Consider the following 226,440-nt stretch of genomic DNA (forward strand, 5'->3'; position numbering starts at 1 on the left):
AGTTCTTGTCGAACACCTGTCGCGTTGGCCGTCGCTGCGTAGTAGGAAGCGGGATAATTGTTGTGCGGCATCTTGGATTCTCTGTTCTGAATTTTTTACGCATCCTAGCGCTTGACCCTGTAGCTCGCCAGCGTCGCAACATTGCAAGCAGGAATTTTCAAAATTTCCAGATATCAGTGAGTTAGAAGAAAAAACTGCTTGACTCTTTTTTTCTTGGCTTTAGAATGCGCCCCCATCGAAGGCACATAGCTCAGTTGGTTAGAGCACCACCTTGACATGGTGGGGGTCGTTGGTTCGAATCCAATTGTGCCTACCAATTTCGAATAAAAGGGTCGCTTGCGCGACCCTTTTTTTTGGCTTGCTTGTCAGAGGTCGGGGTTTCTGAAAGCATCGCCAGTCTTGTTTTCCTCCAGTGACTTCGGTTCGGTCGGGTGAGCCTCAGGCTCCTGCCATTGTGCGGCAGGTGTGCTCGTCGAATCGCTTTACTGGCTCATCCCAACCCGTGTGGCCTTTGGTGCGGGTCACCACTAGGAGAGGAGGCGCCATGCCCACCATTACTCTTCCCGATGGCAGTCAGCGTTCGTTCGATCATCCGGTTACTGTGGCCGAAGTGGCTCAGTCCATTGGTGCTGGTCTCGCCAAGGCGACCGTTGCCGGTAAGGTCGACGGTAAGCTGGTCGATGCTTGTGATCTGATTGAAAAAGATGCAGCGCTGCAGATCATCACGCCGAAGGATGAGGAAGGGCTGGAGATCATTCGCCACTCCTGTGCGCACCTTATCGGGCATGCTGTGAAGCAGCTCTACCCGACCGCCCGCATGGTCATTGGGCCGGTCATTGATGAGGGTTTCTACTACGATATCGCCTACGAACGTCCTTTCACTCCTGATGACGTTGCTGCCATCGAGCAGCGTATGAAAGAGCTGATCGATCGCGACTACGACGTCATCAAGAAGGTGACGCCGCGAGCGGAGGTGATAGATATATTTGTCTCGCGCGGCGAGGATTACAAGCTTCGTCTGGTCGAAGATATGCCCGACGAACAGGCGATGGGCTTGTATTACCACGAAGAGTACGTCGACATGTGCCGTGGTCCGCACGTGCCGAATACACGCTTTCTGAAGTCTTTCAAGCTCACCAAGCTGTCTGGTGCCTACTGGCGTGGGGATGCGAAGAATGAGCAGCTCCAGCGCATCTACGGTACGGCTTGGGCCGACAAGAAGCAGCTGGCTGCTTATATCCAGCGTATCGAGGAAGCTGAAAAGCGCGACCACCGCAAGATCGGCAAGCGTCTGGATCTGTTTCATACCCAGGAAGAGGCGCCTGGGATGGTGTTCTGGCATCCCAATGGTTGGACGCTGTATCAGGTGCTGGAGCAGTACATGCGGCAGGTTCAACGCGAAAACGGTTACCTGGAGATCAGGACGCCGCAGGTGGTTGATCGCGTGCTCTGGGAGAAATCCGGGCATTGGGCGAACTACGCCGAAAACATGTTCACGACTGAGTCGGAAAGTCGTGATTACGCGATCAAGCCGATGAACTGCCCCTGCCATGTGCAGGTTTACAATCAGGGCTTGAAGAGCTATCGCGAGCTCCCGCTGCGGCTAGCCGAATTTGGCGCTTGCCACCGTAATGAGCCGTCTGGTGCGCTGCACGGCATCATGCGGGTGCGAGGCTTTACTCAGGACGATGCGCACATCTTCTGCACCGAAGAGCAGATGCAGGCTGAGTCGGCGGCGTTCATCAAGCTGACGCAAGCGGTGTATGCCGATTTCGGTTTTTCGGATATCGAACTGAAGCTGTCGACCCGTCCCGAGAAGCGTGTCGGCTCCGATGAGCTCTGGGATAAGGCTGAAGCGGCGCTGGCGGCGGCGCTGGAAAGTGCTGGGCTGCCGTACGACCTGCAGCCGGGCGAGGGGGCTTTCTATGGCCCCAAGATCGAGTTCTCCTTGCGCGATTGCCTGGGCCGTGTATGGCAGTGCGGTACCCTGCAGCTGGACTTCAATCTTCCGGTGCGGCTGGGCGCAGAGTATGTCAGCGAGAATAATGATCGGCAGCACCCGGTCATGCTGCATCGAGCCATCCTCGGTTCGTTCGAGCGTTTCATTGGCATTCTGATCGAGCATTACGAGGGCGCTTTCCCGGCCTGGCTCGCGCCGACGCAGGCGGTGATCATGAATATCACCGACAAGCAGGCCGCTTTTGCCGCTGAAGTGGAAAAAACGCTCGTCCAAAGCGGATTTCGTGCCAAGTGCGACTTGAGAAACGAAAAGATCGGCTTTAAAATCCGCGAGCATACTTTGCTCAAGACTCCTTATCTCTTGGTTATCGGGGATCGGGAGGTTGAGACACGATCCGTTGCTGTGCGCACCCGTGAAGGCGTCGATCTGGGCTCTATGCCCCTCGAGCAGTTCGCGCAGATGTTGACACAGGCGGTTTCCCGGCGTGGTCGCCAAGAATTGGAGTAATGACTATTAAGCGTGAAATGAGACAGGATAAACGAGCTGCACCCAAGGCCCCGATCAACGAGAATATCTCGGCTCGTGAGGTCCGTTTGATTGGTGCTGACGGCGAGCAGATTGGCATCGTCTCGATTGATGAAGCGCTGCAAGTAGCTGAAGAAGCCAAGCTGGATCTGGTTGAAATTTCCGCCGATGCAAATCCTCCGGTATGTCGGATCATGGATTACGGCAAGCATCTGTTTGAGAAGAAAAAACAGGTTGCTGCGGCGAAGAAAAACCAGAAGCAGATTCAGGTTAAAGAAGTAAAGTTTCGTCCAGGGACGGAAGAAGGGGACTACCAGGTCAAGCTACGCAACCTGGTGCGTTTCCTGAGTGACGGGGACAGGGCCAAGGTATCTTTGCGATTCCGTGGCCGTGAGATGGCCCATCAGGAGCTGGGGATGGAGCTGTTGAAGCGGGTCGAAAACGATCTCGCTGAATATGGCTCGGTCGAACAGCATCCGAAGATGGAAGGACGCCAGCTGATCATGGTCATCGCTCCCAAGAAGAAAAAGTAACCCCCAGGGCACTGGCAGGCCTTGCGGTTATTTGTAATCACCCACAATGTGGAGTACCGAACATGCCAAAGATGAAGACTAAAAGTGGTGCTGCGAAGCGCTTCAAGAAGACTGCTAACGGCTTCAAGCACAAGCACGCTTTCAAGAGCCACATCCTGACCAAAATGTCCACCAAGCGTAAGCGTCAGCTGCGCGGTTGCTCGCAAGTGCACCCGTCCGACGTTGCAAAGGTGGCGCGCATGCTGCGCGTTCGTTGATTCGGTCAAGACTCAGAGGAATAACTCATGGCTCGTGTTAAGCGTGGCGTCGTAGCCCGTCGTCGTCACAAGAAAATTCTGAAACTCGCCAAAGGCTACTACGGAGCGCGTTCGCGCGTATTCCGCGTTGCCAAGCAGGCGGTAATCAAGGCTGGCCAGTACGCCTACCGTGACCGCCGTCAGCGCAAGCGTCAGTTCCGCGCTCTGTGGATTGCCCGTATCAACGCTGGTGCTCGTGTCAACGGTCTGTCTTACAGCCGTCTGATCGCCGGTCTGAAAAAGGCGGCCATCGAAATTGATCGCAAGGTTCTGGCCGATCTGGCAGTGAACGAAAAAGCGGCGTTTGCTGCGATTGTCGAGAAAGCCAAAGCTTCTCTGGCTTAAGCCCCGGCAATCGCGAATCTTCGGGTTCGTTGCAACGTCATCGATAGGGGAAGAGCCTTGTGCTCTTCCCCTATTTCGTATCTGAGAAGGGGCTTTTGCAAAAGGGCGCTTGGCAGTCGGTCGCTACGGGACGATACCAGCGCGGTTCTGCAAGAACCTCTGGAGGTTATGTACATGGAAAATTTGGATGCACTGGTCTCGCAAGCGCTTGAGGCTGTGCAACGAAGTGGAGACATTGCGGCTCTCGAGCAGGTGCGCGTCCAATATCTGGGTAAGAAGGGCGAGCTCACCCAGTTGATGCAAACCTTGGGGAAGCTTTCTGCTGAGGAGCGGCCGCAGGCTGGTGCGCTGATCAATGCCGCCAAGAGCAGTGTTCAGGATGTCCTGAATGCTCGCAAGGCTGACCTAGAGAAGGCTGCTTTGGATGCCAAATTGTCAGCCGAGCGAATCGATGTGACACTGCCTGGGCGCGGACAGGCAAGCGGGGGATTGCATCCAATCTCTCGGGCTTTGGAGCGAATGGAACAAATTTTTAGTCGCATTGGCTATAGCGTTGCCGAGGGGCCTGAAGTTGAGGACGACTATCACAACTTCGAGGCGCTCAACATTCCTAGCCACCATCCCGCACGGGCAATGCACGATACCTTCTATTTCAATGCCAACACGGTTCTTCGTACGCATACGTCCTCGGTACAGGTTCGGACAATGGAGTCGCAGCAGCCGCCGATACGCATTATCTGTCCAGGTCGCGTATATCGGTGCGACTCTGATCAGACGCATTCTCCGATGTTCCATCAGGTCGAAGGCTTGTTGATCGACGAGGGCGTCAGTTTTGCGGACCTTAAAGGCACTATTCAGGCTTTTCTGCGAGAGTTCTTTGAGGCTGATCTTGAGGTGCGTTTCCGTCCTTCATTCTTCCCTTTCACCGAGCCGTCGGCCGAGGTTGATATTCGGCGGGTCATAACCAAGAACGGCGAAACCAAGTCGGATTGGTTGGAGGTTCTGGGTTGTGGGATGGTGCATCCGAACGTGTTGCGAATGTCTGGAATCGACCCGGATAGGTATCAGGGCTTCGCTTTCGGAATGGGTGTCGAGCGGCTTGCAATGTTGCGCTACGGGGTCACGGATCTGCGTATTTTTTTCGACAACGATCTGCGGTTTCTTGAGCAGTTCCGCTAAGAAATGACGCTGTAGTTTCCAGGAGAACAGCATGAAATTCAGTGAACAATGGCTGCGGAGCTGGGTAAACCCGCAGGTTTCCCGCGAGGAGCTGGTTGCTCGTCTGTCCATGGTGGGGCTTGAGGTTGATGCTGTGACGCCCGTTGCTGGCAGCTTCAGCGGTGTGTTTGTCGGTGAGGTCCTCGAAACTGTGCAGCATCCTGATGCCGACAAGCTTCGGGTCTGTCAGGTCAGCAATGGAAGTGAAACCTTTCAGGTTGTGTGCGGAGCGCCGAATGTGCGGCCTGGCCTGAAAATCCCCTTTGCGATGATCGGCGCTCAGTTGCCGGGCGACTTCAAGATCAAGAAGGCCAAGCTCCGCGGTGTCGAATCCAACGGCATGCTTTGCTCGGAAACCGAGTTGCAGGTGGGTAGTGACGATAGCGGCCTGATGGAGCTGAGCGGCGACGCGCCGGTCGGTGCCGATGTTCGTGAGTATCTCGGTCTCGACGATGCAAGTATCGAAATCGGTTTGACCCCAAACCGTGGTGACTGCCTCTCCATCGCTGGCTTGGCTCGTGAAGTTGGTGCGATTTATGGCTCACTGGTCAGTCCGGTGCAATTCACCGTGGCGCCTTTGCATAATGACGACACACGTCCAGTCGAGGTCCTGGCTCCCAAGGCATGCCCGCGTTATCTCGGGCGTGTTGTCCGTAATGTTGATCTGTCGCGCCCGACGCCGCTTTGGATGGTTGAGCGTCTGCGCCGCTCCGATATCCGTAGCATTGATGCGGTCGTCGATGTAACCAACTACGTAATGCTCGAATTGGGTCAGCCCCTGCATGCCTTCGACCTTGCCGAGATCAAGGGCGGTATCCGGGTTCGGATGGCTGAGGAGGGCGAAAAGCTCGTCTTGCTTGACGGTCAGGAGATCGCCCTGCGTGCGGATACGCTCGTTATTGCAGACCATCAGCGCGCTCTTGCCATCGCGGGTGTCATGGGTGGAGAGCACAGCGGCGTAAGCACCGCTACCCAGAATATCTTCCTCGAAAGTGCCTTTTTCGACACCATTGCGTTGGCCGGCAAAGCTCGTTCCTACGGTTTGCATACCGATGCGTCCCATCGCTACGAGCGGGGCGTCGACTCGCAGCTCGCCCGTCAGGCAATGGAGCGTGCAACGAGTCTGTTACTGGATATCGTTGGCGGCGAGGCGGGGCCGATCATTGAGGTGGTCAGCGAAGACGACTTGCCGAAAGTCGCTCCAGTAACTTTGCGCGCTGAGCGCATCAACCAGATGCTGGGGCTGGAAATGAATGGCGCCGAAGTGGTGCGCCTGCTGGCATCCTTGGGCTTGGTGGTTACCGAAGAGGCTAAAGGTCGCTGGCAAGTCTGTGTTCCGAGTCACCGCTTCGATATCAGTCTTGAGGTCGATCTGATCGAAGAGCTGGGTCGGCTGTATGGTTATGACCGCTTGCCCGTGCGTTATCCGCAGGCCCGGCTTGCACCTGAGGCAAAGCCCGAGGCTCGTGCCGAGCTTCCTTTGCTTCGGCGTTTACTGGTCGCCCGCGGATATCAGGAGGCGATCACTTACAGCTTCATCGATCCCAAGTTGTTCGAGCTGTTCAGTCCTGACATGAAGCCGTTGCAGCTTGCCAACCCGATCTCCGCTGATATGGCGGCCATGCGCGCGTCGCTTTGGCCAGGGCTGGTCAAGGCGCTGCAGTACAACCTCAACCGGCAGCAACCACGCGTGCGTCTGTTCGAGGCAGGGTTGCGCTTTGTTGGTCAGTTACAAGAGCTTGAGCAGGAAAGCATGCTGGCTGGCGTGTTAACCGGGAGTCGTCAGCCAGAGGGTTGGACGAACTCGCGCGAGGCGGTGGACTTTTACGACATCAAGGCAGATGTCGAGGCGCTGCTTGCTTTTGCCGGAAATGCTGGCGTCTATCGTTTCGTTGCGGGAGAACATCCGGCACTGCACCCGGGGCAGACCGCGCGTATCGAGCGCGACGGCCGATTGGTCGGATTCGTTGGGAGTCTCCATCCTGAGCTGGCAAGCACCCTGGGTATCGATCAGCCGGTCTACATGTTCGAGTTGAAGCTTAGCGAGATTGCCGAGGGGCGGATGCCTTCCTTCACGGAGTTGTCGCGATTCCCGGAAGTCCGGCGTGATCTTGCTGTGCTGCTCAGGCGGGAGATCGCGGCCGAAGACATCCTGAGTTGCATTCGTGATGCTGCGGGCGAGAATCTGACAGACCTCAAGCTATTTGATGTCTATCAGGGGAAAGGTATTGATCCCCTTAGCAAAAGTATGGCAGTCGGCTTGACCTGGCAGCACCCATCGCGCACTCTAAACGACGATGAGGTGAACGGTGCGATGCAGAAAATTCTCACCTCCCTGGAAGAAAGGTTCAACGCGACGTTAAGGAAATAGCGTATGGGGGCTCTGACGAAAGCTGAAATGGCGGAACGTCTATATGAAGAGCTGGGCTTGAATAAGCGCGAGGCCAAGGAGTTGGTGGAGCTGTTTTTCGAGGAGATCCGTCAGGCGCTCGAGCATAACGAGCAGGTCAAGTTGTCCGGGTTCGGCAACTTCGACCTGCGCGACAAGCGTCAGCGGCCGGGTCGCAATCCGAAGACAGGTGAGGAGATACCTATCACGGCGCGTCGCGTGGTGACGTTCCGTCCAGGGCAGAAACTCAAAGCGAGAGTCGAGGCCTATGCTGGAACCAAGTCATAACGACGAGCTTCCGTCGATCCCCGGCAAGCGCTATTTCACCATTGGTGAGGTGAGCGAGCTTTGTGCGGTCAAGCCTCACGTGCTGCGTTACTGGGAGCAGGAGTTCCCTCAGCTCAATCCGGTTAAGCGGCGCGGCAACCGGCGCTACTACCAGCGGCAGGATGTCCTGATGATTCGTCAGATTCGTGCGCTGCTGTACGATCAAGGCTTCACCATCGGTGGCGCCAGGCAGCGCATGTCCGGCGACGAAGCGCGCGACGACACCACTCAGTACAAGCAGCTCATTCGGCAGATGATCTCGGAGTTGGAAGAGGTTCTTCAGGTGCTGAGAAAGTAGTCGATCTGGATGGGTTCAGGAATCCGGCTGTGACGATTCTGAGGAGGTGGGGGCGAAACAGAGCCATCATGCTGTTCAGTCCGGAGCGGCCATAAAAAAATCCAATCACCGCGAGGTGATTGGATTTTTTGTGTATTGGTCGGGACGGAGTGATTCGAACACTCGACCCCTTGCACCCCATGCAAGTGCGCTACCAGGCTGCGCTACGCCCCGACTGTCACCATCAGCACTGCTGAAAGCGGATAGGACTATACATTAAGCATCTGAAAATGTGAAAGTTTTTTCAGTCGTATCGGCATCAACCCATCTGGCTTGAAAGCACCCTTGATTCTTCGCTTTCTCGCGCCTCTCCAGTCAGTTGTTTATTCGGTCAGCGAGACATGCCATACCATTCAGCACGGCCAGGTCTTCCTCGCTAGGCTCGATCTGGTTCTGTCGTGACGTCCTCTGGATTGGCGAGAGAGAGGCACCCGATATGCTCGAGTGTTCTTTCCAATATCTGCGAAAACGCTCTCGTGTACGGATCACTGAAAATCGCGGCTACGCACATCGAGCCCGGTGAGCAGGGGCGTGAGGTCGCTCAGGCGGCCGGCGATGAGATGTCGTACGCCGCTGGCCGACTCCAGATGGCCATCCACACGAAGCAGTTGCGACTGGATCAACGGCCGCCTTTGGCGCTCGGCCAAGTCGCGCCAGACCACCACGTTGACCATGCCGAACTCGTCTTCCAGGGTGACGAAGATGACACCGCTGGCGGTCTGCGGGCGCTGGCGGCCGATAACCAGGCCGGCGACGCTGACTAGGCGCCCATGTTCGATCGTGGCCAGTTCCCGTGAGCTCTGGCAGCGCCTGGCCTTGAGCTCATTTCGCAGCAGGGTCAGCGGATGCGGCCCCAGCGTAGTGCCGAGGGTCGCGTAGTCGTTGAAAAGGTCTTCACTCACCGAAGGCAGGGGCAGGTAGATGGGCGTTTCCTCCATAGCGGGCAGGCCGTCAAACAGGGGTAACTGTGGTTCGATCCCTGCGACGGCCCAGCGCGCACGATGCCGATGACCGGCCAGACCGCGCAGGACCCCGGCATCGGCGAGCTGCTCGCGTGCGCGCGGTTCGAGCTCGGCGCGACGGCACAGGTCATGGATGTCCATGAACGGCTGACGTTGGCGTGCGGCTTCGATGCGCAGGGCATCGGCTTCCCGAAAGCCGCGCACCATACGTAGCCCCAGGCGGATGGCCGGTTGCTCCTGGCGGCATGGCTCGAGGCTGCAATCCCAGCCGCTGTGGCGAGCGTCCACCGGGCGGATTTCCAGCCCGTGGCGACGGGCGTCCTGGAGAATCTGGTCCGGATTGTAGAAGCCCATCGGCCAGCTGTTGATCAGGGCGCAGGCAAACGCAGCCGGTTCGTGGCGCTTCAGCCAGCAGCTGGCATAGGTGAGCAGCGCAAAACTCGCAGCGTGCGATTCGGGAAAACCATAGCTGCCGAACCCTTTGATCTGTTCGAAGATCCGTGCGATGAAGTCGGGCTGGTAGCCTTTGGCAAGCATTCGCTCGGTCAGCCGCACGCGGTGGGGCTCAAGGCTGCCGTGGCGTTTCCAGGCGGCCATGGCACGGCGCAGCTTGTCGGCCTCGTCTGGAGTGTATTCGGCCGCCACGATCGCCAATTCCATCACCTGTTCCTGAAAAAGAGGCACGCCAAGGGTGCGCTCGAACACCGGTATCAGTTCTTCGGACGGGTAATCCACCTTTTCTTCGTGGTTACGTCGACGCAGATAGGGATGCACCATGTCGCCCTGGATCGGTCCGGGGCGGACGATGGCGACCTGGATGACCAAGTCGTAGAAGGTCTTCGGGCGCAGGCGCGGCAGCATGGCCATCTGCGCCCGCGACTCGATCTGGAAGACGCCGATGGTGTCGGCCTGGCTGATCATGTCGTAGGTGGGTTTGTCCTCCGCGGGCAGCGTGGCGATGGTCCAGCGCGTACCGCGATAATGCTCGATCAGGTCGAAACAACGTCGTATCGCGCTGAGCATGCCCAGGGCCAGCACGTCGACCTTGAGCAGACCGACTGCGTCGAGATCGTCCTTGTCCCATTGAATCACCGTGCGGTCGGCCATGCTGGCATTCTCGATCGGCACCAGGGTATCGAGTGGCTGCTCGGAGATCACGAAGCCGCCAGGGTGCTGGGAAAGGTGGCGAGGAAATCCGATAAGCGCATCGGTCAGCACCAGAACCCGGCGCAGAACCGGATTGTCCGGGTCGAAGCCGGCCTCGCACAGCCGAGAATCGTCGGGTATGTGTTCACTCCAGCGCCCGCAGCAGCCGGCCAGGGCGTTGATCTGGTCCGGCGGCAGGCCCAGCGCCTTGGCGACATCCCGCAGGGCGCCGGTTGCGCGGTAGCTGCTGGCGACGGCGGTGAGGGCGGCACGATTGCGCCCGTAGCGCTGAAAGACGTACTGGATGACTTCCTCGCGCCGGTCGTGCTCGAAGTCCACGTCGATATCGGGTGGCTCGTTGCGTTCGCGGGAGAGGAAACGCTCGAACAACAGTTTGCTGCGCACCGGGTCGAGCTCGGTGATACCCAGGACGAAGCAGACGCTCGAGTTGGCCGCCGAGCCCCGACCCTGGCAGAGAATGCCCTGTTCTCGGGCGAAGCGGACGATGTCGTGCACGGTCAGGAAATAGCTTTCGTAATGCAGATCGGCGATCAGCTCCAGTTCATGTTCGAGCTGCACGCGGGCCTTTGCCGTAATGCCGTCCGGCCAGCGCCAGCGTGCGCCATCCTCGACCAGCTTGCGCAACCATGAGGTGGTGTCATGCCCGGGCGGGACCAGCTCGTGGGGGTAGTGATATTTCAGCTGGTCGAGCTGGAAATGGCAGCGCTGGCTGATGCGAAGGGTTTCAGCGAGCAGTTCGGCTGGATAGAGCTGGGCCAGCTCCTCGCGCGACCGCAGGTGGCGTTCGCCATTGGGAAAGAGGTGGCATCCAGCCTCGGCCACTGGCAGGTGGTGGCGGATAGCGGTCATGCAGTCCTGCAAGGCCCGGCGACCGCGGGCATGCATGTGCACGTCGCCACAGGCCACGGCGGATATGCCCAGGCGTGAAGCTTGGGTCAGGGATTGCCGCAGCTGCAGCGCGTCGTCCGGCCCCCGATGCAGTTCGATGCCGAGCCACAGCCGCTCGCGAAAACGCTCGAGCAGCCAGCGGCCTTCGGCATCGGCGCTGTCGTGACCGGGCAGCCAGATCGCCAGCAGCCCCTCCAGCGGCCAGTCGCGCAGGTCTTCGCGCAGCGCTTGGTAACGACCTTTTTCGGCTCTTCGGCGGGCGCGGGTGATCAGCTGGCACAAGGCCTGGTAGCCGGTCAGGTTTTCCACCAGCAAGACCAGTTTGGGTCCACCCTCGATCTGCAGCTCGCTGCCAATGATCAGCGGCAGGCCGGTGTCCTTCGAGGCCTGCCAGGCGCGCACGATACCGGCCAGGCTGCATTCGTCGGTGATCGCCAGAGCGTCATAGCCCTGGCGTTTGGCGCGTTCGAAGAGTTCGCTCGCGCTGGATGCACCCCGCTGGAAGCTGAAGTTGGACAGGCAATGCAGCTCGGCATATTCGGCGTTCATGCGAACCAGCCGTGCAGCAGCAGGGGGCCTCCGGCGAGGGCGCGAAACGCCCAACCCTGCTGGCCGGTAGCGGTTTGCACCCGGTAGTAGTCGCGTCGCGCGTCGGCACCATCCCACCAGCCGGACTCGATGCGCTCGGGGCCGGTCAGGGTGAGCAGGCCCTCTTCGCGCAAGGGTTGCGGGGTACTCAGCAGCCAGCCGGGGCGCAACCCCACGTGAGGCAATGGTTCGGTGCGGGCGAGGCTGCTTTCCCGCCAGGCACATTCGGGACGGTGGTCCGCTCGTGCGCTCAGCGAGACCACGGCATCGTCGCCCAGTCGGGCGCGGAGGCGTTCGCGCAGCTGCTCCCAAGGCACATTCTGCTGCGGGCGCTCGTCGAACAAGGCCTGATGGGCCGGCGTGAAGGCTGGCAGATCACGAGCCAGCAGACGCACGGCCAAGACGGGGGCCGGCAGTTGCAGGTGCTCGAGGCGGCCGCGGGTCAGTTCGAACAGCATAGCGGGCTCGCGTTCGGTACTGAGCAGGCCGACCGGCACCTCGCTGTCGGGCAGGGTGCGATGTTCCAGGTACAGGCTGAAACGCTGGACGCCGCTGTCCCGCCCGGCGAGAAAGGCGGCCAGGTCGGCGGTCAGTCTGCGCAATGGAAACAGCAGGGCCTGGTGAGATTCGACTTCGAAATTCAGTTCGATGCGGATGTCGAAGACATCCGGCGGGCGGTAGAACTCCAGAGGCAGTGGCCGATGCCCGAGCAGGGTGTCGAGCTGGGCCAGCACTTCGGCCGGAAAGCGTCTGGCGAGGCTATCCCGCGGCAGGGCGAGCAGTTGATGAAGATGGCGCACGCCCATGCGTACCAGCGATGTGCTGACTTCGCGGGGCAGGCCGAGGCGCTCGACCGGCAGTACCCCGAGCGCCTGATGCAGCGTGGCTGTATCGGTAACGGCCAGCCCGTCATGGGCATTGGCGAGGATGCGCGCGGCCGCCGGGTTGGGTGCCAGGGTGATGCGGTGGCGGAAGCCCAAGGCTGTGAGTTCCTCGCGCAGACGCGTCTCGAATCGTGGCCAGGGGCCGAACAGACCGAGGCTGGAATGCACCTCCAACAGCAGGCAGCGCGGGTAGTGCAGGCTGACCTGGGCGCTGTAGCCGTAACCCCAGGCCGCCAGAAACCGCTGCCAGCGTTCGATCATCAGCGGGTCGTAATCGGCGGTGGCGAAGTCGTGGGTCAATGCCTGGGCTGCGATCAGCGATTGCCCTGGCTTGAGGCCGAGCTTGCGGGCGGCTGCGTTGACGGCCTGCAGCACGCGGCGCTGTGGCGGGCCGGCGAGCAGGGCCAGTGGCGCGGCGGCATCGTCGCGGTGGCGCAAAACGCCGTCCATGGCCAGTTGCGGCAGCAGAATGCAGGCCCAGAGCATCGTCACGTCTGTTGCCAGGCGCTGGCCGGGAGCGCCTGTCCCGGAGCCAGGCCGCCGCGGCACTTGATGACACGCAGCTGCGCCGGCTGGGCCTCGATGGTCAGGCGTAGTGCCGCCGGTGATGGGTTATTTGCTTCATGCAGTGACCGATAGACGAAGCCCAGGGTTTGGCCGGATTCAGCGGCAATCTGCAAGCGTCTTAAGGCACGATCATCAGCTTGTTGCGGCCAGCACAGCACAGCGGCACAACTGCCGGAACGTAGGCATTGTTCTGCAGCCCACAGCGCATCGCGGCCCTTTGCCTGGATGATGGTCAGCCACCGCAGGTCTACACCCGCGGCCAGCCAGGCCTGGGGGTAAGGTCGATGAGGGGGCGTTATCAGCACCACCCGCTCGCCGGCGGTGGTCAGTCGTGCAAGGGTTGGCCACAGCAGATTCAGCTCGCCAATGCCCGTGGCCGCGACGAGGAGCTCGCTGATGGCCGACTCCGGCCAGCCGCCGCCGGGCAGGAACTCATCCAGTGTGACATTTCCGGTCGGCTGGACGGCCGTGCGAGACGTTATGGCCTGGCCACGCCAGACGCGACGTGTATCCAGCAGGCTATCGAGGGCGACCACTGCGGTCATGAAGAGACATCCAAAATAACTGTATATAGATACAGTATTTGGCCTGCCGTGAGTTGGTCAAGTGCGACGCGATGAGTGAGCGCGACACTTCATCTGCTCAAGCGCATGCTCTCTCCGTGGAAGGCGAGGCCAGCCTGAAAGCTGCTCGGCCATTAGGCGTCGCCAAGCCCTGATCACTGCTTGTGCTCGGAAAACCCGTCAATTAGCATTCGCGCCCGGGATAAGAGGCCGCAGTGCTCATGGTTGCTGCTTCCCGGCCATATCGAGATTGGAAAGCCCGGTTCGCCCGCGATCCGGGCTTTTTCTTTGCTGTTCGGGGCGCATGATGGTCCTGTGTCGACGAAGCTGAACGAGGGAAATGCCATGCGCGAGCGTTTGTTGGCTGCGGAAAAGGTTAAGTCGATCGAATGGCTGGACGGGCGCCTGAACCTGCTCGATCAGCGCAAGCTTCCCGTCGAAGAGATTTGGTGCAGCCATGATTCTGCGGCGTCGGTCGCTGCGGCGATTCGGGATATGGTCGTGCGCGGCGCGCCGGCAATCGGAATCAGCGCAGCCTATGGTCTGGTCCTTGCCGTGCGTGCCCGTATCGCCGACGGCGGTGATTGGAGGCAGGCCCTGGAGGAAGACTTCAAGGTGCTGGCCGATTCCCGTCCCACCGCAGTCAATCTGTTCTGGGCGCTGAACCAGATGCGCGAACGACTGGATCGCCTCAAGCTGGGTGAAGACCCGTATGCAGCGCTGGAAGCCCAGGCCATCTCCATCCATGACAGCGATCGCGAGGCAAATCTGGCGATGGCGCAGTTTGGCGTCGACCTCATCCGCCGTCATCAGGGCAATCCGCAGAACCTGCTCACCCATTGCAATACCGGCGCCCTGGCGACCGGCGGTTTCGGTACGGCGCTCGGGGTCATCCGGGCGGCGCATCTCGAGGGTCTGGTGGAGCGGGTATACGTCGATGAGACCCGGCCTTGGTTGCAGGGCTCCCGGCTGACGGCCTGGGAACTGCTCGGTGATGGCGTTCCGGCCATGGTGAATGCGGACTCGGCGGCTGCTCATCTGATGAAATCCAGAGGCATCTCCTGGGTGATCGTCGGTGCGGATCGCATCACCGCCAATGGCGATGTGGCGAACAAGATCGGTACCTACCAGCTTGCGGTCCTGGCGATGCACCACGGCGTGCGTTTCATGGTGGTGGCGGCAAGTTCGACCATCGACATGGCGCTGGAGAGCGGCGAGGAGATCCAGATCGAGGAGCGCGCCGGCAGCGAGCTGCTTGAGGTCGACGGTCGGCGCTTCGCGGCTGATGTCGAGGCATTCAATCCGGTGTTCGACGTGACGCCGGCCGATCTCATCGATGCCATTGTCACCGAGAAAGGCGTGGTCGAGCGGCCGAGTGCCGCGAAGATGGCCGAACTGATGAGCCGCAAGCGGCTGCACTGAGCACGATCGGTCGCGCTCGGGTGTGCTGTGCAAGCCGGTTTTGCTCCGTGCAAGGCTCAGTTTATAGCAGTCGTCTGTGTTACCATCCCGCGCTTATTACAGGACCCTGCTGACTATAAGGAACCAGGCTTCCATGGGCGAACTGGCCAAAGAAATCCTCCCGGTCAATATCGAAGACGAGCTCAAGCAGTCCTACCTTGATTACGCGATGAGCGTGATCATTGGCCGTGCGCTGCCGGACGCGCGCGATGGCCTGAAACCGGTACACCGCCGCGTACTGTTCGCCATGAGCGAACTCGGCAACGACTGGAACAAGCCGTACAAGAAATCCGCCCGTGTGGTCGGTGACGTGATCGGTAAATACCACCCGCACGGCGATTCGGCGGTATACGACACCATCGTGCGTATGGCGCAGCCGTTTTCGCTGCGCTACATGCTGGTCGATGGCCAGGGTAACTTCGGTTCGGTTGACGGCGATAGCGCTGCAGCGATGCGTTACACCGAAGTGCGCATGGCCAAGCTGGCCCATGAGCTGCTGGCCGACCTGGAAAAGGAAACCGTCGACTGGGTGCCCAACTACGATGGCACCGAGCAGATCCCGGCGGTCATGCCGACCAAGGTTCCCAATCTGCTGGTGAACGGCTCCAGCGGTATTGCGGTAGGCATGGCGACCAACATCCCGCCGCATAACCTGGGCGAAGTGATCGATGGTTGCCTAGCGCTGATCGACAACGCCGATATCACTATCGACGAACTCATGCAGTTCATCCCGGGCCCCGATTTCCCCACTGCCGGTATCATCAATGGCCGTGCTGGCATCATCGAGGCCTACCGCACCGGCCGTGGCCGCATTTATATCCGTGCTCGCGCCGATATCGAAGATATCGACAAGGTCGGCGGCCGCCAGCAGATCGTCATCACCGAGCTGCCTTACCAGCTGAATAAGGCACGGCTGATCGAGAAGATCGCCGAGCTGGTGAAAGAGAAGAAGATCGAAGGCATCACCGAGCTGCGTGACGAGTCCGACAAGGACGGCATGCGCGTGGTCATCGAGCTGCGCCGCGGCGAAGTGCCGGAGGTGATCCTCAACAATCTATACGCCCAGACCCAGCTGCAGAGCGTCTTCGGTATCAACGTGGTTGCGCTCATCGATGGCCAGCCACGCACGCTGAACCTGAAAGAGCTGCTGGAAGCCTTCGTTCGCCACCGTCGCGAAGTCGTTACCCGCCGTACGGTCTACGAACTGCGCAAGGCGCGCGAGCGTGGGCACATTCTTGAAGGGCAGGCGGTCGCGCTGTCCAACATCGATCCGGTCATTGCGGTGATCAAGGCTTCGCCAACTCCAGCCGAGGCCAAGGATGCGCTGATTTCCACTGCCTGGGAATCGAGCGCCGTTGAAGCCATGGTCGAGCGCGCAGGGGCTGATGCCTGCCGCCCGGAAGGCCTCGATCCGCAGTTTGGCCTGCGTGACGGCAAGTACTTTCTGTCGCCGGAGCAGGCGCAGGCGATTCTTGATCTGCGTCTGCACCGCCTGACCGGCCTCGAGCACGAGAAGCTGCTCAGCGAATACCAGGAAATCCTCACCCAGATCGGCGAGCTGATCCGCATCCTGACCAATCCGGTTCGCCTGATGGAAGTCATCCGCGAAGAACTGGAAGGCGTGAAGCGCGATTTCGGCGATGCACGGCGCACCGAGATTCTCGAGTCGCGTCTGGACCTGACGCTGGCGGACCTGATCACCGAAGAAGAGCGCGTCGTCACCATCTCTCATGGTGGTTATGCCAAGTCGCAACCGCTGGCCGCCTACCAGGCGCAGCGCCGTGGTGGTCGCGGCAAGGCTGCGACTGGTGTGAAGGAAGAGGATTACGTCGAGCATCTGCTGGTTGCCAACAGTCACACCACGCTGCTGCTGTTCTCCAGCAAGGGCAAAGTGTACTGGCTGAAGACCTACGAGATTCCCGAAGCATCTCGCACTTCGCGTGGCCGCCCGCTGGTCAACCTGCTACCGCTCGATGAGGGCGAGCGCATCACCGCCATGCTTCAGGTCGATCTGGAAGCGCTGCGCAAGCAGGCCGCCGAAGGTGAGGACGACCTGGACGAAGCAGAAGGCCTGGTCATCGAGCACGATGATGCGGACGACGTCGAAAGCGATGACGCCGACAGCGACGAGAAAGACGAGCCGACCGGCTCCTACATTTTCATGGCTACCGCCAATGGCACGGTCAAGAAGACACCTCTGGTGCAGTTCAGCCGTCCGCGTACGTCCGGCCTGATCGCGCTCAAGCTGGAAGAAGGCGACACCCTCATCGCTGCGGCCGTCACCGATGGTGCCCAGGAAGTGATGATGTTCTCCGACGGCGGCAAGGTCATCCGTTTCAAGGAAAGCAAGGTTCGCATCATGGGCCGCAATGCCCGCGGTGTACGCGGTATGCGTCTGCCCGAAGGGCAGCGCATCATCTCCATGCTGATTCCGGAATTGGGTGCACAGATCCTTACCGCATCTTTGCGTGGCTACGGCAAGCGCACCGCGATGGAAGAGTTTCCACGCCGCGGTCGCGGTGGTCAGGGCGTCATCGCCATGGTCACCAACGAGCGTAACGGCCCGTTGATCGGTGCCGTGCAGGTGCTTGAGGGCGAGGAGATCATGCTGATCTCCGATCAGGGCACGCTGGTCCGGACCCGCGTCGACGAGGTGTCATCGCTGGGGCGCAATACTCAGGGCGTCACCCTCATCAAGCTGAGCAAGGGCGAGCATCTGGTTGGTCTGGAGCGCGTGCAGGAGCCATCCGAGGAAGACGTGCTGGAAGACATCGAAGCGTTGCTCGATGACGACGCCCTCGAGAAGGAAATGCCTGTACTCAGCACTGAGCCGAGCGAGGATGAACTGCTCGGCGGGGCTGGCGACGTATCTCCGGATGTGGTGCCGACAGACGACGAAGACTGATCGGCGAAAGCAATCCGCAATCAGGTGGTAGCGCGGCGGACGGTAGAGGTACCGGTCGCCGCGCCGCGGGATTCAATATCGAGCAAGAGCGAGAGAACTGCAGTGAGCAAACGCGCCTTTAACTTCTGTGCCGGTCCGGCTGCGCTTCCCGAAGCCGTCCTTCAGCGCGCCCAGGCGGAGCTTCTCGACTGGCATGGCAAGGGCTTGTCGGTCATGGAGATGAGTCACCGTAGCGACGAATATACCGCTATCGCCGAAAAGGCCGAACAGGATCTGCGCGACCTGCTGGCAATTCCGTCGAACTACAAGGTGCTGTTTCTCCAGGGGGGCGCCAGCCAGCAGTTTGCCGAGATTCCGCTGAACCTGCTGCCGGAAGATGGCGTTGCCGACTACATCGATACGGGCATCTGGTCGCGCAAGGCGATCGAAGAGGCGCGTCGTTTCGGTAACGTCAACGTGGCGGCCAGCGCCAAATCTCTCGATTACTTCGCCATTCCGGGGCAGAACGATTGGCAGTTGAGCGAGCGCGCGGCGTACCTGCACTACGCGAGCAACGAGACCATCGGCGGCCTGCAGTTCGATTGGATCCCGAATCTCGGCGATACGCCGCTGGTCGTCGACATGTCGTCGGACATTCTGTCGCGGACCATCGACGTCTCGAAGTTCGGCCTGATCTACGCCGGAGCGCAGAAGAACATCGGGCCATCCGGGCTGGTGGTCGTCATCGTTCGTGAAGACCTGCTCGGCCATGCGCGTTCCGCTTGCCCGACCATGCTCGACTACAAGGTCGCGGCGGATAACGGCTCGATGTACAACACGCCGGCAACCTTTTCCTGGTATCTCTCGGGGCTGGTCTTCGAGTGGCTGAAGGAGCAGGGCGGCGTCGAGGCGATGGAGCAGCGCAACCGCGCCAAGAAGGACATGCTCTACGGTGCCATCGATGCCAGCGATTTCTACACCAACCCGATCGCCATCAATGCGCGTTCGTGGATGAACGTTCCGTTCCGTCTGGCCGATGAGCGTCTGGACAAGGCGTTCCTGGCCGGCGCCGACGCGCGTGGCCTGTTGAACCTCAAAGGGCATCGCTCCGTGGGTGGCATGCGCGCTTCTATCTACAACGCCGTAGGCCTGAATGCGGTCGAAGCGCTGGTGGCCTACATGGCCGAGTTCGAGAAGGAGCACGGCTGATGAGCGACGCCGATCAGTTGAAGGCCCTGCGGGTTCGAATCGACAGCCTCGACGAGCGCATTCTCGATCTGATCAGCGAGCGCGCCCGCTGTGCCCAGGAAGTCGCCCGGGTCAAGACCGCGGCGCTGGCCGAGGGCGAGTCCGCGGTGTTCTACCGTCCGGAGCGCGAAGCCTGGGTGCTCAAGCACATCATGGAGCTCAACCGCGGGCCGCTCGATAACGAGGAAATGGCGCGTCTGTTCCGCGAGATCATGTCGTCCTGCCTGGCCCTGGAACAGCCGCTCCGGGTTGCCTATCTCGGCCCAGAGGGTACCTTCTCCCAGGCTGCGGCGCTCAAGCATTTCGGCCATGCGGTCATCAGTACGCCAATGGCAGCCATTGATGAGGTGTTTCGCGAGGTTGTGGCGGGGGCTGTGAATTTCGGCGTAGTGCCGGTGGAGAACTCCACCGAAGGTGCAGTCAATCACACGCTGGACAGCTTCCTCGAGCACGACATCGTGATCTGCGGCGAAGTGGAGCTGCGTATCCACCACCATTTGTTGGTGGGCGAGACGACCAAGACTGATCGGATCACGCGCATCTACTCCCACGCGCAATCGCTGGCGCAGTGCCGCAAGTGGCTTGATGCCCACTACCCGAATGTCGAGCGCGTAGCGGTTTCCAGCAATGCGGATGCGGCCAAGCGGGTCAAGAGCGAGTGGAATTCGGCGGCCATCGCCGGCGACATGGCTGCCCAGCTCTACGGTCTGACCAAGCTGGCCGAGAAGATTGAGGACCGCCCGGACAACTCCACGCGATTCCTGATTATCGGTAGCCAGGAAGTGCCGCCGACCGGCGATGACAAGACCTCTATCATCGTCTCGATGCGTAACAAGCCAGGCGCCTTGCACGAGCTGCTGGTGCCGTTCCATGCCAACGGCATCGACCTTACTCGAATCGAAACGCGGCCGTCGCGCAGCGGCAAGTGGACCTACGTGTTCTTCATCGATTTCCTGGGTCACCACCAGGATCCGCTGATCAAGGATGCGCTGGAGAAGCTCGGGCAGGAAGCTGTGGCCCTTAAGGTGTTGGGTTCCTACCCCAAAGCGGTTCTTTAATTGCGGCTTCAGGTCGCGGCAGTGGGGCAGGCGACCGGCTTGTACCTGCCGCCTGAAGCCTGCAGCCTGCAGCCTGAGGTTTTGTTATGAGTTGTGATTTCCTTGCCCTGGCGCAGCCAGGGGTGCAGAAGCTGTCGCCGTACGTACCGGGCAAGCCGGTTGAAGAACTGGCGCGCGAGCTGAGTTTGGACCCCGCAGGAATCGTCAAGCTGGCCAGCAACGAGAACCCGCTGGGGCCAAGCCCGAAAGTGCTTGATGCGATCAGGGCTGAGCTTTCGGAGTTGACCCGCTACCCGGACGGCAACGGCTTCGCGCTCAAGCAGCGACTTGCCGAGCGCTATTCGGTCGGAATCAATCAAGTCACCCTGGGCAATGGTTCCAACGACATTCTTGAGCTGGTTGCGCGCGCCTATCTGGCTCCGGGACTCAACGCCGTGTTCAGCGAGCATGCCTTCGCTGTCTATCCGATCGCGACGCAGGCGGTCGGGGCCGAGGGACGTGCCGTGCCGGCCAGGAACTGGGGGCACGACCTCGACGCAATGGCGGCGGCCATCGACGAGAATACCCGCGTGGTTTTCGTCGCCAACCCCAACAATCCCACCGGAACCTGGTTCGATGCTGCTGCGCTGGGTGGATTTCTAGCGCGCGTACCGGAGCGTGTCCTGGTGGTGCTGGACGAGGCCTACATCGAATATGCCGAAGGGCAGGAGTTGCCGGATGGTCTGGCGTTTCTGGCCGACTATCCGAACCTGCTGGTTTCGCGCACCTTCTCCAAGGCTTATGGGCTTGCTGCGCTGCGGGTCGGCTACGCGATCAGTTCGCCGGTGATCGCCGATGTGCTGAATCGCGTCAGGCAGCCATTCAACGTGAACAGTCTGGCGCTGACGGCGGCTTGCGCAGCGCTGGATGACGTCGATTACCTGCTTGCCAGCCGCAAGGCGAATGATGCCGGGATGCTTCAGCTGGAAACGGGTTTCCGTCAGCTGGGACTGGAGTGGATCCCTTCGCGGGGCAATTTCATCGCGGTGGACTTCGCCCGTGATGCTGCGCCGATCAATCAGGCGCTGTTGCGCGAAGGGGTGATTGTGCGCCCTATGGCCGGATACGGTATGCCAACGTTCCTGCGTATCTCAATTGGCACCGAGCAGGAAAATGCACGCTTTCTCGATGTGCTGCGCCAGGTGCTCGCTCAGTGAATCACGCTCGTCACGCGCAACAGCGTTCGCCGATTGTGAATCGCCTGGTTGTGATCGGCCTTGGCCTGATTGGCGGCTCGTTCGCCAAGGGCTTGCGTGAGGCTGGCCTTTGTCGCGAGGTGGTCGGCTTCGATCTGGATGCACGCTCGCGTGAGCTTGCGGTCGAACTGGGCGTGGTGGATCGCTGCGCCGCGACGCTTGCAGAGGCTTGTCATGGGGCTGACGTAATTCAGCTTGCGACGCCTATCCTTGCGCTGGAGCGGCTGCTTGGTGAACTGGCGAAGCTCGAACTGGGCGACGCAGTGATCACTGACGTCGGCAGCGCCAAGGGCAATGTCGTGCGCTGTGCGCGTAAAGTGTTCGGCAACATGCCATCAAGGTTCGTGCCTGGCCACCCCATCGCCGGCTCTGAACTCAGTGGCGTGACGGCGGCGAACAGCACGCTGTTTCGACGGCACAAGGTGATCCTGACGCCGCTGGAAAATACCGATCCGCAAGCGCTCACGCTGGTGAGCAAGCTCTGGTCGGCGCTGGGTGCGGATGTCGAGCATATGGAGGTGTCGCATCACGATGAGGTGCTGGCTGCCACTAGTCATTTACCGCACCTGCTGGCCTTCGGTCTGGTTGATTCGCTCGCCAAGCGCCATGAGAATCTCGAGATATTCCGCTACGCGGCAGGTGGTTTTCGCGATTTCACCCGTATCGCCGGTAGCGATCCGGTGATGTGGCACGACATCTTTCTCGCCAACCGCGAGGCAGTGCTGCATACCCTGGACGATTTTCGTGCCGACCTCGACGCGCTGCGCGCCGCGGTCGATGAAGGAGACGGGCACAAGCTGTTGGGCGTTTTCACTCGCGCCAAGGCTGCCCGGGAACATTTCAGCAAAATACTGGCTCGCCGAGCCTATGTGGACGTTATGCATTCCAATGACCTCGTTTTCCTCGCCAACCCTGGCGGCAGCCTGACCGGCCATCTGCGTGTGCCAGGCGACAAATCCATTTCTCACCGCTCGATCATGCTCGGCTCTCTTGCCGAGGGCGTGACGGAAGTCGAAGGCTTCCTGGAGGGTGAAGATGCTCTGGCGACCATTCAGGCGTTCCGGGACATGGGCGTCGTCATCGAGGGTCCGCATCAGGGGCGCGTGACGGTCCATGGTGTCGGTCTGCACGGCCTCAAGGCCCCGCCCGGGCCGATCTACCTGGGCAACTCAGGAACCTCCATGCGGCTGCTGTCCGGTTTGCTCGCGGCGCAGCCGTTCGATACGACGTTGACGGGTGATGCGTCCCTCTCCAAACGGCCGATGAATCGCGTCGCCAAGCCGCTGCGCGAGATGGGGGCTGTGATCGAGACGGCACCGGAAGGGCGTCCGCCGCTGACCATTCGCGGCGGCCAGCGTCTGTCCGGCATGCATTACGAAATGCCGATGGCCAGCGCGCAGGTCAAGTCCTGCCTATTACTGGCCGGCCTGTATGCAGCTGATCAGACCTCGGTAACCGAACCGGCTCCGACGCGTGATCACACCGAGCGGATGCTTCGCGGTTTCGGCTATCCGGTGACCGTCAAGGGCAGTACTGCGGTTGTCGAGCCAGGGCACAAGCTGCGTGGTACTCATATTGAAGTGCCTGCCGATATTTCTTCAGCGGCATTCTTCATGGTGGCGGCGAGCATTGCGCAGGGTTCGGAGATCGTGCTCGAGCATGTCGGCGTGAATCCGACCCGTACCGGCGTGATCGATATTCTGAAGTTGATGGGCGGCGACATCTCTCTTGAGAACCCGCGCGAGGTGGGCGGCGAGCCGGTGGCAGACATCCGTGTTCGTGGCGCTCAGCTCAAGGGTATCGACATTCCAGAGGACCTGGTTCCGCTGGCGATCGACGAGTTCCCGGTGCTCTTCGTGGCTGCGGCCTGCGCGGAAGGTCGTACCACGTTGCGCGGTGCCGAAGAGCTGCGGGTCAAGGAGTCTGACCGCATCCAGGTCATGGCGGACGGGCTGCAGACCCTGGGGGTCAAGGCTGAACCGACCCCGGACGGGATTGTCATCGAAGGTGGTGCGATCGGTTCCGGTGAAGTCTGGGCGCATGGCGATCACCGCATCGCGATGTCCTTCAGTGTGGCTGCGCTGCGAGCCAATGGCCCGATTCGAATCCATGACTGCGCCAACGTGGCGACGTCGTTCCCCAACTTCCTCTCCTTGGCGCAGCGCGCCGGCATGCAGGTACATTCGGAGGGTGATTCATGATCAGGCCCGTTCCGGTCATCACCATCGATGGGCCGAGTGGCTCGGGGAAGGGCACAGTTGCAGCCTTGCTTGCGGGCAGGCTTGGCTGGAATTTCCTCGACTCCGGTGCCTTGTATCGCCTGCTGGCATTCGCAGCGCGCAATCACGGCGTCGATCTGACCAACGAAGAAGCGCTGAAGGTGCTCGCCGAGCACCTCGATGTCCAGTTTGGTGCCGCACGCGATGGGCACGGCATGATCATCATTCTGGAGGGGGAGGAGGTCACCGAGTCGATCCGTAACGAGCAGGTTGGCGCCGGCGCATCCCAGGTCGCAGCGTTACCGGTGGTTCGCACCGCCTTGCTGCAGCGACAGAAGGCCTTCCGCGAGGCGCCGGGACTGGTCGCGGACGGGCGTGATATGGGTACTGTGGTGTTTCCCGACGCGCCGTTGAAGATATTCCTCACCGCGAGTGCGGAAGAGCGTGCTCGCAGACGTTACTTGCAGTTGAAGGCACGAGGCGATGATGTTAATCTCGCGAGTCTTCTTGAGGAGATTCGGGAGCGCGATGAGCGCGATACCCAACGTGCGGTGGCCCCGCTGAAGCCGGCAGATGATGCCGTTCAACTGGATTCCACTACACTCTCCATTGATGAGGTGTTGCAAAAGATTCTGAGCGAAGTCGCCGACCGCGATTTGGCTGGATGATCGGAACGCCGAAAGGCGGCCAAACGGACCTTGAGTAGGCACAGCCAGCAGGCTGTGCATCTCGGGGCCGTTAACAAGGAGGCATGTGGGAGACCAGATCCAGTCCCACAGGCCTTTTTTTATATGAATGAACCCACATTGTCTGGAATGTGGAGATTGGGCGGATTCTCGCCTGAAAACAGCAGGAATCAACATGAGCGAAAGCTTCGCAGAACTATTTGAAGAAAGCCTTAAATCCCTCGACATGCAGCCGGGTGCCATCATCACCGGCATCGTGGTCGACATCGACGGTGACTGGGTCACCGTGCATGCCGGCCTCAAGTCCGAGGGCGTCATCCCGGTCGAGCAGTTCTACAACGAGCAGGGCGAGCTGACCATCAAGGTGGGTGACGAGGTCCACGTTGCTCTGGACGCGGTTGAAGATGGCTTTGGCGAAACCAAGCTGTCCCGTGAAAAAGCCAAGCGCGCGGAATCCTGGATTGTTCTGGAAGCGGCTTTCGCTGCAGAAGAAGTGGTCAAGGGCGTCATCAACGGCAAAGTCAAAGGTGGCTTCACCGTCGACGTCAACGGCATTCGTGCGTTCCTGCCGGGTTCGCTGGTCGATGTCCGCCCTGTGCGCGACACCACCCACCTGGAAGGCAAAGAGCTCGAGTTCAAGGTCATCAAGCTGGACCAGAAGCGCAACAACGTTGTCGTTTCCCGCCGCAGCGTACTGGAAGCCGAGAACAGCGCCGAGCGCGAAGCTCTGCTCGAGTCCCTGCAGGAAGGTCAGCAGGTCAAAGGTATCGTCAAGAACCTCACCGACTACGGTGCGTTCGTTGACCTGGGCGGCGTCGATGGTCTGCTGCACATCACCGACATGGCCTGGAAGCGTATCAAGCATCCGTCGGAGATCGTCAACGTTGGCGACGAGATCGATGTCAAGGTTCTGAAGTTCGACCGCGAGCGCAACCGCGTATCGCTGGGCCTGAAGCAACTGGGCGAAGACCCATGGGTTGCCATCAAGGCGCGTTACCCGGAAGGCACCCGTGTTCAGGCTCGCGTCACCAACCTCACCGACTACGGCTGCTTTGCCGAGCTGGAAGAAGGCGTCGAAGGTCTGGTGCACGTTTCCGAAATGGATTGGACCAACAAGAACATCCACCCGTCGAAGGTCGTACAGGTCGGCGACGAAGTGGAAGTCATGGTTCTGGACATCGACGAAGAGCGTCGTCGCATCTCCCTGGGTATCAAGCAGTGCAAGTCCAACCCATGGGAAGACTTCTCTGGCCAGTTCAACAAGGGCGACCGCATCTCCGGCACCATCAAGTCGATCACCGATTTCGGTATCTTCATTGGTCTGGACGGCGGCATCGACGGCCTGGTTCACCTGTCCGACATCTCCTGGAACGAGCCGGGTGAAGAAGCCGTTCGCCGCTTCAAGAAGGGCGACGAGCTGGATACCGTCATCCTGTCGGTCGATCCGGAGCGTGAGCGCATCTCCCTGGGCATCAAGCAGCTGGAAGACGATCCGTTCTCCAACTACGCCGCCGTCAATGACAAGGGCAGCATCGTTCGCGGTACCGTGAAAGAAGTTGACGCCAAAGGCGCCATCATCGATCTCGGCAACGATATCGAAGCCACTCTGAAAGCTTCCGAAATCAGCCGCGACCGCGTTGAAGATGCGCGCAACGTGCTGAAGGAAGGCGACGAAGTTGAAGCCAAGATCATCAGCATCGACCGCAAGTCCCGCGTGATCAGCCTGTCCATCAAGTCCAAAGACGTCGAAGACGAAAAGGATGCGATGAAAGAGCTGCGCACCAAGCAGGACGTAGAAAGCACTGGCCCGACCACCATTGGTGATCTGATCCGTGCTCAGATGGAAAACCAGAACTAAGTTCGGGTTCTTCATGGAAAAAGGGCGACTTCGGTCGCCCTTTTTTGTGCCCGCGATTCCGGCGTGGTGAAGCGGCCCGCCTCTTGAGGGCTGCTAGCCTCTGGCTTTCTCCATAGCGAGCGCTTGGTTGACCGCGAGCCAGCCGTCTACCGCTTGTTCACCCACATCATCGAAGGCCCTTTGAAGCAGCCGGACCTGTTCTCTGCGCAAGGCCTGCTCCAGCTTCGCCCCCTCTGCGGTAAAGCGCAGCATGCGCTTTCGCTTGTCATCCTCTGCAGTCAGGCTCTCCACCAGGTGCATTTCGATCAACTGGCGTAGCGGTGTATTCAGTGCCTGCTTGGACACACCGAGATAGCTCAGCAACTCCTTGACGCTCAGGTCCGGGTAGCTAGCGATAAAGAAAAGAATGCGGTGGTGCACACGGGACAGGCCGCGGCGGGCGAGCATTTCGTCAGGCTTGGCTGTGAAGGCCTGATAGCCGAGAAAGAAACTCTCCATGATCTGGCGCTGCACTGCGCTTTTTTTTAGGTCAGGCATATTGACGTATTTATCGTGAGAGGCGTAATTTCGGTCAAGAAGTTTGACTTATTTTGCAGCGCCTCGCATCTGGTATGGAAATGGCCTTCTCCGAACGTATTACTCGCCTTAAAAGCTCTCTCATTCGTGAAATCCTCGCTGCAGCCCAGCGCCCGGAAGTGATGTCCTTCGCTGGCGGGTTGCCGGCTGAGGCGATGCTGCCGATCGTTGATTGGGCAGAACTGCCCGCAAGCATGGGGCAGTATGGGATGAGCGAAGGCGAGCCCGCTCTCCGTGAACTTATTGCCGCCCAGGCGCGGGCGCTTGGCGTGCCTTGCGAAGCCAGTCAGGTGTTGATCGTCAGTGGCTCGCAGCAGACGCTTGATCTCGCGTCGAAGCTGTTTATCGACTCAGGAACAGAGGTGCTGGTCGAGGCGCCAACCTATCTCGCTGCTCTGCAGTCCTTTCAATTGTTCGGAGCTGAATGTCTGGCAGTTCCCCAGCAGGCCGATGGTCCGGATTTGGCTGCCCTGCGCGCAACGCTGGAGCAGCACGCGCCTGCTTTTGCCTATCTGATTCCTACGTTCCAAAATCCATCCGCCGTTCGCTACAGCGAAGCCAAGCGTGAAGCTGTCGCAGCATTGCTGGATGAGTTTGGCGTGACGCTGCTCGAGGACGAGCCATATCGTGAGCTGGTATTCGATCAGGGCAGTGCCAAGCCGATCGTCTCGCGTCTGAAACGTGCTAGCTGGATCTACACCGGTACGGTTTCCAAGACGCTGCTGCCTGGCTTGCGGGTGGGGTATCTGATCGCCTCGCCGGATCTGTTCCCTTATTTGCTACGACTGAAGCAGTCGGCTGATCTACATACCAACCGCATTGGGCAGTGGCAGGCGCTGCAGTGGCTGGGTAGCGAGCGGTATCAGGCGCATCTGGCGGAGCTTCGCGATTTCTATCGCGTTCGTCGTGATGCCATGCAGGCTGCGCTCAGCGAGCACTTCGGTGATCTCGCGACCTGGCAGCTGCCGCAGGGAGGGCTGTTCTTCTGGCTGACGCTGAAGCAGCCGCTGGATACGCGAACCCTGCTTGATCGAGCGCTCGCCAATGATGTGGTGTTCATGCCTGGGGAGCCCTTTTTCGTGGACCCGGACGCTAATCCCGGTTATCTGCGGCTGAACTTCAGCCATGTGGCTGCTGAGAGAATGGAAGAAGGGGTGCGTCGTCTGGCGCAGGTCATCCGCGAAGGTAAAGCGCTGGAAGCCGCCTGAGATATCGCTGACCTGCGTTGTGGGTCGATGGGAGGGAGCATGTTGAAAGTCTATGGTGATTACCGGTCGGGTAATTGCTACAAGGTCAAGCTGATGCTGCACCTGCTGGACCAATCGTACGAATGGATTCCGATCAATATCCTTCGTGGTGAGTCCCGCTCCGAGGAGTTTCTCAAGAAGAATCCGAATGGCAAGATTCCGGTTCTTGAGTTGGAGGATGGCGCCTGCCTGTGGGAGTCCAACGCCATCCTCAACTATCTGGCCGACGGCAGCGAGTTTCTGCCAGCGGACCCGCGGCTGCGTACCCAGGTGCTGCAGTGGCAGTTCTTCGAGCAGTACAGCCATGAGCCGTTCCTGGCTGTCGCCCGCTATATCAAGGTGTATCTCGGCATGCCCGAGGATCGCCGTGAGGAGTACGAGGCCAAGCAGCTCGATGGCTACCATGCGTTGAACGTTATGGAGCAGCAGTTGCTACGCACGCCCTACCTGGTGGGTGAGCATTACTCGATTGCCGACGTTGCGCTGTATGCTTACACGCATGTGGCTGAAGAGGGAGGGTTCAGCCTCGAAGGCTATCCCGCAATTCGCCGATGGCTGCAGCGTGTCGCCAGTCATCCGCGGCATGTAGGCATGTACGATTGAACGAAACAGGGCCGCAAGGCCCTGTTTTACTGTGGGCTCGGTGCTATTTCACCAAGCCGAGAAACTCGCTACGGGTCGCGGCGTTATCGCGGAACTGACCCAGCATCACCGATGTAACCATTGACGAGTTCTGCTTCTCCACGCCGCGCATCATCATGCACATGTGCTGGGCTTCGATGACCACTGCAACGCCAGATGCGCCGGTAACCTGCTGCATCGCCTCGGCGATTTCACGGGTCAGGTTTTCCTGAATCTGCAGGCGGCGCGCATACATATCCACAATGCGAGCGACCTTCGACAGGCCGAGTACCTTGCCATTGGGAAGATACGCAACGTGTGCCTTGCCGATGAAAGGCAGCATGTGATGCTCGCACAGCGAGTACAGCTCGATATTCTTGACCAGCACCATCTCGCTGTTATCTGACGTGAACAGCGCGCCGTTGGTGACTTCCTCGAGGGTTTGCTGATAGCCCTTGCACAGGTACTGCATGGCTTTGGCGGCGCGCTTGGGCGTGTCGAGCAGACCTTCGCGGCTAACGTCCTCGCCGAGTTGGCCGAGGATCGCGGTGTAGTGTTGTTCCAGGGACATTGAGCTACCTGTCAGGCTTCATGGGGTCGCGAACGCGAAGGGTAGGGGGCCGCCGCTCGGCTGGCAAGTATGGCGAGCGAGACGCTGGCCTCGGCTCATTCGTCCCGGCCTTCAAGCATGGTGCGTTTGAGCATCACGTAAATGGCGCCGGTGCCGCCATGACGTGGCAGGCAGGAGGTGAAGCCGAGCACTTGCGGATGCTGCCGCAACCAGGTGTTGACGTGGCTCTTGATCAGTGGCCGCTTGCCGTCGAGTCTTGCCGCCTTGCCATGGGTCACGCGGACGCAGCGCACTTCGAGCCGCGTCGCTTCGGCGATGAAGTCCCATAACAGCTCCCGGGCTTTCTCGACGCTCATGCCATGCAGGTCGAGACTTCCCTCAAATGGGATCTGGCCGGCTTTGAGCTTGCGGACCTGACTGTCCTGAACCCCGTCGCGGGCCCAATAAAGCTCGTCCTCGGCACCTACGTCGATGACGAACTGATCCGATAATCCGTCGACGCGCGTGGTTTCGTTGCTGACGGTGGCGTTGCTGCGGCGAGTCGCGATCTGTTCGCGATTGCTGCGCACTTTGCCGGTTTCGGCGCGGTCGTGCTTGATCGGCTTGACACCGCGCACAGCCGATTGGAAGAGAGAGAAGTCGTCGTCTTGCATGGGGCCTCCAAACAGGATGGCAGTTTACCCCAGCCACAGCGCCTGGCGGACGAGCTTCCATCCAGGCGTACTTTTGCTTGCATCATGCAGAGAGTATCTGGAGAGGCTGCCAGCTCGTTCGGCGTTCGGGTAGTGGGTCTTCAGCGCGCCAGCGCCGCAGCGTCTTGCACGCAAACGGCAAAGTTGTCGGCAAGAATGGTCATCTCGATGCGGTGCACCTGTTCGGCATCGATGCTGCCTTCGCCCATCGGCAGATTGCGTGTGGCACAGGCGCTGTCCACCAGTGTGCAGCGATAGCCGTAATCCTTGGCGGCGCGAACCGTTGTGCTGATGCTGGAGTGGGTCATGAAGCCGCAAACGATCAAATCCAGGCGACCCAGTTTCTGCAGTAGTTCGTGGAGGTCGGTGCCGGAGAAAGCGTTCGGCAGGCGTTTGGCAACCACTGCCTCACCGGGCAGTGGTGCAGCCTCCGGCATGATCTGTCCACGGAAGCCCTGCGGATCGAAAAGACCACCGCTGATACCCAGGTGATGCACGTGCACGATCGGCGCGCCAGCTTCGCGCGCAGCTGCCAGTAGACGGGTGATTTCCGGAAGTGCCCGATCCAGGGCAGGCAGGGCAAGAACACCACTGCGGTACTCTTCCTGCACATCGATGACCAGCAAGGTGGCATTCGTCAGCGTCGCCGGGTTGTAGCTGCGGCCACTGAGCTGAAGCATGGTCTGTGGCTTGGTCATTTTCGGCTCCTTGTGCTGTGAGGGGGCTGATTGTGGCGCCAGAATGCGCCGATGTGAACCGTCCGGCTCATGTTTCGCTGGTCGTTGTGCTGACTACTCGGTCGAACTGCATGGGCGCACGATATGTCGGAGATATCGAGTCCCGACCGCGAGCCGAAGGGTAATGCCGGTCGCACGCCTGGTGTTGAAACGAATTGAGTATTTACAGCCCAAGTGGATGGCTCGAGAGCCTTGCTCGCGTGACCTTAGCTGACATGGCTCGGGTTTTCGTATGCCTGCTACACTCGCGCCCTTTTTACAGGAGATGCCCTTGTGACCGCTTCGCTCTCCCGCTTGCGTACGCTGCGTGACCATATCCGCTGGGCCGTCAGCCGGTTTCAGGCGGAGCAGTTGTTCTTCGGCCATGGCACCGACAATGCCTGGGATGACGCGCGCCAGTTGGTGCTGGGTGCGCTGCACCTGCCATGGGAAATGGCTGACAGCTATCTGGATTGCCGCCTCGAGCTCGACGAGTGCGAGCATTTGCAGGAACTGCTGCGTCGCCGTATTGAAGAACGTGTGCCGACCGCTTATCTCCTCGGGCAAGCCTGGTTCTGCGGCTTGCCCTTCATCGTCGACGAGCGCGTGCTGATCCCACGTTCGCCGATTGGTGAGCTGATCGAGCACCGCTTCGAACCCTGGCTGCCTGGCACGCCCAAGCGGATTCTCGATCTGTGCGCGGGGTCGGGCTGCATCGGCATCGCATGCGCTTACGAGTTTCTCAAGGCCGAGGTGGTGCTCGCTGACCTGTCGTTCGATGCGATCGAGGTCGCCAACCAAAACATCGAGCATCACGGACTCGAAGAGCGGGTTTATACCGTGCAGAGCGATGGCTTCGACGGGCTGCCAAATCAACGTTTCGATCTGATCGTTTCCAATCCTCCATATGTCGATGCCGAAGATTTCGACGACATGCCGGCTGAGTTTCATCACGAGCCGGCTCTTGGCCTGGCATGCGGTGAAGACGGGCTGGATCTGGTGCGACGTATGCTCGCCGAGGCCGCGGATCACCTCACTGACGATGGCATCCTGATCGTCGAAGTGGGAAATAGTCAGGTTCATGTCCAGGCCATTTATCCCGAAGTGGATTTCACCTGGCTGGAGTTCTCGCGCGGGGGGCATGGTGTCTTCCTGCTTGCGGCGCAGCAGTGCCGTAAGCATCAGGCCCTGTTCCGTGCACGCGTCGCGGGAAGCTGACTCAGCTCCGTGCCCTTTAACGACCGAGCTGTCGCGCTCAGGTGTTTGCGCTGTTCCTGTGGGCACGGGCAACCTTGGGATTTTCCCGTCGACTGCTGAGCATTTGCGCCGCTGAGTGGTCTGTAGCATGTGGCGTCTGATCGGAAGGCGAGGAGCGCGATATCCTCGCTATCGTTGACCGATCATCGTCGTGCTCGCGCTGCACGTCATTGAACCCTGCATTCAAGCGGACGGACCATGCCAGGCATTACGGTAGAACCCATCACATTCGCGTTGTTCGGTGCCCTGGGCGACCTTGCGTTGCGCAAGCTGTTTCCCGCGCTGTATCAGTTGGATCGCGCCGGCCTGCTACATGCCGATACCCAGATGCTGGCGCTATCGCGGGAGAGCGGCGAGCCGGCCACGCACAAGGCGCGAATCGAGCAAGCATTGCGTACGCGGGTTCCCAAGGCCGAGTTCGATGAGCAGGCCCTCAGTCGCTTCAGCGCCCGGCTTCAATATCTGGCGATGGATTTTCGTCGATCCGAGGATTACATGGCGCTGCGTGACTGCGTGCCGGCCGAGCAGCCTCTGATCGCCTATTTCGCGACACCCGCGGCGGTCTACGGTGATATCTGCAGGTTCCTGGCTACGGCAGGGCTCGCCGAGCAGGCGCGCGTCGTTCTGGAAAAGCCCATCGGTCATGACTTGGCTTCTTCGCGTGTCATCAACGATGCGGTCGCCGAGCACTTTCCCGAGAGCCGCATCTATCGCATCGACCACTATCTCGGCAAGGAAACGGTACAGAACCTCATCGCGCTACGCTTCGCCAACAGCCTGTTCGAGACGCAGTGGGACCAGCACCATATCTCCTATGTAGAAATCACCGTGGCCGAAACGGTCGGCATCGAAGGACGCTGGGGTTATTTCGACCAGGCTGGACAACTGCGCGACATGGTTCAGAACCATTTGCTGCAACTGCTCTGCCTGATCGCCATGGACCCGCCGAGCAACCTGACTGCGGACAGTATCCGCGATGAAAAGGTAAAGGTCCTCAAGGCGCTGGCACCGATCACTGCCGAATCCCTTCATCAGCGGGTGGTGCGGGGCCAATACGCAGCCGGCAATGTTGCTGGTGTCTCGGTGCCTGGCTACCTGGATGAGGAGAACTCGAACGCCGAAAGCAGTACGGAAACCTTCGTCGCGTTGCGTGCCGATATCTGCAACTGGCGCTGGTCGGGCGTGCCGTTCTATCTGCGAACCGGCAAACGCATGGCGCAGAAGCTTTCGCAGATCGTGATTCATTTCAAGGAGCCACCCTTCTACATCTTCGCGCCCGAGCAGCGAGCGCTGATCAGCAATCGCCTGATCATTCGACTGCAGCCTGACGAGGGCATCTCCCTGCAGGTGATGACCAAGGAGCAGGGGTTGGACAAGGGCATGCATCTGCGCAGCGGTCCCTTGCAGCTGAACTTCTCCGAAACCTACAAGAGCACGCGCATTCCAGACGCCTACGAGCGCCTCCTGCTCGAGGTCATGCAGGGCAACCAGAACCTGTTCGTGCGCAGGGATGAAATCGAGTACGCATGGCAATGGTGCGATCAGTTGATCGAGGGCTGGAATCGTCTCGGCGCAGAGCTCAAGCTTTACCCCGCTGGCTCCTGGGGGCCAGTCGCTTCGATTGCACTGATCACACGCGATGGGAGGGCGTGGTATGGCGATCTCTGAACTGGATCTTCCTACCGGTGTGGTGGCGCATAGTTCGGCCAATCCGCAGCGGCAAGCTGAACTGATGGCTGACAATGTGGCCAAGGCGCTGGCCTACGCGGTTCAAACCCATGGCACCGCCAGTCTCGTCGTATCCGGTGGGCGCAGTCCGATTGCATTCTTCGAAGCCCTGTCGATACGAGAATTGAACTGGTCGAAGGTGCAGATCAGCCTGGCTGACGAACGCTGGGTACCTGCGACCGATCCGGCTAGCAACGAAGGCTTGGTGCGGCGCCATTTGCTGCAGAACGCGGCACGTGAGGCGTGGCTGATCGAGCTGTACCACCCGGCCGAATCCCTCGAGCAGGCCGCATCACTTGCTGACCACGCCCTGGCGCAGCTGCAGCGGCCTATCGACGTGCTGATACTGGGAATGGGAGATGACGGTCATACGGCCTCGTTGTTCCCCGGCAACCCAAAGCTGGCGCATGCGTTGCGCGATGACTGCCTGGAGCGGTGCCTGCCGATGCAGGCGCCGGTCGATCCGCAGGCACGTCTGACAATGACCTATCCGCTGCTCGCTGGTGCTCGAATGCAGTGCCTGGCTATCCAGGGTGCTGACAAGCTCGAAACCCTGCGCGCGGCGCTGAATGTCGATCCGCTGCAGATGCCGATTCGCGCATTCCTGCATTCCCCGCTCGAAATCTATTGGTGCCCGTGAGGCCCGAGGACTTCCGCATGACCATGGACCAGAAGAACGCTCTGATTGAACGAATCTGTGTAGAGTCGAGGATTCTGCCGGTCATCACCATCGGTAGCGAAGAGCAGATCCTGCCTCTTGCTGATGCATTGGCTGCTGGCGGCCTTCGTACGTTGGAGATCACCCTGCGATCCAGTCATGGCCTGACAGCCGTTCGACGGCTACGTGAAGAGCGTCCTGATCTTTGTATCGGCGCTGGTACCGTTCTGGACCGACGCATGATGGATGAAGTGGAGGCGGCAGGGGCGCAGTTCATCGTCACACCCGGTTCCACGCGGGAAATCCTGGAAGCGGGGGTGAGCTGCTCGGTGCCACTGCTGCCAGGCACCAGTAGCGCATCGGATGTTATGGAGGGCTACGCGCTGGGTTATCGCCGCTTCAAGCTCTTCCCGGCAGAGATCTGTGGCGGCATCGCTGCGCTGAAGGCGCTCGGTGGCCCCTTTGCCGACGTGCGTTTCTGCCCGACCGGCGGCGTAAACGCAGCAAATGCCGCGCAATATCTGGCCCTGGCGAACGTGATGTGCGTCGGTGGTACCTGGATGATCGACGATGCGAGCCTCAGTTCGGGCGACTGGGCCGGCATTCAGCAACGTACTGTTCAGGCGCTGGCCGCACTGGGGTGATCTCGCCAGCGCAGGTCAGGATCACTGCTACGCTGTGGTTGGTGCGTAGCCGCATCGATGCGCGTATGATTCGCGCCCTTTCAATCGGATTGCCACACCGGGAGGTGCCCAGATGACCGAGCACGAAGAAACAAGCACTCACGTTACTCACGGCGAAAAGCTGCAGAAAGTCCTGGCCCGCCTGGGCATGGCTTCGCGTCGCGATGTCGAAAAATGGATTTCCGAAGGCCGTGTCAAGGTCAATGGCGCGGTTGCGAGCCTGGGCCAGCGCGTCGACTCTCATGATGCGATTGCAGTCGACGGTCGCCTGCTCAAGCGGGAAGAAGTCAGCGAAGTAGTCCGCCGCGTACTGATCTACAACAAGCCGGACGGCGAGATCTGCACACGCAACGATCCGGAAGGGCGCCCAACGGTATTTGATCGTCTGCCGCGCCCGAAGGAGGGGAGGTGGATCAATATCGGTCGCCTCGACATCAACACCACGGGCCTTCTGCTGTTCACTACCGACGGCGAACTGGCCAACCGCCTCATGCATCCATCCTATGAAATGGACCGCGAGTACGCGGTGCGGGTGCGTGGGGAAGTCGACGACGAGATGATCGAAAGGCTGAAGACCGGCGTGATGCTTGAAGACGGTCCGGCACGCTTCACCGATATTCAGGAAGCACCAGGTGGCGAAGGCTTCAACCATTGGTATCACTGCGTGGTGATGGAAGGCCGTAACCGCGAGGTTCGCCGTCTCTGGGAATCGCAGGGACTGGTCGTGAGTCGATTGAAGCGTGTGCGTTTCGGTCCGGTCTTCATGACCTCCGATCTGCCGATGGGACGCTGGCGTGAAATGTCGCAAACCGAGGTGGACATTCTCAGCCAGGAAGTCGGGCTAAAGCCAGTTGCACTGCCGAGCATGAAAGCCAAGGCCAAGGAAAAGATCGACCGCATGCAGCGTAAGGTGGCGAAGCCGCTGAGCCGCGGTGAGCGGCGACCTCGGGTGTTGCGTTCGTCAAGCGAGGCCGATGTGCCTGTGTCGGACAAGCCGCGGGCACCGAGGGGTAGCGAAGGCGGGCGCAAGCCGCGTGTCAGCGACGGGCGTAGTGAGAAGCCTCGCGGAACGCCGGTCGCTGAGCGTCCGGGCGAGACGCGTAAAGGTGGTAAGCGTGGTGACGGGGCAGGGCGTCCGTCGGGGCCAGGTAAAAGGCCGGCCGGAGATGGTCAGCGTCCAGGCTTCGGGCGTAGCAAACGCACCTGATCGTTGTATCCAGCGCTGCGCAGTGGGCGAAGCCGCTGCGCAGCTTTTTGTTTTGGAAGCCTTGGTTATTGCGCGTCCAGCGCCTGACCATTCACCCCGATGCTGTCCGGGCCCATCAGGTACAGATAGACAGGCATGATTTCCTCTGGGAGTGGGTTCACCAGCGGGTTCTCGCCGGGATAAGCCTTCGCGCGCATGTCGGTACGAGTGGCCCCCGGATTGACGCTGTTGGCGCGGACCGCAGCGGTGTCATCCAGTTCATCCGCCAGCACCTGCATTAGCCCTTCGGTGGCAAACTTCGATACAGCGTAGGCGCCCCAATATGCACGCCCCTTGCGGCCGACACTGCTCGACGTGAAGATCACCGAAGCGTCCTTGGCTAGCTTCAGCAGCGGCAGCAGTGTGCTCGTCAACATGAACATTGCGTTCACATTCACCTGCATCACGCGCATGAAATTGTCGCCAGACAACTGCTCGAGCGGCGTCCGCGGACCAACGATCGCCGCGTTATGCAAAAGGCCGTCGAGAAGACCGAACTCGCGCTCGATCATGGCGGCCAGTTCGTCGTACTGGTGCGGCAGCGCGGTTTCCAGATTGAACGGAATAACGGCAGGACGAGGATGGCCCGCGGCTTCGATGTCATCGTAAACCCGGTTCAGGTTGTCTTCATTCTTGCCAAGCAGCAGTACGGTTGCTCCGTGTGCCGCATAGGCTTTCGCGGCAGCTTCGCCGATGCCGCGGCCGGCTCCCGTAACCAGAATGGTGCGACCAGCGAGCAAGTCGGGGCGGGCGGAATACTCGAACATCGGATGCCTCTTGAATCGATGGTAGGTGGCGCCCGGACGAATGTTCGCCGGACGATAAGGCTAGGAAGGTTTGCGCTGTCGCCGTTTCAGCAACTGCACAGTGCTCTATCCAGGACTTGCCGGAGCTCCAGCGGGTGGTCTACCACCACATCAGCGCCCCAGTTTCCCGGGTTGTCTTCGGGGTGAATGTAGCCGTACCGCACTGCGGCTGTACGACTGCCTGCCGCGCGGCCTGATTCGATGTCTCGCAGGTCGTCGCCGACGAACAGAACCGCGGATGGGTCAAGGTCGAGCTGGCTGCACGCCAGAAGCATGGGTTCGGGATCAGGCTTGCTCTTGGTGACATGATCAGGGCAGATCAGCACAGCGGAGCGGGAAGCCAGGCCCAGCTGATGCATGATCGGTTCGGCGAAGCGCAGCGGCTTGTTGGTCACTACGCCCCAGATCAGGTTCGCGCGTTCGATCTCGTCGAGCAGTTCGGCCATGCCGTCGTAAAGATGACTGTGCACCGCGCAGTTCTCCTGATACCGCGCAAGGAACTCGAGACGCAGTTCTTCGAACTCAGCCGATAGAGGGTCGACTTCGAAAGCGCTGAGTACCATGGCCCTCGCTCCGCCTGACACGACATCACGAACCTGTTGTTCGGAAACCGGTGCCAGCCCTCGGGCGGCTCGCATGGCTTGCACGACGGCAATGAAGTCGGGAGCGGTATCGAGCAGAGTACCGTCCATGTCGAACAGAACAGCGCGCAGGCGCATCATGCCTCCTTGATGGTCTGGACCATGTAGTTGACATCGACGTCCGCAGCCAGCTTGTAGTGCTTGGTGAGCGGATTGTAGGTAAGGCCGATGATGTCTTTGACGGCCAGGCCCGCGTCGCGGCTCCAGGCACCCAACTCCGAGGGGCGGATGAACTTCTTGAAGTCGTGGGTACCGCGCGGCAATAGTTGCAATACGTACTCGGCGCCAATGATGGCGAATGCATAGGCTTTCGGGTTGCGGTTGATCGTCGAGAAGAAGACTTGCCCGCCTGGCTTGACCAGTGCACAGCAGGCCTGGATGACCGACGCCGGGTCCGGCACGTGCTCGAGCATTTCGAGACAGGTGACCACATCGAACTGCTCGGGAGCTTCCTCGGCCATGGCTTCGGCAGTGATCTGCCGATAATCGATTTCGAGTCCGGATTCCAGCAGGTGTAAGCGCGCTACCGAAAGCGGCGCCTCGCCCATGTCTATACCGGTGACCTGAGCGCCTCGCTGAGCCATGGCTTCGCTGAGAATGCCGCCTCCGCAACCGATATCGATTACCTTCTTGCCCGCCAGAGCAATATGCTCGTCTATCCAGTTCACTCGCAGTGGATTGATCTCGTGAAGCGGCTTGAACTCGCTTTCGCGATCCCACCAACGATGTGCAAGGGCTTCGAATTTGGCGATTTCAGCGTGGTCGACGTTGCTCATGATCCGGTCCGTTTGAAAGCTTGAGGGAGAAGCTTGAGCTGCAAGGGCTCATGTTGCCAGCTTCAGCTAAGGTCGGGGCATCGTAGCCGCCGTGGTTCGTATGTCATTTGGTCGCGCAGAAGCTGTGTATGGTTGGTTTCACACCTTCAACGTTGATCGGTGCTCGAAATTCTCTCGCCCCATTGGCGAGCGTTCGCAATCACTTGCTGCTCATCCATTCGCGTAAGGCGGCCGCTTTCCAGCAGCTGCTTACCGCCTATCCATACATGTCGCACCGCGTCTCTACTGGTGGAGTAGATCAATTGGGATACCGGGTCGTATACCGGTTGTTGCGCCAGACCGGAAAGATCCAGCGCGACCAGATCGGCGAACTTGCCTATCTCTAGAGAACCGGTGTGCTCATCGATGCCCAGCGCTCGGGCGCCATTCAGTGTGGCCATGCGTAGAGCGCGATGGGCGTCCAGTGCCGTGGCCGAGCCGGCGACGGCCTTCGCCAGCAGCGCTGCCGTACGAGTTTCGCCTAGCAGGTCCAGGTCGTTATTGCTTGCCGCCCCATCCGTGCCGACTGCCACGTTGATTCCTGCTTCCCAAAGGCGCTCGACCGGACAGAAGCCACTGGCGAGCTTGAGGTTGGATTCTGGGCAGTGAATAACGCTGCAGTTATGCTCGGTGAGCAGCGCGAGATCGTCATCATCGACCTGGGTCATGTGCACTGCCTGAAAACGCGGCCCTAGCAGCTGCAATCTCGCTAGTCGCGCCAGCGGCCGCTCACCGTGTTTCCGCAGCGCCTCCTGGACTTCATGAGCGGTTTCATGGACGTGCATATGGATGCCTGCATCCATCTCCGCTACCAGAACGCGAATGCTTTCAAGTTTGTCGTCCGCAACCGAATAAGGAGCATGAGGCCCGAAGGCGACCGTGATTCGGGGGTGATGCTTGAGATCGTCGAACAGCGCTACACCTTTGCGTAGCGCTTCATCCGCATCGCGAGCGTCGGGAACCGGGAAGTCAAGAACCGGGATGGTGATCTGCGCTCGCACACCGTGCTTGTGTACCAGCTCGCTGACGACGCTGGGATAGAAGTACATGTCAGAAAAGCAGGTGATCCCACCTTTTAGTTGCTCGGCGATTGCCAACTCGGTGCCACAGCGAACGAAATCCTCATCGACCCAACGCGACTCGGCTGGCCAGATGTGATCCTTAAGCCAGCGCTGAAGGGGCAGGTCATCAGCAAGTCCACGAAAAAGAGTCATCGCGGCATGGCCATGCGCATTGATCAGACCTGGAGCGAGAAGCATACCCTCGAGCTCTCGCGTTTCTATCGCCTGATACTTGAGTGCTACGGCTCGCGGAGCGATGAGCGCAATGCGTCCATCTCGAACGCCGAGACCGTGCCCCTTCAACACCACGCCAGCCGGCTCCACCGGAACGAGCCAGGTCGGAAATAAAAGAAGATCAAGCGGTGCATCACTTTGCCGGGACATGTGAAGCCATGACTGAGGAGAAGAGGGCTAGTGTAATGGCTGGTGGCGTAGGATTGAAGAAACGAGAGAGCCGCGATTTTTGCCGTGCATCCTTATATATAGTTGTGGCTGGTATCGCTCGTACGGACGGTACTTTTTGACTCGCTTGCCCGTCATCTGAATAAAACTGAAATAAACGGTTGACGTTGATTTTCAGGCTCCTATAATGCGCACCACTTCCGGCGCAGTCCTTAAGCAAAACCTCTTGTAAATCAAAAGATTAGCGAAATAAAAGGGTTGCACGGATGGCGGATTCGAGTAGAATGCGCCGGGCTGGCAGGGTGGTGGTTGAATCCTGTTGGCAGCTTCGGTCGGGTTGATCGGGGGCGGTTGAAAGAGGTGGTTGACAGCGGTTTTGAACGCTGTATGATTCGCCTCCCGCTGACGAGAGACGCAAGTTGATCTGAAGCGCAAGCGGTTGAGAAGAAAGAAAAACTTCTTCAAAAACAGCTTGACAGGTAACAAGGCTGCTGTAAAATGCGCGGCCTCGGTTGAGGCGAAAGGCTTGATCGAAACGCTCTTTAACAACTGAATCAAGCAATTCGTGTGGGTGCTTGTGAATGTAAGACTGGTGGTCAGATAGATTATCAGCATCACAAAGCAACACTCGTTTATTCGAGAGTTACTCTTTACTTGTAAAGAGATTTGCGATTGCTGAGCCAAGTTTAGGGTTTTCTCAAAACCCAAGCAGTATTGACGGCAACATCAGGAACTGGGTGCTGGCACCAATCGTGTGCCTGAACCCGGAGCGGGAAGCGGTACTGCAGCAAACACCAAAGGCAGCGTGACACGCTCGCGCGACAACTACCTTGAAAATCGCCGCATGTATGCAAGTGATTCAATTTTTGTGCGCTTATCTTGATACTTACCCGCCGCGAAGTACCCATAAAAGCCACCGTCTTTGTCTACGATGACCGGAGGATTTGACGCATACTTATTCCATGGGCTCTTGTCACTGTATTTAGAACCGTAGTCACCGTACTTATTCCAAATACTTTTGTCGTTATATTTGGAGCCGTAATCCCCGTACTTATTACAAACCGAACCGTCGTCGTACTTCCCGCAATTTAGGCAGCCGATAAATTCATCGTGGTTCTTGCCGCCAAACAGAAGCAAAGCCTCGGCAGCGTTTACGCTCGAACTACAAAGAATGATGATTATTGCGATGTATCTCATATTGATGCCTAACGTTTGGTTAAGGGGCCGCGGAACGCGGTCCCGAGTGAGCGAAGCGAACGACTTGAACCAGTAGTTATAAGCAAACACTCGGTCGGATTTTTAATTTTGCCTTTCTAATATGCCGTAGACGTCGGCGCCTGCTTTTTCTAGGGACTCCTCCGCACTGAAACCTTTTTCTTGATATTGCCGTTGGCGAGTTTCTATTTTATTTAAAATTGAATTGTTTGCCTGTTCTTCTGTGAAGCCTTTTTTGCTCATTAGAAGTTTGACAAGTGCGGTATGTTTTTTGATGAGCGCGTTTAGTTCAAGCATTTTGTCTGGTGCTAAGCCAGTGCTGCGTCTATTTATTTCGTTGGTTAGTTCTTGGATTTTATTTGTATAGAACTCATATTTAGTATTGTCGCCAGCTTTTATGCTGAGGTGGGCGCGTTGTTCAAATTGGTTTTTGTATTTAATAAGTTCTGCGTCGAGCATTTTTGTGACGTCGCGCGACTCAAGACTTTGCCCGCCTTTTATTAGTAAAAACAAGATGACTGAAGCGATAATTATCCCTATGAGTATTTCCATACTGCTCATCTCCAATTTGGTTATAACGTTTGGTTAAGGGGCGGGCTTTAGCCCGTCCCGAGTGAGCGAAGCGAACGACTTGAACCACTAGTTAGGTGCCATTGTGCTGATTGATGCGCTCTTGTGAACGCTGAACAGCGCTTGCAGAAAAGTAACTAGGATGCCGAAGTATCACTGCTTCAAATGCATAATCTTCAAGTCCCATTTCGACAAGAGCAGTGTAGCCAACTGTTTCCTCTTTTCGATTAACTGCCCGCTCAACTGCCTCAAGTATTCCATGACGCTCGATCATGGGCCATGTACGAGAAGCACGGGTTTTCTTTCCGTTCTTTGCGCTTAGCACTTGCTCGTAGGCAAATACTGCTTCTAAACACTCGCGCTCGACGTCTGTTGTTGCGCCGTGCTCAATAGCTCTAAGTTCGACTGCGCGCTTTCTAGCGGCTAGTGCAAGATCGGGACGGCCACGCTCTGTCGCGTTTCTTTCAAAGACTACGCAGTCTTTTGGATTTTTTAGTTTCGCGATGAGGTCGGTCATGTGGTACCTAACGTTCAGGTTAAGGGGCCGCGGAACGCGGTCCCGAGTGAGCGAAGCGAACGGCTTGAACCGCGTGTTAGGCAGGGACGCGAAACCCGAGCGGTATTCCAAAACTCAAAAAATTGCCTGAGATTTGCTACATACATAAGGTGGGTCGTTTGGGTTTGGTGGTTGCCCAGGAAAAGAGATACGCATTATTCCTGTGATTCTATTTATGTTGATGGCAAAGGTATCCTGAGTGTTTGGGTATTTTTCGTTGAAATATATTATATCCTCGTTAATTAAAGCTTTTGTTGAAATTCCAGTGCTTTTTGATGTTACTTGGGAGGTTGAGGTGTCTATTATATAGCTATATGAGCTGCCGTCTCGTTGGTTGATGCAGGATAAATTTAAGACCTCCGCGCTAGCTTGGCCTAAAAATAAAGTTGAGATTGCCAATATTATTCGATATCTCATAAGTATCCTGAGTGGATTCCTGCCTGGTTATAGTTGAATTTTGTAGTGCTTCTAGGCGGGTTAGGGTAGCTCTTATGTCAAGGGTCGGATTTTAATCATTCTTAGTGAGCGGAGCGGGCGAACCGGTTGCTAGTTTGCACTAGCACTACCCTGATGGAAGAGTCTAGCTGCCTCTGATGACACAGAGGGCCATGTATGACCGCATTCACACTTGCAGCGATAAGATCCATTATTGTTCCGGCCCTCCACACTTACCCGTCGAAATATTTCTGAGCCTACTTTGCCACGAGCGATATAATGACCATTATTGTCTCGGCACTTACTGCAATAGATAGACTTGGTTGTCACGTGACCTCCGGTGAGCTGATATTTATTCGTATGGCCTAACGTTTGGTTAAGGGGCGGGCTTTAGCCCGTCCCAGTGAGCGAAGCGAGCGATTTGAACCATTTGTTAGTGCTGTTTGAACTCGCCCGTTCTTATTCTTCTTTCTATTTCTCGAATTATCGCCCCGGTCGCGTAATCTTTGTTGCCGCCAGTTATGGATGCAATAGTACTATGGCCGCAGTTCTCGCAAATGAAGTCGGTTTTTCTTACAGTTGAATGAAAGCTGCGGCAGGACCTGTCGTCATAGACAAGAGTTGCATCGCAGCGAGGGCAATAACACCATGCGTTTGAGACCTGATTGCCACTCCAGCTCCAGCGCCATTTAGCACCATAAATGAAGTCTTCGATGTACTTCTTAAATTCGGGCTCTTCTTGCTCGCCTTTTACAGTAATATAAATATTTACCACACCAATAGTCGCGAAAATAAAAACTAATAGCCATAACCAGCCAGGTAGAGAATATGATGCAAGCATTGCTTCCCAGCCCCAAACTAAGCCGGACCATAACCAAGCTATAACGCTGACGACATATCCCCGCAGTACAGGGATTGTCAGAAGAACTATCCCCGCAATCACCGAGGCAACTGCTCCGTTTCTGATCGACTTGAATGAATTTTCGCTCATGGTTCCTCTTGAGCACTAACGTGGAGGTAATGGGCGCCGCGTAGCGGCGTCCCAGCAGCCCTTTAGGGATGGTCTGAAGTAGTCGAGTTTTTCTGACTGACTTCAGGCACTGCTGATTTTAAAGCGGGATAATGATCAAAAAACGATCACATCGCCTGCTCAATTCGATGCTTGAGCCGCTGCGAGCACCTCGCAGCGGCTATTCCTCGCATTACAAGCGCACCTCTCCTGCAGAGGTCAGTAAATGTCGGCGAGCCATCCACAGATTCGATAGCGCAAACAGCGTAACCATCTGCGACGTATTCTTCGCCAGGCTTCGGAAGCGCACCTTGGTGTAGCCAAACTGGCGCTTGATCACCCGGAACGGGTGCTCGACCTTGGCGCGCACCTGGGCTTTGGCCTTCTCGATCTTGCGCTTGGCTTTGTACAGCGCGCTGCGCTTATCCAGCTTCTTGTAAGTGCTGCGGCGGGCCGCGATCTGCCAGATGACTTCGCGGCCTTCATGTTCGGGACGCTTCTCGACGCCGGTGTAACCGGCGTCTGCGCCGACCATGTTCTCCTCGCCGTGCAGCAGCTTATCGACCTGGGTGACATCCGCGACATTGGCTGCCGTGACCACCACGCTGTGCACCAAACCCGATTCATCGTCGACACCTATGTGTGCCTTGGCCCCGAAGTAATACTGGTTGCCCTTCTTGGTCTGATGCATCTCTGGGTCGCGTTTGCCGTCCTTGTTCTTGGTCGAGCTCGGTGCATTGATCAACGTGGCATCGACAATGGTGCCTTGGCGCAGCGACAGGCCACGGTCACCCAGGTAGCCATTGATCACCGCCAGGATGCCAGCAGCCAGCTCGTGTTTCTCCAGCAGGCGGCGGAAGTTGAGGATGGTGGTCTCGTCAGGGATGCGCTCCAGGCTCAACCCTGCAAACTGGCGCAGGATAGTGGTCTCGTACAGCGCCTCTTCCATCGCCGGATCGCTGTAGCCAAACCAGTTCTGCATCAAATGAACCCGCAGCATCGCCATCAGCGGATAGGCCGGACGTCCGCCTTCACCCTTGGGGTAGTGGGGCTCGATCAAGGCAACCAAACCCTTCCATGGCACTACCCGATCCATTTCGATCAAGAACAACTCTTTGCGGGTCTGCTTGCGCTTGCCGGCGTACTCGGCGTCGGAGAAAGTCATCTGCTTCATCGGGCTACTCGGCGGGTAGGATCGGGGTATTTTGCCAAAATCAGAAAGTCTTTTTCAGAGTTTCCTTAGGGCTGCGAATTGACCGACTTGTTATGTGAATTTATTTTTTACCGAATAGACACCGCTACGTAAATTCTAAAACTTCTACGCAAAATCAAAGTTCATTTTGTCAACGCCCAAATGAAGTAGTAAATCTTTCCAATTTTTCATACATACATTTACTACTTTACCTTTGAATCCCGGGTTAGCCGACAAAAACCTGTTTGATTGCTTCCACATAATCAAACCTGTGTGTTTATCTATCACACCCTGACCAATTGCGTCACAAATATTCCCAACCAGCGAATTAAAGAAGAAATCAGCAACTGATGACCCTTCATCCTCAGGATCTCGCTCCAAATACACTGATGTTACTGTTGCAACAATCTCCTTTGTTTGAATGGGATTCAGGAATTCTACCCGCTGTGCAAAAAATTGAGCAAATTCATATAAATCCTTTTTGAATTGGTCGTCTAGCTTTCGTTGACTGCTCTTGAAAAACCCGAACATAACTACTCCAACGCATATAATAAAGAAGCTAATTTATTGAGTATCTTGGATTACTTCTAACTCATCACATCGAGAGAAACAAATCGATATTTGCAAAACCGATCATTTGAAAAATATGGCTTTACGATTTCCTTAACTTGTTTCTCATCAATTTTATCATCAACATCAATATTCAGCGAGTCTCCACTTCTGCTAACGGATAAAACGCCAACCTCTGATGCAATATCATCTAGAAGTCCATTTGCGTACATCGCATAGTCATCTTCATCCACCAGATATGGGCATTCCGAACCCAAGTCGGAATGATTAATTGGTCTAATTCTCAGTATAAACTGCATGTAACCTCCTTTTTCATAGAAATCATGTTGCCAATTCAACCGCAGGTAGTCTTTTCACATAACGCCCGGCTCATGCGCCGGTTTGGAGCCGCGAAGCGGCGGAAAATCGGTCGCTGTGCAGCCGATTGTTATGCCTTCTGCCGATCAGAAGCACCAGCAGTTTCATAGTAAAACTCACGCAATTCTGGAATCGGGTTCCCACCTTCCGCTTGCTTGTAATGCTTGGTCAGCCACGTGATTAAATTGTGGCGAAATGTGATTTTTGAGTCTGCATATTCGAACCGCTTAGCGTGGAAGTTGCGACCTTTCTCGTATTCGTTGAACTCTTCTCTGGAGACAGGGCTTCCGTCAATTTCAAATCTCGCGCCATCAGTTCCATAGGTCACTTTGACCTTTCGGTTGTATCTATTATTCAGAAACCACCGATCATTCTCACACATCATTATTAGCGTGCTCAGATGGTCGGTTAAGATCCATTTACCGATGGCAAAATGAAGCACCAAATCCCTGAGAACTAATAGCGCTGGCATTACCACATAGGTGAATGCCCCCGCGAGCATCAGCTTCAAGATGGCGCTCCAAGAGATGTCAAAAGTCTCCATGCTTCTCCTTGTGGGCATAACGCCCAAAGCAGCGGCGCGCGTTAGCGCGTCCAGCCACGAAGTGGCGATGCTGCCTTTGCTTGTTATGTGTTACTGAGCCGGTTCTTTTTTGCGCCAATTTGCGTACTCCATTAGCTCACCGAATGGACAGTTGTTGCCACGCCATTCCCAGCGCACGACCGTACCAGAACTGTCAACTTCCAGAACCCTTTGGCAACTGCCTTGAATGGCGTAACCACCCGATGTAGTAGAAGTTGCATATACAGAGTTGCCATATACCGACCCAGTTGTATTTGTTGTTTGTGGTATATAGGCAGATTTATTGTGGTGCCAGATATAAAGTTTTCGGCCTTGGAACTCTCTTTCTTCATGTGGGTAGCCCCATTGAGCTACAATCTCATTTATATTTGAGCCTTCCCAAGAAGACATAATTCCATTCATTGTCTTGGTGGTTGAGCAACCAGCCAAAACCAATAGCATGGTTGCTACAGCGATAATTTTTAATAGAGTCACTGTGATCTCCTTTTACACATAACGTTTGGCTAAGGGGCGGGCTTTAGCCCGTCCCAGTGAGCACAGCGAACGATTTGAGCCAGTTGTTAGGCTTCAATTACTCTGATTCTGTTGATTTATCTGTCCTTTACAATGGCTGCGCCATCAAAGTCTGAGATATCAAGGAGCCCATAGAAGCCTGCACATAACTTGATAGAGTCTCGCATTGATACCAGCATATCGTACATACCACCACCTCGTGCTTCATCTGCTGCCACGATGTCACGTACACTAACTTCTGATCCAGCGCTCTGAGCTAGACGAATATCTAAGTAGTTTCCGCCGTAACCATCCAGTCCGGCGACATGATAGCCGACAGCTCGTGCTTGTTTCTCCGTGCACGCGCGTAATTTATTTACATCAGTAGCTTCAGCATTTGCAGAAAGCGTGAATGTGAATATCGAAAAGGCCCCAAATGCAACGATTGTCATGTTCATGTGTTTCTCGTGATTCTGGCTGTGTCAGGAGATCTAATAGATATAACTTTGGAGCGTGCAACGTCGCTGGAAGCATAGCCAAATAACTTTTATGGTTTACACAGGAGATGTGGTCTATTCATTTAGACACACAGCAATAGCGTCAATGGCTTTGACTGCATTGTCCACGCCGTGCTTGCCAGCATCAGGGATGTCACTCTTTCGTAGCATATAAAATTCGCCATAACTATAGTCGATATAGGTTTTTTGAAATCCTGTGTACGCGCCAAATTTATTTTTAGCGTTCAATTCGAAGCAATATGTATTTAGATGGAGGGTGATGTTGCGAATCAAGACGGAGCTTGGGTCGTATAGGTTGCTGTTAGCAGATATTAGCGACTTAATTTTATCTTCATCGGATTGCATACAGCCTGTGCATATTGCGGTGGTTAATATTATTAATAAATAACTGCGTGCCATGTGATTCTCCTTGATTTATATGTGTTTAAGGAAGAGATTGCTGTTTTGCCTAACGTTTGGTTAAGGGGCGGGCTTTAGCCCGTCCCAGTGAGCGAAGCGAACGATTTGAACCAGTTGTTATACCCGTTATTCCGGCACATATGGTCTAGTGCCTTTGCATCGTGGGTATTTTTTGCACCCCCAAAACTTACTGCCCGGGTTTTTACCTTTCTTTGCCGTTCTTAAAGACATGAGGGCGTTACACTTTGGACATTTTTTTTGATCTTTATGTGTTCTCGGTGTTCTCGGTGTTCTCGGAATGGGTGGTGTTATTGGTTGGGAATTATTTGATTCAGCGGGAGCTTGATGGATTCTAGTGCCTACATTAGATGAAGTGCCTTTTTGGCTAAACGTGACATAGAACCAAAATGCTGCGGCTCCGCTTAGCAATATTGGCAAAGAACCTTTCCAGCCGGCCACCCCACCGTGATGCGAGCAAGCGCCTTGACGCCCAATCGATGATGACTTCCAGCCACTATTGCATGTAACAGGGCCGATTATAAGCTTCAGAAATATAAGCGTTAGGATAAATACTGCTGCGGTAAATTTCTTTAAATTTTTCTCAATCATTTAGGCGTGCCAAGAGGCTAATCGCTGTATGGGTATAACGTTTGGTTAAGGGGCCGGCTTTAGCCGGTCCCGAACGAGCGAAGCGAGTGACTTGAACCAGTTGTTAGGCTTCACCACCCTGGTTCTTTTTACCCAAGCGCTTGATGATTTTTTCGATCATCTTTGCCTCGGTTTCTGTGAATTGCGCTTCTTGACCTTCTGCTGTTTTTTGGATTTTCTGTTTAAGTTTGAAAACTTTGTAACCGCCATAGCCAAGCCCAGCAGCACCACTGGCAGCGGCGCCACCGACCGCGAATGGCACCCAGATGGGCGTGGCGGAAATAATGCCAATCGACATAAGAGCACCTGTGATTCCCGACGCTCCGACAGTTGTTCCAAATATTCCAGCGCCACCAATAATGCTACCTGCAGCGCCGGACAGGTACAGAGCACCTGCACCAAGGACAGTAGAGGCTGCTGCCAACAGTCCTCCGATAGCTGCGGTGCTCAAATATGTGCCAGCGACATATCCGGCTGCGGATGTAACTATCATTCCTCCAGCAGCATGTGGGACTAGTGAGCCTCCGGCAGCAAGTGCGGAGATAATTGGAATGAGCGGTAATGGCATTTCGTGTTCTCCGACCTTTTTGTGAGGTCTAACGTTCGCCATAACTGGCGTGCAAAAACAGAGCGAAGCGGCGCTTTTGCACGTCCGGGTTGATGGCGTTGTTAGGCATCAATTGCAGAATGTGGAGTTTCCGATTTTTGTGCATGTCGTTCCGTCTGAACCGAAGGTTGTGTTGCCAATTCGGTTGACTGACGTGCCGTCTGAGTTAAACAGTGTATTTCCAATCTGAGTAGACGATGTTCCATCAGAGTGAAACGTGCTATTCCCAATGCGGTTAGAAGAACTACCATCAGAACCGAAGGTGGTATTGCCTATACGGTTATAGCTCGTGCCATCGGAACCAAACGTGGTGCCGCCGATATTGTTGTAGGAAGTCCCGGGCTGGCCATGCAAATATCCATCAGCTTGCGCCATGCCTGTGACGCCGACAAGCAGTGCTGCGAGAAGTGTTGCGTTCTTCATGGTGTTTTTCCTTTGTGGTTGCCTAACGCTTCGCCTCAGCGGCGCGCGCCTTTGGCGCGTCCGCTGGAGGCGTTTGTTATGTGCTTTACGGCAAAGTTCAGGACAGCCCGTACTTGGCGTGATAAAGCAGGTTTAGTTATTAGCCAGTTGGCTATTGCTGGTGATATTTTGTAATAGGACTTCACGAAGGCTCTGCCCGCGACACTTTTTGATAATGTGTTATCTCGATATTTGCGCAGCTCTCTTACTTGGTAACACGAAGGATCGCCATAAACAGCAGTAGCAATGAAGCAATTACTGAATGTTTTTACTGTTGTAGCACAATAAGGGCAAACCGACTTTTCTGGGCTGCCTCGATAAGTAATGATTCTAGGAACAATTTTTTTACCACAACTTGGGCAATTGATTCTGTCATCAGCAGGCCGAGTATTTTGCGAGGGCGCTTTCGCAGTAATTGTGACATTAATTGCTCTTGGGCCTTTATTTCCGGGCTTTGACTCAAATTGAACCGAATCACCATTTGATGGTAACGATGCACCATTGATGCTCTGAACATTAAAGTAATGGTCTTCTCCGCCTTCAGACGTAATGAAGCCATAACCCTTCTCTGAGCTGAACCATTTTACAGTGCCTTGCACGACTTCTCCTTTTTCTTGTTGCACATAACGTTTTGTTAAGGGGCGGGCTTTAGCCCGTCCCAGTGAGCGAAGCGAACGATTTGAACCAATTGTTATGCAATAACCGCACAGAATAATTAAAAAGCAGTGCAGTCATTTCCTCGATAGCTCCAAGAAACGATTGTTCCATTGCTTAGCTCGAAAGTCGTTTCGCAGGAAAATGCTAGGTTTTGTGCGGGAGTACCGCCATAGCTATTTGTGTATGCAGTGTTTCCAACAATATTGGTTGTATAAGTAGGCGCCGTACCGGGGAGCACTACATTCCTGGACGAGGAATAAACTAAAAACTTTCTACCGCCTGCTTCATAGGCTTGTGCAGGCGGGCCCCAGCTTCTTACGATGTCAAGTTCCGAAGAACCAACCCATGAACCAAGAACCGCTTCATATTTTGCGGAAGTAGCACAACCCGCAAGAAGGATAAATACTGCGCATGAGAATAATTTTTTCACAAATACTCCTTTAGTGCATAACAGTGATTAGACCGCATGCTGCGTTAATGCATAACGGCCGCGTTCGATATAACTCCGGAAATCTGGAGTCGTCCTGGGAATAAATCCCCTTGTAAAACAAGACCTTGGCTGAGTGCTGGTGCCTTCGGCTGTATTCGCTTGACAGATATCTTTTGTGAACCCATTACTACTGTACAAAAAACCAGTGAAGGGAATCACATGAACAGCCAACCACCCAAGCCGCGCCTGCAGGAGCAGTTTCACGCCTTGATGCGTGCACATCACTACAGCATCCGCACCGAGAAAAGTTACTGGTACTGGATACGCTTTTACCTGCGGTTTCACCAAATGCGTCATCCACTGGAGCTGGGGCCTTCCGAGGTCAATCAGTTTCTGAGCTGGCTCGCCAGCGAGCGCCAGGTGGCGGCGGCCACACAAAATCTGGCATTGAATGCCATCGTGTTTCTGTATGCCCGTGTGCTTGAGCGACCGCTGGGCGATATTGGCGAGACGATCCGGGCCAAGCGTCCACCGCGCTTGCCGGTGGTGCTCTCGCACCAGGAGGCGATGGCAATCATCGGGCAGCTTGCTGCACCCTATGATCTGCTGGCGTCGTTGATGTATGGCGCAGGCTTGCGCGTGGTGGAGGCGTCCCGATTGCGGGTGAAGGACATTGATTTCGACAAGCAGCTCATCATCGTGCGTGACGGCAAGGGCGGAAAGGATCGCACCACCTTGCTGCCGGCCAGCCTGATCGCGCCGTTGACGGAGCGCATTGCGCTGATTCGCGGGCGTTTGCAGGCGCGGGAGGCGTTCTACCAGGTGCCGTTGACAGTGCCCTTCGCGCTCAAGCGCAAGTACCCCGGCGCCTCCGGTTCGCTGCAATGGCAATGGCTGTTTCCGTCTGTCGGGGTATGCCTGGACGCGGACGGTGATCCGGTCCGCCATCACGTGCATGTCACGTCCATTCAACGTGCCGTCAAGCAGGCGGTGCAGGCGTGTGGGTTGGGCAAGCCGGCGAGCTCTCACACCTTTCGGCGTACCTTCGCCACCGAGCTGCTGCGCCGGGGCAGCGATATCCGCACGGTGCAGACGTTGCTCGGACATGCCGACGTGCGCACCACGCAGATCTATACCCATGTGCTGGGCCAGGCGTTTGCGGGCGTGCGCAGCCCGCTGGGGTGAGCAGTGGAGCGAACAATGGTAGGGCGTATGGGGATGAATGGCGGCGTTCCCTGCCGAGAGGATAGCGAAATGCCATCCATGCTGGCTGGAAGCGTAGTCCGGTCAGACGTCGCGATTCAAGAGCGCATGCTCGATCCAGTGAATTGAAACAACAAAGGCGCCCGAAGGCGCCTTTGTTTTGTCTCAGCAGCTATCAGTTCTTGGCGGCGCGCTTGCGCTGGTTCTCGTCGAGAATCTTCTTGCGCAGGCGGATCGACTTGGGCGTCACTTCGACCAGTTCGTCATCGATGCACTCCAGCGCCTGCTCAAGGGTGAGCTTGATTTGTAAAATGGTCAGTAAGTAATTAGATGAATATCTTCTTCTGTCCGCTACAGACAGCATTGATTGCTCTTAGGGGATTGTCCTATAGGCTATGGGGCTTGCAGAGCTAAGTTTTTGAGTTAGGTTGGTCTCATCGCATAAGCGATTGGATCAGCCGGTATGGGGACTTAGCACCGTCAGCGCGCGGTGTTAAAGGGCACTTCAGGGGCCGGTCTACGGCAAAAGGTGCATAATTTTTTCGGTGAGCTTGAGAATGGAACTAATATATCAGCACGTTGAGGATATCGTTACGCTTGCAGAGGTGCAGGAGGGATTTTACGAAGTAGAAGTATCAGTTATTGTTCGACGAAATAATGGCCGCGAAAGCGACTTTGTTAGAATGTATCTTGAAAACTTCGAGGGTGAAAAGAAGACTAGGCAGTTGACTTTCAAAAGCTCGTCTGCCCCAAAGCAGCAATGGTTTTAGAAGCGGATGTTCTGAAACTTTGCTACGGCCACCCTGAACGGAAGGTCAGAGGTGGCCAATCGACTGCAAATGTCAGATTAACCGTATGCTCCTTCGGCTACTTAGGACTGATTAGTGAGGAAGGCGTGAACACTGCCTACCTCCCAGCGAACAGCACGGCCGAAGCGGATCGGGACTGGGAAGTCGGGAGTTTTGGTAGACCAACGCCACCAAGTGGTGCGGCTGATCGAAAATTCAGCGCAAAAGAACGCGGCCGGTGCGTAGGTAGTGCTTTGGATTTGCAACATTGTTTAATTCTCGTGAAAGCTAATACACGTTCAGAGTACTGATTCGTAAATGCTCCGTGGCTGGCCTAATTTCGTAAAATATGCAATTAGGCGATAAATGAAACACGCGATAGCCTGAGGCAGGCTGGTCGGATTTATGGAAGCATGCAGCCCTAGAACGAGACGCAAAAAAGCCCATGAATTACATGGGCTTTGGCTGTAACGATGCGGCCGAATTCGCCTACGCTAAAGTATTACCTTTTAAGTCAAGCGCATCGTGAGGGGAGAGTAAATTTTTTCTTCAGCAATACGACTTTAGATGGCACTGTGTTCTTGTTCGACAGCTCATCTAAATAACTGCCCCACAATTCAAGTGCCTCTCGCTTTTCGGGCAGATATGCGAAACGGTCGTAGTGTTTTTTCTGTACACCTTTTCGGCCGTGTGACAACAGCCATGCGCGGACTTCTTCGTTTACACCGTGGGCGGCTAATAAAGTCTCAACCGTTGCTCGAATGTTAAGCCAAGTGAATTTCCGCGTCTTTCCGCTTGCGGACAGCGTGCGACCTACATCAGTAAATGCCTTCGAAGCAGTGCTTTTGTGAATAAGCTTTCCAGGCGTAAGGCTAAAAGGCCCTGGGCCGATTGGCTTATCCCACAACGGAGCAAGGATTTCTTTAACCCGAGGCGTGATCGGTACTAGATGCTCCCATACCCAGCGTTTCTGGCCCTTTGCATCCACAAGCGAGAGAGTATCTTCGCCAACGCCGTCCCAGGTAACAGCGAGGATCTGCTTAAGTCTCTGTCCGCCGAAATATATCAAAGCCTTGCATATCGCCCTATGCCGCTCAGGAAGTGAATCAATGTGACTTAGAAGCGCCGAAAGTTCCTGCGGGGTAAGCGACTCGGTAGCTCCTCCGCCCGCGTCAGATAAAGCCGGAATCAGAGCAGCCGGGTTGATGTTGATTAGGAAGTTTTTTTGCTCACTACGGGTGCTTTTTCCGGGAGTTAAGTGCATCGCAGCTGCTACGGTAAATGCTCGGCGGAGATAGCGACGCAGCTCATCGCACGTGCTTCTCATGCTGGTTTCTGGAGCTTTGGCTTTGTTACCAATTCCTCGTCCTTTCGCCCGTCTGCTCAGCACTCCGTCGAGAATAGATTTGATGTCTTCAGGGGTGATCTCGTCTGCATATTTGGCGGCGAGCTCAGGTCGCTGCTCCAGTACGTTTACACGGAATAGAGACCGAACCTTACCTGAACTGGCTTTTCCGTCCAGATCAAGTCTGTCTACGTAGGCTTCTAACATTTCCCACAGAGTGCCGCGCCTAGCTGCAATTTCAGCTTGGTGCTCACGTTCTCTTTGGCGTCGCGCCTTTTCAGCTGCTAGCCCCGCCATATAGATTGTGACGTCACCATGCTCCCGAGCAATCTGAGCAAGTTTTTGTGCTTCTACACGTAGCTGCTGGAGGCTAGCCCCCGCGTCTCGGCCGCCAGACTTATAGATTCCCATCTGGTGTTTACGCCGTCTTCCTTCATGCATATAGCGATAAGTGACTGTTACAACGCCGGAATGCTGGCGGTGAAAAAGTATGGCTCCACTGCCTCTCCCTGGCACGGAGTCAGTCGCGGTATGCCCAATTTTCAATGCCTTTAAGCGGGCGTCTGTAACCATTTTTGCAGTGTTTTTGCCTGGCGTCTTCACCTGAGCCTCCCAAAGAATCGCGGACCACTTCCAGGACCACTTCTCTGAAACACTACGGCAAGTCATGAAACATGCAATGTTGTCTAATTGAGCTAAAACGTTGAAAACTCGAAGAATTCTAAGGTTGTATCGAATATGGAGCGACGTACTGAAACAGTTAAATATTCCCCTCCTAAGGGGAAGGTTGTGAGTTCGAACCTCGCCTGGGACGCCATAAGATTTCGCACAGCGATCACGTTCAGATAGCAAGGCTTGTGACTCGGCTGTGCCGCTTTTCCGCGACAAGCCTTGAGCTGAGCGGTGGTCTGGCAAGGCGCGCTGCGCGGCGCGTTAGCCGAACGGTGAGGCGGAATTGTCGCGGCGTGCGTCGCGTTGAAGCTGGTACACGAGCTTTTCAATCTGCCGTTGCGTCAGTCCGCTGAGGCGATGAAAGCGCAGCCCGCAGATCGAAGTTCCAGACTTTTCATCAATGGCCACGTGACGAAGCTCGACTTCCGTCTGGATCGCGCCAATTGGCAACTTCGCGATCATCTCGTAGACCTGCCCCGTTTGAAGAACGGCCTGTTGGTCGCCCTTTACGCTCAGTTTGCAGCCAGTAGCCGATATATCGAGCAGCCTGCCTTCCAGGGCTTTTCTCACTGTTGAGCCGCCGAGCTGCGCAGCGATGGCGATCTCTTTCAGCTGTGCGCGATAAGCATTGCGGCGCTGATGGTAAGTGAGCGTTGTCGGGGTTGGGATCCAATAGCAGCGAGCGCCATCAATCTCGCCGGTATGAACCTGTTGGTCGCTCGTCCAGGAGAGTCGTGCGCCTTCGTAGAATCCTTCGATATGAATCGGCTCGCCTTGCAATAGCAGTCTCTCGCCGTCATTGGGGATCAATTCGTCGAGCGCTATCCAGCCGGTTTCACGGTTCATTTCAACCAGAAAACTCTGGTAGCGCTGGTTGCGCTCATGGAAGCGAAGCGTGAGGGGCGTGTTGTTGTCCAGAAGGGGACGCAGATTGGCGTAAATCTCGAGTGGCGCCGTCAGTGCCTTGGGAGGCTGCGGGCCTTCATCGCCGAGGAATAAGCTAGACACGGGCCGATGCTCTCCGGCGCATTGTTGTCACCATCGCGTTGCGTCCTTGTGGCGGTCTATCGTTCAGGCTTGGCTCAGAGGCCGTTGCGGCTTGTTCTTGGCGGAACCGCCACGATTGTCATATAGGTCAGGTGTATCGTCCTTGCCTTGGAGAATGTGCAGCATTCCGCCAAGGGCGCTTTGATTGGCTCGGATGAGACGGCCATTTCTTTCATTGGCGCTACGGCAGCGCTCAAGCTCTGTCTCCAGCGATAGCGCTCGCTCAAGGATAAGCGCACCGTTCTTCGATCTATTTGCGGCCGCTTCAAGTCCGGCGCGATCAGGCGTCAGCTGTAATCCCGCAAGCCACTGGCTACGCTGAGTGCCATGCTGTCCAAGCAGTGCCAGTAACGGCTGCTTCTTCGCTAATATCGCCTCTAGCTCCGCCAGATTGCGTTCACCCAGTGCGGTGAACTCTTGATCGATGAGTTCAAGGAGCTGGCGTGCGATGCCGATATCATCGGTTAGCTGCTCAAGCAGGGCTGTATCTTGCATTTCGTGCTCTGGGCTTGCTCGCGTGTATGTGTCGGCTCAGGTTCAGCGCTGGGTCTCGAACGCGAGCAGCTTGGATGCGACGCGTTGGTTATCAACCTGGTAGGAGCCATCAGCGATCGCCTGTTTCAGCTTCTCAACGCGCTCCTGGTCCACTGCGGGCTGCTCGTTCAATTTGTCAGCCGCGTGCTGCAGGCGCTGGGCTTCAGGGCTCAGTTGAACGGTGTCGCTAGTGTTGGAGTTGACGCTGTCGGTTTTAGGCGCTTCGCTAGCAGGCCCTTGCTGGGTGCCGGCAGTACGCTCGTTGCCTTGTACGCCGCTGCGCCCGTTAGGGGCGTTCAGTGGACTGTTGGGCCGATTGAAGTCGATGACCATGATGCAAACCTCGAAGGAATCAGGACGCTTGCCATGTGTTCGGCAACAATGGAGGAAACTTTAGCCTTTTTTTCCAGCGAACACACTGGAAAACTGCGGCATGCGGACATGCTACATTGCCACTTCAACCTGGCCTGGACCAGTCACTCGGGCCTTGATCGTGCGACCGGAACGTTGGTTCTTGACCGGGATCTGTTTGCCCGTAACGCCATCGGCCATCGCCTCGCCGGGCATGCGTACGCTTATCGAGCCCGACCTGGCCGTGATGACCACCTGATCGCCTTTGCGTACTACCTTCGCCATTTCCAGCTGATTAGGCGTGATGACCTGATCCGGCTGAGCCGGCCGTGTCAGCTTGTTACCCAGCGCCTCGTCGTGTCTTGTCAGGTATCCCTGAGTAAGGATGGACACGTCCCGCTCGGCAAGGCTCACGTCGGCATCGGTCAATACTGTGCCGCGCAGAAGTGATCTGCTGGCGACAAGGACCTGACGATAAAGGCGGACGTGGCTAGGGATGAATACCGACCATGGGCTGCTGCCTTCGCAACTTACCCGTACGCTCACACGTCCTACAGGGATAGCGGTGCTGCCAAGGCTGGTCGTGAGAGTTTGATCGCATTGATTCAAGCGCAAACGAGGGTCCAGCCTGGCTACTTCGACCTCGTAGCGTGCATCGATAGCGCTGCGGCTTAAATACTCGCTTACTGTCTGCTCAAGAAACTGCTCGGTCACGTCGATAAGCTGCTGAGGATGTGACAAGGTTGACGCGTGGGTGAACTGAGAAAACACGCACAGCATTGATAGCAGCACGTTTCTGTACGGTAGCCGGCCGCGCCGGAAAATGGTCATTTGGACGTTCATATCCCAACCAAAGCAAGGGGCGTGCCGCGTCCTCGGCCCCAATAATCTGCAAGCAGAGAGGAAGACTGGCATGGCCGGTGTATTGGATTCGGTTAACCAGCGTACCCAGTTGGTGGGGCAAAACCGTTTGGAGCTGCTGCTTTTTCGTCTCGAAGGCGAGCAGCTATATGGCATCAACGTGTTCAAGGTGCGCGAAGTGTTGCAGTGCCCGCGCCTGACCGTGATGCCCAAATGCGGCCGGGTGGTACGGGGCGTTGCGAGCATTCGCGGCAGCACCCTGCCTATCCTCGATCTGTCACTCGCCACGGGCAAGTCGGCGCTGATGGATTTGCAGAATTCTTTCGCTGTCATCACCGAGTACAACAACAGAACGCTGGGTTTCCTGGTGAGCTCGGTTGAAAGGATCGTCAATCTGAACTGGGAAGCGATCCTGCCTCCGCCAAAGGGTGCAGGACGCGATCATTACCTGACGGCCGTAACTCACATCGACAACAAGCTGGTGGAGATCATCGATGTGGAAAAGGTGCTGGCAGAAGTTGCACCGACCTCCGAAGAGGTGTCAGCCGATGTGGTCGATGACGATACCCGTGCCAGGGCGCTTTCGTGTCGCGTGCTCATCGTCGACGACTCGTCTGTGGCGCGTAAGCAGATTGCTCGTTGCCTGGAAAATATCGGTATCGAGGTCGTCAAGCTGAATGATGGACGGGAGGCTCTCAATTATCTGAAGCGAATGGCTGACGAGGGCAAGAAACCGGCTGAAGAATTTCTGATGATGATTTCCGATATTGAAATGCCGGAAATGGATGGCTATACCCTGACTACCGAGGTGCGGCACGATCCGCGCATGCAAGGTATGCATATACTCCTGCATACTTCCCTTTCCGGCGTGTTCAACCAGAACATGGTGAAACGGGCGGGGGCGGATGACTTCCTCGCCAAGTTCCAGCCTGATGATCTCGCTGCCCGAGTGGCTGAGCGGATCAGGCAGGCGGATGCAAACTGAGGCTAGTTCCTCTCTCATGATGGTGAGGCTTTGATTGGTGTCAGTCGATCTGGATTTTGAGCAGTTCCGGGTGTTTCTTGAAAAGACGTGCGGCATTCTGCTGGGCAGTAACAAGCAGTATCTGGTGTCCAGTCGGCTGAACAAGCTGATGGAACAACAGGGCATCAAGACGCTGGGCGATCTGGTCCGGAAGATTCAGGCACAGCCACGTAGCGGGCTTCGGGAATTGGTGGTCGATGCTATGACGACCAACGAAACGCTCTGGTTTCGTGACACCTACCCGTTCGAAGTGCTCAAGAGTCGTGTGCTGCCAGAGATGCTCAAGACTGGTGCGGGGCAGCGTCTGCGGATCTGGTCGGCGGCATGCTCGTCCGGGCAGGAGCCGTACTCTCTGTCGATGTCCATCGATGAGTACGAGCGCAGCAATCCCAGTCAGGCGAAAACCGGGGTGCAGATCGTGGCTACCGAGCTGTCCGGCGCGATGCTTGCGGCGTGCAAGGCGGCAGAATACGACAGTCTGGCAATTGCTCGCGGCCTGTCCAGTGACCGCCTGCAGCGCTACTTCGATGTCAAGGCACCAGGGCGGTGGGCGGTAAAGCCCGCGATCCGTTCGCGGGTCGAGTTCAGGGTGCAGAATCTGCTCGACAGCTATGCCGCGCTGGGCAAGTTCGACATCGTGTTCTGCCGTAACGTACTGATCTACTTTTCCGCCGATGTGAAGAAGGACATTCTCAAGCGCATTCATGCGACGTTGCGCCCAGGCGGCTATCTGTTTCTTGGCGCCTCCGAAGCGCTCAATGGCCTGCCTGAGCTGTATCAGATGGTCCAGTGCAGTCCGGGAATCATCTACAAGGCGAAATAGCCGGCATGACGCCGGCGGCAGAAAACCGTCATGCAGCATGGCGGGTGCGGCAAAAAAGCGGTAAAGCGTTGCCGCTTTTGACGCCCTCAAACCGAGAGTTCTCTGGTTAGCCTAATAAAATCAATGATTTGCGTTCAGTGGCATGAGCTTTGCTGGTGTTTGCGTAAGCAGACTTGTATCCGGCAGAGGGCCAGATCATGAGCATCAGTTTCGATAAGGCACTGGGTTTACACGAGAAGGCACTCGGTTTTCGCTCGCAGCGCGCCGAAGTGCTGGCGAACAATATCGCCAACGCCGACACGCCTAACTATAAGGCTCGCGATCTGGACTTCAGCAGCGTGCTTGCCGAGCAGTCCGCTCGCAGCCAGGGCGGGTTCGGGGTAACGCGGACCAGTGACAAGCATATTGCCGCCGAGGGGTTGGAGATTGCCGATGCCTCCTTGCGCTTCCGCACTCCCGCGCATCCCTCGCTTGATCAGAACACTGTCGATCTGCAGATCGAGCAATCCAACTACGCGAAGAACGCCGTTGACTTTCAGGCGAGCTTCACCCTGCTCAATAGCAAGTTTAAAGGGCTGATCAGTGCCCTGCGCGGCGAGTAAAGGAGTTTCCCATGTCTCTAAGCAGCGTCTTCAACATTGCCGGTAGTGGCATGAGTGCCCAGAGCACCCGTCTGAACACTATATCCAGCAACATCGCGAACGCCGAAACCGTTTCATCCAGCGTCGATCAGACTTACCGCGCTCGGTATCCCGTGTTTGCGACCGTGTTTCAGCAGGCCGGCGGCCAGCCCGACCAGTCGCTTTTCGCGGAGCAGGATCAGGCGGGCGTAGGTGTTCAGGTGTTGGGTGTAGTCGAGGATCAGGGCGAGCTGCAGGCGCGCTACGAACCCAATCATCCGGCCGCTGATGAGGCAGGCTACGTGTATTACCCGAACGTCAATGTGATGGAAGAGATGGCCGACATGATTTCAGCCAGTCGCGCGTTTCAGACCAACGCCGAGCTGATGAATACGGCCAAGACCATGTTGCAGAAAGTGCTGACGCTGGGTCAGTGATCGTTACGAGAGCGCATTCATGAGCACTACAAGCGGCGTTGGCGGTACCAGTTCGATACTCGAGCAGTACCAGTTCGGAGAGGATCGCGAGGTCAAGGGGAACGACCTTGGCAAGAACGAGTTCCTTGAACTGCTGGTTGCCCAGATGAACAACCAGAATCCGCTGGAACCTCAGGAAAACGGCGAGTTCATCGGTCAGCTGGCGCAGTTCAGCACCGTCGAGGGTGTCGAGAAACTGAATTCCAGCATGGAAACCATCCTTTCCGGCTATCAGTCTTCGCAGGCGCTCCAGGCCTCGTCCCTGGTCGGGCGCAAGGTGATCGTGCCGGCCGACAAGGCCGTGGTCGATACCAGTGAAACCTTCAAGGCCAGCCTGGTCCTGCCGACGTCGAGCAGCAATGTGTTCGTGAACATCTACGACAGTACCGGCGCTGCGGTTGGTCGCGTGAACATGGGTGCGCAAGAGGCCGGGAACATCTCCTTCATGTGGGATGGCAAGGATTCCAGCGGCAAGGTCTTGCCGCCCGGCACCTATCGATTCGAGGCGCAGGCTACGTATCAGGGCGAAACCAAGGGGTTGTATACCTTGCTGCCGGCTAACGTCGACAGCGTAACCCTCGGGCAGAACGGCGGGGAGCTGATGCTCAACCTTGCCGGTGTTGGCAGCATCGGGCTTTCTCAAGTCCAGGTCATCGGACAATAACCGCCGGCACTTCGGCAAAGGAGCGATTCAATGTCCTTCAATATCGGTCTTAGCGGCCTGCGTGCGGCGAGTAAAGATCTCAATGTCACCGGCAACAACATTGCCAACGCCGGCACCGTGGGCTTCAAACAATCGCGTGCAGAGTTCTCCGATGTGTATGCGGCCTCCGTGCTCGGCACCGGGAAAAACCCGCAGGGCAGCGGTGTGCTGATGTCGAACATTTCTCAGCAGTTCAATCAGGGCAACATCAACTACACGCAGAATGCGCTGGATCTGGCGATCAATGGCAACGGGTTCTTCCAGGTCAGCAACAATGGCGCAGTCAGCTATACGCGCGCGGGTTATTTCGGTACCGACCGTGAGGGCTTCCTGGTCGATAACTTCGGCTACAAGCTGCAAGGCTTCCCGGTAGATGACAACGGCAATCTGCAGAACGGCGTCGTGGGTAACTTGCAAGTGCAGACGACCAATCAGGCGCCGAAGGCTACCAGCCAGATCAACACGGCCTTCAACCTGAACTCGACGCAGAAATCGCCTGCAACATGGCAGGCCGCTTACGATGCTGAGCTTGCGAGCTCTGGAGATGCCACGGCGGCTTTGGCTGCTGCCGGCGCTACGTTTAATCCATCCGATCCCACTACTTACAGCAGCTCCACGTCGCTGAACATTTACGATTCGCAGGGTAACGCGCACGTCATGACGCAGTATTTCGTCAAGACCAGCGCCAATACCTGGGACATGAAGGTGCTGGTTGACGGACGCAACCCGGCTGAGCCAGGACAGGAGCCGCCTCAGCCCTATGTCATGGGGCTGGCATTCGATTCGTCCGGTGCGCTGCAGAGCATCGATACCGGCGCGTCGCCGATGTTCAGCGTTTCGGCGGATAACAAGATCACCCTGAACAGTGCGACGGCGGCCGAGGCTGCCGCCGGAACCGGCAACGGCTGGATTCCTGCCATATCCGACGGCGGTACGCCTGCTACATGGGCGGCCAACGGCGCGCTGGCCAACCCGGACGGCATCGTTCTCGACTTTTCCAAGTCATCGCAGTTCGCCAGTGCCTTCGCGGTGAACAGTGTTGCTCAGGATGGTTACACCACCGGTGAGCTGGCAGGTCTGGAAATCGACGACACCGGTGTGATCTTCGCTCGCTACACCAATGGTCAGTCCAAGGTGCAGGGGCAGATCATCCTGGCGAACTTCGCCAATGTCCAAGGCCTCACCCCGGTGGGCAAGTCGCAGTGGGTGCAATCGTTCGAGTCAGGCGAGCCCGTGGTCGGCACGCCAGGCTCCGGTACGCTCGGTGCCCTGCAGGCAGGTGCGCTGGAGGACTCCAACGTCGAGCTTTCGGACCAGCTGGTCAATCTGATCGTCGCCCAGCGCAACTATCAGGCGAACGCCAAGACCATCGAAACCGAAAGCGCTATCACGCAGACCATCATCAATCTGCGGTAATAGCCAGCGGCAAAGAAGGTTGCCGCTGACGGCATTATTCCGCCGCTCCTTTCGAAGAAGGCCCGTAAGGGCCTTCTTTTTTTCTGTAAAACCTATATAAATCAGCTTCTTAAGTGGTCCTTTCGGTGATGGCACGCGCCTTGCATTTTTCATCTGCAACAGAATCGCAAGTGTCAAACTCGCGTCTCGGAGATGTCGATGGACAAGATGCTCTACGTGGCCATGACCGGTGCCAGCCAGAATGCGCGGGCCCAGCAGGCCCATGCCAACAATCTGGCGAATATTTCCACCACCGGCTTTCGCCGGGATTTCGAGCAAGCTCGCTCGATGCAGGTCTTTGGCGACAGTCATCCTGCGAGGGTGTATGCGATGTCCGAGCGTCCGGGCACCGACTTCACGCCGGGCACCTTGCAGGAAACCGGCCGTGATCTTGATGTCGCCGTCGAAGGCGAGGGCTGGATTGCGGTGCAGGCGCCAGATGGCAGTGAGGCCTACGTCCGCACCGGCAGCCTGAATATTGACGTGCTTGGCATGTTGCGTACCGCAGACGGTATGCCGGTGCTGGGCAATGGCGGGCCGATCGCGATTCCGCCGGAGGAGAAGGTGGACGTCGGCAATGACGGCACCATCAGTATTCGCGCGCTGGGCGAGGACCCGAACGTTGTGGTCACCGTGGATCGCATTAAGCTGGTCAACCCTGATCCGCAGCAGCTGGAAAAGGGCACTGATGGCCTGATTCGGCTGAAGGATGGCCAGCCTATCGAGCCTGACGCGAACGTACGGGTCGTCTCGGGTTTTCTCGAGGCGAGCAATGTGAATGCGGTATCCGAAATGACTTCCATCCTGGCACTGTCTCGCCAGTTCGAACTGCACGTAAAGATGATGCGCACCGCCGAAGATGACGCGGCTGCCATGGCGCGCGTACTGCAACTCAGCTAATAGCGTGGCGCCGGCGGCGCACGAGGAGAAAGCTCATGCTTCCAGCACTTTGGGTCAGCAAGACCGGACTGTCCGCCCAGGACATGAACCTGACGACCATTTCCAACAACCTGGCCAACGTTTCTACCACCGGCTTCAAACGTGACCGTGCCGAGTTTCAGGACCTGCTCTATCAGATTCGCCGTCAGCCTGGCGGTCAGTCCAGCCAGGACAGCGAACTGCCCTCCGGCCTTCAGTTGGGTACCGGTGTGCGGGTGACCGGCACGCAGAAGATCTTCACCGCCGGTAGCCTGCAGACCACCGAGCAGCCGCTGGATATGGCGGTCAACGGTCGCGGTTTCTTCCAGGTACTGCTGCCCGATGGCACGGTTTCCTACACCCGTGACGGCAGCTTCCATCTGAGCTCCGATGGCCAATTGGTGACCTCCAACGGCTATGCGCTGGAGCCGGCCATCGTGGTACCGCCGGAGACCCAGACCTTCACCGTGGGCGAGGACGGAACTGTCTCGGTGACCACCGTGGGCAATCCGCAGCCGCAGATCATTGGCAACCTGCAGACGGCCGACTTCATCAACCCGGCAGGTCTGCAGGCGATGGGCAGTAACCTGTTCCTGGAGACCGCGGCAAGCGGCGCGCCTCAGGTCAGCACGCCGGGCCTCAACGGTTTGGGTACGGTGCTGCAGAACACCCTGGAAAACTCCAACGTCAGCGTCGTTGAGGAACTGGTGAACATGATCACCACCCAGCGTGCCTACGAGATGAATTCCAAGGTCATATCCACCGCCGACCAGATGCTGTCGTTCGTCACGCAGCAGCTCTGATCGCGCGTTCGCCGTTGTATACGGGCACGCACGCCTTGTGCTGCTCGCAGTAGTTTCGATGGCCTGTCATGGCTTGAGGTGTTTATGAGCCGTTTGCTGATCGTTGTGTCGATGTCGTCCGCCCTGGCGCTGGTCGGATGTGTTGCTCCTGCGCCGAAACCGAATGACCCGTACTATGCTCCGGTGCTGCCGCGCACGCCGTTGCCGGCGGCGCAGAACAACGGCGCGATCTATCAGGCAGGCTTCGAAACCAACCTCTACGACGACCGCAAGGCTCATCGGGTCGGCGACATCATTACCATCACCCTCAACGAGCGGACTCAGGCCAGCAAGAACGCCTCGTCGCAGCTCTCGAAGGACAGCAGCGCCAACATCGGGCTTGGCTCGCTGTTTGGAGGAGCCGTCTCGATGGCCAATCCGTTGACCGGCAACTCGATGAGCCTGGGCGCCGAGTACGACGCGTCACGAGATACTTCCGGTTCTGGACAGGCCGGACAGAGCAACAGCCTGTCCGGTTCGATCACCGTGACCGTCTCCGAAGTGCTGCCCAACGGCATCCTCGCCGTGCGCGGCGAGAAGTGGATGACGCTCAATACCGGCGACGAACTGGTGCGCATTGCGGGCCTGGTTCGCGCAGACGATATCTCCACCGACAACACGGTCCCGTCTACCCGTATTGCCGATGCACGCATTACCTATTCGGGCACCGGCGCCTTTGCCGATGCGAGCCAGCCTGGCTGGCTAGACCGATTCTTCATGAGCCCGATGTGGCCCTTCTGACCGGAGCTGATGTCATGTGGAAAAAACTGCTTCTGCTCGCGGGTTTGCTCACGCTCTGTGCTGGCGCACAGGCCGAGCGTCTGAAGGATGTCGCGACCATCCATGGTGTTCGTAGCAACCAGTTGATCGGCTACGGCCTGGTTGTCGGCTTGAACGGTAGCGGTGACCAGACCACCCAGACGCCGTTCACCGTGCAGACCTTCAACAACATGCTGGCCCAGTTCGGCATCAAGGTGCCGGCCGGTGGCAACATTCAGCTGAAGAACGTCGCGGCTGTGTCGATTCATGCCGAACTGCCACCGTTCGCCAAGCCGGGACAGACCATCGACATCACCGTCTCGTCTATCGGTAACGCCAAGAGCCTGCGTGGCGGCAGCCTGCTGATGGCGCCGCTGAAGGGTATCGACGGCAACGTTTACGCTATCGCCCAGGGCAACCTGGTGGTAGGGGGCTTCGATGCCGGTGGCGCAGATGGCTCTCGGATCACCGTCAATTCGCCGTCGGCTGGGCGGATTCCGGGTGGTGCTACGGTCGAACGGCCGGTGCCGAGTGGTTTCAATCAGGGCAATACACTGACGCTGAATCTCAATCGTCCGGACTTCACCACGGCCAAGAACATCGTCGATCAGATCAACGACCTGCTAGGCCCGGGTGTAGCGCAGGCGCTCGACGGCGGCTCGATCAGCGTGACCGCGCCGCTGGATCCGAGTCAGCGCGTGGACTACCTGTCGATTCTGGAAAATCTCGAAGTAGAGGTTGGCCAGGCCGTGGCCAAGGTCATCATCAATTCGCGTACCGGGACGATCGTGATCGGCCAGAACGTGCGGGTGCAACCTGCCGCCGTTACCCACGGCAGTCTGACCGTCACCATCAGCGAAGATCCACAGGTGAGCCAGCCGGAGCCCTTCTCGGATGGTCAGACCGTCGTCGTGCCCAACAGCAAGGTAAAAGCCGATCAGGAAGCCAAGCCGATGTTCAAGTTCGGCCCGGGTACCACGCTAGATGAGATCGTCCGGGCGGTGAATCAGGTGGGCGCCGCGCCCAGCGACCTGATGGCCATTCTTGAAGCACTGAAGCAGGCTGGCGCTCTGCAAGCCGACCTGATCGTGATCTAAGGGCAGGGATATGGAAAATCGTCTCGGAAGCGGAGCGCGCGGCCTCGACAGCGGCAGCTACAACGACCTCAATCGCCTCAGCCAGCTCAAGGTTGGCAAGGATCGGGACGGTGAGGAGAACGTGCGTAAGGTTGCGCAGGAGTTCGAGTCGTTGTTTCTCAACGAAATGCTCAAGTCGATGCGTTCGGCAACCGAAGTGCTGGCCAAGGACAACCCGCTGAACAGTCAGGCCAGCAAGCAATACCAGGATATGTATGACCAGCAGCTGTCTGTCAGTCTTTCGAAGGAAGGCGGTGGCATCGGGTTGGCAGACGTACTGGTGCGCCAGTTGAGCAAGCAGACCGAAACCGCGACACGCAACAATCCGTTTGCCCAGGTTGCGCAGACCGAAGGGGCCGCATGGCCGAGCAAGCCGGCCGCTGCCGTCGAGTCCGCACGAGATGATTCCCGGTTGCTGAATCAGCGCCGTCTTGCGTTACCAGGCCGGGCGATCGAGCGGCAAGTGGCAGATGTATCGGCGGCTGCGCAGAAACCTGCCGCAGAAGGTACGCAGCCTCTGGTCGACCTCGATTGGAAACCCGCCACGGCGTTTGTGCCCCCCAAGGACAAGCCGTTGGTCGTCAACGGTGTCGAGAAAAGTGCGCCCAACGCGCCGAGCAAGACGCGGTTCAATTCGTCCGAGGAGTTCATCGCCACCATGCTGCCCATGGCAGAGAAGGCGGCCGAACGCCTGGGCATCGAGCCGCGTTTCCTGGTCGCACAAGCTGCGCTGGAGACCGGCTGGGGTAAATCCATGATCCGTCAGAAGGACGGCAGCAACAGCCACAACCTGTTTGGCATCAAGGCGACCGGGTGGAAAGGGGAGTCGGCTACCGTGATGACCACCGAGTACGTCAACGGTACGGCAACCCGCGAGAGAGCGGGCTTCCGCGCTTACGATTCGTTTGAGCAGAGCTTCGACGACTTCGTCAGCCTGCTGGAAAACAACGACCGTTATCGGACCGCCATTCAGGTGGCGAGCAATACCGGCGATTCGGAACGCTTCGTCAAGGAGCTGCAGAAAGCCGGCTACGCCACCGACCCACAATACGCGCGCAAGATCAGCCAGATCGCCCGCAAGATGCAGACTTACCAGACCGTTGCCGACGCGAATTCGGTGCCCGCCATGCGGACCAGAGGCTAAATCATGGCTGACCTATTGAGCATTGGCCTTTCCGGCCTGTCTGCCAGCAAAACCCAACTTTCCATCACCGGACACAACATCACGAACGTCAACACGCCTGGCTATAGCCGCCAGGATGCGAGCCAGGCGACACGCTCGCCGCAATTCAGCGGTGCCGGTTACATTGGATCGGGTACCTCGCTGGTAGACGTGCGTCGCTCCTACAGCGAATTTCTCACCAGCCAGCTGCGTAGCAGTACATCGCTGAACAGTGATGTCGAGGCTTACAAAAGCCAGATCGATCAGCTCGATTCATTGCTGGCTGGCACCACCACCGGTATCACGCCTTCGCTGCAAAAGTTCTTCTCGGCCTTGCAGACAGCTGCCGAGGACCCGGCGAATATCCCGGCGCGTCAGCTGGTGCTGGCGGAGGCTGAGGGATTGGCGCGGCGTTTCAATACCGTATACGACCGACTTTCCGAGCAGAACAGTTTCACCAACAAGCAGATGTCCGCTGTCACCGATCAGGTGAATCGTCTGGCAGGCAGCATCGGTAGCCTCAACGAGGCTATTGCCATCGCCGCGGCCAACGGCAAGCAGCCGAACGATCTGCTCGACGCCCGTGACGAGGCTGTTCGGCAGTTATCGGGCTACATCGGCGTGACGGTTGTTCCTCAGGATGACAGCAGCTTCAACGTATTCATCGGCAGCGGCCAGCCGCTGGTCGTGGGCAGTACGGTAGCCAAGCTGGAGGTCGTGCCAGGGCAGGGCGACCCGAACCGTCATGAAGTGCAGTTCATCAGCGGTGGCTCGCGGCAGGGCATCACCTCGCAGATTACCGGCGGCGAACTCGGCGGGCTGATTCGCTATCGTGAGGAAGTGCTGGATTCGACCATGAACTCCCTAGGGCGCCTTTCGCTGGCCGTCAGTGATCAGGTCAATACTCAGCTGCGGCAGGGGCTGGATCTGAAAGGTGACGTGGGGGAGGCTCTGTTTGGCGATTACAACAATGAGGCCTTGGCAGGACTCAGGGCTATAGCGTTCGGCAGCAACCCGTCATTGAACACGGTTACGCCCGCAGATGCGTCCCTGAAGATCACCGAAACAAGCGTGCTTACTACTAGCGATTACCTATTGGAGTATGACGGGAGCATCCCGAGCGGCTACAAGGCCCGGAGATTGAGCGATAACCAGCCAATGAGCGTTCAGCTCGACGCCGGAGTACTGACTTTCGCCGATGCGAAAGGTCGAGATCAGGGCTTCAGCGTCCAGGTGAGCGGAACTCCACTTGTTGGCGACAAGTTCAGTCTGCAGCCGACCCGGCGCGGTGCTGCCGATATTACAGCAGTGCTAGACCAAGCGGACCAGCTTGCCTTTGCTGCTCCGGTGCGAGCTGAGGCGGGGCCACAAAATAGTGGTACGGGGAAAATTACGCAGCCGGATCTTGTATCGGTGCTGGATTCTAGCAACCCTAAGCTTGCTGTAGATGCCAAGCAGGCAATGGAAGCTCTTCAGAGCTACCTTGGCAATGGAAAATTGTTGGAGTTCGGTGCCGACGGCAACTTCTTATTGCCGGCCGGAGTTACCAGCGTACCCGATATAGAGGATGGTGGCTTCAAGGCGGGGCAAACCAATAGCGTCAAGCTAGCATTCGAGACTGGCGGCTATAAGTATGAACTTAGTGTCCAGCTCAGCGGTACGCCAAAGGCTGGAGATGATTTCACGCTTGATTTCAATCAGAGCGGCGTTTCGGATAACCGCAACGCATTGAAGCTGGTCGACTTGCAAAGCAAGCAGACTGTTAACGTTTCGCTAGACGCCGATGAGAATGTCATATCGGGCGTCAGCTTCACCGACGGTTACGGCGAACTGGTCGAGCGCGTCGGTACGCTGACGGCCCAGGCGCGAATGGACAGTGAAGCGACGGGCTCGATCCTCAAGCAGGCCACTGACAACCGTGACTCGCTGTCGGCGGTGAATCTGGATGAAGAGGCGGCAAATCTGATCAAGTTCGAGCAGTACTACAACGCCTCGGCCCAGATCATTCAAGTTGCCCGTTCCTTGTTCGATACATTGATCAGCTCCTTCAGGTAATAGGCCCGCCCATGCGCATTTCCACCCTGCAAGCGTTCAATAACGGCGTCTCCGGTCTGCAGCGCAACTACGCCAACGCGACCCGCACCCAGGAGCAGATCAGCACCGGCAACCGTATTCTCACGCCGGCGGATGATCCGGTCGCGTCGGTGCGTCTGCTGCAGCTGGAGCAGCAGCAGAATGTGCTGGGTCAGTACAACGCCAACCTGACTGCCGCGAAGAACAGCCTCACCCAGGAGGAGGTCACACTCAATTCGGTAAACACCGTCCTGCAGCGCGTGCGAGAACTGGCCGTGCAGGCAGGCAATGGTGGTCTGAGCGCTGAAGACCGCAAATCTATTGCAGCCGAGTTGACCGAGCGCGAAGACGAGTTGCTGTCGCTGATGAACACTCGCAATGCGCGCGGCGAGTACCTATTCTCCGGTTTTCAGGGCAAGACGCCGCCGTTCGTGCGCGCAGGGAACGGCAGCTATAGCTACCAGGGTGACGAGGGGCAGCGGAAGCTGCAAATTGCCAGTTCGCTCAATATCCCGATCAGCGACAACGGCAAGTCGATTTTCGAAAACGTGACCAATGCAGGGCGCCTTGAGGTGGATGACCCGAATAATCTCGGTTTTCCTGTTTCGTCACCTTTGGTTAGTGACGAGGTTGCGTTCTCCAACTATCGGGGAATCCGAATAGCCTTCGATCCGGTTGTAGAAGGCAAGTACCAAGTATTCGGCATGCCTAGGGACGGTGGGGCGGAGGTTTCGCTGGGCACAAGCAATCTGGATAACGACAATGATAGCGACGACAAACTTGTGTACGGCGGCGTAACGCTATTTGTCGGGGGGCTGCCGCCGACTGGCTCCGAGATCCTCGTTCAGGGCAAAGTGCCGGTCGCGGAAAAGCAAGGCATTCTCGACACCATCGCCAATCTTCGCTCTGCTCTGGAAGAGCCCACTACAAGCAGTGGTGGGGTCCGTGACGCCGTAGCCGTAGCCCTGACCAATCTCGACCACGGCATGATCAGCGTCGATGCTGCTCGCGGCAACATCGGTGCTCGCCTGAACGTCATCGAGACGACTCAGACCGACAACGAGGACGTTACTCTGGTGAACAAGTCCGTTCAGGCCGAGCTGCGTGAGTTGGACTACGCCGAGGCGCTTTCGCGTTTGTCTTTCCAGACAGTGATCCTCGAGGCTGCGCAGCAGAGCTATGTAAAAATCAGCGGCTTGAATCTGTTCAACGCCATGCGCTGAGCTTGACGAGGTTCGCAAATATGCAACCTCGTTTTTGACATCAGCTGGCAGGCGACTAGATTGGCTGACGCGGAGCAGGAAGTCCCGCGAACGAATACTTTGGTTTTCATAAGGACGTGATTATGCGTAAAGCTATTCTTGCCGCTGCGGCATTCGCCGTACTCTCCGGCTTTTCTTTCGGTGGCTATGCCGCCACTCAGGCACAACCTGCCCCGACAGCTGTGGCTGTCGCCCCGGCCCCAGTGAACCTCAATGCTGCCGATGCTGAGACGCTTTCCCGTGAGCTGAGAGGCATCGGTGAAACCAAGGCAAAAGCAATCATCGCTTATCGGGAAGAGCATGGCCCGTTCAGCTCGGTAGATGAGCTGCTCGAGGTAAAAGGCATCGGCTCGGCGACCCTCGACAAGATTCGTGGGCAGCTCAGCATTCAGTAAGGTTTTGGGAGGTCGATCGCAATGATCGACCTCTTTTTTGATTCTCACCTGGGATGTTCTTCCCTCAATTCCTAGCCCCCGGAAGTTCGAACGCCCTGTGTCGTCGTCAGTCAAAGTGCTTGTAAAAGCATTGACAATCCGCGGTTATGCACATTCGGAATAGATCGCGGCGTGTCCTGCAGGCATGTTTCAATACAATTTCAGCATGATCGTAACCTATTGATTCTTAAGGCCTTAAGCGGCTGGATAAAAAAACACCGATCTGTTGGGCGGCCCCGTAAACAGGGCCTTAGCGGCAACCATCCATAAACTGTTCACAAGGTTATCCACAGCTTCGGTGGATAACATTCACGAGGTCAGGGATGACGCAGGCTGGAGGCAACCCAGATGAAGGCTCCCTGGAATTTCATCCGATATTTTCCGCTCGCGCAGCGTCTGATCAAACGCGGAAAGATCCCCGCGTTACTCTTTGCGGTGGCTCGCAAATCCTCTTCGAAAAGAGGGCTGTTCAGAGGATTGCGAGAAGATCTGGCACTTTTACAGGCGCTTTGCGTAGCTTGGTGGCGTGGCGAGTACCGGGCCATCAGTCCTAATGCATTGATAGCTGTGGTGGCCGGCTTGCTCTACTTCCTGTCGCCAATCGACGCCATCCCGGATTGGCTGCCTGGTCTTGGGTTCGTCGACGATCTGGCTGTGCTGGGCTGGGTAATGCGCAAGTGGTCTGGTGAGTTGGAGGCGTTCAAGGTCTGGAGGCAGGCCCAGACTGCGGATCGGCAGGCATCGCTTCAACGCTTGCCTGCGTTGGACGAACCGAAGGCCGGCGGCCAGCCGAGCTGATAGCAGCGGCGTGTGTAGCGCCGCCGTCTGTCGGTGCCGGATGAGCATTTGCGGTCTCTATCCCGATTCACTAACGCATGCGGCAGGTTGGTAGCTTCAAGGAGCGGCAAGGGCTGTTAAGATTCCGCATCTGATCGAAGACGCCTGGGGAAAATACGGATGAATGTACAGGTCATCATGCGTGACGGCTCGCCGGAATACGCCGTACTGCCGTGGGACGAGTACCAGGCGCTTTTGAATGCGGTCGGTGTCAAATCGGCCGTTGCCACTGATGTCGCACCCAGTGGCGCTCAGTCACGTCCGTCCCTGGTCGAGCTGAGCGCTCTGCGTGAGGCCAAGGGGCTTTCACAAGAGGCGTTGGCGCGCGCTGTGGGGATCAGTCCAGCCTACCTGGGGCTGATCGAGGCGGGAGAGCGCGAACCCGATGCTGCGATTCGTCGAGCACTGGCACGTGCGTTGGAAATTGCCGGCTGGGAGGGCGACGCTTGACGTCAGTATCCATCAGCCGGCACCACTGGCAGGCGCTGCTTGCCGAACTGGATGCCGCTCGCCGGCAGAGACATCTGGTGACCTACCGTGCGCTGGTCGAGCGGCTCCAGTTGCCCACACCCGCCATGCGAACCCTTACCGCCGCGCTGGAGCACCTCGCTGCGCTGGACGCCCGCTCGGAGCGCCCGTTGCGCAGCGCACTGGTCATCAGTCAGGGTGCTAGTCGGTTGCCCCGCACGGGCTTTTTCGAGTGTGCTGCGCGGTTGGGACGCTTCTCGGGGCCGGCGGACGGTGCCGCCGCTGCATCCTGGCATGCGGGAGAAGTGGCGCGCGTTTTCGAGTTCGTTTATTCGGAGGAACTCTGATGCTGGGCAGGCTGCGTGCAAGGCTCGGTTATTTAACTGCCCGCAAATTGATGACGTCGCACTACGCGGTTCAGCAGCCGAAGATCTGGCGTTGGATGGAAGGGCAATTCGCGCGGATGGCGGCGCTGGGCGACGTGTCGGCGCAGAGTTTCTACGGTCATATCCTGTATTTCCGCGGGCGCGGCTATGGTGCCAAGCTGGAAGGCGTTCGCCTTCTAAGGCTGGCGGCCAAGGCGGGAGATGTGAAAGCGGCATATCAGATGGGCGTCATCAGCCTCAGCGAAGATGCCTCCCACGGCCCGGATGGCAGTGAGGCGGCGCGCTGGTGGTCCCAGGCGGCCGAGGCAGGGCATCCACTGGCGGCGGTTCGCCTCGAGCAACTGTATCGTGCCGGCGGCCACGGCCTGGCCGCAGACCCCCAGCAGGCAGATCGTTACAAGGCGAAGGCGGAGCAACTGGGGTTGTAGGCATCCTGCGTTGGCTGCCCTGCCTCGATCAGGTGGAAGCTCGGGCCGTTCACCTGTTTGGCAAAGCGCTTGGCCTCCGAAGCAAGGGCGGCGAGCCTGCCTGCATCCAGGCGGTCAGTGTGCTCCGGGTGCACGCTGACGATCCCGATCGAGAGTGACAGCAGGGCATAGCGCTGTTTACGCCCGTCACGGCTGGTGGAAATAAAGCAGCCGGCCGCGAGGTGTTCTGGCTGGTAGAAGGCACTGCTGCGAAGCGCGAAGGTGCTGTGCAAGTCGGCAATGCGCTGCTCCCAGTCGTGACCGCTTAGCACCAGCATGAAATCATCCCCGCCAATATGGCCGACGAAATCCATCTGTGGGTCGACCCGGTCGTTCAGATATTGGGCCAGGCACAGCAGCACTTCATCGCCTTTGGCGTAGCCATACAGATCGTTGAAAGGTTTGAAGTTGTCGATGTCGACGTAACAGACCATCGCCCTACGTCGCTGTAGCAGCAGGCGGGTCAGGCACTGCTGGATAGGTACGTTGCCCGGCAACAGTGTCAGGGGATTGGCGTGGCGCGCCTGCTGAATCTTCAGTTCGGTTATCAACCTCAGAACATCGATGACGCGGCCCAGACCGAGGTATTGACCTGCCTGTGTGATGACGAAGTCTTCCTCGATTCTTTGGCGCGCCCGGCTGGTGAGCAAGCGGCTGACCTGTTGCAACGACTGGTCGAGCTCGACGGCGAGGAAATCCGTGCTCATCAGGCGGCTAAGCGGTTTGCGTGCCAGCAGATCGGTGGCGTAGGGCTTGAGCAGCGCGTCGGAAATGAGATTACGGTGAAGTATGCCGACCGGCCTGGCGTCAACGTCCAAAACGGCGATCGAGTTCAGGGCCGGCTGCAGTCGAAACGCCTCGAGCATTTCAGCGACCGGACGTTCTGCGGCCATGGCGGGTTGTCTGATAAGCAGTCCGGACAGGTTGCCGGACTCCTCGCCCAGGACCGCCTGCTGGGCCTCCGGGGGTGGCAGGACCTCGTCGATGTCCTGGGCAGGCAACTCCAGCGGACGTCCAAGCAGATAGCCCTGCACCAGATCGATACCCATGCCGGCCAGCACCGCCAGTTCCTCGTGCAGTTCGATACCTTCGGCGATGACGTGGGCACGCGATGCGCGGGCGATCTTCAGGATGGATTCTACGAACTCGCGCTTCACGGGGTCGAGATGGATGCCGTCGATGAAATAGCGGTCGATCTTCACATAGTCCGGTCGCAGCTCGGACCACAGGCGCAAACTCGAATATCCGGCACCAAGGTCGTCGAGCGCTATGCTGAAGCCCATCGAGCGATAGTGATGAAGCGCCTTGTCCAGCAGCTCGAGATCGTCGGCCGGTGCCTGCTCGGTCAGCTCGATGACCACGTTGTCCGCGGAAATCCCATAGGTGTGCAGCAGCTCGAGCGTGCGCCCGGGCTTGTGGGTCGCGTCAAGTAGCGTTTCCGGTGAGGCGTTGAGAAAGAGCTTGCCGCGTAGCGCCCCCTGGCTGTAACGCCGGCACGCTGTTTCGCGGCAGGTCATCTCCAGTTCGTTAAGCCGGCCGGCGTGGCGTGCTGTGGCGAGCAAATTGATCGGGGAGTGCAGCGGGCCGTTGGATGGTCCACGGCTGAGTGCTTCATAACCGAGAATGCGTCGCTCCGAAAGCGAGACGATGGGTTGGAACAGGGTGGTGATGTCGCCGTGAGCAAGGATATGTCCCAGCGTGCTCAACTGCTCGGTGACTGTCATGGAGGTCTCTGGGTGTGAAAAGAAAAGGGCCGCAACGCGGCCCTTTCATTTCACGATGTCGTGATGTCAATTTGATGACATCGCGGCGTTCCACTCGATTCAGTGCTTGGCCATCGCCGAGCTGAGACCGAGGTAATCGAGCAGAATGCGCCCGCTCTCGGAGAGGTAGGCATCATCCTCCGGCTTTGGTTTGTCCGCTTCCGCGTGAGGCGTGTTTTCGTCTTCCTTCTCCAGCTTTGCCAGTGGCTCCTCACCTTTGGCCAGGCGCAATGCATTCTCCAAGGCCAGCTGACGCTTCTCGATATCGGCCTGTTGTGCACGCCGCTTTTCTTCATTGAGGCTGACGGTGGTTTCGTGCATCAGCTCCTGGGCAAGCGCCAGACGATCGCGGGTGAAGACGAAGTCCGGGTTCTCGCCGGTGCGTGCTTCGTGGCGTGCCTTCAGCTCGGCGAGGAACGGCTTGAACGGGTTCATGTCCGGATTGATCGCCGCGCGGATGCTGTCCCAAGGCAGCGCTTCCGGCAGCGCACTCTCACCGATTTCCTTGGTGTCGACATCGGCAGGGTAGCTGATGTCGGGAATCACACCCTGATGTTGAGTGCTCTGCCCGGATACGCGGTAAAACTTGGCCAGGGTCAGTTTCAGCTCACCATGGTTGAGAGGCTGGATTGTCTGCACGGTGCCCTTGCCGAAGGTCTGGCCACCGAGGATTAAGGCCCGGTGGTAGTCCTGCATCGCGCCGGCGAAGATCTCCGAGGCCGATGCAGAAAGACGGTTGACGAGGACGGCCAGCGGCCCCTTGTACAGCGCGCCGGTCTGTTCATCGGCAAGCACGTCTACGCGGCCATCGCTGTTGCGTACCAGCACAGTCGGCCCCTGATCGATGAACAGGCCGGTGAGCTCGGTGGCCTCTTGCAGTGAGCCGCCGCCGTTGTTGCGCAGGTCGATGACCACGCCGTCGACTTTCTCTGCTTCCAGTTCGGAGAGCAGCTTTTTGACGTCACGCGTGGTGCTCTTGTAGTTCTGGTCCCCGGCGCGCAGTGCCTTGAAGTCCAGATAGAACGCTGGAATCTCGATCACACCGAGCTTGAAGTTCTGCCCCTGGTGTTCCAGGTTCAACACCGACTTCTTCGCTGCCTGCTCCTCGAGCTTCACCGCTTCGCGGGTAATGGCGACGACCTTGCTGCTTTGGTCATTCGGCGCATTGCTCGCCGGGATGACTTCAAGGCGTACGACCGAACCCTTCGGGCCGCGGATGAGCTTGACCACCTCATCCAGGCGCCAGCCGATGACGTCGACCATCTCATCGTTGGCCTGGCCGACGCCGACAATCTTGTCCGCTGGCGCCAGCTGCTTGCTCTTCTCCGCCGGGCCTGCCGGCACCAGGCGTACGATCTTCACGTGCTCGTTGTCACTCTGCAGCACCGCGCCGATGCCCTCGAGCGACAGGCTCATGTTGATGTCGAAATTCTCCGCGCTGTCCGGCGACAGGTATTGGGTGTGCGGATCGTAGGTCTGCGCGAAGGCGTTGATGTAGGTCTGGAAAACGTCCTCGCCACGGGTCTGGTTCAGGCGCGATAGCTGGTTCTTGTAGCGTTTGGTCAGCAGTTCCTCAATGGCCTTCGGCTCCTTGCCGGCGATCTTCAGACGCAATACCTCGTCCTTTACCCGTTTGCGCCACAGGTCATCCAGCTCTGCGGTGTCCTTGGCCCAGGCGGCCTTCTCACGGTCGACCAGCAGCTCCTCGTCGACGCTGAAGTCGAAGCTGTCGACGCCCTTGTCGAGCAGGCTCAGGGCGTAGTTCAACCGGTTCTGCAAGCGCTCGAGATGACGGGAGTAGATGATGAAACCGGGTTCGAGATTGCCGCCCTTGAGGAAGTCGTCGAACTGGTTGCGCCACTTGCCGAACTCTTCGAGGTCGGATGCCAGGAAATAGCTGCGCGAGGGATCGAGCATCTGGATGTAGCTGTCGAAGATCTTTGCCGAACGCGCGTCGTTCAGCGGCGGCTTGTTGTAGTGATGGCGCTTGAGCAGTTCGACGACGTTCAGGCTGGCTATGACCTGGTCACGATCGGGTTGCAGGTAGTCCCAGTTCTCCGGCGTGCTGACGGCTTTGGCCATCGCCAGGGAAGCGTGAAGGCCGAAAAGGACGGCGAGAACGGTGCAGGTCAGCGTACGTTTCATGGCTTGGGGGCGACGTGAGGCTAGGGAATAACGCATATTAGGCCATCTAAAGTAGGCGCCGGTTCGTTTTTCCGTCCGGCGGTGGAAAGCACAAGCCCGATGGTTGAGGTGGTCAAAGAAGGCCAGCGAGCGATCAGTTGGGTGGGCATAGATAGGAACCACTATGGAGGCAGCATGAAGGCATTGCAAGGTATCGAGGGGCATCTGGAGTGGGCCGAGCGACCGGCTCCGGCGTGCGGCGATGGCGAAATCCGTATCCGTGTGGCTGCTGCCGGGCTGAACCGTGCGGACCTGCTGCAGCGAGGCGGACACTATCCGCCGCCGGCAGGTGTCACCGACATCCTGGGGCTGGAATGCGCAGGGGTGGTCGCCGAGGTCAGTGGGCGCAGCCGCTGGAAGGTGGGTGATCGCGTGTGCACGCTGCTGGCTGGTGGTGGCATGGCCGAGGAGGTGGTGGTCGATGCCCGTCACGCGCTGCCGGTTCCCGAGGGCATGTCGCTGCATGAAGCTGCGGTGATCCCGGAGGTATATGCCACGGCCTGGCTCAATCTCTATCGCCTGGGCGCTTTACTGGCCGGCGACAAGGTGCTGCTGCACGCTGGCGCCAGTGGTGTTGGCTCGGCGGCGATCCAGTTGTGCAAGGCTTTCGGCAATCCCTGCTGGGTCAGTGTCGGCTCGGCCGAGCGGCTGGCCTACTGTGAGTCGCTCGGTGCTCAGGGTGGTGTGCTGCGTGGTGACTCGCTCGAAGCGCTACGCGATTTTGGTCCGTTCGACATGATCCTCGACCCGGTCGGTGCCAAGTACGCCGCATTGAATATGCAGCTGCTGGCGATGGATGGGCGTTGGGTGATGATCGGCTTGATGGGCGGACGCAAGGCCGAGATGGATCTGGCTGGTTTGCTGGCCAAGCGCATCCAGTTGATCGGCTCGACCCTGCGCAGCCGCGACGCCGATTACAAGGCCGGGCTGCTGGCGGAAATGGAAGAGAAGGTCTGGCCGCTGTTCACCCAGGGCAAGCTTTCGCCGCGTCTGGAGCGAACCTTTGCCATCGGTGATGTGGAGGCTGCATTCGAAACGCTGGCCAGCAACACAGTGTCCGGCAAGGTGGCCCTGGTGATCGATAGCGCGCTTTCCTGATCCGCATCGTCCTGATGTGGACGGAGCCAGATTTCGCTATGCCTTGATGGATCGAGCAGGTTTGCAGTGCTGCAGACCTGCCCGGTGCGGTTCAAGGCAACTGGCTGCTGGCGTAGAACGCGGTCAGTACCTTGACCAGATGCGCCAGGTCCTGGCTACCCGCAAGCTCGCGGATCGAGTGCATGGCGAAGGTCGGCAGGCCGATGTCGACGGTACGCACACCCAGCTGACTGGCCGTGATCGGGCCGATTGTGGAGCCGCAACCCATGTCGCTGCGGGTGACGAAACTCTGCACCGGCACTTCGTTTTCCAGGCAGAGATGGCGGAAGAAGCCGGCAGTTTCGCTGCTGGTGGCGTAGCGTTGGTTGTTGTTCACCTTGATCACTGGACCAGCGTTGAGCTTCGGCCCGTGATTGCCGTCGTGCTTGTCGGCGTAGTTCGGGTGCACCGCGTGGGCATTGTCGGCGGAAATCAGCAGGGAATGGCTGATGGCGCGCTGGAAGTCGTCCTCATCCGGCAGCACGCGACGCAAGACCTGCTCCAGGAACGGGCCATCCGCGCCGCACAGCGAAGTGGAGCCGACTTCCTCGTGATCGGTGCAGACCAGCACGCAGGTGTGCTCGGGTTCGGCGTTCAGCAAGGCCTGCAAGCCCGCAAAGCACGAGAGCAGATTGTCCAGACGCGCGCCGGCGATGAAGTCACCGTGCAGGCCGATGACCGCGGCGCTCTGGGTGTCGTAGAAGCTCAGTTCGAAGTCCAGCACCACGTCGGCGACCAGCCCATGCTCACGGCCGAGTTGATCGGCGAGCAGTGCGCGGAAGTCCGGGCTTTCCTGGCTGGCGATCTGGGCCAGAATCGGCGGTAGCTCGTTCTGCGCGTTGATGGCCCAGCCCTGATTGGCTTCCCGATTGAGGTGGATCGCCAGGTTCGGAATCGTCGCGATCGGAACCTTGAAGTCGATCAGCTGGCTTTCGATGCGGCCATCACGGCTGTAGGTGACACGGCCGGCCAGCGACAGATCGCGGTCGAACCAAGGAGCGAGCAGGGCGCCGCCATACACCTCGACACCCAGCTGCCAGAAGCCCTGGCGCTGCAGCTCGGGCTGCGGCTTGACCCGCAGGCACGGGCTGTCGGTATGGGCGCCAACCAAGCGCAGGCCGTGTTCGACGAGCGCCTTGCTGCCCAGCTGGAAGGCGATGATGGCCGAGTCGTTGCGGGTAACGTAATAACGCCCGCCCGCCTCGGTATGCCAGACCTCGCGCTCGTCCAGCGCACGGTAGCCGGCGGCCTGTAGCGCCTGGGCGAGATTCTGGGTGGCATGGAACGGGGTAGGGGACGCCTGCAGATATTCGATCAGGCCTTGGTTGAGAGCTTTGCGCATTTCGGACTCCGGACTGCAAGGTCACGAAGTCTATAGCATTCGACACCTGGTAATAAGCGCACCGGCACCGCCTGCATTTAGTAAGTGCAAGCGATGGCACGTGCTTGTCGTCATCAGAACGGTGCGGGGCACTCGAAGCGCAGGCGCTCGCCGGTTTGCGGGTGGGTCAGGGTGAGCATACTGGCGTGCAGACACAGGCGCTCATGGGCTTGCAGGGCTTGCTCGTGGGCATACAGGCGATCGCCGAGCAGCGGATGCCCGATCGACAGCATATGGACTCGCAACTGGTGGGAGCGGCCGGTGATGGGGGTCAGCTCGACGCGGCTGTAGTCGCCGCAGCGTTCAAGCACGCGCCAGAAGGTCAGTGCGTGCTTGCCCAGCTCGTGGTCGACAACGTGGCGCGGTTTGGTCGGTGGATCGTAGCGCAGCGGCAGGTCGATGCTGCCGCTGTCCTGCTCCGGCTGGCCCCAGCACAGCGCGGTATAGGCCTTCTCCGTTTCACGATCATGGAACTGGCGGGACAGTTCGCGGTGCGTATCGGCATCGCGGGCGAGCACGATTAGTCCGGAGGTTTCCCAGTCCAGGCGATGCACGATGCGCGCTTCGGGATAGCCGTTTTCCTGCAGGCGGGTCACCAGGCAGTCACGGTTGTCTTCGGCGCGGCCCGGTACGGACAGCAGCAGGGTCGGCTTGTTGATGACCAGCAGGGCAGCGTCCTGATGGACGATCTCGATAGCGCTTAGAGGCATTCGCTTTTCCACAAACGAAGACGGCGACCCGTGGGCCGCCGTTTCTGTACGCCGGTTTCGCTCAGCGATCCGGCAGGGTGATATTGAGTTCGAGAATCGAGCAGCTGCCCTGGTCCTCGAGTGCAACCTGGACCTGATCGCTGTCGATGTTGACGTACTTGCGGATCACCTCGACCAGCTCTTTTTGCAGGGCCGGCAGGTAGTCCGGCTCGGTGCGCTGGCCCCGCTCGTGGGCGACGATGATCTGCAGACGCTCCTTGGCGATCGCGGCTGGGGTTTCCTTCTTCTTGCGTTCACGGAAGAAGTCGAAAAGGTTCATTCGCGGCCTCCGAAAAGTCGTTGCAGGAAGCCCGGCTTCTTGACGTCGAGGAAGCGGTGCGCGACTTCCTTGCCGAGCAGACGGTCCACGGCGTCGCTGTACGCCTGGCCGGCGTCGCTCTGGTCGTCAAGAATCACCGGAATACCCTGGTTGGAAGCCTTGAGTACAGCCTGCGACTCGGGGATCACGCCCAGCAGGCGGATGGAGAGGATTTCCTCGACGTCTTCGACGCCGAGCATTTCGCCCTTGGTGACACGCTCGGGGTTGTAGCGGGTCAGCAGCAGATGCTCCCGGATCGGTTCTTCGCCGTTCTCGGCGCGACGCGACTTGCTCGCGAGGAGGCCGAGCATGCGGTCGGAGTCGCGAACCGAAGAGACTTCCGGGTTGGTGACGACGATGGCTTCGTCGGCGAAGTACATCGCCAGGTGCGCGCCCTTCTCGATACCGGCCGGGGAGTCGCAGATGACGTATTCGAAATTCTTGCCCAGCTCGTCGATGACCTTGCCAACGCCTTCCTGGGTCAGCGCGTCCTTGTCGCGTGTCTGGCTGGCGGCCAGCACATAGAGGTTCTCGAGACGCTTGTCCTTGATTAGGGCCTGGGTCAGGGTTGCGTCGCCATTGATGACGTTGACGAAGTCGTAAACCACCCGGCGTTCGCAGCCCATGATCAAGTCGAGGTTCCGCAGACCGACGTCGAAGTCGACGATGACAGTCTTGTGGCCGCGCAGAGCGAGGCCGGTACCGATGGCGGCGCTGGTGGTGGTTTTACCAACGCCACCTTTGCCGGAAGTGACTACGATGATCTTGGCCAAGGTGATTCACCCTAAATATTTAAAAAATCGGGACCTTTCGCCGATTTCAGCGTCAGGATTGCCCGTTTGGTCCTTGAAAATTCGCGGCAGTATCCGTTAAAGGCGGGTGATGTTCAACACGTCGCCAGAGAGGCTGATCTGTACCGCTTCAGCCCAGAGAGGATCGCGTCGCAGGTCCTCGGCTACCTTGTACTGGCCGGCGATGGAGACCATTTCAGCGGTGAGTTGCTGACAGAAGATCCGCGCCGAAGTGTCGCCTTTGATACCCGCTAAGGCGCGACCTCGAAGCGGACCGTAGACATGGATGTTGCCATCGGCGAGAAGTTCCGCACCGGGGCTCACGGGAGCGAGAACGATGAGGTCGCCGCCTTGCGCGTAGACCTGCTGGCCGCCGCGGATGGGGGTGGTCACGACGCGGGTCGGGCGATAGACCGGCTCGGCTGGTTTGGCCGGGGTTTTCGAGCTCAGGTCGACCTGCCGCTCACGAGCACCGGAAGGCGGCAGCACCGGCAGATCGAGCACCGCGGCCGCCTCGAGGTGGGACGGTTCGCTGGCGCGCAGGGCCAGGGTACGCAGACGATGCTTGCGGCACAGGCTGACCAGCGCAGCGATATTGATCTCGCGAGCCGCCTCCGGCAGCTTGTCCAAGGCCAGGACCAGCGGGGTGTTATTGAAGAAGTCCGGCGCCTGCTCGACCTTGGCCGCGAGTTGCTCGTCGAGACGCTCGATGTCGTTGCTGGCGAGTTCCAGCACGGTGATGGCGAGCATGCTGCCCTTGAGCTGGAAGGCTGGGGACTGATCGGTGAGGTCGGCTTGGCTCATGGTCTGTCTGCTACGGTAAATGGCGAGGACTTATAGCGGGGCGCGTCGCTGCCTGCAACCCGCGAGCGGCCCGTGAAGCGATCGTCGGTGCGCTTGGGCTCGGTCAGCGCAGGCGTTTGCCGCTAGAATGCGTCGCTTCATCGGTTGTCGAGCTATTCATGGATCGTCCTCAGTTTCGTGCGTACTTCCTGCACCCGCGCTTTTGGCCGCTGTGGCTGGGCCTGGGCGTGCTGTGGTTGTTGGTCCAGTTGCCATATTCGGTTCTGTTGAAACTGGGGCGCGGGCTTGGCGCACTGATGTTTCGCTTCGCCGGTTCGCGTCGCTACATCGCCCGGCGCAATCTGGAGCTGTGTTTCCCCGAACTGAGTCAGGCGCAACGCGAGCGTCTGTTGCGGGAGAACTTTGCCTCCAACGGCATTGCCTTCTTCGAGATGGCCATGAGCTGGTGGTGGCCGCAGGCACGCCTGCAGCGCCTGGCCAGGATCGATGGGCTCGAGCATCTGCAGCAGGCTCAGGCTGCAGGGCAGGGTGTGATCCTGATGGCGCTGCATTTCACTACGCTGGAGATCGGCGCCGCGCTGCTCGGCCAGCGGCACACCATCGATGGCATGTATCGCGAGCACAAGAATCCGCTTTTCGACTTCGTCCAGCGTCGCGGGCGAGAACGGCACAACCGTGATGCGAGTGCCATCGAGCGCGAGGATGTGCGGGCGATGCTCAAGGTATTGCGCGCGGGGCGCGCCATTTGGTACGCGCCGGACCAGGACTATGGGCGAAAACAGAGCCTGTTCGTACCGCTGTTTGGCGTCCAGGCGGCGACCGTCACCGCCACGACCAAGTTTGCCCGGCTGGGCAGGGCGCGGGTCGTACCCTTCACCCAGGAACGCCTGGCGGACGGTTCGGGGTATCGACTGGTGATCCATCCGCCGCTGCAGGATTTCCCGGGTGAAAGTGAAGAGGCGGACTGTCTGCGGATCAACCAGTGGATAGAAGAGGCGGTCAGTGCGGTACCCGAGCAGTACCTCTGGGCGCATCGCCGCTTCAAGACCCGCCCGGTAGGCGAGCCCAGCTTGTATAAAAAGAGGAAGACGCGTTCGGCCGTCTAGTGGACTGCCATTTGCGCCAGGCCTGGCGTCTTCCCGGGCAGATCGCGCAGGTCAGGCCAACGTACCGTCCCGGAAGTCTCGCAGCGCCTGCTCGATCTCCTCGCGGCTGTTCATCACGAATGGCCCGTACTGCACGATCGGCTCACCGAGTGGGCGGCCTGCCAGCAGCATCAGCCGGGCGCCACGTTCGCTGGACAGATTGAGCTCGCCGTCCTGGGACATCTGAACCAACTGGCCTTTGCTCACCGCCTGCTCACCCACCCGCAGCGTCCCTTCATAGACGTAGAGCAGCAATCGATGGCCATCCGGTACTTGCGGCGAGACGGCACTCTCGGCTGAAAGCAGCAGGTCGAACAGCAGAGGCTCGGTATCGGGCCGCTGCACGATCCCGTGCTGTTCGATATCGCCGGCCTTGAACGCGCCGGCGATGACCTTGGCCTGCACGCCGCCCGGCAGGGCGAGTTGCGGTATTTCGGCCGGGGCGAAATCCCGATAGTCCGGATCGCCGAGCTTGGCGTGGGAGGGCAGGTTCAACCATAGCTGGAAGCCGCGCATGGTGCCTTCCTGCTGCTGCGGCATCTCGCTATGGATGACGCCGCGCGCTGCGGTCATCCACTGCACGCCACCGCTCTCCAGCAACCCCACATTGCCCATGTGATCCTCGTGGCGCATGCGTCCTTCGAGCATGTAGGTGATGGTTTCGAAGCCGCGATGTGGGTGGGGCGGGAAGCCGGCAATGTACTCGTCAGGGTCGTTGGAACCGAACTCGTCGAGCATCAGGAACGGATCGAAGCTCTCCGGGGCAGCGCCGCCGAAGACGCGGGTCAGGCTGACGCCGGCGCCATCGGACGTGGCGCGGCCGCTGGTGATGGAAAAAATTTCACGCTGGGACATGATCGAATGCCTCTCGGGTTGAATTCGCCAAGAGTAGGTGCATGGCTTCGATCAATGGGTGCGTTATATCGCTACAAAAGATCGATAAAGCGGATTATTCCTCTATCAGCAAATCCCGCGCCCGGCTGTAGACGTAGCGCACCTTCTCGTATTCGAACGGCGAATTGAGCTGACCGTAGCGGAAGCTGGTGACATGCCGCGCATTGACGGCCCGCAGCGCCGTCAGGCTCAACTCGCCGCCGGTGGTTTCGGAATACTGCAGAAACTCCACCTGCCGCTCGACGGCGAAGTCGGCCACGCGGCCCGTGGTGTCGCGCAGGTTGGACGGGCCCAGCGCCGGAAGAATCAGGTACGGACCCTGGGGAACGCCCCAATAACCGAGGGTCTGGCCGAAATCTTCGCTCTGACGCGGCAGCCCCATGCGCGTTGCCGGGTCCCAGAGGCCGCCCACACCCAGGATGCTGTTGAACAGGAAACGTGCAGTGGCGTTCGCCGCGCGCTGGCCCTTGAGTTGAGCCAGGCTGTTGAACAGCGTCGGCACTTCGCCGAGGTTGCTGAAGAAATTGCTCACGCCGGTGCGCACCGGCCGCGGCGTGACGTAGCGATAGCCGCGCACCACCGGCAGCATCACCCACTGATCGAGCCGATAGTTGAAGTGGTAGATGCGCCGGTTGACCGACTCGAACGGATCGTAGACGTCCAGTGCCTGGAAGGTGGCGCGCTCGAACTCGCGCTGATCCAGGCCGGGATTGAACTCCAGATTGCGCAGCGGATGGGTGAAACCATCCTCATCCACCTTCGGCGTGTCGGCGAAGGCCAGACCACTGGCCAGAAGCAACGGCAGCAGCATTCCTTTAGCCACGGAAGAACTCCAGCATGTGTTGAGTGTTTACGCGGTAGTTGAGGTTGCCGCAGTGGCCGCCTCGCGGATAAAGGGTCAGGCGATCACCGAAGGTACGGCGCAGGAAGCCGAGGTCACCCTCGCCGAGGATCAGGTCGTCGGCGTTGTGCATGACGGCGATCTTCGGACTCTGGCGCAGGTAATCCTCCAGCGCGTACAGGCTGACCTGCTGGATCAGCTGGGTCAGGCTGCCGCCGTCGTACTGGGCGCGCCACATCGGAATCACCTGCTCGGTGATGTAGCAGTCGAAGCTGCACAGCAGTGCGCGCTTGAAGAACGGCTCCAGACGGGTGCCTTCGTTGATCGGATACTCGGGAGGCGTGATCAGGCCGCGACGGTTGATCAGGTCGGAGGTGAAGGTGATATCCGCGGCGGAGAAGCGGAACACCGAACCGATGAGCATCGCCATCTGCTCGTCGCTGAGCTTCAGGTTCGATTGCTGGAAATCGTAGAGAACGGCCTCGTCGAGGTCGATATAGCCCTTCTGACGGTAATAGCGCGTGAGCTTTTCCAGAATCACTTCGTAGAAGGTGGTGTGGTCGTTAATGCCTTCGACGCGGGTCTGCACCAGCTTGTCCAGGTTGCTGACCGAGGTGTAGAGGTTGACCGGCGGATTCAGCAGCAGCACGCGCTTGAAGTTGAAGCTGCGGCGGGTTTCGTCCAGCTGGCTGACGAACGCGGCATTCAGGGCGCCGAGGCTGTAGCCGGTGAGGTGGTATTCGGTGACGGGCAGCTTGTGGTGCTGCGCGCGGACTGCCTGCATGACCCGGTACAGGTCCTTGGCATCGTCGCTGCTGATCCCGGGTGTTGCGTAGCGCGAGGCGGCGGACATGAAGTCATAGCTGGTCGGCGACGACAACTGCACCACATGGTAGCCGGCGCCGTAGAACAGACGCTTCAGGGCTTCGGTCTTGCCTGCCGAATAGCGCGCGCCGGTACCGGAAATGATGAACATGAGTGGCGCGGGGCCGCTTTGCCGAGCGAGCCGATAACGCAGCTTTTTGACCGGCCAGAAGTTGTCCGGCAGGGTGAACTCGCGTTCGGGACGCAGACGCAGGTTGTAGTCGGCCTGGTCGATATCGTCATCGGTCGGCACTTCGGCGCGTAGCTCGATGGGCGTACCGGCGATGGTGGCTTCGAAGGGGTTGGACAGCGGGAAGCCGTACTCCTCGACAGTCAGATCGGCGGCGTGGACAGGCGCAACGACCAGGGCGAGCAGGGCGGTCAGGCGCAACAACAGCTGCATGGTGCTTCTCCGTTAACAGGCCCGGCTGGCCTGTGGCAAGGCAGCGACGGGGTCCCGCGCTACCTGTCCCAATAGAACTGCATCGGCCGCACAATGCAAGCCAACTTCACTATGGCAGCGCGGTTGCGGATTCGATCCCTGCGCAGGATGAGAAATGACGACGGCGTCAGGCGTGATGGTGCAGCCAGGCATGTTTGGGGATGGGCATCTTGCTTGCCGGACTGCGTTCGAAACGCTGCCAGAGCTTCTCGTGGAAGTAGAAGCCCACCGAGTTGCACAGCGGTTCGACGGTGGCGACCAGGCCGCCAATGGCGATGCTGCCAGTCAGTGCATAGGTCACCGAAAAGGCGATGCAGAAGTGCATCAGGGTGAACGTCACGGTCTTCAGCATGGCCCCGTCTCCTTGTGCAGTCGAGAATCGTTCTCGCGATGGAGAGAGTCTGGTCGAGCCCGGGCAATGTCTGAAATCAACGTTTCGCATGTGCGACATAGCGCCACACTATTTGTATGTGGATTTGTTGCGGCGCCCCATTTTCCGCGGCTGAACGGCTCTACGACGGGTGTTTTTGTGAACTGCATTCAGACCAAAGTCGGGGTGGTGTTCATCCGACCCAAGCCTAAAGTAGCCGCCCCTGCTCCCACCGGGGGGTAGCGACCGTGGAGACAGATTCCAATGCACAATGAAAATGTTTACCGGCAGATCTATGCCAATCCGCGTTTCCAGGAACTGGTTGCCAAGCGCGGCCGTTTTGCCTGGCTGCTATCGGCTGTCATGCTCAGCGCCTACCTGGCGTTCATCCTGCTGATCGCCTTCGAGCCAAAGATCCTCGGCATTCCGCTGTCCGCCAATACCGTGACCACCTGGGGTATCCCGGTTGGTGTCGGGGTGATCTTCATGGCGTTCATCCTGACCGGTGTCTATGTGCAGCGTGCCAATGGTGAGTTCGATCGCATCAACCAGGAAATCCTCAACGAGGCACAGAAATAATGATCCTGCGTTTCCTGATGGCTGCCTTCCTCCTGGCAGTCTCGCCTGCGCTGCTCGCCGATGCGATTACCGGCGAAGTCCAGAAACAGGCCACCAACTACACCGCCATCATCATGTTCGTGGTGTTCATCGTCTTCACCATGGGCATCACCAAGTGGGCGGCCAAGCGCAACACCTCCACGGCTGATTACTACACCGCGGGTGGTAGCATCACCGGCTTCCAGAACGGCCTGGCTATCGCCGGCGACTTCATGTCGGCGGCATCCTTCCTGGGCATTTCCGCGCTGGTCTACACCAGCGGCTACGACGGCCTGATCTACTCCATCGGCTTCCTCGTCGGCTGGCCGATCATCCTCTTCTTGATGGCCGAGCGCCTGCGCAACCTGGGCAAGTTCACCTTCTCCGACGTGGCGTCCTATCGCCTCGGTCAGACGCAGATCCGTCTGCTCTCCGCGTTCGGTTCGCTGATCGTGGTGGCCTTCTACCTGATCGCGCAGATGGTCGGCGCCGGCAAGCTGATCCAGCTGCTGTTCGGCCTGGACTACTACGTAGCCGTGGTGCTGGTCGGTGTGCTGATGGTCATGTACGTGCTGTTCGGCGGCATGCTCGCCACCACCTGGGTGCAGATCATCAAGGCGGTCCTGCTGCTGTCCGGCGCCTCTTTCATGGCCATCATGGTGATGAAGAGTGTCGGTTTCGACTTTGGCAGCCTGTTCGCCGAAGCAGTGAAGATCCACGAGAAAGGCGCTCAGATCATGAGCCCGGGCGGCCTGGTTTCCGATCCGATCTCGGCGATCTCCCTCGGCCTGGCGCTGATGTTCGGCACCGCTGGCCTGCCGCACATCCTGATGCGCTTCTTTACCGTCTCCGACGCCAAGGAAGCGCGCAAGAGCGTGTTCTATGCCACCGGCTTCATCGGCTACTTCTACATCCTGACCTTCATCATCGGCTTCGGCGCGATCCTGCTGGTCAGCACCAACCCGGACTTCAAGGACGTGACCGGCGCCATCGTCGGCGGTACCAACATGGTCGCCATCCACCTGGCCAGCGCGGTGGGCGGCAACCTGTTCCTCGGCTTCATCTCCGCGGTCGCCTTCGCCACCATTCTCGCCGTCGTGGCGGGTCTGACCCTGGCCGGTGCCTCGGCGGTTTCCCATGACCTCTATGCCTGCGTGATCAAGCAGGGCAAGGCGCGGGAAGAGGACGAGATGCGCGTGACCAAGCTGACCACCCTGACCCTGGGCGTGGTGGCGATTCTGCTCGGCATCATCTTCGAAAAGCAGAACATCGCCTTCATGGTCGGCCTGGCATTCTCCATCGCCGCCAGCTGCAACTTCCCGGTGCTGTTCCTTTCCATGTACTGGAAGGGCCTGAGCACTCGCGGCGCGCTGTTCGGTGGCTCGCTGGGGCTGTTCACTGCGTTGCTGCTGACCATCATCAGCCCGACCGTATGGGTCGACGTGTTCGGTTATGCCGAGGCGATCTTCCCCTACAAATACCCGGCGCTGTTCTCGATGGCCGCCGCGTTCATCGGCATCTGGTTCTTCTCGGTCACCGACAAGTCCAAGCGTGCCGGCGAGGAGCGCGAGCGCTTCTTCGCCCAGTTCGTTCGTTCGCAGACCGGCCTGGGTGCCACCGGTGCCGTCGCGCACTGACGCAATGCTGGTAGAAACAAGGGCAGCCCTCGGGCTGCCCTTTTTTATTCGTGCGCAGGTCGCTCGTGCAGCTATAGCGAGCCCATGCTGCTGCCATATTGCCTGCCCGGAACCGCGCGGTCAGCCCCATCAGCCGCGGGTTTGCCAAGGGCATTCAGCAGTCTGATGGATGCCGGTCCGTGCCCCGGCATTCGCTAGACTCGCTGCCACTACCCGAACAACAAAAGGCAGCACAACGATGCACAACCGCATGATGATTACCGGTGCCGGCTCCGGACTTGGTCGCGAGATTGCCCTGCGCTGGGCGCGTGAGGGCTGGCAGCTGGCGCTTTCCGATGTCAACGAAGGCGGCCTGGCGGAAACCCTGAAAATGGTCCGCGAAGCGGGTGGTGACGGCTTCACCATGCGCTGCGACGTGCGTGACTACAGCCAGCTGATCGCCTTCGCCCAGGCCTGCGAGGAGAAGCTTGGCGGCATCGATATCGTGGTCAACAACGCCGGTGTGGCTTCCGGCGGCTTCTTCGACGAGCTGTCGCTGGAGGACTGGGACTGGCAGATCGCGATCAACCTGATGGGCGTGGTCAAGGGCTGCAAGGCGTTCCTGCCGCTAGTACAAAAGAGCAAGGGCAAGATCATCAACATCGCATCGATGGCGGCGCTGATGCAGGCACCGGGCATGAGCAACTACAACGTGGCGAAGGCCGGCGTGGTGGCGCTGTCGGAAAGCCTGCTGGTCGAGCTGCGCCAGGCCGAGGTCGGCGTGCATGTGGTCTGCCCGTCGTTCTTCCAGACCAACCTGCTGGATTCCTTCCGCGGCCCGACGCCAAACGTGAAGGCGCAGATCGGCAAGCTGCTGGAGTCCTCGCCGATTACTGCGGCGGACATCGCTGACTACATCCACCAGCAGGTCGCCAAGGGCGAGTTTATGATCCTGCCGCACGACGAGGGCCGTATGGCCTGGAAGGTCAAGCAGCAGAACCCTCAGGCGATCTACGACGAGATGGCGCTGCTGGCCGAAAAGAAACGCGCCAAGAGCAAGGCGCTCTGAGACTGCCCGGCCGCTTCGGCGGCCGCTGCGGTTGCCTCGGGGAGGGGCGGGGAGTAGGGTTGCCTGTCCGGCTTTTTTAGCCGTAACCCTATGGATCGCTTGTGAATTTTCCCTCCCGCGGGCTGCTGATGCTTGCGCTTGTGCTGGCTGCCATCAACCTGCGCCCAGGTATTACCTCCTTCGCTCCGCTGATCGAGCGCATCGCCGAAGAGCTTTCGCTTTCTCGCGGTCTGATCAGTCTCACCACGGCCTTGCCGGTTCTGCTGATGGGCTTGCTCGCGCCCCTGGCGCCGCGGCTGGCCGTGCGTTTCGGGCTGGAGCGCAGCATCGCGCTGTGCCTCGGGCTGATCGGCGTGGCATTGCTGTTGCGGCTGTTCGGCCACAACGCCGTTCTGCTGATCGGCACCGCCGGGCTGGTTGGCGCCGGGATCGCCGTCGCCGGGCCGCTGCTGTCCGGTTTCATCAAGCGCTACTTCCTCGAACGCATGGGCCAGACCGCTGCCTGGTACTCGCTGAGCATGGCGGTCGGCGGCACCCTCGGCGTAGTGGTGACGGCGCCGGCCACCGAGGTGATGGGGCAGGACTGGACGCGTGGCCTGGCGCTCTGGGCGCTGCCGGCCCTGGCTGCGCTGCTGATCTGGTCGCGCTTGCCCAATCAGCCGGAAGCCGCCAGCGAGAGTCGTGCCGGTTTGCCCTGGAAGGAGCCTCGGGCCTGGTTGCTCAGTGTCTACTTTGCCCTTCAGGCGGGGCTGTTCTACGCGCTGGCCACTTGGCTGGTGGCTCGTTATCACGAGGTTGGCTACAGCCTGCTGCAAAGTAATGCGTTCTTCAGTGGTTTCATGCTCATCGGCCTGCCGAGCGCCTTTGCCATGCCTTGGCTGGCGCAGCGGTTGGGCAATCGGCATCGAATCATGGCGGCGTGCGGCGGGTTGGCGACCCTTTGCCTGGCAGCAATCGCTCTGGCACCGAGCTGGCAACCCCTGGTGGTCTGCATGCTGCTCGGCGTTGCGCTCAACGGCACCTTCTCCCTGGCGCTGATCTCGCCGATGTACGAAGCCAATACTCCGTTGGCGGTCAGCCGGCTGACCGCGATGATGCTCTGCACCGGCTACTGCCTGGCGTGCCTGACTCCGGTACTGGCCGGGCTCGGGCGTGATCTGGCGGGTGACTATCGCATGCCATTCCTGGTCCTCACCGGCATGGCGGCATGCATGTCGTTGTTGGCGATGCGCCTGCGGCCACGGCATCAGGATCGCTGAACCGTCCCGAGGCTGTGGCCTGTTTCACCACTTCCCAAGACGCGGGTGACCCGCCTGCCGCGCTGTGCTAGAAAGCTCGCCGTCCCAGTTCATCCCTGCGTTTCGGAGTTTCGAGTGGAGTCTGAATCCATCGTTTATGGCTGCATCCGTGATTGGCCTTCCGCCGACCCCGAGCAGTGCCGCCAGCGCCGGGCGAACAATCTGGCTGCCGTGCAGGCGTTGCCGCAGGGCGAGGCCTGGCCCTTCATCGGTCGCGAGATGTTTTCCTTCTGCCGTAACGAGGAACTGGGCCTGTACCAGACCCAGGTGATCCACTTCGGTGCCAGCTACCGCGCAGTGGAGTACGAGTGGGCGCTCTGGGTCCAGCGCTTCGAGGAGCTGCTCAAACAGTTGTACTGGACCAGCGCGGTGGTGCACCTGGAAACCGAGCTCAACGGCACCCACACCTTTCGCTGGGAAACCGATACCGGCAGCCACAGTCCGCAGCAGAGCGACCTGCGCATGCGCTGTGCCTGGGAGCGCGAGAGCGGTCTGTTCGGCTGAAACGCGCGGCGGCGTTCAGTCCAGCCACTCGCGCGGCACATCGCGCCTGAGGGCCAGCTGGCATTGCTGACTGTCGGGGTCGAAGACGATGACCGCCTCCCCCTTGTCCAGCGCGCGGCGCACCCGTGTCACCCGGGTTTCAAGCGGGGTTTCGTCACCATTATCGGTGCCATCGCGGGTGACGAAATCTTCAATTAGGCGGGTCAGGGTGTCCGGTTCGAGCTGGTCGTGCGGTATGAGCATGGGATTTCTTCGGGTGAGCCGGTTTGCCACAAGGCCGGGCGGACGTTAGCTCGCGCCGCCCTGCAGGTAGCTGTCCAGGCAAGCATACAGCTGCCGGCTCTCCAGAGGTTTGCCGATGAATTCATCCATACCCGATTCCAGGCCGCGCTGACGGTGCTCTGCCAGTACGTGGGCGGTCACGGCGATGATCGGCACGGCTTGTAGCTCAAGCTCCGCTTCCAGCTTGCGTATCCGCCGGCTGGCTTCGAAGCCATCGAGCTCCGGCATTTCGCAGTCCATCAGGATCAGTTGCACGGCTTCCGGATCGCGACGATAGAGGTCCACGGCCTGGCGTCCGTTGTCGGCGAGCTGAACGGCGTAACCGCGCTTTTTCAGCAGGCCGCGCACCACCATCTGATTCACCGGATTGTCCTCGGCGACCAGAATGCAGGGCTCGCGGGGTGGCTGCTCTGCTGGTGCAACGTCGGTCGCTTCGCTAGCCTGCTGAGGCGCTGGAGTGTATAGCGCCTGCAACGCCTCACGCAGCGGCGTGCTCTGCAGCGGTAGCGCCAGGCTGATCAGACGTAACCCGGGCGATGGCGGTGGCGGCTCGTGGACCGGCGAATAGAGCATCAGCACCCGCTGATTCGCCTCCAGATGCGGGCGAAGACGCTCCAGCCACTGCGCCGGACTGCCCGGCCAGGGCGCCAGCAGAACCATCAGTGGCGGGGCGGTGAAGTCCGACAGGTAGTCCGGCAGGCATTCCGGGGTCTGGCAGCGCTCGGTGCGCATGCCCCAGCGCCGCAGCAGATGGCTCAACGCCTCGAGGCCCTCGGTATCCTGCGAAGCAAGCAGCGCCGGGCGGCCGCCGAGCAGGTGATTCAGCGGGTCTTCCACATCGCTGGCGCTTTGCAGCGGGATTTCGAAGCAGAAGCGGCTGCCGCGGCCCGGTGCGCTCTGCACCTCGATATGGCCGTTCATCATTTCCACCAGCTCCTTGCTGATCGCCAGGCCCAATCCGCTGCCGCCGTAACGTCGAGTGGTGCTCGAATCGCCCTGGGAGAAGGATTCGAACAACTGCGCCAGCACTTCCTGACGCATGCCGATACCGCTGTCGCTGACGCAGAACACCAGGCGCCGGGTGCCTTCCTGAGTCTGACGGCAGGAGACTTCGAGCAGTACGTGGCCGTGCTCGGTGAATTTCAGCGCATTGCTCAGCAGGTTCATCAGAATCTGTTTGAGTCGCGTGGGGTCGCCACGAATCCGTCGCGGCACGCCGGGCTCCAGGCCTACGTGCAGGCTCAGCTGTTTCTCCAGCGCCTGCGCGGTGAACAGCCGGATGGTTTCGGAAATCAGGATTTCCAGATCGAAGTCGATGTCTTCCAGGCTGAGCTTGCCGGAGCCGATCCGGGCGTAGTCGAGGATGTCGTTGATCACCGCCATCAGCGAGTTGCCGGAGCTGGAGATGGTATCCAGATAGAACTGCTGGCTGCGGTCCAGCGGCGTTTCACGCAGCAGTTGCAGCATGCCGAGCACGCCATTGAGCGGAGTGCGGATCTCGTGACTCATCTTGGCCAGGAAGCGGCTCTTGGCTTCATTCTCGCTGGCGGCCCGCTCGGCGGCCTCACGCGAGCGGTAGCCCTCTTCCTTAAGCAGGTTGATGCGATCGGCCAGGCCGATGGACAGGGTGATCAGTTCGAAAGCGACGCTGGCCTTGACCACCGCCGCGCCGTACAGGCCGAACAGCTCGAAGCCCAGCGAGCCGGCCGTAACCAGGATGAACGAGGCCAGCAGTACGCCCCAGGCCAGCGTGTAGTAGACGCCATAGCGCACGCCGCGACGCCAGACGAAGGCGCCGGTGGCAAGCAGGCCGACCGAGGCGGCGATCACCGTGATGCTGGCCAGGATGCTCCAGGTCTGCACGTCCAGCAGCAGCCCGGAAACCATGCTGCCGAGGGCGATCAGCAGCGTGCAGCGCAGCACCAGGTCGAGCCGTGGAAAGAGCTCGCGGGTGTGCAGGAAGTGGCGGCTGAACTGGATGGCGATCAGGCAATGGCTGAACATCAGGACGTAGATGCCCATGGCCACCAGCCCGCCGTCGTCGGCCAGCCATTTGACCAGCAGGCCGTCGAAGGAGAGCGCGAACAGTCCGACGTTGAGGGTGTAGACCAGATACCAGAAGTACGCCGGCTCGCGCAGCGAGGCGAACAGGAACAGGTTGTAGCAGAACATCGCGAACAGCACGCCGTAGAAGGCGCCGCTGATGCCGCTCAACTCCTGTTGCTGGGCCGCGCTGGCGTTGTAGCTGCTGAAGTACAGCGGCACGTAGAGCGTGCTGGTGGTCTTGATGCGCAACAGAAGGGTGGTTTCGCCCGGAGGCAGATCGACGGGAAACCAGAAGTCGCTGACCTTTACCGGACGATCCGCGAAGGGGTAGCGATCCCCGGTCAGCTGCCTGCTGATGCTGCCGTCGGGGTACTGCAGGAACAGCTCGATGTGGTCGAGCAGCGGGTAGTTGATTTCGACGAAGCCGCCGAGCGGTGCGTCCAGCTCGTTGACCAGTCTGGCGCGTAACCACCATGTCGAGCTGTTCTTGCCCTCGTTCACATGGCCGCTCTCGACGGTGCGCATGCGCTCGTCCGCGAATGCCATGACTTCATCGACATCCAGCGCGCCATCCGGGTCCTCGAGGTAGAGGGTGCCGCTTCCGAGTGACTTGCGCAGGTCGGGTGAATCGAACACGACGGGCGAGATTGCCCAGGCTTGGAGCGACAGGCAAAACAGCAGCAAAGCCAGGCATGAACGCGGCGTCATGTTTCGTTCCGGAAGAGGCGCGCCCGAATGGGCGACACATATTAGTAGAGCGATGTGACGGTACCGATTCCTTGGGCTCTACATGGCGCCTTCAGAGTGCCGCACGTCCTTGTCCGGTTAACTTTGCCGAGTTACGCGCCGAGCGGCAAGCGTCTACTGCGCGAAGCAGGCGCCTGGTCACGTAAGCCAATCGCTCAGCTGTCGCGGTCCTGGGTGTGGTGCTGGCGACCGATCAGCGTGTCGACGGGCGGCACGCGGGTGTCGTTCTCCATCTGCGCATCGTGTTCCAGTTGATGGCTGAAACGTTCCAGCGAGTCCTTCGCGTGCTGAGAGTCGCTGGCGAAGACCGGCTGGCTGAGCATGTAGCCACAGAGCAGGCGACTCATCGCGGCCAGACTGTCGATATGGGTGCGTTCGTAGCCATGGGTGGCATCGCAGCCGAAGGCCAGCAGCGCGGTGCGGATGTCGTGCCCCGCTTCGACCGCCGACTGGGCGTCGCTGTGGTAGTAGCGGAACAGGTCGCGGCGCACCGGTATCTCGTTCTCGCTGGCGAGCTTTAGCAGGTGGCGCGACAGATGAAAGTCGTAGGGGCCGCCGGAATCCTGCATCGCCACGGTCACCGCGTGCTCGCTGGAGGCCTGGCCCTTGGCCGCCGGCGCGATGTCGATCCCGACGAACTCGCTGACATCCCAGGGCAGGGCGCCGGCGGCTCCGGAGCCGGTTTCCTCGGTGATGGTGAACAGCGGATGTACATCGATGGGTGGTTCGCGGCCGCTTTCGACGATGGCCTTCAGTGCCGCCAGCAGCGCGGCGACGCCAGCCTTGTCATCCAGGTGGCGGGCGCTGATGTAGCCGTTCTCGGTGAATTCCGGCATCGGATCGAAGGCGACGAAATCACCGACGTTGACCCCCAGTGCGCAGGTTTCGTTGCGGCTGTAGGTATAGGCGTCCAGGCGCAGTTCGACGTGGTCCCAGCTCACCGGTGCTTCATCCACGGCGGTGTTGAAGGCATGCCCCGAGGCCAGCAGCGGCAGTACGCTACCGCGGATGACTCCGGTATCGGTGAAGACGCTGACGCGGCTGCCCTCGGCGAAACGGCTCGACCAGCAGCCCACCGGGGCCAGGCCGAGGCGGCCGGTATCCTGAATCTCGCGGACGATGGCGCCGATGGTGTCCAGGTGCGCCGCGACCGCGCGGTCCGGGCTGTAGCGACGGCCCTTGAGTGTGGCGCGGATGGTGCCGCGGCGGGTCAGCTCGTAGGGGATGCCCAGCTCGGCCAGGCGCTCGGCAACATAGCGCACAATGGTGTCGGTGAATCCGGTGGGGCTGGGGATGGCGAGCATTTCCAGCAACACGCGTTGCATGTAGTTGAGATCGGGTTCGGGGAGTTTTGCGGTCATGAAAGCTCCTGTTGACGGTGCCTTTTCAGCCACCGGATGGAGTGAATGTCGGAAAGCGGGACTCGCCATAGTGACGAACGACCTGTGGCGACCCGGCTTGGTGCCGGGTCGCGCCAGACTCAACCTGCGGTGCTGAGCGGGAAGAGCAGGTCGATGAAGCGTTCAGCGGTTGGCTGCGGCTGATGATTGGCCAGGCCGACGCGCTCGTTGGCCTCGATGAAGACGTACTCCGGCTGGTCCGGTGCCGGCACCAGCAGGTCCAGGCCCACCACCGGGATGTCCAGCGCGCGGGCGGCGCGTACGGCGGCGTCGACCAGCTCGGGGTGCAGTTGCGCGGTGACGTCTTCCAGCGTGCCACCGGTATGCAGGTTGGCGGTGCGGCGCACCGCGAGCCGGTGTCCGTCCGGCAATACACTTTCGAAGTCGAAGCCGGCGTCGCGCAGGCAGCGCTGGGTTTCCTCATCCAGCGGAATGGAACTCTCACCGCCGGTAGCGGCCTGGCGCCGGCGGCTCTGCTTCTCGATCAGCGAACCGATGCTGGTGCGGCCATCTCCGATGACTTCCGCCGGGCGGCGTATCGCTGCGGCAACCACCTCGAAGCCGATCACCACGATGCGCAGGTCGAACCCCGGATGAAAGCTTTCCAGCAATACGCGACTGTCGTACTGCCGGGCGCGCTGGATGGCGTCTTCCATTTCGGTCGCATCGCGCAGGTCCACGGCGACGCCCATGCCCTGTTCGCCATCCACCGGCTTGACCACCACGCTGCCGTGCTCGGCTAGGAACGCGGCATTTTCCTTCGGGCCGGCGGCCAGTTGTTGCGCCGGAAGACAGATGCCGGCCTGGGACAGGGTGCGGTGGGTCAGGCGCTTGTCCTGGCAGAGCGTCATGCTGACAGCCGAGGTCAGGTCGGATAGCGACTCTCGGCAGCGTACCCGCCGGCCGCCCTGGGTCAGGGTGAACAGACCGGCTTCGGCATCGTTGATCTCGATCTCGATACCGCGCCGCCGGGCCTCGTCGACGATGATCTTGGCGTAGGGGTTGAGCTTTGCTTCCGGGCCAGGGCCGAGGAACAGCGGCTGGTTGAAGCTGTTCTTGCGCTTGACGGTGAAGGTCTGCAGATCACGGAAGCCCAGCTTGGCGTACAGCGCCTTGGCCTGCTGGTTGTCGTGCAGCACCGACAGATCGAGATAGGCCAGGCCGCGGCCCATGTAGTGTTCGATCAGGTGACGCACCAGCGCCTCGCCGACGCCCGGCCGCGGGCAGCTTGGCGAAACCGCCAGGCACCACAGGCTGGAGCCGTTTTCCGGATCGTTGAAGGCGCGGTGGTGGTCGATGCCCATCACGCTGCCGATGATTTGCCCGGAGGTTTCGTCCTCGGCCAGCCAGTACACCGGGCCGCCCTGTTCGCGCGGGGTGCAGCGCTCCGGGTCGACGGGCATCATGCCGCGCGCCTGGTACAGACCGTTGATGGCCTGCCAGTCGGCTTCGCTCTGGGCACGGCGCACGCAGAAACCGCGGAAACGCTTCTGCGCAGGGCGGTAGTCGGTGAACCAGATACGCAGGGTATCGGAGGGGTCGAGGAAGAGTTGCTGCGGTGCATAGGACAGCACCTGATGTGGCGCGGCGACGTACAGCGCGATATCGCGCTCGCCCGCCTGCTCGTTGAGCAGTTCGGCAGCGAGTTGGGCGGGATCGGAGTAGGTGTGGCCGACCAGAATGCGACCCCAGCCGCAATGCAGGATCACCGGGCCGCAGGGCTCCTCCTGACCGTCCTCGGCGAAGCGTGCCTGCAGCCGCTGGTAGGTCGGAGCCTGACCGCGCAACAGACGCTGACCGTAGGCTTGGGACTTCTGCATGGTGCGTTCCTTGATGCTAAGTCACGAACCGGCAGCGGCGGGGCGCTGTGCTTGCCCCCGTGGCGCGTGGCAACCGCAGCCGTTCGTGAGCGGGTTATCGGGGCCGTCGTGGCCTGGCGCCTGCATCGGCCACCATCAAAGGCCTTGTTCGCTCAACCATAGGTTGACCGCTGCCAGCTGCCAGAGTTTGGAACCGCGCAGCGGCGTGAGCTGACCATCCGGATCGGCGAGCAGCTTCTCCAGCGCCTGCGGGTTGTAGAGGCCGCGCTCCTGGCTGGGGTCGAGCAGCATCTCGCGCACCCAGTTCAGCGTCGCTCCCTGCAAGTGCTTGAGGCCCGGCACCGGGAAGTAGCCCTTCGGCCGGTCGATCACCTCGGCAGGAATGACCTGCCGCGCCGCTTCCTTGAGCACGTACTTGCCGCCTTCGGGCAGCTTGAATTGCGCCGGAATCCGCGCCGACAGTTCGGCCACGCGATAGTCGAGGAACGGCGTGCGTGCCTCCAGGCCCCAGGCCATGGTCATGTTGTCGACGCGCTTGACCGGGTCATCGACCAGCATCACCGTGCTGTCGATGCGCAGGGCCTTGTCCACCGCCGCATCGGCGCCGGGCTGGGCGAAGTGCTGGCGGACGAAGTCGCCCGAGAAGTCGCCCTGGACCCACTGCTGCTGCACGGTCTCGGCATATTCCTCGTACGTGCGATCGCGGAACGCGGCGAGGTAGGCCGCCACTGGGTCTTCGGCGCCGTCCACCAGCGGATACCAGTGGTAGCCGGCGAACAGTTCGTCCGCACCCTGGCCGCTCTGCACCACCTTGCAGTGCTTGGCCACTTCCCGCGAGAGCAGGTAGAAGGCGATGCAGTCATGGCTGACCATCGGCTCGCTCATCGCCTGGAAGGCGGCCGGCAGCTGTTCGAGGATTTCCTTTTCCTGGATGCGTAGCTGGTGGTGGCGCGTGTTGTAGTGCTTGGCGATCAGATCCGAGTACTTGAACTCGTCGCCGCGCTCGCCGCCGGCGTCTTCGAAGCCGATGGAAAAGGTCAGCAGGTTGTCCGCCACACCGGCTTCGCGCAGCAGGCCGACCAGCAGGCTGGAGTCGACCCCACCGGAGAGCAGCACGCCGACATCCACCGCGGCGCGCTGACGAATCGCCACTGCCTCGCGCATGGTGTCCAGGGTGCGCTGTTTCCAGTCTTCGAAGCTGTAGTTGCGCTCTTCTTCTCGGGCGCCGAATTCCAGCTCCCACCAGCGCTGGGTGGTGGTCGCACCATTGGCGTCGACGCGCATCCAGCTTGCCGGCGGCAGCTTCTCGATCCCGGCGATCAGCGTATCCGGTGCCGGAACCACGGCGTGGAAGCTCATGTAGTGATTCAGTGCCACCGGATTCAGTACACCGGCGATATCACCACCCTTGAGCAGGGCCGGCAGCGACGAGGCGAAGCGCAGCCGCTGGCCGGTGCGCGACAGGTACAGCGGCTTGACGCCGAGACGGTCGCGGGCGATGAACAGCTGCTGGCTGTCGCGCTCCCAGATGGCAAAGGCGAACATGCCGTTCAACCGCGGCAGCAGCGCCTCGCCCCAGGCGTGGAAGCCCTTGAGCAGCACTTCGGTATCGCCTTCGGAGAAGAAGCGATAACCCAGGCCTTCCAGCTCTGCGCGCAATTCGGGGTAGTTGTAGATGGCGCCATTGAAGACCATCGACAGGCCGAGGGCCGAGTCGATCATCGGCTGGCCGGACGCCTCGCACAGATCCATGATCTTCAGGCGTCGGTGACCCAAGGCGAGTGGGCCCTGGCTGTGGAAACCGCACGCGTCGGGGCCGCGCGCAGTCAGGTGTTGAGTGATGCGTTCAACCGCAGCCAGATCGGCCGGGCGGTTATCGAAGCGAAGTTCTCCAGCTATGCCACACATAAGATCCTTACCGGTTTTGCCGTTGGGGAGTGTGACTGGCCCGTCACCCGCGAAGTTCAGCCTTTCGGATCAGCGCAGCGGCGCCGATGCGGCCGGGAACAGGTCAGTCAACTTTTTACACCAAAACAAAAAAATGCTTTGATGTCAAAGTTAGTTTTCGCAAGAAAAGCCGCATATGACTGAAGAAACAGTTTTAAACGAAAGCAATAGTGCCGGGCTGGAAGCCTTCGAGATGCCGCTGTTTCAGGCCATGCGCCGGTTGCAGCAGGACGCCGAAGTACATGCCAAGCGTCTGGCGCGCTACGGAGGCTTGAGCCCTGTGCAGCTGATGATCCTGCAGGTGCTGGCTAGCGAAGGGCAGTTGACCGCGAGTGACCTGAGCCGGCGCGTCAGCCTTACCGCAGCCACGCTTTCCGGGCAGATAGACCGGCTGGAGGAGCGCGGGCTGTTGCAGCGCCAGCGCGACGACCAGGACCGCCGCCGCCAGTGGCTGCTGCTCAGCGATAGCGGCCGCGCCTTGTTGCAGCAGGCGCCAGCGCTGCTGCCACCGGAATTCCGCGCGCGTTTCGCCGCTTTGCCGCAATGGGAGCGCCACGCGCTGACCGCCGCGCTGCTGCGTGCCGCCGAGCTGTGCGGCGACATGGAGTGAACACCTAGCGCGAGTTCTTCAGGCTTTCCACGGTCAGCTCCAGCGCCTTGCGCATGTCCAGCCGTGCTGAGCGACCGACATCGCGATCATCCAGCCGGTAACCACGCTCGGACGGCAGGATCGGCGCGGTGAGGTCATCCGCCTCGGCCGGTTCGAAATCCGAGTCGCGGCCGATGGTCATGGCGCTGCGGCGTAGCAGTTCACGCACCTGATCCGGCTCCAGCCCGGGATTGACCGAAAGCATCGCACCCACCGCACCGGCGACCAGCGGCGTGGCGTAGGAAGTGCCGCAGTGCACGTCGCCGCGCTGCTCGGGATCGAGCGTGGCTGCACGGGTGCAGGCGGCGGCAGTGATGTCCACGCGCATATCGACGTTGGATGATTTGCGCTTGCGTACGTAGTCGGGGTGCTCCACCGAGACCTTTATCCGGTCGTTGCGCTCATGGCCGCCGACCACCAGCAGCTGCTCGGTGATGAACGAGGAGGGCAGTCGATAGTCGTCACGCCCGGAGTGCGCCGAGCCATTGCCGGCGGAGTTGATCACCAGCACGTCGGGATGTTCGCGGCGCAACCAGAGGAAGAATTCCTCCAGCAGCTCCTCGTAGCCGCTCATGGCGATGCCCGAACGCAGCAGCGAATCCACCGGTTCGCCTTCCACATCCACCGTGCCGATGCGGTGGATGCCCCAGCTCCAGTTGAGGATGCGCGCGCCGTCCTCCACCAGATTCACCGAGGCCGCGACGTTGGCCGTGATGCCGGCGTCCGAGTTGCGCTCGACGATCACCTCGAAGCCCGGCCCGGTGCCGTCCAGCGCACTGAGAAAGCCCTGGTCGCGGGTATCCCTGGCGTGGGCGGCGAGAATGCCGGCGACGCTGCTGCCGTGATTGTCCGGCCGGTCGGCGTCGCGGGCGTAGAGACACGTGCGCTGTTGCTGTGGATCGCAGGGTTCGAGATATTCGGCGAAATGCGGTGCATCGAAATCCACCGCGCGCTCGATGATGCCGATACGCACCGGCTGTTTTTCCCCGGCGCGCTGGCCGGCGGGAATGCGTTCGCGGTAGTAGTCCACCGCATCGAGGAAGCGGTTGGCGGCCCACTCGCGGTTCTGCGGGCGCTTCTGATCCGCGGTCTTGCCGGTTTCCTGCTCGTCGTGCTCGGCGGCCGATTCCTCGATCACCACGGCATCCACGCCCACCTCGCTGCCCAGGCGCAGCACCATGGCGTCGCGCTCGGTCAGGTCTTTCACCGGCAGGCGCAGCTGATAGGTGTTCAGCGGCGGTATGGCGCCGACCACCTTGGCGCCGTACTTCTCGGCGAGCTGGCGGGCCTTTTCCAGCCCCTTGTGGTCCTCCTCGATGATCAGGCTGACCAGGTCTACATAGGTGGTCAGGTCATCCATGTTGCGCGCCACTTCATCGGGTTTGGCGGCGAGCACCTGGCTGCGTCCGGCCGAGAGCCAGACCGGATTGCTGCGTTGCCCGTCGCGCTCAAGCCACAGCGGGCCGCTGCGTACCGCGTCCGGCGCTAGGGCCAGGCGCAGCTGCTCACCGTCGCGCTGGAGCTTGTCGGCAGCCACTCGCCCGCCGTTGAGGTACAGCTGCACCTCGCCGCGAGGCAAGCCTTTGGCGCTCAGGCACCAGCTCAGCGAGTCCTCGGCAAAGAGGTCGCCGCAGCGCTTGAGCTGGGTGATGCGGATGGGGTCTTCTGCAGCTGCCGGAAAGGTGGCGAGGGCACTCAACAGCCCGAGGCCGAGGGTGAGCAGGGCGCAAGCGCGTGCAGGCATGGCTCAGCGTCGCTCGAGGTAGTTGACGCTGAACAGCCCGCGCGGGTCGGTCCACTGGCCACGACAGGCGAAGCCGGCGGCATCGGCCAGGGCAGCGAAGGATTCCAGCGTGTACTTGTAGGAGTTTTCCGTGTGCAGGCTTTCCCCGGCATCGAAGTGGAAGCGCCGGCCTTCGATGGTCACGTCCTGCGCATCGGGGCTGATCAGGTGCATCTCGATGCGCGATTCGGCCTCGTTGAAGAAGGCGCGATGGACGAAACGTGACGGGTCGATGTCGCTGTCCAGCTCGTTGCGGATGCGCTGCAGCAGGTTGAGGTTGAAGGCAGCGGTGACATGGGCGCGGTCGTTGTAAGCCGCCTCCAGCACCGCGCGGTCCTTGACCAGATCGACGCCGATCACCAGGCCGCCGCCCACCGGCAGCACATCGTGCAGACGCTGCAGGAAGGCTGAGGCCTCGCCCGGGGTGAAATTGCCGATGCTGGAGCCGGGGAAGAACATCAGCGGGTGCTCGCTGGAGAAATCATCCGGCAGGTTCAGCTCGTTGGAAAAGTCGGTACAGGCGGCATGCACCTCCAGCCACGGGTAGTCCGCCGCCAGCCGCTGGGTGCTGCTGAGCAGGAAGTCCTCGGAGATGTCGATGCCCAGATAGCTGGTTGGGTGCAGTGCCTCCAGCAGCAGGCGTACCTTGCGACTGGCGCCGCTGCCCAGCTCGATCAGGTCGCTGTGAGGCCCGGCGATGTCGAGGATGTCGTTGGCCGCCTCGGCGAGGATCTGCTCCTCGGTGCGGGTGATGTAGTACTCGGGCTGCTGGCAGATCTGCTCGAACAGCTCGGACCCGCGGCGATCATAGAAGAACTTCGGCGAGGCCCATTTCGGGCTCGCGGCGAACCCGGCGAGGGTTTCGTCGCGCAGCGAGGCGTCGTGTGGCTGTTGCAGCTGATCGTGAAAGTGAATTGCCAGCGCCATGTTCAGAGCCCTCTGGCCAGGCGTAGCCCGGCGAACTGCCAGCGCATGGCCGGCTGGAAGAAGTTGCGGTAGGTGACCCGTAGGTGGGATTCCGGCGTGGCGCAGCAACCGCCACGCAAGACCATCTGGCCGGACATGAACTTGCCGTTGTACTCGCCGAGGCTGCCCTCCAGCGGGCGAAAACCCGGATAGGGCAGGTAGGCGCTGGCGGTCCACTCCCAGACATCGCCGAACAGCTGCCTCGGGCCGTCATGGCCGGGCGGCGCGGCGACCGGTTGCAGGTAGTCGCTTTCAAGGAAGTTGCCGCGCAATGGCTGGTCGGCGGCGGCGACTTCCCATTCCGCTTCGCTCGGCAGCCGCGCACCGGCCCAGCGTGAGAAGGCATCGGCCTCGTAATAGCTGATGTGACAGACCGGTGCCTCCAGGTCCAGCGGGCGCAGGCCGCCGAGGGTCATCTCGTGCCAGCTGGCGTCCTCGCGCAGCCAGTACAGCGGAGCATTCCAGCCGGCCTGCTGGATCAGGTCCCAGCCGTCCGACAGCCACAGCTCCGGGCGGGCATAACCGCCGTCAGTGATGAACGACAGGTATTCGCGGTTGCTCACCAGGCGTTCGGCAAGCTGGAAATCCTCGACGAACTGGCGATGTCGCGGGGTTTCGCAATCGAAGGCGAAGTCGCTGCCGGCATGCCCGATGTGCTGCACACCGCCGGTGTATTCATGCCAGCGCGGGCGCTCGGGGCTGCTGGGCCGGGGCTGGGCGAGATCGTCGCGATAAACCGGGTGCAGCGGGTTCTGCGCGAGGATGTGCTTGATGTCCATCAGCAGCAGTTCCTGGTGCTGCTGCTCGTGCTGCAGGCCGAGGCCGACGCGGCGGACGATTTCGGCAGCCTGCTCGCGCGGCGGATTGCTCAGCAGTTCGCCCATGGCCTGGTCGACGTGGCGGCGATAGCGATAGATCTCGTCCACACCCGGGCGGGATAGCACACCGCGCCGCGCCCGCGGAAAGGGCAGGCCATGGGTCTGGTAGTAGGAGTTGAACAGGTAGTCGTAGGCCTCGTTCAGCCGCCGGTAGCCGGGCAGATAAGGCAACAGCAGAAAGGTCTCGAAGAACCAGCTGACATGCGCCAGGTGCCATTTTGGCGGGCTGACTTCCGGCGTGCTCTGGATGACGTAATCTTCGACCTGCAGCGGCGTGCAGATCGCCTCGCTGGTGGCGCGTACCTGCCGGTAACGCTGCAGCAACAGGTCGAGTTCGGCGAGTACCGGGTGCGGATGTGGCTGCTCTGCCAGGTTTCCCATGGCTGTCCCCCTCGGGTTTGACGACCGAAACGGCCTCCCATAGCGACCCGGCGCGGCGGGCAAAAGTTTCTGCCGGCCGGCTTGGCGACCATGAAGAAAAAGCGGCCGCGCTCTGGTCACTCTGTATTAGCAAAGCAGGGGATCGAGCCATGCGACAGTTATTCGTTCTGAGTTCCGCGCTGCTTTTGGCTGCCTGCGGGCAGCACAATACGGCGTCCTATACCGACGCTGCGGGCGCGCCGAAAAGCGCCGAAACGCGCACCCTCGAGGTTGGCGCGAAGCTGCTGCAGGGCAAGGCGCCTTTGGATGCAGTGAGCGCGTACCTCAACGGCTTTCACTTCTACAACGGCGACATGGATGGGCAGATGGAGGCGCACCACTACGTCACGCGGGTGAACGAGGACCTGATGCAGGCGCTGATCTACGACGGCAATGGCAGCAATGCCAAGCTCATGGGCGTCGAGTACATCATCAGCGCGCGCCTGTTCGCGACACTGCCCGAGGACGAGAAGAAGCTTTGGCACAGCCACGATTACGAGGTGAAGTCCGGCTCGCTGGTTGCACCTGGCCTGCCGCAGGTGGCGGAGAAGCAGTTGATGGAGCAGGTGGTCAGCACCTACGGCAAGACCTGGCACACCTGGCATACCGACCGCGACAAGGAACTGCCCTATGGAATTCCGGCGCTGATGATGGGCTTTACCGCGGATGGCCAGCTGGACCCGGCGCTGGAACAGGCCCGTGACGACCGTCTCGACGTGGATACCCAGGCGATCCGTCGCAGTCGCGAGTCGATCCCGCAGCCGACGGCCGATCCTGCGGCAAATGCCTGGGAGAAAGGTGAAGTGATTCAGCTGCAGCGGGTGCGGGGGGCCGGCGAGCATCGCCACGGCGATGGGGCTGGGCGGGCGGAAATCATCGAGTCGGGACGCCTGCAACAACAGCAACAGCGCAGCGATGAACGCTGAGGTTACTCGCCGTCGACCGGCGGCGTCGGGCGAATCAGGATTTCGTTAACGTCGACATGGGCCGGCTGCGACAGGGCATAGACCACTGTGCGGCCGACATCCTCCGGTTGCAGGGCATAGGCTGGCGGCTTGTCGAACAGCGGCGTGTCGACCATGCCCGGCTCGATCAGCGTGACTCGCACACCGCTGCCGCGCAGTTCTTCGCGCACGCTCAGACCCATCCCGGTCACCGCCCATTTGCTGGCGCTGTACATCGAGCCGGGAATGACGAAGCGCCCGGCTGCCGAGCCGGTGAGCAGCAGATGACCGCGGCTGGCCTTCAAGGCGGCCAGCGTGCAGCGCAGGGTCAGGCCGACGCCGTAGACGTTGGTCAGCAGCATGGTTTTCCAGACTTCGGGATCGGCGCCGCTGAAACCGCCGTCGCTGCCGGGGATGCCGGCGTTGGCGTAGACCGCATCGAGCTGGCCGTAGTGATCGAGCACGCGTTGCACCATGGCTTGTTGCTCGGCGTAATCGGTCACGTCGCAGCGAATGGCGAGGGCGCGCTGCGGCCCAATTTCATCGACCAGCTGCCGCAGCTTGTCCTCGGAGCGTGCGGCGAGCGCCAGCCGGTAGCCGGCCGCCGCTGCCAGACGTGCGGTTGCCGCGCCGATCCCGGACGAGGCGCCGGTGATCAGCAGCACGTGGTCGCTCATGGCCGCTCCTCAGTAGTTCGGCGTGGTTTCCGGAATGGCGCTGTCGTCGGTGATGAACGGCATGCTCCAGGGTTCGAGGGTGCAACCCTTGTCGATCAGCTCCTGACGGGTCTGCTCGATCACCTGTGCCATGCGAAGCGGGTCGGCGTAGTCGCGCACCTGCGCCACGCGGGTGATTTCCTCGCCGCTGCCGTTCATCACGGTGAAGCCGAAGCTGTCGTCCTCGGGGTTGGCGCTGGTCACGCAACCACAGGGCAGGAAGGCTTCCGAGGCCAGTTGCATGGCGTTGTCGAGGCTGAGCGGGGTGGTGGTCATGGTCATCTCCGTTGCGTTGCGGATGTTTCAAGTTGACCGCCATATCCCATGGCCGTTTCCCGACCGCCGACCGGCTGTCGCTTGTGCAAAGGCCGGGGCGCCACCATATTCATCGGCATGACCACGTCATCCGTCGATCCGCTTGGCAGTTTCCACCCCGCCGTGGCGGGCTGGTTTTCCCGCAGCTTTCCCGCACCGACGCCGGCCCAGGCGGCTGCCTGGCCGCTGATCCGTGCGGGCCGTTCGACCCTGGTGGCCGCGCCGACTGGCTCGGGCAAGACGCTGACCGCCTTTCTCGCCGCTATCGATGGCCTGGTGCAGCAGGGTCTGGCCGAGGATGGCCTGGCCGACGCGACGCGCGTGCTCTATGTCTCGCCATTGAAGGCCTTGTCCAACGACATCCATATCAACCTGGAGGAGCCGCTCGCCGGGATCACCGCGGAGCTGGCGCGTCTTGGGCTACCAGCGTTGGAAATCCGCACCGCGGTGCGTACCGGCGACACGCCGCAGGCCGAGCGCAACGCCATGCGCAAGCGCGTGCCGCATATCCTCGTCACCACGCCGGAATCGCTCTATGTGCTGCTCGGCTCGGCATCTGGGCGCGAAATGCTCGCCGATGTGCAGAGCGTGATCGTCGACGAGATTCACGCTATCGCCGGCAACAAGCGTGGCAGCCATCTGGCGCTGTCGCTGGAGCGACTGGAAGCGCTCTGCAATCGGCCGCTGGTGCGGGTCGGCCTGTCGGCGACGCAGAAGCCGATCGATGCGGTGGCGCGCTTTCTGGTCGGCGTCGAGCGACCGTGCGAGATCGTCGACATCGGCCATGGCCGCGCCCGCGATCTTGCGCTGGAGGTGCCGCCGGTGCCGCTGGAAGCGGTGATGAGCAACGACGCCTGGGCACTGGTCTACGATCGCCTCGCGGCACTGGCTGGCGAGCATCGCACCACGCTGGTGTTCGTCAACACGCGGCGCATGGCCGAGCGCACCACGCGGCATCTGGCCGAACGGCTGGGCGCCGCGGTGGTGGCTGCGCACCACGGCAGCCTGGCCCGCGAACAGCGGCTGACGGCCGAGCAGAAGCTCAAGCGCGGCGAGTTGCGGGTACTGGTCGCGACTTCCTCGCTGGAGCTGGGCATCGACATCGGTGATGTCGAGCTGGCCTGCCAGCTGGGCTCGCCACGCTCGATTTCGGCTTTCCTGCAGCGGGTTGGGCGCGCCGGGCACCAGGTCGCCGGGGTGTCCAAGGGGCGGCTGTTTCCCAGCTCCCGCGACGACCTGATCGAGTGTGCCGCGCTGCTCGACGCCGTGCGTCGTGGCGAGCTGGACACGCTGAATATCCCGCACGCGCCGCTGGATGTGCTGGCCCAGCAGATCGTCGCGGAGGTGGCCTGTCGGGAATGGGAGGAGGAAGCGTTGCTCCAGCTGTTCCGCCGCGCGATGCCCTATGCCGCGCTCGACGACGCGACCTTCCAGGCACTGCTGCGAATGCTCGCCGAGGGCTATACGACCCGCCACGGAACCCGCGGCGCCTATCTGCACCGTGATCTCGCGACGCGCAGCCTGCGTGGCCGGCGCGGTGGCCGGCTGACCGCACTGACCTCCGGCGGCACCATCGCCGACAACGCCGACTATGCCGTGCTGCTGGAGCCGCAGGGGCTGAATATCGGCACGGTGAACGAGGACTTCGCGGTGGAGAGCCTGGCCGGCGATGTGTTCCAGCTGGGCAACACGTCGTATCGCATCCTCAAGATCGAGTCCGGGCGGGTGCGTGTCGAAGACGCCCAGGGCATGCCGCCGAGCATTCCCTTCTGGCTGGGCGAGGCGCCAGGGCGCAGCGACGAGCTGTCCTTTGCCGTGGCGCGGCTGCGTGACGAGATCGAGCGGCGGTTGGCTGAGGGGGCGGCGGTGGGCAGGGTGGACCTGTCGCCCGCCATCGATTGGCTTACCGGCACCCTTGGCCTGGTGGAAACCGCCGCGCGACAGATCGTCGAATACCTGGCGCGTGCCCGCTCCGCACTTGGCGCCTTGCCGACTCAGCAGCGGCTGGTGATGGAGCGCTTCTTCGACGAGTCCGGCGGCACCCAGCTGGTCATTCATTCGCCCTATGGCAGCCGCATCAATCGCGCCTGGGGGCTGGCACTGCGCAAGCGGTTCTGCCGCACCTTCAACTTCGAGCTGCAGGCGGCGGCCACCGAGGACGCCATCATTCTTTCGCTGTCCACCAGTCACAGCTTTCCGCTGGCGGAAGTCTGGCGCTACCTGCATTCGGCCAGCGCCGAGCAGGTGCTGATCCAGGCACTGCTGGATGCGCCGCTGTTCGGTGTGCGCTGGCGCTGGATCGCCACCACGGCACTGGCGTTGCCGCGCATGGCCGGCGGACGCAAGGTCGCGCCGCAGCTACAGCGAATGAAGAGCGACGATCTGCTGGCCACGGTCTTTCCCGACCAGGTTGCCTGCCTGGAAAACATCGTCGGCGAGCGCGAGATTCCCGATCATCCGCTTGTACGCCAGACGCTCGATGACTGCCTGCACGAGGCCATGGATAGTGAAGGCTGGCTCGCGCTGCTGCGGCGCATGGAGGGCGGCCAGGTCGAACTGCTGGCGCGTGATCTGCCGGCGCCGTCGCCGCTCGCCATGGAGATTCTCGGCGCACGGCCTTACGCCTTTCTCGACGATGCACCGCTGGAAGAGCGCCGCACCCAGGCGGTGCTCGCGCGGCGCTGGAGCGATCCGGAGTCGGCTGACGATCTGGGCGCGCTGGACCCGGAAGCGATCGCCGCCGTGTGTGAGGAGGCCTGGCCCGAGGCGCGCAGTGCCGACGAGTTGCACGAGGCGCTGACAGCGCTCGGTTGCATTGCCGAAGCCGAAACCGCCGCACAGCCGCAATGGAGCGAATGGCTGGCCGAACTGGCCCGTGGTGGCCGCGCGACGCGCATGGACGTGGCGCACGACCGCGTCCTCTGGTTGCCGCTCGAGCGCCTGATGCTGCTGCGCGCGATCTATCCGCAGGCTCCGTTCCAGCCGCATCTGCAGGCGCCCGGCGGCTACGATCAGCCAATCGAGGAAGAGGCGGCACTGGTCGAACTGATTCGTGCGCGGCTGAGCGGCTTCGGCCCGCTGCCGGTGGCGTTGATCGCGCGGCCGCTGGCGTTACCGGCCTCTGCCGTCGCGGCGGCGCTGGTCCGTCTGGAAAGTCAGGGTTACGTGATGCGCGGGCGTTTCAGCGCTGGCGCAGTGGAGGAGGAGTGGTGCGAGCGGCATCTGCTGGCGCGTATCCATCGCTACACGGTCAAGCGCCTGCGACGGGAGATCGAGCCGGTCGAACGTGTCGATTTCATGCGCTTTCTTGCTGACTGGCAGCATCTGTCCGCGACCACGCGCATGCAGGGGCGCGAGGCGCTGGCCACGGTCGTCGAACAGCTGGAGGGCTTTCAGGCCGCCGCCGCAGCGTGGGAAGCCGATCTCTTGCCGGCGCGCCTGAAGGATTATGGCGGCACCTGGCTGGACGAGCTGTGCCGCTCCGGCCGCATTGTCTGGACGCGGCTGGCCGGGCGACTCAGGGCCAGCGGCGGGCCGGTGCGCGGCACGCCGATCGTGCTGCTGCCGCGGCGCCAGTTACCGACTTGGTATGCACTGGCCAGCGACGCGCCGGCGCCGGAGCTGTCTTCACGGGCACAGCGGGTGTTCGAATGTCTGAACGCCCAGGGCGCTCTGTTCTTCGATGAGCTGCAGCACGACGCGCATCTGCTGCGCAGCGAACTGGAGGATGCCCTTGGCGAGCTGGTGGCGGTGGGTTTGGTGAACGCCGACAGCTTCGCCGGTCTGCGCGCATTGCTGGCGCCGGCGAGCAAGCGCTCGCGTACGGCCCGACGAAGCCGTGGTGGTGCCTTTATCGGCGGGATGGACGACGCCGGCCGCTGGGCACTGGTGCGCAAGTCTGGAGCGGGCGAAGAGGAGGCAAGAACACCGGCGTTCGATGCAGAGGCGCTGGAGCACATTGCCCGTGTGCTGCTGCGCCGTTACGGCGTGGTGTGCTGGCGCCTGCTTGCGCGTGAAGCGGACTGGTTGCCGCCCTGGCGCGACCTGTTGCGGGTCTACCATCGGCTGGAAGCCCGTGGCGAGATTCGCGGCGGACGCTTTGTCGCGGCGGTGGCGGGCGAGCAGTTCGCTCTGCCGGAGGCGCTTGGCTTGCTGCGCGAGGTGCGCAAGGGGCCGCTGACCGGCGAGATGCTGGCGGTGTCCGCGGTCGATCCGTTCAATCAGCTCGGCACCCTGTTACCGGGCGCCAGGGTGCCGGCTCTGGCGGCTAACCGGATCCTGTTTCGCGACGGGCTGCCGGTGGCTGTGCTGGCGGCGGGCAAGCCGCAATGGCTGGTCGAACTGGACGAGGATGCCCAGCGCGAGGCGCGCCGCCTGCTGACGCCAGCCAGACGCTGAGTAGTTAGTTAGTAGCCTGTTTGGTACGTTCAGTTGGTAAATGTCGGCGCCCATGGCTCCGATACTGTGTTGCTGCTCCTTGCCATGGCCCGCCAGGACCCGTCGCAGCGCCTTTGTTTTGCAGCCATGTTCATCCGACTTTGCCTTAACCCACTCACCGCCCAACCACCAGGGATCAGGCTGTCGGCGCCAGGCATTTCAGGTCGCTGAAGTCGGTGCGCAGCTGCGCCAGGCGCCCGCTGAGGTGGGTCCGCTGCCCTTCGTCGGCAAGGCTATAGAGGTCGGCCACCAGGTCCAATCCGGCCTGCTCGGCACGCTGCAACGCGGCCTGATCGTCCGTACTCAGCAACTCCTCGCGCTCCTGCAGCAGCTGCGCAATGCGGTCGTCGAAATCGGCGCGGTGGCGCTGCTCGACCGCAGCCAACAGCAGCTCTTGCCAGCGCTCGCGGTTGCCCAGCCAGCGGCTGTTCTGCTCGTTCAGGGTGTGAGACCAGAGCAGCACGCGTTGTCGCTGGTCCGCGTTCAACTGGCCGAACCAGTACTGCAGACGCTCCTGCATGCGCTCGGCGCGCTCGCGAATCTGCCGTTCCAGCGGCGGAGCCAGGTATTTCTCCCGGTACTCCTCTCGGTTTTCCTCCAGCGCGCTGCGCAGTTCGGCGACCTGCTTGTCGCTCAGGGCACGCAGCAGGTCCGTTGCGGTGGGGGTGATCTCCACGGCAACGCTGTGCATGGCGTCGCGGACGTCGCGGTACTGTGGTTCGAGATCGCGGCGATCGAGCTGGCCGCCAGCAGTTTCACGCTCAAGCTGTTCGAGGTTGGCCAGCAGTTCCGGCAATTGCGTGCTGCAGTGCCAGGCCAGGTGCTCGCGCAGGCGTTCGCGCAGCTCGTCCTTCTGACGGTTATCGAGGTCGAGATAGTCGTTGAGCGTCCAGGGCACGACCATGTCGAGGTTGCGATAGACCAGGGTGGCGCGGCTGCAGCCGTTCAACAGCGCGGCGCAGAGCAGGGTCAGCAGGAGCAGGCTGGCAATGGGGCGCATCGTCTTTCCTCGAGCGTCGGCGGCTGTTCTGTAGAGCCACGGCAGCGCCGGGGGTTCGGCTGGCGGACCGTTTCGTCGGTGCCGGCGAGCAAAGGTGGCTGGCCTGTGGTCTTCCCTACATGGAGTCGTTCCGACGATATGGGACGGCCGATTTACCCAGCAGCAGTGGAGAAAAGCCATGACCTCTCAGATCAAGCACCTCAGCGGCGAAGACGTACCCAAGGCCTGGCGCCCGACCTGGGTCGTGTGCTGGGTAGTGGAGCTGAACGGCACCATCGTCGGTGGCCCCTACGCCACCGAACAGGAAGCGCGTGCGGTGGCCGATGGCGACGAGGAGCCGCGGATCTCGCAGACCCCGGCGCCCTGAAACGGTAATCCCAGGCGCCTGGGCCCGTAACTAGCGGGACTGTTCCAGGCAGTGCTGCGGGCAGGGCGCCTGATAAGGGACCGATGGCGGTGGCGGAGCGACTAGCTGATTCACCAGTTCCAGTGATTTATCGAAGGATGGATAGCCGCTGCGCGCGACATCCAGCTCGCCGTAGGCGTCGCGATAGCGTTCCGCGCGATCCTCGTCTGCTTCGTTGAGCAGGTACGGCTCGTGATAGATCTTGTAGAGCAGCGCCACCGCATGGGGGTGGCCCTTGCGCTTGGCCTTCTCCAACAGGTCGAGCACTTCCGATGACTCCGGGCCTTGGCGAATCAGCAGCAGGGCCTGATAGAACTCAGTCTCGCCGCGCCGATCCAGCTTCGCACTGCGATCGAGCAGCGCCTGGGCAAGTTCGTAGCTGTCTTCGTCGCCGATCGAAATCAGAATCTTCGCCTGCATCAGGTCATTCTGGTACAGCAGCCGTTCGGCACGACATTGGTCGTTCCAGTCGCGGTCGCAGGATTTAGTGGCGCAGCCGCCGAGGGTCAATAGCAGGCTGACCAGCAGTGCCTTTTTCATGGCTGAATTGGTACTCCGTTCTCTTTTCGCCAGTATGAGCCGTGCCAGCTTCGATTCGCCAGTGGCGCTTACGTTCGCTCAATAATTGGGACAGGGCGCGCTCATCTCTTGCAGGCCGTAGCGCCTGAGCAGGGTCTGCCAGCGCGCGCTGTGCGGCAGATCGGCGATGAGCTGATGCACGAACTGCGTGGTTTCGGCTGGCAGGCTGGCGGTCATGAGCACATGCCGGTCGAAGACATAGAGCGGGCGTGGCGAAACATGCAGCGGTGCGTCCGGCACCTCTGTGAGGCTGAAGAACAGCCGTGAGGAGCGCGGCATCAACGCGACATCGATGCGCCGGTTGAGCAGCTTGTTCAGGTTCTGCAGATCGTTGTGCACGTCTTCGCGCTGGATCAGGCCCTTGTCGATGTCGCCTTCCAGCGCCCGGTAGAGATGCCCGAGCACGCCGCCCAGACGCAGGCCATGCAGGGACTTCGGGCCGTGATAGTCGACCGGCTTGTCTTTATGGGAAACGAAATCCTGGATGTCGCACAGCAGTGGCCGGCTCCAGCTGGCGCTGGCGGTGAGGCGCTCGGGGAAGAACTCCGGCGTGGCCCATAGGAGGATGCCGGGCTCCTTGTCCTCGAGGCGTGCATCGAGACGTTTGCGCGGCAACTGGGTCAGCTGGAAGTGATAGCGGTCCTGGTTGGTCGGATGCTCGTTGAGCAACTGCACCAGCGCTTCGGAGAGCCCGGGGTTCTGCCCGGAGGCAAAGGGAGGCGAGGGTTGGTAAGCCCATACGGCGACAGGCTCGGCAGCCAGGATGCTCAGCGGGAAAACGGTCAGCAGCAGGAGCATCAGTTTCTGCATCGCGGTCCTGTCTTGAGTGAAAGCGCCGTCGTGGCGAAATGCCGCTCAAGACTGATTCAGCAGGGCAGGTAAAGCAAGCGTGCTCCGCCAGCCGGTGCTGGCGATGGCGTGCGGGTACGGCGTCAGAAGCGCTCGTGTTCGCCGACAAAACGCCACTGGCCGGCCGGTAGTTTGGCCATGGACAGGCGGCCGATGCGAATGCGTTTGCAGGCAAGCACCGTCAGCCCGATGGCTTCGCAGAGCAAGCGGACCTCGCCGGGCGCGGGCTCCTTGATCACCAGGCGCAGACGGTTTTCGCTCTGCCAGCTGACCTTGGCCTTGGGCAGGATCTTGCCGCGGTGGCCAATGCCCTTGGCGAGCAGGGCCAGCCCGTTTTCTTCGGCTTCGCCGCTCACTTCGACGACGTATTCCTGCTCCAGCTTGTCGCGCGTGCTGGTGAGCAGGCGGATCACTTCGCGTTGCTGGCTGAAGACGGTCAGCCCACTGGCGTCGGCGTCCAGTGGCAGCAACAGGTTCTGCTGGAGCAGATGACGCTGCAACGCTTCATTGCGGCTGGGGTCGTCGCTCCAGTGCTCGCTGGCCTGCAGTACGCGGCGGGTGCTGTCGACGTCGGCATCGATCACCAGCCCGGCCGGTTTGTGCAGCAGCAGCGTCACAGGCGTGATTTCCTTCGCGGTAGCGCCGGCCTGCAGTTCGACACACTGTTCAGGTCTCACCTTGATGAAAGGCGCTTCGACCAGTTCTCCGTCGACCGTTACCCAACCACCCTCGATATACAGCTCGGCCTCGCGCCGGGAACAGCCGAGTTGCTCGGCGAGGCGTTTGGCAAGGCGTACGGGGTCGGTCATGGTGCGCTCGGAGACGAGAAAGGAGGGGGTAGAACGCGGCGAGCCATGATAAAGCCGGCTCGCCGAAGGCGGTTCAGATCACTTCTTGCTGATGGTGATCTGGCGGGAAGGACCGTTGGTCTGGCCACTCACACCGTTGGGGATGGTCTGGACTTCGCCGCCTGCCTTGATGAAAGCGGCCATTTGCGCAGCGAGGGACTGGCTGGTTTCGGTGGCGGGTTCGGGCTTGCGCTTGGCGCTGGTGGTTTTAGTGGCCATGGATCGCTTTTCCTTTAATCAGTCGAACCGGGCATTATACAGATTTGATCAAAATTTGTTCAGGTTTTTGCAGGCCGTCATTTCTTGAAGCGTTTTTGCAACCACTCAGCGAGCCGCCTGGTCTTCAATTAGCCGCGAAAGCGAGTTTCTCGATGCCGGATCATCACCTGAGAGGAAGACCATGCTGCGCCATGCCATTCGCACCACGCTCTGTGGTTTTGCCATCGCCGCTTCGCTGCAGGCTGTCGCCGAAACTGAACGTCATTCCAGCGAGGCCGGGCCGGTAACGGTCAAGGAGATCGCCAGCGGTCTTGAAAACGCCTGGGCACTGGCCTTCCTGCCGGACGGCAAGCGCATGCTGGTGACCGAGCGGCCCGGCCGCCTGCGCGTGATCGGCCTGGACGGCAGCCTCTCCGAGCCGCTTGCTGGCGTGCCGGAGGTCTTCGCCCGCTCCCAGGGTGGTTTGCTCGACGTGCGATTGTCGCCGGACTTCGAAAAGGACCGCCTGGTCTACCTGACCTATGCCGAGGCCGGTGAGCAGGGCAAGGCTGGAACGGCGGTCGGTCGTGGCCGGCTGAGTGACGATGACACACGGCTGGATAACTTCGACGTTATCTTCCGTCAGCTGCCGAAGCTCTCTACCGGGGTGCACTTCGGCTCGCGGCTGGTGTTCGACGGCAAGGGGCACCTGTTCGTCGCGCTCGGCGAAAACAATCAGCGGCCGACCTCGCAGGACCTCGACAAGCATCAGGGCAAGGTGGTGCGCATCGGCCTGGACGGCAGTGTGCCGGAGGACAACCCCTTTGTCGGCCAGGACGGCGTGCGGCCGGAAATCTGGTCCTACGGCCATCGCAACCAGCAGGGCGCCGCACTCAACCCCTGGAGCGGCGTGCTCTGGACCCACGAACATGGGCCGCGCGGCGGTGACGAAGTCAACATTCCCCAGGCTGGCAAGAACTACGGCTGGCCGCTGGCAACTCACGGCATCAACTACAGCATGCTGCCCATTCCTGAAGCCGAGGGTGAAACGGTCGAGGGCACCGAGCCGCCGCACCACGTCTGGAAAAAATCGCCGGGCGTCAGTGGGATGGCGTTCTACGACGCCGAGCGCTTTCCCGGCTGGCAGCGCAGTCTGTTCATCGGCGCGCTGGTGGATCAGTCGCTGATACGCCTGCAGCTTGATGGCGACCGCGTGGTGGGTGAAGAGCGCCTGCTCAAGGAGCTGGGCGCGCGCATCCGCGACGTTCGCGTCGGGCCCGACGGTTACCTCTATGTGCTGACCGATGCGGGCAATGGCAAGTTGCTTCAGGTTGGCCTGGATACCCAGTAAGTCTCGCCTGGCTGGGGTTGCCGGCCCCGTCTTGCCAAGTCATGTCGCGCCAATCGCCCCTGTGCACGGAGCATTCCCGCTCGTCGCCTGTCCCACTCTAATGATGGCCAGCCCTGCCGGCCGTCGCAGTGTGGTGATTTGAATAACAAGATCGAGGGAGACAGGCCGTGGCTGTGGTCATCAGCGGGGTGTTTTGCATCATCGTCGGGCTCGCGCTCGCTGCAGGGGGAGCGAAGGTCGTCAGCCTTGGCGGTACCTGGTATTTCGCCATCGTCGCGGCAGGGTTTCTGCTGACCGGGGTCATGCTGCTGATGCGCCGCCGCGCGGCGCTTTGGGTTTACGCGCTGCTGATGCTCGGGGCGCTCGGCTGGGCGCTGTACGAAGTGGGGCTGGACTGGTGGCAACTGGCGCCGCGCGGCAGCATCATCGCGCCGCTCGGGTTGTGGCTGCTGACGCCCTGGATCGCGCAGCGGCTGGGCTGGCAGCACTTCGGTTTTCGCGCCTGGGGCGGCGCCGCGCTGCCGCTGACGCTGGCGGTCGTGCTCTGGGGCGCAGCAGCGGTGTACGCCGTTGGGCACGACAGTCACGACATCAAGGGCATGCTGCCGCCGCCTTTGGCCGAAGCGCCTGCCATGGACCAAGCCGTGCCGGCCGGCGACTGGCACGCCTACGGACGCAGCCAGCAGGGCCAGCGCTACTCGCCGCTGGCACAGATCACGCCGCACAACGTCGAGCGGCTGGAGCCGGTGTGGCATTACCAGACCGGGGATCTGCGCGGTCCAGACGATCCGGATGAAACCACCTACGAAGTCACCCCGCTCAAGGTCGATGACAGCCTGTACCTGTGCACGCCGCACAATCTGGTCATCGCGCTGGATGCCGAAACCGGCGAGGAGCGCTGGCGCTTCGATCCCGAGGTGCCGCATTCGGTCAACCGCCAGCACCTGACCTGCCGCGGGCTTTCCTACCATGCAGCGCCGCCGGCGAACGAGGGCCAGGCCTGTCGGCAGCGCCTGTTCATGCCAACCGCCGATGCCAGGCTGATCGCGCTGGATGCGAAGACTGGGGAGATTTGCCCCGGCTTCGGCGACAACGGCGCGGTGGATCTCTGGGCGAACATGCCCCACGTGAAGGAAGGCTTCTACTATTCCACCTCGCCGCCGGTGGTCGCGCGTGATCGGGTGATCGTCGGCGGAGCGGTGAATGACAACGTTCGCGCCAACGAGCCGTCCGGCGTCATCCGTGCCTATGACGTCTATACCGGCGAGCTGAAATGGAACTGGGATCCGGGCAATCCTGATGAAACAGCGCCGATCGCCGCCGGGCAGACCTACAGCGCGAGCAGCCCGAACAGCTGGAGCATTTCCAGTGCAGACGAGGCGCTGGGCCTGATCTACGTGCCGCTGGGCAATCAGGTGCCGGATCAGTGGGGCGGACAGCGCAGCGAGAACAGCGAGCGCTTTTCCTCGTCCATCGTTGCCCTCGATCTGGATAGCGGCCAGCTGCGCTGGGTTTTCCAGACCGTGCGCCATGACCTCTGGGACATGGATGTGCCGGCGCAGCCGAGCCTGATCGACATCCAGGCCGCGGACGGCCCGGTACCCGCGCTGGTGGCGCCGACCAAACAGGGCGACATCTATGTACTCGACCGCCGCACGGGCGAGCCGATCCTGCCGGTGCGCGAGGTGCCGGCGCCGCAGGGCGCGGCCGAGGGCGACTGGGTCGCCAAGACGCAGCCAGCGTCGGCATTGTCTTACGAGCCACCGAAGCTGCAGGGCAAGGACCTGTGGGGCGCCACGCTGATCGACCAAATGATGTGCCACATCCAGTTCCACTCGCTGCGCTACGAAGGGCGGTACACACCGCCATCGACCCAGGGCACCCTGGTCCATCCGGGCAATTTCGGGGTGTTCAACTGGGGCGGCGTAGCGGTGGACCCGGTGCGGCAGATGGTGTTCAGCACGCCGGCCTATCTGGCCTTCACCGCGAAGCTGATTCCCCGGGAGGATGCCGAGACGACCTACGTGTCCGAGGAGGAGTCGTTCCTCAACGAGAACTTCGGATCGCCGTTTGCGGTTGAGCTGAAGGCTTTCGTCTCGCCCATCGGCCTGCCATGCACCGCGCCGCCTTGGGGCTACGTGGCCGGCGCCGATCTGCGTACCGGCAAGACGCATTGGCTGCGCAAGAACGGCACGGTTCGCGACCGTTCGCCGATTCCGCTGCCATTCAAGATGGGCGTGCCGAGCCTTGGCGGACCGATGCTCACCGCCGGTGGCGTCGCGTTCTTGAGCGGCACGCTTGACTACTACCTGCGTGCCTACGATGTCAGTACCGGCCGCGAACTATGGAAAGCGCGTCTGCCGGCCGGCGGCCAGGCCACGCCGATGACCTACGAGAGCCGCTCGGGTCGGCAGATGGTCGTGGTGGTTGCCGGCGGGCATGGCTCGCTGGGCACTAAAGCCGGTGATTCGGTGATCGCCTATGCATTGCCACGCTGACAGGCGCTAGAATCGCCGCCTTTATATTCGGGACCGCCCACATGGCCGCAATCGGACGTTACAACAGCCTGCAGATCGTCAAGCACACCGGTTTCGGCCTCTATCTGGACGGCGGCCCGGACGGCGAAATCCTGCTGCCCAACCGCTACATCCCCAAGGACATGCCGACCGAGGTGGATGACTGGCTGAACGTCTTCATCTACCTCGATAGCGAGGACAAGCTGATCGCCACCACCGAAAAGCCCAAGGTGCAGGTCGGTGAATTCGCCAGTCTGAAGGTGGCCGAGATCAACCGGGTCGGATTGTTTCTCGACTGGGGACTACCCAAGGACCTGCTCTTGCCGCACTCGGAAGAGAAGCGGCCGCTGCAGGTGGGTGATTACTGCGTGGTCTACGTCTACATCGACAAGCGCACCCGGCGCATTACCGCCACGGCGCGACTGGACCGCTATCTGGACAAGACCCCGGCGAACTACAAGGTAGGAGAAGCGGTGGACTTGCTGATCGTCGAAGCCACCGATCTCGGTTTCAAGGCGATCATCAACGGCCAGCACTGGGGCCTGATTCACAAGAACGAGGCGTTCAAGTTTCTCCGTGGTGGCATGCGCGAGCGCGGCTACATCAAGGAGCTGCGGCCCGACGGCAAGATCAGCCTGAGCCTGCAGCCGGTGGGCAGCGAAGCGACCGATGCGCTGCAGGCGTTGATCCTGCAGAAACTGGAAGAAAACCAGGGCTCGCTGGATGTCAGCGACAAGAGCCCGGCCGAGGAAATTGCACGTCGCTTCGGCGTCAGCAAGGGCAACTTCAAGAAGGCCATCGGTGGTCTTTACAAGCAGGGCCGCATCGTCATCCACCCGGATCGCATCGAACGCGCCTGAGCCAACCCCATAGCGGGGTGGTCGCAATGACCACCCGGTGGCCGCTACAGATCCAGATTGATCTGCCCGCTGCCGATTTCCTTTCTCAACGACTCACCCTTGCCCTCCGCATAGCTCAGCTGCCCGTCGACCAGGCGGGCAGGGGCGGTGAACGGGTGGGTGGCCGGCGGCTTCTCGTCCTGGATATGCAGGACTTCGATGTCGCGTATTTTCAACACGTCCGAAACCAGCGAACGATGGCAGCGCCACCAGAGCACCTCGGCGCACATCATTGCCGTGCGTCGCTGGGCCGCCATTTCCAGTAGGCGCTGCAGACCGCGGTTGAATTCATCGCTGCGCAAATGATCGGCATAGCCGCGAAAGGAGCTGTTGCGCCAGGCCAGGCTTGGCGAATCCCTCAGAGGCCGCCGTCTGCCGCCCAGTTCCTCGATCCATTGATAGTGCAGCCCGTGCGCTTCCAGACCTTCGCGCAGCGCTGCCTCGCCGAACTGCGGCAATCGCCGTGAGCCGGGAAAGCGGCGGACGTCGGCGATGGCCTCGATCTGATGGTGGCGCAGTATCTCGATCAGCTGCTCCAGAGAGCGCGTCGAGTGGCCGATGGTCCACACCGTGGCTGGCTGAACCATGCCTCAGCTCAGCTTCCTGAGTGCCGACTCTTTATGCATCGCCACATGATCGGTCTTGTCGCTCTTGATCTCGTATTGCGGGGCATCCGGGCTGGCGTGCCGTGTGCGGCCCATGAATTCGGTGTCAGCCGTGTGCACGCGGGTGATGTGACCGCTGACCCGTCCCGCTTCCGAGTTCCAGCTGACGTGATCGCCCACTTTGTACTTATGGCTCATGGTGCCTCCGTTTCGTCGTTCGGTAAGGCATCCGACAGCCATATGCCGACGAAGATCGGTTACTTCCGGCCGCTGGTTCCTCATCCCTAACAGACGGCTATCAGCTCCTCCGCTATATACCGTTCGTCGGCAAGCTCGATAGCGGTTAATCCCTCTTAAGACCTCGGAAGTTCAAAAAGCCGACGCTTATTTTGGCGCCAGACAACCAACTAGGGCGGTTAAACGTAATATCAATTCGACAGCTATCGCCATATGAGTAATGGCAACTTAATGTTATTTGCTCTATATGGCGTTTTTCTGGCGATCTATTACTGACAAAAAAATTTCCATTAATTTTTGGAACCTATTATAAAGCCGCCACGCAAGACGATTTGCCGGTTTGTTCAGGGGGTGGACGGCGGGAAATTTCTTGTTGAACGGTTCGTTTGTTGTGACACCGCGGCCCTCCTCAAGAGCAACGCCCCACGACTTATCGACCTCCCGTCACTTTTTAAAGGCTCGGCCTTTGAAGTAGTAAGTTCCGGAGAGACTCAATGTCCACCAACCTGTTTTCCGGTGCCCGCAAGGCACTCGTCGCTTCCATCGCCGCCGCTGTTCTTCTGGGTGGTGTCACTGTTGTCACCACGCCTTATGCCGCTGCATCCACAGTTGCCGCTGTATCGGTTTCCGCCAAGATCAACGCGTTCACCAACACCGATTGGCTGAACGGTGTCTGGCGCACCGGCGCCGGCTTCTCGATCCCGGCTACCTCGGCAAACCGCACCGCGTTCGTGTCCGGCGTTTCGGTACGACTGGCAGACGGTCAGGTACGCAAGATCAGCCGCGCCCAGATCGTCGGCAGCAACATGAGCATCTTTCTGGAAGGTGCAAAGCTGGACGGCAACAAGGTTGGCGCACCGCAGGTGGTCACCATCGGTAGTACGGCCGTAACGGCGCCTGTAACTTCCACCGCTCCGGTCACTTCACCGACTACCGTTGCTGCACACTCGACCAGCATCAATGCATTCACCAATACCGATTGGCTCAATGGGGTATGGCGCAAGTCGCCGGGCTTCTCCATTCCGGCAAGTACTGCCAACAAGGCTGCGTTCAAAGTTGGTGCGTCGGCAAAACTGGCGGATGGCCAGGTTCGCAAAGTTACCCAGGTACAAGTTGTCGGCGCCAATATGAGCGTCTATCTCGAGGGTGCGGCAGTTAACGGGAGTGTGGTCGGCGCACCCAACAAGTTGTCGCTGGCGACAACCTCTACTACCAGCCCGGCTCCGGCGCCTACTGCTCCGACTAACTCAGTCATCGCGACCAGTAACCTGAACAACTACACCAATACTCATTGGTTGAACGGTATGTTCCGCACTGCCGCCGCCTTCTCTATTCAGGCAAGCAGCGCCAACGTGGCAGCGTTCAAGACTGGCGCTGTGGTGAAGCTCGCTGACGGCCAGACCCGCAAGGTGCTGCGCACTCAGCTGGTTGGCAGCAACATGAGCGTTTTCCTCGACGGTGCAGTGATCAACGGCACCACCCTGGGCTATCCGAAGACCATCTCGGTGGTCAGCACATCGACCAGCACTCCTTCGTCTCCGGCTCTGACTACTCCGCCGGTAGAAGCGGCACCGGCGCCTGCGCCTACCGCACCTGACACCACCAACGGCAAGCCGCTGCTGGTCGGCGTCAACCTGTCCGGCGCAGGCTTCGGCCCGTCGGTTGTTCCGGGCAAGCATGGCACCAACTACACCTACCCGGCCGAGTCGTACTACAAGAAGTACTCCGACCTGGGCATGCCGCTGGTTCGCCTGCCGTTCCTCTGGGAGCGTATCCAGCCCAAGCTGAACTCTCCGCTGAACGCTGAGGAGTTCGCCCGCCTGAAGCAGTCGCTAGACTTCGCGCAGAAGCACAACGTCAAGGTGATTCTCGACCTGCACAACTACTACCGTTACTACGGCAAGCTGATCGGCTCCAACGAAGTGCCCATCAGTTCCTTCGCTGCGGTGTGGAAGCAGATCGTACAGCAGGTGGTCAACCATCCTGCCGTCGAGGGCTACGGCCTGATGAACGAGCCGCACTCCACCAATGGGCTCTGGCCGCAGGCTGCCCTGGCTGCTGCTCAGGCAATCCGCACCGTCGACTCCCAGCGCTGGATCTACGTAGCGGGCGATCGCTGGTCGAGCGCCTTCCACTGGCCGCACTACAACACCCAGCTGGTCACCAACCCGTGGATGCGTGATCCGAAGAACAACCTGGTTTATGAAGCGCACATGTACGTGGACAAGGATTTCTCGGGCAACTACTTCGACAAGGCCGAGAAGTTCGACCCGATGATTGGTGTCAATCGCGTCAAGCCCTTCGTCGACTGGCTCAAGCAGAACAAGCTGCGCGGCTACATCGGTGAGCATGGCGTACCGGACTTCTCGCCCTCGGCCATCGTCGCTACCGACAACCTGCTGGCTTACCTGCGTCAGAACTGCATCCCGAGCACCTACTGGGCTGCCGGTCCCTGGTGGGGTGAGTACGCCATGTCGCTGGACGTGAGCAGTGGCAAGTACCGTCCGCAGCTGCCGGTTCTGCAGAAGCACGCCAAAGCCACAAACAGCTGCACCAGCGTCGGTCCGCTGTAACGACAACGATCCAAACAAGAACGGGCCCCAAGGGCCCGTTTTTGCGTTCCTATACTGTATTGGCTGATTACAGCTCGTCGGCTCGCTGCGACGGGGTGATCGCCAACGAGCTGACCCGATGGTCACCATCGCTGTCATTCCCGCCGTTCCGCTTGTTCGACCTTCGCATTCCCCCAAGCCAAGCTGCATGCCGGCTGCGCGCCAATCGCGGGCAGATCGCCACCAGATCTCGCTGTTTCACGTCCTCCCTTTCTGCAGTGCGGCATAGCTGACTCGGTTCTCGAAGCCCCGTACCGCTTGGCCAGAAACACGGAACTCGAAAATTTGGGTCCGGTCACCATTTATGTGCGTACTGAAATCGCACAGCCGCGGAAGCCCGCACTGCTGTGCTTCACGGACCGTGGTCATCCGGCCAAACCCTATGACCCTATAAAAGGTGGACAAAATGACGACACCCGATGAAGAGATCACAGGTTACGGCGGCCAAGCCAGAACCGACGCCAACGCGCAGTCAACGAGCGCTCCCGCTCAACCCACCGGCCAAACAGGCCAGGCTGGCACCACGCAGGCAAGCAGCTCCGCTTCCGCTCCGAGTGCCGAGGAACTCAAGGCAAAGGCGCGCGAAGCTGGCGAGCAGGTCAAGACCCAAGGCAAGGCGCAGCTGGACAGCTACCGCGGTACGGCCGCCGATGAGCTGGAAAAGGTTGCCCAGAGTGCCAAGGCAGCAGCGGCAGAACTTGAAAACCAGGATCGCACTGGCCTTTCCCATTACGTCTCCGACATGGCGCAGAGCATGGTCGACCTGGCCGACAACCTGCGCGGCAAGAGCGTCGATGAGCTGGTGGGCGAGGTGAACCGTCTGGCTCGCAACAATCCCGGCCTGTTTATTGCCGGCAGCGTTGCACTTGGCTTCGGCCTGACTCGTTTCGCCCGTGCTTCCAGCCATCGCACTGAATCCACAACGCGTGAACCGACGACCGATTACGGCCATTCCGACGCCAGTCGCCCGCATCCGACTTCGCCGCTCGGCGTGCCGGCAGACGTAACCGCCGAAACCCTGCCAAGCCAGTCCGACCTAGACTCGCGCATTTCCAGTGGCACACCGAGCAATACCGTCGGCGGTGTGAGCAACGCTGGCATGGCGCCGAACAAGGGCAGCACCAATGGAGTAGGCAGCAACGGCGTTGGCAGCACTGGCAAAGGCACGAACGGAGGGCTTAATCGATGAACGAACAACGCAACCTCAATACGCCTTACGAACCCGGCAACCCCGAGCACGATAATTCGGTCGGCGGTTTGCTACGGCAGCTGACCCGCGAAGTGCCGTCGCTGTTCACCAAGGAGCTGGCGCTGGCCAAGGCCGAGCTGAACGAATCGTTGCGGGCCACCAAGGCAGGCGCTGCCAGCGTCGCAACCGGCGGTGCGGTGCTCCTGGCTGGCTTCATCATCCTGCTGATGTCGGCGGTCTACTTCCTCAGCACCATGATGGAACCCTGGCTCGCCGCGTTGATCGTCGGCGTAGTCGTGGTGGTCATCGGCATGATCATGGTCTCGGCCGGCAAGAAGAAGTTCGAAGCCTCTTCGTTCAAACCCGACCGCACCATCCATTCGCTGCAGAAGGATAAAGAAGTCGTAAGGGGGCACGCATGAGCACGCATAACCAGGTAGACGTAGAAGCACAAAAGGACCCCGACACGCTGGAGCGCGAGATCGACCAGCAGCGCGCCGAAATCGGCAACATCGTCCACGCGCTGGAAAGCAAGCTCTCCCCGGGGCAGATGATCGATACCGCGCTCGGATACGCCAAAGGCGGCGGTGGCGAGTTCCTGCATAACCTCACCGATACCGTTAAGGCTAATCCGGTACCGACGCTGCTCACCTCCATCGGCCTGGTATGGCTGATGGCCGGGCAGAATCGGCGCCCGGACTATAGCGACAGCGCTTCGATCGGTCCGTCGATGACCGACAAGCTCGCCGCCAAGGCCTCTGGTCTCAAGCAGCAGGGCACCGGCATCAAGGACAAGGCAGCGCAGATGAGCCATAGCGCCTCCAGCTCACTGGGCAATGCCCGTCATCGCGTCGGTGACTCCAGCCGGCACGCCGCGGAAAGCCTGCGACATACCGCAGACCGTGCGCGCGGCGGTTTCACTCAGTTGCTCAACGAGCAACCGCTGGCATTGGGCGCCATGGGCATCGCCCTCGGCGCGTTGCTGGCGGCCTCGGTTCCACCGACCCGTCGTGAAGACGAACTGATGGGCCAGAAGAGCGACGAGCTGACCGGCAAGATCAAGGACAAGGCTCGCGAGGGCTATGCGATGGCCAGCGCCGAAGGCGAGCAATTGGCCGGCCAGGTCAAGCACGACCTCGAACGCGACCACGGCCAGCCCGCGTCGCGGCCGCACTGATCGCCCGATGCGGATTGCAGTATCGAGGGCGATGCGCGCGGACTTGAGTCCAACCGCAGAACCCCTGATAATCCGCAGCCTGGCGCCGGTGTAGCTCAGTAGGTAGAGCAGCGCATTCGTAATGCGAAGGTCGCAGGTTCGACTCCTGTCTCCGGCACCAATGAAATCAAGGGGTTAGCTTCGGCTAGCCCTTTTGTTTTTGGGCCGGTGTCTCACAAGTGTCCCATTCTTGTCTCGGCGTCGATCACGCTGTCAGGCGGTACGCGACGTAAGCCAGGACGCCAAAGGCGGCGCCGAAAATCCCATAGATCGGCCATAGGCTTCGTTTTCTAGCCTCTGCTCGAGCATCGAGAATCTCTTGCGCCTGAAGGTGCACGTAGGACGGTGGCGTTCGTGTCTTGGCGGGCCGCTTGATTCGAGTTATCTCGCCTCGAGGAGGCTCCGTCGTTTGCGCCTTGGGTGCCGCATCAGCTCTGAAGTTGTCCCAGGAGGGCTTTTTGCCTTTCTGGCGCAGTTCTTCGCGATACCACTCGCGATCTTCCATTCCCATGTCTGCCTCCTTGCAACCACCGTTTCAATCGCAGCCAATCGTATAGCACTGGCCGCAAAACGCTAGCGATCCCCTCGGGGTGCTTCGAGCAACACCAATGGCGAATGACTGAGAACAGTCGCGAAGTGATCCGGCGCCAGATGCGAGTACCGCATCGTCATCTTGATATCGCCGTGGCCCAGGATTCGTTGCAGCGTGAGGATGTTGCCGCCCTGCATCATGTAGTGGCTGGCGAAGGTGTGCCGCAGGATGTGGGTCAGCTGGCCGGGTGTGTGCAGGCCGGTGCGTTCGTAGGCTTTGCGGAACGCCGATCGACAGGAGCTGAACAGCCGGCCCGATCCAGGGTAGCCACGCTCAAGCATCAGGTCCACCAGATCATCCGGCACGGGGATGGTCCGCACGCGGCCATTCTTCGTCCTGGCGAAGCGAACTTGCCCGTTCAGCAGCTGGTTACGGGTGATCGACTCCGCTTCATCCCATCGAGCACCAGTAGCCAGACAGAGCTTGGCGACGGGCAGGGTGTGGCTGTTGGTCGACGCGGCGCATTCATCCAGCACCAACCGGCATTCGTCCAGGGTGAGATAGGTCAGCTCGGTTTCATCGACCCGCAGTTGTCGCAGCTTGGCGACCGGGTTGGCTTCATGCCAGACGCCGAGGCGGATCAGCTCGTTGAATACGGCTTTCAGGTAGCGATGCTCATGGTTCACCGTTGCCGGAGTGCAGCTCTTGAGGCGTTCGGCCCGATAGCGGCTGAAATCCAGGGCGGTGAAGCTGGAGGCAATCGGGTTGCCCAGGGCTTCGACTATCGCCAGGGTGCGCCCATAGCGCTTCTGATCCTTGAGCGTGGCGCCATGCAGTTCGTACCAGACCTGCACCAGATCGGCGAGACGTTCGCCCGGGTCGCGGCCCCGATGGCTGTACTCCCGGCGCATATCGACTACCCAGCGTTCAGCCTCGCTCTTGGTGCGGAAGCCACGCTTGCGCTTGCGGATGCCGGCTGTTCTATCCAGCCAGAAATCCACGTCCCAGCCGGTTGGTCCCTTGGTGATCAAACAGCACGCCCCCAGCGAACGTGACGCTCCTCGAGCAGTGCCTTGATGTGCTTGTACAGGTCACGCTCGGTCATTTCCTTGGCGGCGTAGTGGTCACGGATCACCGGCCAACAGTCCCATTGCTGCAGCGTCTCAAACGCCTTTTTTGCGCCCACCCGCTCCCTTGCCAGCAGGCTTACGAAGTTTCCCAGGAACAGTTCCACGTTCTTGCCTGAGAAGCCTCGAGAGGTCTTGTAGTACCGCTTGTATTCGGTGTCATCGACCAGCGAATCCACGGCCACATCTACCCGCACGTCATCGCGCATCAGTGTCCAGATCGGCTCGTAGTAACCAGGGCGAGCAATGAGCTTGAACTGGCGCAGGCCGTAGCGCCACAGGCCGTCCAGATGGGCCGAGAAGGCGGCGAAGGAGTCCGTGTCGATGGCTTCCCCGGTCTTCACGTCAATCGAGCCGCTGGCGAATTGCTGGATGACCGAGTGGTGATAGCGCAGCTCCACCCGCCACACGTCCTGGGCTGGATCGTAGTTGTCCGGATCAGCCGCATCGAACGAATCCCGACGCCGCCAGACGCTTTCCCAGAAGTCGAGCTTGTCCGTTGCGCGGGCCTGTTCGGTCTTGTTGTAGATGCAGAGCTGCACGCCACCAGCCGAGCCGAACATGGACGTTTCCCCGCGCCCGTAGACGCTGGACTTGGTGGCCCACTCGACCTGGCTGATGCCCGAGATATCCCGGTGTGTCCTGGCCCGGCAATGCAGGCGTGCCACCAGATCGACCGGGGGCTTCCAGCCTTGCAGATCCAGGGCAAGGTGAACGGCACACTGGTTGCGCTCCCGGTTGGTCATCACCGCAGCGGCGTAGTAGTCCATCCGCTCTTGCAGCCGTTCCGGCGACAGCGCGTCGATGGCGTGCGGTGATACCTCGATTTTCAGGTGCGGGCCGATGTGTTCCAGCTTCGCGTTGAAGTTCTTGATGAGCAGGATGAAGCCCAGGTCAGCGTTCTGCAGCTTGTACTGGTAACCCGAGTCGCGACCTACACGGCCCGAGTGCCAGATTTCCCCGGCGAACTCGACCATCGCGCCCGGTTTCTCGAATAGCGCCATGATCTCCGGGCGGATCAGCCCGCGGTACAGCTGGCGGACCGTATCCACGCCGCAGCGCAGCAGGCGAACGCCTGACAGGTCCTTGAAGCCCGTATAGCCAATGTCCAGAAACAGCCGGCCGGTGCTGCTTTCCTCGCCGGTGGTTCGATCAACGCGGATGAAATCTTTAACTTGCATCGGTTTTACCTTTATTGAGCTTTTGCCACTGAACCCACAACTGGTTATCTGACGTGTTACAGGGACGTCAGCGCGGGGGCGCGCGCACGCCGGCACAGGCGACGCGCTCGCTACGCTCGGCGTAGAACTGTGCTGCCGTGCGCGCGCTCATTAGCTGCCATGCAGTAACGGCGTCGATGAAGAACTCGATTGGGTCATCCAGGCACGGTTGTTCCTGGGTGAATGGCGGGAGGGAGGGACGATCAGGCGGCGGCGTGCCGGCAAGGGCGATACAGAGCACGAGGCTGGCCAGCCCGAGGAGCAGGTGCGGGAGGCAGAGATAGGCGCGGCGTGCGAGGACGAAGAACACCAAGGGCGCTGCCCTTGTCATCCCGCTCTTGCCGCCGAGGGCTCGGGAGCGTGGGGTGGAAAAGCTACCCCACACTCCCAGCGATAGGCTGTTCATGGTCGTGCAGGGTCAAGGGTGCGCTGCGCCCGTGCTTCCGTTCGCCGGAACGGTGAAGCTGTTCCGACGAGCCGGGAGCGCGGCCCTTGACCTTGCAGAGTTGGGAAGGGCGATACGGCCCAGTACGTTGCCGGAACCATGCCGGTCGCGGTGCCGCATCACCCTGATCGTGCGAATGTCCGAAAAGAACACTTCATTCGGGTAAGAGTCATCCCGGTTCATATCGAAGGTCAGGAAGTACCCGTGGTCGTACACGCCTTCCATCGGCACCACCATGCCGACGATATGCAGGCACTGCCAATAGGATTCCGGCTCATCATCCCAGTGCAGCTCAACGAGAACGGTCTGGCCGATATAGTCCTGGGCGGTGGAGGCGTCCACAACGACATGCTGGCTAGTCATGGCTGTAATCCCCCGCGGCGAAGTTCTCCTTTCCGCTCAGCAGGTCGGCCCGCAGCTTGCCCACGTTCACCATGCGGAAGTCCGAGAAGGTGACGCTGGGTAGCGTGCCGTTCTCTACCCACTCAGTGACTTCCTCCACCGGAATGCCGCTGGCCGAGGCGAAGGTCACGATGCTGCACAGGTTGCTGATGGCCGCGCCCAGGGGCACAACGTTGCTGCCGTTTTGGTCTGCGTTCGGCTTACTCATCGATGTAGTCCCCCTGGGCGAAGATGGTTTTGCCCTTTGCCAGATCGGTACGAATCTGGGCGAGGTTGACCACGCGAGGCCGACCCATTTTTACGCTGGGGATGGTGCCGCTCTGCATCCAGGCAATTACGGTATCGACGCTGACGCCTAGCATCGCCGCGTAGACCTCCTTGCTGCACATGAGAGCGTTACGGCAATCGAGATAGATCACTCGCTTGCCGTCCAGATCAAAGCTCACGTCGAAGGGTGGTTCGTTTAGATGCGTAGTCATCGCCTATCCCTGCCTTTGAAATGTTCATAAACTGTGGTTATCGGGTGTTTCAGGCGGAAGGTAAAATATTTACCGCCTGGGCAAAATATATACCTATGATCCGCGATGGTAAATATTTTACCTAGCAGTGGTAAGAACGAATGGAATTAACCCAAGACCGCGTTAGAGCCTTAGTGCATATGCTGGGTCATCGCGTGGTTGCCGATGCAACTGGATTGAAGCCGGAAAGGCTCAAGACAATTCGCTACAACCGAGATGCGCAGGTGCGTACCAACGAGCTGGACGCCATTGCCTGCGCTTATCAGCAGTACAGTCTTTGGCTACGCACGGGCGAAATTGACTTAAGCCGAGGGCAAATCAGTCCGGCCTACGCCGAAGCGGACCTAAAGTTGGAAGGACAAAACGCGGGCAGCAAATAACAGCCGAAGCGGCCCGGCGATGGTTCAGCCGAAAGACATGATTCCAGGGAGAAGGGCATGGGAAACATCATCGACATGGCAAGCTTCGAGCATCTCCGCAGGTCAAACACGGATGACCGCTACACATGCCCGAAGACCAACGTAACGTTCCCCTATATCTACAAAGTGCTAGTGCCTGAGGGCGAGCTGGTAGACGAAGTGCCGGTCTTCATCGGCACCTACAGCACCGAATACCGCCTCAAAGAGCCATCGAACCTAGAGCAGCTTCCAGGCTTTCCCCCTCTGACCGTAACCAAGATCAGCACACTCGATGCTGACGCCGAAATCTATCTCGACGTAATCCACTTCACCAATAAAGAAAGAGCGATTGGCTTCAGGCAGGCATGTGCCCATCTAGGAATAGAGCCAGAATCTGTTCGTGGCTTAGAGGATGATCAAGGTGTCTTCCTTCTTCTGCGAAGAGGTAACCCCGTAAAGAAACAGGGGCACATAATCTATCGGAGCAGCAAGCTTCAATACTTTAATCAGTTAGGGGGCGAGATTGAATGTGAGTATGTCGCTGCATTCAATGGTAGCGGTGTTATCGTGCCCCTTGCTGATATAGAGAATTGTGAGGAATAACAAGTGTAGGGTTGGACGAGCAAAGTGCGGGCGGTAAAGAAAAGTCGATGCGGCTCGGCGATGGTTTTCGCAAATTGAAGGCGTGTCGTAAGTCTGCTACAACCCAAATGCAGAAGCGTTTGTTGTAAATTAATAATTTTTATATATGGTTTCGCGGTTAGCAGTTAATCTACCAGTCCATATTCGCAGCTTGATCTGCTATGTGTTCCAAATAATCAACAAGTTGCTCCATTTCTTCTACAGATTGCATAGCCTTTTCATAGGTCCCGTCAGCTGCGAGTGTTAGAATCATCGGAAGTTCTGTTCGTTGAAGATAAAAGCGTGCAGGCTCTCTTTCATCGGCCCAAAGATACTCCATAAAGTCACTAATTGTTTTTATCGCTTCTGCGTCCGCAATGTCTACAGGTCCGGTTAATGATAATGGGCGATGAGTATTTGTAAGTAGAACAGGTACCGCTCCTGCGTCGGAGTGGAAGGAAAATGCTTCACCTCTTTTTCCAAACGATCCATGAGCAACGAAATTTCGATGCTGTCTTCTGATTTCAGAAAGAGCGTCATGGTAGCTTTTGGCTTTCGGTTCCGTAATATTGAATGCCGATTTGTATTTAATGCTCCAGTCTGATGCGACTAGCTCGGCAACCTCGTTTCCCGTTTTGATACGCCCTTGGATTATGGCTAAATGAATAAATACATGTTCAGTAAAGCTGAAAAACGCATCAATCGCTGAATTTGCTAACCAACGTACCTTTTGAAAAATTGTGAATGGCTGGGAAAAATAACCACTGTTAAGGTTTTTCATATCTTCCCAAGACGCCATGCTTCGGTGCTCTATCTCCTTCTTTTGTTGTGTGTAGGCAGATTCATACTCGCGCACGAAATACTGAAAGCGTTGGTGGAGCTCTCCAGTTACGTTTCTAACATTTATTGAGGAGTTTGCTATGGCTTCCTTGGCTCGCCATTCAAAGTAAGGTTTCGCTATTCTTGCAGCCTTTCTGATTTTGTTTGCTATTTCTTGAGCTTGGATTTCTTGTGCTTCTGCTTTTTCCGCAAAAATGCCAAGCCCCATCTTTCTGTGTTCAATGAGGTATTTTCTTCCTAGATATTCGATGGGGACAGACCAAGCCAGCTTCTCGAACTGTCCAAGGTTTTTAAATCCCAATAGATCAACCAATAGAAAGTAAGTTAGATAATACGGGGGAAGGCTTCGTCCTGCGTTTGTTCGTTGGCCTGATAGCAATATTGAGCTGGGGAAGGGCGTGCTTGTCGCTGGTTTAATAGGTGATATCGCCCGTTGCACGGAGGCTTTAACTTTTAATAGGTTCTCTGGTAGATCCATGCGCTGTGCTCGCTAGATTAAAGGATACTGAAAACACTATCTATTGAAGTCGGAAAAAGGGGACGGATTTATTTTCCGAGCGCGATGAGTTCATCGATATCTAGCCGTACAGCGCGCTCATCACGTCGTGCACGCGCAATCTCGGCGAGGTGGGCATCATCGACGACCTCCAGCAGCGCCTCGTACAGCGCGGGCGGAACGGCATAAAAGGCTGGCCTATTTCGATGGAGGATGACCACCGCTTCGCCAGCACCTTCGCGGATAACCCGCATCGGGTTTCTTTTCAGGTCGGTTGTTGATGCCGCAACATCCGCCAGTACCTTAAATGCCATTTTTCAAGCCTTTCAGGCAAAAGCCAGTTTGCCAACATGCTGCAGATCCACATGTTGCCGGGCAACCCACAGATCGTAGGCATCCTGCATGGAGAGCCAGCTTTCAGGTGAGCGACCAAGCGCTACGGATAGGCGCAATGCCATTTCCGGCGTGACGCGACTGGTGCCCTTCAAGACGCGGCTCAGGGTGGAGGGGGCAACGCCGAGCTTTTCGGCCAACTCACGCCCGCTGATGCCGTTCGGCTCCAGGTAGATATCGGTGATGAACTCACCAGGATGGGGAGGGTTGTGCATGCTCATCAGTGGTAATCCTCATAGTCCAGGACATAAGCGTTTCCGTCGCGAAACTCGAACGTCAGCCGCCAGTTGCCGTTCACCATGATCGACCAGCGTCCACGCATTTCGCCCTTGAGCGGGTGCAGCCGGAAGCCGGGGATATCCATGTCGTCTATCGTCATGGCCGTATCCAGGGCCGCCAGTTGCATCCGTAGCCGCTTGGCATGGGCTGGCTGTATGCCTGCCGTGCTGCCGGTTTCGAAGAGCTTGCGTAGCCCTTTGTGCTGGAACGTTTTGATCATTTGCTGAGCCTAGCATGTTGCGCAACACGCAACAACGTGGTGTCCCAAAATTGGCCGAAGTCTGACATTAGCCACACTGGACGGCATGTTAGGTGCGCTGGAGGCCTCGATTTTACTGGCTTCCAGCTTCTACGATGACAGGTGCCGATCTTTCGTAATGCGAAGGTCGCAGGTTCGACTCCTGTCTCCGGCACCAATGAAATCAAAGGGTTAGCTTCGGCTAGCCCTTTTTTGTTTGTGGTGGTTTTGCCGAACCATCTCCTCGTGATCAACCTCAAGCTGCATTACCTCCTTTCTCGTCCCCGGGCTTTCAATCAAGGAAGAACTGCGTCGTTATATAAGCCTCAAGCTTCCATAACCCCGTCTCGCCAAGCCGGGTAAACCTCACGGTTCTGGACCTGTTCGGTTGCCTTCCGGCGTCGTGTCCGACAGCCGGCAGTAGCTTGACGTTAATTTATTGACTTTGGTCAGGGTTATGCGCCTGTGCAACAGAAAGAATGTGTGCCAGTTCAAAACGGTCGCTGATAAGCCCTGTAAGGGCCGTTCGTCCTGCGACGTGCTACAGCATTCAACGCCACGGTTCGACCGACCAATAAACCGATAAATCGCTTCCTCGCGCGTACCGAACGGTGCGCGGCGGTTGCGCGCACCCTGCCTTCTGCCACTGGTAACTCCATGACCTGGAGCACTGAGGTACACATGCTTAGAAACATTCCCTTGAGCGCGAAGCTTCTTTTGATCCTCGCGTGTCCTATGCTCGGTTTTCTGTGGCTGGCCAGCCTGTATGTCGTTGACAGCTACGCCACCCTGAGACAAATGGAGCGCACCGTCGAGGCCAGCGTGGCCGCGCAGAACGTGAGCCGGCTGATCACTGCATTGCAACGTGAACGTGGTGCGAGCGGCGTCTATCTGGGGAGCCAGGGACGTACCATGGCCCGGCGCCTGCCGGGGATGCGGCAAGCGACTGACGAAGCGTTGAGTGCCGTGCAGGTGCTTGCCAAGCAGGAAGGCTCGCAGATCGGGAGCGTCTTGGCCTCGCTCGATGAGCTTCAGGCAACACGTTCGCAAATCGACTCGTTCGTAATCAACAGCATCGACTCCGGTTCTCGCTTTACTGGCTACATCAAGGCGTTGATCGGCTTTACCCACGAGGTAGAGCGCAGCGTGCAGGACGTCACGCTTGCACGAGCGCTAGGCGAGCTCAATCAGTTCGTCGAGATGAAGGAGCGGGCCGGTCGCGAGCGGGCGTTGTTGGGCGTGGTGTTCGGTCAGGATCGGTTCGACGCGGCGCTGCTTGCCTCCTTCAGCCGGAACCTGGGTGAATTCTCAGCCTATATGGACGGCTTCCGTCGTGCGGCCTCGGAGCACTTCATCCGTTTGCTGGATGAAAAGCTGCAGCAGCCGAGCGCCGTTGAAGTCGCACGTCTGCAACGTCTGGCTTTCGAGGTGCCGATCGGGCAGAGCCTGGGTATCGACAGCGAGAGCTGGTTCGATACGGCGACCAGCCGGATCGACCTGATGGGGGAGCTGGAGCAGGCCTTGTCGCAGGAAGTGGGCACACTGGCCGCTCGGGCTCGCGATGAGGCGAGCAACGCGCTTTGGCTGACGCTCGCCGCGGTGATCATTGCGCTGCTGGTGGTGACCGGCCTTTCCTTCCTGATCATTCGCAACATCAAACTGGCGGTGCAGGATGTGAATCATGCGCTGTTGTCGCTTTCCGCTCGGGATCTGACCGCAACGGCGCACTACGAAGGCAGGGACGAGTTTGGCGAAATCTCGCGCAACCTCAATTTCATGGCCGTCGAGCTCAAGCAGGTCGTCGGCGAGATCAGTAACGCCACCGCGCAGGTGGCCACGGCGGCGGAGGAGTCCTCTGCGGTGACCGTGCAGACAAGCCAGAGCATCGATCGCCAGCGGCAGGGAACCGAGTTGGTGGTTACCGCGATAAACGAGATGAGCGCGACCGTGCGTGACGTTGCGAGAAGCACCAGCGATGCCGCCGAACTCTCGCAGCAGCTCAACGCCAACACTGCGCAAGGCCGGGCCGAAGTCGAGAGCACCATCGAGCTCATTCGCCAGCTGTCGAGCCAGGCCGATCAGACCGCAAGCATCATTGCGGACCTCAAGCGTGAGAGTGATTCGATCTCGTCCGTGCTGGATGTGATTCGCGGCATTGCCGATCAGACCAATCTGCTCGCACTGAACGCGGCTATCGAGGCGGCACGAGCAGGGGAGCATGGCCGCGGCTTCGCTGTCGTTGCGTCCGAGGTGCGTACGCTTGCCCAGAAGACACAGGAATCCACCGGCAGCATTCAGGACATGATTGCCAATCTCCAGGGCGGGGCTGACCGGGCCGCGCGCTCGATGCAGGAGACGCTCGCCAAGGCTCAGACCGGCTCGAGCAACATCGGCCGTGCCGGGGAGTTGCTGGCGGAGATTGCCGACGGCGTTTCTGCCATCAGTGATCGCAATCTGCAGATTGCCACGGCGGCGGAGGAGCAGAGCGCGGTGGCCGAAGACATCAATCGCAACGTCGTCGAGATCAACGATGTCGCGATTCAGGTGAGCGCCGGTGCGGAGCAGACGGCGATGACCAGTCTGGAGCTTGCGCGCCTGGCCGAGCAGCAACAGCAGCTCGTTGGTCGGTTCAAGGTCGCTTGACGCGTGCGCCTGCTGAGTTGAATCCGTAAGCCCGACCGCAGTTGGCCGAGGTAGGGGGAGCCGAGGGGCGCAGCCATACAGGCTGCGCCCTTCTTCGTTATAGCGTGATCGCTATGCCGGCCTGGAGGGTGCGGGGGCGCCCGGGTAGGCCCAGATGTTGCCCCAGGCGCGCTCTTCGTACTCTTCGTCGAACAGGTTGTTGAGGTTCAGGTTCAGGCGAACCCGTTCGGTCAGCGGGTAGTAGGCGAGCAGGTCGACGGTGGTGTAGGCGTCCATGTCGAACGCGGTGCTGGTGGCGCCGCCCTTGCGGTCGCCGACGTACTTGACGCCCATGCCAACGCCGAGCCCGGCCAGCGGACCTTCGGCGATTTCGTAGGTATCCAGCAAATTGAAGCTGTGGCGCGGCACGTTGGCCAGGCGCGTGCCGGTCGGCATCGATGCGCTCGAGCTTTCGGTGACTTCGGCATCGACGTAGGCGTAGCCGCCGATCACGCGCCATTGCGGGGTGATGTTGCCGGCCACGCTGATGTCGAAGCCGCGGCTGCGCGCTTCGCCGGCAGCAACCTGGTAATTGCTGTCGAGCGGATCGCTGGTCAGCACGTTTTCCTTGGTGATGTGGAACAGCGCCGCGGTGACGCTGAGGTCGTGCTCCGGCAGCTCGTACTTGATACCGACTTCGTGGGCGATGCCTTTTTCCGGGTCGAACGCCTGGCTGCTGCGGTCGGCGCCGCGGTTGGGCTTGAACGAGCGTGAGGTGTTGGCGTAGACGGCCAACTCCTCAGTGAGGTCGTAGATCAGCCCGAAACGCGGGGAGACGGCGTTATGCGCCTGGTCCCAGCTGCCGGCGGGGGTGAGCTTGTTTTCATAGCGCTGCTCGAAGCGTTCCAGGCGCGCGCCGACCTGCGCTGTCAGGCGCTCGGTGAGGGCGATCTGGTCCTGCAGGAAGAACGCGTAGGACTTCAGGTTCTCGTCATCGTAGGTCGTGGTGCGGGTCAGCACCGGCAGCGGCTGGCCGTAGACCGGATCATAGAGGTCGATCGGGAAGTCGCTGGTCGCACCACCCGAGCGATCGATCTGGGAGTCGTAGTTGAAGTCGTCGAATTCCACACCGAGCAGCAGCGTGTGGGCCAGGCCCGCTGCATCGAAGTGACCCTCCAGATTGGCCTGCACAGCCAGGTCGTTCCAGTTCAGCCAGCGCTCGCTGTAGTTGCGTCCTACCGTGCGGCCATCGGCGGCTAGGCCATTGTTCTCCACCGCGCCGCCGTCCAGGCTGCCGTCGAGGTACTGGATGCCGCCGCGCAGCATCCACTGGCTGTCCAGCTGGTGCTCCAGGCGCAGTTGCGTGGTGGCGTTCTGGTTGGTCAGCTTGCCGGCACTTTCCTCCCCGAGGAAACGATCGCGCGAGAGGTCGCCGGCCTGGTTGGGGTAGCGGGTAAGACCACGGTCCATGGGGTGGCGGTTGTGCAGATAGTCGCCTTCGAGGATCAGCGCGGTGTCGTCGCTGAGCTGCCAGCGCAGCACTGGCGCGATGTTGTAGCGCTCACTTTCGACGTGATCACGGAAGCTGTCGCTGCCTTCGGCGACCAGGTTGAGGCGATAGGTAAACGCGGCGCTCTCGTCCAGCGCCCCGGTGGTGTCCAGAGTGCCGCGACGCAGACCATCGGTGTTCACCTGACTGCCGAGTACCGTGCGCCGCTCCGCCTGCGGCTGCTTGCTGACGATGTTGAAGGTGCCGCCCGGATCGCCGCGACCGTACAGCATCGAGGCCGGGCCGCGTAGCACTTCGATGCGCTCCAGCGTGCTGGCGTCGGGCATGTTGGGGTAGCCGCGGTTCACCGCGAAGCCGTTGCGGTAGAACTCCTGGGTGCTGAAGCCGCGCACCAGGAATTCGGTCAGGCCCTGGCCGCCGAAGTTGTTGCCACGTTCCACCCCACCGGCGTAATCGAGCGCATCTTCCAGGCGCGTTGCGCCGATGTCTTCGACGACCTGCGCCGGGACCACGCTGATCGACTGCGGGGTTTCGTGGATCGCGGTGTCGGTTCGGGTGGCGCTGGCCGAGCGGGTTGCCCGGTAGCCCTGCACAGGCCCGTCGGCGCGCTCGGCCGATGCAGTGACCTGCATCTCCTCCAATGCCAGCGGTTCAGCAGGCGGTTCGTCGTTGGCTGAAACCACGGCAGGGCAGGTGAGGGCTGGAATCGCGAGCATCGGGAGGAGAAGGCGCCGCATCGAATGATCCTTGAGGGAAGGGAGCGAGGGCGGGCATCCTAATAGCAACGAAAACTATTATCAAATAGAAGGTAATCTCAACTGCTGTGCGCTATCGCTGGTTGCGACAGGGCGCAGTGGGCGCAGGTGAGATCGAGTGAGCGGCGGCAGGCACTCAGTGCTTCGCGCTGCGCGGATGAGCTGGGCTGCCAAGCGGCACGGCATCACCTCCGGCGACTGCTCGGCGCTCAGGCGGAGGCCAGGACGACGCGGTCACGGCCGGCTCTCTTCGCCTGGTACAGCGCCTCGTCCGCGGCCTTGAAAGTCGCGTCGGAGGACGCATAGCGGTCACTGCAGGCGATGCCGATGGAGGCTGTTACCGGTGCGCCGGTCGGGCTTGCGGTTTGCCGCAGGCGGGCAAGCAGGCGCTCGGCGGCGATACCCGCACCGCTGGCGTCCGTCTCGGGCAGCAGCATGAGGAATTCTTCGCCACCCATGCGGCACAGCACGTCAGTGGGGCGCGAGCATTCCTTCATGATTTCGGCGAGAAAGCGCAGCACCGCGTCGCCCACGTCATGGCCGTGCTGGTCGTTGACCTGTTTGAAGTGATCGATATCCAGCGTCACTGCCGCGTAGCGCTGGTCGAGCAGGTCGAACTGTTTGAGGGCCAGCTCGAGGCCGCGGCGGTTACGCAGGCCGGTCAGCGGGTCGGTCATGGACGCCGCTTCCAGTGCGCCCATCTTCTGCTGCAGCAGGGAGACGCCTGCGAGCATCGCGACCTTCAATCGCGAGACCTCGAAATACCAGGAGTTGACCATCGAAATACGACTGGCTGCCTCCGGTGCGCCCCAGTGTTCGGCGGTATCGGCCAGGGCGCGAATGGGCCGGGAGATGAGTATGGACAGCCACCAGAACACCGCGAGCGAGATAAGCGTGAACGGTACCGCGTTGAGCAGCGTGGTCCGCGCCAGTTGTTTGAGCTTCGCGGTGATGGCTGCGGTCGGACGCTGGGCGATGATGCCCCAGCCGGTGCTCTGCATGGGCGCGAAGCCGGCGAGCATGTCCACGCCGAGCGTATTGATGACGCGCTGGCTGCCCTCCTGGCCCGACAGCACCTGCCGGACCACGGCATTGCTCGATACGTTCTGGCCGACCCGCTTACCGTCTTCGTGGAAGATCAGCCGGCCCTGTGTGTCGACCACGTACAGGTAGGAGCCGTCGCGGTAGTAATGCACGCCCAGCAGGCCGTGCAGTGCGTTGCGCTCGCGCAGGAACAGCGACGCACTGATGAAGCCGAGGTAGCGGCCATCGGGGGCGAAGATGGGGTGGGTGACCGCGATCAGGTAAGTGCCGTCCGTGGCGATGTAGGGATCGCTGGTCTGCGGTATGCGCTCTTTCAGCGCGCGGGTTGCCCCTATGCTGTTCACCTTTAGGCCAACCAGGTCAGTACTTTCAGGCGAGGCGGAAACGATCTCCCCGGCGGCGCTGACGATCACGGCCCGGCTGAACTGCTCGCTCTTGAGCTTGAGCCGTTCGGTCTCGTTGTCCCGCGCGCTTGGGTCGGCGAAGCGTGTCGACAGCACCTCTGCCGCGTAGGCGAGCTCGCGACGACTATTGAGAAAGAACTGATCGGTGGTGTCGGCGAGCTTGCGCGCATAGGCCCGGTTTGCCTCCAGAGTCTGCTCGAACAACTGATCGCGCTGTGAGCTGTAGCCGGCGAAGAAGCTGTTACCGAAGGTCAGCAGGCCGGCGACGAGTGCCAGCAGCAGCGTGAGTTTCTGTAGATCCAGCCGGGACATGAAGCGCGATTCTCCGAATGCGTGCTTGGCGTGCGCCAATGGAGGTTGCTGTCGGGCTTCAGGCAAGCGGAAGCCAAAGGGCTGGGAATGATACAGGCAGCGCGCGGCTGACGAGTGGCTTCTCATACATATAGAGCTGGCGGCCTGCTCTGGGTCAATCGCCTGCTGCTGGTACAACTATCGCAGTGTGGCAAATGAGAGGTGCGGGTGTTCTTCCTGATCTGGGCGGCAGCTCGGGCCCCATGTGCTGTGGCGGCCAGCGCAGCTTGGCGGAGCCGATAACTGGCGCTGCCTTGCCTGGCTCTGCCTGTGCTGAACATGATGGTTGTTGCTCTGGGCGGTGGTGAGCTGACTACGAAACAGGCCCGCTGATGCGGGCCTGTTTCATTCGAGCTGGCCGATGTGGCTTCAGCCCTGGTGATAGCTCGGCGCAAGCTTGTAGACCGAGGTATCCAGCCCCTCGAAACGCGCTTTCAGTTGCAGTGCCAGGTAAAGCGAGTAGTGCCGTGACTGGTGCAGGTTACCGCCGTGGAACCAGAGGTTTTGCTGCTGGGTGGGCTTCCACATGTTGCGCAGCTCGCCTTCGTACGGGCCCGGGTCCTTGGTGGTGCCGGAACCGAGGCCCCAGCAGCGGCCGACCTTGTCCGCGACGTCCTGGGAGATCAGCCGCGCCGCCCAACCGTTCATGGAGCCGTAGCCGGTGGCGTAGACGATCAGGTCGGCCGGCAGGCGGCTGCCATCGTTGAGTACCACGGCATCCGGCTCGATGTGATCGACGCCGAGGCCGGGGCCGCTTTTCAGCTTGATGGTGCCGTCGGCGATCAGCTCGCAGGCGCCGACGTCGATGTAGTACCCCGACCCGCGGCGCACGTACTTGAGGAACAGACCGGATTCGTCATCGCCGAAGTCGAGCATGAAGCCCGCCGCGGCCAGGCGATCGTAGAAGGCCTTGTCGCGCTCCTTGACCTGCTCGAAGGCCTGGCGATGGAACTGCGGCAGCACCTTGTAGGGGATCGAGGCGAACAGCATGTCGGCCTTGTCCGTGGTCAGCCCGGCCTCGACGGCATCCTCGGAATAGAGCGGGCCGAACACCACTTCCATCAGGGTGTCGGAACGCACGATATGGGTGCTGGAGCGCTGCACCATGGTGACGTCCGCGCCGTTTTCCACCAGGTCTGCACAGATGTCATGAGCCGAATTGTTGGCACCGATGACCACCGCGCGCTTGCCGCGCCAGGCGTCGCCGCCGGGATGCTGGCTGGAATGGTGCTGCTGGCCGGCAAAGGTTTCCGCACCCGGATAGACCGGCACGTTGGGCACACCGGACATGCCGGTGGCGAGGATCAGCTGCGCGGGCTTGAGCGTCATCGGCTTGCCGTCGCGCAGGACCTCGACCGTCCAGCGGCCCTCGGCTTCGTCGAAGCTGGCCTTCACGCATTCGGTTTTCGCCCAGTAATTCAGCTCCATGACCTTGGCGTACATCTCCAGCCAGTCGCCGATCTGGTCTTTGGGTGTGAAGATTGGCCAATGGTCGGGGAAGGGCAGGTAGGGCATGTGGTCGTACCAGACCGGGTCGTGCAGGCACAGCGACTTGTAGCGGCCGCGCCACTGGTCGCCGGGGCGCTCGGCCTTGTCGACGATCAGCGTCGGCACGCCGAGGCGCTTGAGCCGTGCGCCGAGGCCGAGGCCGCCCTGGCCGCCGCCGATGACCAGGCAATAGGGCTGTTCCGTGATGCCCAGCGCGGCTTCCTCGTCGCGGCGCTTTTCCAGCCAGTTGCGCTTGTCGGCCAGGCCGTGGCCGTGTTCGGCGCCCAGTGGCCGGCGGCGTCCGAGCGGTTCCTCGTGCCCCTTCAGCTCGCGCATGGTGGTCAGCAGCGTCCAGCACAGGCCGTCCTTCAGACGCACATAACCCTTGCCGCGGGCGACGTCGGTTTCCAGGCTGATCCAGCCTTCGAGCACGCCGTCGGTCAGGCTTGCTTCGCCTTCGAGCTTCCAGTTGTCCGGCCGGGTGGCTTCCAGGCGGCTTTCCAGCATGTCGCGAATGTCGGCCTTGCCTTCGAGGGTGATCAGGTTCCAGCTGAACAGCACCAGGTCACGCCAGTGGCAGTCGTCGGCGAATAGCTCAAGCGTGCCATCGACGTCGCGTTGCGCCAGGCGCTGGCCGAGGCGTTCGACCCAGGCGGCCAGTTGTTCGGTGGGTGAGCGGGTGTCGGTGGTCTGGCGGTCACCGCCGAGGTCGCTGCCGTTATCGGTTTTCAGATCGAAGGGAACGTCGTTGCTGGGACGCATGGTGGTTCTCCTGGTCATTGTTGTTATTCACGGGGATACCGTGCTTGCAGCAGAGCAAGCGGCGGGCCAGCAAGCGGCGCGCCGCGTCGTATCTAGCCTGGAGTCGTATCTGGACTGGCCGGTCGAGGCGGCGCCGTGTCATCACTGGCACGGCCGGGGTGACACTCTGTACCAGCAATGGCACAGCATGCGGCGGCCCGGCGTTTGGCCTATGCTGGGCGCGAAGCCGCCTCGAAACATCGCGGAGAACAACAAGAATGACCTCTCGCCTGAGTCAGCATGCGCATCAGGTCCTCAGCTTCGGTGAAGGCACCGCAGCCAGCCAGGGCCCGGCTGCCGATCCCGCCATCGCGCGTTCCTGGCGCCGCTGCCTGGAACAGCATCAGCTCGACCCCACCAGCCCGCGCGCGCCCTGCGTGATCGAGCGGCCGCGGCTCAATGAACATCGCGAGCGGCTGGACCGGGTTATCGCCGTTGCCCACTGGCAGATGAACAGCCTGCACCAGCAGCTGGGCAGCAGCGGCCACGCAGTGTTGCTGACCGACGCCAGCGGCGTGGTGATCGACAGCGTGGCGGATCAGGCCGAACGGGCGGAATTTCAGCGCGCCGGGCTCTGGCTCGGTGCCGTATGGAACGAGGCGACCGAGGGCACCAATGGCGTCGGTCTGTGCCTGCTGGAGCGCCAGGCGCTGACCATTCGGCGTGACGAGCACTTCCGTGGTCGGCACGCAGCACTGACCTGTTCGGCGAGCCCGGTGTTCGATGCCGAAGGCGGTTTGCTTGCCGTACTCAATGTGTCGTCGGCGCGCGAAGACCTGTCGCGCCAGCGGCGTTTTCACACCATGGCGCTGACCAACCTGTCGGCCAAGCTCATCGAAAGCTGTTTCTTCCTGCAGCACTGCGAGGGCAACTACCTGCTGCGCTTCCATGCCCAGCCCGAATACATCGGCCTGCTCAGCGAAGGCCTGCTGGCGTTCGACGGCGAGGGACGGATCACCGCGATCAACGAAACCGCGCTCAACCTGCTCGCCAGTAGCCGCGAGGCGCTATTAGGCCGGCCCTTGGAAACTGTGCTCGATGTGCGTCTGGATCAGTTGCTGGAGCGTGCGCGACCGCAGCCGGGGGCTTGCTGGCCCTTGCATACCCATGACGGTCAGCGGCTGTTCTGCCAGCTGCGCGGGCCGCAGCTGCGCGTGGTTGCTGCGCCGCGCCAGGAGCCGGCTGATGTGCCGAGCCTGTGTCTGCTCGATCCGGCAATGTGCACCGGTTTCAGCCGTGCGCTGAAGGTGCTCGAGCGGGACGTGCCGGTGTTGCTGCAAGGTGAGACCGGCACCGGCAAGGAAGCATTCGCCAGCGCACTGCATCGCGCCAGCAGCCGCGCCGGTCGGCCGTTCGTGGCACTCAATTGCGCGGCGATTCCCGAGACGCTGATCGAAAGCGAACTGTTCGGCTATCGCGGCGGCAGTTTCACCGGCGCGCGGCGCGAGGGCATGGTCGGCAAGCTGGAGCAGGCCAACGGCGGGATTCTCTTTCTCGACGAGATTGGTGACATGCCGCTGGCGCTGCAGACGCGCTTGTTGCGGGTGCTGGAGGAACGCAAGGTCACCGCGCTGGGGGCTGCAGCGCCGACCGAACTGAATATCCGCCTGATCAGCGCCAGTCATCACGACCTGCGCGCGCTAGTGGCCGGCGGCGCGTTCCGTGAAGACCTGTATTACCGCCTTGGCGGGCTGATGATTGCGTTGCCACCGTTGCGCGAGCGCAGCGGCAAGGCTGCGCTGCTCGATCACCTGCTGGCGGAAGAAGCGCAAGGCGAATCGATCTGTCTCGAGCCGGCCGCGCGGCAAGCCTTGCTGCGCTACAGCTGGCCGGGCAACGTGCGGCAGCTGCGCAATCTGCTGCGCACGTTGGTCGCACTGAGCGAGCAGGGGCGCATTGGGCTGGACGACGTGCTTGCCGTGCTGCCGGCCGAAATGGGCGAGGTCGAGCCACCTCGTGACCCGTTGCAGTCGGCCGAGCGCGAGGCCCTGCTCACGGTGCTACGCGAACGGCACTGGCAGGTCAGTCGGGTGGCGGAACAGCTGGGGATCAGTCGCAATACGCTCTATCGCAAGCTGCGCAAACACGGCATCTCGCGTAACTGAACCGGCGGGCGCCGATGCCCGCCGTCAGTGGGTCAGAGCGCGGTGGAGAGGGTGATCGAGCCGAACTGGTCGTGTTCCTGCTGGCCCTGGAATTCGCGGGTGCGCCAGACGCTGGCGAACGCCAGCTGCCAGCGGCTCCAGGTCAGCGCCACACCGAGCTTGGCGTCGCCCACCCACTCGCGGCGGTCCACCGAATGGCTGTCCTCGAAGGTGTTGCCGTCCAGCAGCATGTTGTGCGCCATATAGCGGCCTTCGAGATTGGCGAAGCCGTACCAGGCGAAGTCGCCGCCGGGGCGGAAGAACTGGCTGCCGCTTTGCGCCGGCGTCACCGCGGGGATGCTGAAGCTGCGCTGTAGGTTCTGACCCAGGCGCAGACCTAGCCCGGCCGAGCCGTAGCTGTATAGGTTGCCGAGGGCGAAACCGAGACTCGGGCCGTATTCCAGCTCCAGCCCGGCGAAGCGCTCCTGCAGCCACCAGCGATGCTGATAGCCCAGATTGACGAAGGGTTCGTTCTCCAGCTGGTTATCCCAGCCGTTGGGCTCGTCGCTGTCGGTTGCCTTGTGCACGGCACGCTGCAAACGCTTGCCGCCCGCGGCCGGGCCAACGATGCCGACATCCAGGTGCAACCCTTGCGCGGCGCGCCAGCCGTCGTACTGGGTGTCGGAAAACATCGACATGCCGGCGAACAGCAGACCGGCGTAGGGGCGGTCGTCTTCGATCAGTGCTCGAGTTTCGATTTCCTCCGGCGTGTAGATCTGATGGCCGAAGCGATAGGCGACGTTGTCGATTGCCGCTCCCGACCAGCCGGGCAGCAGATCGGCGAAGCGCCGCGTCCAGCTCTGGTCGTCCGGTTCGAAACCCCAGATGACTTCCAGGCCGTTGGTGTAGTGACCATCGCTGCCCGAGGCGATGATGTCGTTCTCCGCCTTGATGGCGAGGATGTCCGCATGGCTGACGGCGGGGGCGGTGATGGATGCGGCGAGCAGGCACAAGCACGGCAAAGAACGAGAATGCATGATTCAACTCCTGGCTTACGTTCTTGTTTGTATGTTCTTTCTCGGACCATCACCGCTTCCAGCGGTTCGCTTGTCGATCAGGGCGCGTCGTACCCGCCGTTTCTGGCCAGTCCCGCCTTGCTGACCATCTCCTGCCTGGCTTCCTGTAGCTGCTCGGCCAGCGCCACGGAAAAGCCCTGCACGGCCGACCAGCGCAGGTGGATCGCATCGACGAAGGCGGCCGGTGGGGCAACCCATTCGCGATCGGCGTTCCAGTACTGCGCTCCGGCATTCCCGGCGATGGCGGCGTTCAGCTTGGCGTCGAAGCGGCCGAGAAAGCTGCCATCGGCATCGACCTTGGCTTTCCACTGCGGGTGCAGGGGCGTGGAAACCACCAGCAGCTGGCGTTGCTCGTTCTTCAGGCGTTTCGACAGTTCGCCCAGGGCGACAAAGCAGCTGTCATCCAGCGCGTCCGGTTTGTCGTAGAACAGGCCGCGATCACCCTGCGGCTCGAGCGGCCCGTCGCCGTGGCGGGTGAACACCAACGGGTCCCATTCGATCTCGTTGGCCCGCTGCGCCTTGACCGTCTGCGCATTGCGCAACAGCGAACGCGGCGAGAAGTAACGCATGTAGTAACCCCAGCGTGAGGCCTGCTGATAAACGTAGTGATCGGCATCCTCGCGGTCGAACACCGCATCCGGCACTTTCCAGCAGCCGGCGAAGTCCAGCGGATCGACGATCATCACCACTTGGCGGACGCTCGGTTCACGATCCAGCAGCCAGTTGGCGACATAGGTCGACTGGTTGGCGTGCAGGCCGCAGAACGCACCGTTGAGCGGACGCAAGCCGGGCGTCTGCTCGATCAGCACGTCACCATCGACATGGCGCCAGGCGACCGAGGAACCGACGATCAGCAGGTTCGGATCGGCGATGGGGTTGTGCCGCAGAAAGTGCAGCTTTTCGTCCACACACAGGCTGTTGGAGAAGGCCGGTGGCGGCAGGTTGTCGGTGTGATTGAGCCAGGCGAGCAGGGCGGCAAAGCCGCCGAGCATCCCGAACAGCCCGGCGAACATGCCCAGCAGGTAGCCGGCACGTATCCGCCGCTGGTCTGCTTCGGCCCGGGCGGCAACGCCGTCCGGGCATGTATCGACGGATCTGGCCATGACTCAACGCCCTCCGAGTTTGGTCTGGATCAGTTGCGCGAAGTGGCCAACGTTCTTCAGCGATTCCAGTTCGGCGGTGCGGAACTTGATGCCGAAGCGTTGCTCGGCGGCCACGATCAGCAACACATGGGTCTGGCTGTCCCAGCCATCGATGTCGTCGGCGGTGGTTTCGGAGGTGAGGACGATATCGTCATCGTCGAACACGTCGTGGAAGACCTGGGTCAGCGCCTGGAGAATTTCCTTTTCGTTCATGCTTGCACCTGGATGTGATGGTTGATGGAAGCGCGCGAGGCCAGCTCGTAGCGCCAGAAACTTGCATCGGTAGCGGCGTTGGCAGGGGCGGGGCGCTGCTCGAAGCCCAGCCGCGGATAGTGCTCGGCGACCATGCCGTTGCGTTCGGTGGGGAGGTATTCGCCAACCAGTGCACCCCAGCCGGCAGCTGCTGCCGCATCGGCCAGCACCTCCAGTACGGCCATCTCGACTTCACGCCCCAGTACGCGGCAGCTCATCAGCCAGCTGTCGATCAGCAGTTCGTCAGCCTCGATGGCGGCATCCGGTCGTGCCAGCACCACGCTGATCAGGCCGTTATCGCCGAACTTGTCCTCCAGCCGCAGGGCCAACGCGATGGTTTGTGGATCGCTGGCCATGCGCTCGACTTCGGCTTCGGTATAGCGGCGGGTGGTGAGATTGAACTGGTTGGTCTTGTTGATCAGCTGGGTGGAGCGGGCCAGTTCGGTGGCGCCGATGCGGCTGACGCGCAGCACCATCTGCAGCCCGCGCAGGTAGCCTTCCATGTCCGTGGCCTGGTTCAGCGCGGCCTTGCGTTCGGCATTCAGCGCATAGCTGCGACCACGCTCGGCGTCATCAGAGGTAAAGGACACGGCCTCGAAGTAACCCGCCGCGGCGATGCGCGCGGGGTAATCGGCGACATCGTCGGGCAGTTCCGGTACGGCGACTTCCGGCAGCTCGCGGCGCACGATGTCGCGCTCGGCGGGGTTGTCGTCGACGAACACCAGGCTGTCCAGACCGATATCGAGCATGCTCGCGATGCGCCGCAGGTTGCCGGCCTTGTCTTCCCAGTTGGCGACGAAAGCTGCGATATCGCTGCGCTTGAGCGCCATTTCCGGATGTGCGAATGCCGCCTCGGCAACGTGCAGGTCGTTCTTGCTGCACACCGCAAGAATCACCCCGCGGCGCGCCAGTTGCGCGGCATAACGCTGGAAGGCGAGAAACGCCTCGCCGCTGGGGCTGCCCTGGCCGAGCTGGATACCGTCGATGCCGTCATCACCGATCACACCGCCCCATAAGGTGTTGTCCAGATCGAGTACCAGGCATTTGCGCGAAAGCCCGGCAGTGGCCGCCGCGATCCGCGCCAGATGTTCGCCATAAAGCGGTGCCAGCGTCGGGCTGACCAGCTGCTTGGCCTGATGCCAGCGCACCGGCTCGGCCAGGCCGTCGCCATACGCAGCTGCGTGCCAGGCCAGATCGAGCAGCAGCACGCCATCCTCGCGGGCGGCGGCGCGGATGGCCGCGTCCAAGCGTTCGATGACTGCCCGTGGCGATGCCGGCACCAGTGCTTCGTAAGAGCCGAACAAGGGCGGTGCGACCGGCACCAGGGTTTGCTGCACCACCTGCGCGGCATAGCGTTCGCGGGCCCGGCGCCAGAGCAGGCGCAGCTCATCGACGCGTTCCGCCACGGCGGCATCCACCTCCGCCTGGCCTGCCTGCAAGGGCAGTTGCAGCGGCGCGTCATGGGCGTCCAGCGCCAGCAGCACCAGCTGCGGGGCAAAGGCGTTCAGCTCCGGGTCATCAGCCAGCAGCGCCTGGCGGTACATGCCGTAGGGCGCAACGTGCAGCGACAGCGCCAGCCGCCGTTGCAGCCCGGCCACGCGGATAGCCGGCAGCAGGTGATCGACCGTATGCGAGGACAGCAATGCCACCCGCAGCGGCGTCAGTCGTGCTGCCGCTGCATGCTGCTCGATGCCCGTGGCGGCCAGCTTGTCCAGTCGGGCGGTCAGGGTGAAATCCCGTTGAAAGGTGGCCAGCCGCGCGGCTTGGTGCAGGCGCTGCAACGGATCATCGATACGTTTGGCTTGGCTGATCGCGGCGGAGAGATCCGGGTGCGCCGGCAGCCAGTGAAGTTGTTGCATGCCTGGGACTCCTTGTCGTGGTCAGAATTGGAAGTAGAGGAATTCGGTCGGCGCCATGGAAAAGGCGATCGCCAGGGCGAAGAAACCGAGCACGCCTACCGCCATGCCGTGGATCGCCGTCGGCCGCCAGGCGCTGACCGGCAGCAGCCGTTCGGTCCAGTGCGGCTGAGCCTGGAAGTTGAGTGCGGTTCGGAAGTGGCCCATCCACTGCTGCACGTTCGGCATGCCCCAGACAAACACCAGCAGCGCGGCGATATAGACGAAGTCGGAGCGATCCATCGCCGTACTGGTCGGGCTCAGGCCGAGCATGCCGGCGAAGATCGCCATGGCGGTCGGCACGTCGCTGGCGCGAAAGAACACCATCGCCACCACAACGCAGCCGAAAGTCAGCGCGACGGCCGCCGCCTTGTGCCACCAGATGTCGCTGTCCAGCTTCCAGCCCTGACGTGCCTTCCAGGCACGCCAGCCGTGGGCGACCACCAGATAGAAGCCGTGCAGCAGGCCGAAGGCAACGAAGTGCCAGCCGGCGCCATGCCAGATGCCGGAAATGAACATGGTGAACACGGTGGGGTAGGCGACCAGCGCAAAGAAGGTGCCGGCGGTCATCTTGCCACGTCGTGGCTGCGGCTTGCCGGCCGCCATGCGCGCGCGGGTCACGCGCAGCACGATGGGGTTGTAGATGTAGGCGGTGAGAAAACGCGTCAGCGTCATGTGCCAGCGCGACCAGTAGTCGATGACGTTGCGCGCCTTGAACGGGCTGTTGAAGTTGGCCGGCAGGCTGATGCCGAACAGCAGCGCGAGGCCGATGGCCATGTCGCTGTAGCCGGAAAAGTCGAAGTAGATCTGCAGCGTGTAGGTCAGCGCTCCGGTCCAGGCATCGTAGAACGCCGGGATGGTGCCGTCGGCAGCCAGGCTGAAGACCGGCGTGGCCTTTAGCGCGAGGGTGTCGGCGATCACCACCTTCTTGAACAGGCCGAGCAGAAACACCGTGGCGCCCAGCGACAGGTTGTCGATGCGCGCGCGGAAGCTGTCGCGGTCGTTGAACTGCGCAAGCATCTCGCCGTGGTGGGTGATCGGCCCGGCGATCAGTTGCGGAAAGAAGCTGATGAACAGGCAGTAGTTGGCGAAATCGTGCTCTTCCACCACGCCATCATGGGCATCGACCAGATAGGCGATCTGCTGGAAGGTGAAGAAGGAGATCGCCAGCGGCAGGATGATGTCTTCCACCCGCCAACCGAGATCCAGCGCCGCATCCAGCGTGCCTAGCAGGAAACCGGTGTACTTGTAGTAGACCAGCAGCAGCACGTTGGCCGCGACCGCCAGCCCGAGCACCAGACGTGAGGGGTGCCGGCGCAGGTAGCCACCGAGCAGATAGTTGACCAGCATGCTGCCGAACAGCAGCGGTACGTAGACCGGGTTCCACCAGCCGTAGAACACCAACGAGACGACGGTCAGCCAGATCACCGCGAGCCGCTGTCGGCCCGATCCAGTCAGCACGAAGAATCCAATCAACACCACCGGTAGAAAGCCGGCGATGAATTCCACTGAATTGAAAAGCATCTTTCCCTATCCCTGCTCAGCGTACGTGCATCGCTGCCCAGGCCGCCGGCAAGGCGGGGCGAGTCATCCATAAAGTCCTAGCGCCACGCCACCGACAATCCATCCTGGTCGGCTTTGCGACATCCTCGGTCCATCAGTGGGTGCTCGCTCGGGTTTCGGCCACCTTGGCCGGCTTCCCCTGAGCTCCTATGGCTCGGACGTGAAGGTGTAAAAAAAAGTTTCAGTGTTTGTTGCACCGCCGAGCGCTTTATTGTCGCAGGTCAAAAAGCCCGCGGCGGGCGTGGCCTGCAGCCCATTTCCGTCGGTCGGGAAAGTTCCCGGCATTTTTCAAGGCCCGGAACATTTGAGCGCGAACGAGTTACTGGCGTGTTCGGGCGACCGTGTAAAGGTGCCGGTCCGCTCAGCGGACGCTGCTCAACCCTGCGCTGCTGCGCGCGCGCTGAACGCTTCTCGAAGCGGCGGCAGGCGGTTCGACCCTGCGCTGCAGGTGCCGCACGGTGCGCTTTAGCCGCTGCACCTTGTCTTCCAGTTGGAAGACCTTGCGGTTGTTGTAGAACATGCCCAGCACGAACCCCACCGAAGTGAAGACCAGGCCATAGATGAGTGCGGCTTCATAGAGATAGCTGGAAAACATCCTGTCGTCCTCTGCGGGTAATGGCCCACGCTCGTCGAGCGAATCAACCCGGAATGGGCTGATGCCAATCTGCCTTTATGTGACAGGACGCACATTGAAAACGTTCCCAGTGCGATGGCTGCGCTTGTCGTGCGGTCAGCGAGCGCCGGCGGACATGGCGATGGCCGCGGCTGCGGTCCGGGTCTCCACACCGAGCTTTACGTAGACGTGCTCCAGATGCTTGTTCACCGTGCGCGGGCTGAGCCCGAGGATGTCGCCGATATCGCGGTTGGTCTTGCCGCAGGACACCCAGTGCAGCACCTCGACCTCGCGCCCGGTCAGCTGGAAGCGCTCGGTCAGGGTGGCCTGGATCTGCTTCTCGTCGGCCGGTGCCTGGGCCTGGCGAGCGCTCTGCAGCGTGCGCGCGGTGCGCAGATGTGCGGCGACGCGGGCCAACACCTGTTCCGGGTGGATTGGCTTGGTCACGTAGTCGATGCCGCCGGCCTCGAAGCCGGCGAGCACATGCTCGCTTTCGGTCAGGGCTGTCATGAACAGCACCGGCACGTCCTCCAGTTCGACCTGCGCCTTGATTCGGCGGCAGGTATCGAAACCGTTGAGCCCGGGCATCATGGCGTCGAGCAGCACGATGTCCGGCTTCAGCCGCTGCATTCGCTCCAGCGCGCTGAGGCCGTCCAGCGCCACCAGCACCATGTAGCCGGCCTGGTCGAGTGCGCCGGAGAGCAGGGCGAGGTTGTCGGGCACGTCATCGACGATCATCACGATGCCCTGGTTCTGCGGATGATCAGCTGGATGCATGGGTGTTCTCCATGGGCGTCTGAATCTCGTTGTTCATGGCCTGGTCCAGGCGCTGGCCCAGTTCGTTCAGCTGGAAGCGCCTGGCCAGCTGGCGCAGTTCCTGGAGTTGCGCGGCGGCGGCCGGCAGGTCGCGCTCGAGCTGGTCGAGCAGTTCGAGTACGCCGCGCACATACCCGAGCGAGGCCTGTTGCTGCAGCGCATGCAGGGCATTTAGCGGCAGGCCTGCGGCGGTCGAAGTGGTGGCCGCCGCATCGCGTCTGAGCCAGTCCAGCCCCAGCTGCTGGCGAATATTGTCCAGCAGCACCGGGGCATGCACCGGCTTGGGCAGGTAGTCACTGCAATCGGCAGCGACGCTCGCGCCGTCGACGAAGGCATTGGCGGAAATGACGATGATCGGCGCCTTCGAACCCACCGAGCGGCGAATCAGCCTGGCGGTCTGCCAGCCGTCGAGCTGCGGCATGGAAAGGTCCATCAGGATCAGGTCGGGGTTGTGCAGCGAGACCTGGCTGAGCGCTTCCTGGCCGTTGCTGGCCATGAGTATCTCGAAGCCCAGTGGTTCGAGCATGCCGGCCAGCACCTTGCGGTGTTCGATGTGGTCGTCGACCACCAGCACGCGGCGGCGCGGGCCGTGGTAGCCGATGATGTCGTGTTCGACATGGACCACCGCCTGCGGCACGCGCACTTCGGAGAGGAACAGGCGCAGCTGAAAAACGCTGCCGCGACCTTGCTCGCTCTTCATCGACAGCTCGCCGCCCATCAACGCGGTGAGCATGCGGGTGATGGTCAGGCCGAGGCCCAGACCGCTGTCCTGACGCAACGGATTACCGCGCTCGAACGGCTGGAACAGACGCTCCACCTGTTCGGGGGCGATGCCGATACCGGTGTCGGCGATCTCGAAGGTCGCGGTTTCGCGCAGGTAGCTCGCGCGCAGGGTGATGCTGCCTGCGTCGGTGTAGCGCACCGCATTGCCGAGCAGGTTGATGAGAATCTGCCGCACGCGCTTCTCGTCGCCGCGCACAACGGCCGGGATGCGGCCCTGGGTTTCGAAGTGGAAGCGCAGGCCCTTTTCCTCGGCCTGTGGCGCGATCATCTGGCGTACCTGCAGGAGAAACTCGGGAAAGGCGATCTCGGATGGCTCCAGATTAAGCTTTCCGGCCTCGATCCTGGCCACGTCGAGCAGCCCGTCGATCAGCGAGAGCAGATGAGCGCCGCTGCGATGGATGGTGCCCAGCGCTTCCTTGTGTCGCGTCGGCAGCTCGCCATCGCGCAACAGGATCTGCGCGTAGCCAAGGATGCTGTTCAGCGGGGTGCGTAGCTCGTGGGAAAGGCCGGTCACATAGCGGCTCTTGGCGGCATTGGCCGCCTCGGACGCCTCCTTGGCCTTCTGCAGCTGTTCGTCGGTCTTGCGGTGGGCTTCGATTTCCTGCATCAGCAGGTGGGTCTGGCGATCCGATTCCTGCTGGGCGACGTGGCGGCTTTCGCGGGTCAGCACCACCCACCAGGCGAGAATCCCGGCGAACAGCGAGAGCACCAGGAATGCCTTGAGAAACGCCTGATAAAGGGTTTCTCCCGCCTCCTGCGGGCTGGCTGCGACGCTCGGCGAAACCTGGCTGTAGATCAGCCAGAGCGCCAGCGAAAGCAGGCCGATGATCAGACCGAGCACACCGAGGTAGTGCGCCAGGCGGGTGTGCAGGCGCGGGATGGACACCTGCGGGAAGGCCCAGCGGAGGAAGTTGTCCCACTGCGCCGAGAGCCGCGCGTGCGGCTTGCACAGGTCGCCACAGCGGGCATCGAGCGAGCAGCACAGCGAGCAGATCGGCGCACCGTAGGCGGGGCAGAAGGCGGTGTCCGGCTCTTCGAAGGCGTTGCTGCACAGCACGCAGGCGACTTTGCCGCGCTCGGTATAGGGGTAGAGCAGCTCTGGCTGACGTTCGCGGGCTATATAGAAGCGCCCGCCGGTAAGCCAGGCGATCAATGGTGCGCAGACCAGTGCGGTGCCCAGCGCGATCATCGGTGAGGCTGCCTGAGCCAACGCACCGAGCACGCCGCTGTGGGCGAGAATCGCCAGCAGCGAGGCGATCAGCATGGCGCCGACACCCACCGGGTTGATGTCGTAGAGGTGTGCGCGCTTGAATTCGATCTGCCGCGGCGACAGGCCCAGCGGCTTGTTGATCACCAGGTCCGCGACCAGCGCGCCGATCCAGGCGATGGCCACGTTGGCGTACAGCCCGAGCACCTGCTCGATGGCTTCGAACACGCCCAGTTCCATCAACATCAGCGCGATCGACACGTTGAATACCAGCCAGACCACCCGCCCCGGATGGCTGTGGGTGACGCGCGCGAAGAAGTTCGACCAGGCCAGGGAGCCGGCATAGGCGTTGGTCACGTTGATCTTCACCTGCGAGACGATGACGAACAGCACCATGGCGCCCAGAGCCCATTCCGGCGAGGCGAACACGTAGCTGAAGGCCACCAGGTACATCTGTGTCGGCTCGGCCGCCTTGTCCACCGGGATTTCGTGCTGCAACGCGAGAAAGGCGAGAAAGGCGCCAGCGAGCATCTTCAGTGCGCCGGGGATGATCCAGCCGGGGCCGGCGGCAAGCATCGCCAGCCACCAGCGAACGCGGTTCTGCCGGGTCTTCTCGGGCAGGAATCGCAGGTAGTCGACCTGCTCGCCGATCTGTGTGATCAGTGCCAGCGCCACCGTGCAGGCGGCGCCGAAGGACAGCAGGTTGAACGAGCCACCGTCGCCTTCGCGGCCGGCGAAACTGGTCAGATCGCTCAGCGCATCGGGGTTCTTGGCGATGACGAAGATGTAGGGCAGCAACAGCAGGATCAGCCAGACCGGTTGCGTCCAGAGCTGCAGGCGGTTGATCAGGGTGATGCCGTAGGTCACCAGCGGCACGATGATGATCGAACAGACCACATAGGCGAGCGCCAGCGGGATGCCGAAATACAGCTCCAGCGCCAGCGCCATGATCGCCGCTTCGAGGGCGAAGAACAGGAAGGTGAAGCTGGCGTAGATCAGCGAGGTGATGGTCGAGCCGATGTAGCCGAAGCCGGCGCCACGGGTCAGCAGGTCCATGTCCACGCCGTAGCGCGCCGCGTAGTAACTGATCGGCAACCCGGTGAGGAAAATCACCAGCGCCACCGCGAGGATCGCCCAGAGCGTATTGGTGAAACCGTAGGAAAGGGCCAGCGTGCCGCCGATGGCTTCCAGGGCCAGGAACGACACCGCACCGAGCGCGGTGTTGGCGATACGAAATTCCGACCACTTGCGAAACGACTTGGGGGTGAAACGCAGGGCGTAGTCTTCCAGCGTCTCGTCGGCGACCCAGCTGTTGTAGTCGCGGCGGATCTTGACGATGCGCTGTGTGCCTGTGATCTGCACGCTGGCGGCCCCGGCTGATTGTCGTTTCCCTGGTTTGAGCAACTTCCGTGCCCCCGTTCGGCACTGCTGATGAACCGCGGCGAAGCACCGATACGCATGCCGGCGCAGCGCTGCCGTGATCGGCAGGGGCGAGGGTTGCCGGCTGCCGGCGTGCTCCATACCGGCGCAAGGATGCACCAGCAGTGCGCCTGCAACGGATACGTCAGATGACGTACCCGCTTACGTCATCCTGCGTATACCCCGGTCAGACCGCCGAGCCCATTCTTGCTCCCGACCCGATGCCGGCCCGCAGCAGCAATGTTGCGGCAAGCCAAGCACGGCCCACCGAGACAGGAGCAATCATCATGGATTCAAAACTGACGGGTTCGTCACGCCGCCTTCCCCGCCGGCTTGCGCAGGGGGCTGCGGCACTCTCGATGCTGGCAATGAGCATCTTCGCCTCGAGCGCCAGCGCCGAGGTCAACACCACCGGCTTGGCGGTCACCGATACGGAAGTGGTGGTCGGGCAGCTGCATTCGGCGACGGGCACCATGGCCATCTCCGAGACCGGCTCGATCCAGGCCGAGCGACTGGCCATCGAGCAGATCAACGCGGCAGGCGGCATCCTTGGCCGGCAGATCAAGGTGGTGCAGGAAGACGGTGCGTCCGACTGGCCGACCTTCGCCGAAAAGGCCAAGAAGCTGCTGGAGCGCGACAAGGTCGCCGCGGTGTTCGGCTGCTGGACCTCGGCCTCGCGCAAGGCGGTGCTGCCGATCTTCGAGCGGGAGAACGGGCTGCTCTACTACCCGACCTTCTATGAAGGCCTGGAGCAGTCGAAGAACGTCGTCTACACCGGCCAGGAGGCCACCCAACAGATCCTCGCCGGCCTCGACTGGGTCGCCAAGGAGAAGGGCGCCAAGACCTTCTACCTGCTCGGCTCCGACTACATCTGGCCGCGCACCTCGATGAAGATCGCCCGCAAGCACATCGAGAACGTGCTCGGCGGCAAGGTGGTGGGCGAGGAGTACTACCCGCTGGGCAACACCCAGTTCGGCTCGCTGACCAACAAGATCAAGCTGAAGAAGCCTGACGTGATCTTCGCCGCCGTGGTCGGTGGTTCCAACGTCGCCTTCTACAAGCAGCTCAAGGCTGCCGGCATCACCGCGGACAAGCAGACCCTGCTGACTCTCTCGGTCACCGAGGACGAACTGCTCGGCATCGGCGGCGAGAACATGGCCGGCTTCTACGCCTCGATGAAGTACTTCCAGAGCCTCGATAACCCCAACAACGTCGAATTCGTCAAGGCGTTCAAGGCCAAGTACGGCAGCGACGCGGTGATCGGTGACGTCACCCAGGCCGCCTATCTCGGCCCCTGGCTGTGGAAGGCCGCGGTCGAGAAGGCCGGCAGCTTCGACGTCGACAAGGTGGTCGCCGCCTCAGCCGGGCTGGAGCTGAACACCGCGCCGGAAGGCTACGTGAAGGTGCACGAGAACCAGCATCTGTGGAGCAAGACGCGCATCGGCCAGGTGCAGGCCGACGGCCAGTTCCAGGTGGTCTTCGAGTCCGACCTGATCGAGCCGAACCCCTTCCCGAAAGGCTACCAGTAACCCTCCCTGCGCCGCGTGCCGGCAGGCCCGCGGCGCTCTCTTTTGCCATCAGGAGACATCATCATGGAATGGCTATCGGAGTTTGGTGCCATCGCGGCCATGCAGGGTTTCAACGGCTTGTCGGTGTTCTGCGTGCTGCTGCTGATGGCTCTGGGTCTGGCGATCATCTTTGGTCAGATGGGCGTGATAAACATGGCCCATGGCGAGTTCCTCACCGTGGGTGCGTACACCACCTATCTGGTTTCGGTGCTGACGCTCAAGTACCTGCCTGAGCTGCAGCCCTACTACTTCTTCGTCGCCATCGTGCTGTCATTCGTGATTGCCGGTACGCTGGGCTGGCTCGCCGAATGGGCGTTGATCAGCAAGCTTTACCATCGCCCGCTGGACACGTTGCTGGCTACCTGGGGCCTGTCACTGGTGATGCAGCAGGCGTTCCGTTCGATCTTCGGTGCGCGCGAGGTCAGCGCCACGCTGCCGGACTGGCTGATGGGGTCCTGGATGCCCACCGACACCATCGACATCCCGCTCAACGGGCTGTTCGTGATGGCGCTGACACTGCTGCTCACCACGGCGATCTTCGTCCTCATGTACCGCTCGCGCTGGGGCCTGCAGGTGCGCGCCACGGTGCAGAACCGGGTGATGGCGCGTTCGGTGGGGATCAACACCAAGAAGGTCGACCGCATGACCTTCGCCCTGGGCTGCGGCGTGGCCGGGGTCGCCGGCGCGGCGTTCACCACCATCGGCTCGACCGGCCCGACCTCCGGTTCGCTGTACATCGTCGACACCTTTCTGGTGGTGGTCTTCGGCGGCGCGGCCAGTCTGTTCGGCACCATTGCCTCGGCGTTCTCCATCGCCCAGACGCAATCGATGGCCGAGTTCTTCATCAGCGGCTCGATGGCCAAGGTGCTGACCCTTTCGGCAGTGATCCTGATCCTCATGCTGCGTCCGCAGGGGCTGTTCACGGCCAAGGTGCGCAAATGATGAACAGTTTTTTGGTGGCGATGGCGAACGACGTGAGGGCCAAGGCATGAACTCGACACTCGATAAATTCTTCGGCGGAAAGCAGGGCGGGATCGGTCTGCTGATCCTCGCGGCGCTGCTCCTGCTGGTGTTTCCGCTGCTGCTCGACAGCTTCCGCCTGAACATGGTGGGTAAGTACCTGACCTACGCCTTCGTCGCCGTGGGACTGGTGCTCTGCTGGGGCTACGGCGGCATTCTCAGCCTGGGGCAGGGGATCTTCTTCGGCCTCGGCGGCTACTGCATGGCAATGTTCCTCAAGCTCGAGGCATCCGACCCGGAAAGCACCAGGATCCAGTCCACGCCCGGTATTCCGGACTTCATGGACTGGAACCAGATCACCGAGCTGCCGTTGTTCTGGCAGCCCTTCCAGAGCTTCGGCTTCACCCTGCTTGCCGTGGTCGCGGTACCGGCGATCCTCGCGCTGATCATCGGTGTGGCGATGTTCAAGCGCCGGGTGGGTGACGTGTACTTCTCGATCGTCACCCAGGCCATCGCGGCGATCCTGACCATCCTGATCATCGGCCAGCAGGGCCTGACCGGCGGGGTGAACGGCATCACCGACCTGAAGACGCTGCTCGGCTGGGACATTCGCACTGACGAGGCGAAGACCATCCTCTACTTCGTCAACGCGGCGCTGCTCATCGGCTGCATCCTGATCGGGCGCTTCATCCTCACCTCGAAGCTCGGGCGCCTGCTGATGGCCATGCGTGACAAGGAAGAGCGGGTGCGCTTCTCCGGTTACGACGTGGCCAGCTTCAAGATCTTCGTGTTCTGCGTGGCGGCGAGCTTTTCGGCCATCGGCGGGGCGATGTTCACCCTGCAGGTGGGCTTCATGTCGCCGAGCTTCGTCGGCATCGTGCCGTCGATCGAGATGGTCATCTTCGCCGCCGTGGGCGGGCGCATGTCGCTGCTCGGTGCGGTGTACGGCGCGCTGCTGGTCAACTACGGCAAGACGGTGTTCTCCGAGAGCTTCCCCGAGCTCTGGCTGTACTTCATGGGCGGCCTGTTCATCGCCGTGGTCATGTATTTCCCCAACGGTCTGGCAGGCCTCTGGCAGAGCCATGCCCGCCCCTGGCTGGCGCGTGTGCGGCTGCCGGATCGGCGCCAGCCATTGATGAAGCCCAAGCCGCCGGCAGAGCAGCCGGGGGCGGGCGGCGCGACGATCGATGCGGTTCCCGCCAAGCAACTGGAGAGCACGCCATGAGTGGATTTCAGATGCCCAAACCGGTGCTGGCCATCGAGGGCCTGACCGTATCCTTCGATGGTTTCAAGGCTGTCGATGACCTGAACCTCTATCTGGACCGCAACGAGGTACGTGTGGTGATCGGCCCCAACGGCGCCGGCAAGACCACGGTGCTTGACCTGATCTGCGGGAAGACCCGCGCCACCGGCGGCTCGATCCAGTTCGACGGGCGCGAGCTGACGAAGATGAAGGAGTTCGACATCGTTCGCGCCGGGGTAGGGCGCAAGTTCCAGAACCCGTCGATCTACGAAAACCTCAGCGTGTTCGAGAACCTGGAAATGTCCTATCCGGCCGGGCGCAAGGTGTTCGGCGCACTGTTCTTCAAGCGCAGTGCCGAGGTCGTCGCCCGGGTGGAGGAAATCGCGGCGGAAATCGGCCTGACCGGGCAGTTGTACAGCGAGGCAGGGCTGCTCTCCCACGGCCAGAAACAGTGGCTGGAGATCGGCATGCTGCTGATGCAGGACCCGGAGTTGCTGATGCTCGATGAGCCGGTGGCGGGCATGAGCGTCAGCGAGCGGGCACAGACCGCCGAGCTGCTCAAACGCATCAGCCAGGGTCGCTCGGTGCTGGTGATCGAGCACGACATGGAGTTCGTCAAGAGCATCGCCCACAAGGTCACCGTGCTGCACCAGGGCAAGGTGCTGGCCGAGGGCAGCATGGAGGCGGTGCAGAGCAATCCCAAGGTCATCGAGGTTTATCTGGGGCATTGAGGCGGTGCGGGCCCTGGCGCGTGTGGATAACGCTTTGCCGTTATCGACGCTACGCCGACGGCTGGCCCGCGCACCGTAGGGTGGACATCGCCGCAGGCATGTCCACGCGTGTCGCACCCGACAGGTACAAACAGGAGTTCAGCATGTTCCAGATCAGCAGCCTCGCTTCGGGCTACGGCCAGAGTCAGATCCTTCATGACCTCAATCTCAAGGTCGAAAAGCAGGAAATCGTCGCGGTCATGGGCCGCAACGGCATGGGTAAGACCACGCTGTTCAAGACGCTGATGGGCATCGTCCCGCAGACCGCAGGCAGCGTGCAGGTGGATGGGCAGGAAGTCGCCGGGCTGGAGACCCATCAGCGGGTTGCCAGCGGCGTGGCCTACGTGCCTCAGGGGCGGATGATCTTTCCCAGCATGACGGTGTTGGAGAACATCCAGACCGGCCTGCCGGCAGCCGCCGGCGGCAAGGTGCCGGATGATCTCTACGCGCTGTTCCCGGTGCTGCACGACATGCGCAAGCGCAAGGGCGGCAATCTGTCCGGCGGACAGCAACAGCAGCTGGCGATCGCCCGGGCACTGGCGACCAATCCCAAGGTGCTGCTGCTGGACGAGCCGACCGAGGGCATCCAGCCGTCGATCATCAAGGACATCGCGCGCACGCTGAAGGAGATCCGCTCGCTTCGCGATCTGACCATCGTGGTTTCCGAGCAGGTGCTGTCATTCACGATGGAAATCGCCGACCGCTTCCTGGTCATCGAGAAGGGCCGCTTCGTGCTGGAGGAAAGCGCAGCCAATGCCGACGAGGCGACCATCAGTCGTTACCTGTCGGTGTAGTGTGCTTATTTCGTGAGCGCGAACCGTGCAGGCTGGTTCGCGCGCCAAGGGCCTTTCGCGGAGCGATGGGGCGACGCAATTCTTCTCTTTTTCATGATCCTCAGGCCGGTGTGCGTTCTCTGCACGCCGGCCTTCGCCTGCCTGTCTGATAGACCTGAAGACCGCGTATTTGCTGGCTCCGCGCATACGTCATCCAACGTATTTCGGAAAAGCTGGCGACGGCAAAGACTAGCTCCGTGTTCAGCGCAACGCTGATGTCCTTCCAACGCAAAGGAGCTTCGTCATGACCGATACCCTGATCAAGGTCGACTTGAATCAGCCTGCCACCGAGAACGAGCAGATCCACAACCGCTGGCATCCGGACATTCCGATGGCCTGCTGGGTCAAGCCGGGTGACGACTTCATTCTCGAGACCTACGACTGGACCGCAGGCGCGATCAAGAACGACGACGATGCATCCGATGTGCGCGACGTCGACCTCACCACGGTGCACTACCTGTCCGGCCCGGTCGGGGTCGAGGGTGCCGAGCCGGGCGACCTGCTGGTGGTGGATCTGCTTGATATCGGCGCCAAGCAGGACTCGTTGTGGGGCTTCAACGGCTTCTTCTCGCAGCAGAACGGCGGCGGCTTCCTGACCGACCACTTCCCTCATGCGCAGAAGTCCATCTGGGATTTTCAGGGCCTGTTCACCAGCTCCAGGCACATCCCGGGCGTGCGTTTCGCCGGGCAGATCCATCCCGGCCTGATCGGCTGCCTGCCGGACCACAAGATGCTGGCGACCTGGAACGAGCGCGAGCAGGGCCTGATCGACACCAATCCCAACCGCGTCCCGCCGCTGGCCAATCCGACATTCGCCGCCACCGCGCACATGGGCAAGCTCACCGGCGAGGCGCGTGACAAGGCCGCGGCCCAGGGCGCGCGTACCGTGCCGCCCCGTGAGCATGGCGGCAACTGCGACATCAAGGACCTTTCGCGCGGCTCGAAGATCTTCTTCCCGGTCTATGTCGACGGCGCCGGGCTGTCGGTCGGCGACCTGCACTTCAGCCAGGGTGACGGCGAAATCACCTTCTGCGGCGCCATTGAGATGGCCGGCTGGGTGCACATGAAGGTCGAGCTGATCAAGGGTGGCATGGCCAAGTACGGCATCAAGAACCCGATCTTCAAGCCCAGCCCCATCGTCCCGACCTACAAGGATTACCTGATCTTCGAAGGCATCTCGGTCGACGAGAGCGGCAAGCAGCACTACCTGGACGTCAACATCGCCTACAAGCAGGCTTGTCTGAACGCCATCAACTACCTGACCAAATTCGGCTACTCGCCGGCACAGGGCTACTCGCTGCTCGGTTCGGCGCCGGTGCAGGGACATATCAGCGGTGTGGTGGACATCCCCAACGCCTGCGCCACGCTCTGGCTGCCGACCGAGATATTCGAGTTCGACATCCACCCGAACGCGTCCGGGCCGACCCGGTTCCTCGACGGCAGCATCGACCTGCCGATCGCCTACGACAAATGAGTTCGTTCATCCGGGCGGGGCAGGTGCTCTGGACGGCGGCCTGGCCCGCCCGGATGGAGGGACACGGAGGATGATGCGATGCCGATCTATGAATACGACTGCGACGCCTGCGGTGACTTCACTGCCCTGCGCCCGATGAGTGTGCGCAGCGAACCCTGTGATTGCCCGGCATGTGGCACGCCCAGCCCGCGAGTGATTCGCACCGCCCCTGGCCTGGCAACCATGGCCGGCAGCACCCGCGCGGCGCATGAGACCAATGAGCGCGCCAGCCACGCGCCGAAGACAGTCGCCGAGTATGCCGCCAACAAGCGCCACCCGGCCGGGTGCAGCTGCTGCGGCCCGAGCAAGCCGGTGGCGCCGACCAAGGCGAATCCCCATGCGCTCAAGACCAGCCCGTCGAACCGGCCGTGGATGATCAGCCACTAGCCTGCAGCCGCGGTCGCGCCAGCGCCAACCCGCTCATGGGGTGGGCAACGCTCTACTTTGCCACCGCTCACCACGACAGAACCTGAAAGAGGGAGAGACCCATGCGTCACGGTGATATTTCCAGCAGTCCCGATACCGTCGGCGTAGCCGTCGTCAACTACAAGATGCCGCGCCTGCATACCCGCGCTGAGGTGCTCGACAACGCGCGCAAGATCGCCGAGATGATCAAGGGCATGAAGCTCGGCCTGCCGGGCATGGACCTGGTGGTGTTCCCCGAGTACAGCACCATGGGGATCATGTATGACCCCGGCGAGATGATGGAAACCGCCACCACCATTCCCGGCGAGGAAACCGCGATCTTCTCGGCCGCCTGTCGCGAGGCACGGACCTGGGGCATCTTCTCGCTCACCGGCGAGCGCAACGAAGACCCGGGCAAGGCGCCTTACAACACGCTGGTGCTGATCGACGATCAGGGCGAGATCGTGCAGAAGTACCGCAAGTGCATTCCCTGGTGCCCGATCGAGGGCTGGTATCCGGGTGACCGCACCTACGTCAGCGACGGCCCCAAGGGCATGAAGATCAGCCTGATCATCTGCGACGACGGCAACTACCCGGAGATCTGGCGCGACTGCGCGATGAAGGGCGCCGAGCTGATCGTGCGCTGCCAGGGCTACATGTACCCGGCCAAGGAGCAGCAGGTGCTGATGTCCAAGACCATGGCCTGGGCCAACAACTGTTACGTGGCGGTGGCCAATGCCGCAGGCTTCGATGGCGTCTACAGCTACTTCGGCCACTCGGCGATCATCGGCTTCGACGGTCGCACCCTGGGCGAGTGCGGCGAGGAGGAAATGGGGATCCAGTACGCCCAGCTGTCCATCTCGCAGATCCGTGACGCCCGTGCCAACGACCAGTCGCAGAACCACCTGTTCAAGCTGCTGCACCGCGGCTACACCGGCGTCTACAACTCGGGTGACGGTGACAAGGGCGTGGCTGACTGTCCGTTCGAGTTTTATCGCACCTGGGTGCTGGATGCGCAGAAGGCGCAGGAAAATGTCGAGGCCATGACCCGCGCCACTGTCGGCGTGGCCGACTGCCCGGTGTACGAACTGCCGCACGCGGGGCGGGAGCGAACGCTGGGTTGAAGGGGGGACCGCGGCCTTGGGACATGTGTTCCAGCGGGGGGCTTGCCATCGTGGTCATGCGCCCTTCACCCCGGCCCTCTCCTTGGAGCGCGCGAGGGTTGCAGGCCAGTGTGTGCTTTGGGCTATTGCCCGCCTTCGCTGCGATCCAGGCTTTGCCGTTCGGAGAGCAGGTAGTGGCGGACGCGCAGCGTTAATCGCACCCATTCCCCGCGCCCCTTCGCTCCAATGGTTGATGGGCCGCACGTTCAATACTTCGCACCGGGGCGCTCATGCCATTCGTGAATGAACTGATCGAGCACAACCGTACCCAGCTCGCGCAAGCCAGCGACCGGGAGGACCACGCGCCGAAGCCGGCGTCGCGCTTCCTGTTCGACGTCGAGGCCGTCATGGCGCTGCTGCGCAGTCGTATCGTTGGTCAGGATGCGGTGCTGGGCGAAATCGAGGCGATGCTTCGCGTGGTCAAGGCCGGAATCGGCGATCCCGAACGTCCGCTGACGGTCAATCTCTTCCTCGGCCCGACCGGGGTTGGCAAGACCGAGATCGTCCGTCTGCTGGCCCAGGCCATTCATGGCAAGCCGGACGCCTTCTGCCGCATCGACATGAATACACTGGCGCAGGAGCATTATGCTGCCGCGCTCACCGGGGCTCCCCCCGGTTATGTAGGCAGCAAGGAAGGCACGACGTTGTTCAATGCCGAGGCCATCGCCGGTAGTTTCAGTCGGCCCGGCATCGTGCTGTTCGACGAACTGGAGAAGGCCAGCCGGGAAGTCGTACGCAGCCTGCTAAACGTGCTGGATAGTGGAAGACTGACGCTCGCCGCCGGCAACCGGACCCTGGATTTCCGCAACACGCTGGTGTTCATGACCAGCAATGTCGGCGCACGGCAGGCTGCGCGGTGGGAGCGCTGGCCGATCCCACGCATGGGCCGTGCCGCGTTGCGAAGCCGTAGCTTCGGGCAGGCGCTGCATCGGCATTTCGATCCGGAGTTTCTCAATCGCATCGACCGCACGCTGCAGTTCGAGAGCATCCAGGGCGATCGGCTGAAGGCAGTGCTCGATGTCGAACTGGGCAAGCTGGCACAGCGCCTGGCCCGACAGGGCGTACGGTTGCAGGTCGATGAGGCCGTCAAACACGCCATCTGCCGCGCGCACGACTCGCGCTTCGGTGCGCGCGACCTCAGCCGGCGGCTGCGCACGCGCCTGGAGCCAGCGTTGGCGGAAGCCCTGTTGCGCGATCCCGCCGAGCGGGTATGGCGAGCGGTGCTGCAAGACGATGCGATCCGTGTGGAGCCGCTCGCGAGCGACTAGCAGCGAACTCTCCAGCAGAGCGGTCGTCCCATTTTCTAGACCGCACATTTCACTGATTGGGGAAACATCGATGGCCATGCTGGACACCCGCGGTATCGGGGCCGTGACCTTGCTCAAGCGTACGTTCAAGGAATTCGGCAACGACGACATGTCGACCTATGCCTCGGCGCTGGCGTACCGCGGCCTGTTCTCGATGTTTCCGTTCCTGCTGTTTCTTATCGCCTTGCTCGGCTTTCTCGATCTGCAGAATTTCTTCGACTGGTTGCGCATGCAGGCCGAGCTGGCCTTGCCGCCGATGGCGATGGAGCAGATCAATCCGGTCATTGACCAGTTGCAGGAACAGAAGGCGGGGCTGCTGTCGTTCGGTATCGTCGTGGCGCTGTGGACGGCTTCGGTCGGTTTTCGCTCGCTGATGAATGCGATGAACCGCGCCTACGACGTGGAGGAGGGGCGACCGAGCTGGAAGCTGATCCTGCTTTCGCTGGCCTATACCGTGGGCATCGCCGTGCTGCTGCTGTTGTCGGCCGGGCTGATGATCGTCGGGCCGCAGGTGATGGAGTGGCTGGCTTCGCAGGTCGGCCTGAAGGACGTCGTCGTGCTGCTCTGGACCTGGCTGCGCTGGCCGGTGATTGTACTGATGCTGATGCTGGTGGTGGCGCTGCTGTACTACGTGGCGCCGGATGTGAAGCAGGAGTTTCGCTTCATCACGCCGGGCTCGGTGCTGGCCGTGCTGGTGTGGATTCTGGCCTCGATCGCGTTCGGCATCTATGTGCAGAACTTCGCCGACTACAACGCGACCTACGGCAGCATCGGCGCCATCATCGTCTTGCTGCTTTATCTGTACATCTCCTCGGCAGTGCTGCTGTTCGGTGCCGAACTCAATGCGGTGATCGAACACGCTTCGGTCGAAGGCAAGGACCCGGGCGAGAAGGTGCCGGACGCCTGAGGCGCCGTCTGGCGCCCCGCTGCGAACAACCCTTCTACGTAACGGTCATCTATTTCATTACAGAATTATTCCGCAGGGATTGCGGAGCATGCCTCTGACGCGCGACGTGCCCGGCGAGGCCGGAGTTCTGCTATGGGACCGACGGAGAAGTACCTTGCATATCGCGGATATGACCATGTTCTACGCGCCCGCCAGTGGTGGCGTGCGCACCTACCTCGAGGCGAAGCATCGCAGGCTGCAGCTTTACTCCGGCGTGCGGCACAGCATTCTGGTGCCGGGGGGCGACTACAGTCACAACGATGGCCTCTATGAGGTGCCGGCACCGATCCTGCCGTTCGGCAAAGGCTACCGCTTTCCGATCCGCCGCGCGCCCTGGCGCAATCTGCTGCGTTCGCTGCGTCCCGATCTGATCGAGGTCGGCGATCCCTACATGACCGCATGGGCGGCACTGGACGCCGGGCGCCGGCTGAATGTTCCGGTCATTGGTTTCTATCATTCCGACCTGCCGCTGCTGGTCAGCAACCGCATCGGCAGCTGGCTGGGCACCAACCTCAATGGCTACGTTTCAAAGCTGTACGGCAGCTTCGATCGGGTGTTGGCACCCAGCGAAGTGATGGCCGACAAGCTCTTGCACCTCGGCGTGAAGAACGTCTTCGTGCAGCCCCTGGGGGTTGATCTGGACACCTTCTGCCCCGAGCGCCGCGACCCCGATCTGCGCCGCGAGCTGGGCCTGGCCGACGACACCCGGCTGATGATCTTTGCCGGGCGCGGTTCGCGGGAGAAGAACCTGCACGTCCTGCTGGAAACCGCGCGCCAGCTCGGCAAGCCGTACCACCTGTTGCTGGTGGGTTCGAGCATGCCGCAGCGGGTGCCGGATAACGTCACGGTGATCGACCGCTTCTGTTGTGCCAGCGAAGTGGCGCGCTACATGGCCAGCAGCGATGTGCTGCTGCATGCCGGCAATCAGGAGACCTTCGGCCTGGTGGCGCTCGAAGCCATGGCCAGCGGTATTCCGGTGATCGCCGCGCGTGCCGGTGCGTTACCGGAGCTGGTGCCGTTCTACACCGGTCGCCTGTGTCGGCCGCTCGACCCGAGGGCCATGGCGCATACCGTGCGCGAGCTGTTCGAAGACGATCCGCGACTGCTCGGACAGCAGGCGCGCCAGCATGTCGAGGCGCACCATGCCTGGGACGCCGTGGTGGCGGGGCTGCTCGCCCACTACCATGCTGTGCTCGGCACGGCGGACCTGCCGGTAGCCGTACATGGCTGAGGCTGCTCTGACGCTGGTGCTGCACGACGTGGCCGCGGAAACCTGGCCGGACTACAGGCCCTTCGTCGAGGCGGTGGACGCCATCGGCGGCGTGCCGATCACCTGGCTGGTGGTCCCGGACTTTCATCAGCGCAATCCGCTGGAGCGACAGCCGGAGTTTTGCCGGCTGCTGGACCAGCGTGTGCAGCGCGGTGACGAACTGGTGCTGCACGGCTGCTACCACGCCGATCTCGAGCCCGCGCCGAAGACGCCGCGGGACTGGTTCATGCGCCGGGTGTACACCCATGAAGGCGAGTTCTATGGCCTTGACGAACGGGCTGCTGGTGAACGGCTGGCGCATGGCCTGGAGCTGTTCCGGCGCCAGCGATGGCCGCTGAATGGCTTCGTCGCACCCGCCTGGCTGATGAGCGAGGGCACGCGGCGTGTACTGGCCGACAGCGGGCTGACCTATACCAGTGATCCAGGCCATCTTTACCTGTTGCCGGATTTCACTCCAATCGTCGCTCCTGGCTTGGTCTGGAGCGCTCGCAGCGCCTGGCGCCGTGGTGTGTCCTGGCTGGTCAGCGAACGCCAGTTGCGTCAGAGCCGTCAGGCGCCATTGCTGCGATTGGGCCTGCATCCGGTGGATATGCGCCACGAGTTCTCCCGCCGCTACTGGCTCGATGTGCTCGAACGGATGCTGCGGGACGGCAGGACACCGCTGACCAAGATTGACTGGCTGCGCCAGTACCGCCAGACGAGCGCCGTGGCATGAACCGGCGCTGGTGGTTGCTGGGCGGTGCCTTGCTCGCGGCGGCCCTGGTGCCGCTTCTGCTTGGCGGTACCGGCCTGTTCGAACGTCTGCGCCACTTTCCGGGTAGCCTGTTGGCCACCATGCTCGGCATGGTGCTGGTCGGCTGGAATCTGAATGCGCTGCGCCTACGCTTGTTGCTCGGGCGTCGAAAGCTGGGCCAGCGCCGCGCATTCGGCATCGTCGTCGCCACCGAATTCGCTATCTGTGCGACGCCTGGAGGTGCCGGTGGGCCGCTGACCCTGATGGCGCTGCTCATGCGCCAGGGCGTGGCGCCGGCCAAGGGCACGGCGACCTATGCCGTGGAGCAGCTGAGCGATCTGCTGTTCTTCGCCTGCGCGCTGGTCGGCGTGCTGTTCTATGCACTGACCCACAAGTTAAACACGCATATTGCCAGTCTGCTGGGCTTCAGCGTCGCGCTATTGATCGGTGTGATGGTGCTGCTGGCGCTGCTCGGCCGTTTCCACCGGCAGGTATTTCTGCTCAATGGCTGGCTGGTTGGCCGGCTCGGCATGAAGCCGTCACGCAAGCGCCGTTGGGCACGTAAGGTGCTGGGCTTCCGTAATGCGCTGGTCGACTGTTTTCGCCTGCCGCGTCGTCTTCTGTTGGCGGTGTTCGGATTGACCACACTGCACTGGCTGCTGCGCTTCAGCGTGCTCTATCTGACGCTGCGTGGTCTGGGCAGCGAGTTGGCGTGGGCCTGGACCTTCCTCGTCCAGCTGCTGGCGCTGACTGCGGGGCAGCTGAGCCTGCTGCCTGGGGGGGCGGGTAGTGCCGAACTGGCGTCGGCCGCGCTGCTGACGCCGATGGTGGGCAAGTCGACGACGGCCGCGGCAATTCTGATCTGGCGCTTCGTGACCTATTACTTCTATCTCATCGTGGGCGCGCCGGTGTTCCTGCACCTAGCAGGGCGACCGTTGCTGCGCCGCCTGGTCCCTTCGCGCCATGCGTGAGCCGCTCTGTTCCGATGGCCGGGGGAAACTAACGTTTCGCACGGGCGGTCCACCCTATGTCACCAATGAGAAGCCAGGAGTTCGTCATGAGCAGTACTGAAGACAAGGTCAAGGGCAACACCAACGAAGCCGTCGGCAAGATCAAGCAAGGTGTGGGCGAGGCGACCGATAACGAGCGCATGAAGGGCGAAGGCCAGCGCCAGGAAGTCAAGGGCGAGGCCCAGCAGGTCAAGGGTGATGTGAAAGACACCCTGAAGAAAGGCATCGACAAGGCCTGATCTGCCGACGTTCTTGCGCAGTACAAATGAAAATGCCCGCATCGCTGCGGGCATTTTTTGTCTGGAATCGGCTGACGATCAGCGCTCCAGATGCTGCAGTTTGTCCTTCACGCCATCCCACTCTTCGGCATCGGCCAGGGCGTCTTTCTTCTCGGTGATGTTCGGCCAGACTTCCGCCAGATCTGCGTTGAGCTCGATGAACTCCTGCTGATCCTCCGGTACCTCGTCTTCAGAGAAGATCGCCTGGGCCGGGCACTCCGGCTCGCACAGTGCGCAGTCGATGCACTCGTCCGGGTGAATCACCAGAAAGTTCGGGCCTTCGTAGAAGCAGTCCACCGGGCAGACTTCCACGCAATCGGTGTATTTGCACTTGATGCAGTTGTCGGTGACGACGAAGGTCATGTCTAGCTATCTCCTCAGGCGTGTCAGGTAGGCGTTACGGTGACGCCCCTGCGAGTAGGCGGCACAGGCAAATGCCGCTTATCAAAAAAATGCGCGCGATTCTAGCAGCTTTCGCGGCGTATCAAATGCGAGTTTTCAAGCTGTATAGCAGGTCCAGCGCCTGGCGCGGCGTCACATCATCGGGATTGATCCGTGCCAATTCCTCGAGCACCGGATGCGGCAGGCTGGCGAACAGGTCGCTCTGCATCGGTGGTACCGGCTGGCCGGGCGCTATTCTCGGCGCTTCGTGGGGCAGGCTGGTGGTTTCCAGCCGCGACAGATGGTCGCGCGCACGCTGGATGACCTCGCCCGGCACGCCGGCCAGTTGCGCCACCGCCAGGCCGTAGCTCTGACTCGCCGGCCCAGGCAGCACATGGTGCAGGAAGACGATGCGCTCGTTGTGCTCGGTAGCGGAGAGGTGCACGTTGGCCACCACTGGCTCGCTTTCCGGCAGCACGGTCAGTTCGAAGTAGTGGGTGGCGAACAGGGTAAAGGCGCGCAGCTTGGCGAGGTGCTCGGCTGCCGCCCAGGCCAGCGAGAGGCCGTCGAAGGTGCTGGTGCCGCGACCGACTTCGTCCATCAGTACCAGACTGCGATCACTGGCGTTGTGCAGGATATTCGCGGTTTCGCTCATTTCCACCATGAAGGTGGAGCGCCCGCCGGCGAGATCGTCCGATGAGCCGATGCGGGTGAAGATGCGGTCCACCAGCGACAGCTCGCAAGCCGCGGCCGGGACGAAGCTGCCGATCTGTGCCAGCAGCACGATCAGCGCGGTCTGGCGCATGTAGGTCGATTTACCGCCCATGTTCGGCCCGGTGATGACCAGCATGCGGGTAGCGTCGTCGAGGCCCAGGTCGTTGGCGACGAAAGGCGTCTCCAATACCTGCTCGACCACCGGGTGGCGACCCTGCTCGATGCGCATGCACGGCTGCTCGACGAAGCGCGGGCGATTCAGATCGAGATTCAGCGCCCGCTCGGCGAGGTTGCTCAGCACGTCCAGTTCGGCCAGCGCGCCGGCGCTTTCCTGCAGCGGCGCCAGGTGGCCGATGAGCATTTCCAGCAGCTCGTCGTAGAGCAGCTTCTCGCGGGCGAGGGCGCGGCTCTTGGCCGACAGCGCCTTGTCCTCGAACTCCTTGAGCTCAGGGGTGATGAAGCGCTCGGCGCCCTTGAGCGTCTGCCGGCGGATGTAGTCGGCTGGCGCCGATTCGGCCTGTTTGCTCGGCAGTTCGATGAAGTAGCCATGCACACGGTTGTAGCCGACCTTGAGGTTGGCCAGTCCGGTACGGGCCTTCTCGCGGGTTTCCAGGTCCATCAGGAACTGTCCGGCGTTCTCGGAAAGCGACTGCAGCTCATCCAGCTCGGCGTCGTAGCCGGTCTTCAGTACGCCGCCGTCGCGGATCACCGCCGGCGGGTTGTCGATGATGGCGCGGGCCAGCAGTTCGGCCAGCTCCGGGTAGGTGCTGATGCTTTTCGCCAGTTCCAGCAGATGCGGTGCCACCAGGTCCTGCATGCCGGCCTGCAGCTGCGGCAGTGCGGCCAAGGCATCGCGCAGGCGCGCCAGGTCGCGCGGGCGGGCGTTGCGCAGGCCGATCCGGGCGAGGATGCGTTCCAGGTCGCCGATGTCCTTGAGCTGCGGCTGCAGCTGCTCGAAGCGGTAATGCTCGAGCAGGCAGGTGATCGAGTCCTGGCGCGCTTCGAGAGTCTCGCGGTTGCGCAGCGGGCGGTTCAGCCAGCGGGTCAGCAGGCGCGAGCCCATGGCGGTCTGGCAGCGGTCCATGACCGATTGCAGCGTGTTCTCGCGGCCGCCGGCCAGATTGACGTCCAGCTCGAGGTTGCGCCGGCTGGCGCCGTCGAGGATCACCGTGTCGTCGAGGCGCTCGTGACGCAGGCTGCGCAGGTGGGGCAGGGCGGTGCGCTGGGTTTCCTTGGCGTAGGCGAGCAGGCAGCCGGCGGCGCCGATGGCCAGCGTCAGGTTCTCGCAGCCGAAGCCCTTGAGGTCCTGGGTGGAGAACTGCTGGCAGAGGCTCTTGAATGCCGAATCGCGATCGAAATCCCAGGGCGCGCGACGGCGCACACCGCGGCGTTTCTCCAGCGGCAAGCCCTGCGCCCAGTCGTCCGGGATCAACAGTTCCGCCGGGCTCAGGCGCTCCAGTTCCGCGAGCAGGGTTTCCCAGCCCTTGAGTTCCTGCACGCTGAAGCGGCCGCTGGCGATGTCCAGCACCGACAGGCCGAACAGGCGCTCATCACCGACCACCGCAGCCAGCAGGTTGTCGCGACGCTCGTCGAGTAATGCCTCGTCGCTCACCGTGCCAGGGGTGATGATGCGCACCACCTGGCGTTCCACCGGCCCTTTGCTGGTCGCCGGATCGCCGATCTGCTCGCAGATCACCACCGACTCGCCAAGCTTCACCAGCCGCGCCAGATAACCCTCGGCGGAATGGAACGGAATGCCTGCCATCGGGATCGCCGTGCCCGCCGACTGCCCGCGTGCGGTCAGGGTGATGTCGAGCAGCGCGGCGGCTTTCTTGGCATCGTCGTAGAACAGCTCATAGAAGTCGCCCATGCGGTAGAACATCAGCTGGTCTGGATGCTCGCGCTTGAGTCTCCAATATTGCTGCATCATCGGCGTATGGGCGGAAAGGTCAGCGTTGGGCTTGGTCATCGGCTTGCGTGCGGTTCGTTGAGTGGCGGGGAAGGCTATCGGATGACGGTGCGGTCGGACCGTCCGCAGCCAGGTTCCCGCGGGAAAGCCGGCAAGGTTAACACGGGCTGAGCGGCTCGACAGGTGACGACATGGGACAGTTTGAGCGGCGTTCAGGTGTCATTTGTCGGGCCGGGCACAGAAGGCGTTGACAAGCGAACCGGAGCTGTTGGTAACTCTGGTCTGTCGACAGGTTGCCGGTGCGCTTCGGGCCTCGTGTACGCCGGGCCTGCGACTCCCTCGATCACGCAGTCGTGCAGGCCCCTCGGTGCCTGTCGCGGTAGCTTGCCTGATTATCGCTCGTGCTTCGCCGCCCTGTGGATTGCAGCCCCGGCCATCCCGCCTCGGCGAATGCCTGTTCTACCCCTCGCGTCAGTTCTTCCTGCAGTAATGCTGGCGACCTCCCTTTCTGGTCAAGTGAGCAGCAGATATGTCTCGACTACTCGGACTCGACGCCCTGCGCGGCGTTGCGGCGTTGTGCGTTGCCTATTCCCATCTGATCGCAAAAATGAAGCGTGACGGCCATTTCGATGGGCTGACCAGCGATCTGTTTCTTGTCAGCAAAACGGTACTGGATGTCGGCAAGACCAGCGTGCTGGTGCTGTTCGCCCTGAGCGGCTATTTCGTCGTTGCGGCGCTGTACAAGAGCCGCCATCGATACGAACGGCCGATCGCGGCGTTCGTCTATCAGCGCTTCTTCAGGCTGTTTCCCCTGTACTGGCTATCGCTGCTTCTCGGCGTGATGTTTCCCTGGGACGATCCGGCTCGGGTGTTCAGTCCGGCTGTCATCGCGATCAATGCGACGATGCTGCAAGGCTTCGTGTTTGTCGAAAACGTGATCGGTTTGTACTGGACGCTGCAAATAGAGCTGACCTTCTACGTGCTGTGCATTGTCATCTTCGCGCTGCGTCTGGGCGGCTCGGCCAGGCGCGATCTGCTGTTTCTGCTGGCCCAGTACGTCTTCACCCTGCTGCTCGCGTTCCTGCGCTACAAGCTGGAAATGAAGCTGCCGGTGGCTCTGCCGCTGATGCTGAGTGTGTGTTTTCTCGGCGCATTGTGGAAGGCCACGGATAACGGTCGCGCACCCGATACCGGGCATTACGCGCGCATCGCAGTGGGCCTGTTCTACCTGTTTCTGTTGCCGATCTGCGTGCTGGCCTACTCGCGCGATACCGGTATCGGGGAAACCTGGTATCGCTACTTCGTCAGCTATGCGGTGGGTGTTGCCCTCTTCATTGGCGCGACACGCATCAGTGGTAAGGGGCTGCGCTGGATCGCGCCGCTAGGCGGGATCGGCTATATCGTCTTCCTGTCTCATCCATCGGTATTCGCAATCGCCGAGCGGCTGGGCTTCGGCGCTGGAGCGCTGGCCATTCCCGGCCCGCTCTACATCGCGGTGATGCTGTTACTGGTGACGCTGTTCGGCTTCTTCGTCAAGCGAACCCTGGCAGATCCCATCCAGCGCTATGGTGATGCAGTGGTAAGCCGTCGCGGACGGAGCATCGGCGAGCGTGTCGTGCTGCCGGTTCGCCAGGATGCCTGATGGGCGACGCGTAACTCGACCATTGGCCATCCGGATGGCTGAACTCGGGAGCCCGCTGGTGTAGGGTATCGGCCACTTTCCTTTGGCCGGAGCCCTGATGAATCTCACCGAACTGGCGGCACAGCTGGGTGATGCGCTGCAACGACTGGGTGCGCAGGTCAGCACCGCGGAATCCTGCACCGGTGGTGGCATTGCCGAGGCCATCACCCGTATCGCCGGCAGCTCGGCCTGGTTCGAGGCCGGCTACATCACCTATTCCAATGCCCAGAAGACGCGCCAGCTCGGCGTACCGGCGGAGCTATTCGAGCAGGTCGGCGCGGTCAGTGCCGAAGTGGTGCAGGCCATGGCGCGGGGCGCGCAGCGCAACAGTGGTGCGCGCTTTGCGGTGGCTGTCAGCGGCATTGCCGGACCCGGCGGCGGCACGGCAGAAAAACCGGTTGGTACGGTCTGGATTGCCTGGGCCGATGACTCGCATGTGCAGGCCCAGCGCTATCTATTTACCGGTGACCGCGAGGCCGTACGTGAGCAGACGGTCGCGGCGGCTTTGCAAGGTTTGCTTGCGCTGGCGGTCGGAGAAAAACAGTTTCGGGGCTAGGCGAGTAAATTTGCCTATGTTCTAATACTGGCTACTTATACAGTTGTTGTGGCCTCCGGCCCTCTTGATCAAGTGAGGATTTGATGGACGAGAACAAGAAGCGCGCCTTGGCTGCAGCCCTGGGCCAGATCGAAAAGCAGTTCGGCAAGGGCGCAGTGATGCGCATGGGCGATCATGATCGTCAGGCCATTCCGGCCATCTCTACCGGCTCGCTGGGCCTGGACATCGCGCTTGGCATCGGCGGCCTGCCCAAGGGCCGTATCGTCGAAATCTACGGTCCGGAATCCTCCGGTAAGACCACCCTGACCCTGTCGGTGATCGCCGAAGCGCAGAAGATGGGCGCCACCTGTGCCTTCGTCGACGCCGAACACGCGCTGGACCCGGACTATGCCGGCAAGTTGGGCGTGAATGTCGACGACCTGCTGGTTTCGCAGCCGGACACCGGCGAGCAGGCGCTGGAAATCACCGACATGCTGGTGCGCTCCAACGCGGTTGACGTGATCATCGTCGACTCCGTGGCGGCACTGGTACCCAAGGCCGAGATCGAAGGCGAGATGGGCGACACGCACGTCGGCCTGCAGGCACGTCTGATGTCCCAGGCGCTGCGCAAGATCACCGGCAACATTAAGAACGCCAATTGCCTGGTCATCTTCATCAACCAGATCCGCATGAAGATCGGCGTGATGTTCGGCAGCCCGGAAACCACCACCGGTGGTAACGCGCTGAAGTTCTACGCCTCGGTTCGTCTGGACATTCGCCGTACCGGCGCGGTCAAGGAAGGCGACGAAGTGGTCGGCAGCGAAACCCGCGTCAAGGTAGTGAAGAACAAGGTGGCGCCGCCCTTCCGTCAGGCTGAGTTCCAGATCCTCTATGGCAAGGGCATCTACCGCAATGGCGAGGTCATTGATCTCGGCGTGCAGCAGGGCCTGGTGGAGAAGTCCGGCGCCTGGTATGCCTACAAGGGCAACAAGATCGGCCAGGGCAAGGCCAACGCCGCCAAGTATCTGGAAGACAATCCGGAGATCGGTCAGGAGATCGAGCAACAGATCCGCGACAAGTTGCTGGTAGTTGCGCCAAACACCAAGGCCAACCCGGTTACCGAAGATCTGGCTGACGCCGATCTCTGATCCCCATGGCTGCCGTGCTCGATAACCCCGTCGCGGTACGGCGGACGGCCATGGATCTGCTGGCTCGACGCGAACATGGTCGCGTCGAGCTGGCTCGCAAGCTGCGCCAGCGTGGCGCCCCGCCTGAGTTGATCGAGCAGGCCCTGGATCGTCTATCCGAGCAGGGGCTGCTTTCCGAATCCCGATATCTCGAAAGCTTTGTCAGAAGCCGGACCAATGCCGGCTATGGGCCGTTGCGTATCCGCGAGGAATTGGCCCAGCGCGGGCTGGCCAGAGCGGATATCGAGCAGGCATTGCGTGACAGTGGTTTTGACTGGGGTGAGCAGCTGCGCGAACTCTGGCAGCGCAAGTTCGCTGGACGGTTGCCTGCCGATGCCAAAGAGCGGGCGAAGCAGGGGCGCTTTCTCAGCTATCGCGGTTATCCGCTGGAGTTGATCAGTCGAGTGTTGCGCGGCGACAGCTCGGCGGATTGATGCGGTAACGGGGCTCTATGCCAGGTTGTGCGCGCCGGAGACCAGTCGGTGCTGAAGCCGACCAGCCTTACGAGCGCTCGCAATATCCAGAGTCCAGGCCATCAAAGGCCATCAGTCCTCGCTCGCCAGCGGCCGCGCCCAGTTGGCCGGTTCGTTGACGTAGTCCGTCAGCTCCCTCAGGCGACCGTGGTTGCGGCCGTTGAAGACGAAGCTCAAGCGCGGCAGGCGCTGTAGTTCGGGCTCGTCCAGTTCCGATTCACAGCAGTTCTGCTGTTCGAATACGCCTTTCAGACACAGATCGGTGAACTCCGCGTTCAGGTATTCCATCGCCTGGTCGTTCAGTGCGTGGTTCAGGCGCAGAACGAAACGATCCTTCAGCCAGCGGCTCGAGTGGAAGTTGCGATAGAAGTTGGCGATTTCCCTGGCTGCTTCCTCGGCATCGTCCACCAGGCGCATCAATCGCATGTCGCTGGGCAGGATGTAGCGATTCTCCTCCAGCTGTCCGCGCATGAACTGCAGTGCATCCTTCCAGTAGGTGCCGCCGGGTTCGTCGAGCAGCACGATCGGCACCAGCGGACTCTTGCCAGTCTGGATCAGCGTCAGCACTTCCAGTGCTTCGTCCAGCGTGCCGAACCCACCGGGGCAGAGCACCAGCGCATCGGCTTCCTTGATGAAGAACAGTTTGCGCACGAAGAAGAAATGGAACGACAACAGGTTCTCGGTGCCACCCACCGTCGGGTTGGGGTGTTGCTCGAAAGGCAGCGTGATGTTCAGCCCGAGGCTGCTGTCGCGCCCCGCGCCCTCGTGAGCGGCGGCCATGATGCCGCCACCGGCGCCGGTGATGACCATGAAGTTGTAATGCGCAAGGATGGAGCCCAACTGACGGGCCAGCGCATACAGGGGATGTTCGACCGGCGTACGGGCTGAGCCGAATACCGTGACCTTGCGGCGCCGCTTGAACTGGTCGAGTCGGCTGAATGCGTGCTCCATTTCGCGCATCGTCTGCAGCAGGATCTTGGCATCCCAGCGGCTGCGGTCGGCCTGAGCCATGCGCATGACGGTCACCAGCATCTCCCGGTATAGGGACAGGTTCGCACTGTTCTCCGGAACGACCAAGGCGGCCAGCTCATCGATCTTGCTTTCCAGCTCGGCGCCGCTGGTCTTGAAATGCCGCGACAGATAGTCATCCGAATCAAAGGACATACAACATCTCCATGTATGAGCGTCGCGTTCAGGCTATAGGGTGCGATCAGCCGGCTCAAGCCGGTTGCGTGGCGCGCAGTCGGCCGAAGCCGCAAGCGGCTTCGGCGGGCTGCGTTCAGATGGCGATTCGGTCGCCAGGTTCAGGAATGCGTGCTTCCCAGTCGAGACGTTCACGGATGGTCTGCTGCAGCGCCTGCATCTTCTCCAGCTCGCCGTGCACCAGGTAGAGCTCCGGACGGTTTTCGAAGTTGCTGACCCAGTCGATGAGCTGAGACTGGCCGGCGTGGGCGGAGAACCCTCCGAGGGTATGCACCTTGGCATTCACGGCGATGCGCTGGTGCAGCAACTTGACGCTTTTCGCTCCGTCGACGATGGCACGGCCGAGGGTGCCGCGTGCCTGGAAACCAGGGATCACCAGATGGCACTCCTCGCGCCAGAGGTTGTGCTTGAAGTGGTGCAGGATGCGCCCGCCGGTGCACATGCCGCTGCCAGCGATAATGATCACGCCGCTCTTGAAGCGGTTGATCGCCATCGATTCTTCCGGTGTCGGCGTGGATCGGAGGATCGGCAACCAGCGCTCGGCGTAAAGCTTGCCGCTGGCTCCGCTCAGGGCATTGTCGACGCCGTCGAGATCCAGTTGATCCTTGTAGTGCGAGTAGATGGCGTTGGCGCCGATGGCCATCGGGCTGTCCAGGAATACCGCTTGCTGCGGCAGGCGGCCTTCCCGGTAGAAGCGCCCGAGGTAGTAGATCAGGTCCTGCGTACGTCCGACGGCGAAGGAGGGCATCAGCACGTTGCCGCCATCGCGATGGGCCTGTTGCAGGATGCCGGCCAGCTCCTCGATCGTGTCTTCGTGGCTGCGGTGGTCGCGGTCGCCATAGGTGGACTCCATGAGCACCACGTCAGCTTCCTTGAGCACGGTCGGCGCATGCATCAGCGGCGAGCAGTCGTTGCCCAGGTCGCCCGAGAAGACCACGCGCCGTGTTCTGCCATGGTCGTGCACATCCAGTTGCACGATCGAGGAGCCGAGGATGTGACCGGCATCGTGGAAGGTCACCGCGACACCTGGCGCGACATCGAACGTCTCGCCATAGGCGTGGGGAGTGCGCTGGCTCAACATGCGCTCCGCGTCGACGCGGGTGTAGAGCGGCTGGATCATCGGTTTGCCGATCCGTGCGCGCCACTTGTTTTCCCACTCGGCATCCTTTTCCTGAATCTGCGCCGAATCCAGCAGCATCAGTTCGAGCAGCTCCGCGGTGGCATCGGTGCAGTGCACCTCGCCGCGGTAGCCGAGGGCGACCAGGCGCGGGAGCAGGCCGCTGTGGTCGATATGCGCGTGGGACAGCACCACCGCATCGATCGTCTTGGGGTCGAAGGCGAAGGTGCTGCGGTCGCCGCCGGCTTCTTCCCGACGGCCCTGATGCATGCCGCATTCGAGCAGAACCCTTGCACCGTCATGGGTCTCAATGAGATAGCAGGAGCCGGTGACCTGCTGAATGGCGCCTAGAAAACTGAGCAAAGCCATGTTGCCTTCCTGTCTGTACGATGATGTCCACATTGCCCGCTCGGTTGCCATGACCACTTGATACATATCAGAGATAACGAATCGAGCGCTGCCTAGACTACAGCATAACCCGCTTACCAACGGAGTGAACCCATGAGTCAGCTACTGCCCAGCCTTGTCGAGCTGGATCAACACGCGCAAGCCGAACCGGAGTTCGCCACCTGGCGTGTAGGTTTCGGGCCGTTCGAGCACGCGCTGGAGACCCAGGCGGCGGTGTTCCGGTTGGCACATCAGCTGGTACAGGCAGGTCATCAGCCAGATCTGGCCAGTGTTTACCGGCTGCTGCAGGCGGTCGACCGGGTCGCCAGCGCCGGACTCTGGCTGGTGGTGCACATGACCTACGCGCGCCAGGTGCATCTGGACGGTTCGCCGTTGGCTGCCGAGGATTTCAAGCAGAACCCCGAGGGGCATACCGGCGGCGCGCTGAACATGGTGCCGGCCTATGCCGGTTACCTCGCCCTGAATGCACTGACTGGCCGCACCCGCGCCTGGCTGATGGGGCAGGGCCACTGTGTGGCGGCCGTCGATGCGCTCAATCTGCTGACGGGCAACCTGCATCCGGAACAGGCGCAAGCCTATGCGGGCGGCGAGGCGGGCATGAATCGCCTGCTGCAGGATTTCTACGGTTACGGCCAGGCCGCCGACGGCAGTCCGCTCGCGCCCCTGGGCAGCCATGTCAATCCGCACACCGCAGGCGGCATTGCCGAGGGCGGTTATCTCGGTTTCGCCGAGTTGCAATACGCACACATGCCGCTGCCGGGCGAGACGCTGGTGGCCTTCCTCTCCGATGGCGCGGCGGAAGAGCAGCGCGGCAGTGACTGGATTCCCCGCTGGTGGCGTGCCGAAGATTGCGGCGTCGCGCTGCCGGTGATGATTGCCAACGGGCGGCGAATCGAGCAGCGTACCGCGCTTGGCACCGAGCAGGGGCTCGAGGATTTCCGTCAGCACTTGAGCCAGTGCGGCTTCGACCCGATGCCGTTCGATGGGCGTGACCCTGCTGCTTTCGTCACCACCCTGTGGGAGATGGAGCTGCGCCTGGAGCGACGCGTGGAAGAGAAGGCGCGCGGCATTCTCAACTATCCGCTGCCGATGCCCTACGGCATCGCCGAGACGGTGAAAGGCTTCGGCTTCTATGGTGCCGGCAGCAACGCAGCGCACAACCTGCCATTGCCGGGTAATCCGAGCCGCGATGAGCATTCGCGCGACCTGTTCAACGAGCACGCGGCGCGTCTGTTCGTATCGCAACAGGAGTTGGCTGCTTCACTGGAGCTGTTCACGCGCAGCCGCCAGGGTCGAACGCTGGAGCGCGACAACCCGCTCGCCTCGCGACGCCCGCCTGCGCCGACCATGCCGAAGTTGAACTACCGCGACGACGCCTGTTCACCCATGGCAGCGGTCGATCGTTTTTTCGTCGAGTTGACGGCCGCCAACCCCGCGTTGCGGCCGCGGGTGGGGAATCCGGACGAGCTGGCCAGCAACCGTTTGGGCGGCGTGCTAAAGGCGCTCAAGCATCGCGTCATCGAGCCGGAAAGCGAGCTGGAGGCCGTGGACGGCGCCATCATCACCGCTCTCAACGAGGAGGCGGTGGTATCCGCCTGCCTTGCCAACCAGGGCGGCTTGAATCTGGTGGCGAGCTACGAAGCCTTCTGCGTGAAGATGCTGGGCGTGGTGCGGCAGAGCATTATTTTTTCCCGGCAGCAAAAGGAGATTGGCAGGCCTGCAGGCTGGCTCGGCTGGCCCTTGATCGCGACGTCGCACACCTGGGAAAACGGCAAGAACCAGCAGTCCCACCAAGACACGACCTTCTGCGAAGCGCTGCTCGGAGAGATGAACGACATGGTCCGGGTGCTGTTTCCGGCCGATCACAACAGCGCCCTGGCGCTACTGCCATCGATCTACCAGGCGCGGGGCGAGCTTGCCTGTGTGGTCATGCCCAAGCGCGACCGGCCGTGCTACTTCGATCAGGCCCAGGCCGAGCAGTTGGCGCGCGACGGCGCCATCGTGGTCGAGGAGCAGCCGGGCAACGAGGCATTGCTGCTGATTGCCAACGGCAGCTATCAGCTGGGCGAGATGCTCCGTGCGGCCAAGCGGCTGAAGGAGGCCGACTGCGCTTATCGCCTTGTCTATCTGCAGGAGCCGGGCCGCTTCCGCGGGCCGCGCGATCATTGGGAAGTCGGGGCGCGCGCCAGCGAAGGCGTGGCGGAGCGGTTGTTCCCGGATGCGATGGAAATGCGCGTGCTGTTGACGCACATGCGGCCAGAAGTGGCGCGCGGTCACCTGTGGCCGATTCTGCCGGACGCGCGCAAGAGTTCGGCGCTCGGCTATCGCAACCGCGGAGGTACGCTGGATGAGTTCGGTATGCAGTTCGCCAATCGCGCCAGCTGGGCCAATGTGCTCGCGGCCTGTGCGCGCCTGCGCAATGTGCCGCGCACGGCACTGCTCACCAGGGAAGAGGCTGCCGCTGTAGCTGGCAAAGGTGATCCGCAGATACTGCGGGGCGACGCTTGATAAATAAACCTGGCAGGACGGCGGGCCGTGGCCTGCGCCTGCCAGCGTTCACCTGTTAGCGGTCGCAGTCCGAGGCCTTGTAGCGCTCGCTGGCGATGGGCTTGTTGCTCTGGTACTCGCTGAAGTCATAGCGCAGGACTGCGCCCTGGCTCATCAGCTTGCGTAGTCCTTCATTGCCACAGACGCTAACAGCGAGCTGGCTGCGCACATCGGCCGGGTTATCGCGCATCTGCGCCGCATGCCGCGGCTGTACGCTGAGATGGTTTACCAGCATGTTGTTTTCTACGGTGTAGCCCTGATCAAGAATGTCTTCGTTGATCGCGCGAGGCGTTCCGACACTGCTTTCGCGGGCGACCTGCTCGAGCAGCTGATTCAGCTGTTGCTCCTGCAGCGAGGCGGCGTGGGCAACGGGGAGGGCGAGGCTCAGAGCGAGCAGGGTGGTCAGACGATACATGGCGGTCTCCTTTTGACTGCGCTATTTCGACCGGCTGCCTGGGGTGCGGTTCATTTAACGGTGCAGGGCAGAAGTCTCCCTGGCGCTGGTAGACTGCCGCGCTTCATCGTCACCCTCGAGTCGATTCATGCCCCATGCCGTAGCCCGTCTGCGCAGCGAGCGCCTGGCCAAGAGCCTCAAACCCTTCGTTGCCCGCGGCTCCCGGGCGTCGCGCTGCGAGCGCTGCCGGGTACCATTCAGCCATTGCCTTTGCCCTTGGCTTCCGACGATCGAAAGCGATTGTGGTGTCTGCCTGCTGATGCACGATATCGAGCCGCTCAAGCCTAGCAATACGGGCTGGCTGATTGCCGATGTGGTGCGCGATACCTTCGCCTTCACCTGGCAGCGCACGGACGTGGACCCGCGATTGCTGGCGCTGCTGGCCGATCCGCAATGGCAGCCACTGGTGATCTTTCCGGGTGAATACGCCGAGTCGAGGCGGGTGGTCGAGCAAGTCGAGCGGGAGAACGCTAAGCGCCCGCTGTTCATACTGCTCGATGCCACCTGGACCGAGGCGCGCAAGATGTTTCGCAAGAGCCCCTACTTGGATGGCCTGCCGGTGCTGAGCCTGCGACCGGAGGCGCTGTCGCGCTACCGGCTGCGCCGGTCGACTCGCAGTGACCATCTGTGCACCGCCGAGGTCGCAGCGCTCTGTCTGGATCTGGCTGGAGATTCGGCCGCGGCGAACACGCTCGATGCCTTGCTCGACGTGTTCACCGAGCACTATCTGGGTGCCAAGTATCATCGCCAGCCGGACCTGCAGAACGCCGCGCATCTGGCATTGAAGCCTGCGCGCTGAACTCGATTGGCCGTCAGGCCTTGGCAGGACTGGCTGTGGTTAGCGGCTCGGCTTTGCGCGGCCAGAGTTGTGCGGCGAGCATGCCGATGAACATCAATACGCAGCCCATGTAGCCGCGCAGCGTCAGGCTTTCCTCAAGGAACAGTGCGCCCGCGATGGCTGCGAACACCGCTTCCAGTGAGAGGATGATCGCCGCATGGGAGGCGATCGCATGCTTCTGCGCAACAACCTGCAGCGTGTAGCCAACCGCAACGGCGAACAATCCACCGTAGATGAGGGCCGGTCCGGCGAGCCAGATGCTGGTCGGCTCAATCTCTTCAAAGATCAATGCCAGCAGCAGGCTCACCACGGCACAGGTGGCGAACTGCAGGAAGGCCAGGCGAATCGCGTCGTGGCGGCTGACGAAGAAGCTCACCAGCAGCACATGCAGGCCCCAGACGAAGGCGCCGGCCAACTGGATCCAGTCACCAGAGGCAACGGTGAAATCCTCGCCGATGCTCAGCAGCGCCATGCCGGCAACGGCGAGAAAGGCGCCGACCCAGGTTCCGAGGCCTGTCCTGTGGCCAATGATCAGTCCCAGCAGTGGCACCACGATCACGTACAGGCCAGTGATGAATCCCGAGTTGGTCACGCTGGTAAACAGCAGGCCCACCTGCTGCAGGTTGATTCCCACGGTCAGCGCAAGCCCCATGCTCAGGCCGCCGAGCAGCAGGCCACGCTGAAGAAAGGGTTCGTGCCGGGCTTTGGTGCGGCCCTGGTAGATCACCAGTGGCAGCAGCGCGAGAGCGCCCAGGGCGAAGCGCAGGCCGGTAAATAGAAACGGGCCGATGTTGTCCATGCCGATGCGTTGGGCGACGAAGGCCGTGCCCCAGATCATGGCGGTGATCAGCATCAGGAAGTCGGCGCGGAGGGCTTGGCTACGCATGTTTCGGCTCGGTCGGGAAAAGTCGCAGACTTTGCTACAAAGCGCCGCGCTTGACCACTTATTCATGGGTGGGCATGCTTGCGCCGCTTGATTTGTTGTGGCGGGCGGCCGATATTCGGTCTGGCCGGCCGAAAATTTCACATCGGACCATCCCCGGAGCGTTGTCTCGGGGTTTCTGCCGTCATCTTGTCGGCATCGGCTGCTCAAGCCGATGAAAAAGCGCCAATAAAAACTACAGGTCTGCCAATGGCTGCTTACGAAATAATCATTGCCGATGATCACCCGCTTTTCCGCAGCGCGCTGCAACAGGCGCTCACCATGGGGCTAGGGGAAAACGTACGTCTGGTGGAAGCGGCCAGCATCGCCGAACTGGAAAGCCTTCTAAATCAGGGCGCCGATTGGGATCTGGTGCTGCTGGATCTGAACATGCCTGGAGCCTATGGTTTCTCGGGGTTGGCACTGCTGAGGGGGCAGTATCCGCATCTACCGGTAGTCATGATCTCGGCACAGGAGGACGCAGCGGTCGTTGCGCGCTCCCGTGAGTTCGGTGCCAGCGGTTTCATTCCCAAGTCCAGTTCTCTGGAAACCATCCAGGAAGCGGTACGTGCTGTTTTGGATGGCGATGTCTGGTGGCCTAGCAACATCCAGGATGTAGCCAACGTCAGCGATGAGGCCAAGGCCGCCAGCGCCGGGCTTGCCAGCCTGACGCCGCAACAGTTCCGAGTGCTGACCATGGTCTGTGACGGGCTGTTGAACAAGCAGATCGCCTACGAACTGAGCGTTTCTGAAGCGACCATCAAGGCTCACGTTACCGCTATCTTCCGCAAGCTCGGCGTGCGTACCCGCACCCAGGCAGCCCTGTTGCTGCAGCAGATGGGTTCCATTCCAACCAGCTGATCCGGATGCGGGCCTCAGGCGATCGGCGGCAGCTGGATTTCATCGCTGCGGCGCACGCCTGAGGTCAGGGCGCGGCACTGTTCGACGAACTCGAGCATGGCCGCGGTCTGATACTTGTGCGAATGCCATATGAAGTAGAACTGGCGGCGCAGGTCCAGCTCGGGCGTCGCCACCGGTACCAGGCTGCCACGGCGAAAGGCGTCACGCAGCGCCAGTCGAGAAATACAGCCGATCCCCAGTCCCGACTCCACCGCGCGTTTGATCGCTTCGGTGTGCTCCAGCTCGAGCCGCACGTTCAGCTTGCCTGGCCGATGTCGCACAGCCTGTTCGAAGGTCATCCGCGTGCCGGAGCCCTGCTCGCGGAGAATCCACGCTTCTCTGGTCAGCTCGTCCAGGCCCACCTCGCCGCGCCCGGCCAGCGGGTGCTGCGGCGCGCAGAATACCACCAGCTCATCTTCGATCCACGGCTGGACCTCAAGGTCCGGGTGCTGGCAATCACCTTCGATCAAACCCAGATCAAGTTCGTGTTGCGCGATCTGATGCACGATGTGCGCAGTGTTGTGTACATGCAGCTTCACTCGGCATTCCGGGTGGCGCTGCATGAAGCTGCCAATCAGTAACGTGGCGAGGTAGTTGCCGATCGTCAGCGTTGCACCGACCGCCAGTGAGCCGAAGCCGCTCTTGCCGTTGAGCAAATCCTCGATGGCGCGTGCCTGATCGAGCAGGGCAACTGCCTGCGGCAGCAGCTGTTGTCCGAGAGCGTTCAAGCAAAGCCTTTTGCCGGCTCGGTCGAAGAGCTGGCAGCCGGACTGGCGTTCCAGTTCGGCCAGCGACGTACTGGTTGCGGACTGTGACAACGAGAGGCTCTCGGCTGCGCGCGACACGCTTTCCTGGCGGGCGACAGCGGCAAACACTTCGATCTGACGGAGAGTAAAATGCATATCTATATAACCGATAACCTATATCTTTATTATCCAGTTAACGAATAAAGGCGCCATCGCTAGACTGGCGCCACGTAACGACGCCCGTCGCGACACCACGAGGAATTCGTAGCATGAGCAATCTGAACGTAGAGCGCGTTCTCAGTGTGCACCATTGGAGCGACACGCTGTTCAGCTTCAAGACCACCCGCAATGCAGGCTTGCGCTTCGAGAACGGCCAGTTCGTCATGATCGGCCTAGAGGTCGAGGGCCGTCCGCTGATGCGCGCCTACAGTATCGCCAGTCCCAACTACGAAGAGTATCTGGAGTTCTTCAGCATCAAGGTGCAGAACGGCCCGCTGACTTCTCGACTGCAGCACCTGCAGGAAGGCGACCAGATCATGGTCAGCCGCAAGCCAACCGGAACACTGGTGCTCGACGACCTGCTGCCTGGCAAGCATCTTTACCTGCTCAGCACCGGCACGGGCCTGGCGCCATTCATGAGTGTCATCCAGGACCCGGAAACCTACGAGCGCTTCGAAAAAGTCGTGCTGGTGCATGGTGTTCGCTACGCAAACGAAGTCGCCTATCGCGAATTCATCACCGAGCACCTGCCGCAGAACGAGTTCTTTGGTGAGGCGGTGAAAGAAAAACTGATCTATTACCCGACTGTGACGCGCGAACCTTTCGAGAATCAGGGCCGCCTGACCGAGCTGATGCGCAGCGGCAAACTGTTCAGCGACATCGGCCTGCCTCCGATCAATCCGCAGGACGATCGCGCGATGATTTGCGGCAGCCCGAGCATGCTGGACGAAACCAGCCAGGTGCTGGACAGCTTCGGTCTGAGCGTCTCGCCGCGGATGGGCGATCCGGGGCACTACCTGATCGAGCGCGCATTCGTCGAGAAGTAGCGCATCCGCTCCACGCCGCCGCCTCGCGCGGCGGCTATCCCGGTGCGGTCTGGCATCAGACGTAGGCGGCGCAGCACTTCTTGAATTTCGAACCGCTGCCGCATGGGCAGGGATCGTTGCGTCCGGCCTTGAGTGGCACCGTCGGATCGATGAAATACCATTTTCCGTCGCGTTGAACGAAGGCCGAGCGTTCCTGGTGGACATGCTCGCCCGCCTGGTCGTGCCAGCGGGCGGTGAAGGTCACCCGTGCATGTTCAGGCTTGCCGCCGAGCACTGCACTCTCGTTCACTTCCAGCCCCAACCAGGTGCTGTCCAGGCTCCAGCGGCGCATGCCGTCCATGTCCAGCGCCGTCTGTTGCACCGGCAGCGTGGTGGCCTGCAGATAGTCGACCAGACCCAGCACGTAGGCGCTATAGCGCGAGCGCATCAGCAGTTCGGCGCTGGGTGCCGGTGTGCCCGCGTGATAACGGCCACAGCACTGGTCAAGCGTATTGCCGCTGCCGCAAGGGCAGTTGGGCGCGAGGGGGCGCTGTTCGCTCATGTCACCACCAGTACTTTCCGAAGTTTTCCGGGTTGGCCCAGAACCTGGCATTCAGCCAGTCCGGAACCTGCTTGTATTGGAGCAGGTCGTAGGTGAAGAGCGTCAAGGTCTGTCCGTCGCGCTGGAAGCGCTCGCTGACTTGCAGGGCTAGTGCATAGAAGTCTGTGGTCCTCCATTCGGATGCGTCGAGATCCACGAGTACTGCCATACGGCTGGCATTCAGATTGCGAACGCTGCCGAGCAGCTCCAGGCCGTTACGCTTGGGCATGTGCTCCAGACAGTCGACGAACAGGGCCAAATCGTAGCGCTGAGAGGCCAGTTGTTCTGATAGCGGCGCGGCATCGGCGCGGTCTAGCTGAAACTCCGGATGACATTCGGCGTAGGCAGCCAGAGCAGGTTGATCACTGCGCCCCACGTGCAATAGATGGCTTGGGGCATAGTGCTCGAGCATCGCCGCAAGCGCTTGTTGTGGCGTGTGCACTACAGGGTTTTCAGTCAATAGAGAATCCTCGTTTCAAAGGTGAAGACTAGCGCGGTGCCGTTTGTCGGCCTAGTCTGAAAATAACCGGAGCCGCCCGGATTCCCGTACGTGGCGATTCTGGCTGAATGTCCACACTGGAGGTTTTGATCGATGAGTACATTACGGACAGCAGTACCCGTTATTGTCATGACCACGTTCCTGGCTGGTTGTGCAGGCGTGCAGAAACAGGATTGGCCGACATGTGCGGCCGTGGGTGGCGTGACCGGTGCCGCGCTGGGGGCCATCGAGAGCAGCTCCTATGCCGGTTGGGGTGCGCTGATCGGTGGTGGTGTCGCGGCAGCCTATTGTTGGGCCAACGGCATGGAAGAGGAAACGGTCGCCGTCGTCGAGACGGTCGAGCCTATGCCTCAGTCCGAGCCGGAACCGGAGCCTGCGGCAGAGCCGGTGCGCGTCGAACTGGACGTCAAGTTCGACTTCGATCGTGATGTGGTCAAGCAGGATAGCTATGGCGACATCCAGAATCTGGCTGATTTCATGAAGGAATATGGCCAGACCACGACCGTGCTCGAAGGCCACACCGACTCCGTCGGTACCGATGCCTACAATCAGCGCCTTTCCGAGCGCCGCGCCAATGCGGTTCGTCAGGTGCTGGTCGACCAGTATGGCGTCGAGGGTGATCGGGTGAATGCAGTTGGCTACGGCGAATCGCGCCCGGTCGCCGATAACGCAACCGAAGAAGGCCGCGCTATCAACCGTCGCGTAGAGGCTGAGGTCGAAGCACGCCCTTGAGTCGAATGCGGTAACAGATCCAGCCGGGCCCAGTGTCCGGCTGTTTTATTTTACGGCTGTCAGAACGACGGCCGTACGCTGGCCAGCGCGATCACCAGCAGGCCAAGCACGAGGTTGATGCCCACCAGTCGGCGAATCTGCCCGAGCACCGCACCACCGTCCGGCCACCGCTCGGCCTCGACCGCGCGCTTGAGGACCGGCAACTGCAGTAGCTGGATACGCAGAAACAGCGCCAGCATCACCAGATACAGACCGGCCATGATGTGAACGTAGCGCGGTGCGCTTTCCAGCGGGCCGAAACGCATGTGCCACATGCCGATGCCGCTTAGCGGCAATACCAGCACCGCCACCCACACCCAGACGAAAAAACGTCGGAACACATCTGCCCATAAGGTCAACCGTTCCGGTGCCTGCAGCACCGCCACCGCCGCGGGGCGCAGCACCATCCAGGCGAAAAACATTCCGCCCACCCAGACCGTCGCGGCGAGTACATGCAGGGTGTAAAGCAGGGCAAATGACGTCATGGGGCAAATCTCCGGTGGCGGCAGGGCGAACGCGCGCTATCATAGCCGCCCCATTGAAGTACTGAAAATATATACAGCTCCGCGCCCATGCTCAGCACCGAACTCAAGTCCCAGATCCAGGGCGCCTACAGCCGTTTTCTCGAAGCCAAGGGGCTCAAGGCCCGCTATGGCCAGCGCCTGATGATCGCCGAGGTCGCCAAGGTGCTCGGCACTATCAAGACCGATGATGAAGGGCGTCGCGAGAGCGAGCCCGCGGTCGTCGCGGTCGAGGCGGGCACCGGTACAGGCAAGACCGTCGCCTACAGTCTGGCGGCGATCCCCACCGCCAAGGCGGCTGGCAAGCGGCTGGTGATCGCCACGGCAACGGTCGCCCTGCAGGAGCAGATCGTGCACAAGGATCTGCCGGACCTGATGCGCAACAGCGGACTGAATTTCAGCTTCGCATTGGCCAAGGGCCGCGGGCGCTACCTGTGCCTGTCAAAGCTGGATCTGTTACTGCAGGAAGGCCAGGCGCAGAGCGCGACCGCCCAGTTGTTCGAGGAAGAAGGCTTCCGCATCGAGGTCGACGAGCGCAGCCAGAAGCTCTTCACCGGCATGATCGAGAAGTTGGCGGGTAATCGCTGGGATGGCGACCGCGACACCTGGCCGGAGGAGCTGGGCGATGCGGACTGGTCGCAGCTCACCACGGATCACAGTCAATGCACCGGCCGGCATTGCCCCAACTTTCAGCAGTGCGCGTTCTACAAGGCGCGCGAGGGCATGACCAAGGTCGACGTGATCGTCACCAACCACGACATGGTTCTGGCTGACCTGGCCCTTGGCGGCGGTGCGGTGTTGCCCGATCCACGTGACACCATCTACGTCTTCGACGAAGGGCATCACCTGCCGGACAAGGCCATCGGTCACTTCGCCCATTTCACCCGGTTGCGCTCCACGGCTGACTGGCTCGGGCAGGTGGAAAAGAACCTGACCAAGCTGCTTGCCCAACATCCGCTGCCGGGCGAGCTCGGTCGGCTGGTGGAGGGCATCCCAGAACTGGCTCGTGATCTGCGCACCCAACAGCAGTTCATGTTCAGCGCCTGTGAGCAATTGGCCGATTTCAAGGCCGGTGAGGACATGGAGGGCCGTGAGCGGCCGCGGCACCGCTTCGTCGGTGGCGTGGTGCCGGAGCATCTGATCGAGCTGGGCACCGAGCTGAAGAAGGGTTTTTCCAAGCTGACCGATCTGTTCAGTCGGATCGCTGAACTGCTCAAGGAGGCCATGGACGGCGACGCAGGTGGCGGAATCGCCAGCCATCAGGCCGAGGAGTGGTACCCGCTGTTCGGCAGTCTGCTGACGCGTTCGCTGAACAATTGGGAGTTGTGGACCGCATTCACCGTCGAAGACCCGGAGGATAGCCCGCCAATGGCGCGCTGGCTGACCCTGGCGGAAGGCGGGGCGCTGTTCGATATCGAGGTCAATGCCAGCCCGATCCTTGCAGCGGAAACATTGCGGCGCAATCTCTGGAATGTCGCCTTTGGTGCGCTGGTGACATCGGCGACGCTCACGGCGCTGAACAGTTTCGACCGCTACCGCATGCGGGCCGGTTTGCCCAAGGCTGCGGTCACCGCCGTGGTGCCGAGTCCTTTTCATCATGCCGATGCCGGGGTGCTGCGCGTCCCCGATCTGAAGGCCGATCCGCGCGATGCTGCAGCACACACGGCAGCCATCGTCCGCGAACTGCCGGGATTGGTCGAAGGTGCACGGGGAACACTTGTACTGTTCTCGTCACGCAAGCAGATGCAGGACGTGTTCGACGGCTTGGAGCGTGAATGGCGTCGGCGGGTGCTGATCCAGGGCAACCTGTCCAAGCAGGAAACCCTGAACAAGCACAAGGCGCGGGTGGACGACGGCGAGTCCAGCGTTCTGTTCGGGCTTGCCAGCTTTGCCGAAGGCGTCGATTTGCCGGGGGCATACTGCGAGCATGTGGTGATTGCGAAGATTCCGTTTGCAGTCCCCGATGACCCGGTCGAGGCCGCATTGGCAGAGTGGATCGAGGCGCGCGGCGGCAACCCGTTCATGGAGATCGCCGTTCCAGATGCCTCTCTGCGGCTGGTGCAGGCCTGTGGGCGGCTGCTGCGTACCGAGGCGGACCGTGGAACCATCACGCTGCTCGACCGGCGGGTGGTGACGCAGCGCTATGGCAAGGCGATCCTCAATGCGCTGCCGCCGTTCCGTCGCGAGATCAGTTGATAGGCGAGATAACCGGTCGCGATATCACCCCATCAGCGCTTCGTCTGGCGGTTTTGTTGCGTAATGGCGGCTGCAAGAATCCCGAGAATTGATTGCGAGAGGTGACAGCGTGCAGGTTCAGGGCTATTTCGATCTTCGTTTCGAGGCCGTTCGCGATGCGTTCGGCGCGCTGTTCGACGGCACCCAGCAGCGCGGCGCGGGACTCTGCGTGCAGATCGGCGGCGAGACGGTCGTCGATCTCTGGGCCGGCGTTGCCGACAATCAGGGCGAGCAGGTGTGGCACAGCGATACGGTGGTCAACCTGTTCTCCTGCACCAAGACCTTCACCGGGGTTGCTGCGCTGCAGCTGGTCGAGGAAGGCAAGTTGCAGCTGGATGAGCCCGTCGGCCGTATATGGCCGGAGTTCGCAGTCAATGGCAAGGAAACCATCACCCTGCGTCAGCTGCTCTGTCATCGGGCGGGATTGCCGGCGATTCGCAGACCGCTAGCCGCCGAAGCGCTGTACGACTGGGACGTCATGACCGCCGCGCTAGCAGCCGAAGAGCCATGGTGGACGCCCGGCACCGATCAGGGCTACGCGGCGATGACCTACGGCTGGCTGGTTGGTGAGCTCCTGCGTCGTGTCGATGGCTGTGGGCCTGGGGAGTCGATCGTTCGTCGTACGGCGGTGCCGCTCGGGCTTGACTTCCATATCGGTCTCGGCGACTCCGAGGCTCATCGTGTCGCTTATCTCACGCGCACCAAGAACGACTTCGGTGACGCTGCCGCGCAGCGCCTGTTCAAGGCGTTGATGAGCGAGCCGGAGTCAATAAGTGTCCGGGCCTTCAACAATCCACCGTCCATCATGAGCAGTGGTAACAAACCGGAATGGCGACGCATGGCGCAACCGGCAGCCAACGGCCATGGCAATGCCCGCTCGTTGGCGGGTTTCTATACAGGGTTGCTGCAGGGCAAACTTCTGGATGAGTCGCTGCTGCGCGAGATGACCAGTGAGCACAGCGCAGGACAAGACCGCACTCTGTTGGCGGCCACGCGTTTCGGCCTCGGCTGCTGGTTGGATCAGCCGCACGTCGCCAATGCCACCTTTGGTATGGGAGAGCAGGCGTTCGGTCACCCTGGTGCCGGTGGCAGTGTTGGTTTTGCCGATCCGGAGCGTGAACTGGGGTTCGGTTTCGTGACCAATACCCTCGGCCCCTATGTGCTGATGGACCCGCGTGCTCAATCGCTGGCGCGCAGCGTTGCAGCATGCCTGCGTTGAACCACTCGTCACTTCTGGCCTCGCAGGCTTTTCAAAAGAAGGGCTTGCGTCCACAATTTCAACTCGAACTCAATAGTGGCCTCACCTCGATTGGTCGCACCCTCCTAGAACGCTTCTGGTTGACGGAACCTGCCTCATGAACCTGCTGAAGAGCGTCTCCCTGATTTTCTGCATGATCGTCGTTGCCGGGTGCAGCTCGAAGAGCGAGAAACCGAGCGAGGCCGCTGCCCCGGCTACGGTCAAGGTGGATTACGCCTGGCTCGATGAGTACGAGCCGCAGTTGAAGGATGCGCTCGTGGGCAGTGGTTTCGAGGTGGAGCGCCGTGACAGCGTGCTGGTGGTGACTGCGCCGGTGGACTCGTCCTTCAATCCGGATCGTCCCGGCATGCTCCTGCCGGTAACCCTCGGGCCGATCACCCGTGTTGCAAAGCTGGTCGAGAAGGACGACAAGACTGCCGTAGTCGTACTCGGTCATGCCGACAGCACTGGCTCTGCGGACACCAATCGCACCGTAAGTCGCGAGCGTGCCGGTGCCGTGGCGGCCATTTTCCGCCTGAGTGGCCTCAAGCATAACCGCCTGCGCATTCGAGGCCTGGGTTCCGACATGCCGCGTGCAGCCAACGACAGCAAGGAAGGCCGGGCTCTGAACCGTCGGGTCGAGATGGTACTGGCGCCGCAGGCGACGATGCTCGCATTGATCGCTAAGTACGAGCAGCCGGCGCAGGCCGCGACTCAGGTGGCGCAAGCCGAGGTCGCCAAGTAGCGCTGCCAGGCATTGGATATCGACAGGCCCGCATGCGGGCCTGTTTTCGTTGGGCATGGTTGCCTTGAATCAAGCGCGTTGCCTGAGCACGCGGATAAGCTAGTTCATGCAGGCCGGCTGGGTTCAACCACCGTCGCCCGGCGAATGGCCGCCTGGTAGGCTGAAGCCTGCTTATTCGACTACAAGGAGCCCCGCGATGATCCAGACCCTGGCCGATATGCGCCGTGACTACACCCGTGACGGACTCAGCGAGGCCAATGCACCAGCCGAGCCGTTCGGATTGTTTCGTCAGTGGTTCACCGAGGCCACGAAAACCGAACAGGCGCCGGTGGAGCCTAACGCGATGTCCCTGGCTACGGTCGACTCCGACGGCCGTCCTCACTGTCGCATCCTGCTTCTCAAGGCGCTGGATGATCGAGGCTTTACCTTTTTCACCAATTACGACAGCGCCAAGGGTGAGCAACTGAATGCTTCGCCCTATGCAGCCATGACTTTCTTCTGGCCGACACTCGAGCGTCAGGTTCGTATCGAGGGGCGGGTGGAGAAGGTTACTCAGGAGGAGTCGGATGCTTATTTTCAAGTCCGCCCCTTGGGTAGCCGGCTCGGTGCCTGGGCATCGCCGCAGAGCCAGGTGATTCGCGATCGCGCCGAACTTGAGCGTTTGCTGGCGGAAACCGAGCAGCGCTTTCTCGACACGGCACCCCATTGTCCGCCGCACTGGGGTGGTTATCGCCTGTTGCCGGAGCGTATGGAGTTCTGGCAGGGCCGGCCTAGCCGCCTGCATGATCGTCTCGACTATCGTTTGATCGCAAACAGCTGGCAGCGGGAGCGCTTGGCGCCCTAAATGGTCTCCCAGCAACGAACTAGTCCAGGCGCTGTTGCTCCAAGCCTCTTGTACCGGAGAGCGGCGCTTTGCTGGAGCGCCAGCCGGTAAGCTCTCGCGCCGTGCTGGTAACGCTCTGTAACCAGCAAACGATCACCTGGTGCTAGGGATGTGCTTGCCGATGGTCAGAGACCATGAAAGCGTGGCTTGTCTGTTCGGGTCTGATCTTCTGAAAGTGCCGATCAGAGGTCGGGGTAGTGTTGTACCTGCTGCTCCAGCCAGCTTTGTAGTTCCCGCCGCTTGATCTTCTGACTCTTCGCGTCGGCGAGGCGTTGTAGCATCCAGCTGCGCTTGTCTGGGTCGCTGCCGGCGATTGAAAGCGCCAGGTCCCGATCGGCCCAAAGTCGGAAGCGCATGATCAGCCAGCCGTGAAAAGCCAGGCCAGCTATGGTGGTGATGGCTATGATGAAGTAATCCATGGATCGTCTCGGCGAGAGGAACCGGTGCGCCAGGTTCGACTCGCATAGGTATGCTAGGAAGGTAGTAAATGCTGAGTCAGGACGGAGAAGTTGCCAAGCGCTTTTTTGTCGCTACTGCTCATGCCGCCGTTCAGAAAGAAACAGCTGTCCGCAGGAGAATTGCAATGCGTAGGTCCATTTATGTCGCTTCCTTTACAGCTCTGACGCTCGCTCTGGGTGGGTGCGCCTCCAGCCTGACCGGAGATACCTATTCTCGGGATGAGGCGCGAGCCGTACAGACTGTGCGTTACGGAACCATCGAGTCGCTGCGCCCGGTGAAGATCGAGGGAACCAAGACCCCCATCGGCACTGGCGCCGGTGCCGTCGTTGGCGGCGTTGCCGGCAGCGGCATCGGCGGTGGCCGTGGCAGTGCGGTTGCTGCAGTGATTGGTGCTGTGGCAGGTGGCATGCTGGGGTCGGCGGCGGAAGAGGGGATTACCCGCACCCAGGGTGTCGAGATCACGGTGCGCGAGGATGATGGCAACATGCGCGCCTATGTGCAGGCCGTGGAGCCCAATCAGGTGTTTCGGGTCGGACAACGGGTTCGCATCCTCACCGTCAGTGGTACCAGTCGCGTGGCGCCCTGATCTTCATAGCAGCTGCCCGAGGCTGAAGTCAGAGCGCTGTCACCGCTCCGTAAACGGAGCGGTGACAGCGCTTTTTGTTTTTCGAAATACATGAATCCATGACGCCAGCATCATCGGTATGGATAATCGGGCACACATTTATGTGCTGTTTCAGGCAGTTGCTGTGCCTGCAAGGATAAGAATGCCTCCGCTCAGGTGGCTTAAGGGGTCTCGTTCATGGCGCTTGCGCTGATCATCGCTTTGCCATTTCTGGGCATCTTCCTGCCTTTGCTCCTGGAGCGGTTTGGTCGCTCCGCTTGTGCCTTTGGCGCGGGCCTGGCGCCACTGACAGCGCTGATTCTGCTGCTGACCAAACGGGCCGACGTATTTGCCGGCCAAACCGAAATCATCCATTACGAGTGGTTGCCGCAGCTCGGACTCAACCTGAGCCTGCGCCTTGATGGATTGGGCTTCCTCTTCGCCCTGTTGATTCTCGGCATCGGTCTTCTGGTCATTCTCTACGCTCGCTATTACCTGTCGAAGAAGGACCCGATGGGGCGATTCTTCGGCTTCTTCCTGTTGTTCATGGGCGCCATGCTCGGCGTGGTGCTGTCCGAGAATCTGCTGCTGATGCTGATGTTCTGGGAGCTGACGAGCCTTTCGTCGTTCCTGCTCATTGGTTACTGGAATCACCGCGCCGATGCGCGCCAAGGCGCGCGCATGGCGCTCGCCATCACCGGGGGGGGCGGCCTCGCCTTGCTCGCCGGGATTCTGCTGATCGGCCATATCGTCGGCAGCTTCGAGCTCACAACCGTGCTCGCTTCGGGCGATCTGATCCGCGCCAATGCGCTGTACCCGCTGACTTTGATTCTCGTGTTGCTCGGTGTGTTCACCAAATCCGCGCAGTTCCCTTTCCACTTCTGGTTGCCGCAGGCAATGGCGGCCCCTACACCAGTGTCGGCCTTCCTGCATTCCGCGACCATGGTCAAGGCTGGTGTCTTCCTGCTCGCTCGACTGTACCCGGCGCTGGCCGAGTCGGAGTGGTGGTTCTACATGGTCAGCGTCACCGGGCTGGCGACATTGCTGCTGGGCGCGGTGATGGCGCTGTTCCAGCACGATCTGAAAGGCCTGCTGGCCTATTCCACCATCAGCCATCTGGGCCTGATTACCTTGCTCTTTGGCCTGGACTCGCGTCTTGCAGCGGTCGCGGCGATCTTTCACATCATCAACCACGCGACCTTCAAGGCCTCATTGTTCATGGCCGCCGGGATCATCGATCACGAGACCGGCACTCGCGACATGCGCCGCATCAATGGCATGTGGAAGTACATGCCACACACCGCGGCACTCGCGATGGTGGCGTCGCTGGCAATGGCCGGTGTCCCATTGCTCAATGGTTTCCTGAGCAAGGAAATGTTCTTCGCCGAGACGCTCGATCAGCACCTGCTCGGTAGCTTCTATTGGACGATTCCCGCGGCAGCGACGCTGGCCGGTGCGTTCTCGGTCGCCTATTCGCTGCGTTTTGTTCACGACGTGTTCTTCAACGGCGAGCCGATCGATCTGCCGAAGTACCCGCCACACGAACCTGCACGCTACATGAAGATTCCGGTGGAAATCCTCGTGTTGCTCTGCCTGCTGGTGGGGATGCTACCGGCTTTCACCGTAGGCCCATTGTTGGCGGCGGCGGTGTCGGGAACGCTGAATGGCAACGTGCCTGAATACAGCCTGTCGATCTGGCACGGCTTCAACTTGCCGCTGGCCATGAGCTTTGCTGCGCTGATTGGCGGGATACTGATCTATTCGCTGCGCAAGTGGGCGTTCCGCTGGTACGAAGGGTTGCCCACGGTCGATTCGCTGGAGGTGTTCGAACGGGTGATGGGCGGACTGACCCTCGCCGCACGTCACGTCACCTGTCTGCTGGAAAACGGCTCGCTGCAACGCTACATCGCCCTCATGCTGCTCAGTACGCTGGTGCTCGTGGTTTTTGCGTTGACCCCGTTGGAAACGCTGCATGGGCCGGTCGCGCTGACGCCGCTTGATGGAATCACCGTGCTGGGTATGGCGATTCTGGCGCTGACTTCGCTGCTGACCGTGCTTTTCCATCGCCGCCGTCTGACCGCGCTGATCGTACTCAGTGTCGTTGGTCTCATGGTTGCGCTCGGGTTTGCCCGTTATTCCGCCCCGGATCTGGCGCTGACCCAGCTTTCGGTAGAGGTGGTGACGATCATCCTGCTGATTCTCGCGCTGTTCTTCATGCCCGACCGTACGCCGGCCGAGTCGAGCAGTCTGCGTGCCTTCCGCGATTTCGTTCTCGCGGGCGGCAGCGGCACCATGGTCGCGCTGCTTGCCTACACCGTGCTGACCCGGCCCTATGACAGCATCGCGTCGTACTTCCTCGAGAACAGTGTTTCCGGCGGCGGCGGCAAGAACGTCGTGAATGTGATCCTGGTGGACTTCCGTGGGTTCGATACCCTGGGCGAGATCGCAGTGCTGGCGATCGCCGGCGTAGGCATCTATGCGCTACTCAAAGGCCTGCGCCTGCCGCACCCGGTTCGCGACTACGGCGGGCGACCCTGGTCGGTTGACCGGCACCCCATGGTTCTGGATGCACTTGCCCGCGCGCTGCTACCGATGGCGCTGCTGATTTCCGCCTTCATCTTCCTGCGCGGGCACAACCTGCCGGGTGGCGGATTCATTGCCGGTCTCATCACCGCGGTGGCACTGATTCTCCAATACATCGCGCATGGCGTGAGCTGGGCACAGGCGCGGCAACCGATCAGCTATCACGCACTCTGCGGCGCAGGCCTGCTTATTGCGGGGTTGACGGGGCTGGGCAGCTGGGCGTTCGGCTACGCGTTCCTGACGTCGTCATTCGGGTATTTCCATCTGCCTCTCGTCGGAGAGTTCGAGCTGGCGACTGCAATGCTCTTCGATCTGGGGGTTTATCTGGTGGTTGTCGGCGCGACATTGCTGATTCTTTCCAACATCGGCCAGGTCAGCCAGGACGATTCCAACAGGGAGGTGCTGTAGTGGAAGCGCTGTTCGCAATCACGCTGGGAATCATGACGGCCAGTGGCGTCTATCTGCTCCTGCGTGCCCGGATCTTTCCGGTGGTGATGGGGCTGACGCTGATTTCCTATGCGGTCAATCTGTTCATCTTTTCCATGGGCCGGCTGGCGACCGGCGTTCCGGCGGTGATAGGCAAGAGCGCGGAGTATGGCGATCCGCTGCCGCAGGCGCTGGTGCTTACGGCCATTGTCATCGGCTTCGCCATGACCGCCTTCGTGGTGGTGCTGGCGTTGCGCAGCATCGGAGAGCTGCGTACCGATCACGTCGATGGTGAGGAGCCGCGCAAATGAATCATGCGTTGATTCTCCCGCTGCTGCTGCCGTTGTTCATGGGGGCGCTGTTGCTGTTCGCTCATCGCGCGAACAAGTCGACCAAGCGCCTGCTTTCACTGGCGGCAACCTGGACCCTGGTCCCGATTGCGATATGGTTGGTGCTGCTTGCCGATGATGGCCAGCTGCGGATCTATGCGCTGGGTAGCTGGCAGCCGCCATTCGGCATCATTCTCATGCTGGACCGGTTGAGCGCGCTGATGCTGCTGGTGACGGCGGTGCTGGCTGGTTTCGCAGCGCTTTATGCGTGCCGTGGTGATGATGAGCGCGGGCCGAACTTTCACGCCCTCTATCAGTTCCAGCTGCTCGGCATCAATGGTGCCTTCCTGACCGGCGACCTGTTCAACCTGTTCGTGTTCTTCGAGATCCTGTTGATCTCCTCGTACGCCTTGCTGCTGCACGGCCATGGTCAGCGCAGGGTGCGCTCGGGTATGCACTATGTTGTGCTGAATCTGCTCGGCTCTTCGCTGTTTCTGATCGGCGTGAGCATGCTCTACGGGCTGCTGGGCACCCTGAACATGGTCGACATGGCTGCCCGTGTGAGCGCGGCCGATCCGGCCGATGCGCCGCTGCTGGCGGCCGCCGGGTATCTGCTGCTGGTGGTGTTCGCGCTCAAGGGCGCAATCCTGCCGCTGTACTTCTGGTTGCCGCGGGCTTATGCATCGGCCACCGCGCCGGTCGCTGCGCTATTCGCGATCATGACCAAGGTCGGGCTGTACGCGATCATTCGTGTGTTCACCCTGGTCTTCGGCAGCGAAGCGGGCGAGTTGAGCGGCATGGTCGATGTCTGGCTCTGGCCGCTGGCTCTGCTGACGCTCGGTGCGGCCGTGATAGGCGCATTGGCCGCTCGCAGCCTGCAGGTGCTGCTGGCCTATCTGGTGGTCGTGTCGGTGGGCACGCTTCTGGCGGGTATTGCGCTCGGCAGCGAGGCAGGGCTTGCTGCGGCACTTTATTACTTGGTCCACAGCACGCTGGTTGCGGGCGGCTTGTTCCTGCTCGCCGATCTGATAGCTCGTCAGCGCGGAGACCTGGGGACCGATCTGATTTCGGCGCCTGCGCTGCGTCAGCCGCTGCTGCTGGGTACGCTGTTCTTCATGGGCGCCATCTCCGTGGCCGGTCTGCCTCCGTTCTCCGGCTTTCTCGGCAAGGTGATGCTGCTGCGCGCCATCGAGCTTGGCGCAGACGCTATCGCGCTGTGGGCCGTGGTGTTGGTCGGGGGGCTGGGCATGCTGATTTCACTGAGCCGAGCCGGCAGCCTGGTGTTCTGGCGTCCCAGTGCCGAGGCGGTGGGGCAGCCTGCCGATGCCATTCGGGTCCTGGCGACGGTCGGCCTGCTGCTTGGTAGTGTGATGCTGGTTGTCGCCGCCGGCCCGCTGCAGGCGTTCGTGCAGGCAACTGCTGCGCAGCTGCTGGATGTTGCGCCTTATCTGCAGATCCTTCAGGGAGGTGCGGCATGAAAGCGCGCTGGTTACCTAATCCCGCCCTGACCTTGATGCTGGCCATTCTCTGGCTGCTGCTCAATAACACGCTGAGCTTCGGGCAGTTCTTGCTCGGTCTGTTTCTTGGTTGGGCGATTCCACTTCTGGTTCGGGGGTTTCTCATTGAGGTGCCGCGCATACGCAAGCCGCTGCAGCTGTGCGTGTTCTCGCTCAAGGTGCTCTTTGACATCGTCGTGGCCAATGTGCACGTCGCCAAGCTGGTGCTGGGGCCGAAGAAAAACCTGCGCCCTGCGTTCATCGAGGTGCCCATGGCCATCGAGAACGAGTTCGTCCTGTCCACACTGACCAGCATCATCTCGCTGACGCCTGGGACGGTATCTGCCTGCCTGAGTCAGGATCGCCAGATGCTTATGGTGCATGCGCTGGACGTGCCTGACGTCGATGCGCTGATCGCTGACGTCAAGCGTAACTATGAGGCGCCACTGCTGGAGATCTTCGAATGCTCGCCTACGTGATTCCGTTCTGTATGGCCGTTTTGGGGCTGGCGGCGGTGTTGAATGTCGTTCGTCTGGTCCAGGGGCCGGACATGCCCGACCGAGTGCTAGCGCTCGATACGCTGTACATCAACGCGCTCGCGCTTATCGTGCTGTTCGGCATCTGGCTCGCCTCCGACCTGTTCTTCGAGGCTGCACTGCTGATTGCCGTGATGGGTTTCGTCAGTACCGTGGCAATCGGTAAGCACCTGCTGCACGGCGACATCATTGATTGAGGGAAACGACATGCCATTCTGGATCGAAGTGCTGGTAAGCGTGTTCCTTATTATCGGCAGCCTGTTCGCGCTGATCGGTGCGATCGGCCTCTACCGGCTGCCGGATTTCTACACGCGCCTGCATGGCCCGACCAAGGCGACGACGCTGGGTGTTGGCGGTATCGTGATCGCGTCGATGATCTTCTTCAGCAGCCAGAACGATGGCTTGAGTCTGCACGAGCTGCTGATCACGCTGTTTCTCTTCCTCACTGCGCCGGTCAGTGCGCACATGCTGGCCAAGGCTGCAATGCAGCAGAAACTGCCAGCTGTCGAACAAACGCGGGGTCAGCCTTGGGATTGAGCCTGCCTCCTACCTGTCTTGCAGCGCCAGGTAGGTGAGCAGGCGAGGCCATTTCAGATCAGGATGCTGCTCGGTGAGGGTTGCTGTTCGTTCTCCTGCTGCAGCTCCTTGACGAGCGCCTGCTGCAGGCGCAGGCAGAACTGCGGGTCGGACAGCGGCTGGTTGTCTGCGTCGGTGACGAAGAATACGTCCTCCACGCGTTCGCCCAAGGTCGCGATCTTGGCGTTCTGCACCGATAGATCGAAATCGAGGAACAGCTGGCCCACACGCGCCAACAGGCCGGGCCGGTCCGGTGCAATGATTTCCAGAATGGTCTGCGGCCGCTGTGTGTCGTTGTGGATGGTGACCTGCGGCGGGAAGGCGAAGTGCTTGAGTTGCCGTGGGACACGGCGCTGGATGATGGTCAGGTAGTCGTCCGGGTTGCGCAGGGCGGCGATCAGGCCGCTGCGAATCTCCTCGATCCGCTTCGGATTATTGCCGATCGGGCTGCCGTCGGCGTCCAGCACGATGTAGGTGTCCAGCGTGAACTGGCTGCTCGACGTCAGAATGCGTGCGTCATGGATGTTCAGGTTGAGCTGATCCATGGCCGCCACGGTTACCGCGAAGAAGTCATGCTGGTCTGGCGCGTAGATGAATATTTGCGTGCCTCCCTCAAACTCCCGCTGCGTGGTTTCCTTGATCAGCACCAGCGGCCCACCGTTGGCCGGGTGCTCGATGATCGCGTCGGTATGCCAGGCCACATCGGTGGCGGTGTGCCGGAGGAAATAGTCGTCGCCCAGCTGTGACCAGAGCTGCTCGGCGTCATCCGGATCGGTGCCCTGGCGCACCAGGTCATCGAGCGCAGCGCGTTGGGTCTGGCGGATTTGCTCTTCGCGCCCCAGCGGGTTTTCCAGCCCGCGTTTCAAGGCCCGCTTTGTTTCGGTATAGAGCTGACGCAGCAGGCTCGCGCGCCAGGAATTCCACAGGGTCGGGTTGGTGGCGTTGATGTCGGCCACGGTCAGGACGTAGAGATAGTCCAAGTGCGTCTCGTCGCCGACCAGTTGGGCGAAATCATTGATCACCTGCGGATCGGACAGATCCTTGCGCTGCGCTGTGGTGGACATGACCAGATGGTTTTCCACCAGCCAGACCACCAGTCGGGTATCCCACGCCGGCAGCTTGTGACGACTGCAGAATTGCTCGGCATCCACCGCGCCGAGTTCCGAATGGTCGCCGCCACGGCCCTTGGCAATGTCGTGATAGAGCCCGGCAATGTAGATCAGCTCTGGTTTGGGCAGCCTTTCGACCAGCTTGCTGGCCAGCGGATATTTCTCGGCGACGCCCGGCTTGGTCAGCTTGCGCAGGTACTTGATGACATTGAGCGTGTGCGCGTCGACGGTGTAGATGTGGAACAGGTCGTGCTGCATTTGCCCGACGATGTGGCCGAACTCCGGCAGATAGCGGCCCAGGATGCCGTAGCGGTTCATTCGGCGAAGGTTGCGGTGAATACCTTCCTTGCACTTGAACAGCTCGATGAACAGGCTGGTGTTGCGCAGATCCTGGCGGAAGATGTCATCGATCAGGTAACGGTGATCGCGGAGCAGGCGAATGGTGTCCGAGCGAACGCCCTGGATGTCGGGATGCTGGGCGAGCAGCACGAAGGTTTCCAGGATCGCGAAAGGGGTGCGTTTGAAGATAGCTGCGTTGCTCACCTCAAGGTAGCCGTCGCGTACCTGAAATCGGCTGTTTAGTGGCACGATCGGGCCTGACTCGCCTTCCCAGAGAATCACTTCGGCGAAGTGCTGACCGACAAGATCGCTGAGTTCGGCAATGCTCATGACGATCCGGTAGTACTTCTGCATGAAGCGTTCGATGGCCAGCTTGGCATCATTGTCTTCATAGCCCAGCAGCGCGGCCAAACTGCGCTGATGGTCAAACAGCAGGCGATCCTCGGCGCGACCGGCAAGCATGTGCAGGCCGTAGCGCACCTTCCAGAGAAACTCCTGGGCGGCGGTCAGCAGGCTGTGTTCACCCTCGGTAAGAAAGCCCTGATCGACCATCGCCTGCAGATTGAGCGTGCCGAACTCGCGACGGGCGATCCAGAGGATGGTCTGGATGTCGCGCAGGCCGCCGGGGGAGCCTTTGACATTGGGCTCCAGGTTGTACTCGGTGTTGTTGTACTTGGCGTGTCGTGCGCGCTGCTCGTTGCGCTTGGCGAGGAAGAATTCCTTGCTAGGCCACATCTGTTGGGTGCTGGTGACCCGCAGCATGGCCTGGCGCAGGCGCTCCGGGCCGGCGATCGTCCGGCTTTCCATGAGGTTGGTGATGACCGTGAGATCGGCGCGCGCTTCGTCGGCGCATTCGGCAACGGAGCGCACGGCCTGCCCGACTTCCAGGCCGATATCCCAGAGAAGGGTCAGAAAGCCCTCGATCGAGTCGCGAAAGATTTCCTGGTCGTTGGCGTCGAGCAGAATGAGCAGGTCGATATCGGAGTAGGGGTGCAGTTCACCTCGGCCGTAGCCACCCACTGCGACGAGCGCGATATCTGCGCCATTGTTCCAGTCGAAGCGATCCCAGGCCGAGCGCAGAATCTGATCGACGAACCAGGCGCGATCTTGAATCAGGCGACGGATGTCCCGACCTGCCTTGAACCGCTCGTCCAGTACCTGCCGCGCCTGGCGTATGGCCTTCTTGTACGCAGCGATGGGGCTGGCCTTCAGAGCCAGCTCCGCCTGAAACTGGCTGCGGTCAAACAGCTCCGGGTCAACCTGGGGCATGCGAACGTCCTCCCGTGGGGGCTGCGGCTGTGAAATCTCAGGTAGAGGTGCGAGCGATGGTGTCGTCGCTGCGCAGAGTGAAGATCTCGTAGCCGTCAGCGGTCACCAGGATGGTGTGTTCCCATTGCGCCGATAGCTTGCGATCCTTGGTGATCGCAGTCCAGCCATCGCCAAGCAGTCGGGTTTCCGAGCGACCCTGGTTGATCATCGGCTCGATGGTGAAGGTCATGCCTTCCTTGAGCTCCATGCCGGTGCCGGCACGGCCGTAATGCAGAACCTGCGGCTCCTCATGGAAGACCTTACCGATGCCGTGGCCACAGTATTCGCGGACCACGGAGAACCCATTCTTCTCGGCATGTTTCTGGATGACTTCACCGATGTCCCCGAGTCGTGCGCCCGGGCGAACCAGCTCGATGCCTTTATAGAGGCATTCCTGAGTGACCTGGCAGAGGCGATCGGCCCACTCGGGCACCTTGCCGACCATGAACATCTTGCTGGTGTCGCCGTGATAGCCGTCCTTGATCACAGTGATATCGATGTTGAGGATGTCGCCGTCTTTCAGCGGCTTGTCGTTCGGGATGCCGTGGCAGACAACGTGGTTGATTGAGGTGCAGATCGATTTGGGAAAGCCCTTGTAGTTCAGCGGAGCGGGAATGGCCTGCTGAACGTTGACGATATGCTCGTGGCAAAGGCGGTCGAGTTCCTCGGTGGTGACGCCTGGCTTGACGTGCTCGCCGATCATCTCGAGAACTTCGGCGGCGAGGCGCCCGGCAATGCGCATCTTCTCGATATCTTCGGGCGTCTTGATGGTGACAGTCATGCAAACCTCTTGTATGCCCGCAGGCGAAGGCAATAACGGAAAGTCGCGATGATAAACCAAAGCGCCTGCGGCCTGCAGGTCAGGGCTGATTGCACTGCTGAGCCTGTTGTAGAGAGTTCAAAGCAGTAGCCTCTCGATGGTCGTTGTGCTATAAAACGCGCCGCTCAGCGGGGTAGACCCCGTCGAGCCTAACCCCACACACGTGTCGACACGGTATCCTGGGTGCTCGCAAGAGTTGGATATCGGGACGCGTGGAGGCCTAACCCGACTTATTCGAGGACTGATCATGTCTCAAGTCACTATGCGCGATATGCTGAAGGCCGGTGTGCACTTCGGCCACCAGACCCGTTACTGGAATCCGAAAATGGATAAATACATTTTCGGCGCGCGCAACAAGATCCATATCATCAACCTGGAAAAAACCCTGCCGATGTTCAACGACGCGCTGCGTTTCGTTGAGAAGCTGGCTGCAGGCAAGAACAAGATTCTGTTCGTTGGCACCAAGCGTTCCGCCGGCAAGATCGTTCGCGAAGAAGCTGCTCGTTGTGGCTCGCCGTATGTCGATCATCGCTGGTTGGGTGGCATGCTGACCAACTACAAGACCATCCGCGCCTCCATCAAGCGTCTGCGTGAGCTGGAAGGGCAGTCCCAGGACGGTACTTTCGAGAAGCTGACCAAGAAAGAAGCTCTGATGCGTACCCGTGATCTCGAGAAGCTCGAGCGCAGCCTGGGTGGTATCAAGGATATGGGCGGCCTGCCGGACGCCATGTTCGTCGTCGACGTCGATCACGAGCGCATCGCTATCTCCGAAGCCAACAAGCTGGGTATCCCGGTCATCGGCATCGTCGATACCAACAGCAGCCCGGAAGGCGTTGACTACATCATTCCCGGTAATGATGACGCCATCCGTGCCGTGCAACTCTACCTCGGCTCCATGGCTGACGCTGTTCTGCGCGGTCGCCAGAACGATGCCGGTGGCGCTGACGAGTTCGTCGAGGAAGTTGCTTCCGAAGCGGCTCAGGGCTGAGTGCGGCGCACTGCAGCGTGACACCCGATGAACAAAAAGGGGGCTAGGCCCCCTTTTTGTCTCTTGCGAATTGATCACCCGTGTATTGGGTGAGTGGTTTAGAAACCAAATCGAGAGGATTCCCAACATGGCAGAAATCACTGCAGCCTTGGTCAAAGAACTGCGCGAGCGTACCGGTCAGGGCATGATGGAGTGCAAGAAGGCTCTGGTCGCCGCTGGCGGTGATATCGAAAAGGCGATTGACGACATGCGTGCCTCGGGCGCCATCAAGGCCGCCAAGAAGTCGGGCAACATCGCTGCCGAGGGCTCGATCGCCGTTCGCGTCGAGGGTGGTCGTGGTCTGATCATCGAAGTCAACTCGCAGACTGACTTCCTGGCTCTGCAGGATGACTTCAAGGCGTTCGTCAAGGAAAGCCTGGACGAGGCCTTCGAGCAGAAGCTGACCGATGTGGCCCCGCTGATTGCTTCTCGTGAATCCGCGCGCGAAGCGCTGGTCGCCAAGTGCGGCGAGAACGTCAACATCCGTCGCCTGACCGCAGTGGAAGGTGAGGTGGTTGGTGCTTATCTGCACGGTCACCGCATCGGTGTGCTGGTCACCCTGAAGGGTGGCGATGCCGAGCTGGCCAAGGATATCGCCATGCACGTGGCTGCCAGCAATCCTGCGGTTCTGAGCCCGGCTGATGTTTCCGAAGAGCTGGTTGCCAAGGAAAAGGAAATCTTCCTGCAGCTCAATGCCGACAAGATCGCCGGCAAGCCGGAAAACATCGTCGAGAACATGGTCAAGGGCCGTATCAACAAGTTCCTGGCCGAAGCCAGCCTGGTTGAGCAGGCGTTCGTCAAGAACCCGGAAATCAAGGTTGGTGAGCTGGCCAAGAAAGCTGGTGCCGAAATCGTATCCTTTGTTCGCTACGAAGTAGGCGAGGGCATCGAGAAGGCCGAAGTCGACTTTGCTGCCGAAGTTGCTGCTCAGGTCGCTGCGACCAAGAAATAAGGCCGCTTCGGTGGTTCTGGCAAAGAGGCTGCCCGCTCACGCGCGCGGCCTCTTTGTCGAATTGGGCAGCGGAATTGTTTTTTTGTCACGATATAGTCATCGCCTGGCACCAACCCCGGGTTGAGCTGTCAAAGCGCAGATATTTTTTGGTCTGAGTCATTCAGACTTGATCACAGCACGCCGCAGGAGATAACACGCCAATGGCTCAGCAGATGAGTGCACGCAATCCTCGCTATAAACGCATTCTGCTCAAATTGAGCGGCGAGGCCCTGATGGGCTCCGAAGACTTTGGCATAGATCCCAAGGTCCTTGACCGTATGGCTCTGGAAGTCGGCCAGTTGGTGGGCATCGGCGTCGAGGTCGGACTGGTCATCGGTGGTGGCAACCTCTTTCGTGGTGCTGCGCTCTCGGCGGCCGGTATGGATCGCGTCACCGGCGACCATATGGGTATGCTGGCCACTGTGATGAATGCGCTGGCCATGCGCGACGCGCTTGAGCGTTCGAACATCCCGGCGCTGGTCATGTCTGCCATTTCCATGGTCGGCGTGACTGATCACTATGACCGTCGCAAGGCGATGCGTCATTTGAAGACCGGCGAGGTGGTTATTTTCTCCGCCGGTACCGGCAATCCATTCTTCACCACCGACTCGGCCGCCTGTCTGCGTGCGATCGAGATCCAGGCGGATGTCGTGCTCAAGGCCACCAAGGTCGATGGTGTTTACACCGCAGATCCGTTCAAGGATCCGAATGCGGAGAAATTTGCCGAGCTCACGTACGACGAAGTGCTGGATCGCAAGCTTGGCGTGATGGATCTGACAGCCATCTGTCTGTGCCGTGACCACAACATGCCGCTGCGGGTCTTCAACATGAACAAGCCCGGCGCCCTGCTCAACATCGTGCTAGGTGGCGCTGAAGGAACCCTGATCGAGGAATCGAAAGAATGATCAACGAGATCAAGCAAGACGCGCAGGAGCGCATGAAGAAAACCCTGGAATCGCTGGACCATGCATTCGCCAAGATCCGTACCGGCCGTGCGCATCCCAGTATTCTCGATAGCGTTATGGTCTCCTATTACGGTTCCGACACTCCGCTGCGTCAGGTTGCCAACGTAATCGCCGAAGACTCCCGCACTCTGGCATTGACAGTGTTCGACAAGAGCATGATCCAGGCGGTAGAGAAGGCGATCATGACCTCAGACCTGGGTCTGAATCCGGCCACCGCTGGCACCACAATTCGTGTGCCGATGCCCGCGCTGACCGAGGAGACCCGTAAGGGCTACACCAAGCAGGCCCGCGCAGAGGCCGAGAACGCCCGAGTCGCAGTGCGCAACATCCGCCGTGATGCGATCGCGCAGCTGAAGGACCTGGTCAAGGAAAAGGAAATCAGTGAGGACGAGGAACGTCGTGGCCAGGATGACGTCCAGAAGCTAACCGACAAGTACGTTGCCGAGATCGACAAGGCCCTCGAAGCCAAAGAAGGCGACCTGATGGCCGTATAAGGCCGGCATCGAATCGCTGCTGTCGTGTCCTGAATCGGGGGACCGGTTCGTGATGCGACAGTGCAGATGCCTCAGAGCTGTTGCTTGCAGCTTTTTCTTTTGGTTCGCAGCGTGTTTTAGCGCAAGTAGAGTTGTTCATGGAAAAGGTCAGGCAGATCGCCGGGCGGAATGTACCCCGTCACGTGGCGATCATCATGGATGGCAACAATCGCTGGGCGAAGAGGCGTTTGCTGCCCGGTGTGGCCGGGCATAAAGCCGGTGTCGACGCGGTTCGCGCCGTGATTGAGGTCTGCGCCGATTCCGGCGTCGAGGTGCTGACACTGTTTGCGTTCTCCAGCGAGAACTGGCAGCGCCCGGCAGATGAAGTCGGTGCGCTGATGGAACTGTTCCTGTCGGCGTTGCGGCGTGAGGCGCGCAAGCTCGATGAGAACGGCATTCGCCTGCGCATCATCGGCGATCGTGCCCGTTTCCATCCCGAATTGCAGGCCGCGATGCTGGAGGTGGAAGAGATGACTTCCGCCAATCATCGTTTCGTCCTCCAGGTTGCCGCCAATTACGGTGGGCAGTGGGACATTCTTCAGGCGGCTCAGCACTTGGCTGCCGAGGCGCAGTCCGGGCGTCTGAATCCGGCGGAAATTACACCTGCTCTGTTTCAGAGCCATCTGGCGACCGGCGGCATGCCGTTGCCCGATCTGTGCATTCGCACCGGCGGTGAGCGGCGCATCAGCAATTTCCTGCTTTGGCAGCTCGCCTATGCGGAACTGTATTTTTCCGATCTTTATTGGCCCGACTTCAAGCACGTTGCCATGCGCAAGGCGCTCGCCGATTTCGCCACTCGACAGCGGCGATTTGGCAAAACGGGCGAACAGGTCGAAAGCGAGGTCAAGGCCGAATGCTGAAGCAGCGCATCATCACCGCCGCCATCCTTCTGCCCGTCGCGATCATTGGGTTCTTTCTCCTTCATGGGCTCGCTTTCGCCATCTTCATTGGGCTGGTCGTTGCGCTAGGTGCCTGGGAATGGGCCCGGTTGGCTGGATTCGCGGGCCAGCCGGTGAGAATCGCTTATGCGGCGCTGGTCGTGGTGCTGCTTGCCGTGCTGTATCAACTTCCGGCACTGGCCCCCTGGCTGTTGGCGCTCGCCGTGCTCTGGTGGCTGGCAGCAACCTATCTGGTGTTGACCTATCCGCAGAGCAGTCGTCTCTGGGGTGGCTCCGCTGGCAGTCTGGTGATCGGTCTGGCGATTCTGCTTCCGTCGTGGCAGGCGCTGGTCGTGCTCAAGCAATGGCCATTGGGTAACTGGTTGATCCTTGCCGTGATGATTCTGGTCTGGGCTGCGGATATCGGGGCGTATTTCTCCGGCAAGACGTTCGGCAAGCGCAAGCTTGCACCGCAGGTCAGTCCTGGCAAGAGCTGGGAGGGGCTGATAGGTGGCCTGTTGACCAGTCTGCTGATCACGCTGGCGGTCGGCATTTACCGCGGCTGGTCGGTGCGAGAGCTGGTGCTAGCGCTGCTGGGTGCAGCGGTGGTGGTGTTGATCTCGGTGATCGGTGACCTCACCGAGAGCATGTTCAAGCGTAGCTCGGGCATCAAGGACAGCAGTCAGCTGCTGCCCGGGCATGGCGGTGTAATGGATCGCATAGACAGTCTTACCGCGGCCATTCCGATCTTTGCGGTGCTTCTTTGGCTTGCTGGCTGGGGCGTGCTGTGACACGACCTCTACAGATAACCGTGCTGGGGGCGACCGGTTCGATCGGACTTAGCACATTGGATGTCATCGCTCGTCATCCCGATCGCTATAGCGTATTTGCGCTGACCGGCTTCAGCCGGCTCGCCGACCTGCGTTCGCTCTGCCTCAAGCATCGTCCGAGCTATGCAGTGGTCGGTGATGAAGCGCAAGCCGGCGTGCTGCAGGGGCAGTTGCAGTCCGATGGCGTTGCCACCCGAGTGCTGAGCGGCGAGGGCGGTCTGAGCGAGGTGGCGGGCCATCCCAAGGTCGATGTCGTGATGGCTGCAATCGTCGGTGCCGCTGGGCTGAAGCCGACTCTCGCCGCCGTGCGGGCAGGCAAGCGAGTGTTGCTGGCGAACAAGGAAGCGCTGGTAATGTCCGGCGCGTTGTTCATGCAGGCACTGCACGATAGCGATGCGGTGTTGCTGCCGATCGATAGCGAACACAACGCGATTTTTCAATGCTTGCCATCCAATTATGCCCGTGGGCTTGGTGCTGTCGGTGTGCGGCGGATATTGCTCACCGCTTCTGGCGGGCCGTTTCGAGATATTGCGCCGCAGCTTCTGGCGGATGTGTCGCCGGAGCAGGCCTGCGCTCATCCCAACTGGTCGATGGGGCGCAAGATTTCCGTGGATTCGGCCAGCATGATGAACAAGGGGCTTGAGCTGATCGAGGCCTGTTGGTTGTTCAACGCGCGACCAGATCAGGTCGAGGTGGTGATTCACCCGCAAAGCGTTATCCACTCTATGGTGGACTACGTGGATGGTTCGGTGCTCGCGCAACTCGGCAATCCCGACATGCGTACGCCGATTGCGCATGCGCTGGCATGGCCGGAGCGAATCGATTCCGGTGTGTCGGCGCTGGATCTGTTGCAGGTTGGGCGACTGGATTTCCAGGCGCCGGACAACCTGCGCTTCCCTTGTCTGCGGCTTGCTCGCCTGGCCGCGGAGACCGGTGGCACGGCGCCGGCGATGCTCAATGCCGCGAACGAAGTGGCGGTTGACGCCTTTCTCAATCGACGCATCCGCTTCACCGAGATCGCGAGTATCATCGACGACGTGTTGAATCGAGAGGCATCGGTTCCGACTGTCTGCCTTGAAGATGTACTGGCAGCTGACAACCAGGCTCGTGAAACTGCCGACCACTGGTTGAGCTGCCGCGGGCGATAGGGTCTGCCGGCCTCGCGGCTTGCAGCGAAACGTCAACAGACCCACTCCCGGAGGAAAATATGGGCGCGCTCTACATGATCATCGGCACCCTCGTTGCGCTCGGGGTGTTGGTGACCTTTCACGAATTCGGTCATTTCTGGGTTGCCCGTCGCTGTGGCGTGAAGGTGCTGCGATTCTCCGTTGGCTTCGGTAGTCCGCTGCTTCGCTGGCATGACCGGCAGGGCACCGAGTTCGTCATCGCTGCGATACCGCTTGGCGGTTACGTCAAGATGCTCGACGAACGTGAGGGCGACGTGCCTCCCGCTTTGCTCGACAGTGCATTCAATCGCAAGAGCGTCCGCCAGCGCTTCGCTATCGTATCCGCCGGGCCGTTGGCCAATTTCCTGTTAGCTATGGTGTTCTTCTGGCTGCTGGCGATGCTTGGCAGCGAACAGGTGCGGCCTGTTGTCGGTGCTGTCGTGCCAGGCAGTCTCGCTGCTCAGGCGGGGATGGCGGTCGATCAGGAGATCGTTGCGGTCAATGGCAAGCCAGTCAGTGGCTGGTCCGAGGTCAATCTACAGTTGGTACGGCGCCTGGGCGAGAGCGGTCAGCTCGATATGACGGTGCGAGAGCTTGGCGGTTCTGGCGAGCAGCACTTGCAGATCCCGTTGCAGAATTGGCTGAAAGGCGTGGAGGAGCCGGACCCGATCACCTCGCTCGGAATCAGACCCTGGCGCCCTCAGATTGCCCCAGTGGTCGCTCAGTTGGACCCTGAAGGCCCGGCGCAGGCCGCAGGTATTCGTCTCGGCGACCGCCTGTTGAGTATGGATCAGCAGCCACTGGACGATTGGCAGCAGGTGATCGACGCAGTCAAGGTACTGCCCGGTGAGCCGGTATCCCTGCAGGTGGAGCGCGCCGGTGAGCGACTCGATGTGTCGTTGACGCTGGCCGCGCGTGGCGAAGGCGATGCGCGCCGCGGTTATCTGGGGGCGGGTGTCGAAGGTGGTGAATGGCCAGCGGAAATGCTGCGCGAAGTCAGCTTCGGTCCTCTTGAAGCGGTGGTCGAAGGCGTAAGACGCACCTGGACCATGAGCCTGCTGACCCTCGATTCGCTGAAGAAAATGCTCTTCGGGGAGCTCTCGGTAAAAAACTTGAGCGGTCCGATAACCATTGCTAAAGTGGCGGGCGCTTCTGCCCAGTCGGGACTGGGGGATTTCCTCAATTTCCTCGCCTATCTGAGCATTAGTCTGGGGGTTCTCAATCTATTGCCTATCCCGGTGCTCGATGGCGGCCATCTGCTCTTCTATCTCGTCGAGTGGGTCCGCGGACGTCCTCTGTCGGAGCGGGTACAGGGATGGGGAGTACAGATCGGCATCAGCCTGGTGGTTGGGGTGATGCTGCTTGCACTGGTCAATGACCTTGGCCGTCTGTAATGCCGAATCCGTAGTGTCGCCATGCCGAATCGCCGGTTCATTTATCAGGTTTGAATAAGAAAGGACTTCATGAAACGTCTGCTGCTACCTGCGGTTATCTCCGCATTGATGATCGCCGAAGTTCACGCTGAGTCCTTCACTATTTCCGATATCCGGGTCAATGGCCTGCAGCGGGTTTCCGCCGGCAGCGTATTCGGCGCTCTGCCTTTGAACGTGGGTGAGCCCGCCGATGACAATCGCCTCGTCGATGCCACTCGTGCGCTCTTCCGAACCGGTTTCTTTCAGGATATTCAGCTGGGGCGGGATGGCGATGTGCTGGTCATCAGCGTAGTCGAGCGACCATCTATTTCCGGCATCGAGATCGAAGGCAACAAGGCGATCAAGACCGAAGATCTGCTGTCAGGTTTGCAGCAGTCCGGTCTGGCCGAAGGGGAAATCTTTCAGCAGGCCACGCTCGAGGGTGTACGTAATGAACTGCAGCGCCAGTACGTTGCCCAGGGGCGCTATTCGGCGACCATCGAAACCGAGGTCATTTCGCAGCCGCGTAATCGGGTGGCGTTGAAGATCAAGATCAACGAAGGCTCGGTGGCGGCGATCAAGCACGTCAATATCGTGGGCAATTCTGTCTTCGCGGACGAAGATCTGGTGGATCTGTTCGAGCTGAAGACCACGAACTGGCTGTCGTTCTTCCGCAACGACGACAAGTACGCGCGTGAAAAGCTCTCCGGTGACCTGGAACGCCTGCGCTCGTATTACCTGGATCGCGGTTACATCAACATGGATATCACCTCGACCCAGGTATCCATCACGCCAGACAAGAAGCACGTCTATGTCACCGTGAACATCGACGAAGGCGAGCGCTATACCGTGCGCGACGTCAAGCTGAGCGGTGATCTCAAGGTTCCGCAGGAAGAGATCGAGGCGCTGTTGCTGGCAAAAGAAGGTCAGGTGTTCTCGCGCAAGGTGATGACTACGACCTCCGAGCTGATTACACGGCGCTTGGGTAACGAAGGCTATACCTTTGCCAACGTCAACGGTGTTCCTGAAGCTCACGACGAAGACAATACGGTGTCGATCACGTTCGTCGTCGATCCGGGTAAGCGTGCGTACGTCAATCGCGTCAATTTCCGCGGGAATACCAAGACCGAAGATGAAGTGCTGCGTCGCGAGATGCGCCAGATGGAAGGTGGTTGGGCGTCGACCTATTTGATCGACCAATCCAAGACTCGTCTCGAGCGCCTGGGCTTCTTCAAGGAAGTGAACGTAGAAACGCCGCAGGTTCCAGGTACGGATGATCAGATCGACGTCAACTACAGCGTCGAGGAGCAACCGTCCGGTTCGATCATGGCCAGCATCGGTTTTGCGCAGAACGCAGGCCTGATTCTGGGTGGCTCCATCAGCCAGAACAACTTCCTCGGTACCGGTAACCGGGTCTCCCTGGGCTTGACTCGCAGCGAATACCAGACGCGTTACAACTTCGGTTTCGTCGACCCCTACTGGACCGAAGACGGTGTCAGCCTGGGGTATAACGCCTTCTATCGCACCACCGATTACGACGAGCTCGATTACGACGTTTCCAGTTATTCGGTGGATAGCCTTGGTGGCGGCATCAACATCGGCTACCCGATCAGCGAGACGTCTCGACTGTCATTCGGCCTGACTGTGCAGCAGGATGATCTTGATACTGGCCGTTATACCGTGGACGAGATCTTCGACTTCATGGAGGAGGAGGGCGACAGCTTCCTCAACTTCAAGGCATCTGCAGGTTGGTCCGAGTCGACCCTCAATCGCGGCGTGCTCGCCACTCGCGGCCATTCGCAGAGCCTGGTATTCGAAAGTACTATTCCGGGTAGCGACCTGTCTTTCTACAAACTCGACTACAACGGCCAGCTGTTCGTACCGATGAGCAAGGATTACACCCTGCGCATGCATACGCGCCTGGGTTACGGGGACGCCTATGGCTCGACCTCGAGCCTGCCGTTCTACGAGCATTACTATGCCGGCGGCTTCAATTCGGTACGCGGCTTCGAGGATAGCAGCCTCGGCCCTCGTAGCACGCCGAGTGACGGGTCGCGCCCAGGCACCATCGCCGACCCGGATCAGGATCCTCTGCCGTTCGGTGGTAACGTACTCATCCAGGGGGGCTTGGAAGTGCTGTTCCCCATGCCGTTCGTCAAGGATCAGCGCTCGCTGCGTACCTCGGTGTTCTGGGACGTAGGTAATGTGTACAACACCAATTGCCCAACAGAGTCGAGTAATTGCAGCGATATCGACTTCGGCGATATGGCCAGCTCGGTGGGTGTCGGTCTGACCTGGATTACCGCAATGGGCCCGCTGAGCTTCAGTCTGGCTATGCCGGTGGTCAAGCCGGACGAGGCCGATACTCAGGTATTCCAGTTCTCGCTGGGACAAACGTTCTAACATTGCGGCGTGATGCCTCAGTGCTTTCTTTCAGGAGTGGTGTTTACCGTGCGTAAGTTGACTCAACTGTTTCTCGTCGTTGCCGCGCTGGTAGCGACCCCAGCATTTGCCGAAATGAAGATCGCCGTCATGAACTATCAGATGGCGCTGCTTGAGTCAGATGCAGCCAAACGTTACGCGGTCGACGCGGAGAAGAAGTTCGGCCCCCAACTGAGCAAGCTGAAAACACTCGAAAGCGACGCCAAGCGTATTCAGGATCGCCTGGTCAAGGACGGCGACAAGATGCAGCAGGCCGAGCGTGAACGTCTGGAACTCGAATTCAAGCAAAAGGCCCGTGACTTCCAGTTCCAGTCCAAGGAATTGAACGAGGCAAAGGCTGTGGCGGATCGGGACATGCTCAAGCAGCTCAAGCCGAAGCTTGATCAGGCTGTCGAAGAAGTCATCAAGAAGGGCAACTACGACCTGGTGTTCGAGCGTGGTGCCGTGGTGGATGTCAAACCGCAGTTCGATATCACCCGCCAAGTCATCGAGCGCATGAATCAGCTGCGCTGATATGGCAGGCGCAGTCTATACACTCGGCCAGCTGGCCGAGGAACTGGGTGGCACCCTGCGCGGCGATGCTGACCAGACTATTAGCGGGCTCGCTACCCTGCAGGAGGCGGGCCCGGCGCATTTGAGCTTCCTTGCCAATGCTCAGTATCGCAAGTACCTGTCGACCACCCAGGCCGCCGCGGTGTTGTTGGCTCCCGCTGATGCTGAAGGCTACGAAGGCGCGGCAATTGTCGTTAGCGACCCCTATCTGGCTTATGCGCGCGCGTCGCACCTGTTCGAGACTCGACCGGTAGCGAATAGCGGCATTCACCCGACGGCGGTGGTCGCTGCCGATGCTTATGTAGATTCGTCGGCCAGCATTGGTCCCTATGTGGTGATCGAGTCCGGCGCAACCATCGACGCGGATGTGGTGATCGGTGCGCAGTCATTCGTCGGCGCCCGTAGCCGAATCGGCGCTGGCGGGCGACTCGCACCGCGAGTCACGCTTTATCACGACGTGCAGATCGGTAAGCGCGTGGTGATCCAGTCCGGTGCCGTGATCGGTGGTGAGGGGTTCGGCTTCGCCAAGGAAAAAGGTGCCTGGCAGAAGATCGCTCAAATCGGCGGTGTGCGTATCGGGGATGATGTGGAAATTGGCTCGAATACCACCATCGACCGCGGCGCCCTTTCCGATACGCTGATTGGCAACGGCGTGAAGCTAGATAATCAGATCATGATCGCGCACAACGTGCAGATCGGTGACAACACGGCGATGGCTGGCTGTGCCGGCATCTCCGGTAGCACCAAGATCGGACGCAATTGCATGATCGCCGGTGGCGTCGGCATGGTTGGGCACATCGAAGTGTGCGACAACGTGTTCGTGACGGGTATGACGATGGTCACGCGCTCGATCACGGAACCCGGAAGCTACTCCTCGGGCACGGCGATGCAGAATGCTGCCGATTGGAGAAAGAGTGCGGCGCGTATTCGTCAGTTGGATGACATGGCTCGCCGGCTGCAACAGCTGGAGAAAAGCCTGGCTACCGTGACTCAGGGTCAGAATCCGGCTTCTGATGCCTGAGCTTACCGTCTGATCCGGTTTTTTTCGGGGTTAATGCCTGTCAGTGCTCGCGCGGGCTTTCAGCGCAGGCGGCCCTATACTTTTTTACAGGCTCTTTCCTGACATGATGGATATCAACGAGATTCGTGAATATTTGCCTCACCGCTACCCGTTCCTGCTGGTGGACCGTGTGACGGAGATGGACGTCGAGGCCAAGCGCGTTCGTGCCTACAAGAACGTGACCATCAACGAACCGTTCTTCAATGGGCATTTTCCGCAGCATCCGATCATGCCAGGCGTGCTGATCATTGAAGCCATGGCGCAGGCGGCCGGTCTGCTTGGTTTCAAGATGATGGGCGTCAAGCCAGCCGATGGCACGCTTTACTATTTCGTCGGCTCTGACAAGCTGCGCTTCCGTCAGCCGGTGGTTCCGGGCGATCAGCTGGTCCTGGAAGCTTCCTTCATCAGCGGCAAACGCGGCATCTGGAAGTTCGATTGTCGTGCTAGCGTCGAGGGCAAGCCGGTCTGCTCGGCAGAAATCATCTGCGCGGAACAGAAGATATGAGTTTGATCGACCCGCGCGCCATCATCGACCCTGCGGCTCGCTTGGCGGATGACGTCCAGGTCGGCCCATGGTCGATCATTGGTCCGGACGTCGAAATTGGCGAGGGTACGGTGATCGCGTCGCATGTGGTCATCAAAGGGCCGACCCGTATCGGTCGGCACAATCGCATCTATCAGTTCTCCTCGGTCGGCGAAGATACGCCGGATCTGAAGTACAAGGGTGAGCCGACGCGCCTGGTGATTGGCGATCACAACGTGATTCGCGAGGGTGTCACCATCCATCGCGGCACCGTGCAGGATCGCTCCGAAACCACCCTCGGTGATCACAACCTGATCATGGCTTATGCTCACATCGGCCACGACAGCGTGATCGCCAATCATTGTATTCTGGTCAACAACACCGCGCTGGCCGGTCACGTCCATGTGGGCGACTGGGCCATTCTCTCCGGTTACACCCTGGTACATCAGTTCTGCCATATCGGCGCCCATAGTTTTTCCGGCATGGGCACGGCGATCGGCAAGGATGTACCGGCATTTGTCACCGTGTTCGGCAATCCGGCGGAGGCGCGCAGCATGAACTTCGAGGGCATGCGTCGTCGTGGCTTCAGCGCCGAAGCCGTTCACGCCCTGCGCAACGCTTACAAGGTCGTCTACCGCAAGGGGTTGACCGTGGAGGCCGCACTCACCGAGCTGGCCGAAAGTGCAGCGGCATTCCCCGAGGTTGCGATCTTCCGCGACTCGATTCAGGCTTCAACTCGTGGGATCACTCGCTGAGATGAACCGGCCGCTCAGGGTTGCCTTGGTAGCCGGGGAGTCCTCCGGTGACATCCTTGGTGCGGGCCTGATGCAGGCGCTGAAGGCTCAGCACGCGAATGTCGAATTCATCGGCGTCGGCGGCTCGCGCATGCAGGCCGAAGGGTTGCAGTCGTACTTTCCGCTCGAGCGTCTGGCAGTGATGGGCCTGGTCGAAGTGCTCGGTCGTTTGCCGGAGCTGCTGGCCCGCCGCAAACGCCTGGTGGACACGCTGATCCAGCAGCGGCCGGATGTATTCATCGGCATCGACGCGCCGGACTTCAATCTCGGGCTTGAGCTCAAGCTGCGTCGGGCCGGAATCAAGACCGTGCACTACGTCAGTCCGTCGGTCTGGGCCTGGCGTCAGAAGCGGGTACTGAAGATCCGTGACGCCTGCGATCTGATGCTCACGCTGTTTCCGTTCGAGGCTAGGTTCTACGACGAGCACCAGGTACCGGTTCGCTTCGTCGGTCATCCCCTAGCTGATGCCATTCCGCTTTGCGCCGATCGTGCCGCGGCACGGCAAGCGCTCGGATTGCCAGCGGATGGCCTGGTCGTCGCGCTGATGCCCGGTAGCAGGGGCGGCGAAGTCGCTCGACTGGGGGATCTGTTCCTTTCCGCTGCCGAGCGGTTGCGCGCCATGCGTCCCGGGATTCGTTTTGTCATGCCTTGCGCCAGCCCCGAGCGGCGGCTGCAGCTTGAGCAGATGCTGGTTACGCGTGATTTGCCGCTGACCCTGCTCGATGGCCGGTCCCATGAGGCATTGGCCGCCTGCAACGCCGTGTTGATTGCTTCCGGTACGGCAACGCTTGAGGCGCTGTTGTTCAAACGCCCTATGGTGGTGGCCTACAGCGTAGCGCCAATGACTTACCGCATCCTCCGGCGGCTGGTGAAGAGCCCCTATGTTGCGCTTCCCAACCTGCTGGCCCAGCGTCTGCTGGTTCCCGAGTTGCTGCAGGACGCCGCTACCCCCGAAGCGCTTGCGCAGTCTCTGTCGCCACTGCTGGACGATGGTGACGTGCAGACCGAAGGCTTCGACAGTATTCATCGCACCCTGCGTTGCGATGCGTCGAGTCAGGCCGCCGATGCCGTGTTGCGCCTGGTTGGAGTTCGTTGATGCAGTTCGGACTCGATTTCAATCTGGTCGAAGAGCTGGTTGCCGGCGTCGACGAGGTCGGGCGCGGGCCGCTGTGTGGTCCTGTAGTGACCGCCGCAGTGATCCTCGATCCGGCGCGTCCGATCGAAGGCCTCAACGACTCGAAAAAGCTGAGCGAAGCCCGTCGTGAAGCGTTGTTCGACGAGATCTGCGCAAAGGCGGTGGCGTGGTGCATTGCCCGAGCCGAGGTCGAAGAGATCGATCAGCTGAATATCCTTCACGCCACGATGCTCGCCATGCAGCGTGCGGTTGATGGACTGAGTGTCACGCCGCGGCTGGCACTCATCGATGGCAATCGGTGCCCTCAGCTGAACGTGCCCAGCGCACCGGTGATCCAGGGCGACGGTCAGGTGCCGGCTATCGCTGCGGCATCCATCCTGGCCAAGGTCAGTCGTGACCGCGAAATGCAGGCCCTGGATCTCTGCTATCCGGGTTATGGGCTGGCCGGGCACAAGGGTTATCCGACTCCAAGCCATCTGGAAGCGCTTCGTCGGCTAGGACCAACGCCCATTCATCGGCGCTCTTTCGCCCCCGTGCGTACGCTGCTTGAGCAGGCAGTTATCGAGACCGACATCCCGGCCTGCGTGCTGCTGGTCTAGCGGGTAACTGTACGCGGGCCAGCCAGGTGCTTCATGAGGTCCTGGGCCGCCGAACACCCTTTTACCGTGTCGGCTACCGTTAGCGCGGTCGCCAGCCCGTCCGTGCTTTCCGGTACAATTCCGCGCTTGTCGTTCTGCCAGCTCAAGGTCTGTTCATGCCTGTTTCCTTCGTCCATCTACGTCTGCATACCGAGTACTCGCTGGTCGATGGGCTGGTTCGGGTCAAGCCGCTGATCAAGGCGGTCGCGGCAGGTGGCATGCCGGCAGTGGCGGTGACCGACATGAGCAATATGTGCTCGCTGGTCAAGTTCTATAAAGCCGCGCAGGGCGCCGGCATAAAGCCGATCTGCGGTGCCGATATCTGGATGGCTGGTTGTGACGAGGACGGTCCTCTCAGCCGCTTGACCTTGCTGGCGATGAATCCCAAGGGGTATCGCAATCTCACCGAGCTGATCTCTCGCGGCTGGACCGAAGGCCAGCGCAACGATCTGGTGATCATCGAGCGTGACTGGGTGAAGCAGTCGTCTGAAGGGCTGATTGCCTTGTCCGGCGCCAAGGAGGGCGAGATCGGACTTGCCCTGCTCAACGGCGAGGAATCGCTGGCCGAGGCGCTGCTGGCCGAGTGGCAATCGGTGTTTCCCAAGCGTTTCTATCTGGAAGTGCAGCGCACCAGCCGGGTCAACGATGAGGAGCATCTGCACGCGGCGGTGGCGCTGGCCGAGCGCTGTGCTGTGCCGCTGGTGGCGACCAATGACGTGCGCTTTCTCAAGCAGGACGATTTCGAAGCCCATGAAACGCGCGTCTGCATTGGCGAAAGTCGCACCCTCGACGACTCGCGGCGACCGCGTAACTATTCCGATCAGCAGTATCTGAAAACGCCCGAGGAAATGTACGAGCTGTTCAGTGACCTCCCCGAGGCGCTGGAAAATACCGTCGAGATCGCCAGGCGCTGCAACATCGAGGTGCAGCTGGGCACCTACTTCCTGCCCGATTTCCCGGTGCCGGACGGCATGACCATGGACGATTACTTTCGCAAGGTCTCGTTCGATGGCCTCGAAGAGCGGCTGGAAGTGCTGCTGCCCCGCGATACGCCCGATTACGAGGCGAAGAGGCAGGTCTATGTCGATCGGCTGAATTTCGAGCTGGATATCATTATCCAGATGGGCTTTCCGGGTTACTTCCTGATCGTCATGGACTTTATCCAGTGGGCCAAGAGCAATGGGGTGCCTGTAGGGCCAGGCCGTGGCTCGGGTGCCGGCTCGCTGGTGGCTTATGTGCAGAAAATCACCGACCTGGACCCGCTGGCCTACGATCTGCTGTTTGAGCGCTTCCTCAACCCTGAGCGGGTTTCCATGCCCGACTTCGACGTCGACTTCTGCATGGATGGCCGCGACCGGGTCATCGATTACGTGGCTGAGAAATACGGTCGCAATGCGGTGAGCCAGATCATCACCTTCGGCACCATGGCGGCCAAGGCGGTGGTGCGTGACGTGGCGCGGGTGCAGGGCAAGTCCTACGGGCTGGCGGATCGCCTGTCGAAGATGATCCCCTTTGAAGTAGGCATGACGCTGGAAAAAGCCTACGAGATGGAAGAGCCGCTGCGCGACTTCCTTGCCGTCGATGAAGACGCCAGGGAAATCTGGGACATGGCGCTCAAGCTCGAAGGCATCACCCGCGGCACCGGCAAGCATGCCGGCGGCGTGGTGATTGCGCCGACCAAACTCACCGATTTCGCCCCCATCGCCTGCGATGACGAGGGCGGCAGCCTGGTCACCCAGTTCGACAAGGACGACGTCGAGTCTGCCGGTCTGGTCAAGTTCGACTTTCTCGGCCTGCGCACGCTGACCATCATCAAATGGGCGCTGGAAACCATCAACCGCGAACAGGCACGTAAGGGTCTCGAACCGGTCGACATCGACTTTATCCCGCTGGATGACAAGCCCACCTACTCGCTGCTGCAAAAGGCCGAAACCACGGCGGTGTTCCAGCTCGAATCGCGTGGCATGAAAGAGCTGATCAAAAAGCTCAAACCCGACTGCCTGGAAGACCTGATCGCCCTCGTGGCGCTGTTCCGTCCCGGCCCGCTGCAATCGGGCATGGTCGACGACTTCATCAACCGCAAGCATGGTCGCGCGGAAATCTCCTACCCGCATTCGGATTACCAGTACGAAGGCCTCAAACCGGTTCTTGCGCCCACCTACGGCATCATCCTGTATCAGGAACAGGTGATGCAGATTGCCCAGGTCATGGCTGGCTACACGCTAGGCGGCGCCGACATGCTGCGCCGCGCCATGGGCAAGAAGAAGCCCGAGGAAATGGCCAAGCAGCGCGGCGGTTTCATCGAGGGCTGCAAGAACAACGGTATCGATGCTGATCTGGCGGGCAACATCTTCGACCTGGTAGAGAAGTTTGCCGGTTACGGCTTTAACAAGTCGCACTCGGCGGCCTACGGTCTGGTGTCCTATCAGACCGCCTGGCTCAAGGCGCATTACCCGTCGCCGTTCATGGCCGCGGTGCTTTCGGCGGACATGCACAACACCGACAAGGTGGTCACGCTGATCGAAGAATGTCGCAGCATGAAGCTGCGTATCGATGCGCCGGACGTGAACAACTCCGAATTCAAGTTCACCGTCAGCGACGACGGGCGCATCATCTACGGTCTGGGTGCGATCAAGGGTGTCGGTGAAGGGCCGGTGGAGGCCATTGTCGAATGCCGCAGTGAAGGCGGGCCGTTCAAGGACCTGTTCGACTTCTGCAGTCGGGTCGATCTCAAGCGCATCAACAAGCGCACCCTCGAGGCCTTGATCCGTGGCGGTGCGCTGGATCGCATGGGACCGTATTTTTCCGATGACCCGAAGCTCTACCAGGCCGGCATTGATCAGAATCGTGCGGTGCTCTTGTCAGCCATGGAAGAGGCGATTCAGGCGGCGGAGCAGACTGCGCGCAGCCTGGATAGCGGTCATATGGATCTGTTTGGCGGCTTGTTCGCAGAGCCCGAGGCGGATGTCTATGCCAATCACCGCAAGGCGCGGGAGCTGACGCTCAAGGAGCGCCTCAAGGGCGAGAAGGACACCCTGGGTCTCTACCTCACTGGCCACCCGATTGATGAATACGAAGGCGAAGTACGTCGCTTCGCCCGTCAGCGCATCATCGATCTGCGTCCGGCTCGCGATACCCAGACGGTCGCCGGGTTGATCGTCAACCTGCGGGTGATGAAGAACAAGAAGGGTGACAAGATGGGTTTCATCACCCTGGACGACCGCTCCGGGCGCATCGAGGCCTCGCTGTTCGCCGAAGCCTTCAATACGGCTCAGGCACTGCTACAGACCGATGCGCTGGTGGTGGTCGAAGGTGAAGTCAGCAACGACGATTTCTCCGGTGGCCTGCGTCTGCGTGCCAAGCGGGTGATGAGCCTGGAAGAAGCGCGCACAGGTCTGGCCGAGAGCTTGCGGGTCAAGGTCGGCAGCGATGCGCTCAGGGGTGACCGGGTGCGCTGGCTGGCAGACGTCTGTGGTCGTCATCGCGGGGCCTGCCCGATCACTCTGGAGTACACCGGTAGCGACGCCAAGGCGCTGTTGCAGTTTGGCGAGAGCTGGCGAATCGATCCGGCGGATCACTTGATTCAGGCATTGCGTGACCAGTTCGGGCGCGACAACGTCTTCCTGCAATACCGATAGCGGCCAGCATCGAGTTATCGCCAGGAAAACTGGCGCATGACCCGGCCACTACCCAAGCGACCCGATCTTGATCGAGTCATGATTGCGAACATTTTTTGTTCGACCTGAATGCGTCCGTCCCGTAAGGTAGGGCGCAAAAAACGGAACAGCTTCCCGGCCCCCCGGCCGTCGACGCATGACGGATGACTATGAACCCGAATTTTCTCGATTTCGAACAGCCGATCGCCGACCTGCAAGCCAAGATCGAAGAGTTGCGCCTGGTTGGTAATGACAATTCGCTGAACATTGGCGATGAAATCACCCGCCTGCAGGATAAGAGCGAGTCGCTCACCGAGAGCATCTTCGGCAATCTGACCAGCTGGCAGATCGCACGTTTGGCCCGGCACCCGCAGCGGCCCTACACCCTCGACTACATCAACCACCTGTTCACCGAGTTCGAAGAACTGCACGGTGATCGCCACTTCTCCGACGACGCCGCCATCGTCGGTGGCATTGCGCGTCTGGACGACCAGCCGGTGATGATCATCGGCCACCAGAAGGGCCGTGAAGTCCGCGAGAAGGTACGCCGCAACTTCGGCATGCCGCGTCCGGAGGGCTACCGCAAGGCATGCCGTCTGATGGAGATGGCCGAGCGCTTCAAGATGCCAATCCTCACCTTCATCGACACCCCCGGCGCTTATCCGGGTATCGACGCCGAAGAGCGCAACCAGAGCGAAGCCATCGCCTGGAACCTGCGCGTGATGGCGCGGCTGAAAACGCCGATCATCGCCACTGTCATCGGTGAAGGCGGTTCCGGTGGTGCACTGGCCATCGGTGTCTGCGACCAGCTGAACATGCTGCAGTACTCCACCTACGCGGTGATCTCGCCGGAAGGCTGCGCCTCGATTCTCTGGCGCACCGCCGACAAGGCACCCGAAGCGGCCGACGCCATGGGCGTGACTGCCGAGCGCCTGAAGGACCTCGGGATCGTCGACAAGGTGATTTCCGAGCCCCTGGGCGGCGCGCATCGCAACCCGGCCGTCACCGCGGCTTCGCTGCGTGACGAACTCAGGACTCAGCTGGAAATGCTCAAGGCGCTGGATACCGACGCGCTGCTGGAGCGCCGCTACGCGCGCCTGATGAGCTACGGTATCGCCTGATCGGATGCCGTTTTGTCCGCTGCAGAAACCCCGCCTACCCGGCGTGGTTTTTCGTTTCCGGGCCTGTTCAGACGGGGTCCAGCAACAGGCGCAGCGGCATCATCGGCGAGCGCTGAACCCCTGGCGTATGTAGCTTTATAGGGCGGGTGAAACCCGCGCGGTTACACCTCACCGCCCGACAAACGAAACCCTGCCTCGCGGCGGGGTTTCGTTTTTTCTGGGCCTTGCATCGCTCTTACAACAAGGCGGAGGGCCACGTTCGGCGGGTGTCACCCGCTCTACGTCCTGCAGACCATGCGACACGTGACTGGGTCAGGCCTTTGTTGCGGTCCCGACAGGAGTTACAAGCTCTTCGAAACCGAAACCACGAAGGTCGCGTCGCAGTAGTCGTCCTTGCCGACGAAGCCTGCGCATTCGCTGCCGCTCAAGCTGGTGTCGGAGTAGGTCAGGCCGAAGTCCAGACCGGCCATGGTCTTGCTCAGGCCGACCGACCAGTCGTTGTAGGTATCGTCGTTGCCGAAGGTGGCGTCCTTGAAATCGTACTTGCCGTACTGCAGGGCCAGACCGACGTCGTAGGGCAGGGCGTATTCGTAGCCGAGATAGGAGTACAGGGTGGTGTCGTCGCCGGCGAAGTCGTCGGAGTAGGCCGCGCCGGCCGTGAAGCCGTAGGCGCTCAGGCTGCCGTAGTACTCGCTGAAGTTCAGCGCGCTTTCGCCCGGGTAGTCGTACTTGATCCAGCCCAGATCGTAGGAGATGTTCTCGGTGATGTTGTTACCGAAGCCCAGGTAGTAGTCGAATTCCACCGAGGCGTCACCGCCGAAGTCGACGTTGGACGCCCAGGTGCCAACGTACAGGCCGCTCTCGTGGGCTACGTCCAGACCGCCCTGGATGGCGCCGTTGCCCTGGGTTTGCGAGATACCGCGGAACATGTAGTCCGAGGTCAGGCCGACGTTCATGCTGACGTCGAAGTCGCCAACGGGGCTGGAGACGGTTTCCGCGACGGCGAAGCTGCTGGCAGTCACGGCGCTGGCGGCGGCGATGGCGAGGGTCAGTTTCTTGAGCATGGTGGTATGTCCCTAAAGGTGGCGCCGGGTATTCAGTAGCCCGGCTGGTAAGTCAGCAACAGCTTTTGGAATAAGCTGAGCGGACTTTTGCATTTCCCTTGCCAACTACGAGAAAGCCAACGATTACAGAGGCCTAGCTCGAATTTGAATGCCTCGATCTGTTTGCGGCGATCTCAGATAGCCATGGGTGTGCACTGTTTTGGAGCGGCGCGGTGCGGAGGGCGTCAACGAAGGTGCGCCGCTGTGTTTGCGTCGTGCTCTTGAAAGGTGCGCACCGCTGGCGGCTGTAGTCGTGGCGTGCGCTGCCTTATGCTGGCCGCCTTGCCTGAATGAGTCGATTTCCATGCCGGTCGAATCCAAACTGCTCGATGCACTGCGCCCGTGGCTAGCCGCGCGGCGCTGGCTGGTCGGCTTTTCCGGCGGGCTCGATTCGACGGTGCTGCTGCATGCACTGGTGCGACTGACGCAGGGCCGAAGGTTGCCGCCAATCAGCGCCGTCCATGTGCATCACGGCCTGCAGGCGGTCGCCGATGCCTGGCCGGAGCACTGCCGGCAGGTTTGCGAGGGGCTAGGCGTGCCGCTCGAAATCGTGCGGGTGCAGGTCGCGCACGGCGCAAGCCTGGAGCGTGCCGCGCGGGATGCGCGTTACGCCGCCTTCGCTGAACGCCTCGGCGAAGGTGATCTGCTGCTGACCGCGCAGCACCGCGACGACCAGGCCGAGACGCTGCTGTTTCGTCTGTTGCGTGGTGCCGGCGTGCGCGGGCTGGCGGCTATGCCGGCGGAGCGGCCGCTGGGGCAGGGCAGGCTGCTGCGGCCGCTGCTGGCCGTTTCGCGCGCCGAGCTGCAGGCCTACGCCGACGCCCAGGGCCTGCGCTGGATCGAAGACCCGAGCAACCAGTGTGATGATCACGCGCGCAACTACCTGCGTCTGCAGGTGCTGCCGCCGATCAGCCGCCGCTGGCCACAGGCGTCGGCGAACATGGCGCGCACTGCCGCGCACATGGCCGAGGCGCAGGCGTTGCTGGATGAGCTGGCGCAGGCAGACCTTGCTGCTGCGCAGCAGCCATCTCCGGTCGACTGGCTGGCACTGCCCAGTCTCTGTCTGCCGGCGCTGCGTGCCTTGTCGCCAGCCCGACAGCGCAACGCCCTGCGTCATTGGCTGGCGCACCTCACCGAGCTTCCGGACAGCGATCACTGGTGCGGCTGGGAGTCGCTGCGCGATGCGCGAGGCGACGCCACGCCACGCTGGCGGCTGGGGCGTGGCGAGTTGCAGCGCACCGGCGAGCGGGTCTGGTGGGTGGGCAATTCATGGTTGC

213 protein-coding genes, 3 tRNA genes and 2 pseudogenes (2 of these 218 only partly in view) are annotated in these 226,440 nt (G+C 60.9%); 119 read left to right on the plus strand and 99 right to left on the minus strand.

Translation table 11 applies throughout. The features are described from left to right. A protein-coding gene (locus CW305_RS02660) for an NAD(P)/FAD-dependent oxidoreductase (RefSeq protein WP_104097041.1) crosses the window boundary here: on the minus strand, positions 1–71 show its start. 1,213 nt of this gene lie to the left of the window's left edge; the window shows 71 of its 1,284 coding nt (coding positions 1–71); its start codon is at positions 69–71; the stop codon falls past the left edge of the window. Between the two features lie 168 nt (positions 72–239). Between CW305_RS02660 and CW305_RS02665 the strand changes: the two genes are divergently transcribed. The 9 genes from CW305_RS02665 (at position 240) to CW305_RS02705 (ending at position 7,891) form a co-directional block, all read left to right on the plus strand. Further along, positions 240–316, plus strand: a tRNA-Val gene (locus tag CW305_RS02665). 228 nt (positions 317–544) lie between these two features. Then, positions 545–2,467 carry a threonine--tRNA ligase gene (gene thrS / locus CW305_RS02670; RefSeq protein WP_104097042.1) on the plus strand — a complete coding sequence of 641 codons (1,923 nt, stop codon included), beginning with the start codon at positions 545–547 and terminating at the stop codon, positions 2,465–2,467. Beyond that, entirely contained in the window at positions 2,467–3,018 is a 552-nt protein-coding gene (gene infC / locus CW305_RS02675) for a translation initiation factor IF-3 (protein ID WP_172602761.1), read from the plus strand. The genes thrS and infC overlap by 1 nt, the downstream gene beginning before the upstream one ends. Positions 3,019–3,080: 62 nt before the next feature. Beyond that, entirely contained in the window at positions 3,081–3,275 is a 195-nt protein-coding gene (gene rpmI, locus CW305_RS02680; protein WP_003282568.1) for a 50S ribosomal protein L35, read from the plus strand. 27 nt (positions 3,276–3,302) lie between these two features. Further along, positions 3,303–3,659, plus strand: a complete 357-nt coding sequence (rplT, locus tag CW305_RS02685) for a 50S ribosomal protein L20 (RefSeq protein ID WP_003282569.1) — start codon at positions 3,303–3,305, stop codon at positions 3,657–3,659. 174 nt (positions 3,660–3,833) lie between these two features. Further along, complete coding sequence (gene pheS, locus CW305_RS02690) at positions 3,834–4,838, plus strand: phenylalanine--tRNA ligase subunit alpha (RefSeq protein ID WP_058064614.1); 1,005 nt, start codon at positions 3,834–3,836, stop codon at positions 4,836–4,838. A 31-nt stretch (positions 4,839–4,869) separates the two neighbouring features. Next, positions 4,870–7,248, plus strand: coding sequence for a phenylalanine--tRNA ligase subunit beta (pheT, locus tag CW305_RS02695; protein WP_104097043.1), 2,379 nt, complete (start codon positions 4,870–4,872; stop codon positions 7,246–7,248). A 3-nt stretch (positions 7,249–7,251) separates the two neighbouring features. Further along, complete coding sequence (gene ihfA, locus CW305_RS02700) at positions 7,252–7,554, plus strand: integration host factor subunit alpha (RefSeq protein WP_003282572.1); 303 nt, start codon at positions 7,252–7,254, stop codon at positions 7,552–7,554. Then, positions 7,535–7,891 (plus strand): MerR family transcriptional regulator, encoded by a 357-nt coding sequence (locus tag CW305_RS02705; RefSeq protein ID WP_003298372.1) that lies wholly within the window; start codon positions 7,535–7,537, stop codon positions 7,889–7,891. Before ihfA ends, CW305_RS02705 begins: the two co-directional genes overlap by 20 nt. A 136-nt stretch (positions 7,892–8,027) precedes the next feature. Here CW305_RS02705 and CW305_RS02710 read toward each other — a convergent pair. From CW305_RS02710 to imuA, 4 genes are all read right to left on the minus strand, one after another. Further along, positions 8,028–8,104: transfer RNA gene (locus CW305_RS02710), tRNA-Pro, on the minus strand. A 311-nt stretch (positions 8,105–8,415) separates the two neighbouring features. After that, positions 8,416–11,496, minus strand: a complete 3,081-nt coding sequence (locus tag CW305_RS02715; protein WP_104097044.1) for an error-prone DNA polymerase — start codon at positions 11,494–11,496, stop codon at positions 8,416–8,418. Then, the gene (locus tag CW305_RS02720) at positions 11,493–12,905 is read right to left on the minus strand and encodes a Y-family DNA polymerase (protein ID WP_104097045.1); all 1,413 of its coding nucleotides are present in this window, start codon (positions 12,903–12,905) and stop codon (positions 11,493–11,495) included. The genes CW305_RS02715 and CW305_RS02720 overlap by 4 nt, the downstream gene beginning before the upstream one ends. A 2-nt stretch (positions 12,906–12,907) precedes the next feature. After that, on the minus strand, positions 12,908–13,531 hold the full coding sequence (imuA, locus tag CW305_RS02725) for a translesion DNA synthesis-associated protein ImuA (RefSeq protein ID WP_104097046.1): 624 nt from the start codon (positions 13,529–13,531) through the stop codon (positions 12,908–12,910). A 363-nt stretch (positions 13,532–13,894) separates the two neighbouring features. On the opposite strand from imuA, the gene mtnA reads away from it, so the two are divergent. From mtnA to rpsA, 8 genes are all read left to right on the plus strand, one after another. After that, positions 13,895–14,971, plus strand: coding sequence for an S-methyl-5-thioribose-1-phosphate isomerase (gene mtnA, locus CW305_RS02730; protein WP_104097047.1), 1,077 nt, complete (start codon positions 13,895–13,897; stop codon positions 14,969–14,971). A 133-nt stretch (positions 14,972–15,104) separates the two neighbouring features. Beyond that, on the plus strand, positions 15,105–17,915 hold the full coding sequence (gene gyrA / locus CW305_RS02735; RefSeq protein ID WP_104097048.1) for a DNA gyrase subunit A: 2,811 nt from the start codon (positions 15,105–15,107) through the stop codon (positions 17,913–17,915). 102 nt (positions 17,916–18,017) lie between these two features. Continuing rightward, positions 18,018–19,103, plus strand: a complete 1,086-nt coding sequence (gene serC / locus CW305_RS02740; RefSeq protein WP_104097049.1) for a 3-phosphoserine/phosphohydroxythreonine transaminase — start codon at positions 18,018–18,020, stop codon at positions 19,101–19,103. Then, entirely contained in the window at positions 19,103–20,200 is a 1,098-nt protein-coding gene (gene pheA, locus CW305_RS02745; protein ID WP_023444760.1) for a prephenate dehydratase, read from the plus strand. The genes serC and pheA overlap by 1 nt, the downstream gene beginning before the upstream one ends. Positions 20,201–20,286: 86 nt before the next feature. Beyond that, on the plus strand, positions 20,287–21,396 hold the full coding sequence (gene hisC / locus CW305_RS02750) for a histidinol-phosphate transaminase (protein ID WP_044314659.1): 1,110 nt from the start codon (positions 20,287–20,289) through the stop codon (positions 21,394–21,396). Further along, entirely contained in the window at positions 21,393–23,636 is a 2,244-nt protein-coding gene (locus CW305_RS02755) for a bifunctional prephenate dehydrogenase/3-phosphoshikimate 1-carboxyvinyltransferase (RefSeq protein WP_104097050.1), read from the plus strand. The genes hisC and CW305_RS02755 overlap by 4 nt, the downstream gene beginning before the upstream one ends. Beyond that, positions 23,633–24,322, plus strand: coding sequence for a (d)CMP kinase (gene cmk, locus CW305_RS02760; protein WP_046621889.1), 690 nt, complete (start codon positions 23,633–23,635; stop codon positions 24,320–24,322). The genes CW305_RS02755 and cmk overlap by 4 nt, the downstream gene beginning before the upstream one ends. Before the next feature lie 193 nt (positions 24,323–24,515). After that, positions 24,516–26,198, plus strand: coding sequence for a 30S ribosomal protein S1 (rpsA, locus tag CW305_RS02765; RefSeq protein ID WP_003302488.1), 1,683 nt, complete (start codon positions 24,516–24,518; stop codon positions 26,196–26,198). 93 nt (positions 26,199–26,291) lie between these two features. Here the strand turns inward: rpsA and CW305_RS02770 are convergent, their stop codons facing one another. Then, positions 26,292–26,735, minus strand: coding sequence for a MarR family winged helix-turn-helix transcriptional regulator (locus tag CW305_RS02770; protein ID WP_003282582.1), 444 nt, complete (start codon positions 26,733–26,735; stop codon positions 26,292–26,294). An 80-nt stretch (positions 26,736–26,815) separates the two neighbouring features. Here CW305_RS02770 and CW305_RS02775 point away from each other — a divergent pair, with 80 nt between their 5' ends. Then, positions 26,816–27,982 carry an aminotransferase-like domain-containing protein gene (locus CW305_RS02775; protein ID WP_104097410.1) on the plus strand — a complete coding sequence of 389 codons (1,167 nt, stop codon included), beginning with the start codon at positions 26,816–26,818 and terminating at the stop codon, positions 27,980–27,982. Between the two features lie 39 nt (positions 27,983–28,021). Continuing rightward, positions 28,022–28,624, plus strand: a complete 603-nt coding sequence (locus CW305_RS02780; protein ID WP_023444766.1) for a glutathione S-transferase family protein — start codon at positions 28,022–28,024, stop codon at positions 28,622–28,624. A 43-nt stretch (positions 28,625–28,667) separates the two neighbouring features. On the opposite strand, the gene folE is transcribed toward CW305_RS02780, so the two are convergent. From folE to CW305_RS02795, 3 genes are all read right to left on the minus strand, one after another. Beyond that, positions 28,668–29,213: a GTP cyclohydrolase I FolE gene (folE, locus tag CW305_RS02785; protein WP_003282585.1), complete on the minus strand. Its 546-nt coding sequence runs from the start codon at positions 29,211–29,213 to the stop codon at positions 28,668–28,670. A 95-nt stretch (positions 29,214–29,308) separates the two neighbouring features. Next, positions 29,309–29,866 (minus strand): Smr/MutS family protein, encoded by a 558-nt coding sequence (locus tag CW305_RS02790; RefSeq protein ID WP_014820639.1) that lies wholly within the window; start codon positions 29,864–29,866, stop codon positions 29,309–29,311. A 140-nt stretch (positions 29,867–30,006) separates the two neighbouring features. Continuing rightward, on the minus strand, positions 30,007–30,603 hold the full coding sequence (locus CW305_RS02795; protein ID WP_104097051.1) for a cysteine hydrolase family protein: 597 nt from the start codon (positions 30,601–30,603) through the stop codon (positions 30,007–30,009). 312 nt (positions 30,604–30,915) lie between these two features. Here CW305_RS02795 and prmB point away from each other — a divergent pair, with 312 nt between their 5' ends. From prmB to rluB, 5 genes are all read left to right on the plus strand, one after another. Further along, positions 30,916–31,839 carry a 50S ribosomal protein L3 N(5)-glutamine methyltransferase gene (gene prmB / locus CW305_RS02800; RefSeq protein WP_014820637.1) on the plus strand — a complete coding sequence of 308 codons (924 nt, stop codon included), beginning with the start codon at positions 30,916–30,918 and terminating at the stop codon, positions 31,837–31,839. A 237-nt stretch (positions 31,840–32,076) separates the two neighbouring features. Next, positions 32,077–33,546 carry a glucose-6-phosphate dehydrogenase gene (gene zwf, locus CW305_RS02805; protein ID WP_104097052.1) on the plus strand — a complete coding sequence of 490 codons (1,470 nt, stop codon included), beginning with the start codon at positions 32,077–32,079 and terminating at the stop codon, positions 33,544–33,546. Then, positions 33,533–34,246: a 6-phosphogluconolactonase gene (gene pgl / locus CW305_RS02810; protein WP_104097053.1), complete on the plus strand. Its 714-nt coding sequence runs from the start codon at positions 33,533–33,535 to the stop codon at positions 34,244–34,246. Before zwf ends, pgl begins: the two co-directional genes overlap by 14 nt. Positions 34,247–34,263: 17 nt before the next feature. Next, positions 34,264–34,908: a bifunctional 4-hydroxy-2-oxoglutarate aldolase/2-dehydro-3-deoxy-phosphogluconate aldolase gene (locus CW305_RS02815; RefSeq protein WP_104097054.1), complete on the plus strand. Its 645-nt coding sequence runs from the start codon at positions 34,264–34,266 to the stop codon at positions 34,906–34,908. 112 nt (positions 34,909–35,020) lie between these two features. After that, complete coding sequence (rluB, locus tag CW305_RS02820) at positions 35,021–36,154, plus strand: 23S rRNA pseudouridine(2605) synthase RluB (RefSeq protein WP_104097055.1); 1,134 nt, start codon at positions 35,021–35,023, stop codon at positions 36,152–36,154. Positions 36,155–36,219: 65 nt separating this feature from the next. On the opposite strand, the gene CW305_RS02825 is transcribed toward rluB, so the two are convergent. The 20 genes from CW305_RS02825 to CW305_RS23170 all read right to left on the minus strand — a co-directional run bounded on the left by CW305_RS02825 (position 36,220) and on the right by CW305_RS23170 (position 50,618). Then, positions 36,220–36,960 carry a YciK family oxidoreductase gene (locus CW305_RS02825; protein WP_104097056.1) on the minus strand — a complete coding sequence of 247 codons (741 nt, stop codon included), beginning with the start codon at positions 36,958–36,960 and terminating at the stop codon, positions 36,220–36,222. Positions 36,961–37,046: 86 nt separating this feature from the next. Then, positions 37,047–37,718, minus strand: a complete 672-nt coding sequence (gene mupP / locus CW305_RS02830) for an N-acetylmuramic acid 6-phosphate phosphatase MupP (RefSeq protein WP_014820631.1) — start codon at positions 37,716–37,718, stop codon at positions 37,047–37,049. Then, entirely contained in the window at positions 37,718–38,416 is a 699-nt protein-coding gene (gene ubiG / locus CW305_RS02835) for a bifunctional 2-polyprenyl-6-hydroxyphenol methylase/3-demethylubiquinol 3-O-methyltransferase UbiG (protein WP_023444774.1), read from the minus strand. The genes mupP and ubiG overlap by 1 nt, the downstream gene beginning before the upstream one ends. 146 nt (positions 38,417–38,562) lie before the next feature. Then, entirely contained in the window at positions 38,563–39,900 is a 1,338-nt protein-coding gene (locus CW305_RS02840) for a TRZ/ATZ family hydrolase (protein ID WP_104097057.1), read from the minus strand. 192 nt (positions 39,901–40,092) lie between these two features. Beyond that, the gene (locus CW305_RS02845) at positions 40,093–40,533 is read right to left on the minus strand and encodes a hypothetical protein (protein ID WP_104097058.1); all 441 of its coding nucleotides are present in this window, start codon (positions 40,531–40,533) and stop codon (positions 40,093–40,095) included. A 684-nt stretch (positions 40,534–41,217) separates the two neighbouring features. Then, on the minus strand, positions 41,218–41,685 hold the full coding sequence (locus CW305_RS02855) for a hypothetical protein (protein ID WP_104097060.1): 468 nt from the start codon (positions 41,683–41,685) through the stop codon (positions 41,218–41,220). Between the two features lie 91 nt (positions 41,686–41,776). After that, positions 41,777–42,220, minus strand: coding sequence for a hypothetical protein (locus tag CW305_RS02860; protein ID WP_104097061.1), 444 nt, complete (start codon positions 42,218–42,220; stop codon positions 41,777–41,779). 907 nt (positions 42,221–43,127) lie between these two features. Continuing rightward, positions 43,128–43,685, minus strand: coding sequence for a hypothetical protein (locus tag CW305_RS23550; RefSeq protein ID WP_219819248.1), 558 nt, complete (start codon positions 43,683–43,685; stop codon positions 43,128–43,130). 211 nt (positions 43,686–43,896) lie between these two features. Further along, positions 43,897–44,877 (minus strand): IS5-like element ISPa52 family transposase, encoded by a 981-nt coding sequence (locus tag CW305_RS02870; RefSeq protein ID WP_104097062.1) that lies wholly within the window; start codon positions 44,875–44,877, stop codon positions 43,897–43,899. A gap of 144 nt (positions 44,878–45,021) precedes the next feature. Further along, positions 45,022–45,426, minus strand: a complete 405-nt coding sequence (locus CW305_RS02875; protein ID WP_104097063.1) for a hypothetical protein — start codon at positions 45,424–45,426, stop codon at positions 45,022–45,024. A 56-nt stretch (positions 45,427–45,482) separates the two neighbouring features. After that, positions 45,483–45,764 carry a hypothetical protein gene (locus CW305_RS23150; RefSeq protein ID WP_146067130.1) on the minus strand — a complete coding sequence of 94 codons (282 nt, stop codon included), beginning with the start codon at positions 45,762–45,764 and terminating at the stop codon, positions 45,483–45,485. 128 nt (positions 45,765–45,892) lie between these two features. Beyond that, positions 45,893–46,366 carry a hypothetical protein gene (locus CW305_RS02880; protein WP_104097064.1) on the minus strand — a complete coding sequence of 158 codons (474 nt, stop codon included), beginning with the start codon at positions 46,364–46,366 and terminating at the stop codon, positions 45,893–45,895. 90 nt (positions 46,367–46,456) lie between these two features. After that, entirely contained in the window at positions 46,457–46,879 is a 423-nt protein-coding gene (locus tag CW305_RS23155) for a YgdI/YgdR family lipoprotein (protein ID WP_146067131.1), read from the minus strand. Positions 46,880–46,995: 116 nt separating this feature from the next. Then, entirely contained in the window at positions 46,996–47,355 is a 360-nt protein-coding gene (locus CW305_RS23160) for a hypothetical protein (RefSeq protein ID WP_146067132.1), read from the minus strand. Positions 47,356–47,469: 114 nt separating this feature from the next. Then, positions 47,470–47,814, minus strand: coding sequence for a hypothetical protein (locus CW305_RS02885; RefSeq protein WP_104097065.1), 345 nt, complete (start codon positions 47,812–47,814; stop codon positions 47,470–47,472). Positions 47,815–47,940: 126 nt separating this feature from the next. Continuing rightward, the gene (locus CW305_RS23855) at positions 47,941–48,423 is read right to left on the minus strand and encodes a topoisomerase DNA-binding C4 zinc finger domain-containing protein (RefSeq protein ID WP_104097066.1); all 483 of its coding nucleotides are present in this window, start codon (positions 48,421–48,423) and stop codon (positions 47,941–47,943) included. A gap of 103 nt (positions 48,424–48,526) precedes the next feature. Beyond that, the gene (locus CW305_RS23165; protein WP_146067133.1) at positions 48,527–49,030 is read right to left on the minus strand and encodes a hypothetical protein; all 504 of its coding nucleotides are present in this window, start codon (positions 49,028–49,030) and stop codon (positions 48,527–48,529) included. 108 nt (positions 49,031–49,138) lie between these two features. After that, positions 49,139–49,492 (minus strand): hypothetical protein, encoded by a 354-nt coding sequence (locus CW305_RS02900; protein WP_219819249.1) that lies wholly within the window; start codon positions 49,490–49,492, stop codon positions 49,139–49,141. Positions 49,493–49,527: 35 nt separating this feature from the next. Further along, positions 49,528–50,130, minus strand: coding sequence for a cold shock domain-containing protein (locus CW305_RS02905; protein ID WP_104097068.1), 603 nt, complete (start codon positions 50,128–50,130; stop codon positions 49,528–49,530). 116 nt (positions 50,131–50,246) lie between these two features. Beyond that, complete coding sequence (locus CW305_RS23170) at positions 50,247–50,618, minus strand: hypothetical protein (RefSeq protein WP_141239051.1); 372 nt, start codon at positions 50,616–50,618, stop codon at positions 50,247–50,249. Between the two features lie 159 nt (positions 50,619–50,777). Here CW305_RS23170 and CW305_RS02910 point away from each other — a divergent pair, with 159 nt between their 5' ends. Beyond that, positions 50,778–51,803: an integron integrase gene (locus CW305_RS02910; RefSeq protein ID WP_342748736.1), complete on the plus strand. Its 1,026-nt coding sequence runs from the start codon at positions 50,778–50,780 to the stop codon at positions 51,801–51,803. A 193-nt stretch (positions 51,804–51,996) separates the two neighbouring features. Here the strand turns inward: CW305_RS02910 and CW305_RS02915 are convergent. The 6 genes and pseudogenes from CW305_RS02915 to flgA form a co-directional block, all read right to left on the minus strand. Then, positions 51,997–52,125, minus strand: a pseudogene (locus CW305_RS02915) (hypothetical protein); the annotation flags it as partial. A gap of 998 nt (positions 52,126–53,123) precedes the next feature. Further along, the gene (locus CW305_RS02925) at positions 53,124–54,557 is read right to left on the minus strand and encodes a tyrosine-type recombinase/integrase (RefSeq protein WP_146067134.1); all 1,434 of its coding nucleotides are present in this window, start codon (positions 54,555–54,557) and stop codon (positions 53,124–53,126) included. Positions 54,558–54,887: 330 nt separating this feature from the next. Further along, on the minus strand, positions 54,888–55,634 hold the full coding sequence (locus tag CW305_RS02935) for a flagellar brake protein (protein ID WP_104097071.1): 747 nt from the start codon (positions 55,632–55,634) through the stop codon (positions 54,888–54,890). A gap of 63 nt (positions 55,635–55,697) precedes the next feature. Beyond that, positions 55,698–56,168 carry a flagella synthesis protein FlgN gene (locus CW305_RS02940; RefSeq protein WP_104097072.1) on the minus strand — a complete coding sequence of 157 codons (471 nt, stop codon included), beginning with the start codon at positions 56,166–56,168 and terminating at the stop codon, positions 55,698–55,700. A gap of 42 nt (positions 56,169–56,210) precedes the next feature. After that, positions 56,211–56,540, minus strand: coding sequence for a flagellar biosynthesis anti-sigma factor FlgM (flgM, locus tag CW305_RS02945; protein WP_104097073.1), 330 nt, complete (start codon positions 56,538–56,540; stop codon positions 56,211–56,213). 111 nt (positions 56,541–56,651) lie between these two features. Beyond that, positions 56,652–57,389: a flagellar basal body P-ring formation chaperone FlgA gene (gene flgA / locus CW305_RS02950; RefSeq protein ID WP_044314570.1), complete on the minus strand. Its 738-nt coding sequence runs from the start codon at positions 57,387–57,389 to the stop codon at positions 56,652–56,654. 82 nt (positions 57,390–57,471) lie between these two features. Between flgA and CW305_RS02955 the strand changes: the two genes are divergently transcribed. The 18 genes from CW305_RS02955 to CW305_RS03040 all read left to right on the plus strand — a co-directional run bounded on the left by CW305_RS02955 (position 57,472) and on the right by CW305_RS03040 (position 73,225). Next, positions 57,472–58,404 carry a chemotaxis protein CheV gene (locus CW305_RS02955; protein WP_014819768.1) on the plus strand — a complete coding sequence of 311 codons (933 nt, stop codon included), beginning with the start codon at positions 57,472–57,474 and terminating at the stop codon, positions 58,402–58,404. A 34-nt stretch (positions 58,405–58,438) separates the two neighbouring features. After that, complete coding sequence (gene cheR / locus CW305_RS02960; RefSeq protein ID WP_014819769.1) at positions 58,439–59,266, plus strand: protein-glutamate O-methyltransferase CheR; 828 nt, start codon at positions 58,439–58,441, stop codon at positions 59,264–59,266. Between the two features lie 197 nt (positions 59,267–59,463). Further along, a complete protein-coding gene (gene flgB / locus CW305_RS02965; protein ID WP_014819770.1) occupies positions 59,464–59,868 on the plus strand; it encodes a flagellar basal body rod protein FlgB in 405 nt (134 codons plus the stop codon). Positions 59,869–59,879: 11 nt separating this feature from the next. Continuing rightward, entirely contained in the window at positions 59,880–60,323 is a 444-nt protein-coding gene (gene flgC, locus CW305_RS02970; RefSeq protein ID WP_104097074.1) for a flagellar basal body rod protein FlgC, read from the plus strand. Positions 60,324–60,342: 19 nt separating this feature from the next. After that, complete coding sequence (flgD, locus tag CW305_RS02975; protein WP_023445473.1) at positions 60,343–61,026, plus strand: flagellar hook assembly protein FlgD; 684 nt, start codon at positions 60,343–60,345, stop codon at positions 61,024–61,026. A gap of 30 nt (positions 61,027–61,056) precedes the next feature. Continuing rightward, a complete protein-coding gene (gene flgE, locus CW305_RS02980; RefSeq protein WP_104097075.1) occupies positions 61,057–62,481 on the plus strand; it encodes a flagellar hook protein FlgE in 1,425 nt (474 codons plus the stop codon). Positions 62,482–62,679: 198 nt separating this feature from the next. Continuing rightward, positions 62,680–63,420, plus strand: a complete 741-nt coding sequence (gene flgF, locus CW305_RS02985) for a flagellar basal-body rod protein FlgF (protein WP_014819774.1) — start codon at positions 62,680–62,682, stop codon at positions 63,418–63,420. Positions 63,421–63,455: 35 nt separating this feature from the next. Further along, on the plus strand, positions 63,456–64,241 hold the full coding sequence (gene flgG, locus CW305_RS02990) for a flagellar basal-body rod protein FlgG (protein ID WP_014819775.1): 786 nt from the start codon (positions 63,456–63,458) through the stop codon (positions 64,239–64,241). A gap of 84 nt (positions 64,242–64,325) precedes the next feature. After that, positions 64,326–65,021, plus strand: coding sequence for a flagellar basal body L-ring protein FlgH (flgH, locus tag CW305_RS02995; protein ID WP_014819776.1), 696 nt, complete (start codon positions 64,326–64,328; stop codon positions 65,019–65,021). Between the two features lie 14 nt (positions 65,022–65,035). After that, complete coding sequence (locus CW305_RS03000) at positions 65,036–66,136, plus strand: flagellar basal body P-ring protein FlgI (protein WP_023445470.1); 1,101 nt, start codon at positions 65,036–65,038, stop codon at positions 66,134–66,136. A gap of 10 nt (positions 66,137–66,146) precedes the next feature. After that, positions 66,147–67,319 carry a flagellar assembly peptidoglycan hydrolase FlgJ gene (gene flgJ, locus CW305_RS03005; RefSeq protein ID WP_104097076.1) on the plus strand — a complete coding sequence of 391 codons (1,173 nt, stop codon included), beginning with the start codon at positions 66,147–66,149 and terminating at the stop codon, positions 67,317–67,319. Positions 67,320–67,322: 3 nt separating this feature from the next. Continuing rightward, positions 67,323–69,392 carry a flagellar hook-associated protein FlgK gene (gene flgK, locus CW305_RS03010; protein WP_104097077.1) on the plus strand — a complete coding sequence of 690 codons (2,070 nt, stop codon included), beginning with the start codon at positions 67,323–67,325 and terminating at the stop codon, positions 69,390–69,392. A gap of 11 nt (positions 69,393–69,403) precedes the next feature. Next, the gene (flgL, locus tag CW305_RS03015) at positions 69,404–70,633 is read left to right on the plus strand and encodes a flagellar hook-associated protein FlgL (protein ID WP_014819780.1); all 1,230 of its coding nucleotides are present in this window, start codon (positions 69,404–69,406) and stop codon (positions 70,631–70,633) included. Positions 70,634–70,755: 122 nt separating this feature from the next. After that, complete coding sequence (locus tag CW305_RS03020) at positions 70,756–71,067, plus strand: ComEA family DNA-binding protein (RefSeq protein WP_003301282.1); 312 nt, start codon at positions 70,756–70,758, stop codon at positions 71,065–71,067. A gap of 387 nt (positions 71,068–71,454) precedes the next feature. Next, positions 71,455–71,904: a YkvA family protein gene (locus CW305_RS03025; RefSeq protein WP_104097078.1), complete on the plus strand. Its 450-nt coding sequence runs from the start codon at positions 71,455–71,457 to the stop codon at positions 71,902–71,904. Between the two features lie 159 nt (positions 71,905–72,063). Then, positions 72,064–72,393, plus strand: coding sequence for a helix-turn-helix transcriptional regulator (locus tag CW305_RS03030; RefSeq protein WP_014819782.1), 330 nt, complete (start codon positions 72,064–72,066; stop codon positions 72,391–72,393). Further along, the gene (locus tag CW305_RS03035) at positions 72,390–72,758 is read left to right on the plus strand and encodes a hypothetical protein (protein WP_003301276.1); all 369 of its coding nucleotides are present in this window, start codon (positions 72,390–72,392) and stop codon (positions 72,756–72,758) included. The genes CW305_RS03030 and CW305_RS03035 overlap by 4 nt, the downstream gene beginning before the upstream one ends. Further along, complete coding sequence (locus tag CW305_RS03040) at positions 72,758–73,225, plus strand: SEL1-like repeat protein (protein ID WP_003301275.1); 468 nt, start codon at positions 72,758–72,760, stop codon at positions 73,223–73,225. The genes CW305_RS03035 and CW305_RS03040 overlap by 1 nt, the downstream gene beginning before the upstream one ends. Here CW305_RS03040 and CW305_RS03045 read toward each other — a convergent pair. After that, the gene (locus CW305_RS03045) at positions 73,192–74,988 is read right to left on the minus strand and encodes a bifunctional diguanylate cyclase/phosphodiesterase (RefSeq protein ID WP_104097079.1); all 1,797 of its coding nucleotides are present in this window, start codon (positions 74,986–74,988) and stop codon (positions 73,192–73,194) included. The genes CW305_RS03040 and CW305_RS03045 overlap by 34 nt on opposite strands. A 99-nt stretch (positions 74,989–75,087) precedes the next feature. Next, a complete protein-coding gene (locus CW305_RS03050; protein WP_003301272.1) occupies positions 75,088–77,172 on the minus strand; it encodes a carboxy terminal-processing peptidase in 2,085 nt (694 codons plus the stop codon). A gap of 174 nt (positions 77,173–77,346) precedes the next feature. Between CW305_RS03050 and CW305_RS03055 the strand changes: the two genes are divergently transcribed. Then, a complete protein-coding gene (locus tag CW305_RS03055; RefSeq protein ID WP_014819785.1) occupies positions 77,347–78,309 on the plus strand; it encodes an NAD(P)H-quinone oxidoreductase in 963 nt (320 codons plus the stop codon). 91 nt (positions 78,310–78,400) lie between these two features. Here the strand turns inward: CW305_RS03055 and CW305_RS03060 are convergent, their stop codons facing one another. From CW305_RS03060 to minC, 5 genes are all read right to left on the minus strand, one after another. Then, positions 78,401–79,690 (minus strand): M18 family aminopeptidase, encoded by a 1,290-nt coding sequence (locus tag CW305_RS03060; protein ID WP_003301269.1) that lies wholly within the window; start codon positions 79,688–79,690, stop codon positions 78,401–78,403. Positions 79,691–79,803: 113 nt separating this feature from the next. After that, a complete protein-coding gene (locus tag CW305_RS03065; protein ID WP_044314585.1) occupies positions 79,804–80,439 on the minus strand; it encodes an RluA family pseudouridine synthase in 636 nt (211 codons plus the stop codon). Positions 80,440–80,500: 61 nt separating this feature from the next. Beyond that, positions 80,501–80,758 (minus strand): cell division topological specificity factor MinE, encoded by a 258-nt coding sequence (minE, locus tag CW305_RS03070; protein WP_003301267.1) that lies wholly within the window; start codon positions 80,756–80,758, stop codon positions 80,501–80,503. Further along, positions 80,755–81,570, minus strand: a complete 816-nt coding sequence (gene minD / locus CW305_RS03075) for a septum site-determining protein MinD (protein WP_003301265.1) — start codon at positions 81,568–81,570, stop codon at positions 80,755–80,757. The genes minE and minD overlap by 4 nt, the downstream gene beginning before the upstream one ends. A 96-nt stretch (positions 81,571–81,666) precedes the next feature. Continuing rightward, complete coding sequence (gene minC / locus CW305_RS03080) at positions 81,667–82,392, minus strand: septum site-determining protein MinC (RefSeq protein ID WP_104097080.1); 726 nt, start codon at positions 82,390–82,392, stop codon at positions 81,667–81,669. A gap of 158 nt (positions 82,393–82,550) precedes the next feature. Here minC and CW305_RS03085 point away from each other — a divergent pair, with 158 nt between their 5' ends. Next, positions 82,551–83,498 carry a lipid A biosynthesis lauroyl acyltransferase gene (locus tag CW305_RS03085; protein WP_014819789.1) on the plus strand — a complete coding sequence of 316 codons (948 nt, stop codon included), beginning with the start codon at positions 82,551–82,553 and terminating at the stop codon, positions 83,496–83,498. Positions 83,499–83,549: 51 nt separating this feature from the next. Here CW305_RS03085 and CW305_RS03090 read toward each other — a convergent pair whose 3' ends face one another. The 4 genes from CW305_RS03090 to CW305_RS03105 all read right to left on the minus strand — a co-directional run bounded on the left by CW305_RS03090 (position 83,550) and on the right by CW305_RS03105 (position 86,930). After that, entirely contained in the window at positions 83,550–84,392 is an 843-nt protein-coding gene (locus CW305_RS03090) for a pirin family protein (RefSeq protein WP_104097081.1), read from the minus strand. A gap of 94 nt (positions 84,393–84,486) precedes the next feature. Then, entirely contained in the window at positions 84,487–85,242 is a 756-nt protein-coding gene (locus tag CW305_RS03095) for an MlaA family lipoprotein (protein ID WP_042926118.1), read from the minus strand. Positions 85,243–85,246: 4 nt separating this feature from the next. Further along, the gene (locus CW305_RS03100; RefSeq protein WP_044315883.1) at positions 85,247–86,539 is read right to left on the minus strand and encodes an alpha/beta fold hydrolase family protein; all 1,293 of its coding nucleotides are present in this window, start codon (positions 86,537–86,539) and stop codon (positions 85,247–85,249) included. A 166-nt stretch (positions 86,540–86,705) separates the two neighbouring features. After that, positions 86,706–86,930 (minus strand): DUF2061 domain-containing protein, encoded by a 225-nt coding sequence (locus tag CW305_RS03105; protein ID WP_014819793.1) that lies wholly within the window; start codon positions 86,928–86,930, stop codon positions 86,706–86,708. 282 nt (positions 86,931–87,212) lie between these two features. On the opposite strand from CW305_RS03105, the gene CW305_RS03110 reads away from it, so the two are divergent. The 5 genes from CW305_RS03110 to CW305_RS03130 all read left to right on the plus strand — a co-directional run bounded on the left by CW305_RS03110 (position 87,213) and on the right by CW305_RS03130 (position 92,032). Next, positions 87,213–87,527: a DUF485 domain-containing protein gene (locus CW305_RS03110; RefSeq protein WP_023445032.1), complete on the plus strand. Its 315-nt coding sequence runs from the start codon at positions 87,213–87,215 to the stop codon at positions 87,525–87,527. Continuing rightward, complete coding sequence (locus CW305_RS03115) at positions 87,527–89,182, plus strand: cation acetate symporter (protein WP_023445031.1); 1,656 nt, start codon at positions 87,527–87,529, stop codon at positions 89,180–89,182. Before CW305_RS03110 ends, CW305_RS03115 begins: the two co-directional genes overlap by 1 nt. Before the next feature lie 238 nt (positions 89,183–89,420). Next, positions 89,421–90,230 carry an SDR family oxidoreductase gene (locus CW305_RS03120; protein ID WP_014819796.1) on the plus strand — a complete coding sequence of 270 codons (810 nt, stop codon included), beginning with the start codon at positions 89,421–89,423 and terminating at the stop codon, positions 90,228–90,230. 128 nt (positions 90,231–90,358) lie between these two features. Next, positions 90,359–91,489, plus strand: a complete 1,131-nt coding sequence (locus tag CW305_RS03125; RefSeq protein WP_041013626.1) for an MFS transporter — start codon at positions 90,359–90,361, stop codon at positions 91,487–91,489. Positions 91,490–91,603: 114 nt separating this feature from the next. Beyond that, the gene (locus CW305_RS03130; RefSeq protein WP_003301247.1) at positions 91,604–92,032 is read left to right on the plus strand and encodes a hypothetical protein; all 429 of its coding nucleotides are present in this window, start codon (positions 91,604–91,606) and stop codon (positions 92,030–92,032) included. Positions 92,033–92,047: 15 nt separating this feature from the next. Here CW305_RS03130 and CW305_RS03135 read toward each other — a convergent pair whose 3' ends face one another. The 5 genes from CW305_RS03135 to CW305_RS03155 all read right to left on the minus strand — a co-directional run bounded on the left by CW305_RS03135 (position 92,048) and on the right by CW305_RS03155 (position 100,235). Beyond that, positions 92,048–92,275, minus strand: coding sequence for a YheU family protein (locus CW305_RS03135; RefSeq protein ID WP_003301246.1), 228 nt, complete (start codon positions 92,273–92,275; stop codon positions 92,048–92,050). Between the two features lie 45 nt (positions 92,276–92,320). Then, the gene (locus CW305_RS03140; RefSeq protein ID WP_042926127.1) at positions 92,321–95,068 is read right to left on the minus strand and encodes a hybrid sensor histidine kinase/response regulator; all 2,748 of its coding nucleotides are present in this window, start codon (positions 95,066–95,068) and stop codon (positions 92,321–92,323) included. Positions 95,069–95,262: 194 nt separating this feature from the next. Beyond that, positions 95,263–96,468 (minus strand): osmoprotectant NAGGN system M42 family peptidase, encoded by a 1,206-nt coding sequence (locus CW305_RS03145; RefSeq protein WP_045666274.1) that lies wholly within the window; start codon positions 96,466–96,468, stop codon positions 95,263–95,265. A 119-nt stretch (positions 96,469–96,587) separates the two neighbouring features. Continuing rightward, on the minus strand, positions 96,588–98,327 hold the full coding sequence (ngg, locus tag CW305_RS03150) for an N-acetylglutaminylglutamine synthetase (protein WP_045666273.1): 1,740 nt from the start codon (positions 98,325–98,327) through the stop codon (positions 96,588–96,590). Positions 98,328–98,462: 135 nt separating this feature from the next. Continuing rightward, positions 98,463–100,235 (minus strand): N-acetylglutaminylglutamine amidotransferase, encoded by a 1,773-nt coding sequence (locus tag CW305_RS03155; RefSeq protein WP_104097082.1) that lies wholly within the window; start codon positions 100,233–100,235, stop codon positions 98,463–98,465. Here CW305_RS03155 and CW305_RS23330 point away from each other — a divergent pair. Together CW305_RS23330 and CW305_RS03160 are read left to right on the plus strand one after the other, a co-directional pair. Beyond that, positions 100,122–100,418 carry a hypothetical protein gene (locus CW305_RS23330; RefSeq protein WP_181063859.1) on the plus strand — a complete coding sequence of 99 codons (297 nt, stop codon included), beginning with the start codon at positions 100,122–100,124 and terminating at the stop codon, positions 100,416–100,418. The genes CW305_RS03155 and CW305_RS23330 overlap by 114 nt on opposite strands. Continuing rightward, positions 100,411–100,884, plus strand: coding sequence for a MarR family winged helix-turn-helix transcriptional regulator (locus CW305_RS03160; protein WP_104097083.1), 474 nt, complete (start codon positions 100,411–100,413; stop codon positions 100,882–100,884). The genes CW305_RS23330 and CW305_RS03160 overlap by 8 nt, the downstream gene beginning before the upstream one ends. Before the next feature lie 4 nt (positions 100,885–100,888). On the opposite strand, the gene CW305_RS03165 is transcribed toward CW305_RS03160, so the two are convergent. Genes CW305_RS03165 through egtB form a run of 3 tightly spaced genes read right to left on the minus strand, consistent with a single transcriptional unit; the run spans position 100,889 to position 104,931 of the window. Continuing rightward, positions 100,889–102,667, minus strand: coding sequence for a S8/S53 family peptidase (locus tag CW305_RS03165; RefSeq protein WP_104097084.1), 1,779 nt, complete (start codon positions 102,665–102,667; stop codon positions 100,889–100,891). A 3-nt stretch (positions 102,668–102,670) separates the two neighbouring features. Further along, positions 102,671–103,633 (minus strand): L-histidine N(alpha)-methyltransferase, encoded by a 963-nt coding sequence (egtD, locus tag CW305_RS03170; RefSeq protein WP_104097085.1) that lies wholly within the window; start codon positions 103,631–103,633, stop codon positions 102,671–102,673. A gap of 2 nt (positions 103,634–103,635) precedes the next feature. Then, positions 103,636–104,931 (minus strand): ergothioneine biosynthesis protein EgtB, encoded by a 1,296-nt coding sequence (egtB, locus tag CW305_RS03175; RefSeq protein WP_104097086.1) that lies wholly within the window; start codon positions 104,929–104,931, stop codon positions 103,636–103,638. A gap of 149 nt (positions 104,932–105,080) precedes the next feature. On the opposite strand from egtB, the gene CW305_RS03180 reads away from it, so the two are divergent. After that, complete coding sequence (locus CW305_RS03180) at positions 105,081–105,896, plus strand: OBAP family protein (RefSeq protein ID WP_104097087.1); 816 nt, start codon at positions 105,081–105,083, stop codon at positions 105,894–105,896. Between the two features lie 2 nt (positions 105,897–105,898). Here the strand turns inward: CW305_RS03180 and CW305_RS03185 are convergent, their stop codons facing one another. Then, a complete protein-coding gene (locus tag CW305_RS03185) occupies positions 105,899–106,591 on the minus strand; it encodes an SDR family oxidoreductase (protein WP_104097088.1) in 693 nt (230 codons plus the stop codon). Between the two features lie 9 nt (positions 106,592–106,600). After that, positions 106,601–106,906, minus strand: a complete 306-nt coding sequence (locus CW305_RS03190; protein ID WP_014819807.1) for a hypothetical protein — start codon at positions 106,904–106,906, stop codon at positions 106,601–106,603. 117 nt (positions 106,907–107,023) lie between these two features. On the opposite strand from CW305_RS03190, the gene CW305_RS03195 reads away from it, so the two are divergent. Next, positions 107,024–111,343: a DEAD/DEAH box helicase gene (locus CW305_RS03195; RefSeq protein ID WP_104097413.1), complete on the plus strand. Its 4,320-nt coding sequence runs from the start codon at positions 107,024–107,026 to the stop codon at positions 111,341–111,343. 175 nt (positions 111,344–111,518) lie between these two features. Here the strand turns inward: CW305_RS03195 and CW305_RS03200 are convergent, their stop codons facing one another. Beyond that, positions 111,519–112,382 carry a DUF6279 family lipoprotein gene (locus CW305_RS03200; RefSeq protein WP_104097089.1) on the minus strand — a complete coding sequence of 288 codons (864 nt, stop codon included), beginning with the start codon at positions 112,380–112,382 and terminating at the stop codon, positions 111,519–111,521. Positions 112,383–112,560: 178 nt separating this feature from the next. Here CW305_RS03200 and CW305_RS03205 point away from each other — a divergent pair, with 178 nt between their 5' ends. Next, positions 112,561–112,749, plus strand: coding sequence for a hypothetical protein (locus CW305_RS03205; RefSeq protein ID WP_023445018.1), 189 nt, complete (start codon positions 112,561–112,563; stop codon positions 112,747–112,749). Positions 112,750–112,779: 30 nt separating this feature from the next. On the opposite strand, the gene CW305_RS03210 is transcribed toward CW305_RS03205, so the two are convergent. The 4 genes from CW305_RS03210 to CW305_RS03225 all read right to left on the minus strand — a co-directional run bounded on the left by CW305_RS03210 (position 112,780) and on the right by CW305_RS03225 (position 115,283). Next, positions 112,780–113,328, minus strand: a complete 549-nt coding sequence (locus CW305_RS03210; protein WP_104097090.1) for a hypothetical protein — start codon at positions 113,326–113,328, stop codon at positions 112,780–112,782. 78 nt (positions 113,329–113,406) lie between these two features. Further along, the gene (locus CW305_RS03215) at positions 113,407–114,177 is read right to left on the minus strand and encodes an ABC transporter substrate-binding protein (RefSeq protein ID WP_104097091.1); all 771 of its coding nucleotides are present in this window, start codon (positions 114,175–114,177) and stop codon (positions 113,407–113,409) included. Between the two features lie 122 nt (positions 114,178–114,299). Continuing rightward, positions 114,300–115,025, minus strand: coding sequence for an RNA pseudouridine synthase (locus CW305_RS03220; RefSeq protein WP_104097092.1), 726 nt, complete (start codon positions 115,023–115,025; stop codon positions 114,300–114,302). A gap of 78 nt (positions 115,026–115,103) precedes the next feature. Next, complete coding sequence (locus CW305_RS03225) at positions 115,104–115,283, minus strand: hypothetical protein (RefSeq protein ID WP_014819814.1); 180 nt, start codon at positions 115,281–115,283, stop codon at positions 115,104–115,106. Between the two features lie 181 nt (positions 115,284–115,464). Here CW305_RS03225 and CW305_RS03230 point away from each other — a divergent pair, with 181 nt between their 5' ends. The 3 genes from CW305_RS03230 (at position 115,465) to CW305_RS03240 (ending at position 119,989) form a co-directional block, all read left to right on the plus strand. Continuing rightward, complete coding sequence (locus tag CW305_RS03230) at positions 115,465–116,613, plus strand: PQQ-dependent sugar dehydrogenase (RefSeq protein WP_104097093.1); 1,149 nt, start codon at positions 115,465–115,467, stop codon at positions 116,611–116,613. Positions 116,614–116,780: 167 nt separating this feature from the next. Further along, positions 116,781–119,111: a glucose/quinate/shikimate family membrane-bound PQQ-dependent dehydrogenase gene (locus tag CW305_RS03235; RefSeq protein ID WP_104097094.1), complete on the plus strand. Its 2,331-nt coding sequence runs from the start codon at positions 116,781–116,783 to the stop codon at positions 119,109–119,111. 41 nt (positions 119,112–119,152) lie between these two features. Beyond that, a complete protein-coding gene (locus tag CW305_RS03240; protein ID WP_046619815.1) occupies positions 119,153–119,989 on the plus strand; it encodes a CvfB family protein in 837 nt (278 codons plus the stop codon). A gap of 44 nt (positions 119,990–120,033) precedes the next feature. Here CW305_RS03240 and CW305_RS03245 read toward each other — a convergent pair whose 3' ends face one another. Next, complete coding sequence (locus CW305_RS03245; RefSeq protein WP_104097095.1) at positions 120,034–120,615, minus strand: DUF488 domain-containing protein; 582 nt, start codon at positions 120,613–120,615, stop codon at positions 120,034–120,036. Between the two features lie 3 nt (positions 120,616–120,618). Then, on the minus strand, positions 120,619–120,831 hold the full coding sequence (locus tag CW305_RS03250) for a hypervirulence associated TUDOR domain-containing protein (RefSeq protein WP_014819819.1): 213 nt from the start codon (positions 120,829–120,831) through the stop codon (positions 120,619–120,621). Positions 120,832–121,364: 533 nt separating this feature from the next. On the opposite strand from CW305_RS03250, the gene CW305_RS03255 reads away from it, so the two are divergent. The 5 genes from CW305_RS03255 (at position 121,365) to CW305_RS03275 (ending at position 126,008) form a co-directional block, all read left to right on the plus strand. Then, the gene (locus CW305_RS03255) at positions 121,365–123,443 is read left to right on the plus strand and encodes a glycoside hydrolase family 5 protein (RefSeq protein WP_104097096.1); all 2,079 of its coding nucleotides are present in this window, start codon (positions 121,365–121,367) and stop codon (positions 123,441–123,443) included. A gap of 445 nt (positions 123,444–123,888) precedes the next feature. Beyond that, complete coding sequence (locus tag CW305_RS03260; protein WP_104097097.1) at positions 123,889–124,671, plus strand: hypothetical protein; 783 nt, start codon at positions 123,889–123,891, stop codon at positions 124,669–124,671. Then, entirely contained in the window at positions 124,668–125,093 is a 426-nt protein-coding gene (locus CW305_RS03265) for a phage holin family protein (protein WP_014819822.1), read from the plus strand. The genes CW305_RS03260 and CW305_RS03265 overlap by 4 nt, the downstream gene beginning before the upstream one ends. Then, positions 125,090–125,848 (plus strand): DUF3618 domain-containing protein, encoded by a 759-nt coding sequence (locus CW305_RS03270; RefSeq protein WP_104097098.1) that lies wholly within the window; start codon positions 125,090–125,092, stop codon positions 125,846–125,848. The genes CW305_RS03265 and CW305_RS03270 overlap by 4 nt, the downstream gene beginning before the upstream one ends. 84 nt (positions 125,849–125,932) lie before the next feature. Then, positions 125,933–126,008 (plus strand) — tRNA-Thr (locus CW305_RS03275). A gap of 84 nt (positions 126,009–126,092) precedes the next feature. Here the strand turns inward: CW305_RS03275 and CW305_RS03280 are convergent. The 7 genes from CW305_RS03280 to CW305_RS03315 all read right to left on the minus strand — a co-directional run bounded on the left by CW305_RS03280 (position 126,093) and on the right by CW305_RS03315 (position 130,092). Then, complete coding sequence (locus tag CW305_RS03280) at positions 126,093–126,398, minus strand: hypothetical protein (protein ID WP_023443846.1); 306 nt, start codon at positions 126,396–126,398, stop codon at positions 126,093–126,095. 62 nt (positions 126,399–126,460) lie between these two features. Then, positions 126,461–127,450 carry a phage integrase gene (locus tag CW305_RS03285; protein WP_023443845.1) on the minus strand — a complete coding sequence of 330 codons (990 nt, stop codon included), beginning with the start codon at positions 127,448–127,450 and terminating at the stop codon, positions 126,461–126,463. Next, positions 127,447–128,727: a hypothetical protein gene (locus CW305_RS03290; RefSeq protein ID WP_023443844.1), complete on the minus strand. Its 1,281-nt coding sequence runs from the start codon at positions 128,725–128,727 to the stop codon at positions 127,447–127,449. The genes CW305_RS03285 and CW305_RS03290 overlap by 4 nt, the downstream gene beginning before the upstream one ends. 67 nt (positions 128,728–128,794) lie before the next feature. Next, a complete protein-coding gene (locus CW305_RS03295) occupies positions 128,795–129,097 on the minus strand; it encodes a hypothetical protein (protein ID WP_031297123.1) in 303 nt (100 codons plus the stop codon). An 87-nt stretch (positions 129,098–129,184) separates the two neighbouring features. Beyond that, entirely contained in the window at positions 129,185–129,574 is a 390-nt protein-coding gene (locus CW305_RS03305; protein ID WP_023443842.1) for a hypothetical protein, read from the minus strand. Beyond that, the gene (locus tag CW305_RS03310) at positions 129,567–129,821 is read right to left on the minus strand and encodes a hypothetical protein (protein ID WP_023443841.1); all 255 of its coding nucleotides are present in this window, start codon (positions 129,819–129,821) and stop codon (positions 129,567–129,569) included. Before CW305_RS03310 ends, CW305_RS03305 begins: the two co-directional genes overlap by 8 nt. Next, positions 129,814–130,092 carry a helix-turn-helix domain-containing protein gene (locus tag CW305_RS03315; protein WP_104097099.1) on the minus strand — a complete coding sequence of 93 codons (279 nt, stop codon included), beginning with the start codon at positions 130,090–130,092 and terminating at the stop codon, positions 129,814–129,816. Before CW305_RS03315 ends, CW305_RS03310 begins: the two co-directional genes overlap by 8 nt. Positions 130,093–130,232: 140 nt before the next feature. Here CW305_RS03315 and CW305_RS03320 point away from each other — a divergent pair, with 140 nt between their 5' ends. Together CW305_RS03320 and CW305_RS03325 are read left to right on the plus strand one after the other, a co-directional pair. After that, entirely contained in the window at positions 130,233–130,511 is a 279-nt protein-coding gene (locus CW305_RS03320) for a hypothetical protein (RefSeq protein ID WP_031297121.1), read from the plus strand. Between the two features lie 57 nt (positions 130,512–130,568). Continuing rightward, positions 130,569–131,132, plus strand: a complete 564-nt coding sequence (locus CW305_RS03325; protein ID WP_023443838.1) for a hypothetical protein — start codon at positions 130,569–130,571, stop codon at positions 131,130–131,132. Positions 131,133–131,301: 169 nt separating this feature from the next. Here CW305_RS03325 and CW305_RS23555 read toward each other — a convergent pair whose 3' ends face one another. From CW305_RS23555 to CW305_RS03345, 4 genes are all read right to left on the minus strand, one after another. Further along, positions 131,302–132,468: a hypothetical protein gene (locus tag CW305_RS23555; protein ID WP_219819250.1), complete on the minus strand. Its 1,167-nt coding sequence runs from the start codon at positions 132,466–132,468 to the stop codon at positions 131,302–131,304. Positions 132,469–132,536: 68 nt separating this feature from the next. After that, positions 132,537–132,800 carry a type II toxin-antitoxin system Phd/YefM family antitoxin gene (locus CW305_RS03335; protein WP_031297119.1) on the minus strand — a complete coding sequence of 88 codons (264 nt, stop codon included), beginning with the start codon at positions 132,798–132,800 and terminating at the stop codon, positions 132,537–132,539. 12 nt (positions 132,801–132,812) lie between these two features. After that, entirely contained in the window at positions 132,813–133,100 is a 288-nt protein-coding gene (locus CW305_RS03340) for a HigA family addiction module antitoxin (RefSeq protein ID WP_023443834.1), read from the minus strand. Continuing rightward, positions 133,100–133,378 carry a type II toxin-antitoxin system RelE/ParE family toxin gene (locus CW305_RS03345; protein WP_023443833.1) on the minus strand — a complete coding sequence of 93 codons (279 nt, stop codon included), beginning with the start codon at positions 133,376–133,378 and terminating at the stop codon, positions 133,100–133,102. Before CW305_RS03345 ends, CW305_RS03340 begins: the two co-directional genes overlap by 1 nt. Positions 133,379–134,077: 699 nt before the next feature. Here CW305_RS03345 and CW305_RS03350 point away from each other — a divergent pair. Next, positions 134,078–136,039: a methyl-accepting chemotaxis protein gene (locus CW305_RS03350; RefSeq protein WP_181063844.1), complete on the plus strand. Its 1,962-nt coding sequence runs from the start codon at positions 134,078–134,080 to the stop codon at positions 136,037–136,039. A gap of 97 nt (positions 136,040–136,136) precedes the next feature. On the opposite strand, the pseudogene CW305_RS03355 reads toward CW305_RS03350, so the two are convergent. The 3 genes and pseudogenes from CW305_RS03355 to CW305_RS03365 form a co-directional block, all read right to left on the minus strand. Further along, a pseudogene (locus CW305_RS03355) lies at positions 136,137–138,265 on the minus strand (TonB-dependent siderophore receptor). A 227-nt stretch (positions 138,266–138,492) separates the two neighbouring features. Next, positions 138,493–140,043, minus strand: a complete 1,551-nt coding sequence (locus CW305_RS03360) for a sensor domain-containing diguanylate cyclase (protein ID WP_104097414.1) — start codon at positions 140,041–140,043, stop codon at positions 138,493–138,495. A gap of 408 nt (positions 140,044–140,451) precedes the next feature. Further along, positions 140,452–142,332, minus strand: coding sequence for an NAD(P)/FAD-dependent oxidoreductase (locus CW305_RS03365; protein WP_245890964.1), 1,881 nt, complete (start codon positions 142,330–142,332; stop codon positions 140,452–140,454). Between the two features lie 257 nt (positions 142,333–142,589). Here CW305_RS03365 and CW305_RS03370 point away from each other — a divergent pair, with 257 nt between their 5' ends. Beyond that, entirely contained in the window at positions 142,590–144,476 is a 1,887-nt protein-coding gene (locus CW305_RS03370; protein WP_042927411.1) for a sigma-54-dependent Fis family transcriptional regulator, read from the plus strand. A gap of 32 nt (positions 144,477–144,508) precedes the next feature. Here the strand turns inward: CW305_RS03370 and CW305_RS03375 are convergent, their stop codons facing one another. The 8 genes from CW305_RS03375 to CW305_RS03410 form a co-directional block, all read right to left on the minus strand. Then, positions 144,509–145,492: a lipid A deacylase LpxR family protein gene (locus tag CW305_RS03375; protein ID WP_101274235.1), complete on the minus strand. Its 984-nt coding sequence runs from the start codon at positions 145,490–145,492 to the stop codon at positions 144,509–144,511. 77 nt (positions 145,493–145,569) lie between these two features. Next, the gene (locus CW305_RS03380) at positions 145,570–146,634 is read right to left on the minus strand and encodes a hypothetical protein (RefSeq protein WP_042927408.1); all 1,065 of its coding nucleotides are present in this window, start codon (positions 146,632–146,634) and stop codon (positions 145,570–145,572) included. Between the two features lie 3 nt (positions 146,635–146,637). Next, positions 146,638–146,886 carry an acyl carrier protein gene (locus CW305_RS03385; RefSeq protein WP_008567163.1) on the minus strand — a complete coding sequence of 83 codons (249 nt, stop codon included), beginning with the start codon at positions 146,884–146,886 and terminating at the stop codon, positions 146,638–146,640. Further along, positions 146,883–148,784 (minus strand): HAD-IIIC family phosphatase, encoded by a 1,902-nt coding sequence (locus tag CW305_RS03390; protein WP_104097101.1) that lies wholly within the window; start codon positions 148,782–148,784, stop codon positions 146,883–146,885. The genes CW305_RS03385 and CW305_RS03390 overlap by 4 nt, the downstream gene beginning before the upstream one ends. Positions 148,785–148,805: 21 nt before the next feature. Then, positions 148,806–150,344 (minus strand): MBOAT family O-acyltransferase, encoded by a 1,539-nt coding sequence (locus CW305_RS03395; protein WP_041013520.1) that lies wholly within the window; start codon positions 150,342–150,344, stop codon positions 148,806–148,808. A gap of 400 nt (positions 150,345–150,744) precedes the next feature. After that, on the minus strand, positions 150,745–150,978 hold the full coding sequence (locus CW305_RS03400) for a hypothetical protein (RefSeq protein ID WP_044315359.1): 234 nt from the start codon (positions 150,976–150,978) through the stop codon (positions 150,745–150,747). Between the two features lie 135 nt (positions 150,979–151,113). Beyond that, a complete protein-coding gene (locus CW305_RS03405) occupies positions 151,114–151,773 on the minus strand; it encodes a response regulator (RefSeq protein ID WP_104097102.1) in 660 nt (219 codons plus the stop codon). Next, positions 151,760–155,164 (minus strand): ATP-binding protein, encoded by a 3,405-nt coding sequence (locus tag CW305_RS03410; RefSeq protein ID WP_104097103.1) that lies wholly within the window; start codon positions 155,162–155,164, stop codon positions 151,760–151,762. Before CW305_RS03410 ends, CW305_RS03405 begins: the two co-directional genes overlap by 14 nt. A 416-nt stretch (positions 155,165–155,580) precedes the next feature. On the opposite strand from CW305_RS03410, the gene urtA reads away from it, so the two are divergent. The 14 genes from urtA (at position 155,581) to CW305_RS03480 (ending at position 169,181) form a co-directional block, all read left to right on the plus strand. Continuing rightward, positions 155,581–156,750 (plus strand): urea ABC transporter substrate-binding protein, encoded by a 1,170-nt coding sequence (urtA, locus tag CW305_RS03415; RefSeq protein WP_312723655.1) that lies wholly within the window; start codon positions 155,581–155,583, stop codon positions 156,748–156,750. Between the two features lie 63 nt (positions 156,751–156,813). Next, positions 156,814–157,731, plus strand: a complete 918-nt coding sequence (gene urtB / locus CW305_RS03420) for an urea ABC transporter permease subunit UrtB (protein WP_041013524.1) — start codon at positions 156,814–156,816, stop codon at positions 157,729–157,731. 46 nt (positions 157,732–157,777) lie between these two features. Further along, entirely contained in the window at positions 157,778–158,974 is a 1,197-nt protein-coding gene (gene urtC, locus CW305_RS03425) for an urea ABC transporter permease subunit UrtC (RefSeq protein WP_104097104.1), read from the plus strand. Next, positions 158,971–159,723 carry an urea ABC transporter ATP-binding protein UrtD gene (urtD, locus tag CW305_RS03430; protein ID WP_102825234.1) on the plus strand — a complete coding sequence of 251 codons (753 nt, stop codon included), beginning with the start codon at positions 158,971–158,973 and terminating at the stop codon, positions 159,721–159,723. Before urtC ends, urtD begins: the two co-directional genes overlap by 4 nt. Positions 159,724–159,866: 143 nt before the next feature. Further along, positions 159,867–160,556, plus strand: coding sequence for an urea ABC transporter ATP-binding subunit UrtE (urtE, locus tag CW305_RS03435; RefSeq protein WP_023443812.1), 690 nt, complete (start codon positions 159,867–159,869; stop codon positions 160,554–160,556). Between the two features lie 283 nt (positions 160,557–160,839). Then, on the plus strand, positions 160,840–162,069 hold the full coding sequence (fmdA, locus tag CW305_RS03440) for a formamidase (RefSeq protein ID WP_014819851.1): 1,230 nt from the start codon (positions 160,840–160,842) through the stop codon (positions 162,067–162,069). A gap of 78 nt (positions 162,070–162,147) precedes the next feature. Continuing rightward, complete coding sequence (locus CW305_RS03445) at positions 162,148–162,495, plus strand: FmdB family zinc ribbon protein (protein ID WP_014819852.1); 348 nt, start codon at positions 162,148–162,150, stop codon at positions 162,493–162,495. Positions 162,496–162,596: 101 nt separating this feature from the next. After that, a complete protein-coding gene (locus CW305_RS03450; protein ID WP_041013527.1) occupies positions 162,597–163,637 on the plus strand; it encodes an aliphatic amidase in 1,041 nt (346 codons plus the stop codon). 269 nt (positions 163,638–163,906) lie between these two features. Continuing rightward, complete coding sequence (locus CW305_RS03455) at positions 163,907–164,944, plus strand: AAA family ATPase (protein ID WP_104097105.1); 1,038 nt, start codon at positions 163,907–163,909, stop codon at positions 164,942–164,944. A 70-nt stretch (positions 164,945–165,014) separates the two neighbouring features. Further along, a complete protein-coding gene (locus tag CW305_RS03460) occupies positions 165,015–165,890 on the plus strand; it encodes a YihY/virulence factor BrkB family protein (protein WP_014819855.1) in 876 nt (291 codons plus the stop codon). Positions 165,891–166,044: 154 nt separating this feature from the next. Further along, on the plus strand, positions 166,045–167,160 hold the full coding sequence (gpgS, locus tag CW305_RS03465) for an N-acetylglucosaminyl phosphatidylglycerol synthase (protein ID WP_104097106.1): 1,116 nt from the start codon (positions 166,045–166,047) through the stop codon (positions 167,158–167,160). Then, complete coding sequence (gpgD, locus tag CW305_RS03470) at positions 167,153–167,914, plus strand: N-acetylglucosaminyl phosphatidylglycerol deacetylase (RefSeq protein WP_104097107.1); 762 nt, start codon at positions 167,153–167,155, stop codon at positions 167,912–167,914. Before gpgS ends, gpgD begins: the two co-directional genes overlap by 8 nt. After that, on the plus strand, positions 167,911–168,903 hold the full coding sequence (gpgF, locus tag CW305_RS03475) for a glucosaminyl phosphatidylglycerol flippase (RefSeq protein ID WP_104097108.1): 993 nt from the start codon (positions 167,911–167,913) through the stop codon (positions 168,901–168,903). The genes gpgD and gpgF overlap by 4 nt, the downstream gene beginning before the upstream one ends. 86 nt (positions 168,904–168,989) lie before the next feature. After that, complete coding sequence (locus CW305_RS03480) at positions 168,990–169,181, plus strand: CsbD family protein (RefSeq protein ID WP_014819859.1); 192 nt, start codon at positions 168,990–168,992, stop codon at positions 169,179–169,181. A 78-nt stretch (positions 169,182–169,259) separates the two neighbouring features. Here the strand turns inward: CW305_RS03480 and fdxA are convergent, their stop codons facing one another. After that, on the minus strand, positions 169,260–169,583 hold the full coding sequence (fdxA, locus tag CW305_RS03485) for a ferredoxin FdxA (protein ID WP_037053831.1): 324 nt from the start codon (positions 169,581–169,583) through the stop codon (positions 169,260–169,262). Positions 169,584–169,704: 121 nt separating this feature from the next. Continuing rightward, positions 169,705–172,284 (minus strand): DNA mismatch repair protein MutS, encoded by a 2,580-nt coding sequence (mutS, locus tag CW305_RS03490; protein ID WP_104097109.1) that lies wholly within the window; start codon positions 172,282–172,284, stop codon positions 169,705–169,707. 469 nt (positions 172,285–172,753) lie between these two features. On the opposite strand from mutS, the gene CW305_RS03495 reads away from it, so the two are divergent. From CW305_RS03495 to recX, 4 genes are all read left to right on the plus strand, one after another. Next, entirely contained in the window at positions 172,754–173,866 is a 1,113-nt protein-coding gene (locus CW305_RS03495) for an acyltransferase family protein (protein WP_014819875.1), read from the plus strand. A gap of 97 nt (positions 173,867–173,963) precedes the next feature. After that, positions 173,964–174,461 (plus strand): CinA family protein, encoded by a 498-nt coding sequence (locus tag CW305_RS03500; protein WP_014819876.1) that lies wholly within the window; start codon positions 173,964–173,966, stop codon positions 174,459–174,461. Between the two features lie 83 nt (positions 174,462–174,544). Next, positions 174,545–175,588 (plus strand): recombinase RecA, encoded by a 1,044-nt coding sequence (recA, locus tag CW305_RS03505; protein WP_014819877.1) that lies wholly within the window; start codon positions 174,545–174,547, stop codon positions 175,586–175,588. A gap of 5 nt (positions 175,589–175,593) precedes the next feature. Next, positions 175,594–176,061: a recombination regulator RecX gene (gene recX / locus CW305_RS03510; RefSeq protein WP_014819878.1), complete on the plus strand. Its 468-nt coding sequence runs from the start codon at positions 175,594–175,596 to the stop codon at positions 176,059–176,061. Positions 176,062–176,172: 111 nt separating this feature from the next. Here recX and CW305_RS03515 read toward each other — a convergent pair whose 3' ends face one another. Together CW305_RS03515 and CW305_RS03520 are read right to left on the minus strand one after the other, a co-directional pair. Next, entirely contained in the window at positions 176,173–177,264 is a 1,092-nt protein-coding gene (locus CW305_RS03515) for an LOG family protein (protein WP_014819879.1), read from the minus strand. Between the two features lie 115 nt (positions 177,265–177,379). Next, positions 177,380–178,789: an MBL fold metallo-hydrolase RNA specificity domain-containing protein gene (locus CW305_RS03520; RefSeq protein ID WP_014819880.1), complete on the minus strand. Its 1,410-nt coding sequence runs from the start codon at positions 178,787–178,789 to the stop codon at positions 177,380–177,382. A 132-nt stretch (positions 178,790–178,921) separates the two neighbouring features. Between CW305_RS03520 and CW305_RS03525 the strand changes: the two genes are divergently transcribed. Next, complete coding sequence (locus tag CW305_RS03525) at positions 178,922–181,336, plus strand: phosphoketolase family protein (RefSeq protein WP_014819881.1); 2,415 nt, start codon at positions 178,922–178,924, stop codon at positions 181,334–181,336. 55 nt (positions 181,337–181,391) lie between these two features. On the opposite strand, the gene CW305_RS03530 is transcribed toward CW305_RS03525, so the two are convergent. Further along, positions 181,392–181,790, minus strand: a complete 399-nt coding sequence (locus CW305_RS03530; protein ID WP_014819882.1) for a PA3611 family quorum-sensing-regulated virulence factor — start codon at positions 181,788–181,790, stop codon at positions 181,392–181,394. Positions 181,791–181,917: 127 nt separating this feature from the next. Here CW305_RS03530 and CW305_RS03535 point away from each other — a divergent pair, with 127 nt between their 5' ends. Continuing rightward, complete coding sequence (locus tag CW305_RS03535) at positions 181,918–182,628, plus strand: tRNA-uridine aminocarboxypropyltransferase (protein WP_104097110.1); 711 nt, start codon at positions 181,918–181,920, stop codon at positions 182,626–182,628. A gap of 13 nt (positions 182,629–182,641) precedes the next feature. On the opposite strand, the gene CW305_RS03540 is transcribed toward CW305_RS03535, so the two are convergent. Next, positions 182,642–183,553 (minus strand): DMT family transporter, encoded by a 912-nt coding sequence (locus CW305_RS03540; protein ID WP_014819884.1) that lies wholly within the window; start codon positions 183,551–183,553, stop codon positions 182,642–182,644. Positions 183,554–183,799: 246 nt separating this feature from the next. Here CW305_RS03540 and erdR point away from each other — a divergent pair, with 246 nt between their 5' ends. After that, positions 183,800–184,450, plus strand: coding sequence for a response regulator transcription factor ErdR (erdR, locus tag CW305_RS03545; protein ID WP_023444830.1), 651 nt, complete (start codon positions 183,800–183,802; stop codon positions 184,448–184,450). Between the two features lie 14 nt (positions 184,451–184,464). On the opposite strand, the gene CW305_RS03550 is transcribed toward erdR, so the two are convergent. Next, positions 184,465–185,391, minus strand: coding sequence for a LysR family transcriptional regulator (locus CW305_RS03550; protein WP_023444829.1), 927 nt, complete (start codon positions 185,389–185,391; stop codon positions 184,465–184,467). A 113-nt stretch (positions 185,392–185,504) separates the two neighbouring features. On the opposite strand from CW305_RS03550, the gene fpr reads away from it, so the two are divergent. Then, a complete protein-coding gene (gene fpr, locus CW305_RS03555; RefSeq protein WP_023444828.1) occupies positions 185,505–186,281 on the plus strand; it encodes a ferredoxin-NADP reductase in 777 nt (258 codons plus the stop codon). A gap of 55 nt (positions 186,282–186,336) precedes the next feature. Here the strand turns inward: fpr and CW305_RS03560 are convergent, their stop codons facing one another. Both CW305_RS03560 and CW305_RS03565 read right to left on the minus strand, forming a co-directional pair. Then, complete coding sequence (locus CW305_RS03560; RefSeq protein ID WP_104097111.1) at positions 186,337–186,822, minus strand: YchJ family protein; 486 nt, start codon at positions 186,820–186,822, stop codon at positions 186,337–186,339. Between the two features lies 1 nt (position 186,823). Next, complete coding sequence (locus CW305_RS03565; protein ID WP_031297457.1) at positions 186,824–187,321, minus strand: DUF6231 family protein; 498 nt, start codon at positions 187,319–187,321, stop codon at positions 186,824–186,826. Between the two features lie 132 nt (positions 187,322–187,453). On the opposite strand from CW305_RS03565, the gene CW305_RS23860 reads away from it, so the two are divergent. After that, positions 187,454–188,092, plus strand: a complete 639-nt coding sequence (locus tag CW305_RS23860; protein ID WP_483883557.1) for an OmpA family protein — start codon at positions 187,454–187,456, stop codon at positions 188,090–188,092. Between the two features lie 59 nt (positions 188,093–188,151). On the opposite strand, the gene CW305_RS03575 is transcribed toward CW305_RS23860, so the two are convergent. Beyond that, positions 188,152–188,616: a CopD family protein gene (locus tag CW305_RS03575; protein WP_023444824.1), complete on the minus strand. Its 465-nt coding sequence runs from the start codon at positions 188,614–188,616 to the stop codon at positions 188,152–188,154. 87 nt (positions 188,617–188,703) lie between these two features. On the opposite strand from CW305_RS03575, the gene dinG reads away from it, so the two are divergent. The 4 genes from dinG (at position 188,704) to pdxH (ending at position 193,713) form a co-directional block, all read left to right on the plus strand. Next, positions 188,704–190,848 (plus strand): ATP-dependent DNA helicase DinG, encoded by a 2,145-nt coding sequence (gene dinG / locus CW305_RS03580; RefSeq protein ID WP_104097113.1) that lies wholly within the window; start codon positions 188,704–188,706, stop codon positions 190,846–190,848. 109 nt (positions 190,849–190,957) lie between these two features. After that, a complete protein-coding gene (locus CW305_RS03585) occupies positions 190,958–192,106 on the plus strand; it encodes an EstA family serine hydrolase (RefSeq protein WP_042925701.1) in 1,149 nt (382 codons plus the stop codon). Positions 192,107–192,242: 136 nt separating this feature from the next. After that, a complete protein-coding gene (locus CW305_RS03590; protein ID WP_014819893.1) occupies positions 192,243–192,869 on the plus strand; it encodes an OmpA family protein in 627 nt (208 codons plus the stop codon). Between the two features lie 196 nt (positions 192,870–193,065). Next, on the plus strand, positions 193,066–193,713 hold the full coding sequence (gene pdxH / locus CW305_RS03595; protein ID WP_014819894.1) for a pyridoxamine 5'-phosphate oxidase: 648 nt from the start codon (positions 193,066–193,068) through the stop codon (positions 193,711–193,713). A 221-nt stretch (positions 193,714–193,934) separates the two neighbouring features. Here the strand turns inward: pdxH and CW305_RS03600 are convergent, their stop codons facing one another. Beyond that, the gene (locus tag CW305_RS03600) at positions 193,935–194,171 is read right to left on the minus strand and encodes a hypothetical protein (protein ID WP_104097114.1); all 237 of its coding nucleotides are present in this window, start codon (positions 194,169–194,171) and stop codon (positions 193,935–193,937) included. A 164-nt stretch (positions 194,172–194,335) separates the two neighbouring features. Here CW305_RS03600 and CW305_RS03605 point away from each other — a divergent pair, with 164 nt between their 5' ends. The 7 genes from CW305_RS03605 (at position 194,336) to CW305_RS03635 (ending at position 200,722) form a co-directional block, all read left to right on the plus strand. After that, positions 194,336–194,797, plus strand: a complete 462-nt coding sequence (locus tag CW305_RS03605) for an outer membrane lipoprotein (protein WP_041013547.1) — start codon at positions 194,336–194,338, stop codon at positions 194,795–194,797. A gap of 216 nt (positions 194,798–195,013) precedes the next feature. Continuing rightward, complete coding sequence (locus tag CW305_RS03610; RefSeq protein WP_023443740.1) at positions 195,014–197,806, plus strand: monovalent cation/H+ antiporter subunit A; 2,793 nt, start codon at positions 195,014–195,016, stop codon at positions 197,804–197,806. Next, positions 197,806–198,135 (plus strand): Na+/H+ antiporter subunit C, encoded by a 330-nt coding sequence (locus tag CW305_RS03615; protein WP_003299385.1) that lies wholly within the window; start codon positions 197,806–197,808, stop codon positions 198,133–198,135. The genes CW305_RS03610 and CW305_RS03615 overlap by 1 nt, the downstream gene beginning before the upstream one ends. After that, complete coding sequence (locus CW305_RS03620; protein WP_023443741.1) at positions 198,132–199,631, plus strand: monovalent cation/H+ antiporter subunit D; 1,500 nt, start codon at positions 198,132–198,134, stop codon at positions 199,629–199,631. The genes CW305_RS03615 and CW305_RS03620 overlap by 4 nt, the downstream gene beginning before the upstream one ends. After that, positions 199,628–200,128, plus strand: coding sequence for a Na+/H+ antiporter subunit E (locus CW305_RS03625; protein ID WP_014819899.1), 501 nt, complete (start codon positions 199,628–199,630; stop codon positions 200,126–200,128). The genes CW305_RS03620 and CW305_RS03625 overlap by 4 nt, the downstream gene beginning before the upstream one ends. Then, positions 200,113–200,382, plus strand: coding sequence for a K+/H+ antiporter subunit F (locus CW305_RS03630; protein WP_023443742.1), 270 nt, complete (start codon positions 200,113–200,115; stop codon positions 200,380–200,382). The genes CW305_RS03625 and CW305_RS03630 overlap by 16 nt, the downstream gene beginning before the upstream one ends. A 10-nt stretch (positions 200,383–200,392) precedes the next feature. Then, the gene (locus CW305_RS03635) at positions 200,393–200,722 is read left to right on the plus strand and encodes a Na+/H+ antiporter subunit G (RefSeq protein WP_003299378.1); all 330 of its coding nucleotides are present in this window, start codon (positions 200,393–200,395) and stop codon (positions 200,720–200,722) included. Between the two features lie 53 nt (positions 200,723–200,775). Here the strand turns inward: CW305_RS03635 and CW305_RS03640 are convergent, their stop codons facing one another. After that, complete coding sequence (locus tag CW305_RS03640; RefSeq protein WP_023443743.1) at positions 200,776–203,478, minus strand: [protein-PII] uridylyltransferase; 2,703 nt, start codon at positions 203,476–203,478, stop codon at positions 200,776–200,778. Between the two features lie 37 nt (positions 203,479–203,515). Next, positions 203,516–204,298, minus strand: a complete 783-nt coding sequence (map, locus tag CW305_RS03645; protein WP_023443744.1) for a type I methionyl aminopeptidase — start codon at positions 204,296–204,298, stop codon at positions 203,516–203,518. 286 nt (positions 204,299–204,584) lie between these two features. On the opposite strand from map, the gene rpsB reads away from it, so the two are divergent. From rpsB to CW305_RS03730, 17 genes are all read left to right on the plus strand, one after another. Then, positions 204,585–205,325: a 30S ribosomal protein S2 gene (gene rpsB / locus CW305_RS03650; RefSeq protein WP_104097115.1), complete on the plus strand. Its 741-nt coding sequence runs from the start codon at positions 204,585–204,587 to the stop codon at positions 205,323–205,325. Positions 205,326–205,452: 127 nt separating this feature from the next. Next, a complete protein-coding gene (gene tsf / locus CW305_RS03655) occupies positions 205,453–206,316 on the plus strand; it encodes a translation elongation factor Ts (RefSeq protein ID WP_014819903.1) in 864 nt (287 codons plus the stop codon). A 200-nt stretch (positions 206,317–206,516) separates the two neighbouring features. After that, on the plus strand, positions 206,517–207,260 hold the full coding sequence (gene pyrH, locus CW305_RS03660; RefSeq protein WP_014819904.1) for a UMP kinase: 744 nt from the start codon (positions 206,517–206,519) through the stop codon (positions 207,258–207,260). Continuing rightward, positions 207,257–207,814 (plus strand): ribosome recycling factor, encoded by a 558-nt coding sequence (gene frr / locus CW305_RS03665; protein ID WP_014819905.1) that lies wholly within the window; start codon positions 207,257–207,259, stop codon positions 207,812–207,814. Before pyrH ends, frr begins: the two co-directional genes overlap by 4 nt. Positions 207,815–207,951: 137 nt before the next feature. Then, positions 207,952–208,713, plus strand: coding sequence for a polyprenyl diphosphate synthase (gene uppS / locus CW305_RS03670; protein WP_104097116.1), 762 nt, complete (start codon positions 207,952–207,954; stop codon positions 208,711–208,713). Further along, positions 208,707–209,522, plus strand: coding sequence for a phosphatidate cytidylyltransferase (locus tag CW305_RS03675; RefSeq protein ID WP_041013551.1), 816 nt, complete (start codon positions 208,707–208,709; stop codon positions 209,520–209,522). Before uppS ends, CW305_RS03675 begins: the two co-directional genes overlap by 7 nt. Then, complete coding sequence (gene ispC / locus CW305_RS03680) at positions 209,519–210,709, plus strand: 1-deoxy-D-xylulose-5-phosphate reductoisomerase (RefSeq protein WP_104097117.1); 1,191 nt, start codon at positions 209,519–209,521, stop codon at positions 210,707–210,709. The genes CW305_RS03675 and ispC overlap by 4 nt, the downstream gene beginning before the upstream one ends. 59 nt (positions 210,710–210,768) lie before the next feature. Further along, positions 210,769–212,121 carry an RIP metalloprotease RseP gene (rseP, locus tag CW305_RS03685; protein WP_104097118.1) on the plus strand — a complete coding sequence of 451 codons (1,353 nt, stop codon included), beginning with the start codon at positions 210,769–210,771 and terminating at the stop codon, positions 212,119–212,121. Between the two features lie 69 nt (positions 212,122–212,190). Beyond that, positions 212,191–214,542 carry an outer membrane protein assembly factor BamA gene (bamA, locus tag CW305_RS03690; RefSeq protein ID WP_003299362.1) on the plus strand — a complete coding sequence of 784 codons (2,352 nt, stop codon included), beginning with the start codon at positions 212,191–212,193 and terminating at the stop codon, positions 214,540–214,542. A 48-nt stretch (positions 214,543–214,590) separates the two neighbouring features. Continuing rightward, positions 214,591–215,094 carry an OmpH/Skp family outer membrane protein gene (locus tag CW305_RS03695; RefSeq protein WP_003295019.1) on the plus strand — a complete coding sequence of 168 codons (504 nt, stop codon included), beginning with the start codon at positions 214,591–214,593 and terminating at the stop codon, positions 215,092–215,094. Between the two features lies 1 nt (position 215,095). Beyond that, a complete protein-coding gene (gene lpxD / locus CW305_RS03700) occupies positions 215,096–216,154 on the plus strand; it encodes a UDP-3-O-(3-hydroxymyristoyl)glucosamine N-acyltransferase (protein WP_104097119.1) in 1,059 nt (352 codons plus the stop codon). Positions 216,155–216,257: 103 nt separating this feature from the next. Further along, the gene (gene fabZ, locus CW305_RS03705) at positions 216,258–216,698 is read left to right on the plus strand and encodes a 3-hydroxyacyl-ACP dehydratase FabZ (protein WP_104097120.1); all 441 of its coding nucleotides are present in this window, start codon (positions 216,258–216,260) and stop codon (positions 216,696–216,698) included. After that, positions 216,695–217,471 (plus strand): acyl-ACP--UDP-N-acetylglucosamine O-acyltransferase, encoded by a 777-nt coding sequence (gene lpxA / locus CW305_RS03710; protein ID WP_003299358.1) that lies wholly within the window; start codon positions 216,695–216,697, stop codon positions 217,469–217,471. The genes fabZ and lpxA overlap by 4 nt, the downstream gene beginning before the upstream one ends. A 1-nt stretch (position 217,472) precedes the next feature. Further along, positions 217,473–218,606, plus strand: coding sequence for a lipid-A-disaccharide synthase (gene lpxB / locus CW305_RS03715; protein ID WP_003299357.1), 1,134 nt, complete (start codon positions 217,473–217,475; stop codon positions 218,604–218,606). Next, the gene (rnhB, locus tag CW305_RS03720; RefSeq protein WP_104097121.1) at positions 218,606–219,244 is read left to right on the plus strand and encodes a ribonuclease HII; all 639 of its coding nucleotides are present in this window, start codon (positions 218,606–218,608) and stop codon (positions 219,242–219,244) included. Before lpxB ends, rnhB begins: the two co-directional genes overlap by 1 nt. A 155-nt stretch (positions 219,245–219,399) precedes the next feature. Next, entirely contained in the window at positions 219,400–222,921 is a 3,522-nt protein-coding gene (gene dnaE, locus CW305_RS03725) for a DNA polymerase III subunit alpha (RefSeq protein ID WP_104097122.1), read from the plus strand. Between the two features lie 188 nt (positions 222,922–223,109). Then, positions 223,110–224,060, plus strand: a complete 951-nt coding sequence (locus CW305_RS03730) for an acetyl-CoA carboxylase carboxyltransferase subunit alpha (RefSeq protein WP_023443752.1) — start codon at positions 223,110–223,112, stop codon at positions 224,058–224,060. Between the two features lie 341 nt (positions 224,061–224,401). Here CW305_RS03730 and CW305_RS03735 read toward each other — a convergent pair whose 3' ends face one another. Continuing rightward, positions 224,402–225,124 (minus strand): TorF family putative porin, encoded by a 723-nt coding sequence (locus CW305_RS03735; RefSeq protein WP_003299352.1) that lies wholly within the window; start codon positions 225,122–225,124, stop codon positions 224,402–224,404. 343 nt (positions 225,125–225,467) lie between these two features. Here CW305_RS03735 and tilS point away from each other — a divergent pair, with 343 nt between their 5' ends. Beyond that, positions 225,468–226,440, plus strand: the 5' portion of a protein-coding gene (tilS, locus tag CW305_RS03740; protein ID WP_003299351.1) for a tRNA lysidine(34) synthetase TilS. Its footprint extends 320 nt past the window's final position; 973 of the gene's 1,293 nt are visible here — the first part of the coding sequence; it begins with the start codon at positions 225,468–225,470; its stop codon lies beyond the right edge, outside the window.

It is taken from the genome of Stutzerimonas kunmingensis (genome assembly GCF_002929225.1).
Classification (GTDB): domain Bacteria; phylum Pseudomonadota; class Gammaproteobacteria; order Pseudomonadales; family Pseudomonadaceae; genus Stutzerimonas.

Excerpts from the sequence above, each read along its gene's own strand:
- CW305_RS03405 (WP_104097102.1), bottom strand. The coding sequence starts at position 151,773 with ATGCATCCAGCTGATCATCCGCAGAACCAGGGCATCGTGATGATCGTC.
- CW305_RS03500 (WP_014819876.1), top strand. The coding sequence starts at position 173,964 with ATGAATCTCACCGAACTGGCGGCACAGCTGGGTGATGCGCTGCAACGA.
- CW305_RS03195 (WP_104097413.1), top strand. The coding sequence starts at position 107,024 with ATGACCACGTCATCCGTCGATCCGCTTGGCAGTTTCCACCCCGCCGTG.
- CW305_RS03210 (WP_104097090.1), bottom strand. The coding sequence starts at position 113,328 with ATGAAAAAGGCACTGCTGGTCAGCCTGCTATTGACCCTCGGCGGCTGC.
- CW305_RS03400 (WP_044315359.1), bottom strand. The coding sequence starts at position 150,978 with ATGTTTTCCAGCTATCTCTATGAAGCCGCACTCATCTATGGCCTGGTC.
- CW305_RS03575 (WP_023444824.1), bottom strand. The coding sequence starts at position 188,616 with ATGACGTCATTTGCCCTGCTTTACACCCTGCATGTACTCGCCGCGACG.
- CW305_RS02840 (WP_104097057.1), bottom strand. The coding sequence starts at position 39,900 with ATGTCCCGGCAAAGTGATGCACCGCTTGATCTTCTTTTATTTCCGACC.
- rpmI (WP_003282568.1), top strand. The coding sequence starts at position 3,081 with ATGCCAAAGATGAAGACTAAAAGTGGTGCTGCGAAGCGCTTCAAGAAG.
- CW305_RS03165 (WP_104097084.1), bottom strand. The coding sequence starts at position 102,667 with ATGCCTGCACGCGCTTGCGCCCTGCTCACCCTCGGCCTCGGGCTGTTG.
- CW305_RS03675 (WP_041013551.1), top strand. The coding sequence starts at position 208,707 with ATGCTGAAGCAGCGCATCATCACCGCCGCCATCCTTCTGCCCGTCGCG.
- mupP (WP_014820631.1), bottom strand. The coding sequence starts at position 37,718 with ATGCGCCTGCGCGCTGTTCTGTTCGACATGGACGGTACTCTGCTCGAT.
- CW305_RS03305 (WP_023443842.1), bottom strand. The coding sequence starts at position 129,574 with ATGACTAGCCAGCATGTCGTTGTGGACGCCTCCACCGCCCAGGACTAT.
- CW305_RS03370 (WP_042927411.1), top strand. The coding sequence starts at position 142,590 with ATGACCTCTCGCCTGAGTCAGCATGCGCATCAGGTCCTCAGCTTCGGT.
- thrS (WP_104097042.1), top strand. The coding sequence starts at position 545 with ATGCCCACCATTACTCTTCCCGATGGCAGTCAGCGTTCGTTCGATCAT.
- gpgD (WP_104097107.1), top strand. The coding sequence starts at position 167,153 with ATGGCTGAGGCTGCTCTGACGCTGGTGCTGCACGACGTGGCCGCGGAA.
- CW305_RS03185 (WP_104097088.1), bottom strand. The coding sequence starts at position 106,591 with ATGAGCGACCACGTGCTGCTGATCACCGGCGCCTCGTCCGGGATCGGC.
- rpsA (WP_003302488.1), top strand. The coding sequence starts at position 24,516 with ATGAGCGAAAGCTTCGCAGAACTATTTGAAGAAAGCCTTAAATCCCTC.
- CW305_RS23555 (WP_219819250.1), bottom strand. The coding sequence starts at position 132,468 with ATGGATCTACCAGAGAACCTATTAAAAGTTAAAGCCTCCGTGCAACGG.
- CW305_RS03455 (WP_104097105.1), top strand. The coding sequence starts at position 163,907 with ATGCCATTCGTGAATGAACTGATCGAGCACAACCGTACCCAGCTCGCG.
- CW305_RS03085 (WP_014819789.1), top strand. The coding sequence starts at position 82,551 with ATGGATCGTCCTCAGTTTCGTGCGTACTTCCTGCACCCGCGCTTTTGG.
- CW305_RS03315 (WP_104097099.1), bottom strand. The coding sequence starts at position 130,092 with ATGACTACGCATCTAAACGAACCACCCTTCGACGTGAGCTTTGATCTG.
- pyrH (WP_014819904.1), top strand. The coding sequence starts at position 206,517 with ATGGCTCAGCAGATGAGTGCACGCAATCCTCGCTATAAACGCATTCTG.
- CW305_RS03495 (WP_014819875.1), top strand. The coding sequence starts at position 172,754 with ATGTCTCGACTACTCGGACTCGACGCCCTGCGCGGCGTTGCGGCGTTG.
- CW305_RS03620 (WP_023443741.1), top strand. The coding sequence starts at position 198,132 with ATGAATCATGCGTTGATTCTCCCGCTGCTGCTGCCGTTGTTCATGGGG.
- uppS (WP_104097116.1), top strand. The coding sequence starts at position 207,952 with ATGGAAAAGGTCAGGCAGATCGCCGGGCGGAATGTACCCCGTCACGTG.
- infC (WP_172602761.1), top strand. The coding sequence starts at position 2,467 with ATGACTATTAAGCGTGAAATGAGACAGGATAAACGAGCTGCACCCAAG.
- pheT (WP_104097043.1), top strand. The coding sequence starts at position 4,870 with ATGAAATTCAGTGAACAATGGCTGCGGAGCTGGGTAAACCCGCAGGTT.
- CW305_RS03310 (WP_023443841.1), bottom strand. The coding sequence starts at position 129,821 with ATGAGTAAGCCGAACGCAGACCAAAACGGCAGCAACGTTGTGCCCCTG.
- zwf (WP_104097052.1), top strand. The coding sequence starts at position 32,077 with ATGCCAGGCATTACGGTAGAACCCATCACATTCGCGTTGTTCGGTGCC.
- CW305_RS03480 (WP_014819859.1), top strand. The coding sequence starts at position 168,990 with ATGAGCAGTACTGAAGACAAGGTCAAGGGCAACACCAACGAAGCCGTC.
- CW305_RS03200 (WP_104097089.1), bottom strand. The coding sequence starts at position 112,382 with ATGCGCCCCATTGCCAGCCTGCTCCTGCTGACCCTGCTCTGCGCCGCG.
- CW305_RS03730 (WP_023443752.1), top strand. The coding sequence starts at position 223,110 with ATGAACCCGAATTTTCTCGATTTCGAACAGCCGATCGCCGACCTGCAA.
- CW305_RS03120 (WP_014819796.1), top strand. The coding sequence starts at position 89,421 with ATGCACAACCGCATGATGATTACCGGTGCCGGCTCCGGACTTGGTCGC.
- CW305_RS03225 (WP_014819814.1), bottom strand. The coding sequence starts at position 115,283 with ATGGCCACTAAAACCACCAGCGCCAAGCGCAAGCCCGAACCCGCCACC.
- CW305_RS03515 (WP_014819879.1), bottom strand. The coding sequence starts at position 177,264 with ATGTCCTTTGATTCGGATGACTATCTGTCGCGGCATTTCAAGACCAGC.
- CW305_RS03635 (WP_003299378.1), top strand. The coding sequence starts at position 200,393 with ATGCCATTCTGGATCGAAGTGCTGGTAAGCGTGTTCCTTATTATCGGC.
- CW305_RS03560 (WP_104097111.1), bottom strand. The coding sequence starts at position 186,822 with ATGAGCGAACAGCGCCCCCTCGCGCCCAACTGCCCTTGCGGCAGCGGC.
- CW305_RS02940 (WP_104097072.1), bottom strand. The coding sequence starts at position 56,168 with ATGCAAGATACAGCCCTGCTTGAGCAGCTAACCGATGATATCGGCATC.
- urtB (WP_041013524.1), top strand. The coding sequence starts at position 156,814 with ATGGAATGGCTATCGGAGTTTGGTGCCATCGCGGCCATGCAGGGTTTC.
- urtD (WP_102825234.1), top strand. The coding sequence starts at position 158,971 with ATGAGTGGATTTCAGATGCCCAAACCGGTGCTGGCCATCGAGGGCCTG.
- CW305_RS23150 (WP_146067130.1), bottom strand. The coding sequence starts at position 45,764 with ATGCAGTTTATACTGAGAATTAGACCAATTAATCATTCCGACTTGGGT.
- CW305_RS02825 (WP_104097056.1), bottom strand. The coding sequence starts at position 36,960 with ATGTTCGAGTATTCCGCCCGCCCCGACTTGCTCGCTGGTCGCACCATT.
- CW305_RS23550 (WP_219819248.1), bottom strand. The coding sequence starts at position 43,685 with ATGAGCGAAAATTCATTCAAGTCGATCAGAAACGGAGCAGTTGCCTCG.
- lpxD (WP_104097119.1), top strand. The coding sequence starts at position 215,096 with ATGGCAGGCGCAGTCTATACACTCGGCCAGCTGGCCGAGGAACTGGGT.
- CW305_RS03030 (WP_014819782.1), top strand. The coding sequence starts at position 72,064 with ATGAATGTACAGGTCATCATGCGTGACGGCTCGCCGGAATACGCCGTA.
- CW305_RS03105 (WP_014819793.1), bottom strand. The coding sequence starts at position 86,930 with ATGCTGAAGACCGTGACGTTCACCCTGATGCACTTCTGCATCGCCTTT.
- CW305_RS02715 (WP_104097044.1), bottom strand. The coding sequence starts at position 11,496 with ATGAACGCCGAATATGCCGAGCTGCATTGCCTGTCCAACTTCAGCTTC.
- CW305_RS03350 (WP_181063844.1), top strand. The coding sequence starts at position 134,078 with ATGCTTAGAAACATTCCCTTGAGCGCGAAGCTTCTTTTGATCCTCGCG.
- lpxB (WP_003299357.1), top strand. The coding sequence starts at position 217,473 with ATGAACCGGCCGCTCAGGGTTGCCTTGGTAGCCGGGGAGTCCTCCGGT.
- CW305_RS03390 (WP_104097101.1), bottom strand. The coding sequence starts at position 148,784 with ATGCAACAACTTCACTGGCTGCCGGCGCACCCGGATCTCTCCGCCGCG.
- CW305_RS02855 (WP_104097060.1), bottom strand. The coding sequence starts at position 41,685 with ATGGAAATACTCATAGGGATAATTATCGCTTCAGTCATCTTGTTTTTA.
- mtnA (WP_104097047.1), top strand. The coding sequence starts at position 13,895 with ATGCGCGAGCGTTTGTTGGCTGCGGAAAAGGTTAAGTCGATCGAATGG.
- CW305_RS03525 (WP_014819881.1), top strand. The coding sequence starts at position 178,922 with ATGAGTCAGCTACTGCCCAGCCTTGTCGAGCTGGATCAACACGCGCAA.
- hisC (WP_044314659.1), top strand. The coding sequence starts at position 20,287 with ATGAGTTGTGATTTCCTTGCCCTGGCGCAGCCAGGGGTGCAGAAGCTG.
- CW305_RS03520 (WP_014819880.1), bottom strand. The coding sequence starts at position 178,789 with ATGGCTTTGCTCAGTTTTCTAGGCGCCATTCAGCAGGTCACCGGCTCC.
- mutS (WP_104097109.1), bottom strand. The coding sequence starts at position 172,284 with ATGACCAAGCCCAACGCTGACCTTTCCGCCCATACGCCGATGATGCAG.
- lpxA (WP_003299358.1), top strand. The coding sequence starts at position 216,695 with ATGAGTTTGATCGACCCGCGCGCCATCATCGACCCTGCGGCTCGCTTG.
- CW305_RS03265 (WP_014819822.1), top strand. The coding sequence starts at position 124,668 with ATGAACGAACAACGCAACCTCAATACGCCTTACGAACCCGGCAACCCC.
- CW305_RS03335 (WP_031297119.1), bottom strand. The coding sequence starts at position 132,800 with ATGGCATTTAAGGTACTGGCGGATGTTGCGGCATCAACAACCGACCTG.
- CW305_RS03125 (WP_041013626.1), top strand. The coding sequence starts at position 90,359 with ATGCTTGCGCTTGTGCTGGCTGCCATCAACCTGCGCCCAGGTATTACC.
- flgF (WP_014819774.1), top strand. The coding sequence starts at position 62,680 with ATGGACAAGATGCTCTACGTGGCCATGACCGGTGCCAGCCAGAATGCG.
- CW305_RS02860 (WP_104097061.1), bottom strand. The coding sequence starts at position 42,220 with ATGACCGACCTCATCGCGAAACTAAAAAATCCAAAAGACTGCGTAGTC.
- CW305_RS03250 (WP_014819819.1), bottom strand. The coding sequence starts at position 120,831 with ATGAGCCATAAGTACAAAGTGGGCGATCACGTCAGCTGGAACTCGGAA.
- CW305_RS03180 (WP_104097087.1), top strand. The coding sequence starts at position 105,081 with ATGCGACAGTTATTCGTTCTGAGTTCCGCGCTGCTTTTGGCTGCCTGC.
- CW305_RS03140 (WP_042926127.1), bottom strand. The coding sequence starts at position 95,068 with ATGACGCCGCGTTCATGCCTGGCTTTGCTGCTGTTTTGCCTGTCGCTC.
- CW305_RS03055 (WP_014819785.1), top strand. The coding sequence starts at position 77,347 with ATGAAGGCATTGCAAGGTATCGAGGGGCATCTGGAGTGGGCCGAGCGA.
- fdxA (WP_037053831.1), bottom strand. The coding sequence starts at position 169,583 with ATGACCTTCGTCGTCACCGACAACTGCATCAAGTGCAAATACACCGAT.
- CW305_RS03610 (WP_023443740.1), top strand. The coding sequence starts at position 195,014 with ATGGCGCTTGCGCTGATCATCGCTTTGCCATTTCTGGGCATCTTCCTG.
- pgl (WP_104097053.1), top strand. The coding sequence starts at position 33,533 with ATGGCGATCTCTGAACTGGATCTTCCTACCGGTGTGGTGGCGCATAGT.
- flgA (WP_044314570.1), bottom strand. The coding sequence starts at position 57,389 with ATGACCATTTTCCGGCGCGGCCGGCTACCGTACAGAAACGTGCTGCTA.
- CW305_RS03145 (WP_045666274.1), bottom strand. The coding sequence starts at position 96,468 with ATGACCGCAAAACTCCCCGAACCCGATCTCAACTACATGCAACGCGTG.
- CW305_RS03215 (WP_104097091.1), bottom strand. The coding sequence starts at position 114,177 with ATGCAGAAACTGATGCTCCTGCTGCTGACCGTTTTCCCGCTGAGCATC.
- CW305_RS02790 (WP_014820639.1), bottom strand. The coding sequence starts at position 29,866 with ATGCAAGACGACGACTTCTCTCTCTTCCAATCGGCTGTGCGCGGTGTC.
- urtE (WP_023443812.1), top strand. The coding sequence starts at position 159,867 with ATGTTCCAGATCAGCAGCCTCGCTTCGGGCTACGGCCAGAGTCAGATC.
- fabZ (WP_104097120.1), top strand. The coding sequence starts at position 216,258 with ATGATGGATATCAACGAGATTCGTGAATATTTGCCTCACCGCTACCCG.
- CW305_RS02900 (WP_219819249.1), bottom strand. The coding sequence starts at position 49,492 with ATGAAGAACGCAACACTTCTCGCAGCACTGCTTGTCGGCGTCACAGGC.
- flgM (WP_104097073.1), bottom strand. The coding sequence starts at position 56,540 with ATGGTCATCGACTTCAATCGGCCCAACAGTCCACTGAACGCCCCTAAC.
- CW305_RS02705 (WP_003298372.1), top strand. The coding sequence starts at position 7,535 with ATGCTGGAACCAAGTCATAACGACGAGCTTCCGTCGATCCCCGGCAAG.
- CW305_RS03290 (WP_023443844.1), bottom strand. The coding sequence starts at position 128,727 with ATGCAAGTTAAAGATTTCATCCGCGTTGATCGAACCACCGGCGAGGAA.
- flgL (WP_014819780.1), top strand. The coding sequence starts at position 69,404 with ATGCGCATTTCCACCCTGCAAGCGTTCAATAACGGCGTCTCCGGTCTG.
- CW305_RS03360 (WP_104097414.1), bottom strand. The coding sequence starts at position 140,043 with ATGTCCCGGCTGGATCTACAGAAACTCACGCTGCTGCTGGCACTCGTC.
- CW305_RS03590 (WP_014819893.1), top strand. The coding sequence starts at position 192,243 with ATGAACCTGCTGAAGAGCGTCTCCCTGATTTTCTGCATGATCGTCGTT.
- CW305_RS03060 (WP_003301269.1), bottom strand. The coding sequence starts at position 79,690 with ATGCGCAAAGCTCTCAACCAAGGCCTGATCGAATATCTGCAGGCGTCC.
- CW305_RS03230 (WP_104097093.1), top strand. The coding sequence starts at position 115,465 with ATGCTGCGCCATGCCATTCGCACCACGCTCTGTGGTTTTGCCATCGCC.
- ubiG (WP_023444774.1), bottom strand. The coding sequence starts at position 38,416 with ATGAGCAACGTCGACCACGCTGAAATCGCCAAATTCGAAGCCCTTGCA.
- recX (WP_014819878.1), top strand. The coding sequence starts at position 175,594 with ATGGCTGCCGTGCTCGATAACCCCGTCGCGGTACGGCGGACGGCCATG.
- CW305_RS03245 (WP_104097095.1), bottom strand. The coding sequence starts at position 120,615 with ATGGTTCAGCCAGCCACGGTGTGGACCATCGGCCACTCGACGCGCTCT.
- rpsB (WP_104097115.1), top strand. The coding sequence starts at position 204,585 with ATGTCTCAAGTCACTATGCGCGATATGCTGAAGGCCGGTGTGCACTTC.
- CW305_RS03295 (WP_031297123.1), bottom strand. The coding sequence starts at position 129,097 with ATGACAAGGGCAGCGCCCTTGGTGTTCTTCGTCCTCGCACGCCGCGCC.
- CW305_RS03095 (WP_042926118.1), bottom strand. The coding sequence starts at position 85,242 with ATGCTGCTGCCGTTGCTTCTGGCCAGTGGTCTGGCCTTCGCCGACACG.
- flgK (WP_104097077.1), top strand. The coding sequence starts at position 67,323 with ATGGCTGACCTATTGAGCATTGGCCTTTCCGGCCTGTCTGCCAGCAAA.
- CW305_RS02845 (WP_104097058.1), bottom strand. The coding sequence starts at position 40,533 with ATGCTGATAATCTATCTGACCACCAGTCTTACATTCACAAGCACCCAC.
- CW305_RS03100 (WP_044315883.1), bottom strand. The coding sequence starts at position 86,539 with ATGCAGCTGTTGTTGCGCCTGACCGCCCTGCTCGCCCTGGTCGTTGCG.
- ihfA (WP_003282572.1), top strand. The coding sequence starts at position 7,252 with ATGGGGGCTCTGACGAAAGCTGAAATGGCGGAACGTCTATATGAAGAG.
- CW305_RS02780 (WP_023444766.1), top strand. The coding sequence starts at position 28,022 with ATGTTGAAAGTCTATGGTGATTACCGGTCGGGTAATTGCTACAAGGTC.
- CW305_RS02870 (WP_104097062.1), bottom strand. The coding sequence starts at position 44,877 with ATGAAGCAGATGACTTTCTCCGACGCCGAGTACGCCGGCAAGCGCAAG.
- minE (WP_003301267.1), bottom strand. The coding sequence starts at position 80,758 with ATGAACCTTTTCGACTTCTTCCGTGAACGCAAGAAGAAGGAAACCCCA.
- CW305_RS03735 (WP_003299352.1), bottom strand. The coding sequence starts at position 225,124 with ATGCTCAAGAAACTGACCCTCGCCATCGCCGCCGCCAGCGCCGTGACT.
- CW305_RS03270 (WP_104097098.1), top strand. The coding sequence starts at position 125,090 with ATGAGCACGCATAACCAGGTAGACGTAGAAGCACAAAAGGACCCCGAC.
- CW305_RS02795 (WP_104097051.1), bottom strand. The coding sequence starts at position 30,603 with ATGACCAAGCCACAGACCATGCTTCAGCTCAGTGGCCGCAGCTACAAC.
- CW305_RS03025 (WP_104097078.1), top strand. The coding sequence starts at position 71,455 with ATGAAGGCTCCCTGGAATTTCATCCGATATTTTCCGCTCGCGCAGCGT.
- CW305_RS02775 (WP_104097410.1), top strand. The coding sequence starts at position 26,816 with ATGGCCTTCTCCGAACGTATTACTCGCCTTAAAAGCTCTCTCATTCGT.
- map (WP_023443744.1), bottom strand. The coding sequence starts at position 204,298 with ATGACTGTCACCATCAAGACGCCCGAAGATATCGAGAAGATGCGCATT.
- flgB (WP_014819770.1), top strand. The coding sequence starts at position 59,464 with ATGAGCATCAGTTTCGATAAGGCACTGGGTTTACACGAGAAGGCACTC.
- CW305_RS03040 (WP_003301275.1), top strand. The coding sequence starts at position 72,758 with ATGCTGGGCAGGCTGCGTGCAAGGCTCGGTTATTTAACTGCCCGCAAA.
- gyrA (WP_104097048.1), top strand. The coding sequence starts at position 15,105 with ATGGGCGAACTGGCCAAAGAAATCCTCCCGGTCAATATCGAAGACGAG.
- CW305_RS23855 (WP_104097066.1), bottom strand. The coding sequence starts at position 48,423 with ATGATTGAGAAAAATTTAAAGAAATTTACCGCAGCAGTATTTATCCTA.
- erdR (WP_023444830.1), top strand. The coding sequence starts at position 183,800 with ATGGCTGCTTACGAAATAATCATTGCCGATGATCACCCGCTTTTCCGC.
- flgE (WP_104097075.1), top strand. The coding sequence starts at position 61,057 with ATGTCCTTCAATATCGGTCTTAGCGGCCTGCGTGCGGCGAGTAAAGAT.
- CW305_RS02815 (WP_104097054.1), top strand. The coding sequence starts at position 34,264 with ATGACCATGGACCAGAAGAACGCTCTGATTGAACGAATCTGTGTAGAG.
- CW305_RS03630 (WP_023443742.1), top strand. The coding sequence starts at position 200,113 with ATGCTCGCCTACGTGATTCCGTTCTGTATGGCCGTTTTGGGGCTGGCG.
- CW305_RS03320 (WP_031297121.1), top strand. The coding sequence starts at position 130,233 with ATGGAATTAACCCAAGACCGCGTTAGAGCCTTAGTGCATATGCTGGGT.
- flgC (WP_104097074.1), top strand. The coding sequence starts at position 59,880 with ATGTCTCTAAGCAGCGTCTTCAACATTGCCGGTAGTGGCATGAGTGCC.
- pheS (WP_058064614.1), top strand. The coding sequence starts at position 3,834 with ATGGAAAATTTGGATGCACTGGTCTCGCAAGCGCTTGAGGCTGTGCAA.
- CW305_RS03345 (WP_023443833.1), bottom strand. The coding sequence starts at position 133,378 with ATGATCAAAACGTTCCAGCACAAAGGGCTACGCAAGCTCTTCGAAACC.
- CW305_RS03190 (WP_014819807.1), bottom strand. The coding sequence starts at position 106,906 with ATGACCACCACCCCGCTCAGCCTCGACAACGCCATGCAACTGGCCTCG.
- folE (WP_003282585.1), bottom strand. The coding sequence starts at position 29,213 with ATGTCCCTGGAACAACACTACACCGCGATCCTCGGCCAACTCGGCGAG.
- CW305_RS03375 (WP_101274235.1), bottom strand. The coding sequence starts at position 145,492 with ATGCATTCTCGTTCTTTGCCGTGCTTGTGCCTGCTCGCCGCATCCATC.
- cmk (WP_046621889.1), top strand. The coding sequence starts at position 23,633 with ATGATCAGGCCCGTTCCGGTCATCACCATCGATGGGCCGAGTGGCTCG.
- urtC (WP_104097104.1), top strand. The coding sequence starts at position 157,778 with ATGAACTCGACACTCGATAAATTCTTCGGCGGAAAGCAGGGCGGGATC.
- fmdA (WP_014819851.1), top strand. The coding sequence starts at position 160,840 with ATGACCGATACCCTGATCAAGGTCGACTTGAATCAGCCTGCCACCGAG.
- CW305_RS02885 (WP_104097065.1), bottom strand. The coding sequence starts at position 47,814 with ATGGCACGCAGTTATTTATTAATAATATTAACCACCGCAATATGCACA.
- tsf (WP_014819903.1), top strand. The coding sequence starts at position 205,453 with ATGGCAGAAATCACTGCAGCCTTGGTCAAAGAACTGCGCGAGCGTACC.
- CW305_RS03450 (WP_041013527.1), top strand. The coding sequence starts at position 162,597 with ATGCGTCACGGTGATATTTCCAGCAGTCCCGATACCGTCGGCGTAGCC.
- flgH (WP_014819776.1), top strand. The coding sequence starts at position 64,326 with ATGAGCCGTTTGCTGATCGTTGTGTCGATGTCGTCCGCCCTGGCGCTG.
- CW305_RS03050 (WP_003301272.1), bottom strand. The coding sequence starts at position 77,172 with ATGAAACGTACGCTGACCTGCACCGTTCTCGCCGTCCTTTTCGGCCTT.
- imuA (WP_104097046.1), bottom strand. The coding sequence starts at position 13,531 with ATGACCGCAGTGGTCGCCCTCGATAGCCTGCTGGATACACGTCGCGTC.
- minC (WP_104097080.1), bottom strand. The coding sequence starts at position 82,392 with ATGAGCCAAGCCGACCTCACCGATCAGTCCCCAGCCTTCCAGCTCAAG.
- CW305_RS02955 (WP_014819768.1), top strand. The coding sequence starts at position 57,472 with ATGGCCGGTGTATTGGATTCGGTTAACCAGCGTACCCAGTTGGTGGGG.
- CW305_RS03605 (WP_041013547.1), top strand. The coding sequence starts at position 194,336 with ATGCGTAGGTCCATTTATGTCGCTTCCTTTACAGCTCTGACGCTCGCT.
- CW305_RS03160 (WP_104097083.1), top strand. The coding sequence starts at position 100,411 with ATGACTGAAGAAACAGTTTTAAACGAAAGCAATAGTGCCGGGCTGGAA.
- ngg (WP_045666273.1), bottom strand. The coding sequence starts at position 98,327 with ATGCAGAAGTCCCAAGCCTACGGTCAGCGTCTGTTGCGCGGTCAGGCT.
- CW305_RS03205 (WP_023445018.1), top strand. The coding sequence starts at position 112,561 with ATGACCTCTCAGATCAAGCACCTCAGCGGCGAAGACGTACCCAAGGCC.
- CW305_RS23860 (WP_483883557.1), top strand. The coding sequence starts at position 187,454 with ATGAGTACATTACGGACAGCAGTACCCGTTATTGTCATGACCACGTTC.
- flgD (WP_023445473.1), top strand. The coding sequence starts at position 60,343 with ATGAGCACTACAAGCGGCGTTGGCGGTACCAGTTCGATACTCGAGCAG.
- pdxH (WP_014819894.1), top strand. The coding sequence starts at position 193,066 with ATGATCCAGACCCTGGCCGATATGCGCCGTGACTACACCCGTGACGGA.
- CW305_RS03020 (WP_003301282.1), top strand. The coding sequence starts at position 70,756 with ATGCGTAAAGCTATTCTTGCCGCTGCGGCATTCGCCGTACTCTCCGGC.
- CW305_RS03045 (WP_104097079.1), bottom strand. The coding sequence starts at position 74,988 with ATGACAGTCACCGAGCAGTTGAGCACGCTGGGACATATCCTTGCTCAC.
- CW305_RS03600 (WP_104097114.1), bottom strand. The coding sequence starts at position 194,171 with ATGGATTACTTCATCATAGCCATCACCACCATAGCTGGCCTGGCTTTT.
- CW305_RS03000 (WP_023445470.1), top strand. The coding sequence starts at position 65,036 with ATGTGGAAAAAACTGCTTCTGCTCGCGGGTTTGCTCACGCTCTGTGCT.
- CW305_RS03625 (WP_014819899.1), top strand. The coding sequence starts at position 199,628 with ATGAAAGCGCGCTGGTTACCTAATCCCGCCCTGACCTTGATGCTGGCC.
- CW305_RS03155 (WP_104097082.1), bottom strand. The coding sequence starts at position 100,235 with ATGTGTGGCATAGCTGGAGAACTTCGCTTCGATAACCGCCCGGCCGAT.
- CW305_RS03325 (WP_023443838.1), top strand. The coding sequence starts at position 130,569 with ATGGGAAACATCATCGACATGGCAAGCTTCGAGCATCTCCGCAGGTCA.
- flgJ (WP_104097076.1), top strand. The coding sequence starts at position 66,147 with ATGGAAAATCGTCTCGGAAGCGGAGCGCGCGGCCTCGACAGCGGCAGC.
- CW305_RS03255 (WP_104097096.1), top strand. The coding sequence starts at position 121,365 with ATGTCCACCAACCTGTTTTCCGGTGCCCGCAAGGCACTCGTCGCTTCC.
- pheA (WP_023444760.1), top strand. The coding sequence starts at position 19,103 with ATGAGCGACGCCGATCAGTTGAAGGCCCTGCGGGTTCGAATCGACAGC.
- CW305_RS03535 (WP_104097110.1), top strand. The coding sequence starts at position 181,918 with ATGCCCCATGCCGTAGCCCGTCTGCGCAGCGAGCGCCTGGCCAAGAGC.
- CW305_RS02770 (WP_003282582.1), bottom strand. The coding sequence starts at position 26,735 with ATGCCTGACCTAAAAAAAAGCGCAGTGCAGCGCCAGATCATGGAGAGT.
- CW305_RS03365 (WP_245890964.1), bottom strand. The coding sequence starts at position 142,332 with ATGCGTCCCAGCAACGACGTTCCCTTCGATCTGAAAACCGATAACGGC.
- CW305_RS03385 (WP_008567163.1), bottom strand. The coding sequence starts at position 146,886 with ATGAACGAAAAGGAAATTCTCCAGGCGCTGACCCAGGTCTTCCACGAC.
- recA (WP_014819877.1), top strand. The coding sequence starts at position 174,545 with ATGGACGAGAACAAGAAGCGCGCCTTGGCTGCAGCCCTGGGCCAGATC.
- bamA (WP_003299362.1), top strand. The coding sequence starts at position 212,191 with ATGAAACGTCTGCTGCTACCTGCGGTTATCTCCGCATTGATGATCGCC.
- CW305_RS03550 (WP_023444829.1), bottom strand. The coding sequence starts at position 185,391 with ATGCATTTTACTCTCCGTCAGATCGAAGTGTTTGCCGCTGTCGCCCGC.
- CW305_RS03115 (WP_023445031.1), top strand. The coding sequence starts at position 87,527 with ATGATCCTGCGTTTCCTGATGGCTGCCTTCCTCCTGGCAGTCTCGCCT.
- rseP (WP_104097118.1), top strand. The coding sequence starts at position 210,769 with ATGGGCGCGCTCTACATGATCATCGGCACCCTCGTTGCGCTCGGGGTG.
- CW305_RS03540 (WP_014819884.1), bottom strand. The coding sequence starts at position 183,553 with ATGCGTAGCCAAGCCCTCCGCGCCGACTTCCTGATGCTGATCACCGCC.
- dnaE (WP_104097122.1), top strand. The coding sequence starts at position 219,400 with ATGCCTGTTTCCTTCGTCCATCTACGTCTGCATACCGAGTACTCGCTG.
- rplT (WP_003282569.1), top strand. The coding sequence starts at position 3,303 with ATGGCTCGTGTTAAGCGTGGCGTCGTAGCCCGTCGTCGTCACAAGAAA.
- CW305_RS03135 (WP_003301246.1), bottom strand. The coding sequence starts at position 92,275 with ATGCTCATACCGCACGACCAGCTCGAACCGGACACCCTGACCCGCCTA.
- urtA (WP_312723655.1), top strand. The coding sequence starts at position 155,581 with ATGCTGGCAATGAGCATCTTCGCCTCGAGCGCCAGCGCCGAGGTCAAC.
- CW305_RS03090 (WP_104097081.1), bottom strand. The coding sequence starts at position 84,392 with ATGTCCCAGCGTGAAATTTTTTCCATCACCAGCGGCCGCGCCACGTCC.
- CW305_RS03340 (WP_023443834.1), bottom strand. The coding sequence starts at position 133,100 with ATGAGCATGCACAACCCTCCCCATCCTGGTGAGTTCATCACCGATATC.
- gpgF (WP_104097108.1), top strand. The coding sequence starts at position 167,911 with ATGAACCGGCGCTGGTGGTTGCTGGGCGGTGCCTTGCTCGCGGCGGCC.
- frr (WP_014819905.1), top strand. The coding sequence starts at position 207,257 with ATGATCAACGAGATCAAGCAAGACGCGCAGGAGCGCATGAAGAAAACC.
- CW305_RS03065 (WP_044314585.1), bottom strand. The coding sequence starts at position 80,439 with ATGCCTCTAAGCGCTATCGAGATCGTCCATCAGGACGCTGCCCTGCTG.
- CW305_RS03640 (WP_023443743.1), bottom strand. The coding sequence starts at position 203,478 with ATGCCCCAGGTTGACCCGGAGCTGTTTGACCGCAGCCAGTTTCAGGCG.
- CW305_RS03380 (WP_042927408.1), bottom strand. The coding sequence starts at position 146,634 with ATGGCCAGATCCGTCGATACATGCCCGGACGGCGTTGCCGCCCGGGCC.
- fpr (WP_023444828.1), top strand. The coding sequence starts at position 185,505 with ATGAGCAATCTGAACGTAGAGCGCGTTCTCAGTGTGCACCATTGGAGC.
- CW305_RS03460 (WP_014819855.1), top strand. The coding sequence starts at position 165,015 with ATGGCCATGCTGGACACCCGCGGTATCGGGGCCGTGACCTTGCTCAAG.
- CW305_RS23165 (WP_146067133.1), bottom strand. The coding sequence starts at position 49,030 with ATGCCATTACCGCTCATTCCAATTATCTCCGCACTTGCTGCCGGAGGC.
- rluB (WP_104097055.1), top strand. The coding sequence starts at position 35,021 with ATGACCGAGCACGAAGAAACAAGCACTCACGTTACTCACGGCGAAAAG.
- egtB (WP_104097086.1), bottom strand. The coding sequence starts at position 104,931 with ATGGGAAACCTGGCAGAGCAGCCACATCCGCACCCGGTACTCGCCGAA.
- CW305_RS03445 (WP_014819852.1), top strand. The coding sequence starts at position 162,148 with ATGCCGATCTATGAATACGACTGCGACGCCTGCGGTGACTTCACTGCC.
- CW305_RS02875 (WP_104097063.1), bottom strand. The coding sequence starts at position 45,426 with ATGTTCGGGTTTTTCAAGAGCAGTCAACGAAAGCTAGACGACCAATTC.
- egtD (WP_104097085.1), bottom strand. The coding sequence starts at position 103,633 with ATGGCGCTGGCAATTCACTTTCACGATCAGCTGCAACAGCCACACGAC.
- CW305_RS03530 (WP_014819882.1), bottom strand. The coding sequence starts at position 181,790 with ATGTATCGTCTGACCACCCTGCTCGCTCTGAGCCTCGCCCTCCCCGTT.
- dinG (WP_104097113.1), top strand. The coding sequence starts at position 188,704 with ATGCTCAGCACCGAACTCAAGTCCCAGATCCAGGGCGCCTACAGCCGT.
- CW305_RS03395 (WP_041013520.1), bottom strand. The coding sequence starts at position 150,344 with ATGCTTTTCAATTCAGTGGAATTCATCGCCGGCTTTCTACCGGTGGTG.
- CW305_RS03240 (WP_046619815.1), top strand. The coding sequence starts at position 119,153 with ATGGCCGCAATCGGACGTTACAACAGCCTGCAGATCGTCAAGCACACC.
- CW305_RS03280 (WP_023443846.1), bottom strand. The coding sequence starts at position 126,398 with ATGGGAATGGAAGATCGCGAGTGGTATCGCGAAGAACTGCGCCAGAAA.
- flgG (WP_014819775.1), top strand. The coding sequence starts at position 63,456 with ATGCTTCCAGCACTTTGGGTCAGCAAGACCGGACTGTCCGCCCAGGAC.
- CW305_RS03220 (WP_104097092.1), bottom strand. The coding sequence starts at position 115,025 with ATGACCGACCCCGTACGCCTTGCCAAACGCCTCGCCGAGCAACTCGGC.
- CW305_RS03110 (WP_023445032.1), top strand. The coding sequence starts at position 87,213 with ATGCACAATGAAAATGTTTACCGGCAGATCTATGCCAATCCGCGTTTC.
- CW305_RS03260 (WP_104097097.1), top strand. The coding sequence starts at position 123,889 with ATGACGACACCCGATGAAGAGATCACAGGTTACGGCGGCCAAGCCAGA.
- CW305_RS02880 (WP_104097064.1), bottom strand. The coding sequence starts at position 46,366 with ATGGAGACTTTTGACATCTCTTGGAGCGCCATCTTGAAGCTGATGCTC.
- CW305_RS23160 (WP_146067132.1), bottom strand. The coding sequence starts at position 47,355 with ATGAACATGACAATCGTTGCATTTGGGGCCTTTTCGATATTCACATTC.
- CW305_RS02720 (WP_104097045.1), bottom strand. The coding sequence starts at position 12,905 with ATGCTCTGGGCCTGCATTCTGCTGCCGCAACTGGCCATGGACGGCGTT.
- rnhB (WP_104097121.1), top strand. The coding sequence starts at position 218,606 with ATGCAGTTCGGACTCGATTTCAATCTGGTCGAAGAGCTGGTTGCCGGC.